211 protein-coding genes, 2 tRNA genes, 2 pseudogenes and 1 riboswitch (1 of these 216 running past the window's edge) are annotated in these 229,407 nt (G+C 69.7%); of the genes and pseudogenes, 131 read left to right on the forward strand and 84 right to left on the reverse strand.

The window, feature by feature from the left end:
* The 4 genes from OHN74_RS29440 to OHN74_RS29455 all read right to left on the reverse strand — a co-directional run.
* Positions 1-981 carry the start of a ribonucleoside-diphosphate reductase subunit alpha gene (locus tag OHN74_RS29440; protein WP_327697598.1) on the reverse strand. Its footprint begins 1,398 nt before the window's first position, so 981 of the gene's 2,379 nt are visible here — the first part of the coding sequence; the start codon lies at positions 979-981; the stop codon falls past the left edge of the window.
* 126 nt (positions 982-1,107) lie between these two features.
* A riboswitch (cobalamin riboswitch) is annotated at positions 1,108-1,248 on the reverse strand.
* Between the two features lie 132 nt (positions 1,249-1,380).
* Entirely contained in the window at positions 1,381-2,991 is a 1,611-nt protein-coding gene (mctP, locus tag OHN74_RS29445; protein ID WP_327697599.1) for a monocarboxylate uptake permease MctP, read from the reverse strand.
* Complete coding sequence (locus OHN74_RS29450; protein ID WP_327697600.1) at positions 2,988-3,293, reverse strand: DUF3311 domain-containing protein; 306 nt, start codon at positions 3,291-3,293, stop codon at positions 2,988-2,990. The genes mctP and OHN74_RS29450 overlap by 4 nt, the downstream gene beginning before the upstream one ends.
* Before the next feature lie 166 nt (positions 3,294-3,459).
* Positions 3,460-4,224 (reverse strand): GntR family transcriptional regulator, encoded by a 765-nt coding sequence (locus OHN74_RS29455; RefSeq protein ID WP_327697601.1) that lies wholly within the window; start codon positions 4,222-4,224, stop codon positions 3,460-3,462.
* Between the two features lie 400 nt (positions 4,225-4,624).
* Here OHN74_RS29455 and OHN74_RS29460 point away from each other — a divergent pair, with 400 nt between their 5' ends.
* From OHN74_RS29460 to OHN74_RS29475, 4 genes are all read left to right on the forward strand, one after another.
* Positions 4,625-5,908 carry an extracellular solute-binding protein gene (locus OHN74_RS29460; protein ID WP_327697602.1) on the forward strand — a complete coding sequence of 428 codons (1,284 nt, stop codon included), beginning with the start codon at positions 4,625-4,627 and terminating at the stop codon, positions 5,906-5,908.
* A gap of 120 nt (positions 5,909-6,028) precedes the next feature.
* Entirely contained in the window at positions 6,029-7,024 is a 996-nt protein-coding gene (locus tag OHN74_RS29465; RefSeq protein ID WP_327697603.1) for a carbohydrate ABC transporter permease, read from the forward strand.
* Between the two features lie 23 nt (positions 7,025-7,047).
* Positions 7,048-7,908 carry a carbohydrate ABC transporter permease gene (locus OHN74_RS29470; RefSeq protein WP_327700326.1) on the forward strand — a complete coding sequence of 287 codons (861 nt, stop codon included), beginning with the start codon at positions 7,048-7,050 and terminating at the stop codon, positions 7,906-7,908.
* A gap of 9 nt (positions 7,909-7,917) precedes the next feature.
* Positions 7,918-9,432 carry a glycoside hydrolase family 3 protein gene (locus tag OHN74_RS29475; protein ID WP_327697604.1) on the forward strand — a complete coding sequence of 505 codons (1,515 nt, stop codon included), beginning with the start codon at positions 7,918-7,920 and terminating at the stop codon, positions 9,430-9,432.
* Positions 9,433-9,573: 141 nt separating this feature from the next.
* On the opposite strand, the gene nagB is transcribed toward OHN74_RS29475, so the two are convergent.
* Complete coding sequence (gene nagB / locus OHN74_RS29480) at positions 9,574-10,359, reverse strand: glucosamine-6-phosphate deaminase (RefSeq protein WP_327697605.1); 786 nt, start codon at positions 10,357-10,359, stop codon at positions 9,574-9,576.
* Between the two features lie 514 nt (positions 10,360-10,873).
* Between nagB and OHN74_RS29485 the strand changes: the two genes are divergently transcribed.
* Positions 10,874-12,349, forward strand: coding sequence for a sensor histidine kinase (locus OHN74_RS29485; protein WP_327697606.1), 1,476 nt, complete (start codon positions 10,874-10,876; stop codon positions 12,347-12,349).
* Between the two features lie 187 nt (positions 12,350-12,536).
* Here the strand turns inward: OHN74_RS29485 and OHN74_RS29490 are convergent, their stop codons facing one another.
* Both OHN74_RS29490 and OHN74_RS29495 read right to left on the reverse strand, forming a co-directional pair.
* Positions 12,537-12,794, reverse strand: a complete 258-nt coding sequence (locus OHN74_RS29490; RefSeq protein ID WP_006380970.1) for a WhiB family transcriptional regulator — start codon at positions 12,792-12,794, stop codon at positions 12,537-12,539.
* Positions 12,795-13,113: 319 nt separating this feature from the next.
* Positions 13,114-14,082 carry a diacylglycerol/lipid kinase family protein gene (locus OHN74_RS29495; protein WP_327697607.1) on the reverse strand — a complete coding sequence of 323 codons (969 nt, stop codon included), beginning with the start codon at positions 14,080-14,082 and terminating at the stop codon, positions 13,114-13,116.
* A gap of 207 nt (positions 14,083-14,289) precedes the next feature.
* Here OHN74_RS29495 and OHN74_RS29500 point away from each other — a divergent pair, with 207 nt between their 5' ends.
* Positions 14,290-14,730 carry a hypothetical protein gene (locus OHN74_RS29500; protein WP_327697608.1) on the forward strand — a complete coding sequence of 147 codons (441 nt, stop codon included), beginning with the start codon at positions 14,290-14,292 and terminating at the stop codon, positions 14,728-14,730.
* A gap of 11 nt (positions 14,731-14,741) precedes the next feature.
* On the opposite strand, the gene OHN74_RS29505 is transcribed toward OHN74_RS29500, so the two are convergent.
* From OHN74_RS29505 to OHN74_RS29515, 3 genes are all read right to left on the reverse strand, one after another.
* Complete coding sequence (locus tag OHN74_RS29505; protein ID WP_443060468.1) at positions 14,742-15,860, reverse strand: RNA polymerase sigma factor SigF; 1,119 nt, start codon at positions 15,858-15,860, stop codon at positions 14,742-14,744.
* A 17-nt stretch (positions 15,861-15,877) separates the two neighbouring features.
* Entirely contained in the window at positions 15,878-16,291 is a 414-nt protein-coding gene (locus OHN74_RS29510) for an anti-sigma regulatory factor (RefSeq protein ID WP_053744517.1), read from the reverse strand.
* Between the two features lie 346 nt (positions 16,292-16,637).
* Positions 16,638-16,898: a UBP-type zinc finger domain-containing protein gene (locus OHN74_RS29515; protein WP_327697610.1), complete on the reverse strand. Its 261-nt coding sequence runs from the start codon at positions 16,896-16,898 to the stop codon at positions 16,638-16,640.
* Between the two features lie 94 nt (positions 16,899-16,992).
* Here OHN74_RS29515 and OHN74_RS29520 point away from each other — a divergent pair, with 94 nt between their 5' ends.
* Positions 16,993-18,588 carry a Na+/H+ antiporter gene (locus tag OHN74_RS29520; protein ID WP_327697611.1) on the forward strand — a complete coding sequence of 532 codons (1,596 nt, stop codon included), beginning with the start codon at positions 16,993-16,995 and terminating at the stop codon, positions 18,586-18,588.
* 20 nt (positions 18,589-18,608) lie between these two features.
* On the opposite strand, the gene OHN74_RS29525 is transcribed toward OHN74_RS29520, so the two are convergent.
* The 3 genes from OHN74_RS29525 to OHN74_RS29535 all read right to left on the reverse strand — a co-directional run bounded on the left by OHN74_RS29525 (position 18,609) and on the right by OHN74_RS29535 (position 20,744).
* Entirely contained in the window at positions 18,609-19,490 is an 882-nt protein-coding gene (locus tag OHN74_RS29525) for a 1-aminocyclopropane-1-carboxylate deaminase/D-cysteine desulfhydrase (RefSeq protein WP_327697612.1), read from the reverse strand.
* Between the two features lie 283 nt (positions 19,491-19,773).
* Positions 19,774-20,364: an N-acetylmuramoyl-L-alanine amidase gene (locus OHN74_RS29530; protein WP_327697613.1), complete on the reverse strand. Its 591-nt coding sequence runs from the start codon at positions 20,362-20,364 to the stop codon at positions 19,774-19,776.
* A 146-nt stretch (positions 20,365-20,510) separates the two neighbouring features.
* On the reverse strand, positions 20,511-20,744 hold the full coding sequence (locus tag OHN74_RS29535) for a hypothetical protein (RefSeq protein ID WP_327697614.1): 234 nt from the start codon (positions 20,742-20,744) through the stop codon (positions 20,511-20,513).
* A gap of 272 nt (positions 20,745-21,016) precedes the next feature.
* Here OHN74_RS29535 and OHN74_RS29540 point away from each other — a divergent pair, with 272 nt between their 5' ends.
* From OHN74_RS29540 to OHN74_RS29565, 6 genes are all read left to right on the forward strand, one after another.
* Positions 21,017-22,423: a family 2B encapsulin nanocompartment shell protein gene (locus OHN74_RS29540; protein ID WP_327697615.1), complete on the forward strand. Its 1,407-nt coding sequence runs from the start codon at positions 21,017-21,019 to the stop codon at positions 22,421-22,423.
* The gene (locus OHN74_RS29545; protein ID WP_443060580.1) at positions 22,414-23,661 is read left to right on the forward strand and encodes a family 2 encapsulin nanocompartment cargo protein polyprenyl transferase; all 1,248 of its coding nucleotides are present in this window, start codon (positions 22,414-22,416) and stop codon (positions 23,659-23,661) included. Before OHN74_RS29540 ends, OHN74_RS29545 begins: the two co-directional genes overlap by 10 nt.
* A gap of 175 nt (positions 23,662-23,836) precedes the next feature.
* Complete coding sequence (locus tag OHN74_RS29550; RefSeq protein ID WP_327697617.1) at positions 23,837-24,466, forward strand: GNAT family N-acetyltransferase; 630 nt, start codon at positions 23,837-23,839, stop codon at positions 24,464-24,466.
* 99 nt (positions 24,467-24,565) lie between these two features.
* Positions 24,566-24,775 carry a hypothetical protein gene (locus OHN74_RS29555; protein WP_327697618.1) on the forward strand — a complete coding sequence of 70 codons (210 nt, stop codon included), beginning with the start codon at positions 24,566-24,568 and terminating at the stop codon, positions 24,773-24,775.
* Between the two features lie 78 nt (positions 24,776-24,853).
* Positions 24,854-25,183 (forward strand): DUF952 domain-containing protein, encoded by a 330-nt coding sequence (locus OHN74_RS29560; protein ID WP_327697619.1) that lies wholly within the window; start codon positions 24,854-24,856, stop codon positions 25,181-25,183.
* Positions 25,180-25,437: a hypothetical protein gene (locus OHN74_RS29565; protein WP_327697620.1), complete on the forward strand. Its 258-nt coding sequence runs from the start codon at positions 25,180-25,182 to the stop codon at positions 25,435-25,437. The genes OHN74_RS29560 and OHN74_RS29565 overlap by 4 nt, the downstream gene beginning before the upstream one ends.
* Here the strand turns inward: OHN74_RS29565 and OHN74_RS29570 are convergent.
* Complete coding sequence (locus OHN74_RS29570) at positions 25,434-26,225, reverse strand: VOC family protein (RefSeq protein WP_327697621.1); 792 nt, start codon at positions 26,223-26,225, stop codon at positions 25,434-25,436. The genes OHN74_RS29565 and OHN74_RS29570 overlap by 4 nt on opposite strands.
* Positions 26,226-26,332: 107 nt before the next feature.
* Between OHN74_RS29570 and OHN74_RS29575 the strand changes: the two genes are divergently transcribed.
* The 4 genes from OHN74_RS29575 to OHN74_RS29590 are packed head-to-tail and all read left to right on the forward strand — an operon-like array spanning position 26,333 to position 29,491.
* Complete coding sequence (locus tag OHN74_RS29575) at positions 26,333-27,487, forward strand: inorganic phosphate transporter (RefSeq protein WP_327697622.1); 1,155 nt, start codon at positions 26,333-26,335, stop codon at positions 27,485-27,487.
* Positions 27,488-27,503: 16 nt separating this feature from the next.
* Positions 27,504-27,737, forward strand: coding sequence for a hypothetical protein (locus OHN74_RS29580; protein ID WP_327697623.1), 234 nt, complete (start codon positions 27,504-27,506; stop codon positions 27,735-27,737).
* Positions 27,738-27,769: 32 nt separating this feature from the next.
* Positions 27,770-28,654 carry a polyphosphate kinase 2 gene (gene ppk2, locus OHN74_RS29585; protein WP_327697624.1) on the forward strand — a complete coding sequence of 295 codons (885 nt, stop codon included), beginning with the start codon at positions 27,770-27,772 and terminating at the stop codon, positions 28,652-28,654.
* A gap of 33 nt (positions 28,655-28,687) precedes the next feature.
* Positions 28,688-29,491 (forward strand): class I SAM-dependent methyltransferase, encoded by an 804-nt coding sequence (locus tag OHN74_RS29590; RefSeq protein WP_327697625.1) that lies wholly within the window; start codon positions 28,688-28,690, stop codon positions 29,489-29,491.
* 89 nt (positions 29,492-29,580) lie between these two features.
* Here OHN74_RS29590 and sodN read toward each other — a convergent pair whose 3' ends face one another.
* Positions 29,581-29,976 carry a superoxide dismutase, Ni gene (gene sodN, locus OHN74_RS29595; protein WP_005480378.1) on the reverse strand — a complete coding sequence of 132 codons (396 nt, stop codon included), beginning with the start codon at positions 29,974-29,976 and terminating at the stop codon, positions 29,581-29,583.
* A gap of 143 nt (positions 29,977-30,119) precedes the next feature.
* Between sodN and sodX the strand changes: the two genes are divergently transcribed.
* Positions 30,120-30,590, forward strand: a complete 471-nt coding sequence (gene sodX / locus OHN74_RS29600; RefSeq protein ID WP_327697626.1) for a nickel-type superoxide dismutase maturation protease — start codon at positions 30,120-30,122, stop codon at positions 30,588-30,590.
* Here sodX and OHN74_RS29605 read toward each other — a convergent pair.
* Positions 30,494-31,123 (reverse strand): CGNR zinc finger domain-containing protein, encoded by a 630-nt coding sequence (locus OHN74_RS29605; protein ID WP_164322472.1) that lies wholly within the window; start codon positions 31,121-31,123, stop codon positions 30,494-30,496. The two genes, sodX and OHN74_RS29605, sit on opposite strands and share 97 nt — an antisense overlap.
* A 124-nt stretch (positions 31,124-31,247) precedes the next feature.
* On the opposite strand from OHN74_RS29605, the gene OHN74_RS29610 reads away from it, so the two are divergent.
* The 3 genes from OHN74_RS29610 to OHN74_RS29620 all read left to right on the forward strand — a co-directional run bounded on the left by OHN74_RS29610 (position 31,248) and on the right by OHN74_RS29620 (position 33,469).
* A complete protein-coding gene (locus OHN74_RS29610) occupies positions 31,248-32,045 on the forward strand; it encodes a class I SAM-dependent methyltransferase (protein WP_327697627.1) in 798 nt (265 codons plus the stop codon).
* 138 nt (positions 32,046-32,183) lie between these two features.
* Positions 32,184-32,672 (forward strand): SigE family RNA polymerase sigma factor, encoded by a 489-nt coding sequence (locus OHN74_RS29615; protein ID WP_327697628.1) that lies wholly within the window; start codon positions 32,184-32,186, stop codon positions 32,670-32,672.
* Entirely contained in the window at positions 32,669-33,469 is an 801-nt protein-coding gene (locus OHN74_RS29620; protein ID WP_327697629.1) for a hypothetical protein, read from the forward strand. Before OHN74_RS29615 ends, OHN74_RS29620 begins: the two co-directional genes overlap by 4 nt.
* A 64-nt stretch (positions 33,470-33,533) precedes the next feature.
* Here the strand turns inward: OHN74_RS29620 and OHN74_RS29625 are convergent, their stop codons facing one another.
* The 3 genes from OHN74_RS29625 to OHN74_RS29635 are packed head-to-tail and all read right to left on the reverse strand — an operon-like array spanning position 33,534 to position 36,257.
* A complete protein-coding gene (locus OHN74_RS29625; RefSeq protein ID WP_327697630.1) occupies positions 33,534-34,328 on the reverse strand; it encodes an amino acid ABC transporter ATP-binding protein in 795 nt (264 codons plus the stop codon).
* 2 nt (positions 34,329-34,330) lie between these two features.
* Entirely contained in the window at positions 34,331-35,260 is a 930-nt protein-coding gene (locus OHN74_RS29630) for an amino acid ABC transporter permease (RefSeq protein WP_327697631.1), read from the reverse strand.
* A gap of 43 nt (positions 35,261-35,303) precedes the next feature.
* On the reverse strand, positions 35,304-36,257 hold the full coding sequence (locus OHN74_RS29635; RefSeq protein ID WP_327697632.1) for an ABC transporter substrate-binding protein: 954 nt from the start codon (positions 36,255-36,257) through the stop codon (positions 35,304-35,306).
* A 691-nt stretch (positions 36,258-36,948) separates the two neighbouring features.
* Here OHN74_RS29635 and OHN74_RS29640 point away from each other — a divergent pair.
* The 4 genes from OHN74_RS29640 (at position 36,949) to OHN74_RS29655 (ending at position 40,262) form a co-directional block, all read left to right on the forward strand.
* Entirely contained in the window at positions 36,949-38,157 is a 1,209-nt protein-coding gene (locus OHN74_RS29640) for an NAD(P)-dependent malic enzyme (RefSeq protein WP_327697633.1), read from the forward strand.
* A gap of 240 nt (positions 38,158-38,397) precedes the next feature.
* Entirely contained in the window at positions 38,398-39,363 is a 966-nt protein-coding gene (locus OHN74_RS29645) for a zinc-binding dehydrogenase (RefSeq protein WP_327697634.1), read from the forward strand.
* A 126-nt stretch (positions 39,364-39,489) separates the two neighbouring features.
* Positions 39,490-39,699: a helix-turn-helix domain-containing protein gene (locus OHN74_RS29650; protein ID WP_327697635.1), complete on the forward strand. Its 210-nt coding sequence runs from the start codon at positions 39,490-39,492 to the stop codon at positions 39,697-39,699.
* Entirely contained in the window at positions 39,699-40,262 is a 564-nt protein-coding gene (locus OHN74_RS29655; RefSeq protein ID WP_327697636.1) for a Clp protease N-terminal domain-containing protein, read from the forward strand. Before OHN74_RS29650 ends, OHN74_RS29655 begins: the two co-directional genes overlap by 1 nt.
* A 78-nt stretch (positions 40,263-40,340) precedes the next feature.
* On the opposite strand, the gene OHN74_RS29660 is transcribed toward OHN74_RS29655, so the two are convergent.
* The 7 genes from OHN74_RS29660 to OHN74_RS29690 form a co-directional block, all read right to left on the reverse strand.
* The gene (locus tag OHN74_RS29660; RefSeq protein ID WP_327697637.1) at positions 40,341-41,417 is read right to left on the reverse strand and encodes a helix-turn-helix transcriptional regulator; all 1,077 of its coding nucleotides are present in this window, start codon (positions 41,415-41,417) and stop codon (positions 40,341-40,343) included.
* 1 nt (position 41,418) lies between these two features.
* Positions 41,419-42,315, reverse strand: coding sequence for a DUF4097 family beta strand repeat-containing protein (locus OHN74_RS29665; RefSeq protein ID WP_327697638.1), 897 nt, complete (start codon positions 42,313-42,315; stop codon positions 41,419-41,421).
* Between the two features lie 197 nt (positions 42,316-42,512).
* Positions 42,513-42,692, reverse strand: coding sequence for a DUF6104 family protein (locus OHN74_RS29670; protein WP_153482227.1), 180 nt, complete (start codon positions 42,690-42,692; stop codon positions 42,513-42,515).
* A gap of 219 nt (positions 42,693-42,911) precedes the next feature.
* Complete coding sequence (locus OHN74_RS29675; RefSeq protein ID WP_327697639.1) at positions 42,912-46,709, reverse strand: multifunctional oxoglutarate decarboxylase/oxoglutarate dehydrogenase thiamine pyrophosphate-binding subunit/dihydrolipoyllysine-residue succinyltransferase subunit; 3,798 nt, start codon at positions 46,707-46,709, stop codon at positions 42,912-42,914.
* Between the two features lie 303 nt (positions 46,710-47,012).
* Complete coding sequence (locus tag OHN74_RS29680) at positions 47,013-48,122, reverse strand: HAMP domain-containing sensor histidine kinase (RefSeq protein WP_327697640.1); 1,110 nt, start codon at positions 48,120-48,122, stop codon at positions 47,013-47,015.
* Positions 48,119-48,856, reverse strand: coding sequence for a response regulator transcription factor (locus tag OHN74_RS29685; RefSeq protein ID WP_006383578.1), 738 nt, complete (start codon positions 48,854-48,856; stop codon positions 48,119-48,121). Before OHN74_RS29685 ends, OHN74_RS29680 begins: the two co-directional genes overlap by 4 nt.
* A gap of 145 nt (positions 48,857-49,001) precedes the next feature.
* Positions 49,002-49,697: a spermidine synthase gene (locus OHN74_RS29690; protein WP_327697641.1), complete on the reverse strand. Its 696-nt coding sequence runs from the start codon at positions 49,695-49,697 to the stop codon at positions 49,002-49,004.
* Positions 49,698-49,845: 148 nt separating this feature from the next.
* Here OHN74_RS29690 and OHN74_RS29695 point away from each other — a divergent pair, with 148 nt between their 5' ends.
* On the forward strand, positions 49,846-50,664 hold the full coding sequence (locus tag OHN74_RS29695) for a rhomboid-like protein (protein WP_327697642.1): 819 nt from the start codon (positions 49,846-49,848) through the stop codon (positions 50,662-50,664).
* On the opposite strand, the gene OHN74_RS29700 is transcribed toward OHN74_RS29695, so the two are convergent.
* A complete protein-coding gene (locus OHN74_RS29700; RefSeq protein ID WP_327700327.1) occupies positions 50,661-51,320 on the reverse strand; it encodes a GNAT family N-acetyltransferase in 660 nt (219 codons plus the stop codon). The two genes, OHN74_RS29695 and OHN74_RS29700, sit on opposite strands and share 4 nt — an antisense overlap.
* Positions 51,321-51,510: 190 nt before the next feature.
* Between OHN74_RS29700 and lon the strand changes: the two genes are divergently transcribed.
* Both lon and OHN74_RS29710 read left to right on the forward strand, forming a co-directional pair.
* Positions 51,511-53,925 carry an endopeptidase La gene (gene lon / locus OHN74_RS29705; RefSeq protein ID WP_327697643.1) on the forward strand — a complete coding sequence of 805 codons (2,415 nt, stop codon included), beginning with the start codon at positions 51,511-51,513 and terminating at the stop codon, positions 53,923-53,925.
* A gap of 190 nt (positions 53,926-54,115) precedes the next feature.
* Entirely contained in the window at positions 54,116-54,619 is a 504-nt protein-coding gene (locus OHN74_RS29710) for a MarR family winged helix-turn-helix transcriptional regulator (protein WP_327697644.1), read from the forward strand.
* 34 nt (positions 54,620-54,653) lie between these two features.
* Here the strand turns inward: OHN74_RS29710 and OHN74_RS29715 are convergent, their stop codons facing one another.
* Positions 54,654-55,445, reverse strand: a complete 792-nt coding sequence (locus OHN74_RS29715; protein ID WP_327697645.1) for a hypothetical protein — start codon at positions 55,443-55,445, stop codon at positions 54,654-54,656.
* A gap of 439 nt (positions 55,446-55,884) precedes the next feature.
* Between OHN74_RS29715 and OHN74_RS29720 the strand changes: the two genes are divergently transcribed.
* From OHN74_RS29720 to OHN74_RS29740, 5 genes are read left to right on the forward strand one after another with little or no spacing between them, the layout of a single operon-like run.
* Entirely contained in the window at positions 55,885-58,737 is a 2,853-nt protein-coding gene (locus OHN74_RS29720) for a sensor histidine kinase (protein ID WP_327697646.1), read from the forward strand.
* On the forward strand, positions 58,734-59,288 hold the full coding sequence (locus tag OHN74_RS29725; RefSeq protein ID WP_327697647.1) for a roadblock/LC7 domain-containing protein: 555 nt from the start codon (positions 58,734-58,736) through the stop codon (positions 59,286-59,288). The genes OHN74_RS29720 and OHN74_RS29725 overlap by 4 nt, the downstream gene beginning before the upstream one ends.
* A complete protein-coding gene (locus OHN74_RS29730; RefSeq protein ID WP_327697648.1) occupies positions 59,285-59,695 on the forward strand; it encodes a DUF742 domain-containing protein in 411 nt (136 codons plus the stop codon). Before OHN74_RS29725 ends, OHN74_RS29730 begins: the two co-directional genes overlap by 4 nt.
* Positions 59,676-60,368 carry a GTP-binding protein gene (locus OHN74_RS29735; RefSeq protein ID WP_327697649.1) on the forward strand — a complete coding sequence of 231 codons (693 nt, stop codon included), beginning with the start codon at positions 59,676-59,678 and terminating at the stop codon, positions 60,366-60,368. Before OHN74_RS29730 ends, OHN74_RS29735 begins: the two co-directional genes overlap by 20 nt.
* A 38-nt stretch (positions 60,369-60,406) precedes the next feature.
* A complete protein-coding gene (locus OHN74_RS29740) occupies positions 60,407-61,660 on the forward strand; it encodes a styrene monooxygenase/indole monooxygenase family protein (protein ID WP_327697650.1) in 1,254 nt (417 codons plus the stop codon).
* Here the strand turns inward: OHN74_RS29740 and OHN74_RS29745 are convergent.
* From OHN74_RS29745 to OHN74_RS29760, 4 genes are all read right to left on the reverse strand, one after another.
* The gene (locus OHN74_RS29745; RefSeq protein ID WP_327697651.1) at positions 61,633-62,874 is read right to left on the reverse strand and encodes a C40 family peptidase; all 1,242 of its coding nucleotides are present in this window, start codon (positions 62,872-62,874) and stop codon (positions 61,633-61,635) included. The genes OHN74_RS29740 and OHN74_RS29745 overlap by 28 nt on opposite strands.
* A gap of 103 nt (positions 62,875-62,977) precedes the next feature.
* Positions 62,978-63,298 carry a hypothetical protein gene (locus OHN74_RS29750; RefSeq protein ID WP_327697652.1) on the reverse strand — a complete coding sequence of 107 codons (321 nt, stop codon included), beginning with the start codon at positions 63,296-63,298 and terminating at the stop codon, positions 62,978-62,980.
* 4 nt (positions 63,299-63,302) lie between these two features.
* Positions 63,303-63,956 carry a TetR/AcrR family transcriptional regulator gene (locus OHN74_RS29755; protein WP_327697653.1) on the reverse strand — a complete coding sequence of 218 codons (654 nt, stop codon included), beginning with the start codon at positions 63,954-63,956 and terminating at the stop codon, positions 63,303-63,305.
* Between the two features lie 113 nt (positions 63,957-64,069).
* Positions 64,070-65,038, reverse strand: coding sequence for an AurF N-oxygenase family protein (locus OHN74_RS29760; protein ID WP_327697654.1), 969 nt, complete (start codon positions 65,036-65,038; stop codon positions 64,070-64,072).
* A gap of 120 nt (positions 65,039-65,158) precedes the next feature.
* On the opposite strand from OHN74_RS29760, the gene OHN74_RS29765 reads away from it, so the two are divergent.
* Complete coding sequence (locus OHN74_RS29765) at positions 65,159-66,019, forward strand: hypothetical protein (protein WP_327697655.1); 861 nt, start codon at positions 65,159-65,161, stop codon at positions 66,017-66,019.
* Here OHN74_RS29765 and OHN74_RS29770 read toward each other — a convergent pair.
* The 7 genes from OHN74_RS29770 to OHN74_RS29800 form a co-directional block, all read right to left on the reverse strand.
* Positions 66,000-66,551: a DUF3291 domain-containing protein gene (locus OHN74_RS29770; RefSeq protein ID WP_327697656.1), complete on the reverse strand. Its 552-nt coding sequence runs from the start codon at positions 66,549-66,551 to the stop codon at positions 66,000-66,002. The two genes, OHN74_RS29765 and OHN74_RS29770, sit on opposite strands and share 20 nt — an antisense overlap.
* Before the next feature lie 44 nt (positions 66,552-66,595).
* Positions 66,596-68,053 carry a penicillin-binding transpeptidase domain-containing protein gene (locus OHN74_RS29775; protein ID WP_327697657.1) on the reverse strand — a complete coding sequence of 486 codons (1,458 nt, stop codon included), beginning with the start codon at positions 68,051-68,053 and terminating at the stop codon, positions 66,596-66,598.
* A gap of 35 nt (positions 68,054-68,088) precedes the next feature.
* Positions 68,089-69,510, reverse strand: a complete 1,422-nt coding sequence (locus OHN74_RS29780) for an FtsW/RodA/SpoVE family cell cycle protein (protein WP_327697658.1) — start codon at positions 69,508-69,510, stop codon at positions 68,089-68,091.
* A 72-nt stretch (positions 69,511-69,582) separates the two neighbouring features.
* Positions 69,583-70,113 (reverse strand): SH3 domain-containing protein, encoded by a 531-nt coding sequence (locus OHN74_RS29785; RefSeq protein ID WP_327697659.1) that lies wholly within the window; start codon positions 70,111-70,113, stop codon positions 69,583-69,585.
* 67 nt (positions 70,114-70,180) lie between these two features.
* Complete coding sequence (locus tag OHN74_RS29790; protein ID WP_327697660.1) at positions 70,181-71,467, reverse strand: HAMP domain-containing sensor histidine kinase; 1,287 nt, start codon at positions 71,465-71,467, stop codon at positions 70,181-70,183.
* Positions 71,464-72,192, reverse strand: coding sequence for a hypothetical protein (locus OHN74_RS29795; RefSeq protein ID WP_327697661.1), 729 nt, complete (start codon positions 72,190-72,192; stop codon positions 71,464-71,466). The genes OHN74_RS29790 and OHN74_RS29795 overlap by 4 nt, the downstream gene beginning before the upstream one ends.
* Before the next feature lie 102 nt (positions 72,193-72,294).
* Positions 72,295-72,801 carry a protein-tyrosine phosphatase family protein gene (locus OHN74_RS29800; protein WP_327697662.1) on the reverse strand — a complete coding sequence of 169 codons (507 nt, stop codon included), beginning with the start codon at positions 72,799-72,801 and terminating at the stop codon, positions 72,295-72,297.
* A 124-nt stretch (positions 72,802-72,925) separates the two neighbouring features.
* Between OHN74_RS29800 and OHN74_RS29805 the strand changes: the two genes are divergently transcribed.
* Complete coding sequence (locus tag OHN74_RS29805; protein ID WP_327697663.1) at positions 72,926-73,729, forward strand: nuclease-related domain-containing protein; 804 nt, start codon at positions 72,926-72,928, stop codon at positions 73,727-73,729.
* Positions 73,730-73,823: 94 nt separating this feature from the next.
* Here the strand turns inward: OHN74_RS29805 and ligD are convergent, their stop codons facing one another.
* Positions 73,824-74,687 (reverse strand): non-homologous end-joining DNA ligase, encoded by an 864-nt coding sequence (gene ligD / locus OHN74_RS29810; protein WP_327697664.1) that lies wholly within the window; start codon positions 74,685-74,687, stop codon positions 73,824-73,826.
* Positions 74,688-74,749: 62 nt separating this feature from the next.
* On the opposite strand from ligD, the gene ku reads away from it, so the two are divergent.
* Entirely contained in the window at positions 74,750-75,754 is a 1,005-nt protein-coding gene (gene ku, locus OHN74_RS29815) for a non-homologous end joining protein Ku (RefSeq protein WP_443060469.1), read from the forward strand.
* A gap of 38 nt (positions 75,755-75,792) precedes the next feature.
* On the opposite strand, the gene OHN74_RS29820 is transcribed toward ku, so the two are convergent.
* Complete coding sequence (locus OHN74_RS29820) at positions 75,793-77,094, reverse strand: beta-ketoacyl-[acyl-carrier-protein] synthase family protein (RefSeq protein ID WP_327697666.1); 1,302 nt, start codon at positions 77,092-77,094, stop codon at positions 75,793-75,795.
* Between the two features lie 135 nt (positions 77,095-77,229).
* The gene (locus tag OHN74_RS29825; protein WP_327700328.1) at positions 77,230-77,685 is read right to left on the reverse strand and encodes a MarR family winged helix-turn-helix transcriptional regulator; all 456 of its coding nucleotides are present in this window, start codon (positions 77,683-77,685) and stop codon (positions 77,230-77,232) included.
* A 179-nt stretch (positions 77,686-77,864) separates the two neighbouring features.
* On the opposite strand from OHN74_RS29825, the gene OHN74_RS29830 reads away from it, so the two are divergent.
* The 7 genes from OHN74_RS29830 (at position 77,865) to OHN74_RS29860 (ending at position 95,824) form a co-directional block, all read left to right on the forward strand.
* Positions 77,865-79,358: an MFS transporter gene (locus OHN74_RS29830; RefSeq protein ID WP_327697667.1), complete on the forward strand. Its 1,494-nt coding sequence runs from the start codon at positions 77,865-77,867 to the stop codon at positions 79,356-79,358.
* Between the two features lie 565 nt (positions 79,359-79,923).
* Complete coding sequence (locus tag OHN74_RS29835; RefSeq protein WP_327697668.1) at positions 79,924-87,267, forward strand: SDR family NAD(P)-dependent oxidoreductase; 7,344 nt, start codon at positions 79,924-79,926, stop codon at positions 87,265-87,267.
* Between the two features lie 5 nt (positions 87,268-87,272).
* Positions 87,273-92,357 carry a polyketide synthase gene (locus tag OHN74_RS29840; protein WP_327697669.1) on the forward strand — a complete coding sequence of 1,695 codons (5,085 nt, stop codon included), beginning with the start codon at positions 87,273-87,275 and terminating at the stop codon, positions 92,355-92,357.
* On the forward strand, positions 92,354-92,677 hold the full coding sequence (locus tag OHN74_RS29845) for an acyl carrier protein (RefSeq protein WP_327697670.1): 324 nt from the start codon (positions 92,354-92,356) through the stop codon (positions 92,675-92,677). The genes OHN74_RS29840 and OHN74_RS29845 overlap by 4 nt, the downstream gene beginning before the upstream one ends.
* Positions 92,678-92,679: 2 nt before the next feature.
* Entirely contained in the window at positions 92,680-93,507 is an 828-nt protein-coding gene (locus OHN74_RS29850; RefSeq protein WP_327697671.1) for an alpha/beta fold hydrolase, read from the forward strand.
* Complete coding sequence (locus tag OHN74_RS29855; RefSeq protein WP_327697672.1) at positions 93,504-94,709, forward strand: glycosyltransferase; 1,206 nt, start codon at positions 93,504-93,506, stop codon at positions 94,707-94,709. Before OHN74_RS29850 ends, OHN74_RS29855 begins: the two co-directional genes overlap by 4 nt.
* Positions 94,706-95,824 (forward strand): class I SAM-dependent methyltransferase, encoded by a 1,119-nt coding sequence (locus OHN74_RS29860; RefSeq protein ID WP_327697673.1) that lies wholly within the window; start codon positions 94,706-94,708, stop codon positions 95,822-95,824. The genes OHN74_RS29855 and OHN74_RS29860 overlap by 4 nt, the downstream gene beginning before the upstream one ends.
* A gap of 11 nt (positions 95,825-95,835) precedes the next feature.
* Here the strand turns inward: OHN74_RS29860 and OHN74_RS29865 are convergent, their stop codons facing one another.
* Both OHN74_RS29865 and OHN74_RS29870 read right to left on the reverse strand, forming a co-directional pair.
* The gene (locus OHN74_RS29865; protein ID WP_327697674.1) at positions 95,836-96,879 is read right to left on the reverse strand and encodes a lysylphosphatidylglycerol synthase transmembrane domain-containing protein; all 1,044 of its coding nucleotides are present in this window, start codon (positions 96,877-96,879) and stop codon (positions 95,836-95,838) included.
* A 264-nt stretch (positions 96,880-97,143) separates the two neighbouring features.
* The gene (locus OHN74_RS29870; protein WP_327697675.1) at positions 97,144-97,887 is read right to left on the reverse strand and encodes a Mut7-C RNAse domain-containing protein; all 744 of its coding nucleotides are present in this window, start codon (positions 97,885-97,887) and stop codon (positions 97,144-97,146) included.
* Between the two features lie 131 nt (positions 97,888-98,018).
* Between OHN74_RS29870 and OHN74_RS29875 the strand changes: the two genes are divergently transcribed.
* From OHN74_RS29875 to OHN74_RS29900, 6 genes are all read left to right on the forward strand, one after another.
* Positions 98,019-99,557, forward strand: coding sequence for a serine/threonine-protein kinase (locus tag OHN74_RS29875; protein WP_327697676.1), 1,539 nt, complete (start codon positions 98,019-98,021; stop codon positions 99,555-99,557).
* Between the two features lie 362 nt (positions 99,558-99,919).
* The gene (locus tag OHN74_RS29880) at positions 99,920-101,059 is read left to right on the forward strand and encodes an LLM class flavin-dependent oxidoreductase (protein ID WP_327697677.1); all 1,140 of its coding nucleotides are present in this window, start codon (positions 99,920-99,922) and stop codon (positions 101,057-101,059) included.
* Entirely contained in the window at positions 101,056-101,559 is a 504-nt protein-coding gene (locus OHN74_RS29885) for a GNAT family N-acetyltransferase (protein WP_327697678.1), read from the forward strand. The genes OHN74_RS29880 and OHN74_RS29885 overlap by 4 nt, the downstream gene beginning before the upstream one ends.
* Before the next feature lie 162 nt (positions 101,560-101,721).
* The gene (locus OHN74_RS29890) at positions 101,722-102,747 is read left to right on the forward strand and encodes an amino acid ABC transporter permease (RefSeq protein ID WP_327697679.1); all 1,026 of its coding nucleotides are present in this window, start codon (positions 101,722-101,724) and stop codon (positions 102,745-102,747) included.
* Positions 102,744-103,535: an amino acid ABC transporter ATP-binding protein gene (locus OHN74_RS29895; protein ID WP_327697680.1), complete on the forward strand. Its 792-nt coding sequence runs from the start codon at positions 102,744-102,746 to the stop codon at positions 103,533-103,535. The genes OHN74_RS29890 and OHN74_RS29895 overlap by 4 nt, the downstream gene beginning before the upstream one ends.
* A 59-nt stretch (positions 103,536-103,594) precedes the next feature.
* Positions 103,595-104,584 (forward strand): ABC transporter substrate-binding protein, encoded by a 990-nt coding sequence (locus tag OHN74_RS29900; protein WP_327697681.1) that lies wholly within the window; start codon positions 103,595-103,597, stop codon positions 104,582-104,584.
* 4 nt (positions 104,585-104,588) lie between these two features.
* Here OHN74_RS29900 and OHN74_RS29905 read toward each other — a convergent pair whose 3' ends face one another.
* Positions 104,589-105,278, reverse strand: coding sequence for a response regulator transcription factor (locus OHN74_RS29905; protein WP_327697682.1), 690 nt, complete (start codon positions 105,276-105,278; stop codon positions 104,589-104,591).
* A gap of 618 nt (positions 105,279-105,896) precedes the next feature.
* Between OHN74_RS29905 and OHN74_RS29910 the strand changes: the two genes are divergently transcribed.
* The 13 genes from OHN74_RS29910 to OHN74_RS29970 all read left to right on the forward strand — a co-directional run bounded on the left by OHN74_RS29910 (position 105,897) and on the right by OHN74_RS29970 (position 116,772).
* Positions 105,897-107,030, forward strand: a complete 1,134-nt coding sequence (locus OHN74_RS29910) for a sensor histidine kinase (protein WP_327697683.1) — start codon at positions 105,897-105,899, stop codon at positions 107,028-107,030.
* Between the two features lie 101 nt (positions 107,031-107,131).
* Positions 107,132-108,034: an ABC transporter ATP-binding protein gene (locus OHN74_RS29915; protein WP_327697684.1), complete on the forward strand. Its 903-nt coding sequence runs from the start codon at positions 107,132-107,134 to the stop codon at positions 108,032-108,034.
* Positions 108,027-108,782, forward strand: a complete 756-nt coding sequence (locus tag OHN74_RS29920; RefSeq protein WP_327697685.1) for an ABC transporter permease — start codon at positions 108,027-108,029, stop codon at positions 108,780-108,782. Before OHN74_RS29915 ends, OHN74_RS29920 begins: the two co-directional genes overlap by 8 nt.
* A 117-nt stretch (positions 108,783-108,899) precedes the next feature.
* Positions 108,900-109,028 carry an aborycin family tricyclic lasso peptide gene (locus OHN74_RS29925; protein WP_272173227.1) on the forward strand — a complete coding sequence of 43 codons (129 nt, stop codon included), beginning with the start codon at positions 108,900-108,902 and terminating at the stop codon, positions 109,026-109,028.
* Between the two features lie 56 nt (positions 109,029-109,084).
* On the forward strand, positions 109,085-110,911 hold the full coding sequence (locus OHN74_RS29930; protein ID WP_327697686.1) for a lasso peptide isopeptide bond-forming cyclase: 1,827 nt from the start codon (positions 109,085-109,087) through the stop codon (positions 110,909-110,911).
* Entirely contained in the window at positions 110,908-111,171 is a 264-nt protein-coding gene (locus tag OHN74_RS29935; protein WP_327697687.1) for a lasso peptide biosynthesis PqqD family chaperone, read from the forward strand. The genes OHN74_RS29930 and OHN74_RS29935 overlap by 4 nt, the downstream gene beginning before the upstream one ends.
* The gene (locus OHN74_RS29940; protein ID WP_327697688.1) at positions 111,168-111,599 is read left to right on the forward strand and encodes a lasso peptide biosynthesis B2 protein; all 432 of its coding nucleotides are present in this window, start codon (positions 111,168-111,170) and stop codon (positions 111,597-111,599) included. The genes OHN74_RS29935 and OHN74_RS29940 overlap by 4 nt, the downstream gene beginning before the upstream one ends.
* Positions 111,596-112,561 carry an ATP-binding cassette domain-containing protein gene (locus OHN74_RS29945; RefSeq protein ID WP_327697689.1) on the forward strand — a complete coding sequence of 322 codons (966 nt, stop codon included), beginning with the start codon at positions 111,596-111,598 and terminating at the stop codon, positions 112,559-112,561. The genes OHN74_RS29940 and OHN74_RS29945 overlap by 4 nt, the downstream gene beginning before the upstream one ends.
* A complete protein-coding gene (locus OHN74_RS29950; protein ID WP_327697690.1) occupies positions 112,558-113,433 on the forward strand; it encodes an ABC transporter permease in 876 nt (291 codons plus the stop codon). The genes OHN74_RS29945 and OHN74_RS29950 overlap by 4 nt, the downstream gene beginning before the upstream one ends.
* Before the next feature lie 20 nt (positions 113,434-113,453).
* Positions 113,454-113,903 carry a MauE/DoxX family redox-associated membrane protein gene (locus OHN74_RS29955; protein WP_327697691.1) on the forward strand — a complete coding sequence of 150 codons (450 nt, stop codon included), beginning with the start codon at positions 113,454-113,456 and terminating at the stop codon, positions 113,901-113,903.
* A 5-nt stretch (positions 113,904-113,908) separates the two neighbouring features.
* Complete coding sequence (locus tag OHN74_RS29960) at positions 113,909-114,631, forward strand: DsbA family protein (RefSeq protein WP_327697692.1); 723 nt, start codon at positions 113,909-113,911, stop codon at positions 114,629-114,631.
* A complete protein-coding gene (mslH, locus tag OHN74_RS29965; protein ID WP_327697693.1) occupies positions 114,628-115,965 on the forward strand; it encodes a lasso peptide C-terminal Trp epimerase in 1,338 nt (445 codons plus the stop codon). The genes OHN74_RS29960 and mslH overlap by 4 nt, the downstream gene beginning before the upstream one ends.
* A gap of 132 nt (positions 115,966-116,097) precedes the next feature.
* Positions 116,098-116,772, forward strand: coding sequence for a response regulator transcription factor (locus OHN74_RS29970; protein WP_327697694.1), 675 nt, complete (start codon positions 116,098-116,100; stop codon positions 116,770-116,772).
* On the opposite strand, the gene OHN74_RS29975 is transcribed toward OHN74_RS29970, so the two are convergent.
* From OHN74_RS29975 to OHN74_RS29985, 3 genes are all read right to left on the reverse strand, one after another.
* The gene (locus OHN74_RS29975) at positions 116,726-118,384 is read right to left on the reverse strand and encodes an SDR family oxidoreductase (RefSeq protein WP_443060470.1); all 1,659 of its coding nucleotides are present in this window, start codon (positions 118,382-118,384) and stop codon (positions 116,726-116,728) included. The genes OHN74_RS29970 and OHN74_RS29975 overlap by 47 nt on opposite strands.
* 217 nt (positions 118,385-118,601) lie before the next feature.
* Entirely contained in the window at positions 118,602-119,567 is a 966-nt protein-coding gene (locus OHN74_RS29980; protein ID WP_327697695.1) for a GNAT family N-acetyltransferase, read from the reverse strand.
* 398 nt (positions 119,568-119,965) lie between these two features.
* Positions 119,966-120,036 (reverse strand) — tRNA-Arg (locus tag OHN74_RS29985).
* 108 nt (positions 120,037-120,144) lie between these two features.
* On the opposite strand from OHN74_RS29985, the gene OHN74_RS29990 reads away from it, so the two are divergent.
* On the forward strand, positions 120,145-121,071 hold the full coding sequence (locus OHN74_RS29990) for a phosphotransferase family protein (RefSeq protein ID WP_327697696.1): 927 nt from the start codon (positions 120,145-120,147) through the stop codon (positions 121,069-121,071).
* 7 nt (positions 121,072-121,078) lie between these two features.
* Here OHN74_RS29990 and OHN74_RS29995 read toward each other — a convergent pair whose 3' ends face one another.
* Positions 121,079-122,326, reverse strand: a complete 1,248-nt coding sequence (locus OHN74_RS29995; protein WP_327700330.1) for a hypothetical protein — start codon at positions 122,324-122,326, stop codon at positions 121,079-121,081.
* Between the two features lie 387 nt (positions 122,327-122,713).
* Here OHN74_RS29995 and OHN74_RS30000 point away from each other — a divergent pair, with 387 nt between their 5' ends.
* The 5 genes from OHN74_RS30000 to istB all read left to right on the forward strand — a co-directional run bounded on the left by OHN74_RS30000 (position 122,714) and on the right by istB (position 126,570).
* Positions 122,714-123,274, forward strand: coding sequence for a bifunctional DNA primase/polymerase (locus OHN74_RS30000; protein ID WP_443060471.1), 561 nt, complete (start codon positions 122,714-122,716; stop codon positions 123,272-123,274).
* Positions 123,264-123,584, forward strand: coding sequence for a hypothetical protein (locus OHN74_RS30005; RefSeq protein WP_327697698.1), 321 nt, complete (start codon positions 123,264-123,266; stop codon positions 123,582-123,584). Before OHN74_RS30000 ends, OHN74_RS30005 begins: the two co-directional genes overlap by 11 nt.
* Positions 123,585-123,588: 4 nt before the next feature.
* Entirely contained in the window at positions 123,589-123,909 is a 321-nt protein-coding gene (locus OHN74_RS30010) for a hypothetical protein (RefSeq protein ID WP_327697700.1), read from the forward strand.
* Between the two features lie 562 nt (positions 123,910-124,471).
* The gene (gene istA / locus OHN74_RS30015) at positions 124,472-125,752 is read left to right on the forward strand and encodes an IS21 family transposase (protein ID WP_327695659.1); all 1,281 of its coding nucleotides are present in this window, start codon (positions 124,472-124,474) and stop codon (positions 125,750-125,752) included.
* Positions 125,752-126,570, forward strand: a complete 819-nt coding sequence (gene istB, locus OHN74_RS30020) for an IS21-like element helper ATPase IstB (RefSeq protein WP_327695658.1) — start codon at positions 125,752-125,754, stop codon at positions 126,568-126,570. The genes istA and istB overlap by 1 nt, the downstream gene beginning before the upstream one ends.
* A gap of 91 nt (positions 126,571-126,661) precedes the next feature.
* Here istB and OHN74_RS30025 read toward each other — a convergent pair whose 3' ends face one another.
* The 4 genes from OHN74_RS30025 to OHN74_RS30040 all read right to left on the reverse strand — a co-directional run bounded on the left by OHN74_RS30025 (position 126,662) and on the right by OHN74_RS30040 (position 129,476).
* Positions 126,662-127,213, reverse strand: a complete 552-nt coding sequence (locus tag OHN74_RS30025; RefSeq protein ID WP_327697701.1) for a hypothetical protein — start codon at positions 127,211-127,213, stop codon at positions 126,662-126,664.
* A 402-nt stretch (positions 127,214-127,615) separates the two neighbouring features.
* A complete protein-coding gene (locus OHN74_RS30030) occupies positions 127,616-127,963 on the reverse strand; it encodes a hypothetical protein (RefSeq protein WP_327697702.1) in 348 nt (115 codons plus the stop codon).
* Between the two features lie 284 nt (positions 127,964-128,247).
* Positions 128,248-128,838 carry a hypothetical protein gene (locus tag OHN74_RS30035; protein ID WP_327697703.1) on the reverse strand — a complete coding sequence of 197 codons (591 nt, stop codon included), beginning with the start codon at positions 128,836-128,838 and terminating at the stop codon, positions 128,248-128,250.
* A gap of 290 nt (positions 128,839-129,128) precedes the next feature.
* Positions 129,129-129,476, reverse strand: a complete 348-nt coding sequence (locus OHN74_RS30040) for a hypothetical protein (protein ID WP_327697704.1) — start codon at positions 129,474-129,476, stop codon at positions 129,129-129,131.
* A gap of 329 nt (positions 129,477-129,805) precedes the next feature.
* Here OHN74_RS30040 and OHN74_RS30045 point away from each other — a divergent pair, with 329 nt between their 5' ends.
* The gene (locus tag OHN74_RS30045) at positions 129,806-131,425 is read left to right on the forward strand and encodes a hypothetical protein (protein WP_327697705.1); all 1,620 of its coding nucleotides are present in this window, start codon (positions 129,806-129,808) and stop codon (positions 131,423-131,425) included.
* A gap of 115 nt (positions 131,426-131,540) precedes the next feature.
* Positions 131,541-133,484, forward strand: coding sequence for an ATP-binding protein (locus OHN74_RS30050; protein ID WP_327697706.1), 1,944 nt, complete (start codon positions 131,541-131,543; stop codon positions 133,482-133,484).
* Positions 133,485-133,852: 368 nt separating this feature from the next.
* On the opposite strand, the gene OHN74_RS30055 is transcribed toward OHN74_RS30050, so the two are convergent.
* A complete protein-coding gene (locus OHN74_RS30055; protein ID WP_327697707.1) occupies positions 133,853-134,593 on the reverse strand; it encodes a GntR family transcriptional regulator in 741 nt (246 codons plus the stop codon).
* A gap of 204 nt (positions 134,594-134,797) precedes the next feature.
* On the opposite strand from OHN74_RS30055, the gene OHN74_RS30060 reads away from it, so the two are divergent.
* The 8 genes and pseudogenes from OHN74_RS30060 (at position 134,798) to OHN74_RS30095 (ending at position 140,323) form a co-directional block, all read left to right on the forward strand.
* Positions 134,798-135,139 (forward strand): SCO3933 family regulatory protein, encoded by a 342-nt coding sequence (locus tag OHN74_RS30060; RefSeq protein WP_327697708.1) that lies wholly within the window; start codon positions 134,798-134,800, stop codon positions 135,137-135,139.
* Entirely contained in the window at positions 135,139-136,461 is a 1,323-nt protein-coding gene (locus OHN74_RS30065) for an FtsK/SpoIIIE domain-containing protein (RefSeq protein WP_327697709.1), read from the forward strand. The genes OHN74_RS30060 and OHN74_RS30065 overlap by 1 nt, the downstream gene beginning before the upstream one ends.
* Before the next feature lie 12 nt (positions 136,462-136,473).
* Entirely contained in the window at positions 136,474-136,668 is a 195-nt protein-coding gene (locus tag OHN74_RS30070) for a hypothetical protein (RefSeq protein WP_235474829.1), read from the forward strand.
* Positions 136,669-136,712: 44 nt separating this feature from the next.
* Entirely contained in the window at positions 136,713-137,003 is a 291-nt protein-coding gene (locus OHN74_RS30075) for a hypothetical protein (RefSeq protein WP_327697710.1), read from the forward strand.
* 104 nt (positions 137,004-137,107) lie between these two features.
* On the forward strand, positions 137,108-137,365 hold the full coding sequence (locus tag OHN74_RS30080; protein ID WP_327697711.1) for a hypothetical protein: 258 nt from the start codon (positions 137,108-137,110) through the stop codon (positions 137,363-137,365).
* A pseudogene (locus OHN74_RS30085) lies at positions 137,362-138,746 on the forward strand (replication initiator). The gene OHN74_RS30080 and the pseudogene OHN74_RS30085 overlap by 4 nt, the downstream one beginning before the upstream one ends.
* Positions 138,736-138,927 (forward strand): annotated as a pseudogene (locus OHN74_RS30090) (helix-turn-helix transcriptional regulator); the annotation flags it as partial. The pseudogenes OHN74_RS30085 and OHN74_RS30090, both read left to right, overlap by 11 nt.
* A 7-nt stretch (positions 138,928-138,934) precedes the next feature.
* Positions 138,935-140,323, forward strand: coding sequence for a tyrosine-type recombinase/integrase (locus OHN74_RS30095; protein ID WP_327697712.1), 1,389 nt, complete (start codon positions 138,935-138,937; stop codon positions 140,321-140,323).
* 937 nt (positions 140,324-141,260) lie between these two features.
* On the opposite strand, the gene OHN74_RS30100 is transcribed toward OHN74_RS30095, so the two are convergent.
* A tRNA-Arg gene (locus OHN74_RS30100) sits at positions 141,261-141,332 on the reverse strand.
* Between the two features lie 163 nt (positions 141,333-141,495).
* Between OHN74_RS30100 and OHN74_RS30105 the strand changes: the two genes are divergently transcribed.
* The 26 genes from OHN74_RS30105 to OHN74_RS30230 all read left to right on the forward strand — a co-directional run bounded on the left by OHN74_RS30105 (position 141,496) and on the right by OHN74_RS30230 (position 169,793).
* Positions 141,496-141,978, forward strand: coding sequence for a response regulator (locus OHN74_RS30105; RefSeq protein ID WP_327697714.1), 483 nt, complete (start codon positions 141,496-141,498; stop codon positions 141,976-141,978).
* A gap of 250 nt (positions 141,979-142,228) precedes the next feature.
* Positions 142,229-143,281, forward strand: coding sequence for an ArgS-related anticodon-binding protein NrtL (gene nrtL / locus OHN74_RS30110; protein WP_327697715.1), 1,053 nt, complete (start codon positions 142,229-142,231; stop codon positions 143,279-143,281).
* Positions 143,282-143,323: 42 nt separating this feature from the next.
* Positions 143,324-144,715: a diaminopimelate decarboxylase gene (gene lysA, locus OHN74_RS30115; RefSeq protein WP_327697716.1), complete on the forward strand. Its 1,392-nt coding sequence runs from the start codon at positions 143,324-143,326 to the stop codon at positions 144,713-144,715.
* Positions 144,716-144,864: 149 nt separating this feature from the next.
* On the forward strand, positions 144,865-146,157 hold the full coding sequence (locus OHN74_RS30120) for a homoserine dehydrogenase (RefSeq protein ID WP_327697717.1): 1,293 nt from the start codon (positions 144,865-144,867) through the stop codon (positions 146,155-146,157).
* 6 nt (positions 146,158-146,163) lie between these two features.
* Positions 146,164-147,222 carry a threonine synthase gene (thrC, locus tag OHN74_RS30125; RefSeq protein ID WP_327697718.1) on the forward strand — a complete coding sequence of 353 codons (1,059 nt, stop codon included), beginning with the start codon at positions 146,164-146,166 and terminating at the stop codon, positions 147,220-147,222.
* Between the two features lie 295 nt (positions 147,223-147,517).
* Positions 147,518-148,447 carry a homoserine kinase gene (gene thrB, locus OHN74_RS30130; RefSeq protein WP_055525671.1) on the forward strand — a complete coding sequence of 310 codons (930 nt, stop codon included), beginning with the start codon at positions 147,518-147,520 and terminating at the stop codon, positions 148,445-148,447.
* Between the two features lie 465 nt (positions 148,448-148,912).
* Positions 148,913-151,003 (forward strand): transcription termination factor Rho, encoded by a 2,091-nt coding sequence (gene rho, locus OHN74_RS30135; protein ID WP_327697719.1) that lies wholly within the window; start codon positions 148,913-148,915, stop codon positions 151,001-151,003.
* A 192-nt stretch (positions 151,004-151,195) separates the two neighbouring features.
* Entirely contained in the window at positions 151,196-152,956 is a 1,761-nt protein-coding gene (locus tag OHN74_RS30140) for a trypsin-like serine protease (protein WP_327697720.1), read from the forward strand.
* A gap of 217 nt (positions 152,957-153,173) precedes the next feature.
* Positions 153,174-154,280 (forward strand): LCP family protein, encoded by a 1,107-nt coding sequence (locus OHN74_RS30145; protein WP_327697721.1) that lies wholly within the window; start codon positions 153,174-153,176, stop codon positions 154,278-154,280.
* 246 nt (positions 154,281-154,526) lie between these two features.
* Complete coding sequence (gene rpmE, locus OHN74_RS30150; protein ID WP_006381676.1) at positions 154,527-154,751, forward strand: 50S ribosomal protein L31; 225 nt, start codon at positions 154,527-154,529, stop codon at positions 154,749-154,751.
* A gap of 103 nt (positions 154,752-154,854) precedes the next feature.
* Positions 154,855-155,931, forward strand: a complete 1,077-nt coding sequence (gene prfA / locus OHN74_RS30155; RefSeq protein WP_327697722.1) for a peptide chain release factor 1 — start codon at positions 154,855-154,857, stop codon at positions 155,929-155,931.
* 87 nt (positions 155,932-156,018) lie between these two features.
* Positions 156,019-156,858 carry a peptide chain release factor N(5)-glutamine methyltransferase gene (gene prmC / locus OHN74_RS30160; protein ID WP_327700331.1) on the forward strand — a complete coding sequence of 280 codons (840 nt, stop codon included), beginning with the start codon at positions 156,019-156,021 and terminating at the stop codon, positions 156,856-156,858.
* Positions 156,859-156,911: 53 nt separating this feature from the next.
* On the forward strand, positions 156,912-157,559 hold the full coding sequence (locus OHN74_RS30165) for an L-threonylcarbamoyladenylate synthase (protein WP_006381677.1): 648 nt from the start codon (positions 156,912-156,914) through the stop codon (positions 157,557-157,559).
* Positions 157,556-158,236 (forward strand): arsenate reductase/protein-tyrosine-phosphatase family protein, encoded by a 681-nt coding sequence (locus OHN74_RS30170; protein WP_327697723.1) that lies wholly within the window; start codon positions 157,556-157,558, stop codon positions 158,234-158,236. Before OHN74_RS30165 ends, OHN74_RS30170 begins: the two co-directional genes overlap by 4 nt.
* 81 nt (positions 158,237-158,317) lie before the next feature.
* The gene (gene glyA / locus OHN74_RS30175; RefSeq protein ID WP_327697724.1) at positions 158,318-159,571 is read left to right on the forward strand and encodes a serine hydroxymethyltransferase; all 1,254 of its coding nucleotides are present in this window, start codon (positions 158,318-158,320) and stop codon (positions 159,569-159,571) included.
* Positions 159,572-159,698: 127 nt separating this feature from the next.
* The gene (locus OHN74_RS30180) at positions 159,699-161,048 is read left to right on the forward strand and encodes an MraY family glycosyltransferase (protein WP_327697725.1); all 1,350 of its coding nucleotides are present in this window, start codon (positions 159,699-159,701) and stop codon (positions 161,046-161,048) included.
* A gap of 308 nt (positions 161,049-161,356) precedes the next feature.
* Positions 161,357-161,794 (forward strand): hypothetical protein, encoded by a 438-nt coding sequence (locus OHN74_RS30185; protein ID WP_327697726.1) that lies wholly within the window; start codon positions 161,357-161,359, stop codon positions 161,792-161,794.
* Between the two features lie 273 nt (positions 161,795-162,067).
* A complete protein-coding gene (gene atpB / locus OHN74_RS30190) occupies positions 162,068-162,838 on the forward strand; it encodes a F0F1 ATP synthase subunit A (protein ID WP_327700332.1) in 771 nt (256 codons plus the stop codon).
* Between the two features lie 72 nt (positions 162,839-162,910).
* Positions 162,911-163,141 (forward strand): ATP synthase F0 subunit C, encoded by a 231-nt coding sequence (gene atpE, locus OHN74_RS30195; RefSeq protein ID WP_105970730.1) that lies wholly within the window; start codon positions 162,911-162,913, stop codon positions 163,139-163,141.
* 44 nt (positions 163,142-163,185) lie between these two features.
* On the forward strand, positions 163,186-163,734 hold the full coding sequence (locus OHN74_RS30200; protein WP_327697727.1) for a F0F1 ATP synthase subunit B: 549 nt from the start codon (positions 163,186-163,188) through the stop codon (positions 163,732-163,734).
* A 2-nt stretch (positions 163,735-163,736) separates the two neighbouring features.
* Positions 163,737-164,552, forward strand: coding sequence for a F0F1 ATP synthase subunit delta (locus tag OHN74_RS30205; RefSeq protein WP_327700333.1), 816 nt, complete (start codon positions 163,737-163,739; stop codon positions 164,550-164,552).
* A gap of 160 nt (positions 164,553-164,712) precedes the next feature.
* Positions 164,713-166,305 (forward strand): F0F1 ATP synthase subunit alpha, encoded by a 1,593-nt coding sequence (atpA, locus tag OHN74_RS30210; RefSeq protein ID WP_327697728.1) that lies wholly within the window; start codon positions 164,713-164,715, stop codon positions 166,303-166,305.
* A gap of 20 nt (positions 166,306-166,325) precedes the next feature.
* Complete coding sequence (locus tag OHN74_RS30215) at positions 166,326-167,243, forward strand: F0F1 ATP synthase subunit gamma (RefSeq protein ID WP_327697729.1); 918 nt, start codon at positions 166,326-166,328, stop codon at positions 167,241-167,243.
* Complete coding sequence (gene atpD / locus OHN74_RS30220; RefSeq protein WP_327697730.1) at positions 167,243-168,679, forward strand: F0F1 ATP synthase subunit beta; 1,437 nt, start codon at positions 167,243-167,245, stop codon at positions 168,677-168,679. Before OHN74_RS30215 ends, atpD begins: the two co-directional genes overlap by 1 nt.
* 129 nt (positions 168,680-168,808) lie before the next feature.
* Complete coding sequence (locus OHN74_RS30225) at positions 168,809-169,183, forward strand: F0F1 ATP synthase subunit epsilon (RefSeq protein WP_189149593.1); 375 nt, start codon at positions 168,809-168,811, stop codon at positions 169,181-169,183.
* Positions 169,184-169,346: 163 nt separating this feature from the next.
* Complete coding sequence (locus tag OHN74_RS30230) at positions 169,347-169,793, forward strand: DUF2550 domain-containing protein (protein WP_327697731.1); 447 nt, start codon at positions 169,347-169,349, stop codon at positions 169,791-169,793.
* Between the two features lie 76 nt (positions 169,794-169,869).
* Here the strand turns inward: OHN74_RS30230 and OHN74_RS30235 are convergent, their stop codons facing one another.
* The 3 genes from OHN74_RS30235 to OHN74_RS30245 form a co-directional block, all read right to left on the reverse strand.
* Positions 169,870-171,690 carry a glycoside hydrolase family 18 chitinase gene (locus OHN74_RS30235; RefSeq protein ID WP_327697732.1) on the reverse strand — a complete coding sequence of 607 codons (1,821 nt, stop codon included), beginning with the start codon at positions 171,688-171,690 and terminating at the stop codon, positions 169,870-169,872.
* Positions 171,691-171,818: 128 nt separating this feature from the next.
* Positions 171,819-172,478: a response regulator transcription factor gene (locus OHN74_RS30240; protein ID WP_327697733.1), complete on the reverse strand. Its 660-nt coding sequence runs from the start codon at positions 172,476-172,478 to the stop codon at positions 171,819-171,821.
* On the reverse strand, positions 172,475-173,659 hold the full coding sequence (locus OHN74_RS30245; protein WP_327697734.1) for a sensor histidine kinase: 1,185 nt from the start codon (positions 173,657-173,659) through the stop codon (positions 172,475-172,477). The genes OHN74_RS30240 and OHN74_RS30245 overlap by 4 nt, the downstream gene beginning before the upstream one ends.
* A gap of 187 nt (positions 173,660-173,846) precedes the next feature.
* On the opposite strand from OHN74_RS30245, the gene OHN74_RS30250 reads away from it, so the two are divergent.
* Positions 173,847-174,476 carry a hypothetical protein gene (locus OHN74_RS30250; protein WP_327697735.1) on the forward strand — a complete coding sequence of 210 codons (630 nt, stop codon included), beginning with the start codon at positions 173,847-173,849 and terminating at the stop codon, positions 174,474-174,476.
* Here OHN74_RS30250 and OHN74_RS30255 read toward each other — a convergent pair.
* Positions 174,393-174,965, reverse strand: coding sequence for a cob(I)yrinic acid a,c-diamide adenosyltransferase (locus OHN74_RS30255; RefSeq protein ID WP_327697736.1), 573 nt, complete (start codon positions 174,963-174,965; stop codon positions 174,393-174,395). The genes OHN74_RS30250 and OHN74_RS30255 overlap by 84 nt on opposite strands.
* 203 nt (positions 174,966-175,168) lie before the next feature.
* Between OHN74_RS30255 and OHN74_RS30260 the strand changes: the two genes are divergently transcribed.
* From OHN74_RS30260 to OHN74_RS30270, 3 genes are all read left to right on the forward strand, one after another.
* Positions 175,169-176,017, forward strand: a complete 849-nt coding sequence (locus OHN74_RS30260) for a 3-hydroxyacyl-CoA dehydrogenase family protein (protein WP_327697737.1) — start codon at positions 175,169-175,171, stop codon at positions 176,015-176,017.
* 173 nt (positions 176,018-176,190) lie between these two features.
* Positions 176,191-176,514 (forward strand): STAS domain-containing protein, encoded by a 324-nt coding sequence (locus tag OHN74_RS30265; protein WP_006382151.1) that lies wholly within the window; start codon positions 176,191-176,193, stop codon positions 176,512-176,514.
* Positions 176,515-176,750: 236 nt separating this feature from the next.
* Entirely contained in the window at positions 176,751-179,381 is a 2,631-nt protein-coding gene (locus OHN74_RS30270; protein ID WP_327697738.1) for an ATP-binding protein, read from the forward strand.
* A gap of 95 nt (positions 179,382-179,476) precedes the next feature.
* On the opposite strand, the gene nucS is transcribed toward OHN74_RS30270, so the two are convergent.
* Positions 179,477-180,148, reverse strand: a complete 672-nt coding sequence (gene nucS, locus OHN74_RS30275; protein WP_327697739.1) for an endonuclease NucS — start codon at positions 180,146-180,148, stop codon at positions 179,477-179,479.
* Between the two features lie 299 nt (positions 180,149-180,447).
* Between nucS and OHN74_RS30280 the strand changes: the two genes are divergently transcribed.
* Positions 180,448-180,840 carry an SCO5389 family protein gene (locus OHN74_RS30280; RefSeq protein WP_189149604.1) on the forward strand — a complete coding sequence of 131 codons (393 nt, stop codon included), beginning with the start codon at positions 180,448-180,450 and terminating at the stop codon, positions 180,838-180,840.
* Between the two features lie 83 nt (positions 180,841-180,923).
* On the opposite strand, the gene OHN74_RS30285 is transcribed toward OHN74_RS30280, so the two are convergent.
* The gene (locus OHN74_RS30285; RefSeq protein WP_327697741.1) at positions 180,924-181,952 is read right to left on the reverse strand and encodes an LLM class flavin-dependent oxidoreductase; all 1,029 of its coding nucleotides are present in this window, start codon (positions 181,950-181,952) and stop codon (positions 180,924-180,926) included.
* A gap of 277 nt (positions 181,953-182,229) precedes the next feature.
* Here OHN74_RS30285 and OHN74_RS30290 point away from each other — a divergent pair, with 277 nt between their 5' ends.
* Positions 182,230-182,565, forward strand: coding sequence for an ATP/GTP-binding protein (locus tag OHN74_RS30290; RefSeq protein WP_327697742.1), 336 nt, complete (start codon positions 182,230-182,232; stop codon positions 182,563-182,565).
* Between the two features lie 52 nt (positions 182,566-182,617).
* Here OHN74_RS30290 and OHN74_RS30295 read toward each other — a convergent pair whose 3' ends face one another.
* From OHN74_RS30295 to mce, 7 genes are all read right to left on the reverse strand, one after another.
* Positions 182,618-183,478: an ABC transporter permease gene (locus OHN74_RS30295; protein ID WP_327697743.1), complete on the reverse strand. Its 861-nt coding sequence runs from the start codon at positions 183,476-183,478 to the stop codon at positions 182,618-182,620.
* The gene (locus OHN74_RS30300; RefSeq protein ID WP_327697744.1) at positions 183,475-184,683 is read right to left on the reverse strand and encodes an ABC transporter ATP-binding protein; all 1,209 of its coding nucleotides are present in this window, start codon (positions 184,681-184,683) and stop codon (positions 183,475-183,477) included. The genes OHN74_RS30295 and OHN74_RS30300 overlap by 4 nt, the downstream gene beginning before the upstream one ends.
* Positions 184,684-184,828: 145 nt before the next feature.
* Entirely contained in the window at positions 184,829-185,599 is a 771-nt protein-coding gene (locus OHN74_RS30305; protein WP_327697745.1) for an ABC transporter permease, read from the reverse strand.
* A complete protein-coding gene (locus OHN74_RS30310; protein ID WP_327697746.1) occupies positions 185,596-186,591 on the reverse strand; it encodes an ABC transporter ATP-binding protein in 996 nt (331 codons plus the stop codon). The genes OHN74_RS30305 and OHN74_RS30310 overlap by 4 nt, the downstream gene beginning before the upstream one ends.
* Before the next feature lie 228 nt (positions 186,592-186,819).
* Positions 186,820-187,758 carry a hypothetical protein gene (locus tag OHN74_RS30315; protein WP_059072957.1) on the reverse strand — a complete coding sequence of 313 codons (939 nt, stop codon included), beginning with the start codon at positions 187,756-187,758 and terminating at the stop codon, positions 186,820-186,822.
* 218 nt (positions 187,759-187,976) lie between these two features.
* Complete coding sequence (scy, locus tag OHN74_RS30320) at positions 187,977-191,825, reverse strand: polarized growth protein Scy (protein ID WP_327697747.1); 3,849 nt, start codon at positions 191,823-191,825, stop codon at positions 187,977-187,979.
* 244 nt (positions 191,826-192,069) lie between these two features.
* On the reverse strand, positions 192,070-192,510 hold the full coding sequence (mce, locus tag OHN74_RS30325; RefSeq protein WP_327697748.1) for a methylmalonyl-CoA epimerase: 441 nt from the start codon (positions 192,508-192,510) through the stop codon (positions 192,070-192,072).
* 147 nt (positions 192,511-192,657) lie between these two features.
* Between mce and OHN74_RS30330 the strand changes: the two genes are divergently transcribed.
* The 3 genes from OHN74_RS30330 to OHN74_RS30340 all read left to right on the forward strand — a co-directional run bounded on the left by OHN74_RS30330 (position 192,658) and on the right by OHN74_RS30340 (position 196,373).
* A complete protein-coding gene (locus OHN74_RS30330) occupies positions 192,658-193,860 on the forward strand; it encodes an acetyl-CoA C-acetyltransferase (RefSeq protein WP_327697749.1) in 1,203 nt (400 codons plus the stop codon).
* A 37-nt stretch (positions 193,861-193,897) separates the two neighbouring features.
* Positions 193,898-194,854, forward strand: a complete 957-nt coding sequence (meaB, locus tag OHN74_RS30335; RefSeq protein ID WP_327697750.1) for a methylmalonyl Co-A mutase-associated GTPase MeaB — start codon at positions 193,898-193,900, stop codon at positions 194,852-194,854.
* 208 nt (positions 194,855-195,062) lie between these two features.
* Positions 195,063-196,373, forward strand: coding sequence for an MFS transporter (locus tag OHN74_RS30340; protein WP_327697751.1), 1,311 nt, complete (start codon positions 195,063-195,065; stop codon positions 196,371-196,373).
* Here the strand turns inward: OHN74_RS30340 and OHN74_RS30345 are convergent.
* Entirely contained in the window at positions 196,345-196,983 is a 639-nt protein-coding gene (locus OHN74_RS30345) for a PepSY domain-containing protein (protein ID WP_327697752.1), read from the reverse strand. The two genes, OHN74_RS30340 and OHN74_RS30345, sit on opposite strands and share 29 nt — an antisense overlap.
* Positions 196,984-197,130: 147 nt before the next feature.
* Here OHN74_RS30345 and OHN74_RS30350 point away from each other — a divergent pair, with 147 nt between their 5' ends.
* On the forward strand, positions 197,131-197,796 hold the full coding sequence (locus OHN74_RS30350; protein WP_327697753.1) for a response regulator transcription factor: 666 nt from the start codon (positions 197,131-197,133) through the stop codon (positions 197,794-197,796).
* Positions 197,793-199,208 carry a sensor histidine kinase gene (locus tag OHN74_RS30355; RefSeq protein WP_327697754.1) on the forward strand — a complete coding sequence of 472 codons (1,416 nt, stop codon included), beginning with the start codon at positions 197,793-197,795 and terminating at the stop codon, positions 199,206-199,208. The genes OHN74_RS30350 and OHN74_RS30355 overlap by 4 nt, the downstream gene beginning before the upstream one ends.
* A gap of 15 nt (positions 199,209-199,223) precedes the next feature.
* Here the strand turns inward: OHN74_RS30355 and OHN74_RS30360 are convergent, their stop codons facing one another.
* From OHN74_RS30360 to OHN74_RS30375, 4 genes are all read right to left on the reverse strand, one after another.
* Positions 199,224-199,700: a MarR family winged helix-turn-helix transcriptional regulator gene (locus tag OHN74_RS30360; RefSeq protein ID WP_327697755.1), complete on the reverse strand. Its 477-nt coding sequence runs from the start codon at positions 199,698-199,700 to the stop codon at positions 199,224-199,226.
* Positions 199,701-199,792: 92 nt separating this feature from the next.
* Positions 199,793-200,548 carry an AIM24 family protein gene (locus OHN74_RS30365; protein ID WP_443060581.1) on the reverse strand — a complete coding sequence of 252 codons (756 nt, stop codon included), beginning with the start codon at positions 200,546-200,548 and terminating at the stop codon, positions 199,793-199,795.
* A 38-nt stretch (positions 200,549-200,586) separates the two neighbouring features.
* Positions 200,587-201,237, reverse strand: a complete 651-nt coding sequence (locus OHN74_RS30370) for an AIM24 family protein (RefSeq protein WP_327697757.1) — start codon at positions 201,235-201,237, stop codon at positions 200,587-200,589.
* 1 nt (position 201,238) lies between these two features.
* On the reverse strand, positions 201,239-201,871 hold the full coding sequence (locus tag OHN74_RS30375; RefSeq protein ID WP_189149669.1) for an AIM24 family protein: 633 nt from the start codon (positions 201,869-201,871) through the stop codon (positions 201,239-201,241).
* Between the two features lie 198 nt (positions 201,872-202,069).
* Here OHN74_RS30375 and OHN74_RS30380 point away from each other — a divergent pair, with 198 nt between their 5' ends.
* From OHN74_RS30380 to OHN74_RS30395, 4 genes are all read left to right on the forward strand, one after another.
* Positions 202,070-202,429 (forward strand): DUF3817 domain-containing protein, encoded by a 360-nt coding sequence (locus OHN74_RS30380; RefSeq protein WP_327697758.1) that lies wholly within the window; start codon positions 202,070-202,072, stop codon positions 202,427-202,429.
* A complete protein-coding gene (locus OHN74_RS30385) occupies positions 202,426-202,719 on the forward strand; it encodes an MTH1187 family thiamine-binding protein (RefSeq protein WP_327697759.1) in 294 nt (97 codons plus the stop codon). The genes OHN74_RS30380 and OHN74_RS30385 overlap by 4 nt, the downstream gene beginning before the upstream one ends.
* Positions 202,720-202,867: 148 nt before the next feature.
* Complete coding sequence (locus OHN74_RS30390; RefSeq protein ID WP_327697760.1) at positions 202,868-204,652, forward strand: glycosyltransferase family 2 protein; 1,785 nt, start codon at positions 202,868-202,870, stop codon at positions 204,650-204,652.
* A gap of 3 nt (positions 204,653-204,655) precedes the next feature.
* Positions 204,656-206,620 (forward strand): kelch motif-containing protein, encoded by a 1,965-nt coding sequence (locus OHN74_RS30395; protein WP_327697761.1) that lies wholly within the window; start codon positions 204,656-204,658, stop codon positions 206,618-206,620.
* A 15-nt stretch (positions 206,621-206,635) separates the two neighbouring features.
* Here the strand turns inward: OHN74_RS30395 and OHN74_RS30400 are convergent, their stop codons facing one another.
* The gene (locus OHN74_RS30400) at positions 206,636-207,655 is read right to left on the reverse strand and encodes a glycoside hydrolase family 6 protein (protein ID WP_327697762.1); all 1,020 of its coding nucleotides are present in this window, start codon (positions 207,653-207,655) and stop codon (positions 206,636-206,638) included.
* Between the two features lie 171 nt (positions 207,656-207,826).
* Here OHN74_RS30400 and OHN74_RS30405 point away from each other — a divergent pair, with 171 nt between their 5' ends.
* Together OHN74_RS30405 and OHN74_RS30410 are read left to right on the forward strand one after the other, a co-directional pair.
* Entirely contained in the window at positions 207,827-208,336 is a 510-nt protein-coding gene (locus OHN74_RS30405) for a MarR family winged helix-turn-helix transcriptional regulator (RefSeq protein ID WP_327697763.1), read from the forward strand.
* A 76-nt stretch (positions 208,337-208,412) separates the two neighbouring features.
* Positions 208,413-208,751 (forward strand): DUF3817 domain-containing protein, encoded by a 339-nt coding sequence (locus OHN74_RS30410; RefSeq protein WP_327697764.1) that lies wholly within the window; start codon positions 208,413-208,415, stop codon positions 208,749-208,751.
* Between the two features lie 18 nt (positions 208,752-208,769).
* On the opposite strand, the gene OHN74_RS30415 is transcribed toward OHN74_RS30410, so the two are convergent.
* Positions 208,770-209,387 (reverse strand): TetR/AcrR family transcriptional regulator, encoded by a 618-nt coding sequence (locus OHN74_RS30415; RefSeq protein WP_327697765.1) that lies wholly within the window; start codon positions 209,385-209,387, stop codon positions 208,770-208,772.
* 205 nt (positions 209,388-209,592) lie between these two features.
* Between OHN74_RS30415 and OHN74_RS30420 the strand changes: the two genes are divergently transcribed.
* The 5 genes from OHN74_RS30420 to OHN74_RS30440 all read left to right on the forward strand — a co-directional run bounded on the left by OHN74_RS30420 (position 209,593) and on the right by OHN74_RS30440 (position 214,566).
* Positions 209,593-210,573 carry a tetratricopeptide repeat protein gene (locus tag OHN74_RS30420; protein WP_327697766.1) on the forward strand — a complete coding sequence of 327 codons (981 nt, stop codon included), beginning with the start codon at positions 209,593-209,595 and terminating at the stop codon, positions 210,571-210,573.
* A 672-nt stretch (positions 210,574-211,245) separates the two neighbouring features.
* Complete coding sequence (locus OHN74_RS30425) at positions 211,246-211,890, forward strand: DUF6230 family protein (RefSeq protein ID WP_327697767.1); 645 nt, start codon at positions 211,246-211,248, stop codon at positions 211,888-211,890.
* A 135-nt stretch (positions 211,891-212,025) separates the two neighbouring features.
* Complete coding sequence (locus OHN74_RS30430) at positions 212,026-212,649, forward strand: DUF6114 domain-containing protein (protein ID WP_327697768.1); 624 nt, start codon at positions 212,026-212,028, stop codon at positions 212,647-212,649.
* On the forward strand, positions 212,639-214,006 hold the full coding sequence (locus tag OHN74_RS30435) for a hypothetical protein (RefSeq protein WP_327697769.1): 1,368 nt from the start codon (positions 212,639-212,641) through the stop codon (positions 214,004-214,006). The genes OHN74_RS30430 and OHN74_RS30435 overlap by 11 nt, the downstream gene beginning before the upstream one ends.
* A gap of 152 nt (positions 214,007-214,158) precedes the next feature.
* Complete coding sequence (locus OHN74_RS30440) at positions 214,159-214,566, forward strand: hypothetical protein (protein WP_327697770.1); 408 nt, start codon at positions 214,159-214,161, stop codon at positions 214,564-214,566.
* A 223-nt stretch (positions 214,567-214,789) separates the two neighbouring features.
* On the opposite strand, the gene OHN74_RS30445 is transcribed toward OHN74_RS30440, so the two are convergent.
* Positions 214,790-215,302: an ATP-binding protein gene (locus OHN74_RS30445; RefSeq protein ID WP_327697771.1), complete on the reverse strand. Its 513-nt coding sequence runs from the start codon at positions 215,300-215,302 to the stop codon at positions 214,790-214,792.
* Positions 215,303-215,576: 274 nt separating this feature from the next.
* Here OHN74_RS30445 and OHN74_RS30450 point away from each other — a divergent pair, with 274 nt between their 5' ends.
* The 3 genes from OHN74_RS30450 to OHN74_RS30460 all read left to right on the forward strand — a co-directional run bounded on the left by OHN74_RS30450 (position 215,577) and on the right by OHN74_RS30460 (position 217,549).
* Positions 215,577-216,428: a helix-turn-helix domain-containing protein gene (locus OHN74_RS30450; protein WP_327697772.1), complete on the forward strand. Its 852-nt coding sequence runs from the start codon at positions 215,577-215,579 to the stop codon at positions 216,426-216,428.
* 8 nt (positions 216,429-216,436) lie between these two features.
* Positions 216,437-216,628: a hypothetical protein gene (locus OHN74_RS30455; RefSeq protein WP_327697773.1), complete on the forward strand. Its 192-nt coding sequence runs from the start codon at positions 216,437-216,439 to the stop codon at positions 216,626-216,628.
* Positions 216,629-216,877: 249 nt separating this feature from the next.
* Positions 216,878-217,549: a hypothetical protein gene (locus OHN74_RS30460; RefSeq protein WP_327697774.1), complete on the forward strand. Its 672-nt coding sequence runs from the start codon at positions 216,878-216,880 to the stop codon at positions 217,547-217,549.
* A gap of 84 nt (positions 217,550-217,633) precedes the next feature.
* Here the strand turns inward: OHN74_RS30460 and OHN74_RS30465 are convergent, their stop codons facing one another.
* From OHN74_RS30465 to pta, 4 genes are all read right to left on the reverse strand, one after another.
* Positions 217,634-217,918: a hypothetical protein gene (locus OHN74_RS30465; protein ID WP_327697775.1), complete on the reverse strand. Its 285-nt coding sequence runs from the start codon at positions 217,916-217,918 to the stop codon at positions 217,634-217,636.
* A gap of 159 nt (positions 217,919-218,077) precedes the next feature.
* Positions 218,078-219,508, reverse strand: coding sequence for a pyruvate kinase (gene pyk, locus OHN74_RS30470; RefSeq protein WP_327697776.1), 1,431 nt, complete (start codon positions 219,506-219,508; stop codon positions 218,078-218,080).
* 131 nt (positions 219,509-219,639) lie between these two features.
* The gene (locus OHN74_RS30475; protein WP_327697777.1) at positions 219,640-220,872 is read right to left on the reverse strand and encodes an acetate kinase; all 1,233 of its coding nucleotides are present in this window, start codon (positions 220,870-220,872) and stop codon (positions 219,640-219,642) included.
* A complete protein-coding gene (gene pta / locus OHN74_RS30480) occupies positions 220,869-222,986 on the reverse strand; it encodes a phosphate acetyltransferase (protein WP_327697778.1) in 2,118 nt (705 codons plus the stop codon). The genes OHN74_RS30475 and pta overlap by 4 nt, the downstream gene beginning before the upstream one ends.
* A gap of 231 nt (positions 222,987-223,217) precedes the next feature.
* Between pta and OHN74_RS30485 the strand changes: the two genes are divergently transcribed.
* Positions 223,218-224,243, forward strand: a complete 1,026-nt coding sequence (locus OHN74_RS30485; RefSeq protein ID WP_327697779.1) for an ATP-dependent 6-phosphofructokinase — start codon at positions 223,218-223,220, stop codon at positions 224,241-224,243.
* A 20-nt stretch (positions 224,244-224,263) separates the two neighbouring features.
* On the opposite strand, the gene OHN74_RS30490 is transcribed toward OHN74_RS30485, so the two are convergent.
* Positions 224,264-224,995, reverse strand: coding sequence for a helix-turn-helix domain-containing protein (locus OHN74_RS30490; protein ID WP_443060472.1), 732 nt, complete (start codon positions 224,993-224,995; stop codon positions 224,264-224,266).
* 629 nt (positions 224,996-225,624) lie between these two features.
* Between OHN74_RS30490 and OHN74_RS30495 the strand changes: the two genes are divergently transcribed.
* Positions 225,625-226,074 (forward strand): PPOX class F420-dependent oxidoreductase, encoded by a 450-nt coding sequence (locus OHN74_RS30495; protein ID WP_327697780.1) that lies wholly within the window; start codon positions 225,625-225,627, stop codon positions 226,072-226,074.
* 122 nt (positions 226,075-226,196) lie between these two features.
* Here the strand turns inward: OHN74_RS30495 and OHN74_RS30500 are convergent, their stop codons facing one another.
* From OHN74_RS30500 to OHN74_RS30510, 3 genes are all read right to left on the reverse strand, one after another.
* Positions 226,197-226,430: a hypothetical protein gene (locus OHN74_RS30500; RefSeq protein ID WP_327697781.1), complete on the reverse strand. Its 234-nt coding sequence runs from the start codon at positions 226,428-226,430 to the stop codon at positions 226,197-226,199.
* A gap of 336 nt (positions 226,431-226,766) precedes the next feature.
* Complete coding sequence (locus OHN74_RS30505) at positions 226,767-227,480, reverse strand: response regulator (protein ID WP_327697782.1); 714 nt, start codon at positions 227,478-227,480, stop codon at positions 226,767-226,769.
* Positions 227,477-229,219, reverse strand: a complete 1,743-nt coding sequence (locus tag OHN74_RS30510; RefSeq protein WP_327697783.1) for a sensor histidine kinase — start codon at positions 229,217-229,219, stop codon at positions 227,477-227,479. Before OHN74_RS30510 ends, OHN74_RS30505 begins: the two co-directional genes overlap by 4 nt.
* Between the last annotated feature and the right edge of the window lie 188 nt (positions 229,220-229,407).

The following is a 229,407-nucleotide window of genomic DNA, read 5'->3' on the forward strand; positions in this document are numbered from 1 at the left end:
GTCCTCACCCGTGTTGTCGCGCAGCTCCAGGAACTCCTCGATGTCGGAGTGCCAGGTCTCCAGGTAGACCGCGGCCGCGCCCTTGCGCCGACCGCCCTGGTTCACGGCGGCCACGGAGGCGTCCAGCGTCTTCAGGAACGGCACGATGCCGTTGGAGTGCCCGTTGGTGCCCCGGATCAGCGAACCGCGGCTGCGGATCCGGGAGTACGACAGCCCGATGCCACCGGCGTGCTTGGAGAGGCGGGCGACCTGGTGGTAGCGGTCGTAGATGGAGTCCAGCTCGTCCAGCGGGGAGTCGAGGAGGTAGCAGGACGACATCTGGGGGTGCCGGGTACCGGAGTTGAAGAGGGTGGGGGAGGAGGGGAGGTAGTCGAGGCGGCTCATCAGCCGGTAGAGCGAGGCGACTTCGTCCAGCCCCCGAACAGTGTCGTCCTCGGCCAGCCCGCTCGCGACGCGCAGCATGAAGTGCTGGGGCGTCTCGATGACCCGGCGCGTGATCGGGTGACGCAGGAGGTACCGGCTGTGCAGGGTGCGCAGCCCGAAGTACCCGAAGCGGTCGTCGCCCTCGACGTCGATCAGGGCGTTCAGCCGGTCCGTGTGCAGCCGTACGAACTCGGCGGTGCGGTCGGCGATCAGGCCCTCCCGGTGGCCGACCGCGACCGACTCGGAGAAGGACGTGACGCCCTGCGAGGCCGCCTCCGCGGCGATGGTGACGGTCAGCAGGCGGGCGGCCAGCCGGGAGTAGGCGGGGTCCTCGGAGATGAGGCCGGCCGCGGCCTCGGTGGCCAGCTCGCGCAGCTCCGACACATCGGCCCGCGCGGACCGGCCGCGCAGCGCGGCGGCGGCGACCCGGCCGGGGTCGGCGTCGGGAAGGTCGGCGGTCAGCTCGGTCAGGATCCGCAGGAGCGCGGTACCGGGACCGTCAGTCTCCACTGGGGCCACTGGGGTCGCTGAAGCCGGTTCGGCTGGCGCGATGGTCACAGGGGGGCTCTCCCTCGCTCGGCACGGGGCCTTGCGGAGGGCAGCGGGGCACACGGACGCCTTACGGGTACGCGCGCGTCCACCGGCCCACTCCACGAGGCCCGGACGTCAGGCGCCCGGACCGGTCGGCCGGGCACACCGTCGGCAGGTCCTCGGACTGGACATGCGCACAGCCGTGCGGGAGGCACGAACGCGCACATGTACACCGTTGCGGGACAGTTCCGGATTCGCACCGGATTCCCCTGCGGCGACAGCGAGCATGAGCATACATCTTGTGTCGGGCACTGGAAGCACCCCCACATGTTGTGTCGTATCGGCGAGTTGAGTGGATTGGAGGGGTACGACAACGGGCCGCCGGATTGCTCCGGCGGCCCGCTGTCGCAAGGTTGGGGCGTCCGTTCAGTGGGCCGAGCCCGCCGTGGCAGGCGGCAGTTCCACCGCCACACCCGGGTCGCCCGCGTCAGCCGTGTAGTCCGACGGCTTCGTCTGGTCCACGCCGTCCGGGGCCTTCAGCGCCTTCAGCGCGAAGGTGAGGACCACGGTGACGACGACGTTCAGGACGAACGCCGTCAGGCCGATGTAACCGATCTCACCGATCCCGGGGATCTCCTTCGAGCTGCCGCCGAAGTGCTTCTGCGTCGGGGACGCGACCCCGTACGCCGCCAGCGTGCCGTACAGCATGCCGACCGCCCAGCCGGCCAGCAGGGCCCAGCGGTGGAACCAGCGGGTGAACAGGCCGCCGACCAGGGCCGGGAAGGTCTGCAGGATCCAGATGCCGCCCAGCAGCTGGAAGTTGATGGCGACCGTCTTGTCCATGGTCAGCACGAAGATCAGCGCGCCCACCTTCACCAGCAGCGAGACCAGCTTGGAGACCTTGGTCTCCTGCGCCGGTGTCGCGTCGGGCTTGAGGAAGTCCTTGTAGATGTTGCGGGTGAAGAGGTTCGCCGCCGCGATGGACATGATGGCCGCCGGGACGAGGGCACCGATGCCGATCGCCGCGAAGGCCACACCCGCGAACCAGGACGGGAACATGTCCTCGAAGAGCTGCGGGATCGCCAACTGGGGGTTGGTGACCTTGACCCCGGCCGCGATCGCCATGAAGCCCAGCAGCGCCAGCAGCCCGAGCATCAGGGAGTAGAGCGGCAGGATCGTGGTGTTGCGGCGGATCACCTCACGGCTCCTGGAGGACAGGGTCGCCGTGATCGAGTGCGGGTACATGAACAGCGCGAGCGCGGAACCCAGCGCCAGCGTGGCGTAGGTCCACTGGCCGGCCTCGGCGGGGATCAGGGCGCCCGCCTTGGCGGCGGTGTACTTCTCGCTCGCCGCGCCGAAGACCTCGTCGAACCCGCCCAGCTTGATCGGGATGTAGATGATCGCCACCGCGATGACGATGTAGATCAGCGTGTCCTTCACGAACGCGATCAGGGCGGGGGCCCGCAGACCCGAGGAGTACGTGTAGGCCGCCAGCACGCCGAACGCGATCAGCAGCGGGAGGTCCTTCACGAACCAGTTCGTGTTCTCGCCGCCGCCGACGCCCATCACGTCGAGGACCGCCTGGATGCCGACCAGCTGGAGCGCGATGTACGGCATGGTCGCCAGGATGCCGGTGACCGCCACCGCCAGCGACAGGCCCTTCGAGCCGAAGCGCCCGCGTACGAAGTCCGAGGTGGTGACGTATCCGTGCTTGTGGGAGACCGACCACAGCCGGGGCAGGAAGGTGAAGATCAGGGGGTACACCAGGATCGTGTACGGCACCGCGAAGAAGCCGGCCGCGCCCGCCGCGTAGATCGCCGCCGGTACGGCCACGAAGGTGTACGCCGTGTACAGGTCGCCGCCGAGCAGGAACCAGGTGACCCAGGTGCCGAACGACCGGCCGCCCAGGCCCCATTCGTCGAGGCTGTTCTCGTTCTCGGCCCTGCGCCAGCGCGAGGCCATGAAGCCGATGACCGTGACGGCCAGGAAGAAGATGATGAAGACGGCGAGTGCCACGCCGTTCACGCCGTCGTTCACGCGGACGCACCCCCGTCCTCGGCAGCCGCAGAGGCCGAAGCCGAGGTCGCTCTGCGGGCGCGCTGGTCACGCTGCCAGAGCTGGTACGCGGTCATCGTCAGCGCGGTGGAGACGAGCACCCACAGCATCTGGTACCAGTAGAAGAACGGGATGCCGATGAAGGCAGGATCCACCTTCGCGTACGAGCCCACCCACAGCATCGCGACGAAGGGTGCGAAGAGGCAGAGCCCGATGACGACGCGGATCGGAGTCACCACCGGTTGTTCCGTGACCGGTTGTCTCACTTCAGGCGCTTCTGGCATGTCAAGACTCCGTCCCCTCACCGATTCCTGTGATCGCTTGATCACTTGTGCAACGCGCAGGAATCTAGGGGACGGTTCCCTTTTACGGAACCCCGTCCGCATAACGGATAACCCCTGTTGGTGAGGGGAATGTGTCAGCGGCGACGGAACGGGTTCGCGGGCGCGGTCAGTCGAGCGGGCGCTTCAGCCTCGCCACGAACTTGTACCGGTCGCCCCGGTAGACGGATCGCACCCATTCCACCGGCTGGCCGTCCTTGTCCAGCGAGTGCCGGGACAGCATCAGCATCGGCAGGCCCACGTCGGTGCCGAGCAGACCGGCCTCGCGCGGAGTGGCCAGGGAGGTCTCGATGGTCTCCTCGGCCTCCGCGAGGTGGACGTCGTACACCTCGGCGAGGGCCGTGTAGAGGGACGTGTACTTCACGAGCGACCTGCGCAGGGCCGGGAAGCGCTTCGCGGAGAGATGGGTGGTCTCTATGGCCATCGGCTCGCCGTTCGCCATCCGCAGCCGCTCGATGCGCAGGACGCGCCCGCCCGCCGTGATGTCGAGCAGGCCGGCGAGGGCGTCGTCGGCGGTGATGTAGCCGATGTCGAGGAGCTGCGAGGTGGGTTCGAGGCCCTGGGCGCGCATGTCCTCGGTGTACGAGGTGAGTTGCAGCGCCTGGGAGACCTTCGGCTTGGCAACGAAGGTGCCCTTGCCCTGGATGCGTTCGAGCCGGCCCTCGACGACCAGTTCCTGGAGGGCCTGGCGGACGGTGGTGCGGGAGGTGTCGAACTCCGCCGCCAGTGTGCGCTCGGGCGGGACCGGGGTGCCGGGCGACTGGGTCTCCGTCATGTCGAGCAGATGCTTCTTCAGACGGTAGTACTTGGGCACGCGCGCGGTACGGACGGTAGCCCCACCCTCGTTCTCCGCACTGCTCACGTCGGTGCTCATGCTCCGCCTTCCGGGCTCCTGGTGCCGCTACGGCCGGCGTCCCCGCCGGTCCAAGTTCACATCGTGGCACGGCCGACGCCCCGATTGACCTGTGAATGGTCCCTGAGGGCCGTGCGCGCTCCGTGATCCCCTCTGTATACCTTCACGCCCCTCGCTGGTCTAGTCCACCGCAGGGAAAGCTCCGTCCAAGGTCATCTTCGGGACTCCCTGGAAGTGGTCTACCTCGTTCCGGATGGATGCGCGGGGCATTTCCGCCACCTTCTTACTTAAAGGTTCCTGCATATGTAGGTCACATAACGGCTGGTCAAAGGCGTTCCCGCACCCTTGACACGTTGTTTGGTCTGAGCCAAGCTCCGCCTACTGGTCTACACCATTGGTCCAGCTCCCAGAGGAGGTTGGCGTGAAGCGCAAGCTGATAGCCGCGATCGGTATCGCGGGCATGATGGTCTCCGTCGCGGCATGCGGGGACAGTGGCAGTGGCGGCTCGGACAACACCGGCGCCGACGCCAAGGAGCTGACCGTCTGGCTGACCGTGGACGCGCAGAACAACTGGCCCGAGCTGGTGAAGGCCGCCGACGCCGCGCTGACGAAGAAGCACCCCGGCATCAAGATCAACCACGAGTACTACGGCTGGCCCGACAAGAACGCCAAGCTCGACGCCGTCCTCGCCACGGACAAGGCCCCCGACGTGGTCGAGATGGGCAACACCGAGATGCTCGGCTACATGGTCAAGGGTGCCTTCGCCCCCCTCGACCCGGCGAAGTTCGACAACTCGGCCGCCTGGCTGGACGGCCTCAAGGCCTCCGTCACCTACGACGGCAAGACGTACGGCGTCCCCTACTACGCCGGTGGCCGCGTCGCCAACTGGCGCAAGGACGTGGCGGCTTCGGTCGGCGTCAAGTCCGTGCCGAAGACGTACGCCGAACTCACCTCCGCCCTGGACAAGATCCAGAAGAAGGAGGGCGACAAGTACAACGCCTGGTACCAGCCCACCCGCGACTGGTACGCCGCCATGTCCTTCGTGTACGACGCCGGCGGCTCGATCGCCGAGGAGTCGGGCGGCCAGTGGAAGGCGAACCTCTCCTCGCCGGAGTCCGTCAAGGGCCTCACCGAGTTCAAGAACGTCATCGACAAGTACATGCACGGCGACAAGACCAAGGACGAGTCCGACCGCTACATCGTCTACGGCCAGGGCAAGACGAGCATGATCTTCGCGGCCGCCTGGGAGGGCGCGACCGCCGAGGCGCCGGAGAACGACAAGACCGGCAAGCTCAAGGGCAACCTGGAGAACTTCGTGATGCCCGGCCCGTCCGGCAAGAACATGCCGGTCTTCCTGGGCGGTTCCGACCTCGCCGTCCCGGTGAAGTCGAAGGCGCAGAGCGTCGCCGCCGAGTGGATCAACGCCTACACCGGAGCGAGCGGCCAGAAGGGCCTGATCGCCAAGGGCAACCTGCCCAACAACAAGACCGACCTCGCCACCCTGAAGAGCGACCCGGCGACGGCGGTCCCGGCCACGGCGGCCGAGTCCAACTGGTTCGTGCCGATGGCACCGGGCTGGGGCCAGGTCGAGAAGGCCCAGATCCTGCAGACGATGCTGCAGAACATCGGCACCGGCAAGAAGACGGTCGAGGCCGCCGCGAAGGAAGCGGACGCGGCGATCGACGAGGTCATCAACGTCAAGTAGCGAGCCGAAGCGGGGCCCTGACACGGAGAGGGCCCCGCTCGCCCGTCACCTGAAGGACCTGGACGAACCTCGACGACCGCAATGACAGTACGACCTGAGGGACCGCTGAGGAGCGCGCGGATGAGTGCCGCTGAGACGACCACCCCTGCCAAGCTGCCGCCGTCGAAGCGGCACACGCCCCCGCCGCCGCCCGGCACGGACGCACCACCCGCGAGACGGACCCCGAGGGCCACCGCGGCGATCCCGTGGGCCCTGCTCGCCCCCTGTCTGCTGATCCTCGCGCTCGTCCTCGGCTATCCACTCGTCCGTCTGGTCACCCTCTCCTTCCAGAAGTTCGGGCAGTCCCAGCTGTGGGGTTTCCAGCCGGCCGAGTCGGTGGGCTTCGACAACTTCGCCAAGGTGCTCGGCGACAGCGAGTTCTGGGACGTCGTCGTCCGCACGATCGTCTTCGCCGTCGGGTGCGTGGTCCTCACGATGGTCGGCGGCATGCTGATCGCGCTGTTGCTCCAGCGGGTGAGCGGCTGGATGAAGACGCTCATCAACATCGTCCTGGTGGCCAGCTGGGGCATGCCGATCATCGTGGCGACCACCGTCTTCAAGTGGCTGTTCGACTCCGACTACGGGATCGTCAACGCGCTGCTCAGCAAGCTGCCCGGCGTCGAGCTGATCGGCCACAACTGGTTCGCGAGCGGACCGCAGGGCCTGGCCGTGATCATGCTGCTCGTGGTCTGGGGCGCGGTGCCGTTCGTGGTGATCACGCTCGGCGCGGGACTGACCCAGGTCCCGAAGGAACTGGAGGAGGCGGCCCGGCTGGACGGAGCGGGCGCCTGGGGCGTCTTCCGTTACGTCACCCTCCCCATCCTCAAGCCGATCATCGTGATGCTCACGACCCTGTCGGTCATCTGGGACATGGGTGTGTTCCCCCAGGTGTTCGTCATGCGGGGCGGCCACCCCGAGGCCGAGTTCCAGCTCCTGACCACCTACTCCTACGACCGGGCCTTCGCCGTCAACGACTACGCCCAGGGCTCGGCGATCGCCCTGCTCACCGTGGTGCTGCTGCTCGGTGTCGTCGCCGTCTACATGCGCCAGATGCTGAAGATCGGAGACGTCGAATGAGCAGCGTGACCAGCACGACCGGCATGAGCGCGGTGGCCCCCTCCGCGTCCCGGAAGTCCCGGAAGCCCCGGAAGTCGAAGGCCGGCTGGAACCTGCTCGGCCTGCTCGTCTTCCTGACGGCCGGCTTCCCCGTCTACTGGATGCTGAACACGGCGTTCAAACCGGCGAAGGACGCGATCGACCCCGACCCGAGCCTGCTCCCGACGGGCTTCACCCTCGCCAACTTCCGCCGCGCGCTGAACATCGCCGACTTCTGGGGCCCGGTCGGCCGCAGCCTCATCGTGTCCCTGACGGTGGTGGTGATCGGCATCGTCGTGGGCATGCTGGCCGCCCTCGCCATCTCGCGCTTCGCCTTCCGCGGGCGGAAGATTGTCATCGTCGGCATTTTGGCCGTGCAGATGGTCCCCCTGGTCGCGATGATCATCCCCGTGTTCCTGCTCCTCAACGACCTCGGCCAGTACGACCGGCTGACCGGCCTGATCATCACCTACCTCACCTTCATCCTTCCGTTCACGGTGTGGACCCTGCGCGGCTTCATCGTCAACATCCCGAAGGAGCTGGAGGAGGCCGCGATGGTCGACGGCTGCTCCCGCACCACCGCCTTCATCCGCGTGGTCTTCCCCCTCCTGGCCCCCGGCCTGGTCGCCACCTCGGTCTACGGCTTCATCCAGGCCTGGAACGAGTACCTCTACGCCCTGATGCTGATGAGCCAGAAGAACCAGACCGCCACCGTCTGGCTCGGCAACTTCACCACCAAGCACGGCACCGAATACGCCCCGATGATGGCCGGCTCCACGTTGATGGCCGTGCCGATCGTCGTCCTGTTCCTCCTCGTCCAGCGCAAGATGGCCGCGGGCCTGACCGCGGGCGCCGTGAAGGGATAACCCCACCCGATGACGACACTCGCCCGCCGCCAGGCTGCTTCCGGTCCTGACAAGAATGGGCTGACCCGCGACGCGCTCACCGTCCTCCAGCCCGGCTTCACCGGCACCACGGCCCCCGACTGGCTGCTCCGCCGCCTCGACGAGGGCCTCGCCTCCGTGGGCCTTTTCGGCCGCAACATCACCTCCCCCGCCCAACTGGCCGCCCTCACCGCCCAGCTGCGCGCCGAACGCGACGACGTCCTGGTCGCGATCGACGAGGAGGGCGGCGACGTCACCCGCCTGGAGGTCCACACCGGCTCCTCCTTCCCCGGCAACCACGCCCTGGGCGCGATCGACGACGTCCGGCTGACCCGGCAGGTGGCACACGAACTCGGCCACCGCCTCCGTGCCTGCGGGGTCAACCTCAACTGGGCCCCGTCGGCGGACGTCAACTCCAACCCCGCCAACCCCGTGATCGGCGTCCGCTCCTTCGGCGCCGACCCGGAGCTGGTCGCCCGCCACACCGCGGCCTACGTCACCGGTCTCCAGACTGCGGGTGTCGCCGCCTGCACGAAGCACTTCCCGGGGCACGGCGACACGTCGGTCGACTCCCACCACGCCCTCCCGCGCATCGACGCGAGCCGCTCGGTGGTCCTCGACCGCGAGCTGTCCCCGTTCCGCGCCGCGATCGCCGCCGGCACCAGGGCGGTGATGAGCGCCCACATCCTGATTCCCGCCCTGGACCCCGACCGCCCGGCCACCCTCTCCCACCCCGTCCTCACGGACCTCCTGCGCGGCGAACTGGGCTACACCGGCCTGATCGTCACCGACGGCATGGAGATGCAGGCCATCGCGGGCACCTACGGCATCGAACGCGGCAGCGTCCTAGCCATCGCCGCCGGTGCCGACGCCATCTGCGTGGGCGGCGGCCTCGCGGACGACGAGACGGTACGCCGTCTGCGCGACGCCCTGATCAAAGCCGTCCGCACCGGCGAACTCCCGGAAGAACGCCTGGCGGACGCGGCGGAACGCGTACGGACACTGGCCCGCTGGACGGCGACACCACCTCAGGAGTCCTCCGCCCCGCGGCCCGCGGACATCGGCCTCCTCGCCGCCCGACGTGCCGTCGAGACGACGTGTCCGGCGGACTCGGCCCCGTTCGAGCCCCTCCGCGAGCCCCCGTACGTGGCCGCCTTCACCCCCGTGGCGAACTTCGCCGTCGGCAACGAGACCCCGTGGGGTGTGGCAGCCGAGCTGGTACGCCTCCTGCCCGGCACCCGCACCGGCACCTTCACCGGCGAGGCCGCGGCCCTGGCGGCCCTGACCGAGGCGGGCCCGAGCCGCATCGTGGCCGTGGTCCGGGACGAACACCGCCACCCATGGATGTCGGCGGCCCTCGACACCCTCCTCACCGCCCGCCCCGACACGATCGTCGTCGAGATGGGCGTCCCCCAGTCCCCCCGCCGGGGCGCCGTCCACCTGGCAACCCACGGCGCGGCCAGAGTCTGCGGCCGGGCGGCGGCGGAGATCATCGCGGGGGAGTAGGCAGGACGACGACAAAAGCGCCGGTCCCCCTCCAGGAGAGGGGGACCGGCGCCGGCGTCATAGGGGCGCGGGGAACTGCGCGACAAGCCACAACGGACCGCCACCCAACAGCGAACCGCACCCGGCAGACGCGCAGATCCCTTAGATCCCCTGCCAGTCAGGCTTATTGACAAAAGTGTGCCGAAAATAATCCGCAAGCTTCAACTTCGAAGCCGCCCCCTCGTCGACAACCACCGTCGCATGCGGATGCAACTGCAGCGCCGACGCGGGGCACACCGCGGCAACGGGCCCCTCCACGGTCGCCGCGACGGCATCGGCCTTACCCTCGCCAGTCGCAAGCAGCACCAGATGCCGAGCCTCGAGAATCGTGCCGATACCCTGAGTGATCACGTGATGCGGCACCTGACCGATGTCGCCGTCGAAGAACCGCGCGTTGTCGATCCGGGTCTGCTCGGTCAGTGTCTTGATCCGGGTCCGCGAGCGCAGCGACGAGCACGGCTCGTTGAACCCGATGTGTCCGTCGGTCCCTATCCCCAGCAGTTGCAGGTCGACCCCGCCGGCCTCGGCCAACGCCCTGTCGTACGCCTCGCACGCCCCCCGCACGTCCTCGGCGGTCCCGTCGGGCCCCATGAACGCGTCCATCCCGATCCCGAGCGGCTCCAGCACCTCGCGCCGCAGCACCGAACGGTACGACTCCGGATGCTCGGCAGGCAGCCCCACGTACTCGTCGAGCTGGGCTATCCGTGCCCGCGACATCTCCACGGCACCGGCACTCACCTGGGCCGCGAGCGCCTGGTAGACGGGCAGCGGTGTCGAGCCGGTGGCCACGCCGAGCAGGGCGGTCGGCTTGTGCCGGAGCAGCTGTGCCATGGCCCCGGCGATGAGTTCGCCAGCCGCCTTGGCGTCCGGAACGATGACAACTTCCACGCTGGGCCTGCCGATCTGGAGTGAGCCGTGTGGTTTAGACCAATCTAACAGACCGTGGTAACGGCGGAAATTGGCCGGGCGATCCACCCCCGCACAGGAACCAACAGAGCTAGGCTGCATGGTGGACGCTTGGACGTCCGACTAGTTCGTTCGGGCGGCCGTCGGGCGTCCGGCTTGCTCGTGAAGGCACAGCAACAAACACTCTTCAACGCATGGACACAACCTGTGGTCTAGTCCACAATGCGTAGAGAGACATACGACCAGAGCCTCCGTCTTCCCCGCACAGGAAGACGGATCGAGGAACCGGGGCTCTCTGCCCTGACTGCGCCGGATCCTCATCCATCGGCCGACCGGGACCGCACACCCCACGGCCGTTGCTGCTCCGGGCTGCGGTGCCGGGAGGGCTGAGGGTCCCTCTCAGGCGCCGCGGCCCGCGGGTGTTTCCGGGCCGGTTCGAGGCCTGTCGCCCGCCACGGTTTCCGGCCATGTCCGAACCGGCGGGTACGCTCGCCAGGTGCCCTCCATGAACGAACTCGTACGCCAGCACACCGCCCTCAGCGACTCCGACCTTGAGTGGCTGCACCTGCTGGTGTCGGAGTGGCAACTGCTCTCCGACCTCTCCTTCGCCGACCTCGTCCTGTGGGTCCCCACGAGCGACGGCACCCGCTATGTCTCGGTCGCCCAGATGCGGCCCAACACCGGCCCGACCTCGTACCAGGACGACATGGTCGGCCACCTCGTCCCCCGTGGCCGCCGGCCCCTGCTGGACGCCGCCCTGGACGAGGGCCGGATCGTGCGCGAGGGCGACCCGGAATGGCGCGAAGAGGTCCCTGTCCGCGTGGAGTCGATCCCCGTGCGCAGGGAAGGGCGCGTCCTCGGGGTCATCGCGCGCAACACCAACCTCCTCACCGTCCGGACCCCGAGCCGCCTGGAGCTGACCTATCTCCAGAGCGCCTCCGACCTGGCCCAGATGATCGCCGCCGGATCGTTCCCCTTCTCCAACCAGGTGGTCGACATGGACGCCTCGCCGCGGGTCGGCGACGGACTGATCCGGCTCGACGCCGACGGAATCGTCCAGTACGCCTCGCCCAACGCGCTGTCCGCGTATCACCGTCTCGGCCTCGCCTCCGACCTCGTCGGCCACCACCTGGGCGTCACCACCGCCGAACTCGCTCCGTCACGGGGCCCGGTGGACGAGGCGCTGTCCAAGGTCGCCAGCGGCTGGGCGCCGCGCGAGTTCGAGATCGAGTCCGTCGACGGGGTCATCCAGTTCCGCGCCATTCCCCTCAAGCCCAAGGGGACGCGCATCGGTTCACTCGTCCTGCTCCGGGACGTCACCGAACTGCGCCGTCGCGAGCGTGAGTTGATCACCAAGGACGCGACCATCCGGGAGATCCACCACCGGGTCAAGAACAACCTCCAGACGGTGGCCGCCCTGTTGCGTCTCCAGGCCCGGCGCATCGAGTCGGAACGTGGACGCGAGGCCCTGGAGGAGGCCGTACGGCGGGTCGGGTCCATCGCGATCGTGCACGAGACGCTCTCCCAGAACCTGGACGAGCGAGTGGAGTTCGACGAGATCGCCGACCGTGTGCTCGCGATGGTCTCCGAGATCTCGCCGGGCGCGGTCACCGCGCGGCGCAGCGGGCGCTTCGGCATTCTGGACGCCGAGGTCGCGACCCCGCTCTCCATGGTGCTGACCGAGATCCTGCAGAACGCCCTGGAACACGGCTTCGGACCGGGCGACACCGGCTCGGTCGAGGTCTCGGCGGTCCGCGGCGGCACGACCAAGGAGGCTCGTCTCCTCGTCACCGTCCAGGACGACGGCGTCGGTCTCCCCGAGGGCTTCGACCCGCACCGCTCGGGCAACCTCGGCCTCCAGATCGTACGAACGCTGGTGGAGGGGGAGTTGGGCGGCACGTTCGACATGGTGCCGGCGCCCGAGCGGGGTACGCAGGTGATCCTCGACATCCCGGTGCGCGCCAACAAGTAGCGCGAGCACGGCGGATGGGCTACGGCGACCGGCCCGAACACAGCGATGAGCCCCGGACCATGGGACGGTCCGGGGCTCAGATGCTTGTTGTCATGCGCATCGGGGGCACTGCGCGCTGCGGCTCGGGGGCGGGAGATGCGTACTCGCTGTACGCGCCGCCAAGCTCAGGCTGTTACGGGGTGGGTTGTCAGGCGGTTGCCTGGCGGGCCCGGTTGCGGGCGGCGCGACGCTTCATGGCACGGCGCTCGTCCTCGCTGAGACCACCCCAGACGCCTGAGTCCTGGCCGGACTCGAGCGCCCACTGCAGGCACTGCTCCATGACGGGGCAGCGACGGCAGACGGCCTTGGCTTCCTCGATCTGCAGCAGCGCAGGACCGGTGTTGCCGATGGGGAAGAAGAGCTCCGGGTCTTCCTCGCGGCAAACGGCGTTGTGACGCCAGTCCATGGCTGCTACCTCTCCTTGGTATTACATGCACGTTGCTTGTGAATGTGAACGCTTTCACGAATCCCTCAACAAGTGAAGGGCCGATCATCAGACGGACTGATGTGGTCCTTTGAAGTGAGGAGGGGTTCTGGCTCTCTGTGGTGGCCGGTGTTGCGGGCCGTCCCGAGCGCCACGTAGAGACTCGCAAACCTCAGCGGCGGATACAACCCCTACCGGAAAGTTTTTTTTGATTCCTCGGTGTCGGCTCAGTCACAGCCGTACTTCCATGGGGTGGACCCTGGCCTAAACGTTCGAGTGGAAGGAGTTTAGCCCGTTCCGCTCACACAATCACACGCAGTGCACGGCGTACGCCTGTGAACGTCACGCTCGTTCGCAGTCCCAGGTGGTCGCCGTCCATCTGGAGGGGTAGGGGGACCTTCGAATGCAAGGTGAAGTCGGTCAGGTCGTGCAGGGACGTGGCATGTCTGCCATGGGGTCCCCGCTCGGGGGACGAAGTGAGCAACTGCATGCCATACCGGGCAACCGCGCCCGTCGACATGCGGCTGAGACCGAGTACGTCGAGCCCGGTATCGAACGAAGCCTTAGGCGACGCGTACACCGGACGATTGCCCAGATACGTCCACGGGGACGTATTGCAGACTATGGACAGCACAAGATCCGTCACCGGGTCGGCACCCGGCTGTTCCAGGGTGATCGTGCCGTGCCGGCGGTTGGCCTCTCCCAGGAATTGGCGCACGACCTGCCGCAGGTAAAGGGAATGTGTGGATTTACGGCCGCGTTCCCGCTGTTGTTCCACCCGGCCGATCACACCGGCGTCGAATCCCAGTCCGGCACAGAACGTGAACCAGCGCTCCTGCACCGACTCGTCCTCGGTGCCCGGGGTGCCTCTCGCGACACCGAGGCCCACTGTGCGCTCCCGGTTCTCGCGCAGCGCGTCCAGCAGGACGCCGGTGGCCTCCACGGCGTCGTTGGGCAGACCGAGAGCGCGGGCGAAGACGTTCGTGGAGCCGCCGGGGACCACGGCCAGACCGGGCAGCCGGTCCGGGTCTGGGCCGTTGTGCAGCAGGCCGTTCACGACCTCGTTGACCGTCCCGTCGCCACCGAGGGCGACGACCAGCTCGATGTCCTTGCTCTCCGCGGCCTGCCGGCCGAGGTCACGCGCGTGGCCCCGGTACTCGGTGGTGACCGCCTCGAGTTTCATCTCGCTCGCGAGAGCATGGGTCAGCACATCGCGCGTACGTGCGCTTGTGGTGGTAGCCGCCGGATTGACCACGAGAAGTGCACGCATGCGAAGAGGGTACCTACCGGGTGGTACTCGGCCCAGGGCAGGTAGGGGAACAGTAAGAAGCAGGGGCGCTCCGCGGGAAGCGCCGTATGAAGCCGCGGGGTGCGTTGTGGCTGGTCGCGCCCCGCGGCGGAGCCGCAATACGTCACAGCCCCGCGCCCCTGTGGGACGCGGGCCGGGCGCCGTACGGTCCAGGGCTACCCTTTGGAGGTGAACGCTGAGCAGACCCCCGCCCCCGAAGCCGCCGAAGAGCCCAGGCCTCTGCGGCTGACCGCCGCGGCCGTGCTCGCCGCCCTGGAGGGGCTCGCTCTGACGGTCGGCGGGGCCTTCGTCCTCGTCCTGGGGCTGACCGGCGATCCGGACGACCGGCAGCAGGCCGTCACCGGCGGCGTCACACTCATCGTGCTCGCACTGCTGCCGCTGCTCGCCGCGCGCGGGCTGCTGGGACGGCGGAGCTGGAGCCGGGGACCCGCCGTCATCACGCAGATCATGGCGCTGCCCGTCGCCTACAACCTGGTCCAGGCCGACAGCATGGCCATTCCGGGCGGGATCGTACTGGGTGTGGTGGCGGTCACCGCGCTGGTGCTGCTGGTGAACCAGGAGACGACCCGGGCCCTCGGGATCCGGGGGCCCGGCAGCCAAGCGGAGTAGACCCGAAGGGGTTACTCCTCCACCAGCAGCTTCTCGCGCAGCTGGGCCAGGGTCCGGGCCAGCAGGCGGGAGACGTGCATCTGGGAGATGCCGACCTCCTGCGCGATCTGCGACTGCGTCATGTTGCCGAAGAAGCGCAGCAGCAGGATGCGCTTCTCCCGGGGCGGGAGATCCTCCAGGAGCGGCTTGAGCGACTCGCGGTACTCGACGCCCTCCAAGGCCTCGTCGTACGACCCCAGTGTGTCCGCGACCGCCGGGGACTCGTCGTCCGTGTCGGGAACGTCCAGGGACAGCGTGGAGTAGGCGTTGGCCGACTCCAGGCCCTCCAGGACCTCCTCCTCCGAGATGCCCAGCTTCTCGGCGAGCTCGTGGACCGTGGGGGAGCGGCCGTGCCGCTGCGAGAGCTCCGCCGTCGCCGTGGTGAGCGACAGACGCAGCTCCTGGAGCCTGCGCGGGACGCGCACCGCCCAGCCCTTGTCACGGAAGTGCCGCTTGATCTCGCCGACGACCGTCGGGGTCGCGTACGTCGAGAACTCGACGCCGCGGTCCGGGTCGAAGCGGTCCACCGACTTGATCAGACCGATGGTCGCGACCTGGGTCAGGTCGTCCAACGGCTCACCGCGGTTGCGGAAGCGGCGCGCGAGGTGCTCGACGAGCGGGAGATGCATACGGACCAGCCGGTTGCGCAACTCCGCGTACTCGGCGCTGCCGTCCGGCATCGCGCGCAGCTCGTAGAACAGGGCGCGCGCTCCGCTGCGGTCCGTCGGGGAGTGGTGCGTGGCCTGCGCCGGCGGCTGTGCCGTCTGCTGTGTGCCCTGCGCGTCGTCTCGTTCGTGCTCGCTCATCGTCCCGCCCGTCGACCCTCCCCGAGTCCGAGCGTCGGCTCGAACAGGGGAGAGCTCACTTGGCCCTTCCAGGGGCGCACTCTGCACGGCACCTTCCCGATCCAGCTGCCCGTCGTCCATGAAGCCGGCCTCCGGGGGGTTGTCCTCCGGGTGCGGCCGGGCCTGCTCGGGGATGCCGGCGATCCCGGCGATGCCGGAAACGGCGTCCGCCGTGCCCCGCTGCCCGTCCGGGCCGTCGCTGCCCGCCGCGGGCAGCTCCCGTGTGCCGCGCTCTTCGTCCCGCACCGGCCCGTCCCCGTTCCTCACGCCGGCCCGGGTCCCGCGCCGCGCTTCTTGTAGAGACTGATCGACACGGTCTTGTCCTCGGCGACGGTCGAGTCGACCTGGCCCGCGAGGGCCGACAGGACGGTCCAGGCGAAGGTGTCGCGCGCGGGGGCGTGACCGTCCGTGGTCGGAGCCGAGACCGTGACCTCCAGGGAGTCGTCGATCAGTCGGAACACACAGCTGAGTACGGAGCCGGGCACGGCCTGCTGAAGCAGGATCGCGCAGGCCTCGTCCACTGCGATGCGCAGGTCCTCGATCTCGTCGAGGGTGAAGTCCAAACGGGCCGCGAGACCGGCCGTGGCCGTACGCAGCACCGACAGGTAGGCACCCGCGGCCGGCAGCCGGACTTCGACGAAGTCCTGGGTCGCGGGCTCGCCTGCGAACTGGGACACCCTCACCTCCAAGGTGGTACAAGCTCTTTCGGGGGCCGAGGGTCGCCCCCCGGGTAACGCGATACGTGGTTCAGCGGTGACGCTACCGCGCTCCGGACTTTCCTGTCCCCGGGACCCCAGCCCCTTGCCGTCACTCATAGTAAACCTGTGAATACGCACAGTGGCTAGGGGTCTGCGGGCCCAATTGGGAAGAGCGCGCGCCGGGTTGACGTACCCAGGCGTCAGACGGTCGAACCGTCCGGATCCAGGGTCACACGAGTACGCCCTCGGTCACCAATGCCCCTGCTCACGCGGGTGCGCGGGCGGGTGTACGGCAATTCCGGCCTTCGCGCGGTCGTCCGGGCGGTCATACGAGGACGTGGTCGACGAAGCACCAGCGCCAGCTCTCGCCGGGCTCGAAGGTCCGCATCACCGGGTGCCCGGTCTCCTTGTGGTGTTCTGTCGCGTGGCGCATCGGCGAGGAGTCGCAGCAGCCGACGTGGCCGCATTCCAGGCACAGGCGCAACTGCACCGGGTGGGTTCCGGCCGCCAGGCACTCCGGACAGGTGTCGTTCTTCGGCTGGGGTTCCGGGAGCGGCAGCGCGTCGGCATGCGTGCACTGTTTCATGATTGCCAGGTTACGACGGCTGTGCGGAAAGCCGCGCGGAAAGCCGGAGTGCGCGGATGACAGGGTGGGTGGAAACGAGAGTGGGCCGAAACCGATGCATGTGATGCCACTGCTCCTGCTGGTCGCGGGCAGCGCCGCCATTGCCGCCGCGGGCCGCCGCACCCCTGTCCCGCCCCCGCTGCTCCTGGTCGCCGCCGGCCTGGTGTTCGCGTACGTCCCCGGAGTGCCCGACTACGCGCTCGACCCGCATGTCGTCCTGCCGCTGATGCTGCCCCCGCTGCTGTACACGGCGGCCGTCGACAGCTCGTACCTCGATCTGCGCGCGCAACTGCGGCCCGTGGCACTGCTGTCGGTGGGGTACGTGCTCTTCGCGACCCTCGTCGTCGGCTGGGCGGCCTATCTCGTCGTCCCCGGGCTGCCGCTGACCGCCGCGCTGGTGCTCGGCGCGGTCGTGGCGCCGCCGGACGCCGTCGCGGCCACGGCGATCGCGCGCCGGGTCGGGCTGCCGTCGCGGGTCACCACCATCCTCCAGGGCGAGTCGCTGGTGAACGACGCCACCGCGATCACCGCGTACCGCGTCGCTCTCGCGGCGGCTGTCGGGGAGGGCGCGACCTGGGCGGGCGGGATCGGCGAGTTCCTGCTCGCCGCGGTCGGCGGCATCGGGATCGGGCTGATCCTGATGATGCCGATCCACTGGCTGCGCACGCACCTGAAGGAAGCGCTGCTTCAGAACACACTGTCCCTGCTGATCCCGTTCGCGGCCTACGCGGTCGCCGAGGAGGTGCACGCCTCCGGGGTCCTCGCGGTGGTGGTCGTGGCGCTCTATCTGGGACATCGCGCGTGGGAGGTCGATTTCGCGACCCGCCTCCAGGAGGAGGCGGTCTGGAAGATGGTCGCGTTCGTTCTCGAATCGGCCGTCTTCGCCCTGATCGGGCTGCAACTGCCGGTCGTCCTGGAGGGACTCGGGGAGTACGAGGGTGTCGATGCCGCCTGGTACGCGATCGCCGTCTTCCTCGTGGTCGTCGTCACCCGGTTCGCCTGGGTGTACCCCGGGACGTTCGTGCCCCGGCTGCTCTCGGCGCGGATCCGGGAACGGGAGCCGAACCCGACCTGGAAGGGCGCGTTCGTCATCTCCTGGGCCGGGATGCGGGGGGTCGTCTCGCTGGCCATCGCCTTCTCGATCCCGCTCACGATGGAGGGCGGCGAGGCGTTCCCGGAACGGAACCTGGTCCTCTTCCTGACCTTCACGACGGTCATCGGCACACTGGTCGTCCAAGGTCTGACACTGCCGCCCCTGATCCGGCTGCTGAAGCTGCCCGGGCGGGACGGGCAGGCCGAGACGCTTGCGGAGGCGAACGCCCAGGCGCAGGCGTCCAGGGCGGCACAGCGGCGCCTGGAGGGTCTGCTGGAGGACGAGAGCAACGCGCTGCCGCCCCCGCTGGCCGACAGGCTGCGCATGGTGCTGGAGCGTCGGCAGAACGCCGTATGGGAGCGACTGGGCTCGGTCAACCCCGTGACCGGCGAGACGGTGGACGACACCTACCGGCGGCTGTCCCGCGAGATGATCAGCGCGGAACGGGAGGTGTTCGTGCGGCTCCGGGACGGACGCCACATCGACGACGAGATGCTTCGGACCCTGCTGCGACGGCTCGACCTGGAGGAGGCGGCGGCGTTCAGGGAGGCGGAGTAGAGCGGGCGCGGCCCGGTGGTTCAGGGGAACGGGCGGCCCGTGATCACCGCCGCGACGGTGGTCCCGTTCGTGAACGCGCCCTCCTCCGCGAGAGCGACAAGTCCGTAGAGCATCTTGGCGACATAGAGACGTTCCACGGGTACGTCGTGACGGGCCTCGAAGTCTTCGGCGAAGGCGTGCAGTTCGGGGGTCGTACGGGCGTAGCCGCCGAAGTGGAAGCGGTGGTCGAGCGTCCATGACCCGCGTGGCCCGCCGAAGGCGAGGTCCTGGAGGGCCTGTATCTCCGCGTCCAGGAAACCGCCCTTGAGGACCGGGATGCCGAGGGCGCGTTGTCCGGGGGCGAGGCCCGCGGCGAGGCCCGCGAGGGTGCCGCCGGTGCCGCAGGCGACCGCGACGACGTCGGCGTGGCCGCGCAGCTCCTCACCGAGCGCGCGACAGCCCTGTACGGCGAGGGGGTTGCTGCCGCCCTCCGGCACGACGTACGCGTCCTCGGCGCCGGCCGCGCGGCGGAGCGCGGCGAGGGTGTCGGGGTCGGCCTTGCGCCGGTACGTCGATCTGTCGACGAAGTGCAGGCGCATGCCGCTCGCCGTGCAGTGGGCGAGGGAGGGGTTCAGGGGGCGGTCGGCGAGTTCCTGACCGCGGACCACGCCGATCGTGGGCAGGCCCAGAAGGCGGCCGGCGGTGGCCGTGGCACGGAGGTGGTTGGAGTAGGCGCCGCCGAAGGTGAGGATCGGGCGGCCGGCGGCGGCTGCCAGATTGGGGACCAGCTTGCGCCACTTGTTGCCGATCAGATCCGGGTGGACGAGGTCGTCGCGCTTGAGGAGCAGACGGAGGTTGTGGCGGGCGAAGCGGGGGTCGGCGAGTTCCTGGAGGGGGGTGGGGAGAGGGGCGGGGAGGGGCACAGGGCCATTGTGAACCGGTCCGGCGTCCGAGAAGCGAGCCCCGGCTGCCGCCCGGGCCCAGGTACCTCATCGCGTCCGGCGGTCCAGGACGAGGCCCGAGCAGCCCAGGCCTTGCTTCCCACCCGCCCACCCGTTTGCTGCATGCGTTCAGCCCAGGCCCAGGCGTATCCAGCCCGTCCGGCGTTTGAGGACAAGGCCCGTTCAGGGCCGACAGCGGGGGTCTGGGGGCGCAGCCCCCAGGGACAGGATGGGACGGGTAGGGGCGGCGGGGGCGAGGAACCCCCTACTTCAGACGGTCCCGTACCCGTTCCCTCAGCCACTGCATGGTGAAGCCCCGGGGATCGATCTTGCCGGGCTGCCATTCGAGGTGGCCGATCACCGACCGTTCCGTCCAGCCGTGGTGGCGGCACACCGCCGCGGCGACCTTCTCGATGGCGTCGAGCTGGGCCTGCGGCCAGGGATCCTCCCCGTCGCCGAGGTTCTCGCACTCGAAGCCGTAGAAATGCCGGTTGCCATCCGTGTTGGCCTCGTTGTCCGGCGGAAGTGCCTTCTCGGCGATCACCGCTCGCAGGACGTCGTCGTCGCCGAGACCCGCGTGGTTGGCCCTGCCGTAGCCGACCAGATGGACACGCCCGTCCTTGGTGATGACGCCGTGGCACAGGGGGCCGGGCAGCTCGGCGTAGCCGTTACGGCAGAGCTCCACCGTGTACTCGCTGCCCTCGGTCACCGTGTGATGGATCATCACGCCGTGGACCGGGCCCCAGGGACCCTTGTGATTGCGGTTGTGGTGGACCCAGTCGCCCACCTCGACGACGATGACACCTTCTTCCCTGAGCCGGTTCAGGAAGTCGGCAGCGGACATGGGTGGGGCCATGACCGTCTCCTTCGCGCTGCGCGACGGCCACCGGTCGTGACCGCCTCGTACCGCAGCTTGTACCGGAATCCGACGGTCGGGGTCGAATCGTTCGTACGGCGTGCGAGCCGATCCGGTCAGTGACGCCGCCAGGGCGTCACCGGCTGTCACTGGTGCAGGAACGAGTCCCCGTTCACCGCGATGTGGCTCTCCAGAGCCTGCAGGGCCCGCTGTGTCGCGTCGGGGGTACCGCTGCCGCGTCGCTCCGTGTAGTACGCCGCGCCCAGTTTCTTGAGCAGGTCGCCGCCGGCCCGCTGGGCCTGTACCTCGTCGAGCTTCTGCTTGCCCTGTGTCAGGCCGCGCTGTGCCTGTTCCTTGGCGCGGTCCAGGAAGCCTGCCATCGATGTCTCCTTGTTCGTTGTCCGTCGACTGTTCAAACGGCCGACCCGATCTTGGAGTTCCCCGAACGAGGCATTTCTCGTTCGCAGGGTCGAACGATTTGGCGAAGAACCCCTTTGTGCCCACTTCGGCGATGATCCATTCCCGCTCATTCGTGTAATAGCACTGACGCGTTCGGTGGTGAAGGCTGGTGCGCGCAGGCGTCCGATGCGGAGCACGCCCGAGGGGGGTCGACGCATCGGCGCATTACGCGTTATTGGGAGGGCAGTTCTTTATGTCGGTAGGCGAAGAGATCCGCACGGAGCAGGACAAGCCGCAGCAGAGTCTCGGCACTTCGGCCGCGCGGAACCTGGCCACCACCACCAAATCCGTCCCCCAGATGCAGGAGATCAGCTCACGCTGGCTGCTGCGGATGCTTCCCTGGGTGAACGTGCAGGGTGGCGCATACCGTGTGAACCGGCGGCTCACCTATTCCGTGGGTGACGGCCGTCTGACGTTCGTCAAGACCGGTGAACGCGTGGAAGTGGTCCCCGCCGAACTGTCCGAGTTGCCGGCGCTGCGGTCCTATGAGGACGAAGAGGTGTTCGCCGAGCTCGCCCGGCGTTGCCAGCAGCGGGAGTTCGCAGCCGGATCGGAGATCGCCTCCTTCGGCAGCGCGAACGACGAGGTGTTCCTGCTGGCCCATGGCAAGGTCGAGAAGATCGGCACCGGCCTGTACGGGGACGACACCGAACTCGGCATGCTGGCCGACGGCGCCTACTTCGGCGACCAGGCGCTCGTCGACCCCGACGCCCTGTGGGAGTACACGGCCCGTGCGGTCACCACCTGCACCGTGCTGACACTTTCCCGGCAGCATTTCGAGCAGGTCGCCGAGCGTGCCGACTCGCTGCGCGAGCACCTCCGGGCGCTGAGCGCGATCCCGGAGCAGAACGCCAACAGGTACGGCGAGAAGCAGATCGACCTCGCGGCCGGTCACAGTGGTGAGCCGGACATCCCGCGCACGTTCGTCGACTACGAGGCCAGGCCCCGCGAGTACGAACTGAGCATCGCCCAGACCGTGCTGCGCATCCACTCCCGCGTCGCCGACCTCTACAACCAGCCGATGAACCAGACCGAGCAGCAACTCCGGCTCACGGTCGAGGCGTTGAAGGAGCGGCAGGAGCACGAACTCATCAACAACCGGGAGTTCGGGCTGCTCAGCAACTGCGAGTACGACCAGCGGCTCCAGCCGCACGACGGCGTACCCAGCCCCGACGACCTGGACGAACTGCTCAGCAGGCGGCGCGGGACCAAGTTCCTGCTCGCCCATCCGCGCGCGATCTCCGCGATCGGCCGTGAGCTGAACAAGCGCGGACTCGTCCCCGAGACGATCGACATGAGCGGCAACCGCATCCCCACCTGGCGCGGTGTGCCGATCTTCCCGTGCAACAAGATCCCGGTCACCGAGGCTCGTACGACCTCGATCATCGCCATGCGTACCGGCGAGTCCGAGCAGGGGGTCATCGGGCTCCAGCAGGCCGGTATCCCGGACGAGATCGAGCCCAGCCTGTCCGTGCGGTTCATGGGCATCAACGAACAGGCGGTCATCAACTACCTGGTGACGGCCTACTACTCGGCGGCCGTTCTGGTGCCGGACGCCCTCGGCGTGCTGGAGAACGTCGAGATCGGCCGCTGGCGATGACCAGGGCCCACGGCCCGGCCGAGACCATCGAGACTCTGGATCCGGAGAGGCGGAACCCCATCGGCAGTCCGGCGGAGAGGCCTTCGGAGAGATCAACGGAGTCCGGGGGATGTGAGCGGCCGGCCGTGGGCACAAGGCACGCGAGGCAGGGGGGTTCGTCCCCCGTACGTGTAAGGGGGACAGGGGAGGAGCAGGTGGCGTCCGGCGGGGCCGACGGGCAGGACGCCGCCCTCATCCTGGAGCAGGCCCGGACGGTGGTCGATCCCGCTTTGCGCGCGGCGATCGAGTCGCTGCCCGGGTCCATGCGCCGCGTCGCGCTCTACCACTTCGGGTGGGAGCACGCGGACGGCAGCCCGGCGGCGGGCAACCCGGGCAAGGCGATCCGCCCGGCGCTCGTGCTGACCGCGGCCGCGGCACTCGGCGGCCGACGGGAGGCAGCCGTACGGGCGGCTGCCGCCGTGGAACTGATCCACAACTTCACCCTGCTGCACGACGACGTCATGGACCGGGACACCACCCGCAGACACCGGCCCACCGCGTGGACCGTGTTCGGCGACGCCGACGCGATCCTCGCGGGGGACGCCCTGCAGGCCCTGGCGCTGCGGTTGCTCGCCGAGGACCCGCACCCGGCGTCGGCCACCGCCGCCGCCCGGCTCGCGTCCTGTGTCGTCGAGCTGTGCGAGGGGCAGCACGCGGACACGGCCATGGAGAAGCGGGGCCCCGGCGAGGTCACCCTCGACGAGTGCCTCGTCATGGCCGAGGCGAAGACGGGCGCGCTGCTCGGCTGCGCCTGCGCCCTCGGAGCGCTGTACGCGGGCGGGTCGGCCGAGGACGTCGAGGCGATGGACGCGTTCGGCCGGGAGGCCGGGCTCGCCTTTCAGCTGATCGACGACGTGATCGGGATATGGGGGGACCCGACCCGCACCGGCAAACCGGCCGGGGCGGATCTGGTCGCCCGCAAGAAGTCCCTGCCCGTGGTGGCCGCACTGGCCTCTGGCACACCGGCGGCCACCGAACTGGCCGAGTTGTACGGAGTTCCGTACGACGAGACGCAGGAAGGGGCGCTGGAGAGGACGGTGTCGGCCGTCGAGCGGGCGGGCGGGCGGGACTGGGCGCAGCTCCAGGCGGCCGACCGGATGGCCCGCGCGATACACGAACTGTCCCGCGCGGTCCCCGACCCGGAGGCGGCCGGCGGCCTGCTGTCCCTGGCCGAGTTCGTGACCCGCCGCACCACCTGAGGCCCCGGAGCCACCCGCGGCGGGGCGTACGGCCCTGACTCCGTACGTCCCGCCACGGCGCTCCGGCCCGACGGGTCCCGCACATCCCCACGGTGTGCGGGGCCTGTCACGCATCCCGCACCCGTTAGGCTCAACCGCCTTAAGATCACCGGCGGTTGAGACAAAAGGGGCGGGCATGGGCGTGGCGATACGTACGGCGGGCGAGGACGACCGGGAACTGGTCGTCCGGCTGCTCGACGGGGCGTTCCAGGACGATCCGGTGAGCGGCTGGGTCTTCCCCGACCCGGAGCACCGCCGCGCGACGCATCCCAGACTGATGGCAGCCTTCCTCGACATCGTGCTCGCCGAGGGGCGCGTCGACCTCACCGAGGACGGCACGGCGTGCGCCCTGTGGTTGTCCGTCCCCGCCGGCGCCCACCCGGAGGACCCGGAGAGCGAGCCTGACGAGGCGGACGCGGAGCAGGGCGACGACGCCGCCCGGCTGCGTGAGGCCGTCGATCCCGACAACGAGCGCGTCGAACTGATCGGGCAGCTCACGGCCGGTATACACCCCTCCGGGCGCGCCCACGAATACCTGTGGATGATCGGCGTCGCACCGGACAGCCAGGGCCACGGGCTGGGTACCGCCCTCGTCCAGCACGTCCTCGACCGCTGCGACCGCGAGGGAGTGGCCGCCTATCTGGAGGCCAGCAACGCCCGCAGCCGCGCACTGTACGAGCGGCTCGGCTTCGACCTCCTCGACGCCCCCCTCGACCTCCCGGACGGTCCTCGGATGTGGCCCATGTGGCGCGAGCCTCAGGCCTGATCCCCGCCCATCCCCTCCACGGGGGCTCGTTCGGACGTACAGCAGAAAGCCCTGAACCGGCGGGGAGCGCCTCGGCCGCTCCCGCAATACCCTGAGGGCATGGGCAGAGACGAGCACGACTGTCCCGTCTGCGGACAGCATGTGACCACAGTGGTGCGGCGGTACAAGACCCTGGGCGCGTGGGTGCCGAAGTGGGTCGCCGGACCGTGCCGGAACACCGAGTGCGAGGCGTACGTCGATCCGGAGGCGGATGCGGAGGCCGCGGCCCGTTCGGGAGCCAAGAGCGGGCCGGCCACGGGGAAACACTGAGTCCGGGCGGCGTGCCGTGCCGGGAGTACCGGCCCGGCCGGGGTACGCGCGGTACGGCAGGGCCCGTAGGTTGGGTCCATGTCCGCAGCGCACATACTCCACATCACCGAACGCGCCCTCTGGGACGCGGCCCGCGAGCAGGGCACGTACGAGATGTCGACGCGTGGCCGCACCCTCCAGGAGGAGGGCTTCATCCACTGCTCGACCCGCGCCCAACTCCCTGCTGTGGCGGCCTTCCTGTACGGCTCCTACGACGGCCCCGACGACCTGGTGGTCCTGGTCGTGGACCCCGCCCGGCTCGACGCACCCCTGAAGTACGAGGCCCCGGAGCCCGGCGGCGAGGAGTTCCCGCACGTGTACGGGCCGATCCCGGTGTCCGCCGTGGTGGGCGTCGAGGCGTGGGGATGAGCCGCAGCGCGTGGCGGCGGGCCGTGCTCGTGTGGGTGCTTGCGGTGGCCGTCGGGGGCGGGCTCACGGTGTGGCTGCGGGACTCGGCGGAGCCGTCGGCGACGCACGGCCGGTACGGGACGGGCGAGGACGATCCGGCGCCGCTGCTGCGGCAGGACGTGAAGGACCTGTGCTCGGCGACACCGGGAGCTTCCCCGACGCCGGAGGAGACGTCCAGGGTGATCGTGGTTTGTGCGTCTGCGTCCGTTCGCTAGGGCCTGTCCGCTGTCGTCGCCTTCGGCAGCCCGCCCGTCTCGGGGTCGCGGCCGGTGAGGCAGTACGTGCCGCCCGCCGGGTCACGCATGACCGTCCAGTGGGCGTGCCGGGCGACGACCGTGGCCCCCGACTTCTCGTGGCGGGCGCCGGTCGCCCCGATGTCGGCACAGGCCAGGTCCAGGTGGGCGGAGGCGGTGGGCCGTTCGGTGCCGAGGCGCTGGAGGAGGACGCGGATCGGGAGACCGGCCGGGGGCCTGAGGACGTGGAACTCCGGGAGTGAGCCGGTCAGGGAGTCCCAGCCGGTGAGGCGTTCCCAGAAGGCGACCTCCGAGGCGTACGCGGCGGGCGGGACGTCGATGGACACCTGGTCGAGGCGGCTGCCGTCCACCACGGCGGGCCGTACCGTCTCCCCGTGCCAGGGCACGGCGCAGAACAGCTGACCGGCGGGGGACCGCAGCACGGACCAGCCGGTGTGCGCACCGACGACCGTCGCCCCGAGCGCCGACGCCGCTCCGACGAAGGCGTCGACGTCCTCGACGGCGAAGTCGAGATGGGCGCCGCCGTCCCCGGAGTCCACCCCCTGGACCTTGACGCAGGCGTCGCCCGCGCCCGGCAGCAGGGTCACGAACTCGCCCTGCTCACCCCGGGTTTCGGACACCCGGGTGTCCGTGACGGCGGCCCAGAACGCCTGGGCCGGGCCGAGGAGTCCGGCGGGCCGGTCGACGAAGGCGTAGGTCCAGCGGATGCCGCTCTCGGTGCCGATGGCCCTGCCGGTGTCGTTGCTCATTGCGTGATCGTAAGGTGACGGTCGTCCACGGCACCTGCGTTTTTTCCAGGAACAGGCTTTGCCCGCAGTTCGTCGCGAAGATGCCTGCGCTTGCTTCCATCGAACGCATGGACCACATCACGTTCCTGGTGGCGGTCGTCATCGTGACGGCCCTGGCCTTCGACTTCACCAACGGATTCCACGACACGGCGAACGCGATGGCCACCTCCATCGCCACCGGTGCCCTGAAACCGAGAACAGCGGTCCTGATCGCCGGAGTCCTCAACATCGTCGGCGCCTTCCTGTCCACCGAGGTCGCCAGGACGATCTCCGGTGGCATCGTCGACGACACGCTCGTCAGTCCGGGGATGATCTTCGCCGGGCTGGTCGGGGCGATCCTCTGGAATCTGATGACCTGGCTGGTGGGGCTGCCGTCCAGTTCCTCGCACGCTCTGTTCGGCGGGCTGATCGGGGCGGTGTGGGTGGGCGCCGGTGCCGAGGGTGTGCACTTCACCAAGGTCGTCGAGAAGGTGCTGATCCCGGCGCTGGCCTCGCCGCTGGTGGCGGGCATCGCGGCCCTGATCGCCACGTACCTCGCCTACAAACTCACGGCCCGCGCCCGCAAGGACACGGTGACCAAGGGGTTCCGGGCCGGTCAGATCGCCTCCGCCTCACTCGTCTCTCTCGCGCACGGCACGAACGACGCGCAGAAGACCATGGGCATCATTACCCTGACCCTGATCTCCGCGGGCGCGCTCGGCCACGACGCCGGTCCGCCGGTGTGGGTGATCGCCTCGGCGGGGCTCGCCATCGGCCTCGGCACCTATCTGGGCGGCTGGCGGATCATCCGGACCATGGGCAAAGGGCTGACCGAGATCCAGTCGCCGCAGGGCTTCGCCGCCGAGACGGCGTCCACGGCCGTCATCCTCACCTCCGCCCACCTCGGCTTCGCCCTGTCCACCACCCAGGTGGCCTCGGGCAGCATCCTGGGCGCGGGCCTGGGCCGGCGGCTCGCGGAGGTGCGCTGGGGTGTCGCGGGCCGCATGGTCATGGCGTGGCTGATCACGCTGCCCGCCGCGGCACTGGTCGGCGGGGTCTCCGCGGGCGCCGTCAGGTACGGCGGCAACCTCGGCACCGTGGTCGTGGCGCTGGTCGCCGTCGCGGTCGCGGCGGGCATCGTCCTCGCCGCTCGCCGCAACCCGGTGGACGCGCACAACGTCAACGACACGCACGAGGTCAGCATCAAGTCGACGGCGCCGACGACCGTCGGTACGGCCGCCTGAGCGAGGGAGAACCCACATGAAGCTGGACTGGGCCGCACTGGGCCAGGTCGCCGCGGTGAGCCTCGGGGTCACCGTCGCCGTGGTCGTCGTTTTCGCCTTCGGCGTCCTTGGACTCGCCCGTGTCGAGGGTGCGCGCGAGAATGACGGAGGTACCCAAACGCTCGGGTTCGCCCAGGCGGGACTGTGCTTCCTGGCGTGCGCGGCGGTGGTTGCGTACGGCATCTATCTGATCGTGCCGCAGTTCCACTGACCGCTGATGTCGAAGCCAAGGAGGCCGACGGTATGACACCACTGATGTCCGGACTGAAGGTCGACTACAGCGACCATGACGAACCCGTGCTCGTCCGGCCGGACGGCAGTCCGGTCGAGACCTGGCGGGAGAACTACCCGTGCCGCGAGCGCATGGAGCGCGGGGAGTACGAGCTGCACAAGAGGCTCCAGCAGATCGAACTGCTGAAGCTGCAGAGCTGGATCAAGCAGACCGGCCGTCGGCTGGTCGTCGTCTTCGAGGGCCGGGACGCGGCCGGAAAAGGCGGCACGATCAAGCGCTTCACGGAACATCTCAACCCACGCGGCGCCCGCGTGGTGGCCCTGGAGAAGCCCACCGAACGCGAACGCGGCCAGTGGTACTTCCAGCGGTACGTCGAACACCTCCCGACCGCCGGCGAGATAGTCCTCTTCGACCGCTCCTGGTACAACCGGGCCGGCGTGGAGCGGGTCATGGGCTTCTGCACGGACGACGAGTACCGCCGCTTCACCCGCCAGGCCCCGTTGTTCGAGCGCATGCTCGCCGACGACGGCATCGACCTGATCAAGTTCTGGTTCTCGGTCTCCCAGGGCGAACAGCGCACGCGCTTCACGATCCGCCAGGTCGACCCCGTACGGCAGTGGAAGCTGAGCCCCATGGACCTCGCCTCCCTGGACCGCTGGGACGACTACACGGCGGCCAAGGTCGCGATGTTCCGTGCGACGGACACCGAACAGGCCCCCTGGACGGTGGTGAAGAGCAACGACAAGAAGCGGGCGCGGGTGGAGGCGATGCGCAGCGTCCTGGCCCGCTTCGACTACACCGGCAAGGACGAGGAGGTCGTCGGCAGCCCGGATCCGAGCATCGTCGGCGCGGCGGTGAACCTGCTGGAGGCGGGGGAGGATGACGACGGCGTGTGAGCGCCGCCCCACCCACACCCGGGAGCCGCTGACGTGACCGAACCCTCCACCGCCACCGACCGGACCCGTCTCGCCGGGAGCGCGTACAGCAGCGACCGGGACCTGGCCGCCCGGCAGTCGATCTACCAGTGGCAGACGCCCCGTCATGACCTGCCCGCCATCGTCGCCGAGCAGCTTCGTGCCGTACGCGGGCTCGTGGTCGACGTCGGCTGCGGCAACGGCAGGTACGTCCGGCGGCTGCGCGAAGACCGGCCCGACCTGGCCTCGGTGGGTCTGGACATCGCGCCCGGCATCCTCGCCACCGTCCCCGGCCCGGTCGCCGTGGCGGATGTCACGCGGCTGCCGTTGGCCACGGGGAGCGCGGACGCGGCTCTGGCGATGCACATGCTGTACCACGTGCCCGACATCCCGCAGGCGGTGCGGGAGCTGGCGCGCGTCGTCGCCCGGGACGGGGTGGTGATCGCCTCCACCAACAGCGAGCGGGACAAGGCCGAACTCGACGACCTCTGGCACCGGGCCGCCGGCGACGTGCTCGGCACCGGACCGCAGCCGGTCCGGTTCTCGATCGGGGCCCGCTTCTCCCTGGAGAAGGCTCCGGGCTTCCTCGGGGAGGAGTTCGGCAGGGTGCGGACGATCGAACTGCCCAGCACCATAACGGTCCGCGAGCCCGAGCCGGTCGTCGCGTACCTGGCGTCGTGGCGTGCCTGGGCGGACCAGTACGACGCACCCTTCGACGCGACGATCGAGCGGGCCCGTGCCATCGTCACCGACCGGATCGCCCGCGAGGGCATGTTCGAGATCGGCTGCCGGGCGGGGATTCTCGTCTGCCGGCGTTGAACGGGCCGACGCGGCCCGGGCAGGGAAAAGGCAGGGGAAAGGGAAAAGGGCCGGTCAGCCTTCGACCGGCCCTTCGAGGAAGGCGTGCATCAGGCCTTCTTCGTCTCCCAGAAGATCTTGTCGATCTGGGCGATGTAGTCCAGCGCCTTCTGGCCCGTCGCCGGGTCCGTGGACGCCTTGGCGGCCGAGAGGGCCTTCAGGGCGTCGTTGACCAGCTGGTGCAGCTCCGGGTACTTCTCGAAGTGCGGCGGCTTGAAGTAGTCGCTCCACAGGACCGAAACGTGGTGCTTGGCGAGCTCTGCGCGCTGCTCCTTGATGACGGTGGCGCGCGCCTGGAAGTGCGGGTCGTCGTTGGCTGCCATCTTGTCCTGCACGGCCTTCACCGACTCCGCCTCAATGCGGGCCTGGGCCGGGTCGTACACACCGCAGGGCAGGTCGCAGTGAGCGCTGACCTTGACCTTGGGGGCAAACAGGCGGGAAAGCATGGAGCGTTCCTTCCTCGTGATCGTCTTCTCAGGTTGGACATTACTCCCTGAGAGAGGGGTTTTCGCGAGTGCCCCCATGGGCTTAGGACAAAAGTAGGGCGTCAGACTGGGACTCGTGGAGGATGGACCGGGGAGGTGCCGGGATGCCGGAGCTGTCGCAGGAGAGCGAACACGGAAGCGAAAACGGGAGTGAGCCCGGGAGCGGGCGCGGAGGGGCTGCGAAGCTCTTCGGCTGGGTCGCCGTGACCGGACCGTCGATGGTGCCCACGCTGTATCACGGCGACTTTCTCGTGGTGCGGTACGGGAACCGGGTCAGGGCCGGGGACATCGTCGTCCTGCGCCATCCGTTCCAGCAGGACCTGTTGGTCGTCAAACGGGCCGTGGAGCGCCGTGAGGGCGGCTGGTGGGTGCTCGGGGACAACTCCTTCGCCGGCGGCGACAGCACCGACTACGGCACCGTGCCGCACGATCTGATCCTGGGCAGGGTCCGGTTCCGGTACCGGCCGCTCAAGCCCGGTCAGCGCTCGCCGCTGACGCTGCTGCGCTGGGCGGTGTCGGCCGCCAGGCCCGTCTTCTCGGACCGGTCGGCCTCCAGGCGTTTGCGGGCGCGGTAGGCGGCCACGTTGGCCCGGGTCGCGCAGCGGTCGGAGCAGTAGCGCCGGGAGCGGTTCGTCGAGGTGTCGAGGTAGGCGTTGCGGCAGGGCGGCGCCTCGCACAGGCCGAGGCGGTCCACGCCGTACTCGGTGAGGTGGAAGGCCAGGCCCATGGCGGCGATGGCCGCGAAGCCCGCCGTCGCGTTCGACGGGTGGTCGGCGAGGTGCATGTGCCACAGCGGGCGGCCGTCGTCGTCCCGGAAGTCGTGCCCGGAGATCTGCGGGCTCACCGGGAACTCCAGCAGGAGCGAGTTCAGCAGGTCCACCGAGAGCGTCTCGTCGCCCGTGTCCGCCGCCTCGAAGACCGCCCGCAGCCGGGCCCGTACTGAGCGGAACCGGGTCACGTCGGCGTCGGTGGCGCGGCGGGCGGCCTGCTGGTTGGCGCCGAAGAGATCGCGGACGGCGTCGATCGAGGTCAGCGAGTCCTTCCCGCGGGCCGGTTCCTCGGTGTTGACGAGGCGCACGGCATAGTCCGAGTAATAGGCCAGTTCCACTTGTAGTCCTTACGAGGGCGCTCTATGGTCGTGGATGCGAGGAAGTAACGGCTGATATTGCTTCCAGGGTATTACGCATGCGTTCGAAGCGGGCGAGTGAGCGACCGATGCGGAGGGGTTTTCCATGACGACCACCACTGGCACCACCGGCACCACTGGCATCACCGGGACAGGCGCCGGAACTGACTGGAATGCCTGGCAGGTGAGCTGGGACCGGCAGCAGGAGTGGTACATGCCGGACCGTGAGGAACGGTTCCGGATCATGCTCGACATGGTGGAGGCCCTCGTCGGCCCCGCCCCGCGCGTGCTCGACCTCGCGTGCGGCACGGGGAGTATCACGTCGCGGCTGCTCGACCGGTTCCCGCAGGCCACCAGCGTCGGCGTCGACCTCGACCCGGCGCTCCTGGCCATCGCCGAGGGCACCTTCGCGGGCGACGACCGGGTCACCCTGGTCACGGCCGACCTCAAGGACCCGCAGTGGACGAGCGGGCTGCCGTACGACTCGTACGACGCCGTGCTGACCGCCACCGCCCTGCACTGGCTGCACAGCGACCCTCTCGCGGAGCTCTACGGCCGGATCGCGGAGCTCGTCCGCGACGGCGGTCTGTTCATGAACGCGGACCACATGATCGACGACAGCACGCCCCGGATCAACGCGGCGGAGCGCGCACTGCGCCACGCACGTATGGATCAGGCCAAACACGGCGGCGCCGTCGACTGGGCGGAATGGTGGCGGCTCGCCGCCCAGGACCCCGCCCTCGCCGGGCCGACCGTCCGCCGCTTCGAGATCTACGGCGAGCACGCCGACGGCGACATGCCCTCCGCCGGGTGGCACGCGCGCGTGCTGCGCGAGAAGGGGTTCGGGGAGGCGCGGCCGGTGTGGTGCTCACCCTCGGACACGCTGCTGCTCGCGCTCAAGTAGCCCACGGGGGGCGGAAGGTCTCGGCGGTACGGGAAATCCGTACCGCCTTTTTCGTGTGTGCCGCGTCCTGCCCGGGGTCCCACCGCACTGGAAAGGGTGAGACGGTCTTCGACCAGTGGACCGGGAGAGGGGGGAAGGATGACGCGGGGCGCGGACGCGACTCTGCACGCCTTCGTGGAGGGCAGACGCACGGCGCTGTTCCGGAGTGCCTATCTGCTCTGCGGCAACCGTGACGAGGCCGAGGACCTCGTACAGACGACGCTGGTGAAGGTCGTCCTCGGGGCGCGCAGATACGGGCGGCTGGACAACCTGGAGGCCTATGCGCGCCGGACGCTGGTCAACACCTTCATCGCGGGGCGCCGGCGCTTCTGGCGGCGCGAGCACGCGTACGGCGAACTTCCGGAGACGCCCGCCGAGTCGGCGGACAGCGACACGGGGCTGATGGTGCGGGCCGCTCTCGCGGAACTCGCGCCCAAACAGCGGGCGGTACTGGTGCTGCGCTACTGGGAGGACCTCAGCGTCAACGACACCGCGGACCTGCTCGGTATGCGGGTCAGCACGGTGAAGAGCCACGCGGCCAGGGGAATCGCGGCGATGCGGGCCGCGGTGCGGGAGGAGCACGTATGAGCACCGACATCGACGAGGTCGAGACCTGGCTGGAGGGGCGGGAGCTTCTCGGACGGGCCGTGGGAGGGGTCTCCGCACCGACGGGGGCTGGTACGGAGGCGGTGTTCGCGCGGGCCGCGCGGGTGCGGCGGCGACGGTGGGGCGCGGTGACGGTCGTCGCGGCGGTCGGGGTCGCGGCGGGTGTGATCGCCGGGCCCGGGTGGCTGACGTACGACGAGGGTGGTGGCCGCGCCGCGAACACGGGGACGGTCAAGCCTCCCGGCCAGGCCACCGCCCTGGCGGCCGAGTTCGCGAAGCTGTTGCCCCCCGGTGTCGGTGCGATCCGTGAAGTGGACATGGACTACGTCCTGTTCCGGGAACCGGAGCATCCGGAGGCCGGACCCTTCGGCAAGTACTACGGCTCCTACACGGTCACCAGGGACGGCGGTGTCGGGTACCTCCGGGTCATCAACCGGTTCAGCAAGGCTCCGAGCGCGAGCTGGAAGACTCCTTGTTCGATTCCGGGCAAGGAGGACGGGCAGGAGTGCACCTTCGAGAGACTGCCGAACGGCAACGTCCTCGAAGTCCGGAAGGGCTGGAACCACCTCAGCGTCTTCATGGACAAGCGCCGCACCTGGGGTGAGTACCTCATCGCCACGCTCTACCTGAAGACCGGCGGCACGGTCGAGGTCCACGACACCACCGGCTTCACGGGCCGGTACTCACTGGGGCCGCTGCTCAGGACCGCGCCGCTGACCAAGAGCCAGCTGCGTGAACTGGTGCTCGCACCCGAGCTGTTGAAGACGAGGAGCGGTTAGACAACGCGGAAGGGGCGGTACGAGATCCTCGTACCGCCCCTTCCGTATGCACCCGTACGTCGTCTCAGAGCACCTTGGACAGGAACGACTGTGTGCGCTCGTGCTGCGGGTTCGTCAGGACGTCGCGCGGGTTGCCGGACTCGACGACCACACCGCCGTCCATGAAGACGAGGCTGTCGCCCACCTCGCGGGCGAAGCCCATCTCGTGGGTGACGACGACCATCGTCATCCCGGACTCGGCCAGGTCACGCATGACGTCGAGGACGTCACCGACCAGCTCCGGGTCCAGGGCCGAGGTCGGCTCGTCGAACAGCATCAGCTTCGGGTCCATGGCCAGGGCCCGGGCGATGGCGACGCGCTGCTGCTGGCCGCCGGAAAGCTGCGAGGGGTAGTTCGCGGCCTTGTCGGCCAGTCCCACGCGCTCCAGGAGCTGGCCCGCACGCTCGCGGGCCTGCGCCTTGACCACGCCCTTGACCTGGACCGGGGCCTCCATGACGTTCTCCAGCGCCGTCATGTGCGGGAACAGGTTGAAGCGCTGGAACACCATGCCGATGTCCCGCCGCTTCAGCGCGACCTCGCTGTCCTTCAGCTCGTACAGCTTGTCGCCCTTCTGGCGGTAGCCGACCAGCTCCCCGTCGACGTACAGGCGCCCGGCGTTGACCTTCTCCAGGTGGTTGATGCACCTGAGGAACGTCGACTTGCCGGAGCCGGAGGGGCCGATGAGGCAGAAGACCTCGCCCGACCTCACCTCCAGGTCGATGCCCTTGAGGACCTCGACGGGGCCGAAGGACTTGTGGACGCCCTCCGACTTGACCATCGCGACGCCGTCCGCGGACCCGGTGACCTTTTCCGTACTCATGGTCAGCGCCTCCAGCTTCCGAGGGACAGCATGTTCGCCTTGATCTTCTGGAACGGCGTGTCCGCGAGCGTACGGCTGGAACCGCGCGCGTAGTACCGCTCGATGTAGTACTGGCCGACGCTGAGGACCGAGGTGAGGATCAGGTACCAGGCAGCGGCGAGGAAGTACATCTCCACCGGGGCACCGGACGTCTGCCCGATGTCCTGGGCGTAGCGGAACAGTTCGGCGAACTGGACCACCGACACCAGCGAGGTCGTCTTCAGCATGTTGATGACCTCGTTGCCCGTGGGGGGCACGATCACGCGCATCGCCTGCGGGATCACGATCCGGCGCAGGGTCTTGGCGTGGCTCATGCCCAGGGCGTGCGAGGCCTCGGTCTGGCCCTCGTCGACCGACAGGAGGCCGGCGCGGCAGATCTCCGCCATGTAGGCGGCCTCGTTCAGGCCCAGGCCCAGGAGCGCCGTCAGGAGCGGCGTCATGAAGCTGGACCAGTAGTCCTTGTAGATCGGACCGAGGTTGATGTACGTGAAGACCAGGCCCAGGTTGAACCAGACGACGAGCTGGACCAGGACCGGGGTGCCGCGGAAGAACCAGATGTAGAACCAGGCGATGGTCGAGGTCACCGGGTTCTTCGACAGCCGCATGACGGCGAGCAGGACGCCGCCGACGATGCCGATCACCATCGAGAGGACCGTCAGCAGGAGGGTCTTCCAGACGCCCGTGATGATCCGGTCGTCGAAGAAGTAGTCCGGTACGGCGCCCCAGTTGATGTTGCCCTGGGCGAACGCGTAGACGATCGCGACGAAGAGCGCGATGGCGATCACGGCCGAGACGTACCGCCCGTAGTGCCGGACCGGGATGGCCCTGATGGCCTCCGGTCCGGCCGGGGGAGTGTCCGCCGGTCCTGTCGCCTTGTCGATGTCAACAGTCACGGGTGTTGCCTTTCAGTGCCCGTAGCTTCCGTGAGCTTCGAGGTCACTTGCCGCCGTTGACGGTGGCCGAGGTCACGGCGCCGTCCTCGACGCCCCACTTGGCGATGATCTTGGTGTACTCGCCGTTCTTGATGATCGCGTCGAGCGCGGCCTGCAGGGCGTCCCGCAGCTGCGTGTTCGACTTGGCGACCGCGATGCCGTAAGGCGCCGCCTCGACCTGCTCGCCGACGACCTGGAAGTCGTTGCCGCCGCCCGAGGTCTTCACCGCGTACGCCGTGACCGGGAAGTCGGAGGAGCCGGCGTCCGCGCCGCCCGCGCGCACCCGGGTCTGGGCCTGCTGGTCGTTGTCGTACGACTCGATGGCGATCTTCTTGCCGCCCGTGCACTTCTTCGACTCGGCCTTGGCGAGGTCCTCGGAGACCGTGCCGCGCTGGACCGCGATCTTCTTGCCGCAGAGGTCGGCCCAGGTCTTGATGCCCTGGTCGTCGCCCTTCTTGGTGTAGATCGAGACGCCGGCGGTGAAGTAGTCGACGAAGTCGACGCCCTCGCCGACCTTCTTGCCGTTCTCGGTGCCCTCCTGGCGGTCCTTGGTGTCGGTCATCGCGGACATGGCGATGTCGTACCGCTTGGAGCGCAGACCCGTGATCAGGGTGTCGAAGGTGCCGTTCTGGAACTCGAACTTCACGCCGAGCTGCTTGCCCATGGCGTCCGCGAGGTCCGGGTCGAGACCGACCGTCTTGCCGGAGTCGTCCTTGAACTCGACCGGCGCGTACGCGATGTCCGAGCCGACCGTGACGACGCCCTTGTCCCGGATCGCCTGGGGCAGCTTGGCGGCCAGCGGGGCGGAGCTCGTCGAGGCGCTCTCCGAGCCCTTGTCCTTGTCCTTGGTCTGGTCACCGCATCCGGTGAGCAGCAGCGCGCCCGCGACCGCGATCGCACCGACCGCGGCTAGCCGGTTCTGCGCAGCGGTCGTACGAAGGGTGGAGCTTGCGGTCATGGTGAGTTCCTCCGGCGGATGGATGGTGTGCCATTGGGGCCGGCGCCCGCCCAGGGGGCGGACGGTGCCGGCGGGTCGGTCGACTGGTGCACACATCTTTGAGTGTCGCGACCTTGTGTGATTACGGCATCTTGCCATTCGGGCGGAGGCATTCAGACGACCGGCTATGTCAAAATCGGATAACGGGTGACCCCCGTAGAGCGTCAGGTCGGTGCATCAGAGCCGGACCTTCCCGGATCTTCTACGGGAATCAGTCGTTCCGGCCGGAAGATCTTCGGTGTATCTCGCCTGGTGAGCGGCTGTTGCATCCGTAAGCATCCGTACACGCGGCCGCGTGAGGACTCCGCCCCGACCCGTGGTCCGGCTCGTTGCCCGACAGGGCCTCGACTCGGTGCCCGGCCGGACGTCGACCCGCCCCTCGATTTGATCGATCATGCCCGGGTATGTGGGCATGTGTGGTGATGAGTCATGTCGCCCCCGTGTGACCTTGGCGGTATGGGGTCGTCGGCGGTGTCCTCCGTCCGGTAAGAAGGTTCTTTACACCCCTCATCAGGGGCTCAGGGCGCGTGTGCGGCGCGCCCGTCGCGTTCGTGCCCGTGCGCATCACTCACCGGGGCCTTGCGCGGTGCCCGCCCACCCCTCACCAGGAGTGGCCACCCTCAAACCGTGAAGACCTAAGGGGTACAACAAAGTGGCAGCGGAGATCGTCAATCCTCGCAGCGACATCCACGCCGACAGTGATGCCGGTGAGTTCGACCCGGCGTTCGCCCTGCACCGGGGCGGCAAGATGGCCGTGCAGGCCACCGTGCCGATCCGCGACAAGGACGACCTGTCCCTCGCGTACACACCCGGTGTGGCCCGCGTGTGCACCGCCATCGCCGAGCAGCCCGACCTCGTCAACGACTACACGTGGAAGTCGTCCGTCGTCGCGGTCGTGACGGACGGTACGGCCGTCCTCGGACTCGGGGACATCGGCCCCGAGGCGTCCCTCCCGGTGATGGAGGGCAAGGCGATCCTGTTCAAGCAGTTCGGCGGCGTGGACGCGGTTCCGATCGCGCTGGCCTGCACGGGCGTGGACGAGATCATCGAGACGGTGGTCCGGCTGGCGCCGTCCTTCGGTGGCATCAACCTGGAGGACATCTCGGCACCGCGGTGCTTCGAGATCGAGCGGCGGCTCCAGGAGCAGCTGGACATCCCCGTCTTCCACGACGACCAGCACGGCACGGCGGTCGTGACGCTGGCGGCCCTGCGCAACGCTGCGCGGCTCACCGGGCGGGAGCTCGGGGAGCTGCGGGGTGTGATCTCGGGCGCGGGCGCGGCGGGCGTCGCCATCGCGAAGTTCCTCCTTGAGGCGGGGCTCGGCGATGTCGCCGTCGCCGACCGCAAGGGCATCGTCTCGGCGGACCGGGACGACCTCACGCCGGTCAAGCGCGAGCTGGCCGAGCTGACGAACAGGGCAGGGCTGACGGGGTCGCTGGAGAGTGCCCTGGAGGGCGCCGACGTCTTCATCGGCGTCTCCGGCGGTACGGTCCCGGAGGCCGCGGTGGCTTCGATGGCCAAGGACGCGTTCGTGTTCGCGATGGCCAACCCGGACCCCGAGGTGCACCCCGATGTGGCGCACAGGTACGCGGCGGTCGTCGCGACCGGGCGCTCGGACTTCCCGAACCAGATCAACAACGTGCTGGCGTTCCCGGGGATCTTCGCGGGGGCGCTGCAGGTGCGGGCCTCGCGGATCACGGAGGGGATGAAGATCGCGGCGGCGGACGCGCTCGCGGCTGTCGTCGGTGAGGATCTGGCCGCCGACTACGTGATTCCGTCGCCGTTCGACCCGCGGGTCGCTCCGGCGGTGACCGCGGCGGTCGCTGCGGCGGCTCGGGCGGAGGGTGTCGCTCGCCGCTGAGGCTTGTGTCCAGTGGTGGCCCGGCCCGCCTCACCCTGGGGGCCGCGCCCCCAGACCCCCGCTTCGGCCCTGAAGGGGCCTCGTCCTCAAGCGCCGGACGGGCTGGAAGGCGGAGCGGGGGTTCGGGGGCAGCGCCCCCGAGGACGGGACGGGTAGGGGCGGCGGGGGCGAGATCAACAGGGCGTGTGTCACAGCGCCACCTCGTTCCCCCGGCCCGTCCCGACCCCTATCGTCAAGGTCATGTTCGCTGCCTACGCCGCCCGAATCGACCCCGACCACCCGCTCGACGGGCTGGAGTTGGGCGACCGCCCAGCCCCCGAGACGCGCCCCGGCTGGACGACGATCGATGTCAGGGCCGCCTCGCTCAACCACCACGACCTCTGGTCCCTGCGCGGGGTCGGACTCCCCGAGGACCGGCTCCCGATGATCCTCGGCTGCGACGCCGCAGGCGTCGACGCGGACGGCAACGAGGTCGTCCTGCACTCCGTCATCGGCCAGACCGGCCACGGCGTCGGCCCCAAGGAACCCCGTTCCATCCTCACCGAGCGCTACCAGGGCACCTTCGCCGAGCAGGTCGCCGTACCGGCGTGGAACGTCCTGCCCAAGCCCAAGGAACTCTCCTTCGCGGAGGCCGCCTGTCTGCCCACGGCCTGGCTGACGGCGTACCGCATGCTCTTCACCAACGCGGGCGTACGCCCCGGCGACTCGGTGCTCGTGCAGGGTGCCGGCGGCGGTGTCGCGACCGCCGCGATCGTGCTCGGCAAGGCGGCGGGCCTGCGGGTCTTCGCCACCAGCCGGGACGAGGCCAAGCGGAAGCGGGCGATGGAGCTGGGCGCCGTCGAGGCGGTGGAGTCCGGGGCGCGGCTGCCGCAGCGCGTGGACGCGGTGATCGAGACGGTCGGGGCGGCCACCTGGTCGCACTCGGTCAAGTCGCTGCGGCCCGGCGGCACGCTCGTCATCTCGGGCGCCACCAGCGGCGACCGGCCCTCGCACGCCGAACTGACCCGGATCTTCTTCCTCGAACTCAAGGTCGTCGGCTCGACGATGGGCACGAAGGACGAGCTGGAGGACCTGCTGTCGTTCTGCGCCGCCACCGGTGTACGTCCCGTCATCGACGAGGTGCTCCCGCTGGACCGGGCCCGCGAGGGCTTCGAACGCCTTGAGTCCGGTGACCTGTTCGGCAAGATCGTCCTCACCACCTCCTGATCCTCCAGCACGTATACGTCTCGTTGCGGCGGGCCCGGGTTTCCGGGCCCGCCGTTCGCGTGTCCGCACACTTCGAGATGTCAACCAGGGTTGACATGAGGCTGTGTGTCAACCTAAGTTGACGTCATGACGGAAGCAACAGATCTCGCCGAGCGGGCGGGCGACCGCGACCCGCGGGTCGGACTGCGGGCCGTCTCCGCGCTGCGGAAGCTGGTCGAGCAGCTGGAGGCGGTGCAGGTGCGCAGCGCGCGCAATCAGGGCTGGTCGTGGCAGGAGATCGCCGCGGAACTCGGTGTCAGTCGGCAGGCCGTGCACAAGAAATACGGGAGGCTTTGATGTTCGAACGGTTCACGAGCGACGCGCGCGCCGTGGTGCGGGGTGCCGTCGAGCACGCCGAGCGCGTCGGCAGTCGGTGCGTCGATGCCGAGCACCTGCTGCTCGCGCTGCTCGACCGCGAGGCGAGCCGGGCCTCCTTTGCGCTGGCCTCGCTCGGACTCGCCGACCGCAAGGAGCTGGTGAGGGCCGCTGTGGCCGACGCCCGGCGCCGCGCCGGGCTGTCCCAGGCCGAGGCCGACGCCCTCGCCGGGCTCGGAATCGACGTGTCCGACATCGTCTCCCGGATCGAGGAGGTGCACGGTGTCGGCGCGATGTCCGGCGATCGCAAGGACAAGCGGTGGTGGTCGGGGCGCCGCACCTTCAGCCGGGACGCCAAGGAGGTGCTGGAGAGGTGTCTGCGCATCGCCCTGGCCCACCGGGAGCGTCATATCGGCGACGAGCACATCCTCCTCGCCCTCACGGCCCGCCCCGGCGTACCGGCAGAGGTCCTCGCCGATCAGGGAGTCACGTACGAGGCGCTGAGCCGTGTGCTGTACGGCGGAGGCGAGGCCAAGGCGGGCTGAGGAGGTCGGCCGGGACGGTGCTGAGGCGGCGGGCCGGGACGACGCTCGACGGGTGCCGCGTCCCGGCCGAGTCCTCCCTCACGCCTTCGGGGTCCGCAGCACCGCCTCCACCAGTGTCGCCGCCGCGGACAAGTGGCCGCGGATCTCATGGAGTTGGGGTTCCGTGACGCTGTGGTCGCGGGCCGTGTCGCGGATGCCGTCCCGGAAGCGGTCGAGGAGGCGGTCCAGATCGCGGGCCGGGTCGCCGGTGGAGTCCTCGTGGACCCAGGACGGTTCGTAGCCGGCCGGGAAGTCCGGGGGAGTGTCCGTGTACTGCGGGCGCTCCGGTTCCGGTCCCGGTTTCGTGGCGGTCGTGGTGCCGCCCGGGCGGGGGAAGCCGATGTCCTTGCCGAGGTTCTTGCCGAAGTCCTTTCCGAACTCGCCGAACTCCTTGGCCAGTTCGGTCAGGCCCTCCCGGACCCCTGTCGGCCAGTCGCCCCGGCTGAAGTGGTCCTGGACCTGTTCCTGGACGCGCCTGGCGATGCGCTGCACCTCCTCCTGGGCCTGCGCACGGGCGTGGTCCTGGGCCTCCTTGGCCTGGCGCCTGGCCCGCTGGGCCTCCTCGCGGGCCCGGCGGCTCTCGTCCTTCGCACGCCGGGCCTGCTCCTTCCACTCCTGCTTGGCGCGCCGCATCTCCTCCTTCGCGGCACGCCACGCCTCCTTGTCGCCGACGTCCGCGTGGTCCCCGTACTCGCCGTGGTCCCCGAAGGGTGCGCTCCCCGCGGCCCCGCGGGCCTCGCTCGCCGCCGCGCGCACCTCCCGGCGGAGGTCGCCCGCCGCGCCCCGGACGTCGGCCCGGATCTCGGCGGCGAGTTCGGCGACCGAGTCGCGGATCTCCAGTTCCAGGTCGGCCAGCTCGCCGCTGCGGTCGGCCAGTTCGGCGCGGCCCGCGTCCGTGATGGCGTACACCTTGCGGCCGCCCTCGGTGGTGTGCGTGACCAGGCCCTCGGTCTGCAGCTTGGCCAGGCGGGGGTACACGGTGCCCGCCGACGGCGCGTACAGCCCCTGGAAGCGTTCCTCCAGGAGGCGGATCACCTCGTAGCCGTGGCGGGGGGCCTCGTCCAGCAGCTTCAGCAGGTAGAGGCGCAGGCGGCCGTGGGCGAATACGGGAGGCATGTCAGAGCACCTTCTTGTTCGTCGTGCCGGAGGTGTCACCGGAACTGTCCCCGGGGGTGGAGTCCGCCGGATCGTCCTCCTGCTGGGGGCGGCGGAGCAGGGCGATCGAGCCGGAGACCGTCGTCGCCCGGAGTTTGCCCGTGCCGGCGCCCAGGCGGCCCGTGACGCGGTGGGCGCCCCACTGGCCGTGGACGCGGAGGCCGTCGAAGGCGTTCGAGATCCTGCCGCTCGCCGTGTTCGCCTCCACGTCCGCGTCCGCCGGATGCGGGAGCCGGATGGCGATCTCGCCCGAGACGTTCGTCAGCTGCACGTCCGTCGGGCCTTCCGGGTCGAGGTCGACGATCATGGAGCCGCTCACCGACTCCGCACGCACCGAGGGTCCGGAGCCCTCGACGACGGTGAGGTCGCCGGAGACGGAGTTGAAGCGCAGGTCGCCCGTGACCGCCTGGGCCTCCAGGCTGCCCGAGACCGTGTCGGCGCGGACGGGCCCGGAGAGGCCGACAAGTGTCGTGTCGCCGGTGACGCCCTTCACCACTGTCGATCCGTCGACCCCCGAGACGACCGCGCCGGCGCCGACCACGCCCACCTCGACGCGCGCCCCGGCCGGGACGGTCAGGGACACCACCGCGGTGCGGCGCCAGCTCTTGCGGTCCAGCCACTTGAGGAAGCCCTTCCAGGGCAGGTCCTCGTACGCCACCGTCAGGACGCCGTCCTCCTGGGTCACCACCAGGGGTGGGCCCTCGATCTCGGAGACCTCCAGGCGGGCGGAGTCCTCGTCCGTGCCCACCACGTTCACCGTTCCGTTGACGATGCGTACGTGCAGGTCCGTGACGGGCCCGGCGAAGGAGAGCTTGCCGGGCTCTTCGACGGACCACTCGGATGCGGATGTGGTGGGCATGGTGCGGACCCCCTGGGTGAATGAACGGGCTCAAGAGCAGCCAGGACACGACGCGCCATATCGCGTCTCCTGTCATTCACGATATATCGCGGTCACGGAAAGTCAAGACACCCGTGGCGGAGCCGGCCGCACATGTCGCAGCCCCGCGCCCCGGAGGGAGGCGGGGCTGCGACGGCTCTCCTGCCGGGCTGCCGGACCTACTCGTCGTCCTCGTCGTCCAGCCGCGCGAGCCAGGTGGCCAGGCGCTCCACCGGTACCTCGAAGTCGGGATTGAGGTCGACGAAGGCCCGCAGCTGCTCGGCGAGCCACTCGAAGGTGACCTCCTCCTCGCCGCGCCGCTTCTCCAGCTCTTCGATGCCTCGGTCGGTGAAGTACACGGATGTTCTCCTGGGGACTGCTGGGACTACTGGGACTGGTGGAGCGGGTGGAAATGGTGGTTGAGGGCTGCGCTCGGGGCCGGAGCCCGGGCCGCCGGTCGTACCCCTCCAAGGTTATGCGCAGGTGTCCGGGGTCCTGACGGCGAAGGGCCCGGCACCGGATCTCTCCGGTGCCGGGCCCTCGTGCGTCAGCCCTGTTCGGCAGAGGCAGGTCGAGGCCTACGCCTCGAACACCTCACGCACCAGCTGCTCCTGCTCCGCCTGGTGACGCTTCGCCGAACCCACCGCCGGGGACGAGCCCGCCGGACGCGAGATACGCCGCAGACGCTCGCCGTGCGGGATGTCCGCGCCGACCGCGAGGTCCAGGTGGTCGATCAGGTTGAGGGCGATGAAGGGCCACGCGCCCTGGTTCGCCGGCTCCTCCTGCGCCCACAGGTACTTCTCGGCGTTCGGGTACTTGGCGATCTCGGCCTGGAGCTCCGCACCCGGGAGGGGGTAGAGGCGCTCGATGCGGATGATCGCCGTGTCCGTGGTGCCGCGCTTCTTCCGCTCGGCCTCAAGGTCGTAGTACAGCTTGCCGGCGCAGAAGACGACCTTGCGGACGTCGGCCGCGGCGGCGGACTCGTCGCCGATGACCGGGCGGAAGGCGCCCGTCGTGAACTCCTCCGTCTTCGAGGCCGCCGCCTTCAGGCGCAGCATCGACTTCGGGGTGAAGACCACCAGCGGCTTGTGGTGCGGGTTGTGCACCTGCCACCGCAGGAGGTGGAAGTAGTTCGACGGCAGTGTCGGCTGAGCGACCGTCATGTTGTTCTGGGCGCACAGCTGGAGGAACCGCTCGATACGGGCCGAGGAGTGGTCCGGGCCCTGGCCCTCGTAGCCGTGGGGGAGGAGCAGGGTGACGCCGGACGTCTGGCCCCACTTCTGCTCCGCGGCCGAGATGTACTCGTCCACCACCGTCTGCGCGCCGTTGACGAAGTCGCCGAACTGCGCCTCCCACATCACGAGCGCGTCGGGACGGGCCAGCGAGTAGCCGTACTCGAAGCCCATGACTGCGTACTCGGAGAGCAGGGAGTCGTAGACGTTCAGGCGGGCCTGGTCGTCCGCCAGGTACTGGAGCGGGGTGAAGTCCTCGCCCGTGACCCGGTCGATCAGGACCGCGTGACGCTGGCCGAAGGTGCCGCGCCGGGAGTCCTGGCCCGAGAGGCGCACCGGGGTGCCCTCCAGGAGCAGGGAGCCGATCGCGAGCGTCTCGCCCATGCCCCAGTCGATCGTGTCGTCCTCGATCATCGCCGCCCGGCGCTGCAACTGCGGGATCAGCCGCGGGTGGACGGTGACGTGGTCGGGGATGTTGACCTGGGACTCGGCGATGCGCTTGACGACCTCCTGGGAGACCGCGGTCTGCACGGCCACCGGGAACTCGGCCCGGGGGTCGCCGACATGGGCCTCGGCCGGCGCGGAGATGGCCTCGCGGACCTCGGTGAAGACCTTCTCCAACTGGCCCTGGAAGTCCTGCAGCGCCTGTTCGGCCTCTTCGAGGGTGATGTCGCCGCGACCGATGAGGGACTCGGTGTAGAGCTTGCGCACCGAGCGCTTCTTGTCGATCAGGTCGTACATCAGGGGCTGCGTGAACGCCGGGTTGTCGGACTCGTTGTGACCGCGGCGGCGGTAGCAGATGAGGTCGATGACGACGTCCTTGTTGAACGCCTGGCGGAACTCGAAGGCCAGGCGAGCGACGCGGACGACGGCCTCGGGGTCGTCGCCGTTCACATGGAAGATCGGCGCCTCGATCATGCGGGCGACGTCGGTCGCGTACATGGAGGAGCGTGACGACTCCGGGGCGGCGGTGAAGCCGACCTGGTTGTTGATGACGATGTGGACCGTGCCGCCGGTGCGGTAGCCGCGCAGCTGGGACATGTTGAGCGTCTCGGCCACCACGCCCTGGCCCGCGAAGGCCGCGTCACCGTGCAGGGCGACCGGCAGGACCGTGAAGTCCGTGCCACCCTTGTTGATGATGTCCTGCTTGGCGCGGGCGATGCCCTCGATGACCGGGTCGACCGTCTCCAGGTGGGACGGGTTGGCGGCCAGCGAGACGTTGATCTGCTCGCCGTCGAGGCCGGTGAACACGCCCCGGGCACCCAGGTGGTACTTCACGTCGCCGGAGCCGTGCATCGACTTCGGGTCGAGGTTGCCCTCGAACTCCCGGAAGATCTGGGCGTACGACTTGCCGACGATGTTCGCGAGCACGTTCAGCCGGCCGCGGTGGGCCATGCCGATGACGACCTCGTCGAGGCGCGACTCGGCCGCCGAGTCGATCACGGCGTCCAGCAGCGGGATGACGGACTCGCCGCCCTCCAGCGAGAAGCGCTTCTGGCCGACGTACTTGGTCTGCAGGAAGGTCTCGAAGGCCTCCGCCGCGTTCAGCTGGCGCAGGATGCGCAGCTGCTCCTCGCGCTCCGGCTTGCTGTGCGGGCGCTCGATGCGGTCCTGGATCCACTTGCGCTGCTTGGGGTCCTGGATGTGCATGAACTCGACGCCCGTGGTGCGGCAGTACGAGTCGCGGAGCACGCCGAGGATGTCGCGCAGCTTCATCAGGGACTTGCCCGAGAAGCCGCCGACGGCGAACTCGCGCTCCAGGTCCCAGAGGGTGAGCCCGTGCTCGGTGATGTCCAGGTCGGGGTGCTTGCGCTGGCGGTACTCCAACGGGTCGGTGTCGGCCATGACATGGCCGCGGACCCGGTAGGAGTGGATCAGCTCGAAGACGCGCGCGGGCTTCGTGACGTCGTCGTCGTGCGAGGCGTCGATGTCCTTGAGCCAGCGGACCGGCTCGTAGGGGATGCGCAGCGCCTCGAAGATCTCGTCGTAGAAGCCGGCCTCGCCGAGCAGGTAGTTCGCGACGACACGCAGGAACTCGCCGGAGGCGGCGCCCTGGATGACCCGGTGGTCGTAGGTCGACGTGAGCGTCATGACCTTGGAGATGCCGAGCTTGTTCAGGGTGTCCTGCGACGTGCCCTGGAACTCCGCCGGGTAGTCCATGGAACCGACGCCCATGATGACCGACTGACCGGGCATCAGACGCGGGACCGAGTGGACGGTGCCGAGGCCGCCGGGGTTGGTCAGGGAGACCGTGACACCGGTGAAGTCGTCCATCGTCAGCTTGCCCTCGCGGGCGCGGCGGACGATGTCCTCGTAGGCCTGCCAGAACTCGAAGAAGTTCAGCGTCTCGGCCTTCTTGATGCCGGCCACGACGAGCTGACGGTCGCCGTTGGGCTTCACCAGGTCGATGGCCAGGCCGAAGTTGACGTGGGCCGGCTTGACCAGGGTCGGCTTGCCGTCCTTCTCCGCGAAGGAGTAGTTCATCGACGGCATGGCCTTGATGGCCTGCACCATCGCGTAGCCGATGAGGTGGGTGAAGGAGATCTTCCCGCCCCGGGCGCGCTTCAGGTGGTTGTTGATGACGATGCGGTTGTCGAAGAGCAGCTTCACCGGGACCGCGCGCACGGACGTGGCCGTGGGCACCTCGATCGAGGCGTTCATGTTCTTCGCCACGGCCGCGGACGGGCCGCGCAGGGTCACGAACTCCGGACCGTCCACGGCGACGGCCTCGGCCGCGGGAGCGGCCTTGGGCTTGGCGGCGGTCGGCGCGGGCGCTGCGGCGGCGGGCTTCGCGGCCGGAGCGGCAGCGGTGGGCTGTGGCGCGGCCGCCGGAGCCGGTGTCGGCGCCGGTACGGCCGGGGCCGCGGGAGCCGTGGGGGCGGCCGGAGCCACCGGGGCGGTCGTGGTGGTCTCTGCGGCCCCCGCGGCCGCAGTACCCGCCGGAGCCGTGGAGACGGCGGGCGCCCCGGGCTTGTAGTCGGCGAAGAAGTCCCACCAGGCACGGTCTACGGAATTCGGGTCCTGGAGGTACTGCTGATAGATCTCGTCGACGAGCCACTCGTTGGGGCCGAACGCTGCCGCAGGGTTACCTGCGGGTTCGTCGGTCGAGATGCTCGATGAGTTACTGGGGGACTGTGCAGACACGGCGGCAACCGCCCTCTTCCGCTTCACAAGGTGATGGACAGCGGGAATTAAGGCTACGCCCCCGTGGCCGAAAGGTCAGTCCGGGTCCGTTCATCGTCGCGTAAGTCACATCGGGAATCGGGTTTCGGGGGGTGAAATGGCGGGAAACAAGCGGGGTTCCGGTCCGAAAGGGACACATGAGGGAAGCCCAAATTGTCGGCCGGGCGCACCAAATGCGCGGGCCTGTGAGCAATCACACGTGTCCACGCGCGTCCGTCAGCGCGGATGACAGGTGGATCTTGGGGCTCCGCTTCGAACTTTACGTCAACTTGGGACGGATGACTCTCCCGGAAGGGTGACCAAAATCCGGCAACCTCGCTCGGATTCGGCCACACCGATCCGGCCGCCGTGCAGATCGACCGCCCAGCGAGCGATCGCCAGCCCGAGGCCCGTACCGCCGTCGCTGCCCGGCCCGTGCGGCGCGCTGACGCCGCCGCGGTTGAACCGCTCGAAGACCCGGTGCCACTCCGAGCGCGGGATACCGGGACCCTCGTCCAGGATCTCCAGCTCCAGCGACTCGGTCAGCGTCCCGCGCCGCGCCTTCACCGTGACCCGGCCGTGCGCCGGGCTGTGCTTGACCGCGTTGTCGATCAGGTTGGCGACGACCTGGTGGAGGCGCTCCGGGTCGGCGTGCGCGATCAGCCCGGGCGGATTGACGTCCAGGTGCAGATGGACGTCGTTACGGGTGTGACCGCCGGAGCCGGACGCGATGCCCGCGCGCGTGGAGGCGAGCATGCTGGCCTCCTTGAGCACACCGGAGAGATAGGGCCAGACCTCGAACCGGCGCGTGCGCAGCGGTACGACCCCGTTGTCGAGCCGGGAGAGGTCCAGCAGTGTCTCCACCAGCCGCCCGAGCCGCTCGGTCTGCTTGAGCGCCGTACGCATGGTCTCCGGGTCGGCGGCCGAGACCCCGTCCACCACGTTCTCCAGGACCGCGCGCAGTCCGGCGATGGGGGTGCGCAGCTCGTGCGAGACGTTCGCCACCAGCTCCTTGCGCTGGCGGTCCTGGGCCTCCAGCTCGTCGGCCATGACGTTGATCGTCTGGGCCAGGTCGCCCAGTTCGTCCCAGCGGTTCTCGCGCACCCGGCGTGTGTAGTCGCCCTGCGAGATGGAACGGGCCACCGCGTTCATGTCGTCCAGCGGCGCGGTGAGCGAATGGGCCACGAACTGCGTTATCAACAGTGTGGCGATCATCGAGAAGACCGTGATGAAGCGGAGCTCCGTCTTGGTGTGCACCGCGATCATCGACAGACCGGTGGTGATCAGCACCGAGACGACGACCAGTGCGCCCAGCTTGGTCTTGATCGAGAACGGGCGTACGCCGCCCCAGGGCTCCCCGGGGCTCCTCCGTGCGGCCGGCCGCCCGCGGTTCATGGCGTCGGTGTCTCCAGTGCGTACCCGACCCCGTGCACCGTACGGATCCGCTCGGCGCCGATCTTCCGGCGCAGCGCCTTGATGTGGCTGTCGACCGTGCGGGTGCCGGAGGCGTCCGCCCAGTCCCACACCTCGGCGAGCAGCTGCTCGCGCGAGAGGACGGCGCGGGGCGTGTTGGCGAGGCAGACGAGCAGGTCGAACTCGGTGGGCGTGAGGTGCACGTCCTCGGAGCGCACCCGTACCCGCCGCTGCGCGTGGTCGATCTCCAGCTCGCCGAGCCGCAGGATGCCGGAGCGCGGCGTCGACGCGGCGATGGCGGCCCGCTCGACCCGGCGCAGCAGCACATGCACCCGCGCGGCCAGCTCACGCATGGAGAAGGGTTTCGTCATGTAGTCGTCGGCGCCGACACCGAGACCGACCAGCATGTCGGTCTCGTCGTCGCGCGCGGTGAGCATCAGGACCGGCACGGCCCGCTGGGCCTGTACCCGCCTGCATACTTCCAGCCCGTCGAAGCCGGGCAGCATGATGTCGAGGATCAGCAGATCGGGCTGCCAGGCCTCGGCGGTGTCGACGGCGGCCGGCCCGTCGCCCGCTGTCTGTACGAGAAATCCCTCGGCACGCAGACGGGCCGCGATGGCGTCGACGATCGTCGGATCGTCCTCGACCACGAGAACCCGGCGCTGGGCGCCAGGAGTCGCCGTCGCGCCGTTCTGGGAGGTGTGTGTCTGCTCCATCGCCCGTCCCTGAAGTGTGCTTTCCGGAACCAGTGGGGTGGTTCCTTGGCTGCGCTTGTCCGCGCATGACTGCGATTGACGCACGACTGATCGGATGAGTGATCGGCGTCAGGGAAGCAGAGTACGGGCAGTCACCGCGAGGGGTCTATCCAGGTCGGACGGCGAGGTGGACGACGTCGGGGACTCCCCGGGCAACGGGGATCTCTTCGGTGCGTACTGACCGGAATCCGGCATTCCGTAGAGTTCCCTCAAATTCCCGAGAGGGCTGCGCGGACCACACCGCGAGCACCCCGTCCGGCCTCAACACCCTTGCACAGCTTGCCAGTCCGGCCTGCGAATACAGGCTCTGGTTGTCCTCCGTGACGGTCCAGTCGGGGCCGTTGTCGATGTCGAGACACAGCGCGTCGAATGTGGCGGAGGTCTCATTGACGTATCTCACGAGATCGGCTTCGACGACCTCGGTACGGGGGTCGGCGAGCGCGTCGGAGGAGACCGGGGCGAGCGGTCCGTCCCGATGCCATCCGATGATCGCCGGTTCACGCTCGACGACGGTGATGCCGCCCCAACGGGGGTCGGCCGCGGCGTGCGCGAGGGAGAACCCGACGCCGAGGCCGCCGATGAGGACGTGCGGGGCCGCGGCCCGGGTGCCGGGGGTGAGGGCGTCGAGGGCGGCGTCGACGAGGAGGCGCTCGGACCGGCCGTCCGAAGTGTCCATCAGGAAACACCCGTTGGCGATGATCTGCAGTAACTCCCCGTGCCGCCGCAGGACGACCTCGCCGTACGGGCCCTCGCGGCTGTCCAGGACTTCGGGGGTGTCGTAGGAGGTGGTCGGGTGGGTCATGGCGACATCTTGGCGCAGTGCGCCCCGGATGAGCTCGGTCTTTATGCGGCCTGTCGGCTTGCTGTGAATCGGCCGGGGCGTGGCGCGGGTCACAGACAACCGCGTGGGGGAGGCGAAGGCTGGGGCGAAACGGAAGGAGCGCCTCACCGTGGAACGGGCCGATGCGTCGGGTGACGTGACGACGGGTTCACCGGCGCCCTCGGGCGCCCCCGTCGCGGAGGGCGTACGACTGCTGGACGGGATGCCGAGACAGCGGGGGCCGGCGGACGCCGTGTCCGTGCCGCCGGTGCCGATGGTTCCGCCGGTGTCTCCTGCGGAAACTGCGGTGCCGGACGAGGCTGTCACCGGGAAGCGGGTCCTCCGGCCCTGGCGCCTCCTGCCCACTCCCACCGGGACCCCGTTCACCTTCACGTTCGTGGCCGTCCTCCTGGTGACGGCGCTGGTCGCCGAGTACGCGGACCCCGCCCTCGTGCACGCCCTCCACCAGGGCTCCAGCACCGACGTCGCCCATCTCCTGCGGACGCCCGTGTTCGTGCTGGTCACCAGCGCGCTGTGGGTCGTGGGTGGCGTGGCATCGCCGTACGCCGTTGTCCTCCTCCTTGTTCTTACCGCGCTGGAGCGGCGGATCGGCGGGCTGCGCACCGCCGGGGTGTTCGCGCTCGGGCATGTGCTGGCCACTCTCGCTACCGAGGTGCCGGTGGGGCTCGCGGTGCTGGTGGGGTGGCTGCCCGGGAGCTCGCTGCACCGGCTCGACTACGGGGTCAGTTTCGGGGTCGCGGCGAGTGTGGGGGCACTGGCGGGGCTGCTGCGGCCCTGGCTGGGGTGGCCGGTGCTGCTCGTGTTCGGCGGGATGCTGGTGGGGGATCTGATCGCCTACACGGATCCGATGACCAACTGGGGCCATGTGATGGCGCTGGCCATCGGGGTCGCCACCTGGCCCTGGGCGAGGCGGTGGAGGCGGGTCTAGGGCCTTTGGCCGGCCGCCCCGACGTACTTCGCGTTCGTCAGAGGCGCCTCCACCCGCCAGCCCAGCGCCTCGTACAGCGCCCGTCCGTCCGGTGTTCCGGCCAGTACACCTTTCTCCGCGCCCTGTGTGACGGCCTCCTGGGCCAGCGTTCGCATCACGAAGGCGCCGAGGCCCCGGCGGCGGTGTGCGGGGGAGGTCTCCACCTGGTCGACGACCGCCGTGCTGCCCGTCGGCGCTATCTGGCCGCGGGCCGCCCAGGAGCCGTCGGGTGCCGCGAGCATCACGCGCGTGACGCCGCCGCGTGTCCACACTCGGACCCGGTATCCGTCAGGGGCGGCCAGTGGCTCCGCGGCGGACAGTGGGGCCGACATCAGGTAGCCCGGCTCGGGGCCGATCCACCAGCCCTCGCCGAGCCAGCCGCCCACCTTCGCCGGGTCGTCGAACACCTTGAGCCACACGCCCGCCCCGGTCACCGCACCGGCCACCTTCCGGACGGTCCGCTCCTCGACGCCGTCATTCACGGCGTCGAGGACGTGCCGGGTGACGTGCTCGGACGTGCCCACGTCGATCGTGTATCCCCAGGGCTCGGCCAGGGGCGGCGAAGCCCCGCGCGAGACCACCCAGCCGTCGACCCAGGCCCGCACGATTCCGTCCATGTTCCCGCTCATACCGACCCCTGTATGTAATGGTTAATGTGGCGTAATGAGTATTACTTAAGTCACTGTAGGTGGGCGCTCGGCAGTCGCGACAGAGGTGATCGCTCACGGCGAACACGCCCCGGGGAACAATCGACCCGCCCCGAGCATTGAGTCGGCATAGCTCAACTTGAATGCCGAAGGGGAGATCATGGCTTCGACGTCCACACCGCTCACACTGCCCGTGCTGCCGCTCGACGACGAGGTCGTGCTGCCCGGCATGGTTGTTCCGCTGGACCTGAACGACGCCGAGGTGCGTGCCGCCGTGGAGGCCGCCCAGGCCGCCTCGGGCAGCGAGCCCGGCAAGCCCAGGGTTCTGCTCGTGCCGCGCATCGACGGGACATACCCGAGCACCGGTGTCCTCGGCACCGTCGAGCAGGTCGGCCGGCTGGCCGACGGGGATCCCGGTGCCCTCATCCGTGCCCGGGGGCGGGTGCGGATCGGTGCCGGGACCACCGGCCCGGGGGCCGCGCTGTGGGTCGAGGGGACCCGGATCGACGAGACCGTGCCGGACCCCGTGCCCGGTCACGTCACCGAACTCGCCAAGGAATACAAGGCCCTTGCCACCTCCTGGCTCCGGAAGCGCGGCGCCTGGCAGGTCGTCGACCGTGTACAGGCCATCGACGATGTCTCCGCCCTTGCCGACAATTCCGGTTACTCGCCCTTCCTCAGCACCGACCAGAAGATCGAACTGCTGGAGACCACCGACCCGGTGGCCCGGCTGAAGCTCGCCACCCAGCACCTGCGCGACCACCTCGCCGAACAGGATGTCGCCGAGACCATCGCGAAGGACGTCCAGGAGGGCGTCGACAAGCAGCAGCGGGAGTTCCTGCTGCGCAAGCAGCTGGAAGCCGTACGCAAGGAACTGCGCGACCTCAACGGCGAGCAGGAGGGCGAGGAGTCCGACGACTACCGGGCCCGCGTCGAAGCCGCCGATCTGCCGGAGAACGTGCGCGAGGCAGCCCTCAAGGAGGTCGACAAGCTGGAGCGGTCCTCCGAGCAGTCGCCCGAGGGCGGCTGGATCCGGACCTGGCTCGACACCGTTCTCGAACTGCCGTGGAACGAGCGGACCGAGGACTCGTACGACATCCAGGGCGCCCAGGCCGTGCTCGACGCCGAGCACGCGGGCCTTCAGGACGTGAAGGAGCGCATCACCGAGTACCTCGCCGTGCGCAAGCGGCGCGCCGAGCGTGGACTGGGCGTTGTCGGCGGGCGCCGTGGCGGCGCCGTGCTCGCGCTCGTCGGGCCGCCCGGGGTCGGCAAGACCAGCCTCGGTGAGTCCGTCGCGCACGCCATGGGGCGGAAGTTCGTCCGGGTCGCGCTCGGTGGCGTCAGGGACGAGGCCGAGATCCGCGGTCACCGGCGTACGTATGTCGGTGCGCTGCCCGGGCGCATCGTGCGGGCCATCAAGGAGGCCGGGTCCATGAACCCCGTCGTTCTCCTCGACGAGATCGACAAGGTCGGCTCCGACTTCCGGGGCGACCCCGCCGCCGCGCTGCTCGAAGTCCTCGACCCGGCGCAGAACCACACCTTCCGCGACCACTACCTCGAAGTCGAACTCGACCTCAGCGACGTGGTGTTCCTCGCCACCGCCAACGTTCTCGAAGCCATCCCCGAGGCACTGCTCGACCGGATGGAACTCGTCCGGCTGGACGGGTACACGGAGGACGAGAAGGTCGTCATCGCCCGGGACCACCTGCTGCCACGGCAGTTGGAGCGGGCCGGCCTCGAAGGCGCCGAAGTCGCCCTCGACGAGAGCGCGTTGCGCAAGCTCGCCGGGGAGTACACCCGGGAGGCCGGTGTACGGAACCTGGAGCGGTCCATCGCGCGGCTGCTGCGCAAGGTCGCCGCACAGCACGAACTCGGGGAGCGGAAGCTGCCGTTCACCGTCACTGAGGACGACCTGCGCGCACTCATCGGGCGGCCCCACCACGTGCCCGAGTCCGCCACGGACCCGGCCGAGCGGCGGACGGCCGTACCCGGTGTCGCGACCGGGCTCGCGGTCACCGGGGCCGGCGGTGACGTCCTCTATGTCGAGGCGTCGCTCGCCGACCCGGAGACCGGCGCCGCCGGACTGACCCTCACCGGGCAGCTCGGTGACGTGATGAAGGAGTCCGCGCAGATCGCGCTCTCCTTCCTGCGTTCGCACGGCGCCGAACTGGAACTGCCGGTGGGTGACCTGAAGGACCGGGGCGTGCACATCCACTTCCCGGCGGGGGCCGTGCCCAAGGACGGTCCGAGCGCGGGCGTCACCATGACGACCGCCCTCGCCTCGCTGCTCAGCGGACGGCTCGTCCGGACGGACGTCGCCATGACCGGTGAGGTCTCGCTGACCGGGCGGGTGCTGCCCATCGGTGGTGTGAAGCAGAAGCTGCTCGCCGCGCACCGGGCCGGTGTCACCACCGTGATCATCCCGAAGCGCAACGAGGCCGACCTGGACGGCGTCCCGGCCGAGGTCCTGGAGAAGCTCGACGTCCACGCCGTCACGGACGTCCGCCAGGTCCTCGAACTGGCGCTCACTCCGGCGGAGAACCCGGCGGAGGTGAGGGTTCCGGCAGCGGCGTGACGGACGCTGTCGGTTGGCGAGGGCCCGGGTCCCGGAAGGGGTGCCCGGGCCTTCCCGTATCCGGATTCGGGGCTCCGAGGGGACCTGGATGACGTCGTCTCCCCGGGCCTGCGAAATACTGTCCGAGCTGCGGCGATGGCCGTGTTCGACGAAACTTCCAGAGCGGCGAAACCGGATCAGGGGTGCTGACGTGCACGAGGACGGGAACGGCGAGGGGAACCCCGGCGGGCGGCGAGTCGAGTCCGCGACCCCCGGGCGTGGGGTCGAGCGGGAATTCCTCGCCCTGGAGCGCGAGTTGACGGTGTTCCTGCGGCGCGCCCGGGCCAACTCCGGGGAGATGGCCCGCGAGGTCCACCCCGACCTGGAGTCGTCGGCGTACGGACTACTGGTGCGCCTCGACGAGTGCGGGCGCCAGCGTGCCACCGAGCTCGCGGCCTACATCGGTGTCGGCAAGGCCACCATGTCCCGCCAGCTGCGGGCCCTGGAGGAGCTGGGCCTGATCGCCCGCGAGCCGGACCCCGCCGACGGACGCGCCTGGCTCGTCCACCTCACGGACGAGGGCCGCGTCCGCTTCCGTGCCGTCCGGGAGGCGCGACGGGAGCGGTACGTGCGCAAGCTGGCCGCCTGGGACCGCATGGAGGTGGCCGAACTGGCCCGGCTGCTCCACCAGCTCAACCTCGGCATGGAGAAGTAGGCCCACCGCACCGACGGCCGGTGGTCCCCGGCCGTCACAGCTCCACGTACACCACCGTCGCGTCGTCGTGCGTCTTGCTGCGGCCCAGTCGTGGCCGGCCGCCGCCCGCGTCGGCCCGTTCCAGCTCCCGTACGCGGTTCACCAGCGCCCCCGGGCCCTCCTTGCGCACGGCGGTGAAGCAGGCCGTCCAGTCGCCCTCGCCGAACCTCTCCACCCAGCGGGTCGCCCCGTCCGTCAGGGCGGCCAGCGCGCGGACCTCGGCGCGGGGGAGTGAACCCGTCACCGCGCGGGAAGCCACCGACGGATCGGCCGCCGCCGTGAAGAAGCCGCCCTCCCTGTTGCGTACCGTCGCGTCGGCGATCGCGTCCGTGGCCAGGGATGCGCGGGGGACGCGGGACAGCCGGTCGTCCAGGTGCGCGGTGACCGTGCCGTCCGGGGACTCGGTCAGCAGGGCCGAGTCGGACAGGACCAGGTGCTCCACGGTGGCCGGTGACCAGCGGGCGAGAACCACGGTCGCCTGGGGGGTGCGTGGGTGAGAAAGGTCACAGGTTTGCGTGTGGGCCTCGGCGGTACGAGAGATCGCAGCCGCGAGTACCTCGACGAGGGGCATATCCCGTTGTGAAACAGACAGTTCGGTCAGCGCGCCGCCGAGCCGGGCCGTGTACCAGGGGACGGAATGCAGACAGCCCGTACCGGCCCTGGGGGGAGTCACCCCGTCCAGGAGGACGAGCGAACCACCCTGCCCGGAGGCGGGAAGTCCGATCGCTGCGAAGTCCTCATTGGGGCGGGCCGGATCGCCGGGCTCCGTGACGAGTTCAGTGCGCATCCGGCCAGTCTGCACGAGCCCTTCACGAGCTTCTCAAAACGCTGGCAACGATTGCCGGAACAGTGTGTAGCCGCTGGTCAGGCGCCAGGTTTGGGAGAGAATGATCCACTCCGTGAAGACGTCGCGGCGGATAATGTCAAAGCCCGCCGCCCACGTCCAACCGGCCTGCCGGGCACGGCGGGGGCACAGGCCGGAGGAACTTGCCGCCAACTCCCCGCCGATGTTGACTCCTTGATGTTCACTCCTTTGAGTGGCGGGTCAGGTGACGCGCACTCCCTGCCCACCGGCATGGGAGGGTCGGGAGCCGGACCGTGCCGGGGAACCGGAACCGTACCGGGTGAGTGGCAGGCCAGAACCATCCGGGCGGCCATGCAGTTGACGGATCGTCATCCGGGTCCCGACGGATCGTCACCCGGGCCCATGGGCACACGAGTCAGGAATGCGAGCACCGGTGCAGAAGACGCGGCCTCGGCGCACAGGCAGGCAGACAGCTCCCGCAGGGGGCGCTACCGGTGACGCCCCGACCGATCCCGCGGGCCGGGGTCGCCCCGCCCACGTCCGCAACCGGCTCATCGTGGCCGTCGCCGTCGTGGCCGCCGCGATCGCCGGGGCCGGCGCCCCGTCCGTCGTCGCCGCATCCTCGCAGCTCAACGACTCCCAGAACCTGGTGACGCTCGCGACGCAGACCCAGGACGCCCTGACCCTCGCCCACTCGCTCGCCGACGAACGCGACGAGGTCACCGTCTACATCGCCGCCGGCCGCCCCAAGGCGAAGGCGCCCTCGGAGCAGCGCGCCGCCCGGGTCGACCGGGAGGTCGGCGACCTGCGTGCGAACCCGGACACCCCGGCCGCGCTTCGCGCCGACCTCGACGACATCGCGACACTGCGCAGCGCGGCGCTCACCGGGAAGGGCACCGCCCTCCAGGCGCACGAGACGTACTCCGCCGCCATCGCCGGGCTGCACCGCCTCGCCGAGCAACTGGCCCAGAAGCAGCCGCCGCGAGCGGGCGCCGGCGCCTACGCCCTCGCCGAACTCGACTCCGCCGTCCAGCAGGCCGCCGCCGCCCGGGGCCTCCTCCTCGCCGCGCTCAGCGTGCCGACGTCCACGGAGACCGTGTACGACCCGGTCACCGGGCTGTCGTCCGAGCAGACCGTCTCCTCCGCGGCCGACACCAGGACGCGGGGCGAGCTCACCGCCGCCGCCCAGCAGGCCCGTCTGCGCTCGGACGCGGCGATCACCGACTTCCGCGAGACGGCCCCCGAGGCCGCCGTCGGCAGCTACGACTCCACGGTCACCGGACCCGAGGTCGACACCGCCGACAAGTACCTCGCCTCGCTCACCGACCAGCCCACGCTGTCCACGAGCGAACTCGCCACCAGCCTCAGCGGCGTGGACGCGGCCGTCTCCGCCCGCCTCGAACTGATGCGCGGCGTCGAGTCCGCCCTCTACGACCGCCGGACCAAAGCCCTCACCAAGCTCCGCGACGACGACGTCACCGAGCTGGAGATCCGGATCGCCGCCCTCGGCGCCCTCCTGCTGGTCGCCGTCGGTATCGCCACCGCCATGGCCCGCTCCCTCACCCGTCCGCTCTCCGTGCTGCGCCGGGGCACCGCCCGGCTGGCCGAGGCCGCCGACCCGCTCGCCGAGGAACCGGTCAGGTTCACCGGCCGCAACGACGAGTTCGCCCAGGTCGTCCGCTCCGTCAACGCCCTGCACGCCCGCGCCCTCGCCGTCCACGAGCGCATCGCCACCCTGGAGTCCGACCGCAAGCACCTGGTCGGCCAGCGCCAGAAGATGGCCGACGCCCGCGAGGAACTGCGCACCGAACTCGCCGACGCCGCCGCCCATCTGGCCCGCACCCGGCACAGCATCCACGGCACCTTCGTCAACCTCGCGCTGCGCACCCTCGGCCTCGTCGAGCGTCAACTCGCCGTCATCGAGGGCCTGGAGGAGCGCGAGCAGGACCCGGACCGGCTCGCCACCCTCTTCAAGCTCGACCACTTCGCCACCGTCATGCGCCGGCACAGCGAGAACCTCCTCGTCCTCGCCGGTGCCGAACACGGCCACCAGCACGCGGGTCCCGTCCCGCTCGTCGACGTGGTCCGCGCCGCCGTGAGCGAGATCGAGCGGTACGAGCGGGTGCGCATCGCCGCGCTGCCGCCGCACGGGCATCTCGCCGGGTTCGCCGCCGACGACGTCAGCCATCTGCTGGCCGAACTCCTGGAGAACGCCACCTCGTTCACGCCGCCCGAGCTTCCGGTGGAGATCTCCGGCTGGCTCCTGGAGAGCGGCGAGGTCATGATCTCCGTCCAGGACGAGGGCATCGGTATGACCGCCGAGCGCCTGGTCCGCCTCAACTCCCGCCTCGCCGACTTCGATCCGGACGTCCCGCACGACACGTACGAGACGGGCGGCGGAGCCGACAAGGAGGGCGGCGACGGGCTGGGGCTCGGGCTGTACGTCGTCGCGAGGCTCGCCCATCGGCACGGGGTGCGGGTGCAGTTGCGGGAACAGAAGCAGGGCGGTGTCGCGGCGGTCGTGGTCCTGCCGAAGACGCTGCTGGCCCCGGACCCGGCCGCCGTACCACCGTCGGCCACGTCGACGCTCGGCGGCTCGGCGCTGTCCTTCCCGGGCGCCGATGCCGAGGTCAACTCCAATGTCCTGCAAGGGCGTTCGGAGGCCGAGGAACCGGACCGGGAGCTCGACTCCGGGCCGGGCGAGCTGCCGGCCGATGCCCCGATCCCGGCCGACGCCCCCGACCCGATGATCGCCGCTGCGGAGCGGGCCGTACGGAACGCGGAGGCCGACGCCGAAGCCGGGGCGGACACGGATGCCCCCGAGCCTCTCCCCGCGTCCGAGATCACCATGGAACTGCTCGTGCCGGAACCCCCGGCCGAGGACACCGCCGAGCCGGCCGTCCCCACGGCTCCCGACAGCGCCCGCGACAGCGAAGCCGTATCCGCGACCGCGAGCGGAACCACCGCCCAGGACCCCTACGCCATCGGCCCCGACACGCACGAGCGTGTCGAGGAGGAACCGATCACCGACAAGGGGCTGCCCAAGCGGACCCCGAGGATCACCGCGCCCGTCGCGCCGCCGAGACCACGGACGGGTTCCGTCGACGCCGAGGCGCTGCGGCGCAGGCTCGGCGGGTTCCACCGGGGGGCGCGCGACGGACACCGTGACGTGGAGGCGGAGATCGCGGAGCAGACGGCGAGTACGGCACGTACGGCAGAGCCGGCACGTGCCGAAGAAACCACGGGGGGAACAGTCGAGGAGGCAAGCAGTTGACCGCGCCCAGTACCTTCGGCCTGAGTAGCGAAGCCCGCAACCTGCACTGGCTGCTGAGCAACCTCGTCGAGGAGGTGCCGGGACTGACGTCGGTCGCGGTGGTCTCCTCGGACGGTCTGCTCCTGCTCTCGTCCGACCCAGACAGGAACGCGGAACGTCGGCCCGACCGGCCGGCCGGCCCCAGAGGCTCCGCCGCCGACCTCGCCACGATCGTCTCCGGCATCGGCAGCCTCACCATCGGCGCCGCCAAGCTGATGGACTACGGCGGCGTCAAGCAGACCATGGTCGCGATGGAGGACGGCACCCTCTTCGTGATGTCGATCAGCGACGGCTCGCTGCTGGGCGTGCACGGATCCCCGGACTGCGACATGAGCGTGGTGGCGTACCACATGGCGCTCTTCGTGGGCCGCGCCGGACACGTCCTGACCCCCGAACTCCGCAGTGAGCTGCGGGAGTCGATCGAACGCGGGGCGCCGGACAACGAGCCGGCGGCGGTCGGGCCGATGGCCGTCCGGTCCGTGAAGGACCGTTCGGCGGAGGTCGTCAAGTGAGCGCCACCCCGGACGTGCCCAGGCTCCCCGTCCGTGGCGGCGACCGCAAACCGGCCCGGGTGCGCCCGTACTCGCTGACCGGCGGCCGGACCCGCTTCGGCCATGTCCTCCTCGTCGAGACGTTCGTCGCCGCGATCGAAGCGCCCGAGGAGCGCAAGGAGTTGGAGAATGGTTCCCTCAGTACCCGGGTCATGCCGGAGCTGCGGGCCATCGTCGAACTGTGCCGCCGGATGCGTACGGTGGCCGAGATCGCCGCGCTGCTGAAGATGCCGCTGGGCGTGGTCCGCGTGCTCCTCAGCGATCTCGCGGACCAGGGAAAGATCCGTGTGTACGGAACCGGTCACGGGCCGGGGCAGCCGGACCGCGCGCTGCTGGAAAGGGTGCTGAGTGGACTCCGTCGTCTCTGACGTCGCCCGTGGTGTGTCCCCGCTTCTCCAACTCTCTCCGGAAGGCCGACTTCCGCTGGAGACCGAGGAGTTGCGGCCGTGGCAGGAGGACCGCACCCGTGCGCCGATCGCCACGAAGATCGTGATCGCAGGCGGTTTCGGTGTCGGCAAGACCACCATGGTCGGCACCATCTCGGAGATCGAGCCCCTCCAGACGGAGGCGCTGATGACCGAGGCGAGCGAGGGCACCGACGACCTCACCGCGACCCCGGACAAGCAGACGACCACCGTGGCCATGGACTACGGCCGCGTCACGCTCGACGACGACCTGGTGCTCTACCTCTTCGGTACGCCGGGCCAGCAGCGGTTCTGGTTCATGTGGGACGACCTGGTGCGCGGCGCGATCGGCGCGGTCGTGCTGGCCGACACCCGGCGGCTGAAGGAGTGCTTCCCGGCGCTCGACTACTTCGAGAGCTGCGGGCTGCCCTACGTCGTGGCCGTCAACCACTTCGACGGCAGTGCGGAGTTCGAAGCGGAGGACGTGCGGGAGGCGCTCACCGTGCCCGCACACATACCTGTCATGATCATGGATGCGCGGCGCCGCCTCCCGGTGATCGAGACCCTGCTCGCCCTGGTGGGCCACGCGCTGGACGTCAGTCCCGAGCAAGTCGACATGACAGCCAGGTCGACGTAACTGCGACGCAACTGCGACATGGGGAGAGACCAGACCGTATGCGGAAGATACTCGTCGTCGGAGCCGGTCAGGCCGGCCTTCAGATAGCCCTCGGACTCCAGTCGCAGGGGTACGAGGTCACCCTGATGTCCAATCGGACCTCGGACGAGATCCGGTCCGGCCGGGTCATGTCCACGCAGTGCATGTTCGACACCGCCCTCCAGCACGAGCGCGATCTCCAGCTGAACTTCTGGGAGTCCCAGGCCCCGAAGATCGAAGGACTCGGCGTCTCGGTCGCGGCCCCCGGCTCGCACGACCCGGGCCCGACCCAGCGCGCGATCGACTGGGTGGGCACGCTCGACGGCTACGCCCAGTCGGTCGACCAGCGGGTGAAGATGGCCGGCTGGATGGAGACGTTCGCCCAGCGCGGCGGCCAACTGGTCATCCACGGCGCGGCGGTCGGCGACCTGGACTACTTCTCCCGTACGTACGACCTCGTCCTGGTCGCCGCGGGCAAGGGCGAACTGGTGTCGATGTTCGCCCGCGACCCGGAGCGCTCCCCGTACCGCGAGCCGCAGCGCGCGCTGGCCGTCGCCTATGTCCACGGTCTGGGCCCGCGCCCCGAGCACCCGGACACGGAAGCCGTCCGCTGCAACCTGGTCCCGGGCGTCGGCGAGCTGTTCGTCATGCCGACGTTCACCACCTCGGGCCGCGCCGACATCCTGTTCTGGGAGGGCATACCCGGCGGCCCGCTCGACGTCTTCAACGGCGTCCGCGACCCCGCCGAGCACCTCTCCCTGACCCTGGAACTCATGGAGCGGTTCACGCCGTGGGAGTACGCGCGGGCCACCAAGGCCGAACTCACCGACGCCGGCGGCACCTTGGCCGGCCGCTACGCCCCCACCGTCCGCAACCCGGTCGGCCGCCTCCCCGGCGGCGGCCTGGTCCTCGGCGTGGCCGACGTGGTCGTGGCGAACGACCCGATCACCGGCCAGGGCTCCAACTCCGCCTCGAAGTGCGCGGCTTCGTACCTCGCCTCGATCCTCGAACACGGCGAGAAGGAGTTCGACGAGACCTGGATGCGGGCCACCTTCGACCGCTACTGGGACACCGCCCAGCACGTCACCAAGTGGACCAACGCGATGCTCGGCCCGCCGCCGGAGCACGTCATCAACCTCCTCGGCGCGGCAGGCCAGTTGCCCCCGGCCGCCGACCGCTTCGCCAACGCCTTCAACGACCCGTCGGACTTCGAGAACTTCTTCTACGAGCCGGAGAAGACGGCCGCCTACCTGGGTTCGCTCACCGGGGCGTAGTCGCTGGGCTCTGCGGTTTCCGGGGGTTCTGCGGACTCTGCGGATTCCGTGGGCTCCGTGGCGAGGGAGTAGCCCTCGTCCGGGCCCGCCATGGCGTCGGCGGGGAGCTTCGGCGGTGTGTAGCGCCGCAGGGGCTCCCCCGCCGGGTCCGGCCGTACGGCGCCCAGCACCGGGTTGGCCGAGATCGGCGACACCTTCACCCTCGCGCCGGGCCGCGGCGCCTGCACGACCATCCCGTCCCCGAGGTAGAGGGCCACGTGCGTCGCCTCGGGGAAGTAGACGACGAGGTCACCGGGGCGCAGCTCGGCCAGCGGGATGTGCGGCAGCCGCGCCCACTGCTCCTGGCTGGTCCGGGGAATGGGCCGGCCCGCCGCCTCCCAGGCCTGCGAGGTCAGCCCCGAACAGTCGAACGACGCCGGCCCCTCGGCACCCCACTCGTACGGCTTCCCGAGCTGCGCCACGGCCTGCCGCAGTGCCCGCTCACCCTCCTCGGACGGCGCCCGGTCGGCACTGAGGGCGCCGGAGGTGACGAACTCCCGCTGTTTGCCGGTGACTTGATCCTGCTCCAACTCGGCCAGCTCGGCGAGCTGTTCGGTGCTGAGGGTGGCGAGCAGCTCCTCGACCTCTCGGAGCCGCGCCCGTACGGCGTCCCGGTCCCGCTTCTGCTGTTCGGCGAGGGTGAGTTGCTTGTCCAGGGCGGCACGGGCCGCGCGCGCCAGACCGCCGGTGTGCCTTTCGCCGCCGACCAGCCGGCCCACCGTCTCGACCCGCTCCAGCGCCAACTGCCGGATCACATGGCCCTGTTCGAGCGCGTGCTGCGGATCGCGGGCCAGCAGCAGCTGTACGTAGGGGGAGATGTCGGTGCTGCTCTGGTACTGCTGCCGGGCGAGCCGGCCCAGGGCGCCGCGCCGCTCGTGCAGGGAGAGCCGGGCGCGCACGAGCCGCCCGTCCAGTCGCCGCACCTCGGCGCGCTGTCGCTGCAGCCGCCCGGCGGTGGCGTCGTAGGTCTCGGTGGCCTGCTCGGCCTGGCGGTACAGACGCTGAAGGTCCGTCAGGAGGGCGGCGACGGAGGGTTCTTCTGCCGCCGGGGGCTCGCCGGGGGACCTGGTCGCCGAGGGGCTCGGGTCGGGTACGGCCAGCGCGGGCACGGGTGAGAGGAGCGTGCCGGCCGCCATCGCCGCCGTGCAGACCAGACGCAGAAGCCTTCCTGACACGCCATCACCTCCGGTGCGGGGCAGCCCTTCCGCTCCGCACCGCGAGCTTGTGACGCGGGCGCGAGGTCCGCGCGCCGAGCGTGCGCGGTTCGGCCCAACCCCGTCACCCGTCCGTGTCGTCCGGCTTGCCCTGCGGCGTGGCGGCTGGTCCCGTGGCCGGTCTGGACCACGGCCAGCGCAGCTTGCCTTCGCCGGGCCTGACGCCCTCGGGGTCGTACGTGTACTTCCAGCCCGAGTGCAGGCCCAGCTTTCCCGGCCGGCCCCTGGGAGCGCGCCGGTAGACCAGAACGGTCGGCGCGCCGCCGGCCGCGTCCGGTACCGGGACCTTGTACGTCTTCGGCGGGTGGCCGGTCGGCCCGAGCAGGATGGGCAGCACACGGCCGTCCAGGGGGCCGCCCTCGAAGGCGGTGTCTTGGCTCTTCACGGGATCAGTCTCCGGTATCCGATCCCAGCGCGTCGCGTACGACCGCCGCGGTCTGCGGGTCGCGTCCGGCGGTCACCGTGAGCGTCGCCGCGAACTGCTCCACCAGCCAGTCCCGCAACTCGTCGACCGGCGGCTGCTTGCCCTCGTCCAGCCAGATCAGCGAGGCCGCCTCGACCGAGGTGATCCACATCCGTACGGTCATCCGCAGCCGGGGACCGGGTTCGGCGACCCCGAGATGGCTGAGGATGTGCTCTGCGGCGGTACGGCGGACCCGGTCCACTATGGCCGTCGTACGGGACGTCTCGACGACGCTGCCGCCCTGGAGGAGGGCGCTGAAGCCGGCGTCGTGCTCGTCGACGAAGGCGAGGTAGCGGTCCAGGGCCCGGGAGAGTCGCTGGGGGAGCGGGCCCTCCAGGGGTTCGTCGAAGCAGAGTTCGAGTTCCTCGGCGGCGGAGCGGAGGGCGCCCTCGTACAACTGCTGCTTGCCGCCGGGGAAGTAGCGGTACACGAGGGGGCGGGAGACGCCGGCCGCCTCCGCCACGTCGTCGAGGGAGACGTCCTCCGGGGGGCGGTGCGCGAAGAGGGAGAGGGCGGCTTCCAGCAGTTGGTGTCTCCGTTCCTCGACGCCGAGTCGCCGGTACGCGGGAGTGGGGGTCATGGGGGCAGCGTAATCGGGTGCCGCAGGTGAGGTGGGGCGCCCTGTGCCGGTGCGGGCCCTCACCGGGGGCTTGCCGCCCCCGGACCCCCGCCTGGGCCCTGAAGGGGCCGTCCTCAGACTTCCCCAGAGGGGGGACCCTCGGACGGGCTGGTGGGTGCCAGCAACCCGGATGAGATCCACAGCCTCCGCCCGACACCCCGCAACACCCCGATGTCGTCCAGGAAGTCCGTCAGCTTCTTCGCGCCGGTCTGCATGACCTCCCGCCGGTGCCCGCTGGCCCGCACCTGTGCCACCGCCTCCGCCCTGTCCAGGCCGACGTTCGCGTAGACGTCAGGGTTGACGAACGCGACCGAGAAGATCCGGGCGAACTCACCGGACGAGACGCGGGTGTACTCCTGGGACCACCTGGGGGCCGTCACCATCTGGCGGCGGAGTTCCTCGCGGGCGTAGCGGACATGGCGGGCCTCCTCCACCACATGGATCCTCGTCACGCCCCTGATCAGCGGCTGGACACGCTCGTCCGGGAACGTCAGGCGCTGCATCCAGTCGAGGATCTCCTCGCCGAGCAGGGTCGCCGTGAAGGAACCGGGTGTGGTGGACACCGTCTTGAAGAAGCGGCCCAGGTTCTGGTGCGTCCGGCTGACCGGGTAGTACGGGGTGCCGCCACGGCTGATCAGGCGCGCGAACATCTTCGAGTGACGGCACTCGTCCTCGATCTCCGTCAGGGCGTAACGAACGTGCGCGCTCGTCGCCGCCTTGTCGTAGATGTGCCGTACGAGGAGCTGCATCAGGATGATCTCGAACCAGATGCCGAGCGAGGCGAGCGCCGCCGCCTCGTGCCGGGAGAGCAGGATGCGCTGCTCCTCGCTCATCCGGTTCCACAGAGGAGTGCCGTAGAGGGAGACCAGCTCGGGCGGCCAGAACCACTTGCCGTCCTCGAAGGGGGCGTCCCAGTCCAGTTCCTTGTCCGGGTCGAAGGAGTGCTTGGCGGACGCGTCGAGCAGCCGTTCGGCGACCTGCTCCCGGTCCTTGAGCACACCGAGTGCGTCGCGGAGTATCTCGGCTTCCGTCACTGTCGTCACATTCTTATGAGACCGCTTGTCAGCAAGTCGGTCAATCCCTTGGGCGCCACTTCCGCGTAGACCTGTCTCGTAGCCTTATGCGCGGCTTACACATTCACCCGGGTGCAGTAGCGTGCTGGCGTGTCCACGACTCCGCCGCCCCAGCCGCCCGACAATCCCTACGGCCCGCCCCCGACTTCGGGGCCCTACGGTCAGCAGCCACCTCCGCCGCCGTACCAGGGCCCGCAGCAGCCGGGTCCGTACGGCCAGCAGCCGCCGCCCCAGCCCCCCTACGGGCAGCAGCCGCCCTATGGCGCGCCCGGCCCCGCCCCCTGGGGTGCCCCGATGGCGCCGCCGCCCAAGAAGAGCCGGCTCGGGCTGATCCTCGGCATCGTCGGTGGCGTCGTCGCGCTGGTCGTGGTGGGTGTGGGTGTGCTCGTGTGGATCGGGACGAAGTCCGACAGCGGCTTTCCCGAGGCCGAGTACAAGCTGACGCTGCCGCAGACGGTGCTCGAAGAGAAGTACGAGCTCGCCGGCGACCTCTCCCGCTCCGAGGGCCGGGCCATCGAGGAGGAGGCCGACGGTGCCTGGGACGCCCGGGACACCAAGGCCGTGGTCGGTCAGTACAGCCTCGGCGGCGACCAGGCCAAGGGCACGCTGGTGATCTCCGGCATGTACGGCCGGTTCAAGAACACCGGCCTCGCCCGCGACAACATGATGAAGGGCGCGGCCGGCGGCGCCGGTGCCAAGGTCGCCGTCAAGCCCAAGGACTTCAAGCCGGCCGGCTCCGATGTCACCGTCACCTGCGAGGTGCTCGTCCAGACCCAGGCCGGTACGGAGCTCACCATCCCCATCTGCGGCTGGGTCGACGGCAACACCGGTGCCTCCATCGCCGAGATCACCGCCGACACGGTCACGAAGAAGCCCGCTCAGGTGGACCTGGCGGCGGCCGCCGAGACCGCCGTCAAGATCCGCGACGAGATCAGGAAGCCGATCGGCTGAACGGCTCCGGTGCCGGGTCCGGTACGACGTCCGACGCTGTTTCCGACACCGGGTCCGCCACCGGGCTCGCGGGGCCTGGCGGGAACGACGTACGCAGGGTGAACGCGTACTCCGTCGGTCCGTGCGCACGCAGATGGAGGAGACGGGTCTCCGCCTCCTCCACCGTCGGCAGGTGTCCCGCCGGCACCCACCACAGAGCCGTGACGGCCTCCTCCAGCCGTTCGAAGAACTCCCGGCGGCGCGCCAGCAACTCCCGGTGCTGCCCCTGGTACATGAACGCCGTGAGGGCGTTCGTGTCCCGCCACACCGACATGTTGACCAGGATCCACTCGTCGCCGAACATGCGGAAGTCGGTCGCGTCGCCCGTCTCGCCCTGCAGCCTCCAGACGAATCCGTCGGAGGCGTCGGCGACGGCGTTGACCGGGTCGAGGCCGTCGGTGAACGGCTTCAACTGGGCTGAGTCCAAAGGGGCTTTGAGGCGGCCGATGTTGACCTGGGCGAGTTCGTACGCGGCTTCCGATGATGGCGTCATGGGCGCACGGTAGGTCGGGGGTCCGGCTCCCGCACCCCCTTTTCTCACCTTTCGAGCACCGCCTCCATCACCGCCCGCGCGATCGGCGCCGCCGTCCCGCCCCCGCTGATGTCCGTACGGTCGGCGGAGGCGTCCTCGACCACCACCGCGACGGCCACCGTCGGCTCGACGTCCCGTTCGCCCTGCGCCCAGGAGATGAACCAGGCGTACGGCGTACCGGAGTTGCCGACGCCGTGCTGGGCGGTGCCGGTCTTGCCGCCGACGGTGGCGCCGGGGATCGCCGCGTTCGTGCCGGTGCCCCGCTCCACGACGTCCCGCATCAGCTCGCGCATCCGTACGGCGGTCGCCGGATGCATCGCCCGGAGCCGGCTGCGTACGCCCGAGGCGGCAACCGTCGTGCCGCGCGCGGTCGTTGTCCGCTCCACCAGGTAAGGAGAGGGCACCTGGCCGCCGCCTGCCACAGCCGCCGCGACCATCGCCATCTGCAACGGAGTCGCCCGCGTGTTGTACTGGCCGATCGCGGACAACGCCAGCTGCGCCTTGTCGACATGGCGGTCGAAGGTGCTCCGCGCGACCGAGAAGGGGATGCGCAGCCCCCCGTCGTTGAAGCCGAAGCCGTCCGCCGTGGCAGCCAGTTCGGCGACGCCCACATCCACGCCCAGCTTGGCGAAGACCGTGTTGCACGACCAGGTGAACGCCTCCCGCAGAGAGACGTCCGCACACCCGTCGCCCTCGTTCGTCAGCGCCGTGGACGTGCCGGGGAGACGGTACGGGTCGGGGGAGCGGGTCGGCTCGTCCAGATCGGTGACCACCCCCGCGTCCAGGGCCGCCGCCGCCGTGACCACCTTGAACGTCGAACCCGGCGGATAGGTCTGCCGCACCGCCCGGTTGAGCATCGGCTTGTCCGGATCGCCGTTCAGCCGCCGCCAACTCCGTTCCACGGAACGCCCGTTGCCGGACAGGACCGCCGGGTCGTACGAGGGCGCGGAGACCAGGGCCAGGATGCGCCCGGTCGACGGCTCCACCGCCGCCACCGCACCCTTGCGCCCGCCGAGACCCTCGTAGGCGGCCTGCTGGGCGGCCGGGTCGATGGTGGTCACCACCTTGCCGCCGGGGTTCTGCGCGCGCGTCACGTCGTTCCACAGCGGGAACGGGGAGAGCAGCGGGTCGGTGCCCGACAGGATGCCGTCCTCCGCGTGCTCCAGGAACGTCGTGCCGTACACCTGGGAGGCGAAGCCGGTGACCGGGGCGTACAACGGGCCGTTCTTGTACGTCCGTTCGTAGCGGAGCTGCTCCCCGGTGTCGGCGGACCCGGTGACCGGCCGGTGTCCGACCAGGATGGCGCCGCGCGGCTGGCCGTAACGGGCGATCACCTGGCGGCGGTTGGCCGTGTTGTCGTCGTAGCGCTGGGCCTGGACGACCTGGACGCGGGTGATGTTGACGAGGAGCGCGAGGAGCAGCAGGGCGCAGAAGACGGCTGCGTGCTTGATGCAGCGGGTCATCTGCCGTGGTTTCCGAACCCGTTCCGGTGGTCTTGTCATGGTGTGCGCTGCCCGTCGTCGGCCTCGTCGTGCTGCCGCCGGGCCGAGTCGCTGATCCGGATCAACAGCGCCACGATGATCCAGTTGGTGACCACGGACGAGCCCCCCTGCGCCAGGAACGGCATCGCCATGCCGGTGAGCGGGATGAGGCCAGACACCCCGCCCGCGATCACGAACACCTGGAGCGCCACGATCGAGGCGAGGCCGACGGCGAGCAGCCGGCCGAAGGGGTCGCGCAGGGAGAGGCCGGCCCGGTAGCCGCGCTCCACGAGGAGGGCGTACAGGATGACGATCGCGGAGAGGCCGGCCAGGCCCAGTTCCTCGCCCGCCGTCGCCAGGATGAAGTCCGACTTGGCCGCGAAACCGATCAGGATCGAGTGGCCGAGACCCAGGCCCGTGCCGAGCATGCCGCCCGCCGCGAACGCGAACAGCGACTGGGAGAGCTGGTTGGGACCCTGACCGGCCTCGATCGTCGCGAACGGGTGCAGCCAGTCCTCCACGCGGCTGTGGACATGCGGTTCGAGCGTGCCGACGGCGAACGCGCCCAGCGCGGCCAGCGACAGGCCGACCGCGATCCAGCCGGTGCGGCCCGTGGCGACGTACAGCATGACCACGAAGAGGCCGAAGAAGAGGAGCGAGGTGCCGAGATCGCGCTCCAGGACGAGTACGCCGACGCTGATCAGCCAGATCGCGACGATCGGGCCGAGGACGCGCCCGGTGGGGAGCTGGAGACGGCGCAGCCGCCAGATCTGGCGGCCCGTGTACGCGAGCGCGCCCCGGTTGGCGGCGAGGTACGCGGCGAAGAACACCGCCAGCAGCACCTTCGCGAACTCGCCCGGCTGGAAGGAGAATCCGGCGATCCGGATCCAGATGCGGGCCCCGTTCACCGCCGGGAAGAAAATCGGGAGGGTGAGCAGGACGAGGGCGGCGGCCACACAGACGTACGCGTACCGCTGGAGGACACGGTGGTCGCGCAGCAGGACGACGACCACGATGAACAGCGCCACGCCGACCGTGGACCAGACGAGTTGGGCGGGGGCGGCCCGGTGCCCCGGTGTCTCCAGGTCGAGCCGGTAGATGAGGACCAGACCGAGGCCGTTGAGCAGCACGCCGATGGGCAGCAGGAGCGGGTCGGCGCAGGGGGCGCGCCGGCGCACCGCGAGATGGGCGAGGAGCGCGAGTACGCCGAGCCCGGCGCCGTAACCGGCGGCGCCGGGCGGGACGGTGCCGTTCTTCGCGAGGCCCACGTCGCAGTAGCCGTACACGGAGAGGAGGACGGCGACGACGAGGAGAGCCAGTTCGATGCCACGGCGCCGGGGGACGCGCGGGGCGGGAGCGGAGGGATCGGCGGGCTCCGAGAGCCAGGGCCTCGGGGATTCCTCGTACTCCGCCGCCACGGTGGTTCCGGGCTTCGTCATGTCCGGAACATACCCAAAGTTCACAAAATATTGGCCGATGTGACCTATGGGCTGCGGCTTGTGTCTGCCGGGTCAGCAGAAGCGCGGCGCGGCGCCGATGTTGTCGATGTAGCGGGCGGCGCCCCAGGCCCAGGTGCCGTCCGTGAGGAGGTACCAGAGCGAGTTGCCGTCGACGTTCTCGCCGCCGACCTTGCAGAAGATGTTGACGATGGAGCCCTGCGGGGCGACCCGGATGATCGCGCTGCCGCGGTTCGGCGCGCTGCGCAGCCGCAGTCCGCCGTTGGCGATGACGATCCCCTTGTAGAGGACGGCGTTGCTGGTGCTGGTGTTGTTGTGCTGGCCCCAGTCGCCGCTGTTGCTCTGCTGGTTGCTGTTCTGCTGGTTCCAGCTGTTGCCGCTCGGCTGCTGCTGCTGGCCGCCGCCGTCGTTGGTGTTCTGGTTGCTCTGGCTGTTCTGGCTCTGGCTGTTCTGCTGTTGCTGGTTCCAGCTGGTGCCCCAGTCGTCGTCGGCGGGGTTCGCGAGTGCCGGGGTGACGGCGCCGACGGAGAGTGCGGTGGTGGCGGCGGCTATGCCGAGGCGGGTCAGGGTGGTCCGCGGTGACATGTGGGCTCCTTTGGCAGGACAGAGCTGACTAACCGCCACGCTAGGAGCGGGTCGTGTAAGGCGCCCGTCACGCTGGGCCGTTGGTGGCGGGCCCCCGTGATTCGGCCAGAGTGAGCGTCGCCAGAGCGCCACCGCCGTCACTCTCCGGCATGTTGGCGAAGGTGAGCCGGGCGCCCAGTACCTCCGCCTGGCCCAACGCGATCGTCAGCCCGAGCCCGTGTCCGGTCGCTCCGCCCTCGGTACGGAACCGCTGGGGCCCGTGCTCCACCAGGTACTCCGGGAAACCGTCGCCGTGGTCCCGCACGGTCACGACCGGCCCGTCGACGGTCAGCGTCACGGGCGTACGGCCGTGCCGGTGGGCGTTGGCGACCAGATTCCCGAGCACCCGTTCGAGACGGCGCCGGTCGGTGTCGACGAGGGCGTCACGGGCGACGACGATCTCCGTGTCGGCCCCGGTGGCCCCGGAAGCCCGTACGACCCGTTCGGCGAGGGCGCCGAGTGCCTCGGTGTCGGCCTCCAGCCGCTCCTTGCCCGTGTCCAGCCGGGAGATTTCGAGCAGGTCCTCGGTGAGCGTACGCAGCGCGGCGACCCGGTCCCTGACCAGCTCGGTCGGCCGTCCGGACGGCAGCAGTTCGGCCGCCGCGTGCAGTCCGGTGAGCGGGGTGCGCAGTTCGTGGGCCACGTCGGCGGTGAAGCGCTGCTCGCTGAGCAGTTTGCGTTGCAGCGAGGCGGCCATGGTGTCGAGGGCGGCGGCGACGGCGGCGACCTCGTCGGGCGAGCGGTTCGGGTCCTGCGTACGGGCGTCGCCGACGCGGGCGTCCAGGTCGCCGGCGCTGATCCGGCGGGCCACCTGGGCGGTCGCGTGCAGCCGACGGGTCACCCGGGTCACCGCGAACGCGCCGACCAGCAGCGTCGCGCCGATGGCGAGGCCCGACGACCACAGGATCGCCCGGTCGAGGCCCTCGATCGTACGGGCGCTCTGCGAGTAGTCGAGGGCCACGGCGAGCGCGTGCCCGCCGTCCGCAGGACCGGCCGCCCACATCGTCGGCACGCCGTCGTGGTCGCTGACCATCGTGCCGCGTTCCCCGGCCGCCGCGAGATTCCGCAGCGCCTTCGGCAGACCCTCGGGATCGATCCCGGTGTGCGGCCGCAGGGCGTCCCCGGCCTCGTACGCCGCCGTGGCCTCCACGAGCCGTGACAGGGCACGGTCGCGGGCCTGGTCGACGGTCTGGTGGGTCACCGAGACATGCACGAGGACGCCGAGCAGGGCGGCGAGGGCGCAGCACATCCCGGTGATGAACAGCGCGGCCTTGGCGGCGAGGGTGCCTGCCCACCCGGGCAGCGAGACCCTCATCGGGCGCTCGCGGAAGAGGAGGGCAGGGGGGAGGGGAGGTGCTTGGGTTCGCCGGTACGGAGGAACTCGTCCCGGGTGAGCAGCATCGCCTTCTGGTCGGCGTCCCAGGTCCACTGGGTGCGGTACTCGTACCCGGGGATCTGCGACGGCGAGCGGATGATCACGGCCCGGCCGGCCAGTTCCACGGCGGTCACGGCGTCGTCGTTCGCCATGATCTGCACGAGCCTGTGCCGCTGGAAGGTGTACACGCGTACGGCCGTTCCGTTGCCCGGCAGCAGCCGGAAACCGAGGGCCATGTCGTCGCGGCCGTCGCCGGTCAGGTCGCGGTAGTAGGCCTTGAGGACGGGACAGGCGCCGGTACCGCCGCTGCCGTCGCTCTTGCGGCCGCAGGCGGCCATCCCGGCGACCGTCCCGGCGTACGGGGAGCCTTCGGCGGTGTAGGTGTCGGCGTGCCTGGCGATCTCCGCCCGTACGACGGCCACCGGGTCGACCTTGTGGATGTCGTCGCCGGGGGCGGTGATGCCCTTGACGGTCTCGGTCTCGGCCTCGCCGTAGTCCCAGGCGGGGCTGGAGGCGGCGGGCAGCTCGGGCCAGAGCCGGGCGGGGCTGACGGCGGTGGCGGTCGGCCCGGCACCGCGCAGCCCACCGGCGTCACCGCAGGCGGAGGTGACGAGGGCGAGGGTGACGGCGGCGAGGGTGGCGCGGGAGGTGCGGCTGGCGTCCACTGCACTCCTGCGTCGGCGTCGGGAAGGGTATGGCGGGCGAGGTCGTCTCGTACACGACACACGACACCTTATTCGCAGGGAATTCGCATTTTGCGGGGCGGGTTACTCCGCGAGTTCCTCCAGCAGCCGGGCCGTGGACAGGCCGGTCCGCAGATACTCCACGAACCGCTCGTTGTGCAGGGCCCAGGGGGAGCGGCGGGATCTGATGAGACGGATCGCCTCCTCGGTGTCGTGCCCGTCGAGGACGAGGGCGTGCGCGACGACGAGCCCCGAGCGGTTGTAGCCGCTGTAGCAGCGCACGAGGACCTTGCGCCCGTCCTCCAGCGCGGCGCACACGGCCTCGGCGAGCCGGATCACACCGGCGAGCTGGGTCCCGTCGAGCGGCCCGTCCGGGATGGACCACACAAGATGCTCGACGCCGGGGTCGGGCCCGTAGCCGGGCAGCCTGAGCAGGGTCATGACCAGGTCGAACTCATCGTGCACGACGGCGAACTCGATCTCCCCCGGGCGACGGGTGAACTCGTGTCCACCCATCCACAGCCCGGGCACGATCTCGCTCCACGGCTCGCCCGGAGCGGGCACGTCGGGCTCCTTCCTGCGGGTCCGCAACTACGCCGCCTCCCCCCACCCGGGCAACCGAATCCGCCCCAACTCCCTTCAAAGGTAACCGGGTCCTTGCCCCGGCAGCACCCCGCCTGTTCCCATGGCCATGCGGGGATTGGGGTGATGGTGGATGAGCGGACTGCGCGTCGTACCGGCCTGGCGCCAGGGCCACGAACGGCTGTACGTGTGTCTGACGGACGGGCGGAACGTCGCCTGGTACGACCCTGAGTCGTCCCGGGTGAACCTGCTGAGCGACGACCTCAGAGAGGACGTACTGGAGGCCCTGGGCCCGTTCCTGACGGGACCGGTGACGGTCGGCCCGCCCCCGGTCCCGACCCCGGCGGAACTGGCCCGCCTCTCCCTCCACCCCGACGACGACCTGGCCCCGAACCGTCCCGGCGAGGCCCTCCAGATCGCCCTGGACCGCGACCCGGGCCCGCCCCACCGCCTCCGCCCGGACCCCCGACGGCGTGCCCTGGCGGCGGAACAGGCGGTGGGCGACGCCCTGGAGGCGCTGGAGGGGGCGGGCTGGCACACCCTGCACTCGCTCCCGCTCCCCGGCGGCGACCGGATCCACCACCTGGTGATAGGCCCGGGAGGCCTGTTCGCGGTGCACACGCTGTACGCCCGTAAGCAGCGGGTACTGGTCGCCGACCCGATGGTCTCCCTGGGCCGCCGGGACCCGCGCCCACTGCTCCGCCGGGTGCGTTCGGACGCCGACCGGGCCTCGTACGTGCTGACGGCCGAGGTCCACCCGGTCCTGGCCCTGGCCGGCCCGGCCGACCTGAGGATCACGGTCCCGCTGCGGGAGGTCAGGGTCCTCCAGGACACGGATCTCTCGGGGCTGACGCGGCTGGGGGGTGTGCTGAAGCCCGCGGATGTGGAGGCGCTGCACGCGGTGGCCCGGGACCGGGGGGCCTGGGAGCGGGTGTAGGGGCGACAGGGGGTTCGCCGTGCCGGGAGCGGGCGGCGGGACAGGGCGCGCATGGCCCCGTACCCCCGGTCGTGACCCCTGGCCCCCGGTCGGGTCAGTCCCTCAGCAGAGGTGCCAGCAGGTCTCCGTGTGTCCGGAGCCGGGGGCCGATGTCCGGTGCGCGGAAGGCGAGTTGGGCCGGATCCGTGCATCCCGCCACCTCCTCCCACGTCACCGGCGCGGACACCGTCGGCTCGGCGCGCGCCCTGAGGGTGTACGGCGTCGCCGTGGTCTTCCGGGCCGCGTTCTGGCTGTAGTCGACGAAGACCTTCCCGGGGCGCAGGCTGCGGGTCATACGGTGGACGACCAGGTGGGGGAGGGCGCGTTCCGCCTCGACCGCCAGTTCCTTCGCGTACGCCGTGATCTCGCGGGACGGGGTGCGGTTCGCCGGCGCTGTCAGGAGGTGCAGGCCCTTCGAGCCGGACGTCTTCGCGTACGCCTCGATCCCGTCCGCCGCCAGCCGCTCCCGTAGCCAGAGCGCCACTTCGCAGCACTCCACGATCGTCGCCGGAGGGCCGGGGTCCAGGTCGAGGACCAGGCGGTCGGCCTCGCCGGGGGCGTCGATCAGCCACTGCGGGGTGTGGAACTCCGTGACCAGGTTCGCCGCCCACATGAGGCTCGGCAGATCCTGGATCAGGACCATGTGCGCCGGGCCCTCCGAGCGCGGAACCTCCGCCGTCGTGACCCAGTCGGGCGTACCCGGCGGCACGTTCTTGGCGAAGAAGACCTGGCCGTCGGGGCCGTCCGGGTAGCGGAGGAAGGAGACCGGGCGGTCGTGGAGGTGGGGGAGGAGGACGTCCGCCGTGGTGGCGTAGTAGTGGAGCAGCTCGCCCTTGGTGAAGCCTGTCGCCGGGTGGATCACCTTCTCCAGGTTGGAGAGGGCCACCCTTCGCCCCTCCACCTCCGTGATCGGCGTCATACGATGAGAATCCCATGAAAGCGGGGCAAAGCGTCCCTGGAGGACCGGAGGAAGGTTCCCTCGTGCGATCCATATGGAACGGCGCCATCTCCTTCGGGCTGGTCAGCATCCCGATCAAGCTCGTCAACGCCACCGAGAGCCACTCGATCTCCTTCCGGCAGATCCATGTCGAGGACGGCGGGCGCATCCGCTATCGCAAGGTGTGCGAGATGGAGGACCGGGAGGTCCGGGGGGACGAGATCGGCAAGGCGTACGAGGGTGCCGACGGGACGATGATCCCGATCACCGACGACGATCTGGCGTCGCTGCCCCTGCCCACCGCCAGGACCATCGAGATCGTCGCCTTCGTGCCCGGTGACCGTATTGATCCGCTGCAGATGGACACCGCCTACTACCTTTCCGCGAACGGGGTCCCGGCCGCCAAGCCCTACACCCTGCTGCGCGAGGCCCTGAAGCGCAGCAAGAAGGTCGCCATCGCCAAGTTCGCGCTCCGGGGGCGGGAGCGGCTCGGCATGCTGCGGGTCGTGGACGACGTCATCGCCATGCACGGGCTGCTCTGGCCCGACGAGATCCGGGCCACGGACGGTGTCGCCCCGGATGCCGGCGTCACTGTGCGGGACCAGGAGCTCGATCTCGCCGACGCCCTCATGGCCACCCTCGGCGAGGTCGACCTCGCCGACCTGCACGACGACTACCGCGAAGCCGTCGAGGAACTCATCGCCGCGAAGGCCGCCGGTGAGGAGGCTCCGCAGGCCCCGGCGCCGAGCGGGGGCGGCAAGGTGCTCGATCTGATGGCCGCGCTGGAGAAGAGCGTCCGGGAGGCCAAGGAGTCGCGCGGCGAAGCCGTCGAGGAGCAGGGGGAGGTCAAGCCCCTGCGTGGGCGTCGTACGGCTGCCGCTTCGAAGGCGGCGCCCAAGGCGGACACCGGGAAGAAGTCGACCTCCACGGCGAAGAAGGCCGCAGCCAAGAAGACCACCACCGGCAACAAGTCGACCAGCGCGGCCAAGAAGACCCCGGCGAAGAAGGCGGCGGCCAAGAAGACGGCCACCCGCAGACGTTCGGCGTGATCTCTTTCGCTCCCCGCTCCGGGCGGCCGATGAACCGCCTATCCGGCAGAGCGCCCCCGCAGCGCCAGCACCGCGTTGTGCCCACCGAACCCGAACGAATTGCTGAGCGCCAGATCGCCGTGCCCGGGCAGAGCGCGCGGGCGTCCCCGGACCACGTCCAGGTCGATCGCCTCGTCCTGCTCGCCCTCCGCGCAGCCGATCGTCGGCGGGATCGTGCCGTGGTGCAGGGTCAGGACCGTGGCCACCGCCTCCACCCCGCCCGCGGCGCCCTGGAGGTGGCCGAGGTGGCCCTTGAGGGCCGTGACGGGGGCCGGGGTGGTGCCCAGTACCGCTCGCAGCGCGTTCGCCTCCGCCAGGTCGCCGTCGATCGTGGACGTGGCGTGCGCGTTGACGTGGACCACGTCGGCGGGGCTGCCTCCGGCGTCCCACAGAGCCCGGTGGAGGGCCAGCGCCACTCCGGTGCCGGACGGGTCGGGTGCGGCCATGTGGTGGGCGTCGGCGGACAGGCCCCAGCCGGCCGCCTCGCAGTAGACGCGGGCGCCCCTCGCCCGTGCGTGCTCCTCGGACTCCAGGAGCAGAAAACCCGCGCCCTCGCCGTTCACGAAACCGTCCCGGTCCCTGGCGAAGGGGCGGGACGGCAGATCCCCGGCGGGGCGCGTCGACAGGGCGCGCATCGCGGCGAACGACGCCATGATCGCCGGGGTGACGACGGCCTCGGCGCCTCCCGCGAGGGCGACGTCGACATGGCCGTACCGGATGCGGTCGATGGCCTGGCCGATCGCCTCCGTGCCCGACGCGCAGGCGCTGGTCACCGTGCGGGCCTCGCCCGTGATGCGCAGGGCCAGTGAGATCTGGGACGCCGCCTGCGACGGCACCGTCATGGGGGTGGTGAGCGGCGAGACCGCCCGGGGGCCCTTCTCACGCAGGCTGCGGTCGCCGCCGACGAGGATGGACGCGTCGCCGAGGATCGCGCCCACCGACACCCCCACACGGTCGGGGGACAGACCGCTCGCCGCCGTGCCCGAACCGTCGAAGCCCGCGTCCCGCCAGGCCTCCCGCGCCGCCAGTACGCCGAACTGCGCGGCCCGGTTCATCCGGCGGGCCTGGGGTCGGGGGAGCAGGCCGGCCAGGTCGACGGAGACCGTGCCCGCCGCGCGGACCGGCAGGCCGGTGAACTCCTCGCCGGTCAACTCCCTTATCGCGCACCGGCCTTCGAGGAGTCCCCGCCAGAGGTCGGGGACTCCGACGCCGAGCGGGGTGACGGCGCCCAGGCCGGTGACGACGACCCGGCGGGCGACGGTACGGCGGAAAGGTTCGGGGACATCCGGCGTGGAGCGCATGGCGGGGCTGCCTCCCGGAGTGCGGCGCGGGACGGTCGGCGCACCCCAACTCTGCCCATGCCAGGGGCAATTCATGCCGGAGGTCGTTCACGATTCAAGCGTGAGCGACCGTTCACCACTTGCGGGCGGCGTCGCTCATTCCCGCGGCCACGGCCGTCCGTCCAGTTGTTCCACGTCGCGGTTGAGGCGGCTCAGGTGGGCGGCGAAGTCCGCGACCTCCGCCGCCGTCCAGTCGGCCATCACCTTGCCCAGACCCTCCAGGTTCTCCGCGCGGTCGGCGGCCAGCCGGCGCCCGCCCTCCTCCGTCATGGCGAACTTGCGTGCCATGCCCCCTTCGGGGTCGGGGATGCGTACGACGATTCCGGCCCGGAGCATCGCGGCGGTCTGCCGGTTGAGCGTGGACGCGTCGAGGCCGAACGCGGCGCTGAGCTGGCCGATGGACATCGGCCCCTCGGCCTGGATACGGCTGAGGAGGATGTAGGCGCTGCGGTCGAGCCGCCCCACCGCGCCCCGCGCCTTCGGTGAGAGCAGGTGCATGTGCCGACCGAGGAGCATCATCTCGAACTCGATCAGATCGACGGGTTTGTCCACGTCGTCGTTCGAGTCGTTGTCGACACGGTCGTCCATGGGCTTGTCCATGCGGCTGCTTCCTTCGGCTCCTGAACGGGTCTTCCCCTCGGCGGACCCTCTCCCAAGTTAGTGCGTTCACCGGCGATATGTATGATGCACTTCTCGTGCATCATGCACATCACTCGTGAGGGAGCAACCCAGTGGACAGTTCCAAGCCCGACGCCGGCTCCGGCAGGGTTGTCGGCATCCTCGCCTTCGCCGGCATCGTGGCCGCGATCACGCAGACCCTGGTGGTCCCGCTGATCGGGGAGCTGCCGAGCCTGCTCGACACCTCCGCCTCGAACGCCTCCTGGGTGATCACCGCGACCCTGCTGGCCGCCGCGGTCGTGACCCCGGTCGCCGGCCGACTCGGTGACATGTACGGCAAGAAGCGCATGCTGCTCGTCTCGCTCGTGCCGCTCATCCTGGGATCCGTCCTCTGTGCGCTGTCCTCCTCCGTGCTCCCGATGATCGCCGGGCGCGGACTCCAGGGCATGGGCATGGGCGTCGTACCCCTGGGCATCAGCCTGCTGCGTGACGTCGTACCGGCGGAGAAGCTCGGTTCGTCCATCGCGATCATGAGCGCGTCCATGGGTGTCGGCGGCGCGCTCGGGCTGCCGTTCTCCGCGGCGATCGCCGAGAACGCCAGCTGGCGGGTGCTGTTCTGGGTCGTGGCCGCACTGTCCCTCGCCGTCGCCACGCTGATCTCGGTCTTCGTGCCCGCCGGGCGCGAGAACACCTCCTCCGGGCGCTTCGACGTGCTCGGTGCGATCGGTCTCGGCACCGCGCTCGTCTGCCTTCTCCTCGCCGTGTTGAAGGGCGCCGACTGGGGCTGGGGCAGCGGTACCACCCTCGGGCTGTTCGCCGTCGCCGTGGTCGTGCTGCTGGCCTGGGGCTGGTGGGAGCTGCGCAACACCGAGCCGTTGGTCGACCTGCGCGTGACCGCCCGGCCGCAGGTGCTGATGACCAACGTGGCCTCGGTCCTCGTCGGGTTCGCGATGTACGCCCAGGCCCTGGTCATCCCCCAGCTGATGCAGCTGCCCAAGGAGACCGGCTACGGGCTCGGCGAGTCCATGCTGGCCATGGGCCTGTGGATGGCTCCGGCGGGCCTGATGATGATGGTCATGTCGCCGCTCGGCGCCATGCTCTCCGCCAAGTCCGGCCCCAGGATCACGCTCTCCGTCGGCAGCCTGGTCATCGCCATCGGGTACGGGATCTCCCTGCCGCTCGTCGGCACCGGCTCCACCTGGGGACTGCTCGCGGTCACCATCGTCTGCAACACGGGTGTCGGCTTCGCCTACGGCGCCATGCCCGCGCTCATCATGGGCGCGGTCCCGCAGTCCGAGACCGCCTCCGCCAACAGCTTCAACACCCTGATGCGTTCGATCGGCAGCTCGGTCTCGGCCGCCGTCATCGGGGTCGTCCTGGCCCAGATGACCACCGACTTCGGCGGCTTCGCACTGCCCTCCGAGGCCGGATTCCGGGCCGCCATGATGCTCGGCTGCGGGGTCGGCCTCGCGGCGGCGGTCGTCGCCTTCCTCATCCCGGTCCGCCCGGTGGCGGCCCCTTCGGCGGCCGAGGAGGCTCCGGACGCCCTCGCTCCCGAGACGTCCGAGGTGTCCGAGGCGTCGGAGGCGTCCGAGGTCAAGGCCTGACAGCGACCGCCCAGCCCTCGTTACGAGCCGACCTCCCCGGGCTTTCGCCGGGAAGGTCGGCTCGTTCTGTTGTGTCCTGCCTCTTGTTCAGGAAGGGGGCGTGGAATTAGATGGTCTGTCAGTGTCGCCGGGCACGGGTCTTTGGCCGTGCCGAACGGGCCTCTCAGTCATGCCCGGATTCGGCCGCCGCGATGCCGACATGAAGAATTTACAAGGTTTCCTCCGCCTGCCCGCCGTGTTTCCGAGGCGTGATCCGGAAGTGAATTAAACGGGGTTTCTGACAGCTCGCTGACGGGCAGGGCGTGCCGCCGGGTCTGCGGTGACGTCGAAACTGATTGGAATTGGGCGGTTTTTCGCGACTTGGGACGGCTGGACATCGGTGGCCGAATGGAATCGGCCGCATACGGAATGTTCCACGCCATGTTGACTCGTGAGTAATGTCGGCGCTAGCTTCCCGTTGGTTTCCCCCTTGAGGTGAAGTGCGTCCGCGTCACACAAAACCCCCACCGTGCAGTTTCACCGAATATTTCGGAGAATCATGACGTCTGCCGTGCGCGCCGTTGACATGATCATTGGAGTCACCCCGTTCGGCGAGCCCGACGCCAGGCTCGCCGCCGCCGTCAGCCGGGCGGGCGGCCTGGGGGTACTCGACCTGGGCCTCGGTGACCGGAGAGCCAGAGACGCGCTGGCGCGAATACGCCGCCTCGCCGCTCCCTCCGCCCCCGGCTTCCGCTACGGCGTCCGGATCGGCCCCCACTGCCGGCTCACCCCCGCCGACCTGGTCGGCGACGGCGGCCCGGACACCGTGATCCTGGCCCCCGACACCGCCGACGCGTTCCGGCCGGTCGCCGAGGTCGCCGCCCGCCACCGTGTCCTCGTCGAGGTCACCGACCTGACGGAGGCCCTCGCGGCCGTCCGTGCCGGTGCGCACGGGCTGATCGCCCGGGGCAGCGACGGCGGCGGCCGGATCGGTGACCTCAGCACCTTCGTCCTGCTGCAACGGCTCCTCGCCGAACCCGGCATCGACCTCCCCGTCTGGGCGCGCGGCGGCATCGGCCCCCGTACGGCCGCCGCCGCCGTCGCCGGGGGAGCGGCGGGCGTCGTGCTCGACAGCCAACTCGCCCTGCTCGCCGAGTCGTCGCTGCCGGAGGCGACGGCTGCCGCGCTGCGCTCGATGGACGGCTCGGAAACCGTCGTCGTGGCCGGGCATCGCGTACTGCACCGGCGCGGCCCCGACGCCCCGTCCGTCCCGGCCGGTGATCCGGCGGCGGTCGCGGCGATGCTCGGCGCCCAGGACCCGCGCACCCAGCTCCTCCCGGTCGGCCAGGACGGCTTCCTCGCCGCCCGCTTCGCCGACCACTGGGGCGACACCGCCCGCACGGTCCGCGCCCTCACCGACGCGGTGCGCGATGTCGTACGGGAGGTCGTACGGGGCGACGGTTCCGTACGTGCGTTGCGCGCCGGTTCCCCGATGAGCCGGGCCCTGGGCACTCGACTCCCCGTCGCCCAGGGGCCGATGACCCGCGTCAGCGACCAGGCGGGGTTCGCCGCCGCCGTCGCGGGGAGCGGCGCGCTGCCGTTCGTCGCGCTGGCCCTCGCCAGTGGCGAGCAGACCCGGACCATGCTGGCCGAGACCCGGGAAGCCGTCGGAGACGACCGGCCCTGGGGTGTCGGAGTGCTCGGGTTCGCACCCGAGGAGCTGCGAAACGCCCAGCTCGAAGCCGTACGGGAACTGCGGCCGACCCATGCCGTCATCGCGGGCGGCCGTCCCGCCCAGGCCGAGGCGCTGGAGCGGGCCGGGATCAGCACCTTCCTGCACGTGCCCTCGCCGGGGCTGCTGAAGCAGTTCCTGGAAGCCGGGGCACGACGGTTCGTGTTCGAGGGGTCCGAGTGCGGCGGGCATGTCGGGCCGCGCGGCAGCTTTCCGCTCTGGGAGGCCCAACTCGCCGTCATCGAGGACTATTTGGCCGGTGCGACGGACGGTGACGCCGAGCGGATCGAGGTGTTCTTCGCCGGTGGCGTCCATGACGAGCGGTCGGCCGCGACGGTCGCCGCCCTCGCCGCTCCGCTGACCGCGCGCGGTGCGTCCGTCGGGGTGCTGATGGGCACCGCCTATCTGTTCACCGAGGAGGCCGTGGCCTGCGGAGCGGTACAGCCGCTCTTCCAGCGACAGGTCGTCGACGCCACCACTACCGCGCTCCTGGAGACGGCACCCGGGCATGCCACCCGGTGCGTACCCAGTCCGTTCAGCGACAACTACCGCGAGTTCGAAGCGGAGTTGAGGGCGAGCGAGGTGTCCGAGCGGCAGATCTGGGAGCAGCTGGAGCGGCTCAACGTCGGTCGGCTGCGGATCGCCAGCAAGGGCATCGAGCGGGACGCAGACGGCGAACTGGCGGCCGTGGACGAGCAACGGCAGCTCGCCGAGGGCATGTTCATGGCCGGTGAAGTGGCCGTGCTGCGCTCCGCGACCACGACCATCGACGCGCTGCACCACTCCGTGGCGGGCGGCGCCGCCGACTTCCTCACCCGGCGGGCGGCGGAGCTCCGAGAGCGGCTCGGTGTGCCGGAGGCGGCCGAGGAGGATGCGGAGACTCCCGCGCCCGCACCCCTCGACGTCGCCGTCGTGGGCATGGCCTGCATGTTCCCGGACGCGCCCGACCTGGCCTCCTTCTGGGCGAACGTCCTGGGCGGCCACGACGCGGTGGGGGAGGTGCCGGCCGACCGCTGGGATCCTGCCGTGCACTATGCGAAGGAGCCCGGGGACGGTGGCGTCACACCGTCCAAGTGGGGCGGCTTCCTGCCCCGCATCCCCTTCGACCCGCTGTCGTACGGCATTCCGCCCACCTCGCTCGGCAGCATCGAGCCCGTCCAGCTGCTGGCACTGGAAGCCGCCCGGCGGGCCCTGGCGCACGCCGGATACGGGGACCGGGGTCGGGAGTTCGACCGCTCGCGCACCTCGGTCGTCTTCGGCGCGGAGGCCGGCAGCGACCTGTCCAACGCGGGCACGCTGCGAGCCGTACTGCCCTCCTACTACGGCAGGGTCCCGGACGGGCTCGCGGACCAGCTGCCCCGTCTCACCGAGGACTCCTTCCCCGGGATGCTCTCCAACGTCATCTCCGGCCGGATCGCCAACCGGCTCGACCTCGGCGGCGCCAACTACACGGTGGACGCCGCGTGTGCCTCGTCCCTGGCCGCCGTCGACGTGGCCTGCAAGGAACTTGTGGGCGGGACCAGCGACGTCGTGCTGTGCGGCGGAGCGGATCTGCACAACGGCATCAACGACTACGTGCTCTTCTCCTCCGTGCACGCCCTGTCCCCGACCGGGCGTTCGCGCGCCTTCGACAGCTCGGCGGACGGGATCGCCCTGGGGGAGGGCGTCGCCTGTGTCGTGCTCAAGCGGCTGGCGGACGCCGAGCGCGACGGCGACCGGATCTACGGGGTCATCAAGGGCGTCGGCAGCTCCAGCGACGGGCGTTCCCTCGGGCTGACCGCTCCCCGGCCCGAAGGACAGCGGGCCGCGCTGCGACGGGCGTACCGCAACGCCGGGGTGTCGCCCGCCGAGGTCGGTCTCGTCGAGGCGCACGGCACCGGGACCGTGGTCGGCGACCGCACCGAACTCGCCATCCTGAGCGAGGTGTTCGGCGACGCCGGAGCCAAGTCCGGTGCCGTCGCGCTCGGTTCGGTCAAGTCGCAGATCGGGCACACCAAGTGCGCCGCCGGACTCGCCGGACTCATCAAGACCGTGCTGGCCCTGCACACCGGGGTCAAGCCGCCCACCCTGCACATCAGCAAGCCCAACTCCGCCTGGGAGGAGGGCAGCAGCCCGTTCGTGTTCCACGGGCAGGCACGGCCCTGGGCGGCTCCGGCACGCGAACGATTCGCGGGGCTCAGCGCGTTCGGCTTCGGTGGCACCAACTTCCATGTGGTGCTGGAGGCCTACGCCGACTCCGACCCGCCCGCGCACGGACTCGACACCTGGCCCGCCGAACTGTTCACGTTCCGGGCGGCCGACCCGGCGGGAGCCCGGCGGGCCATCGAGGACGTGCTGAAGGCGGCGGAGGACGAGCAGTCCTCCTGGCGACTGCGCGATCTCGCGCTCGCCGCCTCGCGCCGCTCCGACGCCCGCCACGAATCCGTGCAGGTGGCGGTCGTGGCGACGGACACGGCAGGGCTCGTCGGGCAACTGCGGCGCGCACTGGCCGGAGAGCACGATCCACGCGCCGGCGTCCACCTCGCGCAGAACCAGCAGAACCGACGGGAGACCTCGGGCCAGGTCGCCTTCCTCTTCCCCGGGCAGGGCAGCCAGCGGACCGGGATGCTCGCCGACGTGTTCGTCGCCCTCCCCGAACTCCAGTACTACCTGGAACTCGGCAGCGACCACGCCGACGCCCTCTATCCGCCCACCGCCTTCGACGACACCACCCGCGACCGCCAGCACACCGCCCTCACCGACACCCGCGTCGCCCAACCGGCCCTGGGCATCGCCGGCCTCGCCGCCCACGCCCTCCTCACCACGGCAGGCGTACGCCCGGACATGGCCGCCGGACACAGCTACGGCGAACTCGTCGCCCTCAGCGCGGCCGGCGCCCTGGACCCGGAGACCCTCCTCGCGCTGAGCGCGCAGCGCGCGACCGCGATCCTCTCGGCCGCGGGCGAGGCAAACGGCGACGACCCGGGCACCATGGCGGCGGTCTCGGCGGGCGCCGAGGACGTCACGGCCGCCCTGCGCGCCGCCGACGCACCCGCCTCGGTCGTCGTCGCCAACCACAACTCGCCCAAGCAGACAGTGATTTCGGGACCGACGGAAGCGGTCGACGAGGCCGTACGGCTGCTGCGCGCCGCCGGACTCGGCGCGAAGCGCATCCCCGTCGCCTGCGCCTTCCACAGCCCCCTGGTCGCCGGGGCCGGGGAGCGGTTCGCGACGGCACTGGCCGGGCATCCGGTACGCGCTCCCGAGTTCGCGGTGTGGTCCAACCGGACGGCCGCTCCGTACGGTGCCGACGCCGACGCGGTGCGTGCCGAACTCGCCGCCCAGATCGGTGCCCCGGTCGGCTTCGTCGCCCAGATCGAGGCCATGTACGAGGCGGGCGCCCGGATCTTCGTCGAGGCCGGGCCCGGGTCCGTACTGACCCGGCTGGTCGGCCAGATCCTCGGCGACCGCCCGCACCGCACGGTCGCCTGCGAACCGCGGCCCGACAGCGGACTGCGCGGCTGGCTCGACGCGCTGGCCCAACTGGCCGTCGCGGGGCTGCCGGTGCGCACCGGATGGCTGTTCCACGGGCGCGACGCCGTCGACGCGACCCGGACCAAGGCCCCGAAGCGGCCCGGCTGGACGGTCGACGGCCATCTGGTCCGCACCGCCGCCGGCGACCTCCTCCCCGGTGCGCTCGCGCCGGCCCGACGCGTAGTGGAGACGACGACAGTGACCGCGAATCACCAGGACGGCGGCCCGGCCGGTGGCAGGGACGCGCTGATCTCCGAGTTCCTGCGCACCAGCCGCGAGATGGTCGCCGCCCAACGGGACGTACTCCTCACGTACTTCGGCGCGACACCGGGCCAGTGGATCCCCGGACCGGCGGCACCGGAACCCCTGCGGCTGGCCCAGGACCATGCCCAGGTTCAGCAGACGGCACCCGCGCCCGCATATCCGCCCGCGCTCTATGCCGTGCCCACACCTGCTCCGGCCCCCGCCCCTGCCGCCGTGGGGTTCACGGAGGCGGATGTGCTGGGGGTGGTGCTGGAGATCATCAGTGAGCGGACCGGATACCCCGTGGACATGATCGAGCCGGATCTTGATCTGGAGGCCGATCTCAGTGTCGACTCGATCAAGCGGGCTGAGATCGCCGGTGAGTTGGCGCAGCGGCTCGGTGTCGGGGGTGGCGGGGATCTCACAGTGCTGGACGATGCCGAGTTGGAGGATCTCGCCAAGGCCCGTACGGCGGCTTCCGTGACGGCATGGTTGGCGGCGCGGCTCACGACGGCCGTGTCACAGCCCGCGCCTGCTCCCACTCCTGCCTCTGCCGCCGCGGGGTTCACGGAGGCGGATGTGCTGGGGGTGGTGCTGGAGATCATCAGTGAGCGGACCGGATACCCCGTGGACATGATCGAGCCGGATCTCGATCTGGAGGCCGATCTCAGTGTCGATTCGATCAAGCGGGCTGAGATCGCTGGTGAGTTGGCGCAGCGGCTCGGTGTCGGGGGTGGCGGGGATCTCACCGTGCTGGACGATGCCGAGTTGGAGGATCTCGCCAAGGCCCGTACGGCTGCCGCGATCACCGGATGGCTGACGGCGCGGCTCGCCGGGCCGGCCGAAGCCGAGGAACAGTTGGCCCCACCGCAGTCCCTCCGGCCGGAGGCGGCCGAGGTGTCCCCGGAGGCCACCGGTGAGGCGCCGATCCGCTTCCAGCTGCGGCCCGTTCTGCTGGAGCAGCAGGACGGGCACAGCGCCGGCGACGGGACGGGGGCCGTCGACCCCGCCGCCCTGCTGGCCGGAAAGCGGTTCGCGCTTCTCGGTGACGACGACGGCGGCACGGTGGCCCGTGAGGTCGCGGCGCGGCTCGCCGGGTATGGCGCCGACGCGGTGGTCCTGGGCCCCGAGCATCTGCTGACGGGAGCGGACGGACCGGACGGGCCGGTTGACGGGGTGCTGTACCTCGACCCGCTGGCCTTGTCCCGGCCGCCGGTGCTGCCCGACGCGTTCCCCGTGTTCAAGGCGGCCCTGGGGCTCGGGCCGCGCTGGCTGTTCGCCGTCCGGGTGGCCGCGGAAGGCGGCCCGGCCGAGTCGAGGTCGGCCGGCCTGCACGGGCTCTTCCGGACGGTCGCCCGGGAGTACCCGGAGACGGACGCGCGGATCATCGACCTCGCCGGCGACGACACGGGTGCCGCCGCTGTCGCCGACGCACTTCTCGGCGAGCTGCTCGCCTCCGACCGCACTCCGGTCGTCCTGCGAACAGCCGCCGGGCGCCATGGACTTGAGCTGGTGGAGACCCCGCTGGGCGCACTCGGCACCACCGGCGCCGGACCCGCCGGGGACGGAGCCGCGGAGGCCGCCGCCATCGGGCTGGACCGGGACAGCGTGGTCCTGCTGGTCGGCGGGGCGCGCGGCATCACCGCGAAGTTCGCCGCCGCGCTGGCGTCCGCGTCCCGCTGCCGGATCGAACTGCTCGGCCGGACGCCCGCACCGGAGGGCCCGGAGGACGCGGCCACGGCAGCCGCCGGTACCCGGCCCGAACTGCGCGCGGCCCTCGCCGCCCGAGGCGGACTGGCCCCCGCCGAGATCAACCGTCAGACCGAACTCCTGCTCGCCCAACGGGAGATCGCCGCCACCCTCGACGAACTGAAGGCCCTCGGCAGCCCGGCCCGCTACCACTCCGTCGACTTCAGGGAACAGGACGCGGCGCTCCAGGCAGTGAAGGAGATCCACGCCGAACACGGCCGCCTCGACGGGGTCGTCTACGCGGCCGGGGTGATCGAGGACCGGCTCATCGCCGAGAAGACCACCGAGTCCTTCCAGCGCGTCTACGGGACGAAGACCACCGGCGCCGAAACACTGCTCACGGCACTGGAACAGCTCCCCAACAGGCCTGCCTTCGCCGTCCTGTTCGGCAGTATCTCGGCAGTCCTCGGCAACCGGGGCCAGGCCGACTACGCCGCCGCCAACGACGCCCTCCAGAGCCTCGGCGCCGCCTGGGCGGCCCGTACCGGGCAGCGGGCCCTGACCGTGCACTGGGGGCCGTGGGCACCGACCGGCGGCCACACCGGCATGGTGACCCCCGAACTCGGGCGCGAGTACGCCCGGCGCGGGGTCAGGCTCATCGACCCCGAGGAGGGTACGGCCGCGCTGCTCCGCGAACTGGCCTGGGGCGAGGAGTCGGCAGACGCCGTCGTCTACACCTCGTCGGGCTGGTGACCGACATGACGGATCGTCACACGGGGTCCTCGGGCGGCACGTCGACACCCGTGGCCATCGTGGGCATGTCGGTGCTGCTGCCCGGCGCTGCCGACCTCGACTCCTACTGGCGGAACCTGCTCGCCGGGACGGACGCCATCACCGACGTACCGGACGGGCGTTGGGACGCGGACGCCTACTACCGGCCGGACTCCGCCGGTGGCCGTGCCGTCGCCGACCAGGTGTACTGCCGGCGCGGTGGGTTCGTGGACGGGCTGGCGGAGGTGGAGGTGACCCGGTTCGGGATCATGCCGAACTCCGTCTCCGGCACCGAGCCCGACCAGCTCATCGCGCTCAACGTGGCCGCCGCGGCCCTCGCCGACGCGGGCGGCGACGACCACCTTCCCGACCGGCACCGCATCGGCGTGGTCCTCGGCCGGGGCGGCTACCTCACCCCCGGCCTGGTCCGGCTCGACCAGCGGGTCCGTACGGCCAGTCAACTCGTGCGCACACTCGGTGAGTTGATGCCGGAGCTGGATTCCGCCCAACTCGACCGTGTCCGTACGGCGTTCACGGACCGGCTCGGTCCCGACAGCCCCGAGTCGGCGATCGGGCTCGTCCCCAACCTCGCCGCCTCCCGGGTCGCCAACCGGCTCGACCTGCGCGGACCCGCGTACACCGTGGACGCGGCCTGTGCCTCCTCGCTGGTGGCCGTGGACCAGGCGGTGAACGAACTGGCGTCCGGGCGCTGCGACCTGATGCTGGCCGGGGGAGTTCACCACTGCCACGACATCACCCTGTGGAGCGTCTTCTCCCAACTCCGCGCCCTCTCGCCCAGCCAGCGCATCCGCCCCTTCCACCGGGGTGCCGACGGCATCCTGATCGGTGAGGGCACCGGCGTGGTCGTCCTCAAGCGCCTCGCCGACGCCGAGCGCGACGGGGACAGGATCTACGCCGTCATCAGGGGCACCGGCGTGGCCAGCGACGGCCGCGCCGCCGGGCTCGTCAACCCCGACCCCGGCGGCCAGACCCACGCCGTACGGCAGGCCTGGCGGGCCGCCGGACTCGACCCCGCCCAGCCCGGTTCGGTCGGCCTGCTGGAGGCCCACGGCACGGCGACCCCCGCCGGTGACGCGGCCGAACTGGCCACACTGGCCGAGGTGTTCGGGCCTCGCGGGAGCGAAGGCGCGGGCGGTGGCAGTCCGGCCGTGATCGGCTCCGTGAAGTCGATGATCGGGCACACCATGCCCGCCGCCGGGGTCGCCGGCCTGGTCAAGGCCGCCCTCGCCGTCCACCACGGCATGCTCCTGCCCACCCTGCACTGCGACGACCCGAACCCGGCCCTCGCGGCCACCCGGTTCCGCCCGCTGGACCGGGCGGCGCCCTGGGAGACCACGGCCGAGCAGCCGGTTCGGCGGGCGGCGGTCAACGCTTTCGGGTTCGGCGGGATCAACGCGCATGTGGTGCTGGAGGAGGCGCCCGGGGCGCGTGCGAGAAGGGAGGCTTCCCCCGTGCCGTCCCCCCGGCCGACGATGACCGTCGTCGAGCCCGAGCGCGTCCTCCTGCTCGCCGCCGACACCCCCGGGGCCCTCGCCGCTCTGCTCGACGCGGACGACACGGCCGTACTCGCCACCGGTCTCGACGCCACCCGCGCACATCCGCAGGCCGGGCCCACCCGGCTCGGCATCGTCGACCCGACCGCGAAGCGGCTCACGCTGGCACGCCGGGCGGTCGCCAAGGGGCGGACATGGCAGGGCCGTAGCGACGTCTGGTTCCGTCAGGAGCCGCTACGGGCTGACAGGAAAGGGGAGTTGGGAGATCTGGCATTCGTCTTCCCGGGTCTCGAAGGCGACTTCGAGCCTCGCGTCGACGACATCGCCGCCCACTTCGGTCTGGACGGTGTACTCCCGGCCGGCGAACGGGCCGAGGTCGGGGACGTGGGCCGGCACGGGTTCGGGGTCGTCGGGGTCGGGCTGCTGCTCGACCGGGCACTGCGCCGCATGGGCGTCGTCCCCGACGCGGTGGCCGGGCACAGCGTCGGCGAGTGGACGGCGATGGCGGCAGCCGGGCTGTACGACGGCGACGAGGTCGGGGCCTTCATGGCGACCTTCGACCCCGACACGGTGAGCGTGCCGGGGCTTGCGTTCGGGGCACTCGGCGCGTCCGCCGAACGGGTTCTCGCGGCCCTCGCCGAGGAGGACTGGGCGGACGCCGGGATCGTGCTCTCGCACGACAACGCGCCGAGCCAGTCGATGGTGTGCGGCCCGGACACGGCGGTCGAGAAGTTCGTCCGGGCGTTCCGTGCCCGGGGTGTGCTCAGCCAGGTGCTGCCCTTCCGGTCCGGCTTCCACACACCGATGCTGGCGCCCTACCTGGCCCCGATCGAGCAGGCCGCGAGCCGCTTCCGGCTCAGGGCCCCGACGGTTCCGGTCTGGTCGGGGACGACGGCGGCGCCCTTCCCGGCGGGCGAGTCGGCGGTGCGTGAGCTGTTCGTACGGCATCTGCTGGAACCGGTGCGCTTCCGGCAGCTGGTCGAGGCGATGTACGCGGCCGGACACCGGACCTTCATCCAGGTCGGCACCGGCCAGCTCGGCTCGCTCATCGGCGACACGCTGGCGGGGCGCGATCATCTGGTCGTCGCCGCCAACTCCCCGCACCGCGACGGGCTGGCGCAACTCCGGCGCGTGGCAACGGCGTTGTGGGTGTCCGGCCGAGCGATGGTGCCGGCGCTGCCGGTTGGCGGCGTCGGCAACTCCGCTCCCCACACTGCCGGTCCCTCCGACCGCTCCACGGATCAGGCCCGCGCGACGGCCTCCGTGCGGGGGGACCGGCCGTCCCGACGACCGCCCGTCCGCCTCGACCTGGGCGGCGCCCTCGTCTCCCTCGACGAGGAGACCCTCACGCGACTGCGTGCGGAACTGGGTTCGGGACTGAGTCTCGCCGGGCCCGCCGTCGCTGGGGCGGCGGTTCAACGGAGGCGTGCCGCTGGGGTGTTGGGCGTCACGGAGGCACCCGGTACTGCCGGACTCCCGGGCGCCGCCGCGCTGACGTCGTCGCTGGACGCGCTCGCAGGCCGCTTCCCGGCCGCCGCCGAACTCGGCGCCCTGCTCCGGGAGACGGCGGACACGGCCGCCGAGCTGATCGGCGCGGGCCACCGCCGTCCGGGTTCCGCCGCGGCCTACACCGGGGGTGCCGCGCTGGATCCGGGCGGCTCCAGCGCGTTCGCCGGGGATCCCCGGCAGGCCTCCGCGACGGCCGCCGAGGCTTCGCGGCAGGTGACAGTGTCGCCCGTCGGCGTTTCCCGGCAAACCCCTTCGCTACCCGCCGGGGCTTCTCCCCAGCGCTACGGCACGCCCACCGGCCGCTCCGCATCGCCCGCCACCAGCCCGGCACCTCGGTCCCCGCTTCCGCGCCCCCGGTCAACCGCCCCTGGCGCCGCGCCACTTACCCCGACACCGCCCGCCGAGGCTGCCCCACCCCCCTGGCGCACCACGGTCCGCGTCTCCCCGGACACCATGCCGTACCTCCTCGACCACTGCTTCTTCCCGCAGCGTGCCGACTGGCCCGACGTGGCCGACCGGTGGCCGGTGGTCCCGGCGACGACGATCGTGCAGCACATGATGGACGAGGCCCAGCGAGCGGCGGAACAGACCCAACCGGGAACCCGAGCCGTGGCCGTGGCCGTCCACGGCGCCCGCTTCGACCAGTGGCTCACCGCCACCCCGCCCCGCGACGTGGAGGTGACAGTCGCCTCCGTCCCCACGGCCTCCACCCACCGCGCCGTCTCCTTCGGTCCCCGAGCCCGAGCCACCGTCGAACTCTCCGCCCGATACCCGGAGTCGGCGGTCCGCCCGACCCCCTGGCCCATCGACCCCACCACCGAACGCACCCCCGACCACACCGCCGCCCAGCTCTACGCCGAGCGCTGGATGTTCCACGGCCCGGCCTTCCAGGGGGTCACCGAACTCACCGCGATGGGCGAGGCACACGTACGGGGAGTCATCACGACCCCGCCCGCGCCCGGCTCGCTCCTCGACAACGTCGGGCAGATCCTCGGGTACTGGATCATGGCGACGCGCACCGAACGGACGGTCGTGTTCCCGGTCGGGATGCGGGAGATGAGGTTCTACGGGCAGCACCCCGAACCCGGCACCGAGGTCGACTGCTTCGTCCGGATCACCTCGCTCACCGACACCGTCCTCGAAGCCGACGTCCAACTGACCGTCGGCGGCCGGGTCTGGGCCGTGCTCAGCGGCTGGCAGGACCGGCGCTTCGACAACGACCCGCAGACCAGGCCCGTCGAACGCTTCCCCGGCCGCAACACCCTCTCCCAGGCCCGGCCGGGCGCCTGGGTACTGCTCCACGAACGCTGGCCCGACCTCGCCTCGCGCGACCTCATCATGCGCAACTCCCTCGGCGGAGAGGAACGTTCGCAGTACGAGCGGCACGCGCCCCGAGGCCGCAGACAGTGGCTGCTCGGCCGGATCGCCGCCAAGGACGCGGTACGCAGGTGGCTCTGGGACCACGAGGGCGAGGGGGAGGTGTTCCCGGCCGAGATCCAGGTGCACAACGACGCGACCGGGCGGCCGTACGTCACCGGGCTGCACGGCCGGCACCTGCCCCCGCTGGACGTCTCGCTGGCCCACCGCGCCGAGGCGGGCGTGGCGATCGTACGACCTCGTCGACCCGGTTCCACGCCCGGTTCCATGCCAGGCACCGGGCCCGGTATCGACATCGAGGAGGTCGTCGACCGGGACGCCTCGACCCTGACCACCGCCCTCGGACCGGCCGAACTCACGCTGCTCCGGGCCAGGTCGGCGGCCACCGGCGATTCCGAGTCGCTCTGGTTCACCCGCTTCTGGGCCGCCAAGGAAGCGGTCGCCAAGGCGGAGGGCACCGGATTCGAGGGCCGGCCAAGGGACTTCGCGGTACGGGAGGCCACGGACGAGGGCGACCGGCTCACCGTCTCCGGGCGGCTCGCACCCGTCTACACCGTGCACTGCGAGCAGACGGGCAATCCCCCCGGCCTGCCGGACAGAGAGTACGTCGTGGCCTGGACAACCGGATCGGCCCAGGAAGTCACAGCAGAAGAAGGGGAGTTGGAGCGATGAGTAGCCTCAACGGGCAAAGGATCGGAACCGTCGGCGAGGAGGCCGTGCTCGCCGACGTCAGGGGCATGCTCGCGACCCTCCTCGACGAGTACGGCATCGACGACGTCGAGATCCGTATGGACACCACCTTCAACCGCGACCTGGAGCTGGAGAGCATCGACCTGGTGACCCTGGCCGGGCTGCTGGAGGAGAGGTACGGCAACCGGGTCAACTTCGCCGAGTTCCTGGCCGGGATGGACTTCGACGAGATCATCGAACTCACCGTCGGGCGGCTCGTCGAGCACGTCGTCGCCAGCCTCAAAGCGGCGGAGGCGAACTGACCATGGGACACGTCGACATCGGCGGCGGTCTGCGACTGCACGCCCAGCGCATCGGCCCGCGCGGCGGACGGCCGGTCACCGCGACCGCCGTACTCGTGCACGGCCTGCTCACCGACAGTCTGGCCAGCTACTACTTCACCGTGGCACCGGCGTTCGCCGCCTCCGGCATCGATGTCGTCATGTACGACCTGCGTGGCCACGGCCGCTCCACCCGCCCCGCCACCGGCTACACCCTCGACGACAACATCGACGACCTGGAGGCCCTCCTCGACCGCCTTGAGGTGACCGGACCGGTCCATCTCGTCGGCAACTCCTACGGTGGGACAGTCGCGTTCGGATACGCGGCCCGCCATCCCGAGCGCGCCGCCAGTGTCTCCCTCATCGAGTCGGAACCGGCCACCGCCGCCTGGGCGGGCAAACTCGACGGCATCCTCGGCCGGGTCATGCACGAACTCGCCCACAACGAGGCCGACGCCATCGCCTGGATCACCGCCAACCGCAGCCAGAACACCGCCCGCCTCGCCAAGGGCGCCGCCCGGCTGGCCCGCGAGACCACCCTCGCCCAGGACATCCCGGCCAGCCGCGTACTGACCGAGGGCGAGATAACGTCCGTACGCTGCCCGGTACTTGGCGTGTACGGGGGCGACTCGGACCTCGCCGAGCTGGCACCCTGGATGGAGTCCGTGCTGCCCGACTGCCGGACTGTCGTCGTGCCGGGGCACGAACACTCGGTGCTGGTCGAGGCGTCGGGCACGGTCGGTGGGCACATCCTGTCTCTCATCCTCGGTGCGACCGTTCCGGTGCAGCTGGCGGGGGCGGAAGCGCGGTGAGCCGGTTCCTGTTCGTCGTGCCGCCGCTCGTCGGACACATCAACCCGGCCGTCGGGGTGGCCGCCGAACTCGCCTCGCGGGGCCACGAGTCGGCCTGGGCGTGCGCCGATCCGGGACTCGTACGACGGCTCGCCGGGGTGGACACCACCGTGTTCCCGTGCGCCGGGCCCGTCCCCGGCTCCGGTGTCGGCGTACGGCCACCGGACATGCGGGGGCCCGAGGCGCTGAAGTTCCTCTGGGAACGGTTCCTCGCCCCCCTCGCCGAGGAGATGGCGCCCGGAGTCGTCGCCGCCGTGCGGGAGTTCGGGCCGGACGTCGTCGTCGCCGACCAACAGGCCCTCGCCGGCGGCCTGGTCGCCGAGCGGCTGGGCCTGCCGTGGGCCACCTCGGCCACCACCTCCGCCGAGTTCACCGACGTACTGTCCGGCATGCCCAAGGTCGCCGAGTGGCTGGACGAGCTGCTCATGGGCCTCCGCAGCCGCGTCGGCGACAGCACGGGCACCGCCGATCCGCGGTTCTCCCCGCACCTCGTACTCGCCTTCAGCACACCGGAGTTCGTCGGCCCGGACGCCCGGACGGGCGACCAGATCCGGTACGTCGGCCCGTCCGTCGCCGACCGGCCCGCCCCGCCCGGCTTCCCCTGGGACTGGCTCGACCCCGCCCGCCCCACGGTCCTCGTGACCCTCGGTACCGCCAACACCGATGTCGGTGAACGCTTCCTGACCGAGTGTCGGGCTGCCGTACGCGAGCGGGCGGACCGGATGCAGACGGTGATCGTCGACCCGGCGGGCGTACTCGGCGGCACCCCGGGCGGGGAGGACGACAAAGGTGTGCTGATCGTTCCTTCCGTCCCCCAACTCCCGCTCCTCGAACGGGTCGACGCCGTCGTCTGCCATGCCGGGCACAACACCGTGTGCGAGGCGCTCTGGCACGGGGTGCCGCTCGTCGTCGCGCCCATCCGGGACGACCAGCCCGTGGTCGCCGGGCAGGTCGCGGCGGCCGGGGCGGGTATCCGGGTGCGGTTCGGCCGGGTCACCGCGCCGAAACTGGGCGCCGCGATCGACGCCGTACTGCACGAGCCCGGATACCGCTTCGCGGCGGGCCGGATCCGCACCGCGTTCCGGGCCGCCGGAGGTGCCTCCGCTGCGGCCACCCATCTTGAGCAACTCGCCATCGGCGCGCCCGCCAAGGAGACGGTATGAGTGACGACGAGCACGAGCACGAGGCCGACGCACCGACAGCACCGGAAGGCCGGCCCACCCCGACCCGCAACGAGCAGGTCGCAGCCCTCCGGCCCACGTACCAGGGCGACCTCGCCTTCGGCCTCGACCGGTTCTTCGAACCCCCGCGCACCAGCTGCCCCTGGTGCGGATCCGCCCGGCTGGAGACGCGGCTGCGGACCACCGACCTGCTCCAGCACAAGCCCGGACGGTTCGTGCTCGACCGCTGCCAGGACTGTCGGCACACCTTCCAGAACCCCCGGCTCAGCGCGGCCGGACTGGAGTTCTACTACCGCGACTTCTACGACGGACTCGGCGAGAAGCAGCTCGGCAACACCTTCGCGAGCCGCACCAAGATGTACGAGCAGCGGGCCCGGGCCCTGCTGCCCTTCGACGACTCGCCCAAGAACTGGCTCGACGTAGGCACCGGCCACGGCCACTTCTGCGAGTCGGCCCGGGTCGTCCACCCCGGCACGACCTTCGACGGGCTCGACTTCACCGACGGCGCCGAACTCGCCGAGCGGGCGGGGCGCGTCGAGCGCGGCTACCGGGGCAGCTTCACCGAGCTGGCCCCCGAACTGGCCGCCCGTTACGACGTCGTCAGCATGTTCCACTACCTGGAGCACAGCACCGAGCCGCCTCGCGAACTGGAGGCCGCGCGGCAGGCCATCCGTCCCGGCGGACACCTGGTGATCGAGGTCCCCGACCCCGACAGCCGTTACGCCCGGCTGCTCGGCCGTTGGTGGCTGCCCTGGCTCCAGCCGCAGCACCTGCACTTCGTCCCCGTCGACAACCTCCGGCGACGGCTCACCGATCTGGGCTTCACCGTGGTCCTGGAGCAGCACGCCGAGCCGCACGACCCCGTCGACCTGCTCGCCGCCGTCTGGCTGGCCCTCGACAACGCCGCCCCGCGCGACAACCTCCCGTGGCTGCCGCACCCCCCGAACGCCCTGCGCCGCACGCTGCGCGGAGCCCTGCTGCTGGCCGGCGTCCCGGCGCTGATCCTGGGCACCCTGCTGGACCGCTTCGCCGTGCGGCCGGTCTCCCACCGCCTGGGCGTGTCCAACGCGTACCGTCTGGTGGCCCGCAGGGACTGAACCCGAGTGCGCTACAGCACCTTGGCGCGCACCAGCATGGACAGCACGAGGGCGCCCGGAAGCAGTGGCAGCCAGACCGTCAGGACGCGGAAGCCGACGACGGTCGCGGCGGCCAGCGACATCGGGGCGCCCATAGCCGCCAGCGTGAACACCAGGGCCGCGTCGACGGGACCGATCCCGGCCGGCGCGGGCACGGCGCCGACAGCGGCGCTCGCGGCGAGGTAGGCGAAGACCACGTCCGGCCAGGCGATCGGCAGTCCGAGCGAGGCCCCGACGCTGGCCAGCACCGCCGCCTGGCAGAGCGAGAAGCCCGCGGCACCGCCCCAGAGCGCGGCGACGCGGACCGGCCGGGTGTGCAGCCGCCGTGCGTCGGTCAGGGCCGTGCGCAGACCTTCGAGCAGGGGGCGCCGCAGCGGACGTACGAGGGCCAGAACCAGCGTCACGACGATCACCGTGGCGACCACGCCCACGACGATGGGCAGCAGTGTCCCCTGGTCCGGAAGGAGGTCGGCGGTGGCCAGGGAGGTCGGGAAGGTGGCCAGGAGCGCGAGGATCAACAGGAGCTTCGCCACCGGTTTGACCAGTGAGTACAGGGCGAGGGAAGCGGTGGCCCGGGCCAGCGGGATGCCACGGCCGGTCAGGAAGCGCAGGGTGACGGCGTGGGCGCCGAGACCGGCCGGCAGGACGTTGTTCGCGGCCCCGGCGGCGAACTGCGAGGCCAGCAGCAGCCCGGGCGGCAGCCGCTCCGGGATCGCCCCCTGCCGGGCGAAGGCGGCGGACACCCAGCACAGGAGCGTGAACGCGCCCCCGATCGCCAGCCACCCGGGGTCGGCGGTGGTGAGCTGCCGGGCGCCGTCGTGCAGAACCTGCCAGTTGTCCGCCGCCCAGACCCCGATGAGCAGGAGCGGCAGCAGACAGAGCACCCGGCGGGCATGCCGGGCACCGGGGATCCGGCGAAAGCGGGAGACCGCGGAAGGACGGTCCGGGGTGCCCAGGGGAGAGGGCTGGACCGTCGGAGCGGGCGGGGCTATGGGAACTATCGGCAATGAGGACACAGCGCGCGTCGTCCTTCCGCGTGGCGCCCACGCGGAACGGGGCGGACGGGGGGAAATGAAGAGCGAGGCAAGCGGGACAGCAGGAGCGTTCCCAGTCCGCGTGACGGGGTGGTGTCCAGGAACAGAAGGGGTGAGGGCGGACGGGTGACACAAATGATGCCTGCATCTTTATTTACGGAGTCTCCCCCCGTAACCGCCGGTCGATGCCCCAATCGTGAGCCGGATCACATGCGTGGGCTTCTGGACCTGGCTGACCTGGCGTGCTCACGCCGACAGGCCGGCCGCCCCGCCGAACTCGCTCAGCGCGCCCTCGACGATCGCCTCCAGCCGCGCGTGATGCGCGCCCCGCCAGTACAGACGCTCGCAGACCGCACACTGCGCGAAGACGTCGTACGTACGCCGGGTCCCGTCCTCCAGCCGGTCGCCCACGGTCTGCTTGTCGGCCTGCTCCAGCCGTCCGTTGCAGGCGGTGCACCGCGTCCAGGGCGCGAGTGGGGGCGCGAACCGGGCCAGTACGTCGCGGAGTTGGTCGTCCGGACGGTCGCTGTAGATGTACGCGCCCGCCCACAGCTCCCGGCGCCGCAGCAGGCCCCGGTCCCGGGAGAGCAGCACCCGCTGCTCGGCCGCCGACAACGCGGCCAGCGCCGGGTCGCCGATGTCCTCGCTCTCGTACGCGGCGTCGACGCCCAGAAGCCGCAGCCTGCGGGCGAGCGTGCCCAGATGCACGTCGAGGAGGAACCGCAGGGGCGCCCCCGGCACCGACTGCGGTCTGACGACGGCACCGACCTCCACCGTCTCGCCGGCGCCCGGCACATGGGAGACCGGTACCTCCCGGCCGTCGACCAGCAGCCGCCCGGCCTCGGTGAGCGGTACGCCCAGTGACTCCACCACATGCCCCAGCGAGGACGACCCGTCGGTGATCACGGTCGTCGGCCCGGCACGTCGCTCGGACGGGACGAAAAGCCGCAGCTCAGGGGCGAAACTGATGACGATCTCCGGTCTGCTCACCCGGCCAGCATGTCATCGCCCCGGCCGGGAGCGCCCGCCGGTTTCCCGTGCACTACTCTCGGCGCTCTCAACCCTCCGGTCCGGTACCCCGACCGGGGCGGTCGGCCTCGCTGGTGGGGGAGTACGGCAGCATGCAGTTCGAACGTACGGGCGTGCCCGGTTACGAGATCGCCGAGGTGCTCGGCCAGGGCGGGTTCGCCACCGTGTACCGGGCCCGGCAACTGACCGTGGGCCGCGAGGTCGCCCTCAAGATGGACAGCCGGGTACTGGACACCGACCGCGACCGGCAGCGGTTCCTGCGCGAGGTCACCGCGGCCGGTCAACTGTCGGGCCACCCGCACGTGGTGGCGGTGTACGACGCCGGGGTCCTCGACAACGGCCGCCCGTACATGGTCCTGGAGCTGTGCCCCGGCGGCTCGCTCGGCGACCGGCTCCACCAACAGGGCCCACTCTCCGCCGCCGAGGCGCGGGACATCGGCGTACGCATCGCCGACGCGCTGGCCGCGGCCCACGCCTCCGGCGTACTCCACCGCGACATCAAGCCCGGCAACATCATGATCGACCGGTACGGCAGTGTCGGCCTCGCCGACTTCGGGCTGGCCGCGATGCCCCGCCCCGGCCAGGAACTGTCGGTCACCCGGGAGGCGTTGACACCCGCGTACGCCCCGCCGGAGGCGTTCCGGCTGGCCGAGCCGACCCCCGCCGGTGACGTGTACTCCCTCGCCGCCACGATCTACGCCCTCGTGCAGGGCAGACCCCCGCACTTCCCGGCGGAGGGCAGCCTCGGCATCGCGGAGGTCATCGTCCGGCACACCTGGCCCCTGCCGGACCTCCCTGGAGTGAACCCCAGCTTCACCGAGGTCCTCCGCCATGCCATGGCCCCGGACCCCGCCGACCGGCTGCCGAGCGCGGTGGCGCTCAGGGACGCGCTGGCCGCCGTGGACCTGACCGGAGCGGGCGACGCGACCTCCGTTCCTGTTCCCGTTCCGGTTCTCGCGCCCACTCTCGCTCCGTCTGCGGCCCTGCCCACCACCGTCTTGCCCTCCGCCGCCACCCCGCGCCGGACGAAGGTGAGCGTGCGGCTGTCCGTCGCTGCCGTGGCGGTGGTCGTCGTCGGTACGGGCGGGACGATGGCCTACCGGTACCTGCCGCCGTCGACGACCGAGGCACCCGCCGGTGGATCCTCCGCTTCCGCTTCCGCTTCTGGTACGGGTGGGGCGGCCCAGGACGCGAACGCCGGTTTCGGCGTCCCGACGACGACCGAGGACTGCCCGGCGACCGGCGTCGCCGGTATGCGCGGCCGCTGCACCACGACCGCCGAATGCTGGGGCGGCATGGTCGTCACCGTCGGCGTCGTCGCCGTGAACCGCTCCGACTGCCTGGTGTCACACCCGTGGGAGACCTTCGCGATAGCCCCGCTCCCGTCCGACGGGATGACCAACAACCAGCGCGAGCTGGAGGCCCACCCGGACGTGCTCAGACTCTGCTCGCCCAAGGTCCTGGCCGCGTCCAGACACGGCGACGCGCTCAAGATCGACCCCGCCCGCTGGACCATCGACGTGCTCCCGCCCACCGAGTCCCAGTACGCCGACGGTCTGCGCGTCATGCGCTGCGTGGCCACGATCACCGGGGAAGAGTCGACGGGGGCGCACTTCCGGCCCCGGCAGTGAGTTCCGCACCGAGACCCCACCGCCCCGCTCCGGCTGTCCGGCATCCGGGCGGTGGTTGACGTACGGCGAGACGTACTGCTCAATTGTTCGCATGGATGCCCAGCAGCAGCGCTTGGTTACGCGCGGCCACATCGACCTCTGTCGAGTGTGCTCCGCCGCGTGTCGCGCCTGACTCGGCAGCGGGCCGTCTGACCGGCCCTCACCTTCTTTCCTTCCTTCTGTGCTTCCGGCACTCCTTTCTGTCTCCCCCTTCTTCCTGACGTGTCGTCAAGTGCGGCCGTACGCAGGGCTGTTCAGCCATGCTCGCGTACGGGGCCCGCCGGTCGAGACGGTTCAGGGGAACCTGAGAAAGGCCGTTCTCCATGCCCGTGGAATTCCTTGGCATCGCCGCGACCAACGACGGCTCCGAAACCACCCCGCGCTCCGGCGCCGCCTTCGACAGGGAGTACACGCTCCGGCTCGCCCGTGCGCACGAGGACCACGGCTGGGACCGGGTGCTGTTCGCCTACGGGTCCGGCTCGCCCGATCCCGCGCCGGCCGCCGCGTACATCGCGAGCAGGCTGGAGCGGCTCCAGATCCTGCTGGCCCACCGCCCCAACGTCTCCTACCCGACCTTCGCCGCCAAGACGTTCGCCACCCTCGACCAGATCAGCGACGGCCGCCTGACCGTGCACTTCATCACCGGCGGCAACGACCGGGAACAGGGCCGCGAGGGCGACACCCTCACCAAGGACGAGCGGTACGCCCGCACCCGCGAGTACATCCGGATCGTCAAGAAGATCTGGACCACCCACGAGCCCTTCGACCACGAGGGCGACCACTACCGCTTCCACGACTTCGTCAGCGACGTCTTCCCCGTCCAACAGCCGCGCCCGAACGTCTCGTTCGGCGGTTCCTCGCCCGCCGCGTACGCCGCCGGGGGTGCCGAGGCCGACATCTACTGCCTCTGGGGCGAGCCGCTGGAGAGGACCGCCGAGCAGATCGAGGCGGTGAAGGCCGCCGCCAGGGCGGCGGGCCGCACCGAAGTGCCGCGTATCCAGGTGGCGTTCCGCCCGATCATCGCCCCGACCGAGGAACTGGCCTGGGAGAAGGCCCACCGTACGGTCGGCGCCATCAAGGCCCGCAAGCAGCGGGGCGAGTCGATCAGCAGGCGCCACGCCGGGGACGCCCAACCGCAGAACTCGGGCTCGCAGCGACTGATAGCCATAGCCGAGGCGGGCGAGCGCTACGACCGTGCCCTGTGGACCCCGACCGCCGCCGCCACCGGTGGCGCGGGCAACTCCAACGCTCTGGTCGGCACCCCGGAGACCGTGGCCCGGGCACTCCTCGACTACTACGACCTCGGCGTCGACATCCTCTCCGCCCGCGGGTACGACCTGCTGGGCGACGCCATCGACTTCGGCCGGCACGTCATCCCGATCGTCCGCGAGGAGGTCGCCAAGCGTGACGCCGAGCGTGCGGCACGGGGTGCGCAGGTGCTCGCGGCGGCGGTGAACGCATGACCTCCGTCGCACAACCACCGCAGAGGACAAGTGATGTGACGGTACGTCATGTCACCGTGTCCGACCCCCTCGTGGAGCCCCTGCTGCGTGAGCTCGGCGACGAGTACTCCTCCCGCTACGGCAAGGACGCCCACGCCGAACTCGCCCGCTATCCCGACGAGGAGTTCACGACGGCGTACGGCGGTGTCCTGCTCCTGCTCCTCGAACACGGCGAGCCGGTCGCGGGCGGCGCGTTCCGCCGGTACGACGCGGGCACGGCGGAGCTGAAGCGGATCTGGACGCACTCCGCCCACCGGCGCCGCGGCCTGGCCCGCCGGGTCGTCGACGAACTGGAGCGCGAGGCGTCAGCGCGCGGCTACCGGCGGATCCGCCTCACCACAGGTCCCCGCCAGCCCGAAGCCCGCGGCCTCTACCTGGCCACCGGCTACACACCGCTCTTCGACACGGCGGCCGACCCGGAAACCATCGGCAAGCTCCCCTTCGAAAAGCACCTCGCGTAGGCGGTTCCGGTGAAGAAGGGCGCGCACCAGAGCCCCGTGAGGGGCGCGGGGCTGTGTCCCATGTGCGGCTCCGCCGCGTGGGCGCGACCGGCCCCCAACGGCCCGCAGTGAACCGTCAACCCCGATCACCTCTCACCCTCATCCCCGGACAGGAACCTCACCATGGGCCTCACCACCGACCGAGCCGCGCCACCCGGCGACACCGAGGCCTCGCCCGCCTCGCCACCCCCGCCCAGTCCGGACGACCCGGCCTCGCTCAAGATCGTCCCCGTCCGTCACTACGCCCGATGGGCGGCGGCCGTCGCCGTGGTCGTGCTGCTCGCGCAGTTCGCACACGGGCTGTTCACCAACCCGGTGTGGGAGTGGGGTGTCTTCCGCGACTACGTGCTGTCCGAGACGATCGTCCAGGCGGTCGGCGTGACCCTCCAACTCACGGCGTACGCAGCGGTGTTGGGCTTCCTGTTCGGCACGGTCCTGGCCTTCATGCGACTGTCGAGGAGCCCGGTGCTGCAGACCGTCGCCTGGACCTACATCTGGATCTTCCGCTCGATCCCGATGATCGTCCAGCTGGTGTTCTGGTTCAACCTGGGGGCCCTGTACGACCGGTTGGGCGTCGGTATCCCCTTCGGGCCGGTGTTCTGGTCCGTCGACAGCAACACCCTGATCGGCACCATCGGCGCCGCGATCATCGGACTGACGCTGCATCAGGCCGCGTACTCCGCCGAGATCGTCCGGGGCGGTGTCATCGCCGTCGACCAGGGCCAGTTGGAGGCCGCCGCCGCGCTGGGCATCCCCCGGCTGCGGCAGATCCGGCGGATCGTGCTCCCGCAGGCGATGCGGGCCATCCTGCCCACGGCGGGCAACGAGATCGTCGGCCTGCTCAAGGGCACCTCGGTCGTCTACGTGATGGCGATCGGCGAGCTCTTCTACCAGGTCCAGGTGATCTACGGACGCAACGGCCGGGTGATCCCGCTGCTGTTGGTCGCCACCGCCTGGTACGTCGTACTCACCTCCCTGCTGACGGTCGTCCAGTACTACGTGGAGCGTCACTACGCCCGGGGCGCCGACCGCACCCCGCCGCCCACCCCGCTCCAGCGCGTACGGCGCTTCGTACGCGACCTGCGTGCCGCAGCTGCCCAGCGCGGCGGGCCGGTCGTCCCCCTGAACCTCGCCGGAGGCAAGCGATGAGCGACGTGACCGATGTGACCGATGCGACCGGCGTGATGGTCGATGTCCGGGGCGTGCACAAGAGCTTCGGCCCGCTGGAGGTGCTGCGCGGCGTAGACCTCCAGGTCCGCGCGGGCGAGGTCACCGTGATCCTCGGCCCCTCCGGTTCGGGCAAGTCCACCCTGCTGCGGACCATCAACCACCTGGAGAAGGTCAACCGCGGCTGGATCAGCATCGACGGGGAGCTGATCGGCTACCGGCGCTCCGGCGACAAACTGCACGAGCTGCGGGAGAGGGACGTACTGAAGCAGCGGACGCACATCGGGTTCGTCTTCCAGAACTTCAACCTCTTTCCGCACCTCACCGTGCTGGAGAACCTCGTCGAGGCGCCCGTGTCCGCGCTGCGCCGCCCGCGCAAGGAGGCCGTCGCCACCGCCGAGCGGCTCCTCGACCGGGTCGGTCTCACCGACAAGAAGGACGCCTATCCACGGCAGTTGTCCGGCGGGCAGCAGCAGCGCGTCGCCATCGCCCGGGCACTCGCCCTCGAACCCAAGGTGCTCCTCTTCGACGAGCCCACCTCGGCCCTCGACCCGGAACTGGTCGGCGAAGTCCTCGACGTCATCAAGGACTTGGCGAGCACCGGCACCACCATGATCGTCGTGACCCACGAGATCGGCTTCGCCCGCGAGGTCGCCGACACCGTGGTGTTCATGGACGGCGGAGTCATCGTCGAACAGGGCACGCCCACGGCGGTCCTGGACGCCCCGCAGCACGAACGTACCCGCGCGTTCCTCTCCAAGGTCCTCTGAACCGCGGCCACTTGTCCGGCCCGCGCGTTTCCTCACCCACCCCTGCAAGGAGTAAGACCGTGTCCATCAACCTCGCCCGCCGATCCACCGCAGCCGCTCTGGGACTCGCCTCCGCCCTGGTCCTCGCCGCCTGCGCCAACCCCTCGGACGGCGGTACCACCGAGGTCGCGGCCACGAAGGGCGCCGGCAGCGGTACGAAGATCAACCTGAGTCCCGACCAGAACCGTGTCACCACCGGCAAGGTCGACTCCATAGCCGCCGAACTCCCGGCGAAGATCCGTGAGAGAGGCACGCTGGAGATCGTCGCCTCCTCCGGCAGCGCCGCCCCGCTGGGCTTCTACGCCACCGACAACAAGACCAGGATCGGCGTCGAGTCCGACCTCGCGTACCTCGTCTCCGAAGTGCTCGGCCTCAAGCCGGACTTCAACACCGTGTCCTGGGAGAACATCTTCGTCGGCCTCGACAGCGCCAAGTACGACGTCGGCTTCAGCAACATCACGGTCACCGAGGAGCGCAAGGAGAAGTACGACTTCGCCACCTACCGCGAGGACAACCTGGGCTTCGAGGCGAAGAAGGGCAGCGGTCTGAAGATCAGCGGGCCCAAGGACGTGGCGGGGAAGACCATCGCCGTGGGCAGTGGCACCAACCAGGAGAAGCTGCTCATCGAGTGGAGCAAGGAGGACGAGAAGGCCGGCCTGAAGCCGGTGGACATCAAGTACTACCAGAACGACAGCGACACCTATCTCGCCCTCCAGTCCGGCCGTATCGACCTCTACCTCGGCCCCAACCCGACCGCGGCCTATCACGCGGCCGCCGGCGGCAAGACGGAGGTCGTCGGCACCTACTCCGGCGCCGGATCCACCCTCCAGGGCCTCATCGCGGCCACCACCAAGAAGAACAGCGGCCTGGTGAAGCCGCTCGCCGCCGCGCTCAACGAGATCATCGAGAACGGCACGTACGGCAAGGTGCTGGAGCGCTGGGGCCTGTCCGACGAGGCCGTGACCAAGTCGGAGATCAACCCGCCCGGGCTGCCCAGGACCAACCAGTAGGCGATCAGGGCGCGGGGGCCAGTACCCCTGTGTGCCCGCCCAGGCCGGCGTCGCGTGCCAGCACCACGGCCGTGGCCCGGTCGTGCACCTCCAGTTTCGCGAAGATCCGCGAGACGTAGTTGCGCACCGTCTTTTCGGCCAGGTAGAGCCGCCGGGCGATCTGCTGGTTTCCCAGTCCGTTGGCGAGCAGTTCCAGGATCTCCAGTTCCCGACTCGTCAGATCGGAAAATCCAGTCAGCTCTGGCAGGCTCTGCATCATGGAGAAGTATCCGCTGAGCCGTGAGGCTATGGTCGGACTGAAGGCGGCGCCTCCCTCGGCCACTATCTGAAGCGAGTGAACCAGTTCCTCGGAGGATCTGATTCGCGCGATATAGCCGTTGACGCCGACCCGCAGGGCGGCGACGATCACATCGTCGTCGTCCTGTTGCGACACCACGATTATCTTGGGCCGTGACTTCTCGCGGCGATATTTCGAGACAATTTGTTGTACGCTCTCGCAGATTGTTCTCTTCGAGGACGGCTCGCCAAGTATGACGACGTCCGGCTGTAACTCGGCCTTTTCGAGACATCGTATGCCGTCGGAGTTTCCCACTGCGCGTCCGACGAGACTGAATTTCTCATCCTGATCGATGATCGCTTCCAGACCGGCGAGGACAACCGGGCTGTCGCTGATGATGAACAGGTTGATTCCCATGGATTGACGTGACCCCCGTGTCTGATTTCCATGCCGAACAGGAGAAGGGTGCCCTTCTCCTCTTGCGAATTCATGGATCGAGTGACCGGCGCGTGCGCGCCCAACGCGTTGGAAATGAATGAGAGAGCAGTGGCCCGACAACGTTCAGAAGTTGCACGGGTCTCCTTCTGGTCAGCATTCGTTCGAATGAGAGGAAGGGTGCATTGCACACTGCTGATGCCGAGTATGCGTAGGCAATCGAGGGGAACGCAAGTCAACCCCTTAAGTGGATGGATGTGGTTCCGTTTGCTGGGTGACTATCGGCCAGGGGGGCATGATTCGGCGGGCGATCCGCGCAAGAGGGCGTTGTCAGACCTGTCCGAACCGGGGTAGAGCCTTGCCGTTACCTGCGATTTCGACCCTGGGGGAGGCGAATCGACGGGAAGTCCGGTGGCCGGGTTCGTGGTTGTCGGATGCCTCGCGGGCGACATGGATGTGGCCATTTTTGATTCACAGGGAATTCTCAGCCCGGGCAAAAATGATCGACCTGTGACTCACAGTCGCAAATCGGACCGCCGCAGAGGGGCAGCCGTGCGAATGCGTTGGACGTCCCGCGAAGCGAACCAATACGTTCACGGCATGGGTGATGTCCCTCGACGGCGCTTGGTCATGCTCGATGTGCTGGCCGCACTCGTGTTCGCGCTGCTCCCGCAGGTGGCCGTGCTGCGGCCGGACCTCGGCGGCGAGGTGAGCGACGGCACCGTGTGGCTGCTGTCGCTGAGCACCGCGCTTCCGCTGGTCGCCCGGCGGCTGTGGCCCGTGCCGGTCTTCGGGTCCGTCCTGGCCGCAGCCTGCGTGGCGCTGGCCGTGGGCGTCGGACCGATCCCGTTCCTGGCCACCGCGTACGCCCTGTACACGGTGGCCACGACGAGAAGGCGACGACCGGGCCGGTCCGCGGTGTTCATCGCCTGCCTGTGCGCGGCGGGCGCGGTCCTGCTCACGGCGACGGGCGGGCAGAGCTACCAGGGCGGGACCAGGGCCGTACAGGTCCTGTTCGGGCTGCTCGTCCTCGGCGTCACCTGGGCGGCGGGGTCGGCCGTCAGGGAACGACGGGAGAGCACCAGACGCGCCATCGAGCACGCGGCCGAGCAGGCGAAGGTCGAGGAACGCCTCCGTATCGCCCGTGACATCCACGACGTCGTCACGCACAGCGTGGGCCTGATCGCGATCAAGGCAGGTGTCGCCAACCACGTGGTCGCCACTCACCCGGAGGAGGCACGAGAGGCACTCAAGGTGATCGAGGACATCAGCCGCAGGGCGTTGCGCGACATGAGGGCCACCCTCAACGTGCTGCGCCGGGAGCAGGACGGCGGCGCCCGGAACCTCCGGCCGGTGCTCGGGCTGTCCGACCTGCCCACTCTCGTCCGGACGGCCGAGGCGGCCGGCGTACGCGTCGACCTGCGGTCCCTGGGCGCGGAGGAACCCCCGGACGGGGTCGCGCTGTCCGCGTACCGGATAGTCCAGGAGGCGCTGACCAACGTGGCCAAGCACGCCGCGCCGACCGGCTGCCGGGTGCACCTCACCGCGGAGCAGGGCACATTGACGATCGACGTCACCGACGACGGTCCCGGGCCGGGGCACCGGCCGACCGTGCCCGGCGGCGGAATGGGCCTCGTCGGGATGAAGGAACGGATCACCGCGCACGGCGGCACCCTCAGTACCGGACCGCGGCCGGGCGGCGGATTCCAGGTCCTGGCGACGCTGCCGTACTGAGCCGGACTCATCCGCAGGTATGGCTTCGGCACGCGAAGGCCGTCCGGCAGTCCCGTCGCGGGACCGATGCGGACGCCGTGACGTCCGACCAGACTCACCATGTGATCGACGTCCAGAACTTGACCAAGCGGTACGGGCAGCACACCGTCGTGGACGGCCTCACCTTCACGGTGCGGCCGGGAACCGTCACGGGGTTCCTCGGTCCCAACGGAGCCGGGAAGTCCACGACGATGCGGATGATGCTCGGCCTCACCCGCCCGGACACCGGATCCGCGACGATCGACGGCCGCGACTACCACGAACTGAGGTACCCCGCCCGGCATGTCGGCGCCCTGCTGGAGACGTCCGCGCCGCACCGCGGCATGACCGCCACCGACCATCTGAAGTGGGTCGCGCAGAGCAACCGGATCCCCCGGCAACGGGTCGGCGAGGTCCTGGAGACCGTCGGCCTCACCGGGGCGGCCGGGCGGCGGATCGGAACGTTCTCCCTCGGTATGGGCCAACGGCTCGGCCTGGCCGCCGCCCTGCTCGGCGACCCACCCGTCCTGGTGCTCGACGAGCCGGTCAACGGCCTTGACGCGGAGGGCATCCGGTGGCTGCGCGAACTGCTGCGCTCGATGGCCGGCGAAGGCCGGACCGTACTCGTCTCCAGCCATCTGATGACCGAGATGTCCATGGTCGCGGACCAGCTGGTCGTCATCAACCGAGGCCAACTCCTCGCGGAGACCAGCATGTCGGACTTCATCCGGCGCCACGGACGGACCTACGTACGGGTGCGGACGGAGGAACCCCTGCGGCTCAACAGGGAACTGGAACAGAAGGGAGTCTCGCTGCGGCTCCTGCCGGACGGCAGCCTGGAGGTCGACGGCATGCCGGCGGCGGAGATCAGCCGGCTGGCCTCGGTGAGCGGGCTCCCGCTGGAGGAGCTGAGCACCCACACGGCATCCCTTGAGGACACCTTCCTCAAGCTCACCGGCAACGGAGGAAGCAACACCCATGTCTGAGACGGTCGCGGCCATCCGGGCTGAGTTCACCAAGCTGCGAGGCATCCGCAGTACGTTCGTCGCGCTGCTGCTGTTCGTCCCTGTCAGCGTCCTCATCGCCGCTCTGGGCGGCTGGTCCGCGAAGGGCGCGATCGAATCCGACAGCCCCGCGCTCCGCTCCGACTTCACCGCCGAGCAGGCCGGCCTGGACGGCATCCTCTACGGCCAGCTCGCCCTGATCGTGTTCGGAGTCCTCATCGTCTCCAGCGAGTACGCGTCGGGCATGATGCGCGTCTCGCTGCTCGCCGTGCCGCGGCGAGGACGGCTCTACACGGCGAAGATGACCGTCACCGCCCTCGCCGCCGCGGCGATCGCGGTCCCCGTCATCGTCGTCAGCTACCTGGTCACCCAGATCGCCCTGGGATCCCACGGCGCCTCGATCGACGCGAGCGGCGTCCCCCGCGCCCTGGCCGGCGCGGTGGTCTACCTGATGCTGATGAGCCTGTTCGCGGCAGGCGTGGCCGCGATGGCCCGAAGCGCCGTCCTGCCCCTGGCCGTGCTGCTCCCGATGGTGCTCGCCGGGACCCAGATCCTCTCCGTCATCGGCGCGACCAAGGAAGTGGCGCGGTACTTCCCCGACCAGGCCGGCATGCGGATGCTCACCGTCGACTCCCCGCACGACGCGTACGGCGGATTCGCGGTGCTGCTCGTGTGGACCGTGGCGGCGCTCGCCGCCGGCTACCTCCGGCACCGCCGCTGGGACGCCTGACGGGACGTGCATGAGGCAGTTGTCCCATGCCTGTGGGACATGCCGCCCCGTAGTTTCCCAGACAGGTCACGGGCCGAACAGGTCGGCCCGAACGACCAGACCATCTGGGAGGAACCCATGTCCGCGATCTACGAGCCCCCCGCCCTCCAGGAGATCGGCGACTTCGACGAGCTCACGAAGTGTCTCGGCGTCGGAAGCTGCGACGACTTCGCCGGCTGTGGTTACGCCATCGTCTGCTTCTGGTGATCACACCGGTGCCGGTGCGCTTGTGCGCACCGGCACCGCCCGGCGAACGAGGCGACATGGAATTCGTAGTTCTTCCCAACTGCCCGGCCGGCGACCGACCGGCCGCGAACCTGCGGGCGGCACAGCGGATCGACCACGCGTCCGGGCGGCCCTGGATCGTGGGCACCTGGCCCGAGGACGAGGTCACGGTGATCGAGGCGGGGCCACGGCGCATGGTGGTCCTCGGCCGCACCCGGCTGGACGAGGCGGCCACCACGGCCGCGCTCGGCCGGATGCGCTCGCTCCACGACGTGGACGCGATCGCGTCCCGGCTGCCGGGACTCTTCCATCTGACGGTGTCCATGGACGGCGGGACCAGGGTCCAGGGTTCCGTCTCCGGCGTACGACAGATCTTCACCGCCGTGACCGACGACGGCGTGACGGTGGCCGCGAGCGGCATGGAGCCGCTGCTGCGCCTCACCGGCGCGGACCTCGACGAGACAGTGCTGGCCGCCCGGCTGCTGGCGCCCGGCGGAGCACCCTGGCCGCTCTCCCTGCGTACCGTCCGCCGGGGCATCGACCCGCTCGCCACCGGGCACTGGCTCGAACTGGACGCCGACGGCCGGTCGCGACAGACACGTTGGTGGACGTTGCCGGAGCCGTCCCTGTCGCTCGCGCAGGGCGCGGACGCCGTCCGCTCGGCGCTGTCCGAGGCGATCGCCACCAGGGTGCGCCCCGGCAGAACGATCAGCGCCGACCTCTCCGGCGGCCTGGACTCGACCTCACTGTGCTTCCTCGCCGACAGGGCCGGCGCCGACCTGGTCACGTACCACGTCATGCCGCTGGACCATGCCAACGAGGACACCGCCTGGGCCCGCAAGGCCGCCGCGATGCTCCCGAGGGCCCGGCACCACATGCTCTCCGCGGACCGCGCCGAGAACGTGTTCGACGTCGGTTACACCGCCGACCACACGAATACGGCCCCGGAAGGGCCCTCGACCTGGGCCTCCGGGCTCGCGCACATCGAGGATCTGGCGAAACGGGCCACGGCGGAGGGCTCGTCCCTGCACCTGACCGGCTTCGGCGGCGACGAACTGTTCGGCCGGATGCCCGCCTGCGCCTGGTCCCTGGCCCGCGCCCACCCGGTCAGCGGGCTGAGACTGGTGAACCGCTACCGGCTGGCCAACCGCTGGTCGTCGGGCGCGACCCTGCGAGCACTCGCCGACCGGTCGACGTTCGCGCAGAACCTCACCGCGGTCGCCGCCCGCATCGGCACACCGCCCGCGCCGCTCGCCGAACCCGACTTCGGCTGGGTGTTCGCGCCCCGCATGCCCGCCTGGGCCACACCGGACGCCGTGGCCGCCGTCCGGAAACTGTTCACCACGGCCGCCGCCCGGACCCCCGGGCCGCTCGACGCCGACCGGGCCCGCCACCAGGCACTCGCCTCGATCGTCTTCGAGGGGAAGACGGTCCGCCAGGTCAACACGGTCGTCGCGGGCACCGGCATCGTCTGGGACGCGCCCTTCCTCGACGACCGCGTACTGGAGGCTGCGCTGTCCACCGGGATCGACCAGCGCCTGGCGGGCGGACGGTTCAAGCCGCTGCTGACATCCGCCGTACGGGACGTCGTGCCGTCCGACATCCTCGACCGCCGCGACAAGGGCGAGTTCAGCGCCGAGGCGTTCCGGGGCATCGAACGCAACCGGGCCCGGCTGCTGGAGCTCTGTGAGGACTCACAGCTCGCCCGGCTCGGTCTGATCGACCCGACGGCATTCAGGTCGGCGGTGCTCAATCCCGGGCCGATGGCCCATCACCTCCACCCGATCGAGACCACCGTGGCGTGTGAGAGCTGGCTTCGGACGCACAGTCGGCCGCGCCCCCAGGACCCGGGAGAACGCAGATGAAGCTGAGCCTCGCCCGCGACGTCACCCTGACCTCCGTCGACACCGGTGCCGTACTCCTCGACGGGCGCCGAGGCCGCTACTGGCAACTGAACCAGTCCGGCTCCGCCATCCTGCGCAGACTGCTCGACGGGGAGACCCCCGCCGCGACCGCCGCGAGCCTGTCCGCCGCCGCCCCGGTGAGCGAGGAACAGGCGCGACAGGACGTGCTGGCCCTCGTCGAATCGCTGAGCGCAGCCAACCTCGTGGAGGTCTCGCAGTGACCACCCCCGCTGTCGCGGAGCAGGCTCCGCGACTTCCGCTGCACCGGCAGATCGCGCCCAGATGCGCGGCCGGCGCGGCCCGCCTGCTGGTCCGGCTGCCCCCGGCCCGGCTCCAACGGGTACTGCGCGTGATCAGCCGGGGAACCCGGCCCGCCACGTACGGCGAGGTGACGCGGGCCAGGCGGTCGGTCGTCTCGGTCAGCACACGCTGCGCCGGCCTCGGCTGCCTCCAGCGCTCCGTGGCCACCCTCCTGCTGTGCCGGGCCCGGGGCAGGTGGGCCGACTGGTGCACCGGGTTCCGGATCCAGCCCTTCGGCGCGCATGCCTGGGTCGAGGTGGACGGACGACCGGTGGACGAGCCGGGCGAGTTGAGCGTGTTCCGGACCGTACTGGCGGTGCGGTGTCCCGACGGGAGGAGCCGCTCATGACGGCGATCCGGGCCGAGGGCCTCTACGCGTACTACGGCACCACGCCGGCCGTCAACGGACTCGACCTGACGGTGCCCGACGGCGCGACGTTCGGCTTCCTCGGGCCGAACGGCGCAGGCAAGACGACCACGATCAGCATGCTGACCACGCTGCTCAGGCCCACCGCGGGCAGGGCGGAGGTGGCCGGCTACGACGTGGCGACCCGGCCCGCCGAGGTCCGCCGCCGGATCGGCATCGTCTTCCAGGAGTCGACGCTCGACATGGACCTCACAGCGGCCGAGAACCTCCGCTTCCAGGCCGACCTGTGCGGACTCGGCCGCCGTGAGGCGCGAGGCGCGATCTCCGCGATGCTCGACATGATGGAGCTGTCCGAGCGCGGCGACATCCCCGTACAGCGGTTCTCCACCGGCCTTCGCCGCCGCCTGGAGATCGCCCGCGGTCTGCTCGGCGCCCCCCGGGTCCTCTTCCTCGACGAGCCGACCACCGGCCTCGACGCACAGACCCGGGCGGCCGTCTGGGAGCACCTGGACAGACTCCGGCGGGAACAGGGGATCACCGTCTTCTTCACCACGCACCAGCTGGAGGAGGCCGAGCACTGCGACCGGATCGCCATCATCGACCGGGGCAAGGTGATCACTCAGGGGACACCCACCGAGCTGAAGTCCGTCATCGGAGCCGACCTCGTCGTCCTGCGCACGGAGGACGACCCGAGCGCCGCGGACGCCCTGTCCGACCGCTTCGGTCTGACAGCGGAACTCGCCCCCGAGGGACTACGGCTGCGGGTGTCGAACGGCGCCACCCTGGTGCCGCGGCTCTGCACCGAACTGGGCCTGGCCGTGCGCTCGGTGACCGTCACCTCGCCCACGCTCGACGACGTCTTCCTGCACCACACCGGATCCGCCATCAGGGAGAGCGGGACGAGCGCGCGGACACTCAGCAACCTCGGGGAGGGACGGCGATGAGCCGGATCGACACCGCGCCGGCGGTACCCGGCGACAAGACGGCCACGGCCGGCCGGCCGCCCGCCGACCGGCCGGGAAACGCCTTGAGGCCGTACGCGCTGCTCTGGCGGCGGGAGATGACACGACTGCGGCACAACCCGGTGCGCCTCGCCATGGGGCTGGTGACGCCACTGCTGTTCCTCGTCGTCCTGGGCACCGGTCTCGACGCGGCTTCCTCCACCCTCGGCAAGGCCCAACTGAACGACTACCGGGCCTACTTGTTCCCCGGCGTGCTGGTCATGTCCGTACAGGCCCCGGCGATAGCGGTCGGCATCTCCCTCGTCTGGGACCGCAGGCTCGGCGTGCTCCGCCAGATGCTGGTCTCGCCGTTCCCGAGGTCCAGCATTGTGCTCGGCCTCGCGCTCGGCGGGGCCACCACGGGCGGGATATACGGACTGATGGTCCTGTCGGTCGGAGGCATCGCGAGCATCCGGTACACCCCGATGCTCCTGCTCGTCCTGCTCGAAATGCTGCTCGTCGCGCTGATGTTCACGGCGTTCGGGCTGCTCGCCGCGGTCACGATCAAGCAGGTCGACACCTTCCAGATCGTGGTGAACCTCAGCATGATGCCGCTGATGTTCTTCTCCGGCGCGATGTTCCCGCCGAACGGGCTGCCGGGCTGGCTCGACGCCGTCGTCAAACTGAATCCGCTCACGTACGGCGTCGACGCGGTCCGCAGGACCCTGCCGGGCCCCGACATCCTGACCTCGGAACAGACCCGACTGCTGCTCGGGGGCTGGAACCCGCCCGTCCTCGCGGAACTGGGGCTGCTGGCCGCCATCACCGCCGTCGCGCTCGGACTGGCCACCTACCGGTTCTCCCGTACGCCGTGAACGGGATCACCAGGGGCAGGATGAGCACGGCCGCACGGCTCCTGCTGGCGGCGGTCCTGGGCTACGCGGGCCTGGTGAAGGTCCAGGACCTCACGGAGGCCGGCCGTACGGTCGCCCTCTACCGGATCGTGCCCGACGACTCCGCCCAACTCGTCGGCGGTGTCCTGCCGTTCGTCGAGCTGGCGCTCGCACTGCTGCTGGTCGTGGGTCTGGCCACCAGGGCGGTGGCCGTCGCCACGGCGGTGCTGATGGCCGTGTACATCGCCGCCATTACCTCGGTGTGGGCGAGGGGACTGTCCATCGACTGCGGCTGCTTCAGCAGCGGAGGCGCCCTGACGAGCGGGGCCGAGCGCGGCTATGCCATCGACATCGCGCGCGACCTGGTCTTTCTCGGTGCGGCCGTCCTCCTGGTCCGCAATCCGCGAACCCGGTACGCGCTGGACCGCTGGGTCCTGGACGTGAAGGAGTGACAGGCATGGAGTCGACCGACGTCATGGTGCGGGAGATGGTGCGCAGGCGGCACCGGAGGCGGCGCACCCTGCTGGTGTCGCTCGTGGCCGTGGTCGTCGTGGCCGCCGCCGCGCTGGTCGGTGCCGGCCTCGTCCGGGCGGGCAACACCGAGCCCGGCCGGGCACCGGACCGTGTCCCCGCCCGGGCGGCCGACGACAGGGCGGGGCTGGTCGCCTCGACGGGTGGGATACGGATCGACCTCTACCTCGACTACCTCTGCCCCGAGTGCCGCAACACGGAGAAGGCACTGGCCGCCGAACTGGAGACCCTGAAGGCGGACGGGGACGTCAGCGTCGTCTACCACCCGGTCACCTTCCTCGACAGCCGCAGCAGCCCCGAGGGCTACTCGACCCGCGCGGCGTCCGCGGCGGCCTGCGCGGCGGACCGGGGCCGGTTCGAGCAGTACTCCGCGGTGCTGTTCGACGAGCAGCCCCCGGAGGGAGGGCCGGGGCTCAGCGAGGCCCAGCTGATCGCCGCGGGCCGGGAGGCGGGAATCACCGGTGACACCTTCGCGAACTGCGTCCGGGACGCCACGTACACCCCATGGGTGACATACGTCTCCGACGTCGCCGCCTCCCGCAAGGTCGCGCTGACACCGACCGTCATGGTGAACGGCGACCGCGTCGAGGTCACCGGACCGGACGCGGCGGACGCACTCACCCGCGCGGTGGGGGAGGCCCGGGGATGACACGGCTGACGGTGGCGCTCTCCGGTGACTGCATGGCGACCAGAGGAGCGCTGATCACGTCCGAGCCCGGCGCCGAGGAACTCCGCGAGGTGCTGCGCACGGCGGACTTCGCCTTCACCAACCTGGAGGTCGTCCCCGCGGGCGGACGGGGACACCCGGTGCACAACGCGGCGAGCGGCGGCTGTCTGATCGCGGACCCCGGAGTGATCGACGAGATCGCCGGGATGGGCTTCACGATGGTCGGCTGCGCGAACAACCACGCGCTGGACCTGGGCGTGGGCGGCGTGCTCGACACCGTGGACCTGCTGGACACGAAGCGGATCCCCTTCGCCGGGATCGGCGCCGACCTCACCGCCGCACGCCGACCGGTCTACGTCGACCGGCCCGGCGGCAGCCTGGCCCTGATCTCGTGCAGCTCGACGTTCCTGCCCGGGCACGAGGCGGCGGCCCCGTCACCCGACCTGCCGGGCCGGCCCGGGCTGAACCCGCTGAGACACAGCGCGACGCTGCGGGTGACGCCCGCTCAGCTGGACGTGCTCCGGGAGATCGACGGAGAGACCGGGTTACGGGCCCGCCGGGCCGAGGCGCGCACACTCCTCGGGTTCGATCCCGCGATGCCCTCGCCGGACCGGCTCACCCTGTTCGGCACCCGCTTCCAGGCCGCGGACACCCCGGGGTTCACCACCACGTGCGACCCGAGAGACCTCGACGAGATCTGCCGTTGGGTGGTCGAGGCCCGGCGCCGCGCGGACCTCGTCATGGTCAGCGTGCACTCCCACGAGCCCGGCCCGACCCCCGAGACACCCGGCGAGTTCCTTCGCGAGTTCGCCCACCGTGTGATCGACGAAGGCGCCGACATAGTGGTCGGACACGGCCCGCACCTGCTCCGCGGCATGGAGCTCCACCGGCAGAAACCGATCTTCTACAGCCTGGGGAACATCGTCAGCCAGATCGAACTCGCCGACCGGGTGTCCGCCGAGGACTACACGAAGGTCGGCGCGGGCGAACAGCGCACACCAGGCCGGTACTTCGCCGAACTCAGCGCCCACGGCCGTCGGTTCTTCGCCCCGCACCGCCAGTACTGGGAGTCGCTCGTACCGTTGCTCACGTTCGACGACGGCACGCTCGTCGACGTCCGCCTCCATCCGATCGACCTGGGCTTCGGCGAGCCGGTCCACCGCCGGGGCCGCCCGCGGATGGCGGGCCCGACCGCAGCCAAGGGCATCCTCGACGACTTCGCCCGGCTCGCGGAGCCGTACGGCACCACCGTCGCGGTCGGGGACGCGGGGACGGGCGAGTTGGTGTTCAACACCCGACAAGGGCAAAGTAGTTGAGACAAACAGTTGGGACAAATGGTTGAGACCGGGGGACGGTAGGAATCACGAAGCCCGACCGGCCCGACGAGGGCTTGCGACGAGCAGTGCGCTACGAGCGGTGTGCGAGGAACGGCGTGCGAGGAACACGGAATGGCTGAGGCGGTCCGGGTGCTGATCGCGGACGATCAGGCGCTGTTGCGCGGGAGCTTCCGTCTGCTCATCGATTCCACCCCCGGAATGAAGACGATCGGCGAGGCGGGAGACGGCGCCAGGGCGGTGGAACTCGCCCGGGAACTCAAACCGGACGTCGTCCTGATGGACCTGCGCATGCCTGTCATGGACGGCATCGCGGCCACCCGGGAGATCTGCTCGGACGAGACGATGGCCGGTGTACGGGTACTGGCCCTGACGATGTTCGACATGGACGAGTACGTGTACCCGGCCCTGCAGGCGGGCGCGAGCGGATTCATGCTGAAGGACGTCTCACCGGCCGACCTGGTCGCCGGCATCCGCGTCATCGCCACCGGCGAGGGCGTACTGGCGCCCACGGTCACCCGCCGTCTCATCGCGAACTTCTCCCGCAGCGACGAGACGGCTCGGGAGGCCCCGCGGCTCGTCGGGCTCACCAAGAGGGAACAGGAGGTGCTCGTGCTGATCGCGAACGGACTGTCGAACGCCGAGATCTCCCGGCAGTTGGTGATCAGTCTGCCGACCGTGAAGACCCACGTGAGCAGCCTCCTCGCCAAGGTGCAGGCCCGTGATCGCGCCCAGTTGGTCATCATCGCCTACGAGAGCGGCCTCGCCGAGCGCGGGATGCCGACCTGAGGAACCGCAGGGGAGCGGGTCGGACGCGATCGGCGAATGACTCGGTCCCGCGCCCGCCGCCGTCCTTCGCGGCGGCCTTGGTGATGTTGCGGGCCATGCCGCCGAAGACGACCGCGTGGAAGGGGGAGACGGACCACCAGTAGACGTGGCCCAGCAGACCACGCGGATGGAACAGGGCACGCTGACGGTAACGGGTGAGGCCCTCGCCCTCGGTCCCCTCGGTCCCCTCCGTCTCCACGTACATCTCCAGCCAGGCGAGGCCGGGCAGCCGCATCTCGGCCCGCAACCGCAGCAGCCGTCCGGGCTCGATCTCCTCGACCCGCCAGAAGTCCAGCGAGTCCCCGACCCGCAGACGCTCGGCGTCGCGTCGCCCGCGGCGCAGACCGACACCCCCGACGAACCTGTCCAACCAGCCCCGGACCGCCCAGGCCAGCGGGAAGGAGTACCAGCCGTTGTCACCCCCGATGCCCTCGATCACCTTCCACAGGTCCTGTCGGGACACGTCGACCGACAGACGCCGCTCGTCCTGGTAGAGGCTGCCGCCCGCCCAGTCCGGGTCGGTGGGCAGGGGGTCGCTGGGCGCCCCCGGCGGAGCGGCGGACGACCAGCGGGTGGCGACCTGCGCCTCCCGCACCCTCCGCAGTGCCAGGGCCAGCGCCTCGTCGAAGGGCAGCGGCCGACCCGGCAGGTCGGGAACGTACCGGGCGATGTCGTGCTCGCGGCAGACGACCTCGTGGCGCAGCGACTCCGTGAGCGGCCGGGCCAGGGAGGCGGGCACGGGCGTCACGAGACCGACCCAGTGGCTGGACAGCCTCGGGGTCAGAACCGGAACCGGCACGATGATCCGTCTCCGTAGTCCCGCGACGACGGCGTAACGGCACATCATCTCCCGGTAGGTAAGGACGTCCGGCCCGCCGATGTCGAACGCCCGGTCGACGTCGTCCGGCATGGCGGCCGAGCCGACGAGGTAACGCAGCACATCGCGCACCCCGATGGGCTGGGTGCGGGTGTGCACCCAACTCGGGGTGACCATCACCGGCAGCCGCTCGGTGAGGTACCGCAGCATCTCGAAGGAGGCCGACCCCGAGCCGATGACGACCGCCGCCCGCAGCACGGTGGCGGGTACGGGCGCGCCGAGAAAGATCCGCCCCACCTCGGCCCGCGACCGCAGATGCGGCGACAGCGACTCCTCGGCCACACCCCGAGGGGTGAGTCCGCCGAGATAGACGATCCGCCGCACGCCCGCCGCCTCCGCCTGCTCGGCGAAGACGCGCGCGGCCCGGCGGTCGGTGTCCTCGAACCCGGAGCCGGAACCGAGGGCGTGCACCAGGTAGTAAGCGACGTCGATGCCGCGCATGGCGCCGCCAACGGACTCGGGGTCCGTGACGTCCCCGCGAACCGTCTCGACATCGCCCGCCCAGGGATGGTCACGGAGCTTGTCCGGCGAACGGGCCAGACACCGCACCCGATGCCCCGCCTCCAGCAGCTCCGGCACCAGGCGTCCACCGATGTAACCGGACGCTCCCGTGACCAGACACCGCAGCGCCTCGGCCCCACGGCCACCGTGCCCTTCCCTCTGGTCCGGCGCGTCCCACTCTCCATCCGTGCTCACGACCGTGCCTCCACGCCCTCGCTCCGACGCTTTTGCCTCGTCGTCCGATCATTGCCGCAACGGGCTGACCGCGCCTGTCGCGGCGAGGCGGTCCGGGAGACGGCAGACGGGAGACGGAGACGGGAGACGGGAGATGGGCCGGGGACGGCCCGGGAGGCCGGCACGGCCCGATCACGCCACCATCTCGGCGACTCGCGGCCGCCGAATGCCCTTACCGCTACAGCGGCCGTACGTACCCGATCCAGGTGTGCCGGGTGCCGAAGCCGCACCGCTCGTACAGGCCCAGGGCACCGGTGGCGTTGGCGCTGTCCACATTCAGGCCGGCTCTGCCGTAGCCCTGCTCCTGACCTACCCGCAGGCAGGTGGTGAGCAGCGCGGTGGCCACGCCGGTGCCACGCCAGGCCGGCCGCGTGCCGATCCTGTCGATCCAGCATTCGCGGATGCCGGTCATGGCGGTCTCGGCGTCGTATTCGTGACCGATGAGGTAGCCGGCCACCTCGTCCCCGTCCAGCGCGAGGAACGACACATCAGGCCGGAACGACCTGGCACCGGTGCTCTGGTGACGCCACCGGTCCGGGGTGGCCGGTATGTGTCCCCAGTGGTCGAGGAACGCTTCGTTGTGCGCCAACCGGGTCGCGTCGTCGTACGCCTCGGTGAAGGGCACCACGCGCAGCCCACCCGCCGGGCTTGTCACCGGGATCGGGTCGCCGTTCAGCGGCCGACGCATGTCGAAGTACCAACGCCGCGCCTCGAACCCGGCTTGCTGATAGAGGTCGCGTTTGGCGGTGTTCGGCGCGTGGAGCTGGATGTGCGCCTCGCCCGGCAGGTCCGGAAACCGCTCGCGATGCTGCTGAGCCGCCCTGGTCACCAGCCAGTCCACCAGTGCGGTGCCCATACCCCGGCCGCGCGCGTCGGGCCGCACCGCTCCCTCGACATACACCAGGTGCAGATCGGTCGCGTCGGGCAGCCCCGTCGCCCTGGCGTAGCCGATCAGCTCGCCACCGGACCACAGCCCCACCGAGTCACGGGTCAACTCCAGGTGTGGATCGCCCAGTTCCTCGGCAAGGTCTTCCGCATCGTAGTGCTCGTCGGTGCCGTCGGCGGCCTCCACCGCGGCGAACAACTGGGCCAGGGCCGGAGCATCGTCCAGCGCAAGTGGCCGCCAGGCCGGCATCGCGTGCATGGACGGCACGATAGGCATCACCAGGTCCGCGCGCACCCCAGTTTTCGCGGCACGCCACGGGAGCTCGGCAACCCGGCACAGAGCTCCTGCTCTCACTACTTCTATTGCTACGACCGGTGCGCGGGGAGGGGAAGGCGGGTCCTTGTCCGGCGATCCGGAGGACGAACGTCACGACGAGGAGCGCCGGGACCCCACGAGAGTGTCACGGCGGGACCCGACCGGGCGGCACGCCCGTCACCGCGGAGCGAGAGACCTGGTGTTCTCGAAAGGCTCCGGGGTGGCGAGACCGACATTCACCACGCGATGACTGCTCTCGGCGGCATCCACCCACACATACGCGAAGACCCCGTCCTCAGCGAGAGCACTGATGGCGGGGTCTTTAGGCACCTCGTTCAAGGTGCCCCCGGCAGGATTCGAACCTGCGCACACGGCTCCGGAGGCCAGGTGAGGGCGTGAGTGTCTTGGGGGCCTCACCTGCGGGGGAGTGGCCGGGCCGGGGCCTGCCGAGCAAGGTCATTACGCCCCTATTACGTGGGTGACCTGTCGGGGCGCTGGGTGGCGCCGTATGGTCGAAGGCATGATCTCGGGCAGCGGCGGGCGCAAGGACGGCGGTACGGAGTTCACGGCGGAAAGCCTCGGGTCTGTCCTGCGCGAGGCGTGCGCGACGGCCCAACTGGTCCCGGACGGCGCCGAGTTGCTGCGGCTCGGCTCCAACGCCGTGTACAGATTATCGACGTCGCCGATCATCGTCCGTGTTGCCCGTGACCTCGATGTCCGGGAGGAGATGGAGCGGGCGGTAAAGGTCGCGAGGTGGCTGGAGGAGGAGGAGCTTCCGGCTACCCGAGTGCCGGCGGGCGTCTCCCAACCGCTGGTGGTCGGCGGCAGGGTCGTGACCTTCTGGGAGAGCGTGCAGGAGCAGGAGGAGTACGCCACGGTGGGCGAGCTGGCCGATCTGCTCCGCCGGCTTCACTGGCTTGAGGAGCCCGAGTCTCTGAGACTCCCGTACTTCGATCCGTTCGCGAAGCTGTCGGCGTCCCTGAGGCAGATGAACGGCGTACCGGAGGACGACCGGACGTTCCTGGAGGAGCGGACCGCGAACCTCCACAAGGACTACGACCGGCTGGACTTCGTACTCCCCTTCGGGATGATCCACGGGGACGCGAGCATAGGCAACGTGCTCCGTCACCGGGATGGGCACGCGGTGCTCATCGACCTCGACGGCTTTGCCCTGGCCCCGCGCGAGTGGGACCTGATCCAGACCGCGATGTTCTACGACCGGTACGGCTGGCACACGAAGACGGAGTACGCGGAGTTCGTCCACCGTTACGGCTTCGACCTGATGAACTGGCCCGGCTACGAGACCCTGGCGGATCTCCGCGAACTGATGATGGTTGCCTGGCTCGGCCACCAGGTCGGCGCCAGCGAGCGTTCCGCTGCAGAATTCGCACGACGCCTGCGGTCGCTGAGAACCGGCGAGGGGCGAGATGCCTGGGGTCCTTTCTGAGGTGCACTCAGATACCGGGCTGCGTCTCCGAGGCGACCCACAACCTGTGTTCCTGAACCTGCTCCGTGAAGCTCCGCGAGACAGCGTTCTCACCAGTGGCCGCGAGGTTCTGCCGGAACTCGGCCAGATAGCTGACGCACCGGGCGGACTTGAGCTGCTCGCCGAGGTCCAGCGCATCGAGCGCGACGCGACACGCCTCCTCGGTCTCCCCGGCCCGTAGGTGGGCGTCCGCCAGAACCATGGTCGCGAAGAAATCACTCCGCACGTGGCTGCCGCTCATGGCGTTCTCGGCGTGGGCCACAGCCCTGCGAGCACTGTTCACGTCACGGAAGCAGTGCGCCGCTTCGGCGGCGAGCTCGGCCTCGTCGAAGTAGCTGATCCACTCGGGCTCGTCATGGCTGTTCCGGCTCTCCAAGGCGTTCGTCGCCGCGCTCAACGCGGCCTCGCACGCGCTGACATCACCGGTTCGCGCGAGGGCGCGGGCTTCCATGGCGTGGAACTGGGCGCGCAAGGTAGGTGTGGCCACGGGCGAAATGCCCATGAGAGCGGCGCGAGCGAGCGTGGCGGCCTGCGTGTAGCGACCGAGGAACGTCGCCTGATGGCTCATGGCGGACAGGATGCTCCCGGCCAGTCGACGGTCATTGGCATCCTGAGCCAACCGAAGAGCCTGAAGGAAATACCGCTGGGCCAGACCGTGATGACACGAGTCGTAGGACATCCAGCCGGCGAGGAGAGTCGCCTCGGCGACGGTGGAATAGAGGGCACGGCCCACCTGGTCGGAGTACCGGCCGCGTAGCAGCGGAAAGACGTCGTTGCTGAGGTACTGGATGACCGCGTGCCGTGCGTGGTCTCCGCCGAACTGGTCGTCAAGCTGGGCGAACATGTCCGCCGTGGTCTTGATGGCGGTCACGTCGCCGAGACCGACTCGTACGCCGTCGGCACGCGGACGGGGGATGGCCGGCTCGGGCGCGACCAACCACCGTAGGGACGCCTCGTTCCACGCGGGCTCGGACGGCTCCGCCGTGAGCAACGGGTCGTACTGATTCAGATCCGCACGCCACAACTGCCCCACCGTCCGAATGGCGTCGTCCGGGCTGGCGGGATAGGCGGCGTCGAGAACGGCCGCGTCACCCGACTCCCCATGGCTCAGCCCCAGTTCTGCCGAACTGGTGTCGAACGCGGCGCACAGGAGCGGCCCGTAGAACTCGTCCGGAGTGCTGTGGCCGTTCTCCCAACTGGCGATGCGGCGCTTCACGCTGGCGTCCGCGGGGAGTTGGTGACCACGCTGGGCGGCGGCCTGCCGTAACTCCCTGACCAGTCGGGGCTGACTCCAGCCCCGACCCATGCGGGCCTCACGTAAGCGGACACTCGTCGGCTTCATGGAGACGTGCCCCTTCATCCTTCTGCATGCGCCGGTTCGACAACTGGGCTTGCGTGAACGAATCTACGCGCTGGTCATTGCTTCTTGCAGTCAGTAACCGGAGATCATCCGCGTGGCACGGGTGACAGGGGATGACGTGCCGTGCGTGTACGTGTCAGCCCCCGTCACCCCCCGTCATCTGCCCTGACCAGGCATCGGACCGTGAGTCTGGACTTACGGCGGCATCGGGCCGCATCGAAGTCTGACCGAGGGTGGGACGACGTGCAGAGGATGACCAGGCGAGGCATGGAATGGCTGACTGCGGCGGCGGACAACCCGGTGGAGTGCAGACAGGTGTGGGCGGATGACCCACGGATGCCCTGCCTGTTGCCGACCGGCCGCTTCTTCGACGTACTGAGCGTTGACCAGCGCCTCGGGATGGAGATGTTCGACCGTCTTCAGCGCAACGGGATGCTGTTCGGGCCCGCGGTCATGGACCGCAAGGCGCAGCGAGTCGGTTTCTTCCTCGGCTCGGAAAGCTGCGAGACCTTCACCTACTACCTCGGACGCGAGACTTCGTCTCCACCAACGTTCCGGTACTTGAGTCAAGGCTCTGCCGTCGTCGTTCCAGGCCCCATCCCCCTCTCCGAGGACCGCTATCAGTGGCTCCGCGCACCGACGCGCCGGCCGGAGGCCAATCCGCTGCGTCCGGTCGCTCTGGCGACGGCGTTGGTCGCCTCCGCGGAACTCCTGGCAAGGATGGATCGCTTCGACGAGCAGTACCCGACCCCGTACTCGGCGGTCGCCGCGCTCCCCGAGGAGCCGACCAGCGATGCCGGATGAGCCGACGGACGGGCGCGACGCTGCCGCGTGGTCGCCTCTCGAAAGCGCAGGATGGTACGCGGCCCGAAACGCGACAACGGCATTGCGGGATGCTCTCGTCCACGCGGGCCTGGAGAAGGATTTCCCGTACCTGCGCGCGGACTTGAACGCCTTCGGACACGGCCTCGTCGAGCTGGGCCGGGTGACCCCGGACACGGCCGAGCGCCTCGCCGAACTCCTGCGCCTGGCCCTGGCAAACGGATTCGGCGCGGACCATGACGACGCCAACCACGCACCGACCACCGTCGAGGAACACAAGGGAAGGACCTGACGCCATGACCGACCGGCGAGGAGTGGTGGCCAAGCGAGCGGAAGACCTGGTACCCGGCGTGCCGTACGTCCGAGGCTGGAACCGCGCACGACGAAGCGCCGGCACGCTAGCCGACCAACTTGTCCTGCTGGGCTTGGACACCGACTTCCCCGGTCTGCTGGCCGACGTGAACGTCTTCGGCGGCGGGCTGGTACAGCTCGGGACCGTTCGCCCTGAAGCAGCCGAGCTACTGGCGAACTTGATCACAGCAGGACTGGAAGCCGAACTGCACGGCACAGCGGCTGAAACGCCCTCGACCACGCGGCGGGAAACGCCGGCGGCTTGAACCGCTCCTCAGACGCCAGCGGGTCGCGGTCCGAGACTGCTCCCCCGATCCGCTGGCCTGGGCCCCGTACGACACCGTCCCCCGCGCTGTCGTACGGGGCTCCTTGCTTCCCGGCGTACCGGGCCGTCAGGCTCGCCTGCCGCTCGGCCGGGACCGGCGCCCCAGCGCCGCAGCCCGGACGAAGCGGCAGGCCGAACGGTGACATCAGCTTGGGAAGCTGCGGTCATTTGGGGCCGGAGCAGGGGCTGACCTGGGCGAACGGGTGGGATGCGACCTCGTCTGGCCCGGCTGCTTTCACCGTGGTTCCCCGCTGTTCCCCGCTCGATCTGGTGCGCTTGTGGTGCAGCTGCGGCCCGGCGTGTTGAAGAACGTCGGTAGGGAGTCAGCCGAGGAGTTCATGGATCGCCGCAGCGGTGTTGAACACCGCCGGCAGGATGAAGACGACTCCTCAGAAGCCGCTGTCGGCGACGGGTGAATCGTGACCCTCTGACGGCGGATCAAAACTGACCCACTTCGTGGTCTTCTGACCAACCTGATCTTGATCGAAGGTCAGGAGAAGAGGGTGATTTCCGTGGAGGACTGGGCAGAGATCCGCAGGCTGCACCGGGCCGAGCAGATGCCGATCCGGGCGATCGCCCGGCAGCTGGGCATCTCGAAGAACACCGTGAAGCGGGCCCTGGCCACGAACCGGCCGCCGGTCTACTCCCGGCCGGCCAAGGGCTCGGCGGTCGACGCGGTCGAGCCGCAGATCCGGGAACTGCTGAAGCAGGCCCCGACGATGCCGGCGACCGTGATCGCCGAACGGATCGGCTGGGACCGTGGCATGACCGTCCTCAAAGAACGCGTACGAGAGCTGCGGCCCGCCTATCTGCCCGTCGATCCGGTCTCACGCACCACCTATCAGCCCGGCGAGCTGGCCCAGTGCGACCTGTGGTTCCCACCCGTCGACATACCGCTCGGCTACGGCCAGTCCGGCCACCCGCCGGTGCTCGTGATGGTGTCCGGCTACTCACGGATCATCACGGCGCGGATGCTGCCCACCCGCACCACCGGCGACCTGATCGACGGCCACTGGAAGCTTCTGACCGGCTGGAACGCGGTCCCACGGATGCTGGTCTGGGACAACGAGGCCGGCATCGGCCGCGGCAAGGTGACCGGCGACTTCGCCGCGTTCGCGGGCCTGCTCGCCACCCGGATCCACCTCTGCCGACCCCGCGACCCAGAAGCGAAAGGGCTGGTGGAGAGGGCCAACGGCTACCTGGAGACCAGCTTCCTGCCCGGCCGCACCTTCACCGGCCCCGACGACTTCAACACCCAGCTGACCACCTGGCTGGCCATCGCCAACCGACGCCAGCACCGCACCCTCGGAGCCCGCCCCATCGACCGGTGGGAAGCCGACCGGGCCCAGATGCTCGCCCTGCCGCCCGTCGACCCGCCGCGCTGGTGGCGCTTCGCCACCCGCATCGGCCGCGACCACTACATCCGCGTCGACACCTGCGACTACTCCGTGCACCCCCTGGCCATCGGCAAGAAAGTCCAGGTCCGCACCGACACCGACGAAGTCATCGTGACCCTCACACCCGGCGGGGCGGAAGTCGCCCGCCATCCACGCTGCTGGGCCAAGCAGCAGACCATCACCGACCCGGTCCATGCCCGCGCCGCCGCCGTTCTGCGCGGCGACTACCGCCACCACCAAGCCTCCCAGGCCCAGGCCGCCCGCCGGCCAGGCGCCGCCACCGCAAGCGATCTCGTCGAGGTCGAACAACGCCAACTCGACTCCTACGACCGCATGTTCACCCTCATCGAGGGCGGCGGCCAGGCCGATGATCCGGAGGTCTCCTGATGCCCGCCACCACCAAGACCACCGCCCCGGCGGGGCCCCGCACCGGCCGTCAGACCGCCGCCGACCTGTCCTTCCTGGCCCGGGCGATGAAAGCCCCGGCCCTGCTGGACGCCGCCGAACGCCTGGCCGAACGAGCCCTGAAGGAGACCTGGACACACACCGAGTTCCTCGTCGCCTGCCTCCAGCGGGAGGTCTCCGCCCGCGAGTCCCACGGCGGCGAGGCCCGCATCCGCACCGCACGCTTCCCCGCGATCAAGACCATCGAGGAACTCGACATCACCCATCTGCGCGGCATAACGCGCCAACAACTCGCCCATCTGGGCACGTTGGACTTCATCACCGGCAAGGAGAACGCCGTTTTCCTCGGACCGCCGGGGACCGGGAAGACACACCTGGCGATCGGACTCGCGGTCCGCGCCTGCCAGGCCGGCCACCGGGTCGCGTTCGCCACCGCCGCCGAATGGGTCGACCGCCTGGCCGCCGCCCACCACGCCGGACACCTCCAGGCCGAGCTCACCAAACTGTCCCGCTATCCGCTGATCGTCGTCGACGAGGTCGGCTACATCCCCTTCGAATCCGAGGCCGCGAACCTGTTCTTCCAACTGGTCTCGAACCGATACGAGAGAGCGAGTGTGATCGTCACGAGCAACAAACCCTTCGGACGCTGGGGCGAGGTCTTCGGCGACGAGACCGTGGCCGCCGCCATGATCGACCGCCTCGTCCACCACGCCGAGGTCCACTCCCTCAAAGGCGACTCCTACCGCATGCGCGGACGCCAACTCGGACGCGTCCCCACCGCCACACACGACACCGACTGAACACCGGCAACCAGACCCGGTGGGTCAGAACTCGACCGCCCACACCGGGTCAGGATTCAACCGCCGCCGACAGCCGCTCTCGTGGCGGGCCCTACTGGTCTTCCTGGTAGGTCTTCCGGTCCTTGAGAAGCTCCCACGCCTTGATGTTCCAGTTCTGCGGGTATATCACGATCGTCCGCCATACTGTGCTGGTCGTGGTGATCTGGATCCGGTTGTACGGCAAGCTTCGGTCGATCTTCACGATTTCCACTGGCGGGAATTGGTGGGAACCGCCGCTCTCCGCGAAAAAGTGGAAGCCGCCCGTGTATATGGGAACTGTCAGGCCAGCAACAGTCCCGTCACCCAACTTGGCGTCCGTGCAATAGGCGGGGGACGCCGCGCCGCTCATGCCGATCGCGTCATCAGCCACTACCCGCCGGTTCCACGCTGCCGCCACACGGTTCCGTGCCTTGGCCTCCCATACCCAGGCAGCCGTAAGCAGCACAGCAAACGCCGCCCACGAGTAGTTGTGCGTCAGACGGGCCAGGCCTCCTGCGAAGAGCCCAAAAAACACGGAGGTGCCAACGATCTGACCGGTATCAGCGCCAGCCACCAGCTGGTTGTGCGCGATTCTGCCTTTACGGCCGCTGCGATCTCTTGCCATTACTGCTCCTCGGGGCGCCCGCTCCCTGCGTTGACAGCGGCATTGTTCCCTACCAGGTGCGCAGAGGGTGGACCGGGAACCCCGGTGACGAAGGGTTCAGCAGCTCCTGCTCGTATGCACGCCCCATGACCACCCGGACGGGTCTCCCGTTCGACCGGCAGACCCCAAGATCGGTTGAACCACAGCTACTGAGGGACAGCGCCCGCACTGGACACTGAGCTTGAGATCGGGCCTCATCCTTATCAGGTCGATCACGGGGCTTCGGTGACGTTGGTCAACGGGCCGTGCTCCTGGGCTGACCATCCGCTGGGGTCCGACGCCAACCGCTGCTGTTGGGGGCTGTTGGTGTCAGGCGTTGGTGTCAGCCATCTTGGGCAGGCTTGACAGGCTCGCCGCTTACCCTCAGTCCCAGAAGCCGTGAGCGTCCATGAGCCGGATCAGATGCCCCAGGCCGTGCTGTTCCATGTATCGCCTCATGATGTCGCGCGGCGGCCAGATACTGCGGTAGGGATCTGCGCAAGGGCCGGCGTGCAACCCTCCACCCGGGCCGGTGTACAGCCCACCGCCGACACCGGTGTACAGCCCACCGCCGACACCGGTGTACATGCCTCCGCCGACGCCTGTGTACATGCCTCCGCCGACACCGCTATACAGGCCCCCGCCGACGCCCGTGTACGCGCCGCCACCGACGCCCGTATAGGCACCGCCGCCCACTCCGGTATACGCGCCTCCGCCGACGCCTGTGTACATGCCCCCGCCAACACCCGTGTAGAGGCCCCCGCCAACGCCCGTGTATCTATCTCGTACCCACATGAGACGAGTGTGGCAGCCAGGACTGACAATGGCGGAACATGCCAAACGAGCCGACAGTCATGGACAGGGCGCGGGCGCCTTCTGATCCATAGCTCTATCAAGATCGGGCATTGACGGTCATACAGGCCGCTCGAAGGGGTCTGATGGGCGCCACTGGCCATGGTCGGTTGCTGTGGTTGCTGTACTTCGCTGCTGTACGCGACTTGGGGTGCGCCAGGCGGTCAGGCGCGGCGCCATGCTTCGAAGAATCGCTCACGGTCCTGTGCCGTTTCGAACTCCCGCCGACCGGCCAGCGCGACGCGCCATGCGCTCATCTCTGCGTCCCGTAGCCACAGCTCGCCCCCGTAGCGACCACTAACGCCGATGGTGCCGTGGTCGAGGACTGAGCCGATGACCTCTGCCACAGCCGTGCGCTGAGCTGGCGTCAGCTCCTCCAGGAAGCTCAGGACGCGGAAGGCGATGCCGCCCTCGTTGCCGTCATGGATACGGTCGAAGAAGGACCCGCGCATGTCGACAGGGTGGATGTTCCAGGCCGCGCTGCCTCCGGTGTCGCGGATGCGCTCCCAGAAGTCCTTCCCCTCTGTGGTTCCCGGCAACGGAAGCGCCGCGAAGAGGTCGATCAAGTGACCGTTGGCAGCTTGGCTGTACGCGGTGTCACAGGTTGCAGCAGCAGCGATTTTGGCAACGTGGCTGACAGTGAGGCCGCCATCTTCGGGCCAGTCGAGCGGGACGTTGAGCTTCTGGGTGAGGTGCTGTTGTAGCTCGTCGTACTCATCAGGCTGTTGGCTGCCGATACGCCGGTTCACGATCAAGCTGTCCCCCTGGGGCTGCGGTCCGATACTCGGACCTGCCAGCATGCCAGCGCCAGAAGCCTCGGCGTGAGCGGGTTTTGGACGAGCTGGGTCCCCATCGCGAGCACTCATGCCTCGACCGAGCGACTGCTTCGTCCCGAAGCAACTTGGGTGTGGGCGCTGCCTTGGACTTCCGCGCCACTGACCTGCGCTGATGGTTCGCAGACGTTCGTGACTGTTCGCCGTTGTGCGCGGGCGTTGTCACGCAGTTAGACACGCAGGGGACGCCCGGCCCTCCGCTTAACGGTAGATCAGCTTTGCTCTTCGAGCTGTGCCATCCACGCGAAGGCGCCCGAGGTGAGACCAGCCCGTGATCCGGTCCGCCAGCGGTCCGTGATGTCGCTCCAGCCGTAAAGTACGGCGTTCTTGGCGCCGTCCTCCAAGTCCTGGTCGTAGAAGAGGCTGAACTTGAAGACCCTGCCGTCGGCGGAGATGACTTGTCCGTCCTCGTGGTCCGGCCCTCCTGACAGGAGGTCGACGACGACCGTACGGTCCGGGTCGAGCCCCTGGCCCTCCAAAAGCTCTCGCAACCTGCTCCAGAGGTCGTGCTCGCCGACCCGCAGGAGTTCGGTGTACTGAACGACGATGCTGGACACCATGGGCCTCATGATCGGTTCCGGCTCTGGCAAAGGGAAGTAGCAGGCGCCGACCAGAGCGAGCTACGACGGACCGCGCGTTACCACGACTCCGGGACCCTCAGCTTGGGAAGCTCAGGTGATCTAGGGCTCGCTACAGGGGCTGACCTGCGCCGGAAGGGTGGCGACGCATGGTGGGCATGTCCGTTGGCTACCCGGTGTTCCCCGTGGCTCCCCGCGCGATCTGGCACGCGTCTGGCACGACGGGCGATCAGCGCGCAGTACATCCGCTACGCAGACACTAGAAAATTAACGGCTGCTCCAGTCCTGCTGCGGAAGCGTCACAATGAGCTGTGCGACAAAGCGACCCTGCAGTGGGCCTTCCTGCCCCGAGGACAGAGGATGAGCAGCAACTCCTTGTAGCTGTCTGGAAGGAGTTTTCCAGCCACGGCGCCTGGCCGGCGTTCCGCCTGCTTGATAAGCGGCTGGATGATCTTGGAATTGATGTGGTCGATGTACTGGGCCGATTGCCAGAGCGGCTGCTGGTCGGGCTCCCCGACCTCAACCGCCCGGTTCCAGTTGGTGATTCTCCGGTGGCGCTGACGATAGCCGGGGTCGCGCAGTGCCCGGATTCATCTGACCTGGTTCAGGCCTTCCTCGCGTTGGTGCGTGCGATGGCCCAGCTGGAGAGAGATCACGAAGGCGAGGATTCCTCCGGGCGCACGCTGCTGCACAGCGGGGATGCTGTGGAGAGAGTCGGTCTCCCGGCCGGCCATGACTCAGAGGAGCTGCTGCGCCGGGCCTTCCTACAGGCCAAGGAAGAGCCCTGGTCGGTCTACTCCAACTCAGGCCCGGAAGGTACATACGGCCGGGAGGGCTGGGAGTTTGCCGTCGACCGCAACATCCGGGCCTACCGCGGAGTAGTGGACCTCAGCGACTACTGGCAGCGACGTGGCGCACAGCTTCCCCCATCGCTCCATGCAGGTCCGCCCCTGCTCCCCATCCTGGCCCATGAGTTGTTCACCCCACGACATGTGACGCAACCGGGGCTAGAGGCATATGTGGCACTGCTCGTGCTGTGGATGTTCGAGCAAGGTGACGGTGACACGACCCTCCTCGTTGATCCAGCGGCGTACGCGCAGCGGCATGACATCAGTGAGGGACGGCTGCGTGGGGTCCTGGAGTATGCGTCACGGCAGGGCGCCGTCGAGATCGTCGGTGTACTCGGGAGCGGGCGCTTGGCACATGCGCGGCTGACCGTGGCTGGAGTACTCAGGGCCGAGGAGCTCATGCGGGTTCGCAGTAACAGCCGGGTGCGGTTCGACTACGCCGTCAACGCGCTGGTGACGGCCGCCATGGACCCTCCCGACGAGTACCCCCCTGGCGTCGCTCCAGGGCCCCACTGGATCGATTTCGTGTTCTTTCGCAGCTATTGGCCCCATTCACGGCTGTACGGGACGAAGATCTCCCATGAAGAGGTCCTGCGGGCTGCCGAGTACCTGGGCCAGCGGGGCCTGGCCGTGCTGCAGCGAGGGCCTTTGCATGACAGCGAGCCTTACGCTCTAGAGCTGACCGGTCTCGGCATCACTTGCGGATCCACCGACGACGTTAACGTGAGGGAGTTCATGGCGAGTCAGCCCCGCTTCAGTATCGGCACCGTCAACAACTACGGCGGTGCCAACCAGATCGGCACTGACAACACCCAGCACAACACCATCGGCTCCACGCCCACCGAGCTTGCCGCCTTCGCCCAGCAGGTCCTCGCGTCTATCCACACGATTGATCTGCCGGAAGACCAGCGCGAACAGCTCGTCCAGGACGCACAGTCACTGGTCGACGAAGCCAGTGCCGGGCAACCGGATACCACTCGGCTGCGCCGCCTCACGGCACGCTTGCGCGAGTCGCTGCTGCAGAACGGGACCGATGCCGTGGTGCAGGGGCTGCTAAGCGCTAGCCAAAACTTGATCTCGTGAGGTCGATGCGGGGTTACGCTTTGTGACCAATCCCAAGATCACTACCAATCGAACGCGTGCTTGACTTCCTGCTTGCCCCATGGACCGCCGAAAGGCCCTATGGGATCATGCGTTTATGCCGGACGTGACTGTTGAGGTGCGCAGGGATCACATTGAGCGGTTGGTGCGCCCCACCAAGCCGTTGCATGCCGTCTTCGAGCTGATCTGGAACTCTCTGGATGCGGACGCGAAAGAAGTCAAGGTAGTCCTGCGTCGAAACGCAATGGACGGTGTCGAAGCCATCCTGGTGGAAGATGACGGGCTCGGAATCAAACGATCCGAGAGCGAACATGAGTTCGGCAGCCTAGGGGGATCGTGGAAGTCCCAGACTCGGGTCAGTCGACGTCATAAGCGGCCTCTTCATGGTAGTAACGGAGAAGGGAGATTTCGAGCATTCGCGCTCGGTCCAGATGTTACATGGACTACCGTCGTAGATGATGTCGATGGTCGAATCTCCTACCAGATTAGAGCCAATGCAGCCACTCCTGAACGTTTTAGTATCAGCGGCGCGGCCAACAGCAGCGAAGAAACGGGAACGAAGGTTGCGGTAGAAGGAATCTCAGGTTCTCTGGTCAGTCTGACGAGCGAGAAGGCGCAGAGTCGACTCACCAAAGAATTTGCTCGCTTTCTGAACAGGTTCCGTGACGTCGCGCTGGAGTATGATGGCAGATCAGTTACCCCTGATGAAGTAATTGACAGGATAAAGCTGATCACACTCTCTTCGCCGGACGAGGATGATCAAGAACCCCCCAGTCTAGAAATCGTGGAGTGGAAGCAAGACTGGCCCAATGAGATCTTCTTTTGTGACACCAGTGGGGCAGCATTAACGGAATACAAGGCGGGCATACAGGCTCCCGGGTTTTCGTTCTCAGCGTACGTTACATGGCATGGTTTTCAGGGAACTGAAGTCGAGTTGGCAGAGCTGGGCCATGCGCGATATGGGCCAATTCTGGATGCGGCTAGGACGGAGCTACGAAAGTACTTCCGGGAGCGCGCCAAGGAGCGCAGACAGCGAGTAGTCGATCAGTGGCGCGCCGAGAACGTATACCCCTTCTCAGGAACCCCGACCACTCCGCTAGAAGAGGTCAAGCGGGATCTCTTCGACGTGGTGGCCGTGCAGGCCATACCAGGGATCGGATCCGAACCGGCAGCTAAGAGGATGTCGCTTCGACTCATTCGCGAAGCACTTGAGCACTCGCCAACTTCCCTGAAGAAAGTACTCCGCGACGTCCTCGATCTGAGCAGCCAGGAACTCGATGATCTAGCGGTATTGCTCGATCGCGCTTCCCTCGCATCCGTGATTTCCTCGGCTCAAACAGTAGCCGACCGACTAGATTTTCTACGCAGCCTGGAACTACTGCTCTTTGACGCCGATCTAAAGAGAGAGGTGTTGGAGCGGAGTCAACTTCATCGGATTCTTGCAGCAGAGGCTTGGGTATTTGGCGAGCAGTTTCAGCTAGGCGTGGATGACCAGAGCATCAAGGAAGTCCTGAAGCGGCATCTTGAGTATCTTGGTCGCGATACGCTGAACATAGCCGATGTGAAACTTGAAGATCGCAAGACGGCAATTGTTGATCTCATGCTTTCGAAGACAATTCAAGATAGCGAGCATCAACATCATCTAATCGTTGAACTGAAAAGGCCGTCCGTCATTGCGGGATACAAGGAGCGGCAGCAGATTGAATCCTACGCTATGGCTGTCGCCAATGATCAACGGTTCCGGGATGCTGGAACTAAGTGGGACTTCGTTCTCGTGGCGAATGCGGTTAGTGACGACATTCGCCGACTTTCCCGCAAGAAAGGCCAGCCTGCCGGATTGATTCACGAGGACGATGATCTAGATCTGCGTATTTGGGTTAAGCATTGGGGGGCGATCATCGAGGAACGTAGAAGGGCTTTGCACTTCTACCAGGATAAGTTGCAAGTTGACCCCACACGGGATGAAGCAATCGACTTCCTCCGCCGGAAATATTCGCAGTTCCTCCCAAAGAGCGTTCAGGATGAGGAAGAGGCGTCCTGATGTGAGGCACACAGGTCGGTGGAGCGGCTTTGGGGTGGCGCTGCTTTGGCGCGAGTGATCATGGCCCCGTAAGCTTCCGGCGCGTCGGGCAGGCTGTGGACCTGCCCGGTAAAGCACGACGTTGGGGCCATGATCTTCGAGGCTCGCGCCAAAGTGGCTCCGTAAAGCCGTGGAGCCGACCGCCCCAGCCCCGACGTACCCCTTCTCTGGCATTAGGTGGCTGCATGCTTTGAGCGCGGCACGGGCGCCGGCCGGGCTGGAGCGGGGCGGAGACAGGAGCGCAGGCCCGGCCGGGGGCCGGGCCGCGCGCGGGGAGCGGAGCGAGCCGCCTTGATGACGTAGAGAAGGTCTGAGCCAACAGGGGTCGGCTACAGCCTGTAGGACAGTTCCAGATCGTCGCCGGGGAGGTGGAACTCCTCCAGAGCCAGCGGCTTGTCTGCCTCCGTGAGCGTCACCCGGATTACGTGCAGGAGAGGGACACCTTCGGGTAGACGGAGGGCTTGGGCCTGGTCCGGGAGCGGCATGCGGGTGCGGACGTACTCCGTGAAGTGGAGTTCGTGGCCCAACGCGGCGAGTGCCACGTAGAGCTCCGGCGCCGGCGGTGGAGCCTCCTCCTCGTACTTCGTGTCGACCAGGACAGAGAACGGCACGTATGTGCGGTGGAGTTGGCGAAGGCGGCCCTGGTCTGCTGTCTGCAAGGCGTCGTACGTGAACATCGGTTCGCCTGGGGGGATGCGGAGCAGATCCGCCAACGCCAAGGGGGCGTCCGTGCGAGTGGCTACTGGGGGCTCGGCGTTTACCCACTGGAGGCCGTCGGCCTCCATGTACCGGCCGTCGGGGGCCAGGCGTACGCCGCGCGGGCGGGTGAGGCTCGGGCGGCCCTGGGGCGAGCGGGCGAATGTGCCTCTGCCCATGATCGCCTCAACCAGGCCGGATGCCCGTAGCTCTGTGAGGCCCTGACGGACTGTGGGGCGCGTCACGCCGAACTGCTTCGCCAACGCCTCCTCTGAGGGGAGCGGTTGGCCGGCGGGGAACGTGCCGTTCAGGATGCCTTCGCGCAGGTAGTCGGCGATCTGCCGATACTTCGGCTGCGTGTTCCTTGGCGGCATGCGGGCCCTCCGTGGCCGTGATCATCTCTTGACTGTGTGTCTCTGTAGACAGTTCGTCCACGTGCGTAGACAGCCTCTCTCACCACAAGACGGTTGACAACCCGTACTACGGGTCGCACTCTGGACTCCAGTCACCCGTACTACGGGTGGTCTAGCAGCCCGAAGGATCAGCCTTCGGGTGTCAGAGATGAGGAGTTCAGATCAGTGGCAAGCCTTCCGATCGACACCGCGAAGTTCACGGGGATCATCTGTGCCGTACCCCCGGCTCCGCGGGTTGCCAATCGTGAGACCGGTCAGCTTCGTGTTGACCGTGAGACCGGCAAGACCGTGTACCAGGTCGGTCTTTGCCTGATGGCGGGTTCATCGGCGGACGTCGTGAACGTGAGCGTTGCCGGGGAACCGGCCGGTGTGCAGCTTGGTATGCCGGTGGCAGTGCGGGACCTGGTGGCCACGCCGTGGGAGAACGACGGGCGACACGGTGTCGCCTTCCGCGCGGCGGAGATCCGGCCCCTGAACGCCCCGGCGGGGAAGGGGGCGGTGCAGTGATGACGCTGGCCTCCTCCACCTCCTCGGCCGGGACGGTTTGGCCGAGCTGGGTTCTGGTGGTGGCCGCGGTGCTGGTGTCGGGTCTGCTTCTCGCAGGCCCGGCCCTGCGCCGCCGCTACCCCGTGGCCTGTTGGTTGTTACTCGCCTACCCGGTCATGGTCGTTCGCGTGATGCGCACCTGGCGGCTGTTGATGGCCGGGTGCGGACTCGCTGTCAGCCGTCGGCCGGCGTTGACCGTGGTGTCCGGACTCGTCGGCAACGGGGCGCCTCCGCCTCAACCGCGTGTCCCTCGATTCGGGTTCATACGCCCGACCGGCGGCGGATTCTGGCTGCTGGTGCGGTTGTTGCCGGGGCAGCTGCCCGAAGACTTCGTCAAAGCGGCACCTGCCATGGCGGAGAACTGGCAGGTCCATGGGGTGCGGGTGACCTCCTGGAAGCCGGGAGTCGTACGGATCGCCGCATCGGTAGGCGATCCGCTGGCCGCTCCTCGACTACCGAAGCAGTGCGGGCCCGTTCACTTGCTCCGAGTCACGGTGGGCGCGCTGGAAACCGGTGCCGCTTGGGTCATCGACCTTCGCCGTGTGCCGCACTGGCTCATCGTCGGGGCCACACGGTCCGGCAAATCGACGTTGATCAACGCACTCGTCGCGGGCCTGGCTCCGCAACCGGTCGCGTTGGTCGGGGTCGACTGCAAGGGCGGCATGGAACTGTCGCTCTACGAGCCCCGGTTGTCCGCGCTGGCGACCAACCGTGAGCAAGCGGTTCGGCTCCTGGCGGCGCTCGTAGATCTGACGCTCGACCGCATGACCGTCTGCCGGGCTGCCCGCGTACGCAACATCTGGGGTCTGCCGGAGAAGGAACGCCCGGTACCGGTCGTCGTCATAGTCGACGAGATCGCGGAGCTGTTCCTCGTCGCGAGCCGGAACGAGAAAGACGAAGCGCACGCGGCCGGTACGGCGTTGATCCGCCTCGCCCAACTGGGCGCGGCGCTCGGGGTGTTCCTCGTCGTGGCCGGCCAGCGGGTGGGATCCGATCTGGGACCCGGCGTCACAGCACTGCGTGCCCAACTCGGCGGACGCGTGTGTCACCGGGTGGCCGACCCCGGTACGGCGGAAATGGCGCTCGGAGACCTCAACCCCGACGCGCTCAAAGCCGCACAAGCCATCACCCCCGAACAGGCAGGTACGGCCGTACTGGCCTCCGGCGACGGCTGGGAACGTGCTCGCTCCCACCTCATCACCGAGACGGACGCGGAGGCCATCGCGGCTGAGTACGCGCACCTCGCCCCGGTCCTGCCCGAACTGCTCACCGAGGCCAAGTGAAGGGGAACAGCCGTGCTGGTGTCCATGTCGGCCGTACTGCTGCTCGGCCTGTTGATCTGGTTCCTGCTCCGCATCCGCTACCTGCGCTGGGCGGACGCACTGCTCTGCGGAACCTTCGGCTTCCTGCTGGCAACGACCCTGGCAGCGCCGGTGGTTCGAACGGTGCTCGTCGCGGTCGGCGGGTTCCTCGGGCAACTCCGCTTCTGAAGCGACTTCCCCCGATGACCGAACAACAGAGAGGTGGGCGAGCCATGCCCAAGTACGAAATCCGCTCCGGTGACCGGGCCGAGTTCATCGCCGGTCTGCGCGAGCTGGCGGACTTCCTTACCGCCAATCCCATTGTCCTCGTACCGCGCTGCGCGTCCTTCGGCGTCTTCGTCGACGGAGCCGACTCCACTGCTCGCAGGGAGGGGACGGAGTACGTCGCCGCACCGCTCGGCGTTCCGGTGAAGGACATCGGCGAGGGCTACTACGACGCACGCCGCATCTTCGGGTCGATCGCGTACAGCGTGATCGCGATACCGCCCGAGGAGCGCCAGTGATCGCCCGTACAACGGGCTCCCGACGGGGCGCGAAGTCGCCAAACCCGACCCCGTCAGGAACCCACTCCATCCGCCACATGAGCAGTGAAAGGAGTACTCACACTTTGTCCACCGCGCATCGTTCGCGCAAATCTCCTCTACCGGAGTGCGAACTGAGGGTCGCCGACTCCGAAGTGTCGACCTGCACGGGACGGGAACAGATCGTCCTCGTCGGGCTCGACGGCTACGAGCGGCATCTGTGCCCGGCACACGCCGCCGCACTCTGGCTCACGGATCCGACCCTCCGGTTCAGCGCCAAGACCCGGACGGAAGCGATAGCCGCCGTGATGTGGCAGGCGTTCGGGGGAGGTGGTCGGCAATGACCGCACCCCTTCCGAAGAACGTTGCTGCCCTGCTCACCAAGGCAGCAGAGCCGGAGTTCGCGGCCTGGCGGCGCAACATCGTCAGCCTCGCCGGCTGCACCAACCCGATCCACCTGGTTGGCGGGGCAACGGTCGTCGACACGACCACGGGCGAGGCCCTGTACTCGTACGCGTCGGACGTCTACGGCGGTCGACTCCTGACCGCTTGCGGCAACCGACGGTCGACGGTCTGCCCGTCCTGCTCCCGCCTCTACCGGGCCGACACCTATCAACTGATCCGGGCCGGGCTGGTCGGAGGCAAGAACGTCACGGAGTCGGTGAGTGGGCACCCCCGGGTGTTCGCCACCCTCACCGCTCCCGGCTTCGGCCCGGTTCACACCCGTCGTGAGCGTGCGGGGCGGGTACGGGCATGCCGTCCCCGGAGGGCGGGGGAGTGCTGCCCGCATGGCTCGCCCGTCGGATGCCATGAGCGACACACGGAGGGCGAGCCCCGACTCGGCGAGCCCCTGTGCCCGCGCTGCTACGACTATGCCGGGGCTGTCCTCTGGCAGGCGTACGCCGGTCAGCTCTGGCACCGGTTCGCGCTGGAGCTGCGCCGCGAGGTTGCACGGCGGTCCGGGTTGTCCCGTACCGAATTCGGGGACGTGGCCCGGTTGTCGTACGCGAAGGTGGCCGAGTCCAGCGGCGGGGCCTGGTCCACTTCCATGCCGTGATCCGTGTCGACTTCCATGCCGTGATCCGTGTCGACGGACCGGACGGACCGGCCTCGACTCCGCCCGGTTGGGCGACAACGGCTCTGCTGACGGATGCGGTACCGGCGGTTGTCGGTCGCGTACGGCTCGTCGCTCCTGGCGCGGATGTCGTCGGTACTCGATTGCTCCGCTTTGGCGAACAGGTCGACGTGCGGCCCATCGAGGCGTTCGGGGCGGGGGAGCGGCTGACCTCCGCGGCTGTCGCGGGCTACATCGCGAAGTACGCCACCAAGGGTGCCGAGTCAGCCGGCGCGGTCGACGGTCGGATCCGCCAGGCGCGAGAGCTGGTCATGCTGCCGGTACGGGCCCATGTCCTCCGCATGATCAGTACGTGCTGGTGGCTCGGTGGTCTCCCCGCATTCGAACCGCTCGGATTGCGGCGCTGGGCGCACATGCTCGGCTACGGCGGCCACTTCTCCACCAAGTCACGGCGCTATTCGACGACGCTGACCGCGCTCCGTGAAGCTCGTGCCGAACACCGTGCGGAAGAGCAGCGAACTGCTCTCGGCATCGGCAAGCGGTCGACGATCACGGTTGGGCAGTGGCGCTATGCCGGGCGCGGCTACTCACCGGAGGCGGCGCTCTTGGCTGCCTCCGTGCGGGAAGCCGGTGGTCGTCATGGCGCGTGAGGAGGCGGCCGATCTGCTCACCGTGCGGCAGGTGCTTGAAGAACTGGGCGGGATCTCCCGACGCACCTTCTACCGCTGGCGGGAGCTGCGCATCGCGCCCGCCTGCATCCGTCTGCCGAACGGTGAGTTACGGGTCCGCCGTGACGTGCTCAACGACTGGTTGGCGGAGCGTGCGAGGGGGCCGCGTCGTGAAGTCGTACAAGGTCGTCATCTGGAAGCTCAGCATCAACCGCTCCGCGAAGAAACCGACGTACCTCGTCCGCTGGTCCGTGGGCGGCGAGCCGTTCCACGAGTCGCACAAGACGAAGGCGCTCGCGGATCGCTTCCGGGCCAAGCTGCTCCGAGCTGCCGACAAGGGCGAACCGTTCGACACAGTGACCGGTCTGCCTGACTCGCTCCGCGGAGGGAATGCGGCGCTGTCGTTCCTCGACCTGGCGGTGAAGTACGTGGGAGCGCGTTGGGCGGAAGCGTCGGCGAGGCAACGGGACAGCATGACCGATGCTCTGGCAACGGTTGTTCCCCTCCTCGTCAAGCCGGGGAGGGGGCGGCCCACTCCCGAGGTGCTGCGGCGGGCGCTGCGCTCGTACGTCCTGCCGGTTTCCCGCCGGGAGCGAGAGCGGCCGGACGAGATCGCGGCGGCCGTGCGGTGGATCGAGAAGGCCTCGCTCCCTGTGGGGGAGTTGCAGGAGATCGCCCGAGTGCATGAGCTGATCGACGGGTTGGGTCGCAGGCTGGACGGCAAGCCTGCGGCGACGCAGACGTATCGCCGACGCAGGGCGGTTGTCTTCAACGCCCTTGAATACGCAGTGGAGTTGGAGCACCTGCAGTCCAACCCGCTGAGCCGGGTGCGGCGTAAACGGGGCAAGTGTGCGGTGCAGGAGGTCGACCGTCGAGTGGTGGTCAATCCGCGGCAGGCTCGGGAACTGCTGACCGCCCTCACTTACGTCGGCGGATACGAGCGCGCGAGTGGCCGACGACTGAAGGCGTTCTTCGGCTGTCTGTACTACGCGGCCTTGCGGCCAGGCGAGGCGCTGGGACTCCGCCGCTCCGACTGCAGCCTTCCGGCGTCCGGCTGGGGGCGGTTTGAGCTGGCGGAGACCCGTCCTACGGCAGGGAAGGCATGGACGGACTCCGGGGATGCGCACGATCGGCGCGGCCTGAAGCAACGGGCCAGCGGCGAAGTGCGCATCGTGCCGATTCCGCCTCCACTGGTGCGAATGCTCCGCGAGCACTTGAAGGAGTTCGGTACGGCGAAGGACGGGCGGCTGTTCTCCAGCGAGCGGGGCAACGTGATCGCGGCCTCGTCGTACTCACGAGCGTGGAAACAGGTTCGGGAACTGGCACTCGTACCGCATCAGGTGTCGTCGGTCCTGGCCTTCCGGCCGTACGACCTTCGGCACGCTGGCGTCTCCCAGTGGCTGAACTCTGGGGTACCTGCCCCAGAGGTGGCGGCCCGTGCCGGCCACTCGGTGGACGTGCTCCTGAAGATCTACGCGAAGTGCATCGACGGCCAGGAGCAGGAAATGAACGACCGGATCCTGAAGGGTCTGGGAGAGGGGAATGACACCGAGAGCTGAAACGTCCACGTGACCGACAAGCTGAGAGCCCCGGAGCGATCCGGGGCTTTTGGCTTTCTCGCTCTGACTGCGATCGGCAGGTGGCTGGCCTTTTGGGCGCCAGCAAATATCATCCGTCGCCAGGTAGGTCTGCCCCCATGGCAGCGCGAGCGCGATCCAGAAAGTCTTGGTGTGCTCGTCGGCAACGGTCCGAGTGCGTCTCCCACTCGTCTTCACGAAGCTCCAAGAGAACGTCACGGCTGCCAAGGTGCGCAGCGATGGCCGCCACCTGATCCAACGAGTGCACCTGGTCAAGAGCACTACGGACGGCTGCCTCCGCTGCTATCGCTACGCTCTTGGGGCCCTCCAGCGCGATCAGGTTCGACCTCTCTCGCAGTTGCCAAGTGGTGTCTCGGAACTGTCCGATGATTGCGTTTCCTTCGGACGGGGCGGGGGCTGACCAGGCAGCGGCCAGTTTGCGATTCAGGCTGTCAAGCTCGTTGAGGAACTGCATGTATGCCTCACGGCGGAGCTCACGCCGTCGTGACCCTCGTTGCTCGCTGCGATCTTGTTGCGCCTGCCTCTCCTGCGAGTCCAGTTGCCTGCCCGTTGTCCTGGCGGCAATGAACGCTGCGAGGGCGCCTCCCAGCAGGGTGGATGAGGCAGTGATCAGCGCAACCGCAATGGTGTCCTCCATGTGGGGCTAGTCTGCACTGCGCCGGACACGGGGAGGCCACAGCAGTGCATGCCGCGGCGCAGTTCGCGGACAGAATGGGAGTGCTGCAAGATGACCTGGAAACCGACTTTGACCTGCAGTGCACACCCTTAAGATCATTACGTCACCATTACGTGATCACTGGCAAACAGCTGCCTTCGGCGGCATCCGCCTGCACACACGCGAAGACCCCGTCCTCAGCTACTGCGCTGATGGCGGGGTCTTTAGGCACCTTCTACAAGGTGCCCCCGGCAGGATTCGAACCTGCGCACACGGCTCCGGAGGCCGTTGCTCTATCCCCTGAGCTACGGGGGCGTGTCTGGCGCGTTGCGCGGCGACGAGTAGAACCCTACCAGCTCGTTCGGGGTGATCAGGAACGGGTTTTGGAGGTCGTGGCGGACCTGGTCGGCGTTCGATCGGGCCGGTGGAAGTGGCGAAAAGCCGGACGCGGTGGCCGGTCTCGACCTACCCTCGAGTTGTGCCAGGCGTGTCCGGCCGGGTGCTTGTTGTGGACGACAACAAGGTCATCCGGCAGCTGATCAGGGTCAACCTCGAACTGGAGGGTTTCGAGGTCGTGACCGCGGCTGATGGTGCCGAGTGTCTGGATGTCATTCATCAGGTGTGCCCCGATGTCGTCACCCTCGACGTCGCGATGCCCCGCCTCGACGGTCTGCGTACCGCCGCCCGGCTGCGGGCCGATCCCCGGACGCGTGACCTGCCCCTCGCGATCATCAGCGCCTGCACGCAGTACGAGGTCGAGGCCGGACTTGAGGTCGGCGTCGACGCGTTTCTCGCCAAGCCCTTTGATCCCTCCGAACTCATCAGCCTTGTACGGCAGTTGGCCGAGCGCGGGCGGGACGACGCCTCGTTCGGGAGCGCGCTCGGACCGTCGCTGGGCCCCATCGGTTCCCTCGGCGCCCCCACCGAGGCCGAGCGAGCCGGCCGAGGCGCCGTCGGCTGACCCGGCCACGCGCCGCCGGAACCCGGCGTGGCTTCGCCGAACTCGGTCACCTCTCCGCCGGAACCTGGGCGCTTCTCCGCCCGAACCCGGCATTACGTCGCCGGAACCCCGGCACCGCACCCCTGGCTCCCGTACCCCCCGCTCCCCTTCCCCGCACCCTCCCCATTCACGTCCGCGCCCTCCGTCCACATACCGGACCCACCTCAAACCCATTCGCCTACCCACCCCCCTCCTCCCATACGCTTGTCCCGTGACCCCCGTCGAGCTCTCCCGTACCGTGCTGTGCGCGGTACGTCGTGCCGTCGACGCGGGAGAGCTGAGCGTCGCCGTTCCCGCACGCGCCGTTGTCGCCGCTCCCGGTCCCGGTGGTTCCGGGGACTACGCCACGAACATCGCGCTGCAGCTGGCCAGGCCCGCCGGTCGCACCCCCCGCTACGTCGCCGAAGTCCTGCGCGAGCAGATCAGTGCCGCCCCCGGCGTCCGTGGCGTCGAGATCACCGGGCCCGGATTCCTCAACATCAGCCTCGACAGTGCCGCCCCCGCAGCCCTCGTACGCGAGATCCGCGCCCAGGGCCTGCGCTACGGACACAGCGAGGCCCTCGCCGGTCAGGTGCTGTCGGTGCGGCTGCCCGTCGCGTACGAACCCCGGGCCGAAGTCGTCGCCGACGCGCTCGCACGCATCGTCGCCACCCAGGGCGCCCGCGTCCACCTCCACCGCGGCACCGGTGAACAGGGCGAGCAGGATGGACGGCATGAACGGCATGGACGGGGTGAACATGGCGTCGAGACCCTCGACCTCCGCACCCTCCCTCCGGCGTCCGGCGACCCCACCCCCCTCGGGCCCGACGCCGCCCGGTGGGCCCTCCTTCATCCCGCGCCGCACGACCGGCCCCGTATCGGCGCCGAGCATCTGGTCCAGCGGGAGAGCAACCCCCTCTTCCGGGTGCGTTACGCCCACACCCGCACCCGCGCCGTCGGCCGTAACGCCGCCGACCTCGGCTTCACCGCGCACGCCGGTGATCTCATCGACGTAGCCGACGTACCGACGCCTCTTCTCCTCGCCCTCGCCGACCACCCCCGCCTCCTCCTCGGCGCCGCCACCCACCGCGCCCCGGACCGGCTCGCCCGGCATCTCGTCACCCTTGCCGATGCCACGCTCGCCTTCCTTCCCACCGTGCTGCCGCTCGGCGACGAGAAACCCTCGGCCGCCCACCGGGCCCGGCTCGCGCTCGCCGAAGCCGCCGGGACGGTGCTGGCCGGCGGCCTGTCCCTGCTCGGCATCGACGCACCCGAGTACCTCTGAATGCCTCAATACCTCTGACACCACCGAGGAAGCCGCACAGTCATGAGCCGTTCCGCACACCCCGCCGGGCCCCGTCACGCCGACGTGCTGCCCGAGGGCCACCCCTCCGCGCCGCCCGCCGACCTCAACCACCTGGACCGGAAGGTCTGGGCGTCGACCGTCACCCGTACGCCCGACGGTGTCGTCAGTGTCGGAGGGATCGAGGTCACCCGGCTCGCCGAGGAGTTCGGCACCCCCGCCTATCTCATCGACGAAGTCGACTTCCGTGAGCGGGCCCGGGCGTGGCGTACCGCCTTCGGGGCCGACGCCGACGTCTTCTACGCGGGCAAGGCGTTTCTCTCGCGTGCCGTCGTGCGGTGGCTGCACGAGGAAGGGCTCAACCTCGATGTCTGCTCCGGGGGGGAGCTGGCCACCGCCCTCTCCGCCGGCATGCCCGCCGATCGCATCGCCTTCCACGGCAACAACAAGTCCGTCGATGAGATCGAGACCGCCATCCGCGCCGGGGTCGGGCGGATCGTACTCGACTCCTTCCAGGAGATCGTGCGCGTCGCGCACGTCGCGCAGTCCCTCGGCAAGCGGCAGCGCGTGCAGATCCGTATCACCGTGGGTGTGGAAGCACATACGCACGAGTTCATCGCCACCGCCCACGAAGACCAGAAGTTCGGGATTCCGCTCGCCGGTGGGCAGGCCGCCGAGGCCGTGCGGCGGGCGCTGCAGCTCGATGGGCTCGAGCTCATCGGTATTCACTCGCACATCGGGTCGCAGATCTTCGACATGTCCGGGTTCGAGGTCGCCGCGCACCGTGTTGTCGGGCTGCTCAAGGACATTCGTGACGAGCACGGGGTCGAGCTGCCCGAGATCGACCTCGGGGGTGGGCTCGGTATCGCCTACACCAGCGACGACGACCCCCGCGAGCCGCACGAGATCGCCAAGGCGCTCAACGAGATCGTGAGCCGGGAGTGCGAGGGCGCGAAGCTGCGCACCCCTCGTATCTCCGTCGAGCCCGGGCGTGCCATTGTCGGGCCCACCGCCTTCACCCTCTACGAGGTCGGCACCATCAAGCCCCTCGAAGGGCTGCGTACGTATGTCTCCGTCGACGGCGGGATGTCCGACAACATCCGGACCGCGCTGTACGACGCCGAGTACAGCGTCGCTCTCGTCTCCCGGACCTCCGAGGCCGCGCCCATGCTCGTGCGGGTCGTCGGCAAGCACTGCGAGAGCGGGGACATCGTCGTCAAGGACGCCTTCCTGCCCGCAGACCTGGCGCCGGGTGACCTCATCGCGGTGCCGGCGACCGGTGCGTACTGCCGGTCCATGGCCAGTAACTACAACCACGCCCTGCGCCCGCCCGTCGTCGCCGTGCGCGAGGGGGAGGCCCGCGTGATCGTTCGACGGGAGACCGAGGAGGATCTGCTCCGTCTCGACGTGGGGTGACGGCAGAATCACAGGAGGCGGCGGAAGATCTCCTGTCTTCCGCCGCTCGGAAAACGAAATAGACATCTCACGATCCGGACGATTGGTAGAAACTTCAGTCCGGTGAGTGAGACTTATCAACCGAAGACGGTATGAGGAAACGAGGTCGGATGATGCGTACGCGTCCGCTGAAGGTGGCGCTGCTGGGCTGTGGGGTAGTCGGCTCAGAGGTGGCGCGCATCATGACGACGCACGCCGACGATCTCGCCGCGCGCATCGGTGCTCCCGTCGAGCTTGCCGGGGTCGCTGTGCGGCGGCCCTCCAAGGTGCGTGAAGGCATCGACCCCGCCCTCGTCACCACCGACGCCACCGCCCTCGTCAAACGCGGCGACATCGACGTGGTCGTCGAGGTCATCGGCGGTATCGAGCCCGCGCGCTCCCTCATCACCGCCGCCTTCGAGCACGGTGCGTCGGTGGTCTCCGCCAACAAGGCGCTCCTTGCCCAGGACGGCGCCGCCCTCCACGCAGCCGCCGGGGCCCACGGCACGGACCTCTATTACGAGGCCGCAGTCGCCGGTGCCATCCCGCTCATCCGGCCGCTGCGCGAGTCCCTCGCCGGTGACAAGGTCAATCGGGTGCTGGGGATCGTCAACGGCACCACCAACTTCATCCTCGACAAGATGGACAGCACGGGGGCGGGTTATCAGGAGGCCCTCGACGAGGCCACCGCCCTCGGGTACGCCGAGGCCGACCCGACCGCCGACGTCGAGGGGTTCGACGCCGCCGCCAAGGCCGCCATCCTCGCCGGAATCGCCTTCCACACGCGCGTGCGCCTCGACGACGTCTACCGCGAGGGCATGACCGAGGTCACCGCCTCCGACTTCGCCTCCGCCAGGAACATGGGCTGCACCATCAAACTGCTCGCCATCTGCGAGCGGGCCGGGGACGGGCAGTCCGTCACCGCGCGTGTGCATCCGGCCATGATTCCGCTGACGCACCCGCTCGCCTCCGTGCGCGGCGCCTACAACGCGGTGTTCGTCGAGTCCGACGCCTCCGGGCAGCTGATGTTCTACGGGCCCGGGGCCGGCGGTGCGCCGACGGCCTCCGCCGTGCTCGGTGACCTCGTCGCCGTGTGCCGCAACCGGCTCAGCGGGACGACCGGGCCGGGCGAGTCGGCCTATGCCGCGCTGCCCGTTTCGGGCATGGGCGATGTGGTCACTCGCTATCACATCAGCCTTGACGTCGCCGACAAACCGGGTGTTCTCGCCCAGGTGGCCACCGTGTTCGCAGAGCACGGGGTATCCATCGATACGGTTCGGCAGACGGGCAAGGACGGCGAGGCCTCCCTCGTCGTCGTCACCCATCGTGCGTCCGACGCCGCCCTGGGCGGAACCGTCGAGGCGTTGCGCAAGCTCGACACCGTGCGGGGTGTCGCAAGCATCATGCGGGTTGAAGGAGAGTAACCAGCAATGACCCACCAGTGGCGCGGAATCATCGAGGAGTACCGGGACCGGCTGCCCGTCTCCGCCAGCACGCCGGTCGTGACGCTCCGCGAGGGCGGCACGCCCCTCGTCCCCGCGCAGGTGCTCTCCGAGCGCACGGGCTGCGAGGTCCACCTCAAGGTGGAGGGCGCCAACCCGACCGGGTCCTTCAAGGACCGCGGTATGACCATGGCCATCACCCGGGCGAAGGAGGAGGGCGCGAAGGCGGTCATCTGTGCCTCCACGGGCAACACGTCTGCCTCCGCCGCCGCGTACGCCGTGCGCGCGGGCATGGTCTCGGCCGTTCTCGTGCCGCAGGGCAAGATCGCCCTCGGCAAGATGGGGCAGGCGCTGGTCCACGGCGCCAAGATCCTCCAGGTCGACGGCAACTTCGACGACTGCCTCACCCTCGCCCGCTCCCTGAGCGACAACTACCCGGTGGCGCTGGTGAATTCGGTCAACCCGGTGCGTATCGAGGGACAGAAGACGGCCGCCTTCGAGATCGTCGACATGCTCGGCGACGCCCCCGACATCCACGTCCTGCCGGTCGGCAACGCGGGCAACATCACCGCGTACTGGAAGGGCTACACCGAGTACGCCGCCGACGGCATCGCCCGGCGCACCCCGCGCATGTGGGGGTTCCAGGCGGCCGGCAGTGCCCCGATCGTGCGCGGCGAGATCGTCAAGGACCCCTCGACGCTCGCCACCGCGATCCGCATCGGCAACCCGGCCTCCTGGAAGCAGGCGCTGGCCGCGCGCGACGAGTCGGGCGGCCTCATCGACGAGGTGACGGACCGTGAGATCCTGCGCGCCTACCGGCTGTTGGCCGCGCAGGAGGGCGTTTTCGTCGAGCCGGCGTCCGCCGCGTCCGTAGCCGGTCTGCTGAAGATGGCCGAGCAGGGCAAGGTCGACCCGGGCCAGACCATCGTCTGCACGGTCACCGGCAACGGCCTGAAGGACCCGGGCTGGGCCACCGAGGGCGCACCGAAGCCGGTCGTCGTCCCGGTGGACGCCGCGACGGCCGCCGAGCGACTCGGACTCGCGTAGACCGGGTACTGATCGCCTAACCGGGGTACTCCCTACGGAGTCCCTACGGCGGGTGCACAGGGGGCTTACGACACGCATCGTGCGCCTCCTGTGCGCCCTATGTCGCCACAGAACCTTCCTTCGATAAGCTGGGGTGAACCCGCCCGCCGCATATGCCCCCGTGTATGGCGCGGCGCCGCGTTGTCCCAGCGGCCTGAGGGTCCCCCCGTAGGTCCTCAGCCGTTTCAGTAGCCGTTCTCCAGTGTCGTGTCGAATGTTTTCGACGAAATCGCAGCTCAAGGAGAGTCATCGAGCGATGGCCGGTCCAGCGTTCCGAGCCGCCGCCGTCCGGGTGCGCGTCCCCGCCACCAGCGCCAATCTCGGTCCGGGCTTCGACGCCCTGGGCCTGTCGCTGGGGCTGTACGACGACGTGGTCGTCCGGGTGGCCGACTCCGGGTTGCACATCGACATCGCGGGTGAGGGCAGCGAGACCCTCCCGCGCGACGAGAACCACCTCCTCGTACGGTCCCTGCGCACCGCCTTCGACCTGCTCGGCGGACAGCCGCGCGGCCTTGAGATCGTGTGCGCCAACCGCATTCCGCACGGGCGGGGACTCGGGTCCTCCTCGGCGGCCATCTGCGCCGGCATCGTCGCCGCGCGGGCCGTCACCATAGGCGGCGACAGCCGTCTCGACGACGAGGCGCTGCTCGAACTCGCCACCGAGATCGAGGGGCACCCCGACAACGTCGCGGCCTGTCTGCTCGGCGGATTCACGCTCTCCTGGATGGAGTCGGGCGCCGCCCGGGCGATCAGGATGGAACCCGCCCGCTCCGTCGTTCCGGTGGTTTTCGTCCCCGGGAAGCCGGTACTCACGGAGACCGCGCGCGGTCTCCTGCCCCGCACCGTCCCGCATGTCGACGCCGCGACCAACGCGGGGCGCGCCGCCCTGCTCGTCGAGGCTCTGACCAGGCGTCCCGAGCTGCTGCTGCCGGCCACCGAGGACCGGCTGCACCAGGACTACCGCGCCCCCGCCATGCCGGAGAGCACGGCCCTGGTGGAGCGGCTGCGGGCCGACGGCATCCCCGCGGTGATCTCCGGCGCCGGACCCACGGTCCTGGCACTGACCGACGAGGCCACCGCCGACAAGGTCTCCCGTCTGGCGGGCGAGGGCTGGGCCGCCAACCGGCTCGGCCTCGACGCCAGGGGTGCGAGCGTGCTGCCGCTCGCGGCCCCCGGAGAGAGCTAGGCGACGACATCAACGGGGTGTGCGCCAGGGGACCTGCGACATTCAACGCTGCGACATTCAACTACATACGGTTGCCGGATTTGGAGAGGGGGAATGTTTGTTGGATCCGGTAGTGTTAACCTCAAGTCTGCACCCGACCCCACCATGGCGAGGTGCTTTGTGTCCCCGTCCGGGACAGACATTCTTCCGGGAGCCCCCCAAGCCACTCTGTGTTTCATGCGGCGTTCGTTTCGTCGTGTGCAGGCGCTGAGCGGCATTCAGGGCACGCTCCGGAACCGGTGTGACCAAGCCACCTGACACAGAACTTCAGTGTCACGGCTTTGGGAAACGCCATCACCAGAAACCTCTTCCGCCGCTTCGGCGGACCACCGCCCCGGCACGGTCCACTCATAAGGACCGAAGCCGGACAGCAAAACCGGTCGCCGTGCCAGACAGGCCGACGTCCGCTCCAGGGAAGGACCCTTCGTGAGCGACACCACCGATCTGATGGGCGCACGTGTCGAGGAGACCGCTGCGGCGCCCTCCACGGACGCCTCCGCGCCTGCCACGGGTGCCGGCTCCCGGCGGCGCCGCGGCACCGGCCTCGACGGCATGGTGCTGGCCGAGCTGCAGCAGGTCGCATCCGGCCTCGGTATCAAGGGCACCGCGCGGATGCGCAAGAGCCAGCTGATCGAGGTCATCAAGGAGGCGCAGGCCGGGGGCGGAACCCCCAAGGCCGCAGCCGCCCCCGCCGGGGACGCCGCCGAGACCAAGCCGAGGCGCCGCGCCACCTCCAAGGCCCGTACGGGTGAGGACACCGCGCCCGCCGCCGCCGAGAAGAAGGCGGCCGTGCAGGTCGTCGAGGCGCCCGCCGAGAAGGCCGTGGCCCAGCAGCAGATCGAGATTCCCGGCCAGCCCGCTGGGGGTCCCTCCCGCGCGAGCGAAGCCGAGCGTGGGGGAGAGGACGCCCCGGCCGAGCGCCGCAGGCGCCGCGCCACCGCCGAGGCAGGCAGCCCCGAGACGATCGTCGCCGAGGCGAAGAGCGAGCCGAAGGCCGAGACGCAGGCCGGTGACGCCGACGGTGACGGCCGCCAGGGCCGCCGCGACCGCCGGGATCGCGGAGACCGCGGCCGGGACCGCGACCGCCGGGGCGGCAAGAGCGACGAGCAGCAGGGCGGCACCCAGCAGCGCGGGACGCAGCAGGGCCAGCAGCAGGCCGGCGGCCGTCCCGAGCGCCAGGACCGTCCCGAGCGCCAGGAGCGGCAGGACCGCCAGCAGCGGGACACCGGGCCGCGTGACACCGGCCCGCGTGACAACGGGCCGCAGGACGACGACGACTTCGACGGCGGACGCCGTGGCCGTCGGGGACGTTACCGCGACCGCCGTGGCCGTCGTGGGCGCGAGGAGTTCGGCCCGAACGAGCCGCAGGTCGCCGACGACGACGTCCTGATCCCCGTCGCGGGCATCCTGGACATCCTCGACAACTACGCGTTCATCCGGACGTCCGGCTACCTGCCGGGCCCCAACGACGTGTACGTCTCCCTCGCCCAGGTCCGCAAGAACGGCCTGCGCAAGGGCGACCACGTCACCGGTGCGGTCCGTCAGCCGAAGGACGGCGAGCGCCGCGAGAAGTTCAACGCGCTGGTGCGCCTGGACTCGACCAACGGCATGGCCCCCGACTCCGGCCGCGGGCGCCCCGAGTTCAACAAGCTGACGCCGCTCTACCCGCAGGACCGCCTCCGTCTGGAGACGGACCCGGGCGTCCTCACCACCCGCATCATCGACCTCGTCGCGCCGATCGGTAAGGGCCAGCGCGGTCTGATCGTGGCCCCGCCGAAGACCGGCAAGACCATGATCATGCAGGCGATCGCCAACGCGATCACGCACAACAACCCCGAGTGCCACCTGATGGTCGTCCTGGTCGACGAGCGTCCGGAAGAGGTCACCGACATGCAGCGGTCGGTGAAGGGCGAGGTCATCTCCTCGACCTTCGACCGCCCGGCCGAGGACCACACCACGGTCGCCGAGCTGGCCATCGAGCGCGCCAAGCGCCTGGTGGAACTGGGCCACGACGTCGTCGTACTGCTCGACTCGATCACGCGTCTGGGCCGTGCCTACAACCTCGCCGCCCCGGCCTCCGGCCGCATCCTGTCCGGTGGTGTCGACTCGACCGCCCTGTACCCGCCGAAGCGCTTCTTCGGTGCGGCCCGCAACATCGAGGACGGCGGCTCGCTGACCATCCTCGCCACCGCGCTGGTGGACACCGGGTCCCGCATGGACGAGGTCATCTTCGAGGAGTTCAAGGGCACCGGCAACGCCGAGCTCAAGCTCGACCGGAAGCTCGCCGACAAGCGCATCTTCCCGGCGGTGGACGTCGACGCGTCCGGTACCCGTAAGGAAGAGATCCTGCTCGGCAGCGACGAACTCGCCGTCACCTGGAAGCTGCGCCGAGTGCTGCACGCGCTCGACCAGCAGCAGGCGATCGAGCTGCTTCTCGACAAAATGAAGCAGACGAAGTCGAACGCCGAGTTCCTGCTCCAGATCCAGAAGACGACGCCGGGCGGCAACAACGACTGACGGTCGGTAAACGGTCGGCAATCAGTCCACAAAGGGCCATCCCCTGTTACGGGGGTGGCCCTTTGTGCTGTATGGGACACGTGTACGATCGCGCTCTTCGGGCCGATTCTCGTGGTGTGCCCGAACTGACGATCCCTAGGGGGGACTTGAGTGGGTATATCCCTGTCCGGTGAAGGCCGCCACAGACGCCGTGTGCGGATCGCCGTTCCCGTGATCGCCGCCGGCCTCGCCGCCGCGGTCACCGGCGCTCTGATGATGTCGTCGGCGAACGCCGCCACCGCCCTGCCGAAGCCCACCTCCGACCTGAGCCGCAGCGCGCCCAGCACCGCCGAGCTCAAGCAGCGAGTCGCGGACGCGGCCACCAGTGACGACACCCTGGCTTCCAAGAAGACGGCGTTCAGCTCCGGCACCGCCGGCGGCACCAAGGACGCGAAGATCATCGGTGGTTCGACGACCACCCTCGCGGCGGCCCCGTACATGGCCCAGCTCTGGTACGACGACACCAGGGGCACGGACACGACGGACGACGACATCACCTTCTTCTGCGGCGGCTCGGTCATCGCGCCGACGAAGATCCTCACCGCCGCGCACTGCGTCAAGGGCTACAACTGGAACGCCAACGGCGCCGTCATCACCGGTACCGCGACGCTTCCCGACGCCGACGGCAACACGAACGGGACCGTCTCGGGCGTCTGGCGCCAGTGGAACAACCCGTCGTACAGCTCGGTGACGTTCGACAACGACGTCGCCGTACTGACGCTCGCGTACCCCGTCACGGCACCGCCGATCCGGATGACGACGGCCGGTGACACCGCCTCCTACAAGGCGCTCACCAACGCCAAGGTCTACGGCTGGGGGCGCACCAGCTCCACCACCAAGGACATCTCCGCGACCCTGAAGACGGCCACGCTGCCCATCCAGTCCGACGCCACCTGCACCGGCAAGTACGGCAGCGACTTCGTCAAGGGCCACATGGTCTGCGCGGGCAACCCCGCCACCGGCAGCGACACCGGTACCACCACGGCCTGCAACGGCGACTCCGGCGGCCCGCTCGTGGTCGCGGGCAAGGTCGTGGGCGTGGTGTCGTGGGGTGTGACGGACTGCGTCGAGAAGGGCGCCTACAGCGTCTTCTCGAAGGTCACCTCGTACGTCGGCGCCGTGTACCCGCGGGTCGAGGACGCGAACCTCAGCGGCGATCAGCTCGCCGACCTGTGGCTGCGGCGCGCCTCCACCAAGGTGGGCTACGAGAAGGACTCCAAGGGCACCAGCTTCGGTGCGAGCGAGGCCTGGGGCAACTGGGACGGCGTCAACGTCGTCCTGCAGACCGATCTGAACCGGGACGATTACCAGGACCTCGTGGTCCGCGACAGCGGCTCCGGCGCGGTCTACTGGATGCACTACGTGCCCAACGCCGACGGCAGTGCCGGAAGCTGGGCCACGAAGACGATCTTCGCCAACTGGAAGTCCCGCACCCGGATCATCACCCCGGGCGACGTCACCGGCGACTACAAGCCCGACGTCCTCTCGGTCGACTCCGCGGGCGCCCTGTGGATCTACCCGGGCAACGGCAACGGCACCTTCGGGACGCCGTCGAAGGTCTCCACCGGCTGGAACCAGTACAACTCCATCGTCGGTCACGGCGACTTCAACGGTGACGGCAAGGCCGACCTGCTGGCCCGTACCAAGACCGGCTCGGTCGGCTACCTCCTCAAGGGCAACGGCAAGACCGGCTCCCAGGCCTTCGCGGCCCGGGTCAAGGTGCGCACCTGGGGCGGCTTCAACACCCTGGTCACCCCCGGTGACGTGACCGGCGACGGAAAGGCCGACTTCCTGGCCCGTACGCCCGCCGGGACGATGTACCTCTACCCGGGCACCGGCAAGGGTACGAGCGAGATCTTCGGCACACCGAAGTCCGTCGGCACCGACTACAAGCAGTGGGACATCATCAGCTGAACCCGCAGGTGAACGGGGTCTTCTGAGCGATTCGCGAGGAACATCCCGTCCGTTCGGTCACGCACTGTGCCCTTCGCATCACGCGAAGGGCACAGTGCGTTGTGCAACCCTTTTTCCGTAATGACCGTCTGACCATCAGACCGACCGGGTTACGACGGAAACAGGACTGACCCTGAAAGCAAGGGGTAACCGACCGGAACGAAACCGAAGGAAGCGCATGTCCGCCGAGAGCAATCCGCTTGACCCAGCGCAGCCGGTGAAGAGGGGCAGCCGCCGCAAGCCCCGCGGCAAGCACTCCAGGGCGCTGCTCGTCACCGCCTGGATCGCCGCCGTCATCGTCGTGCTCGGCGGCACCGGACTCGGGTACGTGTACTTCAAGCTCAACGGCAACATCAAGAGCGTCGACATCAACCAGGTCCTGGGCACCAACCGCCCGACCAACGTCGACAACGGCTCCGAGGACATCCTGGTCCTGGGCTCCGACACCCGCTCCGGCGCCAACAAGAAGCTCGGCGGCGGCGCGGACGACGGCAGCGCCCGCTCGGACACCGCGATGATCGTCCACGTGTACGAGGGCCACAAGAAGGCCAGTGTGGTCTCCATACCCCGGGACACCCTCGTCGACCGCCCCCTGTGCACCGACGCCAAGGGTGTCACCCACGACGCGGCCTCCGGCGTGATGTTCAACTCCGCGTACTCCACGGGAGGCGCCGCCTGCGCGGTGAAGACCGTCGAGTCGCTCACCGGGATCCGCATGGACCACTACATCGAGGTCGACTTCACCGGCTTCCAGAAGCTCGTCGACGAGCTGGGCGGTGTCGAGGTCACCACGACGAAGGACATCAAGGACTCCGACAGCCACCTGAACCTGAAGGCCGGCACGCACAGGCTGAACGGCAAGCAGGCACTCGGCCTGGTCCGCACCCGCCACGGCGTCGGCGACGGCTCCGACCTGGGCCGGATCCAGCTCCAGCAGGCGTTCATCAAGGCCCTCGTCGACCAGATCAAGGACGTGGGCGTCCTGACGAACCCCAAGAAGCTCTTCGACTTGGCGGACACCGCCACCAAGGCCGTCACGACCGACTCCGACCTGGGCTCGGTCCGCTCGCTGACCTCCTTCGCGACAGGCCTCAAGAGCATCAGTTCGTCCCACATGACCATGGTCACCATGCCGGTGGAGTACGACCCGGCCAACCCCAACAGGGTGATCGTGGACGACACCAAGGCCCGACTGGTCTGGAACGCCCTGAAGGCCGACAAGCCCATCCCGGCAGCAGCGACAAAGGGCACGGCAAAGGGCGACGCGGCGGGAGTGGTGAGCTGAAAAACAGGAGGGCGCAGCCCTCCGTTTTTCAGGGGCGCGGGGAACTGCGCGACAAGCCACAGCGCACCCGCACCCGCCCGTGAACGCCACTCCATCACCCCCTCCCGCGCCCCCAGGGAATATCCAACCCCCGCCCCCGGTTTTGGGGGATGCGCCCAGTCCTGGCAGACTGGTACGTCGGCCCCGGTTCACGCACCCGCATCCCGCGGAGGCGACCCGGAGCCCTCCCGAAACTAGGAGAACCCCTTGAAGCGCGAAGTCCACCCCGAGTACGTCGAGACGCAGGTCAGCTGCACCTGTGGCGCGTCGTTCACCACCCGCAGCACGATCACGAGCGGCAACATCCGCGCCGAGGTCTGCTCCGAGTGCCACCCGTTCTACACGGGCAAGCAGAAGATCCTCGACACCGGTGGCCGCGTGGCCCGCTTCGAGGCCCGCTTCGGCAAGGCCGCTGCCGGCTCCAAGAAGTAGCGAGGCACCAGCGCCGGTCCATGGACGCCCCCCGGGGCGTACCTGGACCGGCGTTTTTGGTCGTCCGCCTTCCCCCACGCACCACACGTTTTCAGGAGCCACCATGTTCGAGGCCGTCGAGGATCTGCTCACCGAGCACGCCGACCTGGAGAAGAAGCTCGCCGACCCGTCGGTCCACGCCGACCAGGCCAACGCGCGCAAGCTCAACAAGCGCTACGCCGAGCTGACCCCGATCGTCACGACGTACCGCTCCTGGAAGCAGACCGGGGACGACATCGGCACGGCGAAGGAGTTCGCCGTCGACGACCCCGACTTCGCCGCCGAGGTCAAGGAACTGGAGAAGCAGCGCGAGGAGCTCACCGAGAAGCTGCGCCTGCTGCTCGTTCCGCGTGACCCCAACGACGACAAGGACGTCATCCTGGAGGTCAAGGCCGGCGCGGGCGGCGACGAGTCCGCCCTGTTCGCCGGGGACCTCCTGCGCATGTACCTCCGGTACGCCGAGCGCGTCGGCTGGAAGACCGAGATCATCGACGCCACCGAGTCCGAGCTGGGCGGCTACAAGGACGTCCAGGTCGCCGTGAAGACCAAGGGCGGCCAGGGTGCCACCGAGCCCGGCCAGGGCGTCTGGGCCCGTCTGAAGTACGAGGGCGGGGTGCATCGCGTACAGCGCGTGCCCGCGACCGAGTCCCAGGGCCGGATCCACACCTCCGCGGCCGGTGTCCTGGTCACCCCCGAGGCGGAGGAGGTCGACGTGGAGATCAACCCCAACGACCTCCGTATCGACGTGTACCGCTCCTCCGGTCCCGGCGGCCAGTCCGTCAACACGACCGACTCCGCGGTGCGCATCACGCACATTCCCACCGGAGTCGTCGCCTCCTGCCAGAACGAGAAGAGCCAGCTGCAGAACAAGGAGCAGGCGATGCGTATCCTGCGCTCCAGGCTCCTTGCGGCAGCCGTGGAGGAAGCGGAGAAGGAGGCCGCCGACGCCCGCCGCAGCCAGGTCCGCACCGTCGACCGCTCCGAGAAGATCCGTACGTACAACTTCCCGGAGAATCGCCTCTCGGACCACCGCGTCGGCTTCAAGGCGTACAACCTCGACCAGGTGCTGGACGGCGACCTCGACGCCGTCATCCAGGCCTGTGTCGACGCGGACTCCGCAGCGAAGCTCGCGGCAGCGTAAGCCCCGTACGAGCCCCGTACGAGTGACGAGTACCGGAGGACCAGCGTGCAGCAGAACATTGGGGGACGGCCCCCGAGCCCCCGCAGCTTGCTGCTCGCGGAGGTGGCCCAGGCCACCCAGCGGCTGGCCGACGCGGGCGTGCCCTCGCCGCGCAACGACGCGGAGGAGCTCGCCGCGTTCGTGCACGGCGTGAAGCGCGGCACGCTGCACACCGTCAAGGACATCGACTTCGACGCCCGTTACTGGGAGGTCATCGCCCGCCGCGAGGCCCGTGAGCCGCTCCAGCACATCACCGGGCGCGCCTTCTTCCGCTACCTGGAACTCCAGGTCGGGCCGGGCGTGTTCGTGCCGCGCCCCGAGACCGAGTCGGTCGTCGGCTGGGCCATAGACGCCGTCCGCGCGATGGACGTCGTCGAGCCGCTCATCGTCGACCTGTGCACCGGTTCCGGCGCCATCGCGCTCGCCCTCGCCCAGGAGGTCCCGCGCTCCCGGGTGCACGCCGTGGAGCTGTCCGAGGACGCCCTGGCGTGGACCCGCAAGAACATGGAGGGGTCCAGGGTCGACCTGCGGCAGGGCAACGCCCTGGACGCCTTCCAGGACCTCGACGGCCAGGTCGACCTGGTCATCTCCAACCCGCCGTACATCCCGCTCACGGAGTGGGAGTACGTCGCCCCGGAGGCCCGGGACCACGATCCCGAGCTCGCCCTGTTCTCGGGCGAGGACGGCCTCGACCTCATCCGGGGCCTGGAACGCACCGCACACCGTCTGCTGCGCCCCGGCGGCGTCGTCGTCGTCGAGCACGCGGACACCCAGGGCGGCCAGGTGCCGTGGATCTTCACCGAGGAACGGGGCTGGGCCGACGCGGCCGACCACCCGGACCTCAACAACCGCCCGCGCTTCGCGACCGCCCGCAGGGCCACGCCGTGAGCATCACCCAGACTCTCTACCCCCAGCAGTACGTGTACGAGGAGGCCCGCTAAATGGCTCGGCGATACGACACCAACGACGCGACCGACCGCACGACCGGTCTGCGCGAGGCCGCGTCCGCCGTCCGCCGCGGCGAGCTGGTGGTCCTCCCGACCGACACCGTGTACGGCATCGGTGCCGACGCGTTCTCCTCCGAGGCTGTCAACGACCTGCTGGAGGCCAAGGGCCGCGGCCGTGGCATGCCCACGCCCGTCCTGATCGGTTCCCCGAACACCCTGCACGGCCTCGTCACGGACTTCTCCGAGATGGCCTGGGAGCTCGTCGACGCCTTCTGGCCCGGCGCCCTCACGCTCGTCGCCAAGCACCAGCCGTCGCTCCAGTGGGACCTGGGGGACACCCGCGGCACGGTCGCCGTACGCATGCCGCTGCACCCGGTGGCCATCGAGCTGCTGACCGAGGTCGGCCCCATGGCCGTCTCCTCAGCCAACCTGACGGGCCACCCGTCCCCCGAGGACTGCGACGCCGCCCAGGAGATGCTCGGCGACTCCGTCTCCGTCTACCTGGACGGCGGCCCCACGCCCGGAATCGTCCCGTCGTCGATCGTCGACGTCACGGGCAAGGTGCCGGTCCTGCTGCGCGCGGGCGCACTGTCGGCCGAAGAGCTGCGCAAGGTGGTCCCCGACCTTGAGGTGGCGAATTGACTGCCCCTGACGCGGGGCGTGGCATAGGCACGCGTACGGGGGTCACGGGGGCTCAGCACTGGAACGGGGCCTCGCGGGACGCCTTCCGCATCCTCTATGTCAGCACCGGCAACGTCTGCCGCTCACCGATCACCGAGCGGCTGACCAGGCATGCCCTCGCCTCCCGGCTCGGCGACCCGCTGTGGGGCGGCCTCATCGTGGAGAGCGCCGGTACGTGGGGCCACGAGGGCGCGCCCATGGAGGCCAACGCGGAGGCGGTCCTCGCGGAGTTCGGCGCGGACCCTTCCGGCTTCACGGGGCGCGAGCTGCTCGACGAGCACGTGATCCGGGCCGACCTGGTACTGACGGCCACGCGGGACCACCGCGCGCAGGTCATCTCCATGGGCCACTCGGCGGGCCTGCGCACCTTCACGCTGAAGGAGTTCACCCGCCTGGTGAAGGCGATAGACCCGGCGACCCTGCCCCCGCTGGACGACGGCATGATCGAACGGGCGCGCGCCCTGGTCCGCGCCGCGGCAGCTCTACGCGGGTGGCTCCTGGCGCCCACCGCGGAGGCGGACGAGGTGTACGACCCGTACGGGGCGCCCCTGACGTTCTTCCGGTCGATCGGGGACGAGATACAGCAGGCGCTGGACCCGGTGGTGACGGCTTTGACAGGAGTCGCCGCGCGTACGTAGGCGGTTCGCGGGTGTACCGGGCGCACCCGCTCTCCCAGGCCTACATTGGACGTACGTCACCGTCGACGCCCGGAGTCCACCATGTCGGTCACGCGTGCCCTTGAGGGCGATCTCGCTGTGGATGTGCTGCGCCGGCAGGACCCCGAGCTGGCCGAGGTGCTGCTCGGGGAGGCCGAACGGCAGTCGACGACGCTCCAGCTGATCGCCGCCGAGAACTTCACCTCGCCCGCCGTGCTGGCCGCGCTCGGCTCGCCGCTGGCCAACAAGTACGCCGAGGGCTATCCCGGCGCCCGGCACCACGGCGGCTGCGAGATCGTCGACGTCGCCGAGCGCCTCGCCGTGGAACGCGCCAGGGCGCTCTTCGGCGCCGAACACGCCAACGTCCAGTCCCACTCCGGGTCTTCGGCCGTTCTGGCCGCCTACGCCGCCCTCCTGCGCCCCGGTGACACCGTCCTGGCCCTCGGGCTGCCCTACGGCGGCCATCTCACGCACGGGTCGCCGGCCAACTTCTCCGGGCGCTGGTTCGACTTCGTCCCCTACGGGGTGGACGCGGAGAGCGGGCTCATCGACCACGAGCAGGTGCGCACCCTCGCCCGTGCGCATCGGCCCAAAGCCATCGTCTGCGGGTCCATCGCCTACCCCCGGCACATCGACTACGCCGCCTTCCGCGAGATCGCCGACGAGACGGGCGCCTACCTCATCGCCGACGCCGCCCACCCCATCGGGCTCGTCGCCGGGGGAGCGGCGCCCAGTCCCGTGCCGTACGCCGACATCGTCTGCGCGACCACCCACAAGGTGCTGCGCGGACCGCGCGGCGGGATGCTGCTGTGCGGTGCCGAGCTCGCAGAACGGGTCGACCGGGCGGTTTTCCCGTTCACCCAGGGGGGCGCGCAGATGCACACGATCGCCGCCAAGGCCGTCGCCTTCGGCGAGGCGGCGACCCCGGCCTTCACGGCGTACGCCCATCGGGTGGTCGCCAACGCCCGGGTGCTCGCGGCGGGGCTGGCCGCCGAGGGGTTCGTGGTGACGACAGGAGGGACGGACACGCACCTGATCACGGTCGACCCGGCGCCCCTGGGAGTGGACGGACGTACCGCGCGAGGCCTGCTTTCAGCCGCAGGAGTGGTTCTGGACTGCTGTCCGCTGCCCCACGGAGAGGCGCGCGGGCTGCGGCTCGGAACGGCCGCGCTGACCACCCAGGGGATGGGAGAGGCCGAGATGGCGCGGATCGCCGTGCTGCTGGCGGGCCTGCTGCGTGGGGCTGCCGAGAGCGGTGGGGTGCGTGAAGAAGTGCGGGAGCTGGCCGGTAGATTTCCGCCGTATCCCGGGCGATGAGGGGTAGTCGTCAACTCGTGCACAGGCGCACGTGCAACCATCGTCGATACCCGGAAGTCCCTATCCCTATGCGTCCCTCGCTAGGGTGTGGGACCTGGGATGGCCAGCGAGACCTGTGGGGAAGCCTGTGCGTGAATACCTGCTGACGCTCTGCATCACGGCCGCGGTGACGTATCTGCTGACCGGGCCGGTACGGAAGTTCGCGATCGTGGCCGGAGCGATGCCGGAGATCAGGGCCCGTGACGTGCACCGGGAACCCACTCCGCGGCTCGGCGGGATCGCGATGTTCTTCGGGCTGTGCGCCGGACTGCTGGTCGCCGACCACCTCACCAACCTCCACGAGGTCTTCAAGAACTCGAACGAGCCGAGGGCGCTGCTCTCCGGCGCCGCGCTGATCTGGCTGATCGGCGTCCTGGACGACAAGTTCGAGATCGACGCCCTGATCAAGCTGGGCGGCCAGATGATCGCCGCCGGCGTCATGGTCATGCAGGGTCTGACGATCCTGTGGCTGCCGATCCCGTCCGTGGGCAACGTCGCGCTGACCCAGTGGCAGGGCACCCTGCTCACGGTGGCGCTGGTCGTCATCACCATCAACGCGGTCAACTTCGTCGACGGCCTGGACGGCCTCGCGGCCGGCATGGTGTGCATCGCGTCGGCGGCGTTCTTCCTCTACGCCTACCGGGTCTGGGTCTCCTACGGCATCGAGGCCGCCGCCCCGGCCACCCTGTTCTCGGTGATCCTGATGGGCATGTGCCTCGGCTTCCTGCCGCACAACATGCATCCCGCCCGGATCTTCATGGGCGACTCCGGGTCGATGCTCATCGGGCTGGTGCTGGCCGCCGGCGCGATCTCCATCACCGGGCAGATCGACCCCGACGCGATGAACCTGTTCTCCGGGTCCGAGCGCAACACCGTGCACCAGATGGTGCCGGTCTACATCCCGCTGCTGATGCCGCTCACCATCATCGCGATCCCGGCCGCCGACCTGGTGCTGGCCATCGTGCGGCGCACCTGGCGCGGACAGTCGCCGTTCGCGGCCGACCGGGGGCATCTGCACCACCGGCTGCTGGAGGTCGGGCACTCGCACAGCAGGGCCGTCCTGATCATGTACTTCTGGTCGGCGCTCATCGGCTTCGGCGCTCTGTCCTACTCGGTCAACAACGCGTCCATGTGGATCGTCCTCAGTGTGGTGGCACTGAGCGCGATCGGACTCGTACTCCTGCTGCTGCCCCGCTTCACGCCGCGCGCCCCGCGCTGGGCCGAGCGGTTCGTGCCGCCGCGCTACCGGCGCGGCCGTACGACGGAGGAGGCCGCGGCGACGGCGCCCGCCGCCTCGGTGCCGGCCACGGCCGACGAGGAGGCCGCTCCGGAACACCGTGCTCCCGTGCGGGCCGGCGTCTCGGGAGTCAACGGGGCGACGGCGATCGGCCCCCGTTCGCGGCTTCTTGACCGGCGTAAAGCCGGGTCGTCGCGCTGACGCAAGGTAAGAATCTGACTAAGGCTTTGCTTGAAACAGAGGGAGCGCGGAGAGGCTAAAGCGCCCCAATACCAGACAAGTCGGCGCGGATTCTGCACAGGTGGGCAGGTTCACTCTCATGTGTGACACCGAGCACACCATCCAGGTAAAGACCTCATCAAATAGTTTGTGATACGGTTCACGAGAACCCCGGACAGAGCCGAAGGACCGCAGTGCGACGGTCCATTGGCGCGAGTTTCTCTGCTCGACCCGGGGACTACGCTCGTCCATGACGACACCTGCCCCCCTGTGAAAGCGGAGTTGCCGCCATGCCGTCCAATGACGCCCGGATCCTGCTTCAAGCCGCTGTGCCCACAGCTGCCGTCGGTGCGCTTGCCGCCGTCGTCAGCGCTGTGGTCGCGGGTGTCGAAGGAGCGATCGGGGCGGTCGTCGCGACGCTGATCGTGATTCTTTTCATGGGTATCGGGCTTTACGTTCTGCAGCGCACTGCCAAAACGCTTCCGCATCTGTTCCAGGCAATGGGACTGATGCTGTACGCGGCCCAAATTCTTCTGCTGTTCATCTTTGTCTCGGCGTTCAAGAACACGACGCTGTTCAACCCCAGGGCTTTCGCGCTCACGCTGCTCGCAGGCACGCTCGCCTGGATCGCGGCGCAGGCGCGGGCCCACATGAAGGCGAAGATCCTCTATGTCGAGCCCGACTCCACGGTGGGGGACAGGCCCGAGAAGACGGGGCACTCCTCGTGAGAGGTAGGGCCGGGATAAGCGGGTGTGAGAGATCCTGCTATCGTCCGGTGCCAACTGCGGCATCGCGGGCGCGGGCATCTGAGCTGACGCCTGCTCAATCGCGAGGCTTGATGCCCCACAGCCGCCCCCACATCCGTTTCACCAGTCCAGTGCCGAACCGCGGCTGCGCGCCGCGCCGACACAACGAGGTTGCCGTACCCATGCGTCACGCCGAAGGAGCCCGTGGTGAGTGCTGACCAGACCCAGCTCGCCTTTGACTGGAGCTGTCGGATCATGTCCGACAACGGCTGTGGCTTCCCGGCTCCGGGCCTGCACTCGTTCCTCTTCAAGCCGATCGCCACGGTCGGCGGGTTCGAGTTCAACAAGGTGATGCTCCTCGCGATCGTCACCAGCCTCCTGGTCGTCACCTTCTTCACGCTTGCCTTCGGCAAGGCGAAGGTGGTCCCGGGCAAGCTGCAGATGATCGGCGAGGCCGGCTACGACTTCGTACGCCGCGGCATCGTCTACGAGACCATCGGTAAGAAGGAGGGCGAGAAGTTCGTCCCCTTCATGGTCTCGCTGTTCTTCTTCATCTGGATCATGAACATCTGGTCCGTGATCCCGCTGGCACAGTTCCCGGTGTCCTCGGTCATCGCCTACCCGATGGTGCTGGCCGCCATCGTCTACCTGGTGTGGGTCTCGCTGACCTTCAAGAGGCACGGCTTCGTCGGCTTCTTCAAGAACATCACCGGCTACGACAAGTCGCTCGGCCCGGTGCTGCCGCTCGTGATGGTCATCGAGTTCTTCTCGAACCTGCTGGTCAGGCCGTTCACGCACGCAGTGCGACTCTTCGCCAACATGTTCGCCGGCCACCTGATGCTGGTCATGTTCACGGTCGCCTCCTGGTACCTGCTCAACAGCTGGATGGTGCCGGCCGCCGGTGTCTCCTTCGTGATGGCCGTGGTCATGATCGGCTTCGAGCTCTTCGTTCAGGCCGTCCAGGCATACGTCTTCGTGCTGCTGGCCTGCACCTACGTTCAGGGCGCTCTCGCAGAGCACCACTGAGCAGATCCCCCTCAGCCCCAGAACGTCCGGTGGCCAACCCCCACCGGTCCTGAAAGAGAAGGAAGAATCAGCATGGCTGCCCTTGAGACCCTCGCCGCTGTCGAAGGCAACATCGGTTCCATCGGTTACGGCCTCGCCGCGATCGGCCCCGGCGTCGGCGTCGGCATCATCTTCGGCAACGGCACCCAGGCGCTGGCCCGCCAGCCCGAAGCGGCCGGTCTGATCCGTGCCAACCAGATCCTCGGTTTCGCGTTCTGTGAGGCGCTCGCCCTCATCGGCATCGTCATGCCGTTCGTCTACTAGACCGACGTATCGACGATCGAAACCTTTCAAGGAAAGGCACTGATGTGATCGCCAACCTGGTACAGCTGGCGGCCGAGGAAGAGCAGAACCCGCTCATCCCGCCCGGCCCCGAGCTGCTTGTCGGCGCCATCGCCTTCGCCATCGTGTTCTTCTTCTTCTGGAAGAAGCTGCTTCCGAACATCAACAAGGTTCTGGAGGAGCGCCGCGCGGCGATCGAAGGCGGTATCGAAGAGGCCGACGCCATGAAGGTCGAGGCCCAGAGCGTTCTTGAGCAGTACAAGGCTCAGCTCGCCGAGGCCCGGCACGAGGCCGCGCGACTGCGCCAGGAGGCGCAGGAGCAGGGTGCCACGCTCATCGCCGAGATGCGCGCGGAAGGCCAGCGGCAGCGCGAGGAGATCGTCGCCGCCGGTCACTCCCAGCTCGACTCCGACCGCAAGGCCGCCTCGTCCGCGCTCCGCCAGGACGTCGGCAAGCTCGCGACCGAGCTGGCCGGCAAGCTCGTCGGCGAGTCCCTTGAGGACCACGCCCGGCAGAGCCGCGTGATCGACCGCTTCCTCGACGACCTCGAGGAGAAGGCCGAGGCGACTCGATGACCGTGCACGGAGCCAGTCGCGAGGCTGCCGCCGCCGCACGGGAGCGTCTCGACGCGCTGACGGACTCGACGTCCGCCGACGCGAAGAAGCTGTCCGACGAGCTGGCTTCGGTCACCGCGCTGCTGCACCGCGAGGTGTCGCTGCGTCGGGTCCTCACCGACCCGGCGCAGTCCGGAGAGGCCAAGGCCGAGCTGGCCCAGCGTCTCTTCGGCAGCCAGGTCGGAGGGCCCACCACCGACCTGGTGGCCGGCATGGTGCGCTCCCGCTGGTCGCGTTCGCGCGACCTTGTGGACGCGATGGAGGAGTTGGCGGACATCGCCGACCTCACCTCCGCCCAGCAGGCGGGCGCGCTCGACAACGTCGAGGACGAGCTGTTCCGGTTCGGCCGGATCGTCTCCTCCAACACCGAGCTGCGCGCCGCGCTGACCGACCGTGCCGCGACCATCGGCGCCAAGAGCGAGCTGCTGCGCAGCCTGCTCGGCGGCAGGGCCGCAGCCACGACCGAGCGTCTGGTGACGCGCCTTGTGACCGCGCCGCGGGGACGTAGCCTGGAATCGGGACTCGAGTCCCTGTCCAAGCTCGCCGCCGAGCGCCGGGACCGCATGGTCGCCGTCGTCACCTCCGCGGTTCCGCTGAGCGACCCGCAGAAGCAGCGCCTCGGCGCCGCCCTCGCGAAGCTCTACGGCCGTCAGATGCACCTGAACCTGGATGTGGACCCCGAGGTCCTCGGCGGGATCCGGGTGCTGGTCGGCGACGAAGTCATCAACGGCAGCATCGCGGACCGCATCGAGGACGCCGGCCGCCGCATGGCGAGCTAGCTCGCCCGGCAGCCACACAGCACGCAGCAACTCAATACTCGTAGTACGTACTTGAATGCGGCCCTGGTTGGGCCGTGCAGAGGATTCACCTCTTTTTTGGGGGGAGTCCCCATCCCCCCAAGTGAAACTTCGGGCCCAACAAGGAGAGCAGGGAACCCAGATGGCGGAGCTCACGATCCGGCCGGAGGAGATCCGGGATGCGCTGGAGAACTTTGTCCAGTCGTACAAGCCGGACGCGGCCTCGCGCGAGGAGGTCGGTACGGTCACCCTTGCCGGCGACGGCATCGCGAAGGTAGAGGGCCTTCCCTCGGCCATGGCCAACGAACTGCTGAAGTTCGAGGACGGCACCCTCGGTCTCGCGCTCAACCTCGAAGAGCGCGAGATCGGTACCGTCATCCTCGGCGAGTTCAGCGGCGTCGAGGAGGGCCAGCCGGTCACCCGTACCGGTGAGGTCCTGTCCGTCGCCGTCGGCGAGGGCTACCTCGGCCGCGTCGTCGACCCGCTCGGCAACCCGATCGACGGCCTCGGCGAGATCGAGACCAGCGGTCGTCGCGCCCTGGAGCTGCAGGCTCCGGGCGTCATGGCGCGCAAGTCGGTGCACGAGCCGATGGAGACGGGCTACAAGGCCGTCGACGCGATGACCCCGATCGGCCGTGGCCAGCGTCAGCTGGTCATCGGCGACCGTCAGACCGGCAAGACCGCTCTGGCCGTCGACACGATCATCAACCAGCGCGACAACTGGCGCTCGGGCGACCCGAAGAAGCAGGTCCGCTGCGTCTACGTCGCCATCGGTCAGAAGGGCTCGACCATCGCCTCCGTGCGTGGCGCCCTCGAAGAGGCCGGCGCGCTGGAGTACACGACCATCGTCGCCGCCCCGGCGTCCGACCCGGCCGGCTTCAAGTACCTGGCGCCGTACACCGGCTCGGCCATCGGCCAGCAGTGGATGTACGAGGGCAAGCACGTCCTCATCATCTTCGACGACCTCTCGAAGCAGGCCGACGCCTACCGCGCCGTGTCCCTGCTGCTGCGCCGCCCGCCGGGCCGTGAGGCCTACCCGGGTGACGTCTTCTACCTCCACTCCCGTCTGCTGGAGCGCTGCGCGAAGCTCTCCGACGAGCTGGGCGCGGGCTCGATGACCGGTCTGCCGATCGTCGAGACGAAGGCCAACGACGTCTCGGCGTTCATCCCGACCAACGTCATCTCCATCACCGACGGCCAGTGCTTCCTGGAGTCGGACCTGTTCAACGCCGGTCAGCGCCCCGCGCTGAACGTCGGTATCTCCGTCTCCCGCGTCGGCGGTTCGGCCCAGCACAAGGCCATGCGCCAGGTGTCCGGCCGACTGCGCCTCGACCTCGCCCAGTACCGCGAGCTGGAGGCGTTCGCCGCCTTCGGTTCCGACCTGGACGCCGCGTCGAAGTCGCAGCTGGAGCGCGGTCAGCGACTCGTCGAGCTGCTCAAGCAGGCTCAGTACGAGCCGATGGCCACCGAGGACCAGGTCGTCTCCATCTGGACCGGCACCACCGGCCGTATGGACGAGGTGCCGGTGGGCGACATCCGCCGCTTCGAGAAGGAGCTCCTGGAGTACCTGCACCGCAAGGAGCAGGGCCTCATGACCTCCATCAAGGAGGGCGCCAAGATGTCGGACGACACCATCACCGCCATCGGTGACGCCGTCGCGGAGTTCAAGAAGCAGTTCGAGACCTCGGACGGCAAGCTTCTCGGCGAAGACGCGCCGGCCGCCACGGCCAAGTGACGACGGAAGGGACCTGACTCATGGGAGCCCAGCTCCGGGTCTACAAGCGTCGCATCAAATCCGTCACCGCGACCAAGAAGATCACCAAGGCGATGGAGATGATCGCCGCCTCGCGCGTCGTCAAGGCGCAGCGCAAGGTGGCGGCCTCCGCGCCGTACGCGACCGAGCTCACCCGCGCGGTCACGGCGGTCGGTACCGGCTCGAACACCAAGCACCCGCTGACCACGGAGGCGGAGACGCCGACCCGTTCCGCGGTCCTGCTCCTCTCGAGCGACCGCGGTCTGGCCGGCGCCTTCAACTCCAACGCGATCAAGGCCGCCGAGCAGTTGACGGCGCGCCTTGAGGCGGAGGGCAAGGAGGTCGACACGTACATCGTCGGCCGCCGCGGTCTGGCCCACTACAACTTCCGCGAGCGCAAGGTCGTGGAGTCGTGGTCGGGCTTCACCGACCAGCCCACGTACGCGGACGCCAAGAAGGTCGCGGCCCCGCTCATCGAGGCCATCGAGAAGGAGACGGCGGACGGCGGCGTGGACGAACTCCACATCGTCTACACCGAGTTCATCTCGATGATGACGCAGAACGCGGTCGACGGCCGTCTGCTGCCGCTCCGCCTCGACGAGGTCGTGGAGGAGTCGTCCGCCAAGGGCGAGATCCTTCCGCTGTACGACTTCGAGCCGTCGGCGGAGGACGTCCTCGACGCCCTGCTGCCGCGGTACGTCGAGAGCCGTATCTACAACGCGATGCTCCAGTCGGCCGCTTCCAAGCACGCCGCCACACGGCGCGCGATGAAGTCGGCCACCGACAACGCGGGAGACCTCATCACGACGCTCTCCCGACTTGCCAACGCGGCCCGACAGGCCGAAATCACCCAGGAAATCAGCGAGATCGTCGGTGGCACCGCAGCCCTGGCCGACGCGACCGCGGGGAGTGACAGGTAATGACGACGACAGTTGAGACGGCCGTTGCCACGGGCCGCGTCGCCCGGGTCATCGGCCCGGTCGTCGACGTGGAATTCCCCGTCGACGCCATGCCGGAGATCTACAACGCCCTTCACGTCGAGGTGGCCGACCCGGCCCTCGACGGCGCGAAGAAGACGCTGACCCTGGAGGTCGCCCAGCACCTGGGTGACGGCCTGGTCCGCACCATCTCCATGCAGCCCACCGACGGTCTGGTCCGCCAGGCCGTGGTCACCAACACGGGTACGGGCATCACCGTCCCCGTCGGTGACTTCACCAAGGGCAAGGTGTTCAACACCCTCGGTGAGGTACTGAACTCCGACGAGACGTACTCGGGCGAGCGCTGGTCCATCCACCGCAAGGCCCCGCGCTTCGACGAGCTCGAGTCGAAGACCGAGATGTTCGAGACCGGCGTCAAGGTCATCGACCTTCTCACCCCGTACGTCAAGGGTGGAAAGATCGGTCTGTTCGGTGGTGCCGGTGTCGGCAAGACGGTGCTCATCCAGGAGATGATCTACCGCGTCGCCAACAACCACGACGGTGTCTCCGTGTTCGCCGGTGTCGGCGAGCGCACCCGTGAGGGCAACGACCTCATCGAGGAGATGTCGGACTCCGGCGTCATCGACAAGACCGCGCTGGTCTTCGGCCAGATGGACGAGCCCCCGGGCACCCGTCTGCGCGTGGCCCTGGCCGGTCTGACCATGGCGGAGTACTTCCGCGATGTGCAGAAGCAGGACGTGCTGTTCTTCATCGACAACATCTTCCGCTTCACCCAGGCCGGTTCCGAGGTCTCGACCCTGCTCGGCCGTATGCCCTCCGCGGTGGGTTACCAGCCGAACCTGGCCGACGAGATGGGTCTCCTCCAGGAGCGCATCACCTCGACCCGTGGTCACTCGATCACCTCGATGCAGGCGATCTACGTCCCCGCGGACGACCTGACCGACCCGGCCCCGGCCACCACGTTCGCCCACCTCGACGCGACGACGGTTCTCTCCCGTCCGATCTCCGAGAAGGGCATCTACCCGGCCGTGGACCCGCTGGACTCCACGTCCCGCATCCTGGACCCCCGCTACATCACGGCGGACCACTACAGCACGGCGATGCGTGTCAAGGGTGTCCTCCAGAAGTACAAGGACCTCCAGGACATCATCGCGATCCTCGGTATCGACGAGCTGGGCGAGGAGGACAAGCTCACCGTCCACCGTGCCCGTCGCGTCGAGCGCTTCCTGTCCCAGAACACCCACGTCGCCAAGCAGTTCACCGGCGTCGACGGGTCGGACGTGCCGCTGGACGAGTCGATCACCGCGTTCAACGCGATCATCGACGGCGACTACGACCACTTCCCGGAGCAGGCGTTCTTCCTCTGCGGTGGCATTGAGGACCTCAAGGCCAACGCCAAGGAGCTGGGCGTCTCCTGACCCCCGTGCTCTTGGGAGAGGGGCAGGGGAGCACCCTTCGCGGGGTGCGTCCTGCCCCTCTCCGCACTACCACTAGAATTGATCCCAACACCCGGCACAACGGCCGGGTGGTGACCCGAGGAGCCAACCTTGGCTGCTGAGCTGCACGTCGAGCTGGTCGCTGCCGACCGCCAGGTCTGGTCCGGCGAGGCCACCCTGGTCGTCGCGCGCACCACGTCCGGCGACATCGGCGTCATGCCCGGTCACCAGCCGCTGCTGGGTGTGCTGGAGTCGGGCCCGGTGACCATCCGTACGAGTGATGGTGGAACGGTCGTCGCCGCGGCGCACGGCGGTTTCATCTCGTTCGCGGACAACAAGCTTTCGCTGCTGGCGGAGATCGCCGAGCTGGCGGACGAGATCGACGTCCAGCGCGTGGAGCGTGAGCTCGAGCGCGCGAAGGCGGAGGGCGACGCCTCCGCCGAGCGGCGTGCGGACGTCCGACTGCGGGCCGTGGCGGCGCGCTGACCACAGGGGGTACCTCCCAGGCCCTTCAGGCACTGGGGGAGCCCCAGTGGATGCTTTGCCTCAGCCGCGGCTGGGACCGGTTAGCGCCGGTCCTGGCCGCGGCTGAGGCGAATCCGGATGTTTTTTCTTTTCCGTTACCTAGGAGACGAGGAGGTCGGTGTCGATGATCCTCGCTCTGACTGTGTGCGGCTTGGTAGTGGCGTTCGTGGTGGTGGGTCTGTTCGTCTTCGGCCTGCGCCGTCGGCTCATCCAACGCTCCGGCGGTACGTTCGACTGCAGCCTCCGCTGGGACGTACCCGAGAAACCCGACCCCAGCGGCAAGGGCTGGGGCTACGGTGTCGCCCGCTACAACGGCGACCGGATCGAGTGGTACCGCGTCTTCTCGTACTCCCCGCGTCCTCGTCGAGTCCTGGAACGCTCGTCGATCGAGGTGGCCGGCCGTCGCGCCCCCGACGGCGAGGAGGAGCTGGCCCTGCTCTCGGACGCGGTGGTGCTGGCCTGTCTCCATCGGGGGACGAGGCTGGAGCTGGCGATGAGCGACGACGCGCTGACCGGTTTCCTGGCCTGGCTGGAGGCGGCGCCTCCCGGGCAACAGGTGAACGTGGCCTGACTCTGACCTGACATACGGGGGCGGCGGGGAAGGTGCGTATACGCACCTTCCCCGCCGCCTGCTGCCGTTCCGGTGACTACGCCAGGCCGCCGCTGATCGCGCTCACCAGCTCCCCGTTGCTCGTGTCGCCGCTGAACTCCCAGAAGAACGCGCCGCCGAGGGCCTGGTTCTTGGCCCAGGTCATCTTGCCGGCGATCGTCGCGGGAGTGTCGTACGACCACCAGTTGTTGCCGCAGTACGCGTAGGCGGTGCCGGCGATCGTGCCGGTGGCCGGGCAGGACGTCTTCAGGATCTTGTAGTCCTCGATGCCCGCCTCGTACGTGCCCGGGGCCGCGCCGGTCGCCGTGCCGCCGGGAGCGGACTGGGTGACGCCGGTCCAGCCCCGGCCGTAGAAGCCGATGCCCAGCAGGAGCTTCGCCGCCGGGACGCCCTTCGCCTTCAGCTTGGCGATGGCGTCGGCGGAGTTGAAGCCGGCGGCCGGGATGCCGGCGTACGACGTGAGCGGCGAGTGCGGAGCGGTCGGGCCGTCCGCGTCGAAGGCGCCGAAGTAGTCGTACGTCATCACGTTGTACCAGTCGGCGTATGCCGAGGCCCCGCCGTAGTCGGCCGCGTCGATCTTGCCGCCGGAGGATCCGTCGGCGGTGATGGCCGCGGTGACCAGGTAGTTCGCCCCGAACTGCGAACGCAGCGCCGACATCAGGTTCTTGAAGGACGCGGCACCCGACGTGTCACAGGTCAGGCCGCAGGCGTTCGGGTACTCCCAGTCGATGTCGATGCCGTCGAAGACGTCCGCCCAGCGCGGGTCCTCCACGACCGCCTTGCAGGAGGCGGCGAAGGCGGCCGGGTTGGCGGCGGCCTGGGTGAAGCCGCCGGAGTAGGTCCAGCCGCCGAAGGAGTACAGCACCTTGATGTGCGGGTACTTGGCCTTCAGCTGGCGCAGCTGGTTGAAGTTGCCGCGCAGTGGCTGGTCCCAGGTGTCGGCCACGCCGGAGACCGACTGGTCGGCGGTGTAGGCCTTGTCGTAGGCGGCGTAGGTGTCGTCGACGACGCACTTGCCGTCCTTGACGTTGCCGAAGGCGTAGTTGATGTGCGTGATCTTGGACGCCGAGCCCGAGGTCACCAGGTTCTTGACGTGGTAGTTGCGGCCGTAGACACCCCACTCGGTGAAGTAGCCGAGCTTGACCTTGTTCCCGGTGGGCGGGTCGGTGGTGCCGCCGGTGGTGCGCACGGCGACCGCGCCGCTCACCGGGCCGGTCTGGTCGGCGGTGTCCCGGGCCTGGACGGTGTACGAGTAGTCCGTACCGGCGGTCAGACCCGTGTCCGTGTACGAGGTGGCCGTCACCGTCGCGACCTTGGTGCCGCCGCGCAGGACGTCGTAGTTCTTGATGCCCTTGTCGTCGGTGGCGGCGCTCCAACTGAGTTTCGCCGAGGTGTTGGTGATGCCGGAAGCGGTCGGAGTGCCGGGCGCCGAGGGGGCGTTGTCGCCGGGGACCGAGCCGCCGTCACAACTGCCGCCGTTCAGCTTGCAGTTGGCGGGGGCGCCGGAGCCGGCACCATTGAAGCCGAAGGAGACGGCGGCGCCGGGGGCGAGGGTGCCGTTCCAGGACTTGTTCCTGGCGGTCCAGTGGGTGCCACTGGACGTGACGTCGGCGTCCCAGGCCGAGGTGACGGACGTACCCGAGGGGAAGTCCCACTCGACCGTCCATGAACTGATGGATGTGGTCCCGGTGTTGGTGACCGTCCACTTGCCCTCGAAGCCGGTGCCCCAGTCCTGGGTCTTCGCGTAGGTCGCGGTGGCCGAGGTGGCCGCCTCTGCCGGGCTCGCCAGGCCCACCAGGGCGGCGAGGGGGAGCAGCAGGGTTGTCAGGCCTGCCGTACATCTTTGTCCGAAGCGCATGCCGCGCCTCCTTGGAGGTGTCAGGGGGCGCGACTGAGCCTTCGCACCCACAGTGCCGCGAGAATAGGAAGGTCTGGACCACGGGTCAATAGGTCTGGACCACTTCGCGGAAAGCCTCCGCAGAGTCGCTAAACCCCCAACTCCTGAGCCAGTACCGCCGCTTGCACCCGACTCCGCAGCTCCAGCTTGCCCAGCAACCGGCTGACGTGCGTCTTCACCGTCGCCTCCGCCATGTCGAGGCGGGTCGCGATGTCCGCGTTGGACAGTCCCTCGCCGAGACACGACAGCACCTCGCGCTCGCGGCGGGTTAGGGCGTCCAGCACGGCGGGGTCGGCCCTCGGCTCCCGTGCCGGCCCGGAGGCGAACTCGGCGATCAGGCGCCGGGTGACCGCGGGGGCGATCAGACCCTCGCCGCGCGCCACCGTCCGTACCGCCTCGATCAGGTCCCTCGCCTCCGTGTTCTTCAGGAGGAAGCCGGACGCTCCCGCGCGCAGTGCCCCGAAGACGTACTCGTCGAGGTCGAAGGTGGTCAGCACCAGGACGTCGGCCAGCCGTTCGGAAACCACCTGCCGGGTCGCCGACACCCCGTCCAGGCGCGGCATCTGAATGTCCATCAGTACCAGATCCGGCCGCAGCTCACGGGCCAGAGCCACCGCCTGCTCACCGTCCGACGCCTCCCCGACCACCTCGATGCCGGGTGAGCTGCCCAGGATGAGGACGAGTCCGGCTCGTACGGCTGACTGGTCCTCGGCGACGAGCACCCGGACCGGCGCTCCGGCCTGTGTCATACGTCTTCTCCTTCGGCTTCGGTGAGGGGCAGCGTGGCGCGCACGGCCCAGTGGGCGCCGTCCGGTCCCGCCGCGAAGGTGCCGCCCAGCAGCGCGACCCGCTCCCGCATCCCGACCAGACCGGCACCCGAGCCGGGTGCGCGCGGGCTGCCGTGATCGCCGTACGGGCTGGTCACGGCGACGCTCAGCGAGCAGCCCCGCCGGGTGAGCGCCACCGAGACCCGGCCGGGGGAGGCGTGCTTGAGCGCGTTGGTCAGGGACTCCTGGACGATGCGGTACGCGGCCAGCTCGACCGGGGCCGGCAGGGTCCCGTGCTCGGTGTCGGTGTCGAGGGTGACGTCGAGGCCGTTGACGCGGGCGCCGTCGACCAGTGCGCCGAGGGAGTCCAGCGTCGGGGCCGCCGCCGGTTCCAGGTCGCCGCCGCTGTCGCGCAGGATGCCGATCAGGCGGCGCATCTCGGCCAGTCCCGCCACGCTGTTCTCGCGGATGACGCCCAGGGCCCGCTTCGAGGTGTCCGGGTCGTCGATGGAGAGCGCGGCCGTGGAGTGGATTGCGATCGCGGAGAGGTGGTTGGCGACCATGTCGTGCAACTCCCTCGCCATCCGCGCCCGTTCGGAGGTCACCGCCTGAGTGCGGTCCAACTCGGCCAGCAGCGCGGTCTGTTCGGCGCGCAGCCGGGCGGAGTCGGCGGCGTCGCGGTGGTTGCGCACGATCAGGCCGGTGGCGGCGGGCGTGAACGCCACGATGCCGACGACCACCCCGATGAGCAGCGCCTGCGGCACCCGCCAGATCGCGAGGGGCACGATCGCGGCCGCCACCGACAGCAGCCCGGTGATCCGGGGGACCCGGCGCGCGGTGGCGGGCGGGCCGTACAGCACGGCCGCGTACACGAGGTCCGTGAACATCACGACCGTGCCCAGGTTGCCCTGCGTGAGGACGTCCACGGTCAGCGCGGCCGTGCCGACCAGCAGGCCTGTACGCGGCCGGATCCGCCGGAACAGTTCGCAGCCGGCGGTCACCACGAGCGGCAGCAGGATCGGCCAGCGCCCGTCCAGGAGCACGAGCGGATCACCGGCCGTACGGGTGCCGAGACCGACGCCCCAGATCAGGAGCCCGCCGAGCAGCCCCGCGAGTGCGATGCGCACGTCGTCGCGGTGCGGGCGGGGGAGTCGCGGGGCCATGACTCCATCCAACACGGCCCGGGCGCCGCCCGCCTGATCCCCGGGAAGGGTCCCCAACTGCATCTTTCGATGTACCGGGACCTCCTCACCGCCGACGACGATTCCGGCCCGTCCCGCCGGGAGCCTGGAAGGAGAACCGAATCCCCATGTTCCGGGGGCTCCCGGATTCTCCTGTGAGGAGCGAGTCGTGATCGTCGCGTTGATCATCGCCTGCGAGGTCGGCTTCTGGGTGCTGCTGGCACTCGGCCTGGCCGCCCGCTACCTGCTGAAGTGGCGTCGCACAAGCGTGGCGCTGCTGCTCTGCGAGCCGCTGCTGGAACTCGTGCTGTTCGTCGTCACGGCGATCGACCTCAGGAACGGCGCCGAACCGGGCTGGGAGCACGGCGTGGCCGCGCTCTACATCGGCTTCACGGTGGCGTACGGCCACTACACGATCCGCCGGCTCGACGGCCACGCCGCCCACCGCCTGGCCGGCGCCCCGCGTCCGCCGGGCCCACCCCGGTACGGGATGGCCCGCGCCCGCCACGAGGGCCGCCTGTGGCTGCGTACGGTCGTCATGGCGGCGGTCGCGTGCGCCCTGCTCCAGGCGGCGGTCTGGTACGTCGGCGACGGGGACACCTCGTCGCTGCGGTCCTTCCAGGGGACGGCGCTCAGGGTCGTCGGCATCCACGGTCTGATCGCGCTGACGTACACGATCTGGCCGAAGAGGGCGCCGGCCGGGCACGAGGAGCGGTCAGCGCTCCCCGCCCGGGACCCAGAGGACGTCCCCGACCTCCTTGTTGGCCGTGCGGGCAAGGATGAAGAGCAGGTCCGATAGGCGGTTGAGATAGGTCGCGGTGAGCGGGTTCATCACCTCGGCGTGAACCTCCAGGGCCGCCCAGGTCGAGCGCTCGGCCCGGCGTACGACCGTGCACGCCTGGTGCAGCAGGGCCGCGCCGGGGGTGCCGCCGGGCAGGATGAACGAGCGCAGCTTCTCCAGGTCTTCGAGGAACCGGTCGCAGTCCGCCTCCAGCTTGTCGACGTAGGACTGCTCGACCCGCAGCGGAGGGAACTCCGGGTTCTCGGCCACCGGCGTCGCCAGGTCCGCGCCCACGTCGAACAGGTCGTTCTGCACGCGCGTCAGCACCTTGACGACCTCCTCCGCCAGCCCACCGAGGGCGACGGCGGTCCCGATCACCGCGTTCGCCTCGTTGGCGTCGGCGTACGCCGAGATCCGCAGATCGGTCTTGGCGACCCGGCTCATGTCACCGAGGGCGGTGGTGCCCTTGTCGCCGGTCCTGGTGTAGATGCGCGTCAGATTGACCATGGGGTCAGGGTAGTGACGACCTCCGGCCGCCGCTCAACTAGGCCGTCCGAGGGGCCGAATGAGCCACGTCGGTGTGATGTCCGCCAGATGAGACGTGACGCGCATTACTTACCGGTCACACAGCACCCTCACGACCGCTAGGGTCCGCCGAAGAGGCCCACTACACGAGGCACACGTAAACAGCGCGTCAGGGGAGTCGCACAGTGGCACGGAAGCTTGCCGTCATCGGAGCCGGCCTGATGGGTTCCGGCATTGCCCAGGTTTCCGCCCAGGCGGGCTGGGACGTCGTACTGCGCGATGTCACCGACGAAGCGCTCACCCGTGGCACCGACGGCATCAAGTCCTCGTACGACAGGTTCGTGGGCAAGGGCAAGCTGGCCGCGGAGGACGCGGAGGCCGCCCTCGGGCGGATCACCGCGACCACCGACCTCGACGCCGTCGGCGACGCGGACATCGTCGTCGAGGCGGTCTTCGAGAAGCTGGAGGTCAAGCACGAGATCTTCCGCGCGCTCGACAAGATCGCCCGCGACGACGCCGTGCTCGCCTCCAACACCTCCGCCATCCCGATCACCAAGATCGCCGCCGTCACCGACCGCCCGGAGCGGGTCGTCGGCGCGCACTTCTTCTCGCCGGTGCCGATGATGCAGCTCTGCGAGCTGGTCCGCGGCTACAAGACGAGCGACGAAACCCTCGCCACCGCACGGGAGTTCGCCGAGTCGGTCGGCAAGACCTGCATCGTCGTCAACCGGGATGTCGCCGGCTTCGTGACGACCCGGCTGATCTCGGCGCTCGTCGTCGAGGCGGCCAAGCTGTACGAGTCCGGTGTCGCCACCGCCGAGGACATCGACCTCGCCTGCAAGCTCGGCTTCGGGCACGCCATGGGCCCGCTGGCCACCGCCGACCTCACCGGGGTCGACATCCTGCTGCACGCGACCAGCAACATCTACACAGAGTCGCAGGACGAGAAGTTCGCTCCTCCGGAGCTGATGCGCCGGATGGTTGACGCCGGTGACATCGGCCGTAAGAGCGGGCAGGGCTTCTACAAGCACTGAGCAGTACCGCAGTAGTCAACAGGCACGGAAACCGCACGAACCCCTGGGGTATCACCCTGTGGGGTGAATTGAGTATCGGTTCGCTCACAGACGGCAACCTGACCGCCCCTCAGGCAGTCAGACGTTGCATCACCTACCGACGCGGAGCACGACACGCACTCACGGGAGCGCATATGTACATCAGGGGCGACCACGCCGAGCTGGTCGTCGGGGGCCGCCTCGACGTCCGCAGCGCGGCGGACGCCCGTACGGTCCTTCATACGGCCGTCGACACGGGCGTCGGCGATCTCGTGCTGGACCTGTCCGAGCTGGACTCCTGGGACGCCACGGGACTCGGGGTGATCATGGGAGCCCACCGGCGGTGCGGGCGGTGCGGCAGACGGCTCGTGCTGCGCGACGTACCACCGCAGATGCAGAGACTGCTGGTCGCCACCCGGCTGCACCGGATCCTGGCGATCGAGGGTGGCATCGGGGTGGAGTCGCTGCCCAGAGTGTGAACCGGTGGGTGTGAAAACGCGCTTCAGGAACAATCCTCACGAGACTGTGACGTCTCGGACGGCGCGGTACCCCGGCCTGTCATAGATACTGTGCGAAGGTTTAGGGTTCGGTCGCCCGCTGCCTGACATCCCACGAGCGGGCCCGGACCAGAAGCGACAGCGCAGTGTGCAGCAAGGCCGGGAGGGGCCTGGGTCCTGTCGACCCGCACACGACGCTTTTGGGGGGCTTGAACCTTATGGACCCGAACAACCAGGGCTCCGAGGAGTACGGCCACGACGCCGACGGCAGCACGCCGCGTCAGCGCCCGCCTCGCGACGCCCTCACCAACGACTTCGGCCAGCACACGCCGGCGCTCGCCCGCACGGCGCAGCTCGTCTCCGGCGACTACCTGCTCACGGTCAACCCCGTCGACGGCAGCGAGATAGAGATCTGCCCGCCCGGCGAACGGCCCGGTCGGCCCGCCAAGTTCACGGCGGCCGAACGTGTCGAGATCACCCGCGCCGCCAGACCACCCGTACCGCCCGGGCCCGCACAGCCCGAACTGCCGCTGCTGGAGCGCGACGGCGAGCGCGAACGGCTGGTGCGGCTGCTGGCCCGCGGCCGTTCCGTACGCCTCACCGGCCCGGCCGGCTCCGGCCGCACCACGCTCCTCGACGCCGTGGCCGCGGACTGCGCGGACCTCGCGCCCGACGGCGTGGTCCGCCTCACCGGCTTCCACCGCACCCAGACAGACCTGCTCTACGACCTCTTCTACGCCGTCTACAGCGCACCTCTGTACCGGCCGGAACCGGACGAACTGCGCGCCCTCGTCCGCGAGGCCGGCGCGGTCGTCGTACTCGACGACGTGGAGTTCGGCGGCGCCGCGCTCGACGAACTCCTCGACGCGACCCCCGAGTGCGCCTTCCTGGTCAGCGCCACCCCCGACGTGCCCGCGCCGTCCGCCGACGCGCTGATCGAGGAACTGTTCCTCGACGGACTCGACCGGGCCGGCGGTCTGGAACTCCTGGAGCGTGCCGTCGGCCGCGTCCTCACCGAGGAGGAGGCCAACTGGGCCGGCGACCTCTGGTTCGAGTCCGAGGGCCTGCCCCTGCGGTTCGTCCAGGCCGGCGCCCTGCTCAGGCAGCGCGACAAACTGCGTGCCCGCGCCGACGCCTTCGACGAGTTCGGCGTCTTCGAGGACGTTCCGGTCGATGTCCCGGTCGACGCGCCCTTCGACACCGATGACGAGGACGACGTACCGCTGCCCTCGCTCGCCGAGGGTGCCGCGCCCGCCCCGCTGCTCGCCTCCCGGCTCAGCGTGTCCGCGCGGGAGACCCTGCGGTTCGCCGTGGCGCTCGGCGGTGAGGTGCCCCACCAGGCGCATCTGCCCGCGCTGGTCGGCGACACCCACGCGGACGCCGCCCTCGGTGAGCTGCTCGGCTGTGCGCTGGTCTCCCCGGTGGGCTCCCACTACCGGCTCGCGGCCGGGGTGCGGACCCAGCTGGAGGCCGCCGGATACGGCGAGGGAGCCCAGGACCGGGCGTTCACCGCGGCCCAGCACTACGCCTGGTGGGCCGGGCACCCGTCCGTGACCCCCGAGCGGGTCTGCGCCGAGGCCGACGCCCTGCTCGCCGCCCTGGACGTGCTGGTCCCCGTGACCACACCGCCGGGGGAGGACGAGGAGAGCACGGCCGTGCAACTGGCCCGCACGGCGGCGCCCGCCTTCGCGGCCGGTCTGTACTGGAGTGCCTGGGAAAACGTCCTGCACTCCGGCGCCGAGGCCGCCCGGCTCGCCGGGGAGGTCTCGGAACGCGCCTATTTCCACCATGAGTTGGGCATCCTCGCGCTCTGCGGTGAACAGCTCGACCGGGCTCGTAGCGAGCTGGAGGCCGCCATCGGCCTGCGCGGTGCCCTCGCCGACAAGCGCGGGACGGTCGCGGGCCGGCGCGCCCTCACCCTGGCCGCCGACCGGGCCGGCGACACCCCTGGCCTCGGCTTCGGCACGGGTTCGACGGCGGGCGAGGAGGTGCCGGACGCGCGGTACGAGGAGTCGGCGTCGCCGCCCGGCGGCATCCCGGCCGTCTTCGGGGCCGCGGGCTACCCGCCGCTCCAGGCGTCGCCCGCCGGTTCCGGTTCGGCTTCCGGTACGGGTTCCGGTTCCGGCTACGGGGGCGGTGACTTCGCGCCGACCGTGATCGCGTCCCGGTCCGGGGGCGGCGGGGCGCACAAGGTCTCGGGCGTCCGGCGGCTCGTGGGCGGTGCCCGGCGCAACCTCGTGGCGGTCGGCGCGGGCGCCCTGCTCGCGGCGGTGCTCGGCACGGTGGTGACGCTGGGCGCGACCTCGAACCACAACGACGCGCCGTCCGACCAGGTCGGCGTCAACCCGTCCGCGAGTCCGGGCGACGACGACGACAGCCTGGGCGCGGACAAGGCCGACAACGGCGGCAGCGACAGCAACGGCGACACCGGTACGGCCACCAGCCGGCCGACCGACCCGGGCCCCGACGGGACCATGGGCACCTCGGACGACCCGACGCCGCCGCCGACGGACGGCCAGGAGCCGTCGGACGACCCTACGGGGACGAAGACGCCCGGGGGCGGGAGCAGCACAGGGGGGAGCACCGGCGGTACGTCGCCCAAGCCGTCTGTGACGCCGTCGCCGACGCCTCCGTCCGAGACGCCTGGTACTCCCACGCCGACTCCGTCCGGCACGGCGACACCGACGCCGACACCGAGCGGGCCGACCGACGGCCCGTCGCCGTCAGAGTCCGCTCCGGACACCTCCGACACGGCCAGCGGCCCGGCCTCCAGCCCCGTCCAAACCGAGCCGGCGAGCGAGCCGGCGAGTGCCCCCGTCGACACCGAGGCGCCGACGCCGGTGATCTGACAGCACGACGAAGGGGGCGGGCCCGTGACAACGGGCCCGCCCCCTTCGTCGTACAGCCACGCGGTCCTGCCGAGCCGTACAGTCGTGAACGGGCGTCAGAACAGGCGCAGTTTGTCGTCCTCGATGCCGCGCAGCGCGTTGTAGTCCAGGACCGTGCAGCCGATGCCCCGGTCCGTGGCGAGGACGCGGGCCTGGGGCTTGATCTCCTGGGCGGCGAAGATGCCGCGGACCGGAGCCAGGTGCGGGTCGCGGTTCAACAGCTCCAGATAGCGCGTGAGTTGCTCCACGCCGTCGATCTCGCCGCGCCGCTTGATCTCCACCGCGACCGTCGCGCCCTCGGAGTCACGGCACAGGATGTCGACCGGACCGATGGCCGTCATGTACTCGCGGCGGATGAGGGTGTAGCCGTCGCCGAGGGTCTCGATGCGGTCGGCGAGCAGTTCCTGAAGGTGTGCTTCCACGCCGTCCTTGATCAGGCCGGGATCCACGCCGAGTTCGTGCGAGGAGTCGTGGAGAATCTCCTCCATCGTGATGATGAGCTTCTCGCCCGCCTTGTTGATGACGGTCCAGATCCCCTCCTCTTCTCCTGCCCCCTCCTTCAACGTGCAGGGCGGAGACATCCAGTTGAGAGGCTTGTAGGCGCGGTCGTCCGCGTGGATCGAGACGCTGCCGTCAGCCTTGACCAGGATGAGGCGGGGGGCCGACGGGAGATGAGCGGTGAGCCGGCCCGCGTAGTCCACGGAACAGCGCGCAATGACGAGACGCATGGTCGGCAACGCTACTCGACGCGCGGTGGTCCACGCGATTCGCCCACCTCAGAAGTGCTGACGAGGGCTCCGTGGGCCGAAGGAACATGCCAGAGGCAACTGTTCGTTGTTGGCTGATTGTGTTCCTACGAGGACGGTTCTGACCGGTCCTGTATCCGCGTTTTCCTGGTGCCGTCACGGTCCGTTGCCTACGGTAGTAACCGGGAGGTCGCGATGCGTGTACTGAGCGTGCTCGGTGTCGCGGGCTCCCTTTCCCTGTCCGTCAACCCCTGCGATCCGGGGGTGCGAGAGGAGAACTCATGTCGCTCGACGTCTCACCGGCCCTACTCGAACAGGCCGAGCGAGGCGAGGTCGACGAAGCTGCCTTCGTCGACTGCGTCCGGACCTCCCTGCCCTACGCCTGGGAGATGATCAGCTCCCTGGTGGCCCAGCTGAAGGTGGACGGCGGAGACTTCGCCGACAACCAGACGCCGCCGCCGGACGAGCAGGCACGGGGCCAGTTGCTACGTGCACTGGCGAGTGACGCGATACGCGGCGCGCTGCAGCGGCACTTCGGTGTCCGGCTGGCCTTCCAGAACTGCCACCGGGTGGCGGTGTTCCCGTTGGACGCCTCGGTCGACGTCAAGCTGGACCGCTTCACCTCGGTGCGCAGTCAGTTGCTGAACCAGTCTCCGGAATTCCGGGACTGCTGACGCGATCAGGGCACCGGCTTGCCGCTCCGTACGCGGGAGGTGTTTCTGTACGGGGCGGCAAGCTCCTTGCGGCAGCCGGGTGTTCAGCGCAACTGGGCGAGCACCTCGGTGCCCAGCCGCCGTACGTTCTCCTCGGTGGCCGCCAGGTCGCCGGAACCCTCGACGAGCAGGGCGAAGCGTGAGATGCCCGTCCGTTCTGAGGTCGCCGCGAGCCGGTCGGCGCAGAGCCTGGCCGTGCCCACCGGGTGCAGCCCGCAGAGGAGTTCGGTGTACGCCACCGGGTCCCGCATCGAACGGGCCCTGCCGTCCACCGTGACATGTGCTTCCAGCCCCTGTCGCAGCCAGCCCGGCATCGCCTTCATCAGCGTCTCGACCGCGTCCGTGCGCCGGTCCGCGATCTGGCAGACACCGGCCGACACATGGGCGGCGCTCCGGATCTCGTCCCCCGAGCGCCCAGCCGCACGCGCGAGCTGCCGCCAGAGGGTGACCATCTCGGCCTTCTCCTCGTCCCCGACATGCATCCCGAGGAGCATCGGCAGTCCGCGCTCGGCGGCCAGCCGCACGCTCGACGGCGAGGTGCACGCGACGACGACCTCCGGCCCCGCGGTGTCCGTCAGCGACTCCGACGGGCTGGGTACGACGGGCACTTCACGGAACCTGAAGCGGTCGCCGTCGGCCGACACGGACGGTTCGCGCAGCCAGCGGACCAGCAGATCGAGTGATTCCGGGAACGCCTTCTCGTACGCCTCGACACCCGTCCCGAACACCTCCAGGTCGATCCAGGGCCCGCCGCGCCCCACGCCCAGCGTGAACCGACCGCCGGACGTCAGATGCAGCAGCGCCGCCTGCTCGCCGAGCGCCACTGGGTGGGTGGTGGGCAGCACGCTCACCGCCGTACCGACCCGGATGCGCCGGGTGCGGCCCAGCAGCAGAGCGGCCAGGGTCGTCGCGGACGGGCAGGTGCCGTACGGCACGAAGTGGTGCTCCGCCAGCCAGACCGTGTCGAGACCCGCCTCCTCGGCGACCTCGGCGGACCTGACCGCCCGGTGCAGCGCCTCCCCCTGGCCCTGGCCCGGGAACTGGGCCGCCAGCACAAAACTTCCTACGCGCATTGCTCTTTCCTGCTTCCTAGGCCCCGACACGGAGCTCCCCCGCACGGCATAACCGCTCGACACGTGCCGAAGTCACGGCTTGGCGGAGAGATAGGCGGATTGTCTGCAGAATCGAGCAGCCGGGCGGAAGAGGCCGGGGTGCCGATGGCGAGCCGACGGGGGATTCGAGAGAAGGTTCGAGAGATGGATCCGGAGGCCGTGACTAATCTTTACCCCGGATCGTGCCGCGTAGGCTGGAGGGGATCCGTGCCCCCTGAACCGCTCCGTGAGGTGTCCTGTGTCCCCGCGTCGCAACCGCCCCCAAGGCCCTGGCGGCTCGTCCGGCCGGAGCGCCGACGAGGACGACTCCGGCCGCTACGGCGGCTTCCAGTCCTCCGAGAGCTGGCAGGGCGAGAGCTGGAACGTCCGTCATGTGGCGGGCGCCGGCGCCCAGGGCAAGACGTACCGATGCCCCGGCTGCGACCAGCTGATCCCGTCCGGCGTCCCGCACGTGGTCGCGTGGGCCGAGCACGCGGGTGTGGACGACCGGCGGCACTGGCACAAGGCGTGCTGGAACGCGAAGGACCGCCGCACCACGCGGGTGCAGCGGTCCCGTAACGCGCCGAGGTTCTGAGCGGGTTCCTGAACTCGCCCAGCGGTCGGGGGAGTTCACGCGTTGGGGTGAATCACACGTCCCGGCGGTCCAGCAGCACGAAGGCGCCGACGATCGCCGCGGCTGTCACTCCGACGAGCAGGCCGAGCTGTGCGCCGCCGGCGGCGTTCTCGTTGTCGAGCCCGAAGATCTTGGCGAGGGCGTTGGGCGCGTTGTACTCCATCATCTTCTCGCCGATCGTCCGCAGGCTCTCGGACAGCATCAGGAACGCGGGCAGGATCGCCGGCACCAGGACGAGGCCCAGCATCGCGGTGATCGCGCCCGCCGAGTGACGCAGCATCGAGCCGACCGCGAGGGCGAGCACACCCAGCAGCGAGACGTACAGCGCGCCCATGAGGACAGTGCCGCCCCACGCCTTGCCCTCGTCGCCGCTGTGCATCGCCTCGGTCATCAGGCCGACGAAACCGATCGCGAACGCGGACACGACGAACGCGACCGCGAAGAAGATGATCAGCTTGGCGGCGAGCACCCGGTGGCGCTGCGGCGAGGCGGTGAACGTCGTACGGATCATGCCCGTGCCGTACTCCGACGAGATGACCAGCACGCCCAGCGTGATCAGGCAGATCTGCCCGAGGACCAGCCCGAAGAACGCGGTGATGGTGTAGGGCACGTTCCCGAAGTTCTCGTCCTGCGTCTGCGCGGCGACCAGCAGGCCGATGCCGACGACGAGGAGCAGGAAGACCCCGAGCGTCCACATCGTGGAGCGCACCGACTTGATCTTCGTCCACTCGGAAGCCAGGGCATGACCGAGGTGCGTACGCGTGACCGGGATCGGCGAGGTGTAGGGCGCGTACGAAGTGCCGGGCGCCGCCTGCCAGTTGGGCGCGGCCTGCGGCGCCGGCTGCTGCGTCGGGGGCTGCTGGGGCGTGCTCATCGGGCGTCCTCGGGCTTGGTCAGGGCGGGAGCGGCGGGCGCCTGCTGAGGCGCGGCGGGCTGCGCGTACGGGTTCTCGTGGCCGCCGGCGGGAGCGCCGGGGCCGCCAGGGGCGCCGTACGGCCCCGCGGGCTGCCCGTGCTGCCCCGGGTCCGAGAACGGCGGCTGACCGCTCTGCTGGGGCGGCGGCGGGGCGTACCAGCCCGGCTGTCCCTGTCCCGGGACCGGCATCTGCACCGGCGGCTGCGCGCCCGGCGGCAGCTGCTGCTGGAGCCCGGCCCGCTGGTCGACGGTCGAGCGGTAGTCGACAGCGCCCTGCGTCATCCGCATGTACGCCTCTTCCAGCGACGCCTGGTGCGGCGACAGCTCCCACAGACGTACGTCGGCGGAGTGTGCCAGGTCGCTGATGCGGTGCAGCGGCAGGCCCATGACGCGCAGCGCGCCGTCCTGCTCGGGCAGCACCTGGCCGCCCGCCTCGGTCAGCGCCGCCGTCAGCTTCTCGCGCTGCTGCGGCTCGGTCTCCGGCGTGCGTACGCGTGCGAAGTCGGCCGAGTTGGCGGAGATGAAGTCCTTGATGCTCATGTCGGACAGCAGCTGTCCGCGCCCGATCACGATGAGGTGGTCGGCGGTCAGCGCCATCTCGCTCATCAGGTGGGAGGAGACGAACACGGTCCGGCCCTCCGCCGCGAGCGCCTTCATCAGGTTGCGCACCCAGAGGATGCCCTCCGGGTCGAGGCCGTTGACCGGCTCGTCGAAGAGCAGCACCTGGGGGTCGCCGAGGAGCGCGGCGGCGATGCCGAGCCGCTGTCCCATACCGAGCGAGAACCCCTTGGAGCGCTTGCGGGCCACGTCCTGGAGCCCGACGACCCCCAGCACCTCGTCCACGCGCCGCGCCGGGATGCCCGAGAGCTGCGCCAGGCACAGCAGATGGCTGCGGGCTGACCGGCCGCCGTGCACCGCCTTCGCGTCGAGCAGCGCGCCGACCTGCCGGGGGGCGTTGGGCAGCCTGCGGTAGGGGAAGCCGCCGATCGTCACCTGGCCCGAGGTGGGCTGGTCCAGGCCGAGGATCATCCTCATCGTCGTCGACTTGCCCGACCCGTTCGGGCCGAGGAAGCCGGTGACGGATCCCGGCCGCACCTGGAAGGAAAGGTTGTACACGGCCGTCTTGTCGCCGTAGCGCTTCGTCAGGCCGACTGCCTCGATCATGCTCCGCACCCACCGAAAAATTCAGGACAGCAGGGCACACGCCCCCGTAAGGGTTAGGAGCTTATCCGGACGCTGACGGTTCCCCCCAAGGAGTATTAAAAATGTCGGGTTCATGACCGTGCGAGGGGAGTGCGGGGGACAGGGCTCAGGCATCCCGTTTCTTCAGCAGCGCATACCCGCCGAGCAGGGCCACGACGACCCACCCCACCATGATCGCGAGCCCGCCCCAGGGGCCGTACGGAGTGTCGTTGTCGACCGGGGTGACCACCTGCATGATCTTGCTGCCGGCCTGGTCGGGCAGATAGCGGGCGACCTTCTTCGTCGCCGAGACCGCGCCCAGGATGTTGGAGATCAGGAAGAAGAACGGCATCAGCACACCGAGCGACAGCATCGGGCTGCGCAGCATCGCGGCCACGCCCATGGAGAACAGGGCGATGAGCGTCATGTAGAGCGCCCCGCCGATGACCGCGCGCAGTACGCCCGGATCGCCGATCGACGTCGAATGGTCGCCCAGCATCGCCTGCCCGAGGAAGAACGCGGCGAAGCTGGTGACGATGCCGACCGCGAAGGCGAGCCCGGCCGCCACCGCGAGCTTGCTGGCGAGAAATGTGCCGCGCTGCGGTACGGCGGACAGCGAGGTGCGGATCATGCCGGTGCTGTACTCGTTCGACACGACGAGCACCCCGAACACGATCATCGCGAGCTGGCCGAGGCTCATCCCCGCGAAGCTCGTGTACGTCGGATCGAAGGACAGCCGGTCCTTCTCGCTGAGGTCGCTCCACTGGTTCTTGAAGAGCAGCGAGATCAGCGCGCCGAGCGCGATCGTCACCACGGCCGCCAGACCGAGCGTCCACACCGTGGACGCTACCGACCGGATCTTGGTCCACTCGGACCGGATGACCTGAGCGGCCGTCATGACCGTCCTTCCTGCCGGCCGTCGCCCCAGGAACCCGCCGCGGAATCGGGCGGGGGACCGGCCGGGAGGCCGGACGGGGTCGGGGTGTCGGAGTGCGCGTGGTACTCGACCGACTCGGCGGTCAGCTGCATGAACGCCTCCTCCAGGGAGGCCTGCTGGGGGCTCAGCTCATGCAGCACGAGGTGGTGCTGCGCGGCCAGCTCACCGATCTGCTCGGCCTTCCCGCCGTCCACTTCGAGCGTCTCCCCGCCGGCCTGCACCGCGGTGATCCCGGCGGCGTACAGGACGTCGAGCAGCCGCTCGCGCTGGGGGGAGCGGATACGGACGTACGAGCGCGAGTTCTGCTCGATGAAGTCCGCCATGGAGGTGTCGGCGAGCAGCCGTCCCTGCCCGATGACGACCAGGTGGTCGGCGGTCAGCGCCATCTCGCTCATGAGGTGCGAGGAGACGAAGACCGTACGGCCCTGGGCGGCCAGCGATTTCATCAGGTTGCGGATCCAGTGGATGCCCTCGGGGTCGAGGCCGTTGACCGGCTCGTCGAACATCAGGATCCGCGGGTCGCCGAGCAGCGCGCCCGCGATACCGAGGCGCTGCCCCATGCCGAGCGAGAACCCCTTCGCCTTCTTCCGGGCGACCGCCGTGAGCCCGACGGTGTCGAGCACCTCGTGCACCCGGGAGGAGGGGATGCCATTGCTCTGCGCGAGACAGAGGAGGTGGTTGTAGGCGCTGCGCCCACCGTGCATGGCCTTGGCGTCGAGGAGGGCGCCGATGTACTTGAGGGGGTCCTTGAGCCGGTTGTAGTGCTGACCGTCGATCCGGACGTCGCCGGCGGTGGGCCGGTCGAGGCCGAGCATCATCCGCATGGTGGTGGACTTGCCGGCGCCGTTGGGGCCGAGGAAGCCGGTCACGATGCCCGGTCTGACGGTGAACGTCAGATGGTTGACCGCCATTTTCTCGCCGTACCGCTTGGTCAGCCCCTCTAGCTCGATCATGCGGCCACGCTAGTTCGGGGGGTCGTGCGGTGCCAGTTGGCTCTGCCGGGCGGGGGGTCACGTGTGCCGGAACTTCTGGTGAACGGGGGTTCGTGTCGGGGTGGTCGTCGGGTGCCGCGGCGTCGTGGCTTGTCGCGCAGTTCCCCGCGCCCCTACGCGGATGCCCGCACCCCCCCGTAGGGAGGTGCGGGCATCTACGGTCGGTTGCGCGACCGTCCGTCCTGCTGTTTAGCGGGACTGCTGGGCCGGGACCCCGCGGGTGATCGGCTCGTCGTCCGTGACCGGGGCGCTCGCGGCGGCGACCGCGGCTCCCGTCAGGGTGGCGAGCATCTCGCGGACGTTCGTCAGCTGGGCGTTGATCGAGTCGCGGCGGTTGGTGAGAGCCGCCAGCTCGCGCTCCGATTCCGAACGGATCCGGTCGGCCTTGGCGTTCGCGTCGGCCACGATGTCCTCGGCCTGGCGCTGGGCCGTCTCGACCGTCTGGCGGGCGCGGCGCTCGGCGTCCGTGCGCAGCTTCTCGGCCTCCAGGCGGAGCTGCTCCGCGCGGTGCTCGATCTCCGCGAGGCGCTTCTCGGCCTTGGCCTGACGGGACGCGAGGTCGCGCTCCGACTGCTCACGGCGCTTGGCGAGGTTCGTCTCGAAGTCCGCGGCGGCCTGGGCGGCCTTGGCGCGGGTCTCCTCGAAGAGGGCGTCCGCCTCCTCGCGCTTGGACTGCGCGTCCTTCGTCGCCTCCTGACGCAGCTGGGAGGCGTCGCTCTTGGCCTTCTCGACGATCCGGACGCCCTCGTCCTCCGCCTTGGACTTGCGGTCCGCAGCGAACGATTCTGCGTCGTTGCGCACCTGCTGGGCCGCCGACTCGGCGAGCTCACGGTGCTGCTCGGCCGCGCGACGGGCCTCCTCGCGCAGGTCCTTCGCTTCCTCCTCGGCGAGACGGAGGATCTTCTCGACGCGCGCGCCGAGACCGGCGTACGACGGCTCTGCGTCGCTGACCTGGGCCTGGGCGTTCTGCGTTTCGAGGTGGAGCTCCTCGATGCGCTTTTCCAGAGCAGTGATACGAGCCAGAGCGCTGTCACGGTCGGAGACGAGCTTCGAAATGCGTTCGTCCACCTGAGCGCGGTCGTACCCACGCCGCACAAGCTCGAAGCCGTAGGGGGAAGTGTCGCTCATGGGGTTCCTGTCGAATGAGACCGGTGAGGTGATAGGGGGAATCCTAGGGGTCCGAGCGGCGTGTCATCGAGCAGTCACCCGATTGATATGGAGAATGAGACCCCTTTTGAGTGGCTAACCGGCGGACTGCTTGCCAAAGAATTGGTCAAACACCCCAGAAAGCCGCACAGAGTGCACACAGCGCTCTCTCCGCGTTAACCCTCAACGGGCCCTCCGTGCTAGCTCTCTGACGGCTTGCCACCCGAACGAGTTACGCCGACGGCAGCGCCCGCCTTGACGCCGCCGTCCTTGTTCGTCGACGGGGCCTCAAAGGACTCCAACGCTTCCAGGACGTCCTGGACACGGGAGATCTCCGCCTGAATGTCCTCGCGGCGCCGGACGAGGATCTCGAGCTCGCGCTTGCCCTCCTCGACCGTGGCCTTCGCCTCGCGGATCGCCTCGGCCCGCAGTTCCTCGGCCTCCCGGATCAACGAGGTCTTCTTCTGCTCGGCCTCCTTCAGGAGCCCCTCGGCCTTCTTGACGGCGGCGATACGGACCTTGCCCGCCTCGGAGTTGGCCTCCGAGACCAGGTCCTTGGCCTTCGCCTCCGCCTTGGCGAGCTGCTCCTCGGCGGCCGTGATCAGCGCGTCGCAGCGGTCGCCGGTCGACCTCATGGTCTCGGCGGCCTCACGGCGGGCCCGCTCGTGCAGGCTTTCGATCTCGGCCGTGATGCGGTCGCGCAGCTCCTCCGCCCGCTCCCTTATGGCGGTGGCGTCCCGGCGCGCGCCGACGAGCAGCTCGTCCGCGTCCGTGCGGGCCTTCTCCACCGTCGAGTTGCCCCGGGCCGTCGCCTGGGACACCAGCCGGTCGGCCTCGGTGCGGGCCGCGCCCACCATCGAGTCGGCCTGTGCCTCGGCCTCCGCGGTCGTCTTCTGCGCGGCCTGCTGCGACTCGGACAGCAGTTTGTCGGCCTCGGCGGCCGTCTCCGTGATCAGCGTGTCGACCTGCTCGGCCGCCTCGGAGCGCCGCTTGTTGGCCTCCTTGCGGGCCTCGTCCAGCGTGCTGTCGGCCTCGTCGCGCGCGGTCGACATGAGCCGGTCGGCCTCCGCCGCCGCCTCGGCCTTGACCCGCTCGGACTCGGCCCGGATCCGCTCCGCCTGCTGCTGCGCCGAGCCGACCGTGTCGGCGGCCTCGGCCCGCAGCCGCTCCGCTTCCCCGGTCGCCTCCGAGAGCAGTTGCTCGGCCGCGGCCACGGACTCGGCCCGGACCCGCTCCGCCTCGGCGTTGGTCTCCTCGGTGAGGCGCTCCGCCTCCACCGTCACCTCGGTGATCAGCGTGTCGGCCTGGGTCGCCGCGTCCGAACGGATCCGGTTCGCGTCCTCGCGCGCCTCCGCACGGCTGCGCGCCGCGTCCTGCTCGGCACCCGCGATGGTGTCCGACGCCTCGGTACGCACCCGCTGGGCGTGCGCCGCGGCGTCCTGGCGCAGCCGCTCCGCCTCGGCGATCGCGTCGCCCACCGTGCGCTCGGCGAGCGCCTTGGCGTGCTCCGACGCCTCCGACGCCTCGCGCCGCACCCGGCTCGCGTCCTCCGAGGCCCGCTCCCGCTCGGAGTAGGCATCGGCACGGACCCGGTCCGACTCCTCCTGCGCCTCGCGCCGCATCCGGTCGGCGACGTGCTCGGCGGCGGAGCGCAGCCCCTGGATCTCCTCCTGGGCCTGCTCGTGCAGCCCGGACACCGACTCCCGCACCTGCTGGGCGTGCTGTTCGGCCGCCGAGACCATCTCGCCTGCCCGGCGGTCCGCCTCCTCGACCAGCCGTACGGCCTCGGCCTGGGCGTCCTCCACGCGCTTGCGCGCCGACGCCAGCAGCTCCTCGCTCTGCTCGCGGGCCCGCTCGCGTTCCTGGTCGGCCTCCTGGCGGGCGGAACCGAGGGTCTCCTCGGCCTCGCGGCGACGCCGGGCGGCCTCCTCCTGGGCGGCGGCCAGCGTCTCCGACGCCTCCGTCGCCAGTCGCTCGGCAGCGGCCTGCGCCTCCGCCCGTACCCGGTCGGCGGTGTCCTGCGCCTCCGTCTTCAGCCGCTCGGCCTCGGCCGCCGCCTCGGACCGCAGACGTACGGCGATGGCCTCGCCCTCCGCCCGGGACGCGGACGCGTCGGCCGCCGCCTCGTCGCGCAGCCGCTGGATCTCCGCGTCGGCCTGTGCCTGGAGGCTGCGGATGCGCTCGGCGGCCTCGGAACGGAGCCGCTCCGCCTCCTCGGACCCTTCGCGGCGGCTCCGGTCGGCCTCCGCGCGGGCGTCGGTGAGTGCCTGCTCGGCCGCGGTCAGCCGGTCCTCGGCCTCCGTCTGCAGCCGGGTGAGCTCGGCGGCGGCCTCGTCGCGGCGCACCACTATCGCCCGCTCGGTCTCCTCGCGCAGCTCACGCGCGGCCTGCTCGGCGTCCGCCGCGATGCCCTCGGCCTGCTCGACGGCCTCCGCGCGGTGCCGCTCGGCCTCCTTGCGGGTGCGCTCCAGGGTCTCCTCGGCCTGCCGGCGCAGTGTCGTCGCGCGCTCGATGGCCTCCGTACGGACCTTTTCGCTGTCCGACTGGGCGGTCTGGCGCGTCTCGTCCGCGTCTGCCTTCGCCTTGGCGAGCAGTTCCTCGGCGGTCCTGGCCGCCTCCTCGATCTGCTGGACGGCCTCACGGCGCGCCTCCGCACGAATGCGCTCGCCCTCGGCGACCGCGTCGGCGCGCAGCTGCTCGGCCTCGCCGCGCAGTCGCCGGGCCTCTTCCTGAAGCTCGACGGTCTTGGCGCGGTACTCCTTGGTGTCGTCCTTCGCCGTGCCCTTGAGCTGCTCGGCGATGTCGTGCGCCTCGGCGCGCAGCCGGTCCGCCTCCGCCTCGGCCTCGGCGCGGATGCGCTCGGCCTCCTCGGTGGCAGCCCTGGTGGTGGACTTCGCGTCCTCGGACGCCTTGTTCAGGACGTCCTCGGCGGTGCGGGCCGCCTTGGCGAGCTGGGAGGCGGTCTCCTCGGCGGTGAGACTGCGGGCGGTCTCCTCGGCCTCCGCGACGATCTTCTCGGCCTTGGCCTTGGCGTCGGCGACGAGTTCCTCGGCGGACGCCTTGGTGGCCTCGGCCTCCTGGCTGGCCTCGGTGACCAGCCGGGCGACCTGTTCCTTCGCCGTACGTGTGCGCTGCTCGTTGGCCGACTCGGCGCTGGAGATCGTCTTGGTCGCGGTCTCCTTCGCCTCGGTGAGGACCTTCTCGGCCTCGGCGCGCGCCTCCCGCAGGGCGGCCTCGGCCTCCTGCATCCGCTGCTCGGCGGCGCGGCTCAGCTCGGTGGCCTGACGGCGGGCGCTGTCCGACTCCGTCACCGTGGAGCTGCGCAGCTGCTCGGCGTGGTCGGCGGCCTCGCGGGCCTCGGAGGTCGCGCTGTTCAGGAGGCGCTCAGCCTCGGCGCGGGCCCGGCGCAGCAGTTGGTCGGCCTCCGCGCGGGCGGACTCGCCCTCGCTCTGCAGCCGCTGCCTCGCCTCGTTGGCGACCCGCTCGGCCTCGGCCCGGGCGGCGGCCAGCGCCTGCTCGGCCTCGGCCCGTGACTCGTCGACGAGCCGGCGCGCCTGGGACTCGCTGCGGGCCCGCAGCTGCTCGGCCCACGCCACGTTCTCGTTGACGTGCGACTCGACGGTCTGGCGCCGCTCGGACAGCTCCTGGTCGAGCTGCTGGCGACGGGTGACCGCCTCCTGGTGCAGCTCGGCCTGCAACCGGGCCGCCTGTTCGGCGTGCTCCTGCAGGATTCGCTGGGTCTGGGCGCGTGCCTGGGACATCTCGCGCTCGGCGTCCTGGCGCAGCTGGTCCGCCTGGATCTGGGCGTTCCGCAGCAACTGCTCGGCCTGATAGCCGATGTCTCCGCCGTCATAGGCGGGCCGGGACATGAGGGTTCGGCGCGCCTCGTGAAGCTTGGCGCGCAGTACCTCGACCTGGTAGCCGAGGTCCTCGGCGTGCTGAATCGCCTTTTCCCGCTCGGTCTTCAGCCGCTCCATCTCGGCCTCGAACCGAGAGAGGTGGTCGACGTCAGCCGCCGGCTCTCGCTCCTGGCGTTCGTAGCCCCGCACTGCGCGGTCCCATCCGTCCCCTGGTCGCAACCTTCTCCGAACGAGCCACGTCCATCCGCCGGACGGGGCCCCCGGGGAATGGTGTCAGATCAACGGCGAAGCACGGACTTCCGCCCTCACCCTCGGCCCCCGAAACCTGTACCCCGGCCCTCGGATCCCGCACCTCCACACACCGGGACCCGGACCGCTTCCCGACAACAGGGGAGCGGCCGTGCCCAACCCTACCGGCCCATATGTACGAGGGTCAGTGCTCAGGTGACTCAACAGCCGCCGAAGTGACCAGTTCTGTCAGTACTCCGTGGCAATCCTTGGGGTGCAGAAAGGTGATCCGCGACCCCATGGAGCCGCGCCGTGGCTCCTCGTACAGAACGCGTACGCCCTTCTCGCGGATGTCCGCGGCTTCCTCATCGACATCCGCCGTACCGAAAGCGATGTGGTGCACTCCCTCCCCGTTCTTGGCGAGCCACTTGCCCACGGCGGAGTCCTCGCGGGTCGGCTCCAGGAGCTGGAGGTAGGAGGCGCCGCCGTCGTCCGTGTTGTTGATCTTCAACATGGCCTCGCGTACGCCCTGCTCCTCGTTGACCTCGGAGTGGAACACCTCGAAGCCGTACGTGGCCCGGTAGAACTCGACGGTCTTGTCGAGGTCGAAACAGGCGATTCCGATGTGGTCGATTCGCGTCAGCATGGTGTCAGTGCAGCGCTCCGGTGACGGTTACGCAACGTGCGCGCGATCACACCGACGGCTGGATGACGGCGGGACTACCGCTCAGTACATTCAGGTAAACCCTCGTTCACACTCCTCAGCTCCCCAGCTGAAAGGGGATCGCACCTCATGTCAGGAACGAACAGCAGTACCTCGGTGATCGTCGCGGGCGCGCGTACGCCCATGGGACGGTTGCTGGGCTCGCTGAAGACCTTCTCCGGAGCCGACCTCGGCGGCTTCGCGATCAAGGCCGCCCTCGACCGTGCGGGGATCGGTGGCGACCAGGTGCAGTACGTGATCATGGGCCAGGTCCTCCAGGCCGGCGCGGGCCAGATCCCGGCCCGCCAGGCCGCGGTCAAGGCCGGCATCCCGATGAACGTCCCGGCACTGACCATCAACAAGGTGTGTCTGTCGGGCCTGGACGCGATCGCGCTGGCGGACCAGCTGATCCGCGCCGGCGAGTTCGACATCGTGGTGGCCGGCGGCCAGGAATCGATGACGAACGCCCCCCACCTGCTCCCCAAGTCCCGTGAGGGCTTCAAGTACGGCGCGATCGAGATGCTCGACGCGATGGCGTACGACGGCCTGACCGACGCCTTCGAGAACATCGCCATGGGCGAGTCGACGGAGAAGCACAACACCCGCCTGGGTCTTCTGCGCCCCGAGCAGGACGAGATCGGGGCCCTCTCCCACCAGCGCGCGGCGGCGGCCCAGAAGAACGGCGTCTTCGAGGCGGAGATCACGCCGGTCGAGATCCCGCAGCGCAAGGGCGAACCGATCGTTTTCAGCCAGGACGAGGGCATCCGGGCGGAGACGACGGCGGAGTCCCTGGGCAAGCTGCGCCCGGCGTTCACCAAGGACGGCACGATCACCGCGGGCACGTCGTCGCAGATCTCGGACGGCGCGGCTGCCGTGGTCGTGATGAGCAGGGCGAAGGCCGAGGAACTCGGCCTGGAGTGGATCGCGGAGATCGGCGCCCACGGCAATGTGGCGGGCCCGGACAACTCTCTCCAGTCCCAGCCCTCCAACGCCATCCTGCACGCCCTCGAGAAGGAGGGCCTGGGCGTCGAGGATCTTGACCTGATCGAGATCAACGAGGCCTTCGCGGCGGTCGCGGTCCAGTCAATCAAGGACCTCGGGGTGTCCACGGATCGGGTGAACGTCAACGGCGGTGCGATCGCCCTCGGCCACCCGATCGGGATGTCCGGCGCACGGCTCGTACTGCACCTGGCCCTGGAACTGAAGCGGCGCGGCGGCGGCGTCGGCGCGGCGGCCCTGTGCGGGGGCGGCGGCCAGGGTGACGCGCTGATCGTGCGGGTACCCAAGGCGTAACGGGTATCGATACGGCTGTGATCGGAACGGAGTTGTGATGCAGGACGTCCCCGCGCTGGTGGCCCAGGCCAGGGAAGGCCGGCCGCGGGCCGTCGCCCGGCTGATCTCCCTGGTGGAGGGGGCGTCCGAACAACTCCGCGAGGTCATGGCCGCGCTGGCCCCGCTGGCGGGCAACGCGTACGTGGTCGGCCTGACGGGATCACCGGGCGTGGGCAAGTCGACGTCGACCTCGGCGCTCGTCACGGCGTACCGGCGGCAGGGCAGGCGGGTCGGCGTACTCGCCGTCGACCCGTCGTCGCCGTTCTCCGGCGGCGCGCTGCTCGGCGACCGGGTGCGGATGTCGGACCACGCGTCGGACCCGGGCGTCTACATCCGCTCGATGGCGACCCGAGGCCACCTCGGCGGCCTGGCCTGGGCGGCCCCGCAGGCGATCCGCGTCCTGGACGCGGCGGGCTGCGACGTGATCCTGGTCGAGACGGTCGGCGTGGGCCAGTCCGAGGTGGAGATCGCCGCGCAGGCCGACACCAGCGTGGTGCTCCTCGCCCCTGGGATGGGCGACGGCATCCAGGCGGCCAAGGCGGGGATCCTGGAGATCGGCGACGTGTACGTCGTCAACAAGGCGGACCGGGACGGCGCCGACACCACCGCCCGTGAGCTGAACCACATGCTCGGCCTGGGCCGGTCCAGGGCACCCGGCGACTGGCGCCCCCCGATCGTGAAGACGGTCGCGTCACGGTCGGAGGGCATCGACGAACTGGTGGAGGCCCTGGAGAAGCACCGCGCGTGGATGGAGGAGCACGGCGTCCTGGCCGAGCGCCGCCGCGCCCGCGCGTCCCACGAGGTCGAGACGATCGCCGTCACGACCTTGCGGGAACGCATCGGTGATCTGCGCGGTGACCGGCGGCTGGGTGCGCTGGCGGAGCGGATCGTGGCGGGCGAACTGGACCCCTACCGGGCGGCGGACGAACTCGTCGCGGGCCTGACCGAGAACTGACGGTCGGGGACAGGCGCGGGGCAGGTTTTCGCGGTGGTCGACTCCCGGGCCACGCTGATAAGTTGACCGGCATGTTCCTCCTCCTGGCATAGGTGCCGCCCCACACCACCGCGACCGGCCCGCGCTCGCAGCGCGATCGTCGTGGTGATCCGGCGTCCCTTTCTGCCACGGCGCCCGCTCGACGCGCCGCCTCCCGGAGGAACCTCGCATGTCCGCGATCTCGACGCGGCCTTCCTATGCCGCTGTCCTGCGTATCCCGTACGCCCGCCGCACCTTCGCCACCGCCCTGCTCGGCAGGCTGTCCTACGGCGTCGTCCCGCTGTCCGTGATGCTCGCCGTGACCCGGGCCTCGGGCTCGTACGCCGTGGCCGGCACCGTGATGGCGCTCTTCGGTGCCACCGTCGTCCTCCTGGCGCCCGCCAGGGCCGCCCTCATCGACCGGTACGGGCCGCGCCGGGCGCTCGTGCCCCTGCTGCTCGCCCACCTCACCGCGCTCGGGCTGCTGACCGTGGCCGTCTGGCGCCCCGGTGCGCCGGTGTTCGTCCTGGGTTCCCTCACCGCCTTCGCGGGTGCCTGTGTGCCGCCCCTCGGGCCGACCATGCGGGCCGTGTGGAGCGGGATCGCCGAGGACCGGCAGCTGCTGCAGCGGGCGTACAGCCTCGACGGCGTCGCCGAGGAACTGCTGTTCGTCTCCGGGCCGCTGCTGGTGGGTGTTCTCGCCGGCTTCACGGTGCCGGCCGTCGGCATCGTCGTCGGGGCTGCCCTGATGGCGGCGGGCACCGCCGGTTTCGTGACCTCGCCTGCGGTACGGGGGATGCGCCCCGCCGCACGCAAGGCCCCACGGGGGACAGGCGGCGGCCGACGCGTGCTGGGCCGCATCCGGGGCCCTGTCGGTGCCGCCGCCGGTGTCGGGCTCGCCCTCGGCTCGCTCGACCTTCTGGTTGTCGTGTTCGCCGGGCAGCGCGGCCACGGCGGCGCGAGCGTGGCCTGGGTACTGGCCGCCCTGTCCGCCGGAAGCGCCGTCGGTGGGCTGCTCAACGGCGCCGTGGCCTGGCGCAGGCCCGCCAGGGTCCGGCTCGCCCTGCTGGCGTTCGGCCTGGGCCTGGCACTCCTCGGCGCGGGGCTCGCCCCCGGCCTGGGCACTCTCACCCTCGCCCTGACGCTGGCCGGCGTCTTCGTGTCCCCGGCCCTCACCACCGCGTATCTCATCGCCGACGAGGCGGTGACGCCGGAGGTACGCGTCCGGGCCGGTGCGTGGGTCAACACGGCCACCAACGCGGGGAGCACGATCGGCGCGGCGGGAGCCGGAGTCCTCGCCGGACACCTGCCGGTGGGCGCCTGCTTCGCCCTGACCGGCGTGACGGTCCTGCTGGCGGGGGCATTCCAGCCTGTCCGGCGATTGAGGGCCAGGCCCGTTCAGGGCCCTGGCGGGGTCTGTGGGCGCAGCCCCCAGGTGCGGGACGGGACGGGCAAGCGCGGCGGGGGCGTTCTCAGTCGTCGTCGGAGTGGTCCTGCGTGACCTTGCCCGTGTCGAGGGCGACCTTCCACTCGCTCGCCCCGCCGTCCTTCACGGTCTCCACGCTCCACGCCACGGCGCCGTTCTCGTCGTCGGCGCCGACCTCGGTGACCGTGCCCTTCGCCGCGGCGGCAACGGCGGCCTCCCCGGCGTCGAACTTCGCGCCCTTCAGCGCGGCGAACTCGGCGCGGTCGTCGCTGTCGTTGTCGTCGTCGGTGTCACGCTGCGCTCCCAGCACCTTCCCGGTGCCGGAGACCTTGACGTCGTACTCGGCGCCGTCGCCCCGCACGACCTCCACGCCCCACGTGCCGGCGTCGGCGCCGTCGTCCTCCAGTTCGGCGGAGACCGCGGTGCCGGGGGTGTGCCGCAGCGCTGCCGCGACGGCCTCGGCGGCGGTGACGGCGCTGCTGCGAACAGCCGTACGGTCGTCGGACGCGTCGTCGGCCGTGTCGTCGGAGTCGGCGGTGTCGTCGTCCCGGTCGGAGACCACCCGCACGTTCGTTCCCGCCCGATCCCGCGCCGCCGGCCCGTCGTCGCCCGCCGCGAAGGCCGCGACGGTGCCGCCGGCCAGGGCGGTGGCGGTGAGGGTGGCGATGACGATGTTCCGCTTCATGGAATTTCCTGCCTCTTCGCTCGGTTCGGTCGGTTCAGCGGCGATTCGCTCCGCTTCGATGACGAGAACCAAGCTGCCCGACGGCGGCTGAAGCGGACCTGAAGGCACCTGAAGGCGTCTTCAGCTTCGTTTTGCGAGGCTGTACGCATGCGACTGTTGATCGTCGAGGACGAGAAGCGACTGGCCCTGTCGCTCGCCAAGGGCCTGACCGCCGAGGGATACGCCGTGGATGTCGTCCACGACGGCCGCGAGGGCCTGCACCGGGCCACCGAGACGCCGTACGACCTGGTGATCCTCGACATCATGCTGCCCGGCCTCAACGGCTACCGCGTCTGCGCGGCCCTGCGCGCCGCCGGCCACGACGTACCGATCCTCATGCTCACCGCCAAGGACGGCGAGTACGACGAGGCGGAGGGCCTCGACACCGGCGCCGACGACTATCTGACCAAGCCCTTCTCCTACGTCGTCCTGGTCGCCCGGGTGAAGGCGCTGCTGCGCCGACGTGGGTCGGCGGGTGCCTCGCCCGTCCGTACGGTCGGCGAGCTGACGGTCGACACCGCGGCCCACCGCGTCCACGTCGGCGACAGCGAGGTCACCCTCACGGCGAAGGAGTTCGCCGTACTGGAGCAGTTCGTCCTGCGGGCCGGCGAGGTGGTGTCCAAGGCGCAGATCCTGGAGCACGTCTGGGACTTCGCGTACGACGGCGACCCGAACATCGTCGAGGTGTACGTCAGCACACTGCGCCGGAAGCTCGGCGCCCCGCTGATCCGTACCGTGCGCGGCGCCGGATACCGGCTGGAGGTGCCGCGGTGAGACGCGCTCTCGGCTCCGTACGGGCCCGGGCGACCCTCGGCGCCACCGTCGTGGTCGCCGTCGCGCTGGTCGCCGCCGGGACCGCCGTCCTGCTCTCCCTGTGGTCCAACCTCAGCGGCCAGGCCGGTACCCAGGCGGAGCGGACCGCGCGGGCGGTCGCCGCCGACCTGGCGGCCGGGACGGCGTACGGCGAACTGTCGCTCGACGCCGACGACCGGCCCGTACAGGTCGTCGACGCCGCCGGACGGCTGGTCGCGGCCAGCGAGGACCTGGAGCGGATCAGCGGCACGGGTGTGGCGGCCGTGCGCCCGCAGGCGCCGGCGTCCACGGCCGACGGCCATGACGGCAGCGGGGCCGGGGAAGACGAGGACGACGGCTCACTCTCGCCCGGCGAGATCGACGAGGACGTCTCCTTCACCGACGGGTCGGCGACCGTCGAGGGCGACGAGGCCGACTACCGGTTCGCGACCGTGCGGGTCGAGGTCGACGACAAGGGCACACTCACCGTCCACGCCGGCGCGCCGCTCTCCGCCGAACAGAGCGCCGTCAGCACCGCGCTGACCGTCATGTTGATCGGGTTCCCGCTGCTCCTCGGCGTCGTCGCGGGCGTCACCTGGCTGGTCACCCGGCGCGCGCTGCGCCCCGTCGAGGGCATCCGGGCCGAGATGGCCGCGATCACGGCCTCCGAGGACCTCGCCCGGCGCGTCCCGGTGCCGGACACGCACGACGAGGTGGCCAGGCTCGCCCGGACCACGAACGAGACACTCGCCGCCCTGGAGACCTCCGTGGAACGCCAGCGCCGGTTCGTCGCCGACGCCTCGCACGAACTGCGCAGCCCCATCGCCTCCCTGCGCACCCAGCTCGAAGTCGGCGCCGCACACCCGGAGTTGCTGGACGTGGACGGGGCTGTCGAGGACACCGTACGGCTGCAGCGGCTCGCCGCCGATCTGCTGCTGCTCGCCCGGCTGGACGCGGGGGAGCGGCCCGCAGACGCGCGCTTCGACCTCGCGGAGGTGGTCCGCGAACAGGCGGAGGGCCGGGCCGGACTGACGGTCGAGGCAGGTGCCGTGGAAGTGGCCGGCTCCCGGACGCAGTTGGGGCGGCTGGTCGCCAATCTGCTGGACAACGCGCAGCGGCACGCCCGGTCGGCGGTCACCGTGTCCGTGCGGCGGGAGGAAGGTCGGGCCGTGGTCCAGGTCGCCGACGACGGGGACGGGGTGCCCGTGGACGACCGGGAGCGGGTCTTCGAGCGGTTCGTACGGCTCGACGCCGCCCGCAGCCGCGACGACGGCGGTGCCGGGCTCGGACTGGCCATCGCCCGGGACGTCGCCGTACGGCACGGCGGCACGCTGACCGTGCGTGAGGCGACCGTGGGCGGAGCCCTGTTCGAGCTCCGCCTGCCGGTCATCTGATCGGTCGGGCAGTCCCTACGGCCGGCCCTGGTGGCCGCGCAGGTGCTGCGCGATCGGCTTGAGCGACGTGCTGAGCTCGGCCAGTGCCTCCGGGGTCAGCAGATCGATGAAGTGCCGCCGGACGGATGCCACATGATGGGGCGCGACCTTGTTCATCGTCTCCATGCCCTGCTCGGTGAGCACCGCGTACAGGCCCCGCCGGTCGGACTCGCAGTTCTCGCGGCGGACCAGGTTCGCGTTCTCCATGCGGGTGATCTGGTGGGAGAGCCGGCTCTTGGACTGGAGGGTGGCGGACGCGAGGTCGCTCATCCGCATGCGCACGTCTTCGGATTCGGAGAGGTTCACGAGGATCTCGTAGTCGTTCATCGTCAGGCCGAACGGTTGCAGGTCCTTTTCGAGCTGGTATGCCAACAACCTGTTGACCTCCAGGTGGGTGCGCCAGGCGCACTGCTCCGCGTCGGTCAGCCAGCTTGTGGCCGTCTCGGTCTCCATGAATGAAGTCTACCTAAAAGGTTGAAAGGCGAACTAGTGAGGGTGGTATGACGGCGCGCACATGTTCGACGTCACACTCTGCAGACTACCGCTCACAGCCCGAAGCGACGCTGGAGGTCACCGAGCTGTCCGGGAAGACGCGGTGCCCCCGGTTGCTGTGGATGACCTGCGGGGGCCCCGCCGCCACCGGGCACCCCGGGCTCGTGCGGAACCATCCCCGTGGCCTGCTCGGCCATCAGTGTCTCGCTGGACTGGAGCAGTACCGTGCCGGCCCCGACGAACTCGAACTGGTGCTCCTCGCCGGAGGCCCCGCCGATGCCCGTCATCGCACGTAGACCGCCCATCAGGCCCGTCATGTACCCGTGGTCGTAGTGGTGGCAGGGGGAGGGGCAGTCGGCCCAGCCGACCAGGGCCTGCGGGTCCACCCGGATCGGGGGTTCCATGAACACCACCGGGCCGTTCGAGGCGGCCACGAACTTGCCCGTTCCGATGAGGGTGAGGAAGCCCGGCACGATCGACTGCTTGAGCGCGAGAGTTGGCTGAAAAGCGAGAAGGTTGCCCGAGCGAATGGTCAGGTTGCCCTCCTCCAAATCATACGAATTCACGTCGAAGGCCCGGTCGGCGAGGAGCATCTTGCCCGAACCCTCGGCGACGACCCAGTCGCTCGCGTGCAGAGGCGAATGAAAAGACGTACGGACAAGACGGTCCAGACGGCCATGTCCGATGCCGTTGAAGTCGATCGAGCCGTAGTAGGCGATCATCTTCCCCTTCTGCAGGAACCACTGGCTCCCCTTGAGCTCCACGCAGAAGGTGTAGTTGTTGACGTTGTCGTCCGACGGCAGCGTCATCGGGTCGTGGACGACGGGCCCGGCGCCCGGGTAGGTGGTCACAGCTTCTCCTCCGACGCCTGGACGTACACCGCACCACTGCCACTGAGCTCCAGCTGGAACGCCTCGCCCGAGCCGCGGCCCACCATGTCGCGCCAGCCGAGCGCGGTGGACAGCTTGTTGCGGACGTCGCCGTGGTGCGCGACATACGCCTGCGGGTCGACGTGGACCGGGCGCTGGGGCGTGATCGGCACCTCGATCACCCCGCCGTGCGCCATGACGGCGACCGAGCCGTGCCCCTTGAGGGTGGTGGTGAACAGCCCCTGGCCCGTCACCTGTCCCCGGACCATGCCCATGACGCCGCCCTGCGAGCCCATGAACATCGTGCCCTGCTGGAGCGTGCCGTCGAAGGCGAGGAGACGGTCCGCCTCGACGCACAGCGTGTCACCGGTGAGGCTGATGACCTGGATGTGGTGGCCGCCGTGCCCGAAGAGGACGGTGCCGCTGCCCTCGACGGTCATCAGCGGGGTGGCCTCATTGGCGACCCGGCGGCCGATCATCGACATGATCCCGCCCTGGCCGCCCTGCAGGTTGGGCGTGAAGGACACCTCGCCCTTGTAGGCGAGCATCGCCCCGCGCTGGCTGAAGACGCGCTGGCCGGGCATGAGGGTCGCCTCGACCATCTTGGAGTTGATCTCACGGAAGGGCATGTCACACATCCCCGGCGATCGTGTTGCGCTCACTGGGCTGGACGTACACCAGGCCGTCGCCCTCGAAGCGGATCTGGAAGGCCTCGCCGCCGCCCTCGCCCATGAGCGTGCGGAACGTCACGCCGGACTGGAAGGACTGTCGGACGTTGCCCTGGTGCGCGATGTACGCCCCCGGGTCGACCGTCAGCGGGAACTGCGGGCTGACGCGCAGCACCACCGCCGGCCCGTCCGACATGATCGCCGCCTGGCCGTGTCCCTCGACGGTCGTCGTGAACAGGCCGTTGCCCTGCGAGGCGCCGCGCATGCCGGTGAAGGACGTGCCCGTGCGCAGGCCCGAGTCGGTCGCCAGCAGGTTGCTCGACTCGACGTACAGCTTGTCCCCCTGGAGGCCGACAAGGTTGATCTCGGAGGCGCGGTCGGCGAACCAGCACGTGCCGTGTCCCTTCACCTCCATCAGTGTCATCTGCTCGCCGGTGATCCGCCGGGTGACCATCCCCCGGATGCCCTCACCGCCGCCGCTGAGCTTCTTGAAGTCCATCTGCCCGTCGTACGCCACCATCGAGCCGTTCTTCGCCTTGACGGCGTCCCCGGTCATGTCGATGGCCAGCACCTTGCTGCCTTGAAGTCGAAACATCGCCACGGGGCGAAGGTAGCCCGCCGAGCACCCCCGGCAACAGATCCCGAAGGTGGAGATCGCCCCTGAACCTCCCCCTAGGGGCTGAACATCCGTCCGCACCCCCGTTCCGGTCGCCCCAGCCGCGAATGTCAGAATGGGCGAACGTTTGTGCATCCATTCACAAAGCGACCCCCTCGCACCCACCGAAGGTGACCCGTGGACATCAAGACCGCCTCCGCCCTCCGCCGCCTGCGCCTGGTCTCGGCCCCCGAAGCCGTTTCCTTCCTCCTCCTGCTGGTCTGCTCGGTGCTGAAGCGGACCACGGACTTCAACGCGGTGCCCGTCATGGGCGCGGTCCACGGAATCCTCTTCATCCTCTACGTGATCTTCTGGGCGGACGCCTGGAACCGCGCCAAGTGGCCCCTGAGGACCGCCGCCCTCTACTTCCTCCTCTCCGTCCTCCCGACCGGCGGTTTCTTCGCCGAGCGCAGGCTGCGCCGCGAGACCGAGGACGCGGTCGACGCAGTCATCGCCTCCCGTGCGCGCCAGGAACAGGACGGGGTGGCCAAGGCATGATCGTCGCCTTCTCCGTGACGCCTCTCGGCGTCGGCGAGGACGTGGGGGAGTACGTCGCCGACGCCGTCCGCGTCGTCCGCGAATCCGGCCTCCCCAACCGCACCGACGCCATGTTCACGTCCATCGAGGGCGACTGGGACGAGGTCATGGACGTCGTCAGACGTGCCGTCGCCGCCGTCGAGAAACGCGCGCCGCGCGTCTCCCTCGTCCTCAAGGCGGACATCCGCCCCGGAGTGACCGACGGTCTGACCTCCAAGGTGGAGACGGTGGAGCGCCACCTCTCCCCATGATCTGCATGATCCGCACCGGCTGACGGGCCCCTCTCGCCCGCTAAACCACCCCCGTGCACGCTCACCCGTCCGGACGCACCCAGGTCGACTCGCCGTCATATCTCCCCTTTGGTGGGGACATCGGCTCGTTCGATCACTGGAGGGCGCTGTGCGGCCGGAGGGCTACGACTACGACACCCACAGCCGACTCGCCGGACCCCTCAGCGAGGCCCCGGCCGGATCCCCGTACCAGGTGCGGTACGTCTCGCTCCTGTCCCGCGAGCCACGCCGAATACGCGCCGTCCTGCTCATGACCCTCGCGCCCCTGCTCACCGGCGCCCTGCTCGTCTACCTCGTCTGGCCCACCCACTGGGTGGAGCGCGAGGCCGGTGAGAGATGGATGGTCGATCTCGACATCGTGATGCTCGTCGCCATCGGGCTGATCGAGCTGTTCATGGTCGTCAACGTGGTGTCCATCGCCCACGCCACGATGGTCGCCCGCGACCCCGTCCCCGTAGAACCCGAGTCCGGCACCCGCGTCGCCTTCCTCACCACGTACGTCCCCGGCAAGGAACCCCTCGCGATGGTCCGGGCCACCCTGGAAGGCGCGACCCGCGTCCACCACACCGGCCCCCTGGACGTCTGGCTCCTCGACGAGGGCGACGACGAGCAGGCCAGGGCGCTCTGCGCCGAGCTGGGCGTACGGCACTTCAGCCGGCACGGGGTCCCCGAGTGGAACCGGGACAAGGGCGTCCACAAGGCCCGTACCAAACACGGCAACTACAACGCGTGGATCGCCATGCACGGCGACGAGTACGACTTCTACGCCTCCGTGGACACCGACCACGTCCCGCTCCCCAACTTCCTGGAGCGGATGACGGGCTTCTTCCGCGACCCGGACGTCGCCTTCGTCGTCGGCCCCCAGGTGTACGGGAACTACGCCCACCCCGTCACCAAGGCCGCCGAGTCGCAGCAGTTCCTCTTCCACGCGCTCATCCAGCGCGCCGGCAACCGCTACCGGGCCCCCATGTTCGTCGGCACCAACAACGTCGTACGCATCGCGGCCGTCAGACAGATCGGCGGACTGTGCGACTCCATCACCGAGGACATGGCCACGGGGTTCGAACTGCACCGCCGCCGCAATCCGCTCACCGGGCACCACTGGCGGTCCGTCTACACGCCCGACGTGCTCGCCGTCGGCGAGGGACCCGCCTCCTGGACCGACTTCTTCACCCAGCAGATGCGGTGGTCGCGCGGCACGTACGAGACGCTCTTCAAGCAGTACTGGAAGGCGCCCTTCACCATGCCCCCGGGCCGGCTCTTCTCGTACACGCTCATGCTCGTCTACTACCCGATGACCGCCGTCAACTGGTTCCTCGGCATTCTGAGCTGCTTCCTCTTCCTCTGGTTCGGGGCCTCCGGCACCCAGGTCGCCGCCTCCGTCTGGCTGATGCTCTACAGCGACGCCGCCGCCCTCCAGATCGGGCTGTACCTGTGGAACCGGCGGCACAACGTCTCGCCCCACGAGCCCGAGGGCTCCGGTGGGCTCGCCGGCATGGCGATGTCGGCGCTCTCCGCGCCGATCTACCTGAAGTCCTTCGGCGCGGCCCTGCTCCGCCGCCCCAGCCGGTTCGTCGTCACGCCCAAGGGTGGGGACGCCAGCCCCGACCGGCTGCTCACCTTCCGCGTCCACCTCTTCTGGGCCGCGTTCCTGGCGACCTCGCTCGTCGCCTCCGTCCATCTCGGCCACACCCATGTGGCCATGCGCACCTGGGCCGTCCTCGCCATGGCGATCTCCCTTGCCCCGGTCGGGGTGTGGATCGCCACCCGCCTCAAGAACCGCAGGGAAGCCAGGGAGAGCAGAGAAAGCAGAGAAAGCAGGGAGTGCGAGGAACCGGCGATCGCCACCGGCGCCGTCGCCCCGGTCTCCAGCACCCCGACAGGAGGCAACTAGGCCATGGCCTTCCAACCGTCGAAGAAGACCAAGAAGACCAAGAAGACCGTCCTGGGCATCGGAGGCGTCGCCCTCCTCGCCGGTCTCAACGCTCCCGCCGTGCTCGGCTTCGCCGGCGAGCGCTACCACGAGTACAAGATCGCCCAGCCCGGATACAAAGCGAAGTACGGCTCCTGGAGCGCGATCGACATCCCCGAGGAGTTCCGCACCAACGCCATCCACGCGGCCCTGCTCCACACCGGCAAGGTCCTGATCGTCGCGGGCTCGGGCAACGAGCAGAAGAAGTTCGACAAGGGGTCCTTCGACACGATCCTCTGGGACCCGAGGACGGACACCTTCAGGAAGATCGCCACCCCCGACGACTTCTTCTGCGCCGGACACGCCCAACTCCCCGACGGACGGCTCCTGGTGGCCGGCGGCACCGCCCGCTACGAACTCCTCGACGGCGAGGTCGAGCGGGCCGGCGGCGGAATGCGCGTCAAGAACGAGAACCCCGACAAACCGGTGGTCCTGAAGAAGGGCACCCGCTTCCGCTCGCCCGCCGGGGTCGAGTACGTCAGCCGGTTCGACGTCACCGTCCCCAAGGCGAAGCGCACCCAGAAGATCACGTACAACGCGGCCGGGGTCATGCAGCCCTGGGTGACGAAGGTCGTCCCGAGCGAGGCCCGCGTCTTCGTCGAGGCGGCCGAGGCCGGGCCCGTTTCGATCACCGCCAAGCAGGCGCAGTACGAGATCGTCGGCCTGAAGGGCAAGGACGCGGACAACACGTACGGCCTCTCCGAGAAGATCACCATGGACAAGCAGGACTTCCAGGGGATCAGAGCGGCGTACGAGTTCGATCCGAAGGCCGAGAGGTACATCCCCGTCGACCCGATGGACAAGGCACGCTGGTACCCGACCCTCGTCGGCCTCGACGACGGACGGGTCCTGGCCGTCTCCGGTCTCGACGACGTCGGGGCGATCGACCCCGGGGACAACGAGATCTACGACCCGAAGACCAAGAAGTGGACCCCGGGCCCCAAGCGCTACTTCCCCACCTATCCCGCCCTCTTCCTCACCAAGGGCGGCAAGCTGTTCTACCCGGCCTCCAACGCCGGCTACGGACCCGCCACCCTGGGCCGCGTGCCCGGCCTGTGGGACCTGGAGAAGAACACCTTCGAGAAGGTGCCGGGCCTCACGGACGCCGACAAGACCGAGACCTCCGCCTCGGTGCTGCTGCCACCCGCGCAGGACCAGAAGGTGATGATCCTGGGCGGCGGAGGTGTCGGCGAGTCGAAGAAGGCGACGCGGCGCACGGCCGTGATCGACCTGAAGAAGGACAACCCGGTCTTCGAGGCGGGCCCCGACCTCCCCCAGGGCACGCGCTACCTGAACAGCGTCCTGATGCCGGACGACACCGTGTTCACGTCCAACGGCTCCGCCGACTACCGGGGCCGCAGCGGCAGCAACATCCTCAAGGCACAGTTCTACGACCCCAAGACGAACGCGTTCCGGGCGGCGGCCTCCCCGAAGGTGGGCCGCAACTACCACTCCGAGGCGCTGCTCCTGCCCGACGGCCGGGTCGCCACCTTCGGCTCCGACCCGCTCTACGACAACCAGCAGAACACCAAGCTCGGCCACTTCGAGCAGCGGATGGAGATCTTCACCCCGCCCGCGCTGCACAAGAACGGCAAGAACCGTCCCGTACTCGGGGACGGCCCCCAGGAGGTGGACAAGCACGGCCGCGCGACGTTCGAGTCGGCCCACCCCGAACGGGTGTCCAAGGCCCGTCTGATGCGCCCCAGCGCGGTCACCCACACGACGGACGTCGAACAGCGCTCCATCGACCTCCCCCTCAGCAGGGACCGCACCTCGGTGACGGTCGACGTACCGAAGGACCGGACGCTGGTGCCGCCCGGCTGGTACATGCTGTTCGTGACGGACGCGAAGGGGACGCCGTCGGAGGCGAAGTGGCTCCAGGTGAGGTGAACAGCCGTATCGGGCCTACCGCGTACGGGAGTTGCGGGCCAGGCCGAGCGCGTACTCGGGCCACCACCGCCCGGCCGCCGGTCCGCCCCGGCACTCGCCGTCCGACTCGCCGGGCCGCTTGATCCACAGATAGGCGTCGAGGGCGCGCTCGCCGGTGCGGGTGGTCGGGCGGGTGCCCAGGGCGCGTCCCGGCGGGTTGCACCAGGCATCGCTCCGGTCGCCGCCCAGCGGCCCGTTCCCGTTGCGGCTGCTGTCGACGACGAAGTGCTTGCCGCCTAGGGCGTGGGAGAGGGCGACCCCGTACTTCCGGGTCGCCACGTCCGTCTGGAAGTTGGAGACGTTCAGCGCGAAACCGTCGGCCCGTGCGATCCCGGCCCGCCGCAGCGGTTCGACGAGCTTCGACGGCTCCTCGATCCAGTCGGGGTTCCCGGCGTCCAGATACACCTTTGTACGGGGCTGCCGCTTGAGCCGCGCCACGGCCTCCCCGAGCAGCCGCTCACGCTCGGCGTGGTACTCGCCGGGCGTGCAGCCGTCCACTACATGCGCGACCGCGTCCGGTTCGAGGACGACCAGCGCCCGGCTGTCCCCGAGTGCTTCGGCGAACCGCCCGATCCACGCCCGGTAGGCGTCCGCGTCACCGGCCCCGCCCGCCGAGTGCTGACCGCAGTCGCGGTGCGGAATGTTGTACGCCACGAAGATGGTCGTACGCCCTTCCCGCGCCGCTGCCTCGGTGGCGGCCCGGATCACCGGCACCGGATCGTCGCCGGCGGGCCACAGCGCGGCGGGCTGCTCGGCGATCCGCCGCAGCAGCCGCGCCTCCTTCGCGCGGCCCTGCCGCTGCCAGAGCCGGACCTGGCGGGCGGCGGGGCCCGCCGGATCGACCCAGAACAGCCGGTCCCCGTCGGTGGAGGCTTCCTTGGTGGCACCACTGACGACGGCCGCCTCGCCCACCCCGGGCGCGGCGGCGCAACCCGCCGTGAGCCCGAGCGCCGCGAGTACCGCGAGTACCGCGAGGGTGGGGATCAGCCGGGACATACGGCTCCCTTGGGTGAGGTGACGATCAGTCAGTAATCCTGACATAAGTGGAGTAACCATTACGTATACGACACCGGGACGGCCGAGGTCCCTGGGCTGGGTCCGACCGGGCCGGACCGAAGGGCGAGACAGGGCTGACCGCGATGTGACCGGCCGGTAAGGTCTGGTGCCGTGCCGAAGCCGCTCAGTCTCCCCTTCGACCCCATCGCCCGCGCCGACGAACTGTGGAAGCAGCGCTGGGGAAACGTCCCGTCCATGGCCGCGATCACCTCGATCATGCGCGCGCAGCAGATTCTGCTCGCGGAGGTCGACGCGGTGGTGAAGCCGTACGGTCTGACGTTCGCGCGGTACGAGGCGCTGGTGCTGCTCACCTTCTCCAAGGCGGGCGAGCTGCCGATGTCCAAGATCGGTGAGCGTCTGATGGTCCACCCGACCTCGGTCACCAACACCGTGGACCGCCTGGTGAAGTCGGGCCTGGTCGCCAGACGCCCCAACCCGAACGACGGCCGCGGCACCCTCGCCACGATCACCGAGAAGGGCCGCGAGACGGTCGACGCGGCGACCCGCGACCTGATGGCGATGGACTTCGGCCTCGGCGTGTACGACGCGGAGGAGTGCGCGGAGATCTTCGCGATGTTGCGGCCGCTGCGGGTGGCTGCGAGCGACTTCGACGAGGAGTAGGGCAGGGCGGCAGAGGCACCGGTGGCGACCGGGGCCGCCGGAAGATCGCTGGAAACCTCTGGTTACGCTCGTACGCATGAAGAAGAGCGTGTTGACCCGCTACCGCGTCATGGCCTACGTCACCGGTGTGCTGCTGGTTCTGCTGACCCTCGGAGTGATCGCCAAGTACGCGCTGAAGCTCGACGGCGCCGACGGCTTCACGAGTGTCGTCGGTATCGCGCACGGCTGGCTGTACGTCGTGTACCTGGTGTTCGCCTTCGATCTGGGCTCCAAGGCGAAGTGGCCGGTCCGCAAGCAACTGTGGGTCCTGCTCGCCGGCACCGTTCCCACCGCCGCGTTCTTCGTCGAGCGGCAGGTCAGCCGCGAGCTGGCGGCACAGCTCGCGGAGCCGACGCCGGTGGTTGCCAAGGCGTAACCGCTACAGCCGTAACCGCTACGGGTTGCGGCCCAGCCCCAGCACCAGCACCCGGGTGAAGGCTCCCGCCCACTCCGGGTCCACCGGCTCCGCGCTCACCAGGGTGCGGTGCACCACCGCGCCCGCGACCATGTCGAAGATCAGGTCCACCGTGCGGGCGGCCTCCTCCGGGTCTGTTTCCGGGGGGAGTTCGCCGCGCTGCTGCGCGCGGGCGCGGCCTTCCAGGACCAGGCGTTTCTGGCGGTCCACGATCGACGCCCGGATGCGTTCCCGCAGCGCGTCGTCGTGCGTCGACTCCGCGACCACCGCCATCAGACCGCTCTTCGTCTCCGGGCGCACCAGGATCGCCGCGAACTGGAGGACGACACCCTCGATGTCGGCGGCGAGGCTGCCCCGGTCGGGCATCTCCAGTTCGTCGAAGAGGGCCGCGACCGCGTCGACGACCAGTTCGTTCTTGCCGGGCCAGCGGCGGTAGAGGGTCGTCTTCGCCACCCCCGCGCGCGTCGCCACGTCTCCCAACGTCAGCTTTGACCAGCCCAGTTCGACCAGCGCGTCCCGCGTCGCCGCCAGGATCGCCGCGTCCGCGGTGGCGCTCCGGGGGCGTCCCGTACGGCTGACGGGCGTGCGGCTCTGCATTGGATGACCATAACCGGCCAATCCCGTCCTGTGAGGGTCGTGAGCGAGGTCACTCCGAGGTGCTCTGGGGGTGCTTCACAGGAGGCTGCCACTGCCGTTACGCTACGACTCGTAGCGAAAGCGATGGCCATCGACCAGAGATCAACCAGGACCGCTTTTCACAACGCCTTTCACATGGGCGCACCGAACGGGGGAGGATAGACGCATGCAGCCACGGAACATGTCCATGAGCGGGGTCGTCGACCTCGCCGCGGTGAAGGCGGCCCAGGAGGCCAAGTCGAAGGCGGAGCAGGCGCGCGCCGAAGCCGCCCGGCAGGGCGGGGGAGGGGGCGTGTCGCCGGCCGACCTCGTCATCGACGTAGATGAGGCCGGGTTCGAACTCGACGTCCTGCAGCGGTCCACCGAGGTGCCCGTCGTCATCGACTTCTGGGCCGAGTGGTGCGAGCCGTGCAAGCAGTTGAGCCCCGTTCTCGAACGGCTGGCCGTCGAGTACAACGGGCGCTTCGTCCTCGCCAAGATCGACGTCGACGCCAACCAGATGCTGATGCAGCAGTTCGGCATCCAGGGGATTCCGGCCGTCTTCGCCGTCGTCGCCGGTCAGGCACTGCCCCTCTTCCAGGGTGCCGCCGGTGAACAGCAGATCCGCCAGACCCTCGATCAGCTCGTGCAGGTCGCCGAGCAGCGCTTCGGGCTCACCGGCCTCGTCGTCGACGCGGATGCCGCACCCGGCGACCGGCCCGTCGCCGCCGCTCCCCAGGACCCGGTCGGGCCGTACGACGCGTTGCTCGAAGCCGCCGTGCAGGCCCTGGACGCGGGGGACCTGGGTGGTGCGGTGCAGGCGTACAGGAACGTGCTGAGCGACGACCCCGGGAACACGGAGGCCAAGCTCGGTCTCGTCCAGGCCGAGTTGCTTCAGCGGGTGCAGGGAGTCGATCCGCAGCAGGTCCGCAAGGACGCCGCCGAGAAGCCGAAGGACCCGACGGCGCAGATCGTCGCCGCCGACCTGGATCTGGTGGGCGGCCATGTCGAGGACGCGTTCGGGCGGCTCATCGAGACGGTGGGGCGTACGGCGGGCGACGACCGCGATGCCGTACGGCTGCGGCTGCTGGAGCTGTTCGAGGTCGTCGGCGCGGATGATCCACGGGTCGCCGCGGCCCGGCGGGCGCTGGCACGGGCGTTGTTCTGACCGATCGGTAGGGGTGAGTGGCAGGTCACAGTTCGATCAGTGGTCTGACCTGTCGCTAAACACCATGACGCGTGTTGTCAGCGTGAAGAATTTGTCGATCGGGTGCTCATGCGGCCGCACTTTGCCAAATCTTGGTAATTGCGGCCGCTGTTACTTGTAGTAAGCCAGAGGCGTCGTACTGTCGGGTTTGCTGCATGAAGTTGCCGGTTTGTCACCCCCCTGAGGGCCACCCAGCGTTGTCGGGTGACACCGGCGGGTCGCCGCTCGGTTATCTGCCCGTTACTAGCCAGTAACGAACCCCCTTGTGCGGGCGGCGAGAATGCACCACGATCGGCGTCGCTCGGTCCTATCCCGTACACCGACAGCCAGTCGGGCGGACGGGAGCTGTTGGGTCCCCACCGGGCAGAGTCGGCGGCAGTGGCGCCGGCTCTCGGACAGGGGGGTCTTCGCCTTCTGGTGGAGCCTGTCCGGCAAGGTTGTGCGTGATGTGCGTCAGGCGCGACCAGTTGGTTGTCGCTCGGGGGTGATCGCCGGTGATTCGGGCGCTGTTCGCGTCGTCGAGCGCGGGCGCTCTCCTTACCGAGGACGTAGCACTTCTCCCATCCCTGCCCGGCTGAGCCGCCGTTATGGGGCAGTCAGGGCCAGGAGATGTACGTCCGAGAAGGAGGAAATATGGAGTCCCAGGTGCGTGGCGGGACCAGATGGAAGCGTTTCGCTGTGGTGATGGTGCCCAGCGTTGCCGCTACGGCATGTATAGGTGTTGCCCTCGCGCAGGGTGCCCTCGCCGCTTCGTTCAGCGTGTCCGGCCAGTCGTTCAAGGTCAGCGCTGACTACATCGAGGGCACGGGCTTCTCGCAGTACGGCGCCATCGACGCGGGCAAGACGCTGGAGGGCAAGGACACCATTCACCCGGTTGCGGTGTCGGCGTTCTCCAATGCCCGTATCCAGAACATGTGCCAGTCGGTCGTCACACCGAACATCCCGCTGCTCGGCTCTGTCACTCTGCAGCTGACCGCGGGTAACAGTGGCGACAAGGACAAGCAGGTCTCCGCCAAGAACCTCTACATCGACGTCGAGGACCTCGCCGCCGAGAAGGCTGTGTTCAGCGGCATGGACATCGGCGTCGCCGCCGGTTCCCTGACCGACCCGCCCATGAAGGGCGGCGCAGAGAAGTCGAACCCCTACGGTTTCGGCCAGTCGGCGGATTCCGTGGAGCTGTACAAGGTGAAGCAGACGGCGTGGGCCACCACCGCCGGAACCTTCACGCTGCCCGGTCTGAGCATGAAGCTCTACTCGGGTACCAAGGAGTGCTACTAAGCACTCGGTGACGGGCGGGGGAGGCCGTGAGGCGCCCCCCGCCCGTTCCTCTCCGACCGGGTCTTCGCACATCGCCCCTCACGGGTTGATGGAAGGCCCCTCACCACAGCAACACCGCACCAGGGAGCTGTTTCCATGAGCGCCGAGACTCCTGCCGCCCCCAGTCTGTTCGACCGGTTGAGGCTGCAGTTCCGCGCCTGGCGGGGTACGAGGCCGTTCTGGGCCGGTCTGTTCGTCATGTTCGCCGGTGTCCCGATCATGTACTTCCCCTACGCGCACCTCACGATCGGTCAGCTCACGGTCCGCATGTCCACAACGGCCGGCGCGGGATCCCTGATCATCGGAGCCCTGCTCGTCGTCCTGGGCATCAGCCTCTGGTTCCAGAAGCATGTACGGACCTTCGCCGGCACCGCCGCGATCCTGCTGGGACTCGTGTCCCTCCCGGTCTCCAACTTCGGCGGGTTCGTCGTCGGCTTCCTGCTGGCCCTGGTCGGCGGCGCGCTGGCCATCGCCTGGGCGCCCGGTGAGCCGGAGCCGGACACGAGGTACGGAGTGCCTGCGGGTAACGGCGGCACGGATGCGGCCCCCGCAGCGGAGTCCCCCGAGGCCCCGGCGTCTGCCGAGGCCGGCGATGGAGCGGACCCGGCGGCGGAGCCCGGCGTACTGGACATGAGCAAGTCGAACGAGCCGTACGAGCCGAACGATCTGTCAGGAACGAGCCCGGTGAACGGGGCGAACGGGAGGCGCAGTGCCGGCTGACGAGGTGACCCACGGGACTGATGTGGACGAGTCCCGCGGGCGAACCGGGCCGCGGCACGCGGCCCCGAGGAAGCCGCTGTTCACCAGGTTCCATATGCCTGCCGGAAAGGCGATAGCCCTGGCGGCGATGCCGACCGCGGTGCTCATGGGCATGGGGTTCACGCCGACACTTGCACGTGCCGACGACCAGCCGACGACGAACAGCATGACGGCTGAGGAATACCAGAAGTGCGTCGAGGTGGTGACCGGCACCGAGAGCGACACGGACACGGCGGCGACGCCCTCCCCGTCCACCAGCTCGTCGTCGTCCGACGACGGGGACACGGCGACGGAGCCGTCCCCCTCGGCCACTGCCACGGGCTCGGACTCCGGTGCCTCGGACGGTTCGTCGGATTCAGGTTCCGACGACGCGGCCGAGCCCACTCCGGCGCCGTCCGCGAGCAAGACGACGTCCAGTAGCAGCACCGGCGGCAGCGACGCGGCCACGCCCACCCCCTCGGCGAGCGCGAGCGCCACCGAGGAGAGCGGCGGCAACCTGCTGGAGACCATCGGCGACGCGATCGTGGACGTCTTCACGGGCGGCAGCGACTCGTCGAGCGACACGGCGTCCACGACGACCTCCACTGAGTCGACCGAGACCGGGGACAGCGCCACTCCGGCGCCGACCGCGTCACCGGCGCCGACCGCGGAAGCGGCCGACAAGGGCACGACCGACACCACCACGGTCAAGGACACGACCCCGAAGGTCACCGAGGTCCTCAAGGACACCACCGACACGGCGGCCAAGGCGACCGAGAAGACCACGGAGGCCGCCACGAAGGCAGCCGCCGAGGCCACCGCGTCCCCGAGTCCCTCGGCGAGCGCGTCCACCGACGCGGCCGACTGCCCCGCCGCAGCCACCGACGACGAGGGCGGCGTCGACAACTCGACCAGGCTGCCTGACGAGCCGTGGACCCTCCAGGCGAGTTCGCTGCTGCTCAAGGGCGCGGACTACCAGGGCATCGTCAAGGTGCGCACCGCCGACGGCTCGGTCAAGGAGGTCCTGAAGTACGTGATCTCCGGTGGCACGGAGATCGGTGACCTGCACCAGATCGTCAAGGACGAGCAGTCGGGCAAGACGTACCACGCGGTGGCGGGCAAGAACCAGCCGAACTCCACGATCGAGGGCGGCAAGACGATCATGTACACGGAGAGCATCTCCGGCAACCTGCTGGGCCTGATCCCGGTGACGTTCAGCCCGAAGAGCCCTCCGCCCCTGAACATCCCCCTGATCTACTTCACGAACGTGAAGGTCATCCAGGCAGGCCAGTTCGGCGGCACGCTGACGATCCCGTTCCTGCACCAGTACACGACCTGAGCGCTCACGTCCCCCGTTCGGGAGCCGCACCGAGGCCTGTGGCCCGGCCTACCGCTGTTGGCGGGGGGTCGGGCCACAGGTCTGTGCGGCCCTGTCCCGTTTCAAGCTGGCCAACGGGCAGCCGGTGCCGTAACTAGGAAAGGACTCCGGCCATGACCGATTTCATCCGCACCGGAAGGCTGTTCCGGGTGGCCGGGTTCAACCCGTCCCACCGGTATCTCTTCCTGCTGAGCGAAGCCACGCTGGTCGACGGAACCTCGACACATATCGAGGTCACCATCGGCCACGTGAGGCTGATGCTCCTGCAGCCCTACTACCGCAACGGCCTGCACATCCGCCGCGCCAATCCGCAGGAGTTCGCGGTGCTGGCGGAACGGCACGGGCTGGAGCCCGCCGATGCCGAGTACACCTGGATGCTGGACCCTGACGGCGACAGCTTCGTCGTGGGTGGCAATCCGAACTGGCGCGAGGCGGAGTACGCGCTGATGGGCGGCCGGGAGTCGCTGTGGACCGGGCCCTGGCCGCCGGACTTCCCGGCGGAATCGGGGGGCGTCTTCTGACGCCTCGCCACCCTCACCTTGTCACCTACTGTCCAGCATCGAACGCTACTGCAACTCGAAGCAGACAGTTCCGCTGATCAGCCAGCTGGGAGACACCGGGCAGCCCGACCGGCCCGGCCCGGCCGGAACGGTGCTGCGAAGTGGCTGGTGCGGGACGGTCCTGTGGGTGTTTCGGGGAAGAGCGCGAGGTTTTGGGCGGCGCCGGCAACCGCCCCGCCCCAGGTCACCCCCTCCCGGCCCTCACACCCTCGAACTTCCGAGCCCCTGCCCAAGGCAGGACAGCCCACATCCGCGTCCCCCCTCCCGGCTCCCGAGCCTCCCCGAACCCCCACTCCCCACCGCACCCCTCCACCACGCACCCCAACACCCGCAACGCATCCCCCCTGCGCTCATCGCAGGCAGCAGCCAGCCGGGGATGCACATGCCTCCGGTGACCGTCGTAGAGAACGACCTGCAGCTCCCCCTCCCACCACCGCAGCGACACGTACACCGACGCATCCGCAGCGAACCGGAAAGCGCACGCCGTCAGCTCCCCCACCACCTGCACCGCGGCGTCCGCCATCTCCTCCAGCCCATGCGTCTGGAGCACAACCCGAGTCGTAGCCCGGGCAACCCGCGAACTCACCGCCTCGGCAGGCAGGGTGAAGCCGTACGTGAGCGTGTCGGGGCCGGGCGGCGGCGCCTTCGTGAGGTCGGTCGAGATGGGACAGGCCGAAACGGCGAGCGATGCACACATGGCGAACTCCCTTGCTGAACAACGGACTTGACTCAGCCGACGTACGCCCGACCGGTGGCCTGTCTCCCTGGCGCGAGCATGCCCCTCCCAGGGAAGGAGAATGCGGGCACGCTCGCGCGATGCGCTTCCGAGTGATGCCGGGCCGTAAGCGACTAGTAACCAACCGTAGACCATGTCCGGAGTACACGTACTACTCTTCGCGGAGTTCCAGGTGGACCAGGGGAGCACCACAGCGGCAGACTGACCCCGTCACACAGCCGAACGGGAGGGACGCATGCCGCCGAGGAGCAAGCCGACGGAGCGCCAGAGGCGGTTGGGCGCGGAGTTGCGCAGGATGCGCACCTCGGCCGGGATCAAGACGGAGCACGCCGCCCGGCTGTTGAACGTTCCCCGTACGAACGTGCCCAACATGGAGTCGGGTCGGTCAGGCATCAGCCCTGACCGCGTACGTACTCTCGCCGCCAACTACGGCTGTACGGACGAGGAGTTCGTCGAGGCGCTGGCTGCCATGGCCGCCGGGCGTGACAAGGGTTGGTGGGAGGAGTACCGGGACCGGCTCCCGGACGGCTTCCTGGACATCGCCGAGATGGAGTGGCACGCCAACCGGCTACGGATCACCGTCAGTGTGCACCTGCCAGGGCTGCTCCAGACCGAGGACCACGCCCGCGCCGTATTCCGAGCCGTGATCCCGCCCCTGCTCACCCCCGACCTCGACGTGCGCCTGGCTCACCGGGTCGACCGGCAGCAGGTGCTCGACCGCCCGGAGCCCCCGGCCCTCGACGTCATCCTCCACGAGGCCGCGCTCCGTATGGAGTTCGGCGGATCCTCCGTCGCGCGGCGGCAGTTGGAGCACCTGCTGCACGTGTCCGAGCGTGAGGCCGTGACGATACGTGTCATCCCGTTCAAGGCGGGCGGCTTCCCCGGCGCTGGACAGTCAGTCGTCTATTCCGAGTCGAACGTCCCCCGCCTGGACACCGTGGAACTCGACAGCACGCACGGCCCGGAGTTCATCGACACCCAAGCGCAACTCAACAAGTACCGCGCGCACTTCGACGCGGCCGAAGCCGTGGCGCTCGCCCCCGCGCCCTCGCGGGACTTCATCCGCACCCTCGCCAGCGACCTTTAGGAGACCCCGTGCCCGACATCACCTGGGAAGAGCCCTACTGCGGCGAAGGCGCCAACTGCTTCCGCATAGGCACCGACCCCCACGACAACGCCTACATCGCCATCGCTGGCCAAGAGGACACCTACCTCACCGACACCCGGGACGCCCTCCGCACCCTCATCCAGGACATCAAGGCCGGCAAAGCAGACCACCTCCTCTGACCACGCCTTTAAGCGCCGTTGCCTCCCACATCCACGATCTGGGGAGAAGGAACTGCCCAGGCACCAGCAGGCCGTGGTCGCAGGGAATATCCGAGTCGTCATGGAAAGGCATAGGGCGCGTGGCTGCTGGGAGTTCCAGGTGGACCAAGAGAGCGCCTCAGCGGCAGACTGACCCCGTCACACAGCTGAACGGGAGGGGCATATGAAGCCCAAGACCTGGGTGGTCTACACCGCCTACCCGGAGTAGCCATGACCTACGGGACCGGCCTCACCTGGCTCTCCGAGCAGTGCGATGAACTGGCGGACCTGCCTCCCGCAGAGATGGACTGCCTCATCGAGCGGGGGCCGGTCTCGGCCATGCTCCTGATCGCCGAGCGTTCGGTCCGGGAGCTCGGCCACCCGGCGTCCCTGCAGCTGGGCCGTGACGTACGGCGGCTACTGGACTCCGGCCTGGCGGACGACACGATCCGCACGGCCTGGGCCGGCTCAACCGACCACGCGTTCGACCCAACCAAGCAGCAGGTCGGAGCGCGGGAGTGGCTGGAGCGGATCGAATTGGGCTGGCGCGCCGCGGAATCCCACCGTGACCCCGGCTTCACTCCGCTCCCGGCCGACCCCGTGACAGACGAGTCGCTGTGTGCCGCGATGCACGGGGCGATGGCCCCGTTGGCTGCCGCGCTGACGCGGGCGCACGAGGAAGGAGAGGTGTTCAACCCGCTGCCGCTGCCCACCCCTTTGGTGCCGGCACTGGAGCAGGTGATCACCGGGGCGTGCGCTGACCTCGGTTTCCGGCTCTTCCTGCGCGCGGTCAAACGCTACGCGCTGCCGCTGGACGGCCCGTGCCGGGCAGTGCTGGTGGCACTCGGCGAACGTCTCGGATACCCGGAAGGCGCAGTCGACCAGGGCCTTCAGAGGGACTGACGTGACGAGGGTGGGCGGGACGCACGTCCCGCCCACCCCTCGAAACATCAGGTCCGGATCAGCGCGAGTTCGACGTCCTACGCCCTACTCCGGGTCCTCCGCGGAGTCGGTCTGGTCCTGATCCTGGCCCTGGAGATGATCGGGTGCCTTCTGGATCGGGTGGAGCGTGACCTCTCGCTCCTCCGGCAGCCAGTCGGCATCGTCCTGGCCGAGTTGGATCGCGGCGGCGACGAGCTTTCCCGTGTCGAGGTGGTAGGCGCCGTCCTCGTCCGGTTCCGCCTGCATCATCGCGTCGGTGATCGGGACCGAGACGTACCGCTCCTCGACGACCGTACGCCGCAGCCTGAACGACACCGAATACGTCGCCATGATCTCCCCCTGTTTGTGTCTGTTGCTTGCCGTCCCCGGCAGGTCGAACGTCAACCTATGACACCTCCCGGAGCTCGGGAAACACTGAGGGCGCCCCCTGTCACACACCACAGGAGGCGCCCTCACAGCCGTACAGTCGGCCGTACTACCAGTAGTCCGTCAGGCGTGTTCGCCCTCGCCCAAGTGGTGCACCCGGACCATGTTCGTCGTGCCCGGGACGCCGGGCGGGGAGCCGGCCGTCATGACGACGATCTCGCCGACGTTGAAGCGGTTCAGCTTCAGCATCTCCTGGTCGACCAGGGAGACCATCTCGTCCGTGCTGTTGACGAACGGGACGACGTACGAGTCGACACCCCAGCTCAGGGACAGCTGGTTGCGGGTGCCCTCGTCGGTCGTGAAGGCGACGATCGGCTGGGCCGCGCGGTAGCGGGAGAGGCGGCGGGCGGTGTCGCCGGACTTGGTGAAGGCCACCAGGCCCTTGCCGCCGAGGAAGTCGGCGATCTCGCAGGCCGCGCGGGCGACCGAGCCGCCCTGCGTCTTCGGCTTCTTGCCGGGGACGAGGGGCTGGAGGCCCTTGGAGAGGAGCTCCTCCTCCGCCGCGGCCACGATCTTCGACATCGTGCGGACCGTTTCGAGCGGATACGCGCCGACCGACGACTCCGCGGACAGCATGACCGCGTCCGCGCCGTCCAGGATCGCGTTCGCCACGTCGGACGCCTCGGCGCGCGTCGGGCGGGAGTTGGTGATCATCGACTCCATCATCTGGGTCGCGACGATCACCGGCTTGGCGTTGCGCCGGCACAGCTCCACCAGGCGCTTCTGCACCATCGGGACCTTTTCGAGGGGGTACTCGACGGCGAGGTCGCCGCGGGCCACCATCACACCGTCGAAGGCCGCGACCACGGCGTCCATGTTGTCGACCGCCTGCGGCTTTTCCACCTTGGCGATGACGGGGACGCGGCGACCCTCCTCGTCCATGATCTTGTGGACGTCGTCCACGTCACTGGCGTCACGGACGAACGACAGGGCGACCAGGTCGCAGCCCATGCGCAGGGCGAAGCGCAGGTCGTCGATGTCCTTCTCGGAGAGGGCCGGGACGTTCACGGCCGCACCGGGCAGGTTGATGCCCTTGTGGTCCGAGATGACGCCGCCCTCGATGACGATCGACTTCACCCGCGGACCCTCGACGTCCACGACCTTCAGCTCGACGTTGCCGTCGTTGATCAGGATCTGGTCGCCGCGCGACACATCGCCCGGGAGGCCCTTGTACGTCGTACCGCAGATGGTCTTGTCACCGGGGACGTCCTCGGTGGTGATGACGAACTCGTCGCCCCGCACCAGCTCGACGGGGCCCTCCGCGAAGGTCTCCAGGCGGATCTTGGGGCCCTGCAGGTCGGCGAGGACACCGATGGCCCGCCCGGTCTCCTTGGCGGCGGCACGGACCCGGTCGTACCGGCCCTGGTGCTCGGCGTGGGAGCCGTGGCTGAAGTTGAAGCGGGCCACGTTCATCCCGGCTTCGATCAGCGACACGAGCATTTCGTGGGAGTCGACCGCGGGGCCGAGAGTACAAACGATTTTCGAACGGCGCATGGGGCGATCCTATCGGTTTGTTTCGCTTCGGAATATTCCGCCTGGTGGACGACGTAGAAGGCATGCACTGAACACAAAGGGGCGGGATAGCGCTCAGGTGAGGCTCTCCCATCAATATCCGCCAAGTGTCGTCAGTTGTCCGTTTCGCTGTCTGTTCCTACCAGCGCGTATGTCTGTGTCGCGATCTCCAGCTCCTCGTCCGTCGGGACGACGGCCACCGCGACCCGGGAGCCCGCGGGCGAGATCAGCCGGGCCTCCTGGCCCCGTACGGCGTTCAGGGCGCCGTCCACGGCCACCCCGAGGCCCTCCAGGCCCGCCACCGCCGCCTCGCGCACCGGCGCCGCGTTCTCGCCCACTCCGGCCGTGAACGCGATGGCGTCCACCCGGCCGAGTACCGCGTAATAGGCGCCGATGTACTTCTTCAGACGGTGGATGTAGATGTCGAAGGCCAGCCGGGCCGCCGGGGCGTCCGCGCCGCCCTCGTCGATACGGCGGCGGATTTCCCGCATGTCGTTGTCTCCGCACAGACCGAGCAGGCCGCTCTTCTTGTTGAGAAGAGTGTCGATCTCGTCCGTGGACATTCCGCCAACACGCGTCAAATGGAAGATGACGGCCGGGTCCAGGTCGCCGGACCGGGTTCCCATGACCAGTCCCTCCAGTGGCGTCAGCCCCATGGAGGTGTCCACGCACCTGCCGCCCCGCACCGCCGACGCGGACGCCCCGTTGCCCAGGTGCAGCACGATCACGTTCACGTCCTCGGGCGCCCGGCCCAGGAGCCGCGCCGTCTCCCTCGACACGTACGCGTGGGACGTGCCGTGGAACCCGTACCGCCTGATGCGGTGCTCGTCGGCGGTCTTCACGTCGATCGCGTAGCGGGCCGCCGACTCCGGCATCGTGGTGTGGAAGGCCGTGTCGAAGACCGCGACCTGGGGCAGGTCGGGGCGCAGGGACCGGGCCGTACGGATGCCGGTGAGGTTCGCCGGGTTGTGCAGCGGGGCCACCGGGATCAGGCGCTCGATCTCGGCGAGGACCGTGTCGTCGACGACCGTCGGCTCGGTGAAGGACAGGCCGCCGTGCACCACCCGGTGGCCGATGGCCGCCAACTCGGGGGAGTCCAGGCCCAGTTCGTCCTTTGCCAGTTCCTCAGCCACCGCCTTGAGGGCTGCCTCGTGGTCGGCGATCGGGCCCGTGCGCTCGCGGGACGCGCCGCCGGTCGCCAGCGGGGTGTGCTTGAGGCGGGACGTCTCCTCGCCGATGCGTTCCACCAGGCCCACGGCGAGCCGGCTGCTGTCGCGCATGTCGAGCAGCTGGTACTTCAGCGAGGATGAACCGGAGTTGAGGACTAGGACGCGGGTCGCGGTCACTGGTGGGACACCTTCTGTGTGGGGGCCTGACTGGGGGCGGAGTCGGCTGTCTGGGCCTGGATCGCCGTGATCGCGACCGTGGTGACGATGTCCGGGACCAGGGCGCCCCTGGACAGGTCGTTGACCGGCTTGCGCAGGCCCTGGAGGACCGGGCCGACGGCGATCGCGCCGGCCGAACGCTGCACGGCCTTGTACGTGTTGTTGCCGGTGTTGAGGTCAGGGAAGATCAACACGCTTGCCTGGCCCGCGACTTCGGAGCCGGGCAGCTTGGTGGCGGCCACGGTCGGCTCCACGGCCGCGTCGTACTGGATCGGGCCCTCGATACGGAGATCCGGGCGCCGGGAGCGCACCAGCTCGGTCGCCTCCCGCACCTTGTCGACGTCCGCGCCCGAACCCGACGTACCCGTCGAGTACGACAGCATCGCGATCCTCGGCTCCACGCCGAACTGCTCGGCGGTCGCGGCCGACTGGATGGCGATGTCGGCCAACTGCTCGGCGTTCGGGTCGGGGTTGACCGCACAGTCGCCGTAGACGAGGACCTTGTCGGCCAGGCACATGAAGAAGACGGAGGAGACGATGTCGGCGTCCGGCTTGGTCTTGATGATCTCGAAGGCGGGGCGGATCGTCGCGGCCGTGGAGTGGACCGAGCCCGACACCATGCCGTCGGCCAGGCACTCCTGGACCATCAGGGTGCCGAAGTAGTTGACGTCCGCGACGACGTCGTAGGCCAGCTCGACCGTGACGCCCCGGTGTGCGCGGAGGGCCGCGTACTTCTCGGCGAAGGAGTCCCGGAGTTCGGAGGTCGCCGGGTCGATCAGTTGGCAGCCGCCGAGGTCGATGCCCAGGTCGGCGGCCTTCTTGCGGATGCCGTCGACCGGGCCGAGCAGTGTCAGGTCGCACACACCCCGGCGCAGCAGCACCTCGGCGGCGTGCAGGACGCGTTCCTCGGTGCCTTCGGGCAGGACGACCCGGCGCTTGTCGGCGCGGGCGCGTTCGAGGAGCTTGTGCTCGAACATCATGGGTGTGACGCGGTCGCTGCTGGGGGCGGAGACCCGCTTCAGCAACTCGGTGGTGTCCACGTGGCGTTCGAACAGGCCGAGGGCCGTCTCCGCCTTGCGTGGGGTGGCCGCGTTCAACTTCCCCTCCAGGGAGAAGAGTTGGGCGGCGACAGGGAAGCTGGTGTCGGCGACCGAGACGACCGGGGTGCCGGGGGCGAGGCGCGCGGCGAGGGTGAGGACCTCGTTGCTGGGACGCTCGTTCAGGGTCAGCAGGACACCCGCGATGGGCGGCGTACCGGCGCTGTGCGCGGCCAGGGCGCCGACGACCAGGTCGGCGCGGTCGCCGGGCGTGACGACCAGGCAGCCGGGGGTCAGCGCGGTCAGGAAGTTGGGCAGCATCGCGCCGCCGAAGACGAAGTCCAGCGCGTCACGGGCGAGGCCCGCGTCGTCGCCGAGGAGCACCTTGCCGCCGAGCGCGTGGGTGATCTGGGCGACCGTCGGCGCGGCGAGGGCGGGGTCGTCGGGGAGGACGTAACAGGGCACGGGGAGACGGGAGTCGAGGCTCTCGGCGATACCGGCGCGGTCCTCGCGGGCGACTCGGTTGGCGATCATGGCGAGCACGTCGCAGCCCAGCGCCTCGTACGCGCGGTACGCGTTGCGCGTCTCGGCGAGCACCGACTCGGCGGTCTGGTTGCGTCCGCCGACCACCGCGACGACGGACGCGCCGAACTCGTTCGCCAGGCGGGCGTTGAGGGCCAGCTCGTCCGGGAACTGGGTGTCGGCGAAGTCGGTGCCGAGGACGAGGACGACGTCGTACTCGCGGGCGACCCGCAGGAAGCGGTCGACGAGGGTGGAGACGAGCTCGTCGGTGCCCTGCTCGGCCTGGAGCGCGGACGCCTCCGGGTAGTCCATGCCGTACACGGTCGCCGGGTCCTGGGAGAGGCGGTAGCGGGCGCGGAGCAGCTCGAAGAGACGGTCCGGGTTGTCGTGCACCAGGGGGCGGAAGACGCCCACGCGGTCGACCTGCCGGGTCAGGAGTTCCATGACTCCCAGCTCGACGACCTGGCGGCCGTCGCCCCGGTCGATCCCGGTCACGTACACGCTGCGGGTCGTCACGCGTGCTCTCCGTTTCCTTGCTCGTCATGATCATTTGGGTGGCTGCGTCGGTGCGCGCAGATATCGCCCACCGGAGTGAGCAGGACCCTCTTGACAGTACCCGCGGCGCTGGCTACGGCGCCCGTCAGGATCGAGGGCCCGGCCGGGGCGTGAAACAATTGGAGTGGCTGACCGGCATCACAGGCAAGCAGAGCGATCAGAGCGATCACAGCGAGCAGGAGACACAGCACGATGCGCATCGGAGTTCTCACCGCAGGCGGCGACTGTCCGGGCCTGAACGCAGTGATCCGGTCGGTTGTGCACCGAGCGGTCACCCAGTACGACGACGAGGTCATCGGCTTCGAGGACGGTTACGCGGGGCTGCTCGACGGCCGCTACCGCACCCTCGACCTCGACGCGGTCAGCGGCATCCTCGCCCGCGGCGGCACCATCCTCGGCTCCTCCCGTCTCCAGCGCGACCGGCTGCGCGAGGCCTGCGAGAACGCGCAGGACATGGCCCGCGAGTTCGGTATCGACGTACTGATCCCGATCGGTGGAGAGGGCACGCTGACGGCGGCCCGGATGCTGAGCGACGCGCGCCTGCCGGTGGTCGGCGTCCCGAAGACGATCGACAACGACATCTCGTCGACGGACCGCACGTTCGGCTTCGACACGGCGGTGGGTGTCGCGACGGAGGCGATGGACCGTCTGAAGACCACCGCGGAGTCGCACCAGCGCGTGATGGTCGTCGAGGTCATGGGCCGGCACGCGGGCTGGATCGCCCTGGAGTCCGGCATGGCGGCCGGCGCGCACGGCATCTGCCTCCCGGAGCGCCCCTTCGACCCCGCCCACCTCGTGAAGATGGTCGAGGAACGGTTCGCGCGCGGCAAGAAGTTCGCCGTCATCTGCGTCGCCGAGGGCGCCCACCCCGCCGAGGGCAGCATGGACTACGGCCACGGCGCGATCGACCAGTTCGGCCACGAGCGCTTCCAGGGCATCGGTACGGCACTGGCGTACGAGCTGGAACGACGGCTCGGCAAGGAGGCCAAGCCGGTCATCCTCGGCCACATCCAGCGCGGCGGCACGCCCACCGCGTACGACCGTGTCCTCGCGACCCGGTTCGGCTGGCACGCGGTGGAGGCCGCGCACCAGGGGGAGTTCGGGCGGATGACGGCACTGCGTGGGACGGACGTGGTGATGGTGCCGCTGGCGGAGGCCGTCACTGAGCTGAAGACGGTCCCGAAGGACCGGATGGACGAGGCGGAGTCGGTGTTCTAGGTCTGGGTCGTCCCGGTCGGTCAAGGAGTGTTGGGGGCGAGTGCGTCGACCCTCGCCCAGAAGTGCTCCACGATCCGGTCGAGGAAGTCGCGTCCGGTGTGGCTCGCCTCGGTCGCCGCGGAACCGTCCGACCAGGTCAGGTTGGCGGCCAACTGCCCCTGGTAGTAGCGGTGCAGCTCCTGGAGGGCGCTCTCCAGGAGGCGCCGGTTCAGCGGCACCATTTTGTTGACGGGGCGGACGTACGCCTGCCAGCGCGTCGTGACCGCGCTGCGCAGCAGGCCGGCGAGCCTGCCGTCGAGGCCGGTCAGGGTCATGAAGTCGGCGAGCGACAGTTCGAGCACCTCGGCGAGAATCGCGGACTGCCGCTCGGTGCCGCGCCACTCGCCGCTCTCCTCCATCCGTATGTAGACGAGGAGTTCGAGCCCGACGGCCCGGGCGACGTCCTCGGCGCTGAGCCCGCGCGCGGCGCGGTGTTCGCGCAAGGTGCGGGGACGGCCGATGAGTTCGCAGGGCGCACACCACAACACGCCCGCGAGAGCCGTGAGTTCATGAGTGCCGGGGGCCATGATCTTGCGTTCCCAGGCGATCACGTGGTCGGGCGTGACGTAGGGCAGCCCGTACGAGACCCGCATTCCGTACGCGACGTGTTCGGGGCCCATTCCTAGGGCCGTACGGAGTCTGCGGGCGGCGTGGGCGTCGAAGGGCGGGGTCGGCGGCGTGGGCGGTGGGGGTGGAGCTGGGGGTCGGCGCACGCGCCACAAGCTAGGGGTCGTGGAGCGGCGGTGACTACGTTCTGTTCGGCCACAATCACGGATCGTGGGAAGGGCAGGGTTCAGGGGGTGATTTCGGGGGTTCTCGTACCGGCCGGAGACCGTGGGGTGGGATGCGGGTGAGAGGTGCGAGGGGGGCTTGCGGGGGGCGCGTACCGACGTCCGATCATGCGAACGGCAAGGTGGTGGGGCATATGCGCGAGCGCTCGCCGGTGAGGTGTCCGAGGGTTTGAGGGGGCCGAGGTGTCGGTGCTTCGGGCGAGTGTCGAAGGCGGGTGCGGTGTGGTGAGGGGTTCGGCCGGGTGGTGTGGGGCGGGTGACCGGTGAGTAGGGGCGGCGCGATTTGTACGGTCCGCCGATGTGTCGCCGCTGTCCTTCTGCCTTTGCCGCGCCTGCTGCGGAGGGTGGATCCCCTTTGTGCCCGATGGGTGTGCGATCGTCAAGTACCCGTTCAGCTGGGCGTGTTGGGAAGGTTGAGGGCGCGTACGGTTGTCGGTGGCTGCGGGCCGAGAGCTGTGGTCGGGCTGCCGTCGAGATGAGGCCGGGTCGCCAGGGTCGGTGACTTGGCGGGTTTTGGAGGGCGTCGAGTGGCGTCGGAAAGCGGTGGTCCTGTGAGTGGTAAGACGGAGAAGATCGAGGGGCACATACGGGAGCGGCTGCTCGCCCCGAACTTCTGGCACCTCGCGACGGTCGGCGCGGACGGGATGCCGCAGGTGTCGCCGATGTGGGTCGACATCGAGGGCGACCATGTCATGGTCAACACGGCCATCGGCCGCGTGAAGGAGGAGAACCTCCGCCTCAATCCCCGGGTCTCGCTCTCCCACCACGACCCCGAGAACCCGTACGACCGTGCGGAGATCCGGGGTCGCGTGGTGCGCTTCGTGGAGGGCGAGGAGGCGGAACGTTCCATGGACCGGCTCACGAAGAAGTACATCGGCGAGGACCGGTATCCGTGGCTGCTGCCGGGAGAGCGGCGGGTGATGCTGCTCATCGAGGTGACTCGGGTGCGGCGGGTCGTGGGGGTGGAGCCGTTCAGGCCCGGGGTGTTGCCGGAGGTGTGAGCTGGGGGTGCCTTCGTGGCGGGGGAGTGAGCGAGGGCAGGGTCTTCAGCGGTCCGTGGTGCGGCTCTCGTGCCGTTGCCGGCAAGTCATCATCGGTGGCACCGTGTTGACATGGTCGACAGTTACTCGCGGGGGTACGAGAGCGCCGCCCGCAGGATGTTCTGGTCCGGGATCGCACTCTTCGTCATCGGATGTGCTGTGCTCGCTGCCACGAGGACGGGTTGGGCGACCGAGTGGGAGTGCGACCCGAGCTGTCGGCCCACAGTGAGTACGACACGGCAGACCATCAGAGCGCTGGGTCTGGCGGCTGCCTGCTCGGGGCCGTTCCTGACGGCTGCGGCGTACCTGATGGTCACTCGCCGCAGGCCACGGACGCCGCCCGCGTCCGGGAGCACGGACGGTGCCTCCAGCAGCCCTGGACCTGGACCTGAGCGGCGGTGACGGCCGTCCGGTGGCCCGGGCGGCGCGTTCACCGGTTTCGCCCGGACACCAACTGCTCGGCGTCAGCCTCCTCGGACCCGTATGCCGACGCCACGAACCCGAAGTCCTCGTAGATCTCCTCGCTCCTCGCGTGCCACGGTCCCGATCTCGCCGCCGGGGCAGGGCACGCTGGGTGCACGCACACTCGAGAGTCCCAAGTCGCCGTCCATGTAAGGCCGATGGGGGAGGCCCGCTCAACTCCCGCTCTCCCGCTAGCCCTTCACCCACCGGTACTGCAACTCCGGCCGCCCCACCTGCCCGTACTGCGGGGCCCGTGCCGCCCGCCCCGCGTCCACCAGGTGTTCCAGATACCGACGGGCCGTGATGCGTGAGATGCCGACCTCCTCGGCGACCCCCGCTGCCGTGAGCCCTTCCGTACTGGCCCGGAGGGTCACCGTGACCCGTTCCAGGGTGGGGGCGCTCAGGCCCTTGGGGAGGGCGGCGGGGCCCGGTGCGCGCAGGGTGGCCAGCGCGCGGTCGACCTCGTCCTGGCCGCTCGCCTCGCCCGCGGAGGCGTGGTACTCGGCGTACCGCACCAGCCGGTCCCGGAGGGTCGCGAAGGTGAACGGCTTCAGCACGTACTGCACGACCCCCAGCGAGACCCCCTCCCGGACCACCGCCAGGTCCCGCGCCGACGTCACCGCTATCACGTCCGCGTGATAGCCGGCCGCCCGCAGGGAGCGGGCCAGCTGCAGCCCGTGTCCGTCGGGCAGGTGCAGGTCGAGCAGGAGCAGGTCCACCGGCGTACGGTCCAGCGCGCGCCGCGCCTCCGCGCCCGTGTGCGCCTTGCCGACCGCCGTGAATCCGGGAACCCGGCCGACGTACATGACATGCGCGTCGGCGGCGACCGGGTCGTCCTCCACGACGAGAACGCGGATGGGGTCGGTCTTCGTGTCTCTGCGCGTCGTGTCTCTCGGGTCGGTCATACGTCGCCTCCTGGCACGGCGGGCTCAGCGGGCTCGGTGGACTTGGCGGGGGCGTGAGTTTCCGCAGCGTTCGTGGCCGGAACCACGAACCGCGCCGCAACCTTAGGCAACGGCAGCCGTACTTCGAACTCCGCCCCGCCGCACGCCGCCTCGGCCACCGTCAGCGTCCCGTCGTGCCGGGCCACCGCCTGCCGTACGAGCGCCAGGCCGAGGCCCCGACCGCCCGGTCCCGCCGGTTTCGTCGTGAAGCCCCGCTGGAAGACGGCCTCCGCATGGGCCGGGTCGACGCCGGCGCCCGTGTCCGACACCCGCAGCACCAGCAGGGAGTCCTCCGTCAGGGCAGTCACCGTCACCCTGGACGCCCCCATGCCGCCCTCCACGCTTCCCTGGGCCGCGTCGACGGCGTTGTCGATGAGATTGCCCAGGATGGTGACCAGGTCGCGGGCGGGGAGCGTGTCGGGGAGGAGGCCGTCGTCGAGGCTGCTGTCCTCCGACACCACCAGCTCCACGCCCCGCTCGTTCGCCTGCGCCGTCTTGCCGAGCAGCAGGGCGGCCAGCACCGGTTCGCTGACCGCCGCGACCACCTGGTCGGTGAGTGCCTGGGCGAGTTCCAGTTCGGCGGTCGCGAAGTCGACGGCCTCCTCCGCCCGGTCCAGCTCGATCAGCGAGACGACCGTGTGGAGACGGTTCGCCGCCTCGTGAGCCTGGGAGCGCAGCGCCTGTGTGAAACCGCGTTCGGAGTCCAACTCGCCCATCAGGGACTGGAGTTCTGTCACATCGCGCAAGGTGACGACCGTGCCCCGGCGCTCGCCGCTCGACACCGGGGAGGTGTTGACGACCAGGACCCGGTCGGCGGTCAGATGCACCTCGTCGACGCGCGGCTCGGCCGACAGCAGCGCGCCCGTCAGCGGCGCCGGCAGCCCCAGCTCGGCCACGGACCGGCCGACGACCTTTCCCGCACCCTCACCCTCGTCAAGGACACCCAGCAGCTCCCGCCCGCCGTCGTTCATCAGCGCCACCTTGTACTGCCCGTCGAGCATCAGCAGCCCTTCGCGTACGGCGTGCAGGGCGGCCTGGTGGTAGTCGTGCATGCGGCTCAGCTCGGCCGCGTTCATCCCGTGCGTGTGGCGGCGCAGGCGCGCGTTGATCACGTACGTGCCGACCGCGCCCAGCGCCAGCGCGCCCACGGCGACCCCGATCAGTGCCGTGACCTGGTCCTGGACCCGGGCGCTGATCTCCTCGACCCGGATACCCGCGCTGACCAGCCCGATGATCGCGCCGTCGGCGCCGTCGGCCCGAATCGGCGTCACCGCGCGGACGGACGGGCCGAGCGTGCCGGAGAAGACCTCCGTGAACGACTCGCCGCGCAGCGCGCGCTCCCGGTGCCCGAGGAAGCGCTGCCCGATCTGCGCCTTGTCGGGATGGGTCCAGCGGATGCCCTCGGGGTTCATGATCGTGATGAAGTCGACGTCCGTGTGGTGCTGCACCTGGAGGGCGTACGGCTGGAGCAGCGTCGTCGGCTTGGGGGCGGTGAGGATCGCCTCGCGCACCGAGGGGGTGTCCGCGACGGAACGGGCGACGGCCATCGCCTGGCGGCCCGCGGCGTCCTCGGCCTGACTGCGGTCGCTGAGGTAGGTGAACAGCGCACATCCGGCCACCACGACCGCGATCAGCACGGCCTGCATCGCGAACAGCTGGGCGGCCAGGCTGCGGGGTCCGGGAACGCGGGGGAAGCGCATGGTGTCAGTCTGCCTCTCCTTATAAGTGTGAACTAAATGAACGGAAGGGTGACCGCCCTCACAGGCCGAGGGATAGTCACGGCATCGCAGGGACGCGATTCACGGGCCTTGGCCTGATTTCGGTCGCCGCCGCTCGCGACCCCGCAGCACCATCGCAACCCAGCACCACCGCATCCCCAGTACAACTT

Origin of the sequence: Streptomyces sp. NBC_00459, from assembly GCF_036013955.1 — a bacterium.
Classification (GTDB): domain Bacteria; phylum Actinomycetota; class Actinomycetes; order Streptomycetales; family Streptomycetaceae; genus Streptomyces.

Coding starts and splice junctions, on each gene's coding strand:
- OHN74_RS29450 (WP_327697600.1), bottom strand. CDS start 3,293: ATGCCAGAAGCGCCTGAAGTGAGACAACCGGTCACGGAACAACCGGTG.
- OHN74_RS29455 (WP_327697601.1), bottom strand. CDS start 4,224: ATGAGCACCGACGTGAGCAGTGCGGAGAACGAGGGTGGGGCTACCGTC.
- OHN74_RS29465 (WP_327697603.1), top strand. CDS start 6,029: ATGAGTGCCGCTGAGACGACCACCCCTGCCAAGCTGCCGCCGTCGAAG.
- OHN74_RS29470 (WP_327700326.1), top strand. CDS start 7,048: ATGAGCGCGGTGGCCCCCTCCGCGTCCCGGAAGTCCCGGAAGCCCCGG.
- OHN74_RS29475 (WP_327697604.1), top strand. CDS start 7,918: ATGACGACACTCGCCCGCCGCCAGGCTGCTTCCGGTCCTGACAAGAAT.
- OHN74_RS29490 (WP_006380970.1), bottom strand. CDS start 12,794: ATGGACTGGCGTCACAACGCCGTTTGCCGCGAGGAAGACCCGGAGCTC.
- OHN74_RS29495 (WP_327697607.1), bottom strand. CDS start 14,082: ATGCGTGCACTTCTCGTGGTCAATCCGGCGGCTACCACCACAAGCGCA.
- OHN74_RS29515 (WP_327697610.1), bottom strand. CDS start 16,898: ATGAAACAGTGCACGCATGCCGACGCGCTGCCGCTCCCGGAACCCCAG.
- OHN74_RS29520 (WP_327697611.1), top strand. CDS start 16,993: ATGCATGTGATGCCACTGCTCCTGCTGGTCGCGGGCAGCGCCGCCATT.
- OHN74_RS29530 (WP_327697613.1), bottom strand. CDS start 20,364: ATGGCCCCACCCATGTCCGCTGCCGACTTCCTGAACCGGCTCAGGGAA.
- OHN74_RS29535 (WP_327697614.1), bottom strand. CDS start 20,744: ATGGCAGGCTTCCTGGACCGCGCCAAGGAACAGGCACAGCGCGGCCTG.
- OHN74_RS29540 (WP_327697615.1), top strand. CDS start 21,017: ATGTCGGTAGGCGAAGAGATCCGCACGGAGCAGGACAAGCCGCAGCAG.
- OHN74_RS29550 (WP_327697617.1), top strand. CDS start 23,837: ATGGGCGTGGCGATACGTACGGCGGGCGAGGACGACCGGGAACTGGTC.
- OHN74_RS29555 (WP_327697618.1), top strand. CDS start 24,566: ATGGGCAGAGACGAGCACGACTGTCCCGTCTGCGGACAGCATGTGACC.
- OHN74_RS29560 (WP_327697619.1), top strand. CDS start 24,854: ATGTCCGCAGCGCACATACTCCACATCACCGAACGCGCCCTCTGGGAC.
- OHN74_RS29565 (WP_327697620.1), top strand. CDS start 25,180: ATGAGCCGCAGCGCGTGGCGGCGGGCCGTGCTCGTGTGGGTGCTTGCG.
- OHN74_RS29570 (WP_327697621.1), bottom strand. CDS start 26,225: ATGAGCAACGACACCGGCAGGGCCATCGGCACCGAGAGCGGCATCCGC.
- OHN74_RS29575 (WP_327697622.1), top strand. CDS start 26,333: ATGGACCACATCACGTTCCTGGTGGCGGTCGTCATCGTGACGGCCCTG.
- OHN74_RS29580 (WP_327697623.1), top strand. CDS start 27,504: ATGAAGCTGGACTGGGCCGCACTGGGCCAGGTCGCCGCGGTGAGCCTC.
- ppk2 (WP_327697624.1), top strand. CDS start 27,770: ATGACACCACTGATGTCCGGACTGAAGGTCGACTACAGCGACCATGAC.
- sodN (WP_005480378.1), bottom strand. CDS start 29,976: ATGCTTTCCCGCCTGTTTGCCCCCAAGGTCAAGGTCAGCGCTCACTGC.
- sodX (WP_327697626.1), top strand. CDS start 30,120: ATGCCGGAGCTGTCGCAGGAGAGCGAACACGGAAGCGAAAACGGGAGT.
- OHN74_RS29610 (WP_327697627.1), top strand. CDS start 31,248: ATGACGACCACCACTGGCACCACCGGCACCACTGGCATCACCGGGACA.
- OHN74_RS29615 (WP_327697628.1), top strand. CDS start 32,184: ATGACGCGGGGCGCGGACGCGACTCTGCACGCCTTCGTGGAGGGCAGA.
- OHN74_RS29620 (WP_327697629.1), top strand. CDS start 32,669: ATGAGCACCGACATCGACGAGGTCGAGACCTGGCTGGAGGGGCGGGAG.
- OHN74_RS29625 (WP_327697630.1), bottom strand. CDS start 34,328: ATGAGTACGGAAAAGGTCACCGGGTCCGCGGACGGCGTCGCGATGGTC.
- OHN74_RS29635 (WP_327697632.1), bottom strand. CDS start 36,257: ATGACCGCAAGCTCCACCCTTCGTACGACCGCTGCGCAGAACCGGCTA.
- OHN74_RS29645 (WP_327697634.1), top strand. CDS start 38,398: ATGTTCGCTGCCTACGCCGCCCGAATCGACCCCGACCACCCGCTCGAC.
- OHN74_RS29650 (WP_327697635.1), top strand. CDS start 39,490: ATGACGGAAGCAACAGATCTCGCCGAGCGGGCGGGCGACCGCGACCCG.
- OHN74_RS29655 (WP_327697636.1), top strand. CDS start 39,699: ATGTTCGAACGGTTCACGAGCGACGCGCGCGCCGTGGTGCGGGGTGCC.
- OHN74_RS29660 (WP_327697637.1), bottom strand. CDS start 41,417: ATGCCTCCCGTATTCGCCCACGGCCGCCTGCGCCTCTACCTGCTGAAG.
- OHN74_RS29665 (WP_327697638.1), bottom strand. CDS start 42,315: ATGCCCACCACATCCGCATCCGAGTGGTCCGTCGAAGAGCCCGGCAAG.
- OHN74_RS29680 (WP_327697640.1), bottom strand. CDS start 48,122: ATGAACCGCGGGCGGCCGGCCGCACGGAGGAGCCCCGGGGAGCCCTGG.
- OHN74_RS29685 (WP_006383578.1), bottom strand. CDS start 48,856: ATGGAGCAGACACACACCTCCCAGAACGGCGCGACGGCGACTCCTGGC.
- OHN74_RS29690 (WP_327697641.1), bottom strand. CDS start 49,697: ATGACCCACCCGACCACCTCCTACGACACCCCCGAAGTCCTGGACAGC.
- OHN74_RS29700 (WP_327700327.1), bottom strand. CDS start 51,320: ATGGACGGAATCGTGCGGGCCTGGGTCGACGGCTGGGTGGTCTCGCGC.
- lon (WP_327697643.1), top strand. CDS start 51,511: ATGGCTTCGACGTCCACACCGCTCACACTGCCCGTGCTGCCGCTCGAC.
- OHN74_RS29715 (WP_327697645.1), bottom strand. CDS start 55,445: ATGCGCACTGAACTCGTCACGGAGCCCGGCGATCCGGCCCGCCCCAAT.
- OHN74_RS29720 (WP_327697646.1), top strand. CDS start 55,885: ATGCGAGCACCGGTGCAGAAGACGCGGCCTCGGCGCACAGGCAGGCAG.
- OHN74_RS29740 (WP_327697650.1), top strand. CDS start 60,407: ATGCGGAAGATACTCGTCGTCGGAGCCGGTCAGGCCGGCCTTCAGATA.
- OHN74_RS29755 (WP_327697653.1), bottom strand. CDS start 63,956: ATGACCCCCACTCCCGCGTACCGGCGACTCGGCGTCGAGGAACGGAGA.
- OHN74_RS29770 (WP_327697656.1), bottom strand. CDS start 66,551: ATGACGCCATCATCGGAAGCCGCGTACGAACTCGCCCAGGTCAACATC.
- OHN74_RS29775 (WP_327697657.1), bottom strand. CDS start 68,053: ATGACCCGCTGCATCAAGCACGCAGCCGTCTTCTGCGCCCTGCTGCTC.
- OHN74_RS29780 (WP_327697658.1), bottom strand. CDS start 69,510: ATGACGAAGCCCGGAACCACCGTGGCGGCGGAGTACGAGGAATCCCCG.
- OHN74_RS29785 (WP_327697659.1), bottom strand. CDS start 70,113: ATGTCACCGCGGACCACCCTGACCCGCCTCGGCATAGCCGCCGCCACC.
- OHN74_RS29790 (WP_327697660.1), bottom strand. CDS start 71,467: ATGAGGGTCTCGCTGCCCGGGTGGGCAGGCACCCTCGCCGCCAAGGCC.
- OHN74_RS29805 (WP_327697663.1), top strand. CDS start 72,926: ATGAGCGGACTGCGCGTCGTACCGGCCTGGCGCCAGGGCCACGAACGG.
- ligD (WP_327697664.1), bottom strand. CDS start 74,687: ATGACGCCGATCACGGAGGTGGAGGGGCGAAGGGTGGCCCTCTCCAAC.
- OHN74_RS29820 (WP_327697666.1), bottom strand. CDS start 77,094: ATGCGCTCCACGCCGGATGTCCCCGAACCTTTCCGCCGTACCGTCGCC.
- OHN74_RS29835 (WP_327697668.1), top strand. CDS start 79,924: ATGATCATTGGAGTCACCCCGTTCGGCGAGCCCGACGCCAGGCTCGCC.
- OHN74_RS29840 (WP_327697669.1), top strand. CDS start 87,273: ATGACGGATCGTCACACGGGGTCCTCGGGCGGCACGTCGACACCCGTG.
- OHN74_RS29845 (WP_327697670.1), top strand. CDS start 92,354: ATGAGTAGCCTCAACGGGCAAAGGATCGGAACCGTCGGCGAGGAGGCC.
- OHN74_RS29850 (WP_327697671.1), top strand. CDS start 92,680: ATGGGACACGTCGACATCGGCGGCGGTCTGCGACTGCACGCCCAGCGC.
- OHN74_RS29860 (WP_327697673.1), top strand. CDS start 94,706: ATGAGTGACGACGAGCACGAGCACGAGGCCGACGCACCGACAGCACCG.
- OHN74_RS29875 (WP_327697676.1), top strand. CDS start 98,019: ATGCAGTTCGAACGTACGGGCGTGCCCGGTTACGAGATCGCCGAGGTG.
- OHN74_RS29880 (WP_327697677.1), top strand. CDS start 99,920: ATGCCCGTGGAATTCCTTGGCATCGCCGCGACCAACGACGGCTCCGAA.
- OHN74_RS29885 (WP_327697678.1), top strand. CDS start 101,056: ATGACCTCCGTCGCACAACCACCGCAGAGGACAAGTGATGTGACGGTA.
- OHN74_RS29890 (WP_327697679.1), top strand. CDS start 101,722: ATGGGCCTCACCACCGACCGAGCCGCGCCACCCGGCGACACCGAGGCC.
- OHN74_RS29895 (WP_327697680.1), top strand. CDS start 102,744: ATGAGCGACGTGACCGATGTGACCGATGCGACCGGCGTGATGGTCGAT.
- OHN74_RS29905 (WP_327697682.1), bottom strand. CDS start 105,278: ATGGGAATCAACCTGTTCATCATCAGCGACAGCCCGGTTGTCCTCGCC.
- OHN74_RS29910 (WP_327697683.1), top strand. CDS start 105,897: ATGGGTGATGTCCCTCGACGGCGCTTGGTCATGCTCGATGTGCTGGCC.
- OHN74_RS29920 (WP_327697685.1), top strand. CDS start 108,027: ATGTCTGAGACGGTCGCGGCCATCCGGGCTGAGTTCACCAAGCTGCGA.
- OHN74_RS29925 (WP_272173227.1), top strand. CDS start 108,900: ATGTCCGCGATCTACGAGCCCCCCGCCCTCCAGGAGATCGGCGACTTC.
- OHN74_RS29930 (WP_327697686.1), top strand. CDS start 109,085: ATGGAATTCGTAGTTCTTCCCAACTGCCCGGCCGGCGACCGACCGGCC.
- OHN74_RS29935 (WP_327697687.1), top strand. CDS start 110,908: ATGAAGCTGAGCCTCGCCCGCGACGTCACCCTGACCTCCGTCGACACC.
- OHN74_RS29945 (WP_327697689.1), top strand. CDS start 111,596: ATGACGGCGATCCGGGCCGAGGGCCTCTACGCGTACTACGGCACCACG.
- OHN74_RS29950 (WP_327697690.1), top strand. CDS start 112,558: ATGAGCCGGATCGACACCGCGCCGGCGGTACCCGGCGACAAGACGGCC.
- OHN74_RS29955 (WP_327697691.1), top strand. CDS start 113,454: ATGAGCACGGCCGCACGGCTCCTGCTGGCGGCGGTCCTGGGCTACGCG.
- OHN74_RS29960 (WP_327697692.1), top strand. CDS start 113,909: ATGGAGTCGACCGACGTCATGGTGCGGGAGATGGTGCGCAGGCGGCAC.
- mslH (WP_327697693.1), top strand. CDS start 114,628: ATGACACGGCTGACGGTGGCGCTCTCCGGTGACTGCATGGCGACCAGA.
- OHN74_RS29970 (WP_327697694.1), top strand. CDS start 116,098: ATGGCTGAGGCGGTCCGGGTGCTGATCGCGGACGATCAGGCGCTGTTG.
- OHN74_RS29980 (WP_327697695.1), bottom strand. CDS start 119,567: ATGCACGCGATGCCGGCCTGGCGGCCACTTGCGCTGGACGATGCTCCG.
- OHN74_RS29990 (WP_327697696.1), top strand. CDS start 120,145: ATGATCTCGGGCAGCGGCGGGCGCAAGGACGGCGGTACGGAGTTCACG.
- OHN74_RS30005 (WP_327697698.1), top strand. CDS start 123,264: ATGCCGGATGAGCCGACGGACGGGCGCGACGCTGCCGCGTGGTCGCCT.
- OHN74_RS30010 (WP_327697700.1), top strand. CDS start 123,589: ATGACCGACCGGCGAGGAGTGGTGGCCAAGCGAGCGGAAGACCTGGTA.
- istB (WP_327695658.1), top strand. CDS start 125,752: ATGCCCGCCACCACCAAGACCACCGCCCCGGCGGGGCCCCGCACCGGC.
- OHN74_RS30025 (WP_327697701.1), bottom strand. CDS start 127,213: ATGGCAAGAGATCGCAGCGGCCGTAAAGGCAGAATCGCGCACAACCAG.
- OHN74_RS30030 (WP_327697702.1), bottom strand. CDS start 127,963: ATGTACACAGGCGTCGGCGGAGGCGCGTATACCGGAGTGGGCGGCGGT.
- OHN74_RS30040 (WP_327697704.1), bottom strand. CDS start 129,476: ATGGTGTCCAGCATCGTCGTTCAGTACACCGAACTCCTGCGGGTCGGC.
- OHN74_RS30050 (WP_327697706.1), top strand. CDS start 131,541: ATGCCGGACGTGACTGTTGAGGTGCGCAGGGATCACATTGAGCGGTTG.
- OHN74_RS30055 (WP_327697707.1), bottom strand. CDS start 134,593: ATGCCGCCAAGGAACACGCAGCCGAAGTATCGGCAGATCGCCGACTAC.
- OHN74_RS30065 (WP_327697709.1), top strand. CDS start 135,139: ATGACGCTGGCCTCCTCCACCTCCTCGGCCGGGACGGTTTGGCCGAGC.
- OHN74_RS30075 (WP_327697710.1), top strand. CDS start 136,713: ATGCCCAAGTACGAAATCCGCTCCGGTGACCGGGCCGAGTTCATCGCC.
- lysA (WP_327697716.1), top strand. CDS start 143,324: ATGAGCCGTTCCGCACACCCCGCCGGGCCCCGTCACGCCGACGTGCTG.
- OHN74_RS30120 (WP_327697717.1), top strand. CDS start 144,865: ATGATGCGTACGCGTCCGCTGAAGGTGGCGCTGCTGGGCTGTGGGGTA.
- thrC (WP_327697718.1), top strand. CDS start 146,164: ATGACCCACCAGTGGCGCGGAATCATCGAGGAGTACCGGGACCGGCTG.
- thrB (WP_055525671.1), top strand. CDS start 147,518: ATGGCCGGTCCAGCGTTCCGAGCCGCCGCCGTCCGGGTGCGCGTCCCC.
- OHN74_RS30145 (WP_327697721.1), top strand. CDS start 153,174: ATGTCCGCCGAGAGCAATCCGCTTGACCCAGCGCAGCCGGTGAAGAGG.
- prfA (WP_327697722.1), top strand. CDS start 154,855: ATGTTCGAGGCCGTCGAGGATCTGCTCACCGAGCACGCCGACCTGGAG.
- OHN74_RS30165 (WP_006381677.1), top strand. CDS start 156,912: ATGGCTCGGCGATACGACACCAACGACGCGACCGACCGCACGACCGGT.
- glyA (WP_327697724.1), top strand. CDS start 158,318: ATGTCGGTCACGCGTGCCCTTGAGGGCGATCTCGCTGTGGATGTGCTG.
- OHN74_RS30185 (WP_327697726.1), top strand. CDS start 161,357: ATGCCGTCCAATGACGCCCGGATCCTGCTTCAAGCCGCTGTGCCCACA.
- atpB (WP_327700332.1), top strand. CDS start 162,068: ATGTCCGACAACGGCTGTGGCTTCCCGGCTCCGGGCCTGCACTCGTTC.
- atpE (WP_105970730.1), top strand. CDS start 162,911: ATGGCTGCCCTTGAGACCCTCGCCGCTGTCGAAGGCAACATCGGTTCC.
- atpA (WP_327697728.1), top strand. CDS start 164,713: ATGGCGGAGCTCACGATCCGGCCGGAGGAGATCCGGGATGCGCTGGAG.
- OHN74_RS30215 (WP_327697729.1), top strand. CDS start 166,326: ATGGGAGCCCAGCTCCGGGTCTACAAGCGTCGCATCAAATCCGTCACC.
- atpD (WP_327697730.1), top strand. CDS start 167,243: ATGACGACGACAGTTGAGACGGCCGTTGCCACGGGCCGCGTCGCCCGG.
- OHN74_RS30230 (WP_327697731.1), top strand. CDS start 169,347: ATGATCCTCGCTCTGACTGTGTGCGGCTTGGTAGTGGCGTTCGTGGTG.
- OHN74_RS30235 (WP_327697732.1), bottom strand. CDS start 171,690: ATGCGCTTCGGACAAAGATGTACGGCAGGCCTGACAACCCTGCTGCTC.
- OHN74_RS30240 (WP_327697733.1), bottom strand. CDS start 172,478: ATGACACAGGCCGGAGCGCCGGTCCGGGTGCTCGTCGCCGAGGACCAG.
- OHN74_RS30245 (WP_327697734.1), bottom strand. CDS start 173,659: ATGGCCCCGCGACTCCCCCGCCCGCACCGCGACGACGTGCGCATCGCA.
- OHN74_RS30255 (WP_327697736.1), bottom strand. CDS start 174,965: ATGGTCAATCTGACGCGCATCTACACCAGGACCGGCGACAAGGGCACC.
- OHN74_RS30265 (WP_006382151.1), top strand. CDS start 176,191: ATGTACATCAGGGGCGACCACGCCGAGCTGGTCGTCGGGGGCCGCCTC.
- OHN74_RS30270 (WP_327697738.1), top strand. CDS start 176,751: ATGGACCCGAACAACCAGGGCTCCGAGGAGTACGGCCACGACGCCGAC.
- nucS (WP_327697739.1), bottom strand. CDS start 180,148: ATGCGTCTCGTCATTGCGCGCTGTTCCGTGGACTACGCGGGCCGGCTC.
- OHN74_RS30280 (WP_189149604.1), top strand. CDS start 180,448: ATGTCGCTCGACGTCTCACCGGCCCTACTCGAACAGGCCGAGCGAGGC.
- OHN74_RS30285 (WP_327697741.1), bottom strand. CDS start 181,952: ATGCGCGTAGGAAGTTTTGTGCTGGCGGCCCAGTTCCCGGGCCAGGGC.
- OHN74_RS30295 (WP_327697743.1), bottom strand. CDS start 183,478: ATGAGCACGCCCCAGCAGCCCCCGACGCAGCAGCCGGCGCCGCAGGCC.
- OHN74_RS30300 (WP_327697744.1), bottom strand. CDS start 184,683: ATGATCGAGGCAGTCGGCCTGACGAAGCGCTACGGCGACAAGACGGCC.
- OHN74_RS30305 (WP_327697745.1), bottom strand. CDS start 185,599: ATGACGGCCGCTCAGGTCATCCGGTCCGAGTGGACCAAGATCCGGTCG.
- OHN74_RS30310 (WP_327697746.1), bottom strand. CDS start 186,591: ATGATCGAGCTAGAGGGGCTGACCAAGCGGTACGGCGAGAAAATGGCG.
- OHN74_RS30315 (WP_059072957.1), bottom strand. CDS start 187,758: ATGAGCGACACTTCCCCCTACGGCTTCGAGCTTGTGCGGCGTGGGTAC.
- mce (WP_327697748.1), bottom strand. CDS start 192,510: ATGCTGACGCGAATCGACCACATCGGAATCGCCTGTTTCGACCTCGAC.
- OHN74_RS30330 (WP_327697749.1), top strand. CDS start 192,658: ATGTCAGGAACGAACAGCAGTACCTCGGTGATCGTCGCGGGCGCGCGT.
- meaB (WP_327697750.1), top strand. CDS start 193,898: ATGCAGGACGTCCCCGCGCTGGTGGCCCAGGCCAGGGAAGGCCGGCCG.
- OHN74_RS30340 (WP_327697751.1), top strand. CDS start 195,063: ATGTCCGCGATCTCGACGCGGCCTTCCTATGCCGCTGTCCTGCGTATC.
- OHN74_RS30345 (WP_327697752.1), bottom strand. CDS start 196,983: ATGAAGCGGAACATCGTCATCGCCACCCTCACCGCCACCGCCCTGGCC.
- OHN74_RS30350 (WP_327697753.1), top strand. CDS start 197,131: ATGCGACTGTTGATCGTCGAGGACGAGAAGCGACTGGCCCTGTCGCTC.
- OHN74_RS30360 (WP_327697755.1), bottom strand. CDS start 199,700: ATGGAGACCGAGACGGCCACAAGCTGGCTGACCGACGCGGAGCAGTGC.
- OHN74_RS30365 (WP_443060581.1), bottom strand. CDS start 200,548: ATGACGCTGCCGTCGGACGACAACGTCAACAACTACACCTTCTGCGTG.
- OHN74_RS30370 (WP_327697757.1), bottom strand. CDS start 201,237: ATGCCCTTCCGTGAGATCAACTCCAAGATGGTCGAGGCGACCCTCATG.
- OHN74_RS30375 (WP_189149669.1), bottom strand. CDS start 201,871: ATGTTTCGACTTCAAGGCAGCAAGGTGCTGGCCATCGACATGACCGGG.
- OHN74_RS30385 (WP_327697759.1), top strand. CDS start 202,426: ATGATCGTCGCCTTCTCCGTGACGCCTCTCGGCGTCGGCGAGGACGTG.
- OHN74_RS30395 (WP_327697761.1), top strand. CDS start 204,656: ATGGCCTTCCAACCGTCGAAGAAGACCAAGAAGACCAAGAAGACCGTC.
- OHN74_RS30400 (WP_327697762.1), bottom strand. CDS start 207,655: ATGTCCCGGCTGATCCCCACCCTCGCGGTACTCGCGGTACTCGCGGCG.
- OHN74_RS30410 (WP_327697764.1), top strand. CDS start 208,413: ATGAAGAAGAGCGTGTTGACCCGCTACCGCGTCATGGCCTACGTCACC.
- OHN74_RS30415 (WP_327697765.1), bottom strand. CDS start 209,387: ATGCAGAGCCGCACGCCCGTCAGCCGTACGGGACGCCCCCGGAGCGCC.
- OHN74_RS30420 (WP_327697766.1), top strand. CDS start 209,593: ATGCAGCCACGGAACATGTCCATGAGCGGGGTCGTCGACCTCGCCGCG.
- OHN74_RS30425 (WP_327697767.1), top strand. CDS start 211,246: ATGGAGTCCCAGGTGCGTGGCGGGACCAGATGGAAGCGTTTCGCTGTG.
- OHN74_RS30430 (WP_327697768.1), top strand. CDS start 212,026: ATGAGCGCCGAGACTCCTGCCGCCCCCAGTCTGTTCGACCGGTTGAGG.
- OHN74_RS30440 (WP_327697770.1), top strand. CDS start 214,159: ATGACCGATTTCATCCGCACCGGAAGGCTGTTCCGGGTGGCCGGGTTC.
- OHN74_RS30445 (WP_327697771.1), bottom strand. CDS start 215,302: ATGTGTGCATCGCTCGCCGTTTCGGCCTGTCCCATCTCGACCGACCTC.
- OHN74_RS30450 (WP_327697772.1), top strand. CDS start 215,577: ATGCCGCCGAGGAGCAAGCCGACGGAGCGCCAGAGGCGGTTGGGCGCG.
- OHN74_RS30460 (WP_327697774.1), top strand. CDS start 216,878: ATGACCTACGGGACCGGCCTCACCTGGCTCTCCGAGCAGTGCGATGAA.
- OHN74_RS30465 (WP_327697775.1), bottom strand. CDS start 217,918: ATGGCGACGTATTCGGTGTCGTTCAGGCTGCGGCGTACGGTCGTCGAG.
- pyk (WP_327697776.1), bottom strand. CDS start 219,508: ATGCGCCGTTCGAAAATCGTTTGTACTCTCGGCCCCGCGGTCGACTCC.
- OHN74_RS30485 (WP_327697779.1), top strand. CDS start 223,218: ATGCGCATCGGAGTTCTCACCGCAGGCGGCGACTGTCCGGGCCTGAAC.
- OHN74_RS30505 (WP_327697782.1), bottom strand. CDS start 227,480: ATGACCGACCCGAGAGACACGACGCGCAGAGACACGAAGACCGACCCC.
- OHN74_RS30510 (WP_327697783.1), bottom strand. CDS start 229,219: ATGCGCTTCCCCCGCGTTCCCGGACCCCGCAGCCTGGCCGCCCAGCTG.